The 230,686-nt window shown below is 42.6% G+C and carries 241 protein-coding genes, 2 tRNA genes, 1 other RNA gene, 1 pseudogene, 1 riboswitch and 2 other annotated features (1 of these 248 only partly in view); of the genes and pseudogenes, 103 read left to right on the forward strand and 142 right to left on the reverse strand.

What is annotated here, in order from left to right; all coding sequences use genetic code 11:
- Positions 1–26: 26 nt before the first annotated feature.
- Genes ACSBOP_RS14420 through ACSBOP_RS14430 form a run of 3 tightly spaced genes read left to right on the forward strand, consistent with a single transcriptional unit; the run spans position 27 to position 2,095 of the window.
- Entirely contained in the window at positions 27–878 is an 852-nt protein-coding gene (locus ACSBOP_RS14420) for a phosphosulfolactate synthase (protein WP_442601227.1), read from the forward strand.
- Complete coding sequence (locus tag ACSBOP_RS14425) at positions 851–1,594, forward strand: 2-phosphosulfolactate phosphatase (protein ID WP_442601228.1); 744 nt, start codon at positions 851–853, stop codon at positions 1,592–1,594. The genes ACSBOP_RS14420 and ACSBOP_RS14425 overlap by 28 nt, the downstream gene beginning before the upstream one ends.
- A 36-nt stretch (positions 1,595–1,630) precedes the next feature.
- Complete coding sequence (locus ACSBOP_RS14430; protein WP_442601229.1) at positions 1,631–2,095, forward strand: DUF441 domain-containing protein; 465 nt, start codon at positions 1,631–1,633, stop codon at positions 2,093–2,095.
- 45 nt (positions 2,096–2,140) lie between these two features.
- Here the strand turns inward: ACSBOP_RS14430 and ACSBOP_RS14435 are convergent, their stop codons facing one another.
- The 5 genes from ACSBOP_RS14435 to ACSBOP_RS14455 form a co-directional block, all read right to left on the reverse strand.
- On the reverse strand, positions 2,141–3,397 hold the full coding sequence (locus tag ACSBOP_RS14435) for an aspartate kinase (RefSeq protein WP_442601230.1): 1,257 nt from the start codon (positions 3,395–3,397) through the stop codon (positions 2,141–2,143).
- A 151-nt stretch (positions 3,398–3,548) separates the two neighbouring features.
- Positions 3,549–4,106 (reverse strand): elongation factor P, encoded by a 558-nt coding sequence (gene efp / locus ACSBOP_RS14440; protein WP_442601231.1) that lies wholly within the window; start codon positions 4,104–4,106, stop codon positions 3,549–3,551.
- Between the two features lie 20 nt (positions 4,107–4,126).
- The gene (locus ACSBOP_RS14445; RefSeq protein ID WP_442601232.1) at positions 4,127–5,200 is read right to left on the reverse strand and encodes a M24 family metallopeptidase; all 1,074 of its coding nucleotides are present in this window, start codon (positions 5,198–5,200) and stop codon (positions 4,127–4,129) included.
- A gap of 17 nt (positions 5,201–5,217) precedes the next feature.
- The gene (aroQ, locus tag ACSBOP_RS14450; RefSeq protein WP_442601233.1) at positions 5,218–5,655 is read right to left on the reverse strand and encodes a type II 3-dehydroquinate dehydratase; all 438 of its coding nucleotides are present in this window, start codon (positions 5,653–5,655) and stop codon (positions 5,218–5,220) included.
- Between the two features lie 132 nt (positions 5,656–5,787).
- Entirely contained in the window at positions 5,788–6,297 is a 510-nt protein-coding gene (locus tag ACSBOP_RS14455; protein WP_442601234.1) for a YqhR family membrane protein, read from the reverse strand.
- Between the two features lie 139 nt (positions 6,298–6,436).
- Here ACSBOP_RS14455 and ACSBOP_RS14460 point away from each other — a divergent pair, with 139 nt between their 5' ends.
- Positions 6,437–7,360, forward strand: coding sequence for a DUF1385 domain-containing protein (locus ACSBOP_RS14460; protein ID WP_442601235.1), 924 nt, complete (start codon positions 6,437–6,439; stop codon positions 7,358–7,360).
- A 12-nt stretch (positions 7,361–7,372) separates the two neighbouring features.
- Entirely contained in the window at positions 7,373–7,663 is a 291-nt protein-coding gene (locus ACSBOP_RS14465) for a hypothetical protein (protein ID WP_442601236.1), read from the forward strand.
- Positions 7,664–7,721: 58 nt separating this feature from the next.
- Here the strand turns inward: ACSBOP_RS14465 and ACSBOP_RS14470 are convergent, their stop codons facing one another.
- The 8 genes from ACSBOP_RS14470 to tdh form a co-directional block, all read right to left on the reverse strand.
- Complete coding sequence (locus tag ACSBOP_RS14470) at positions 7,722–8,687, reverse strand: patatin-like phospholipase family protein (RefSeq protein WP_442601237.1); 966 nt, start codon at positions 8,685–8,687, stop codon at positions 7,722–7,724.
- Positions 8,688–8,836: 149 nt separating this feature from the next.
- Positions 8,837–9,256 (reverse strand): transcriptional regulator MntR, encoded by a 420-nt coding sequence (gene mntR / locus ACSBOP_RS14475; RefSeq protein ID WP_442601238.1) that lies wholly within the window; start codon positions 9,254–9,256, stop codon positions 8,837–8,839.
- A 92-nt stretch (positions 9,257–9,348) separates the two neighbouring features.
- The gene (locus ACSBOP_RS14480) at positions 9,349–10,062 is read right to left on the reverse strand and encodes a cytochrome c biogenesis CcdA family protein (protein ID WP_442601239.1); all 714 of its coding nucleotides are present in this window, start codon (positions 10,060–10,062) and stop codon (positions 9,349–9,351) included.
- A gap of 22 nt (positions 10,063–10,084) precedes the next feature.
- Positions 10,085–10,891, reverse strand: coding sequence for a metal ABC transporter permease (locus ACSBOP_RS14485; protein ID WP_442604482.1), 807 nt, complete (start codon positions 10,889–10,891; stop codon positions 10,085–10,087).
- Positions 10,892–10,914: 23 nt separating this feature from the next.
- Entirely contained in the window at positions 10,915–11,691 is a 777-nt protein-coding gene (locus ACSBOP_RS14490) for a metal ABC transporter ATP-binding protein (RefSeq protein ID WP_442601240.1), read from the reverse strand.
- A 28-nt stretch (positions 11,692–11,719) separates the two neighbouring features.
- Positions 11,720–12,667 carry a metal ABC transporter substrate-binding protein gene (locus ACSBOP_RS14495; protein WP_442601241.1) on the reverse strand — a complete coding sequence of 316 codons (948 nt, stop codon included), beginning with the start codon at positions 12,665–12,667 and terminating at the stop codon, positions 11,720–11,722.
- Positions 12,668–12,900: 233 nt separating this feature from the next.
- Entirely contained in the window at positions 12,901–14,076 is a 1,176-nt protein-coding gene (locus tag ACSBOP_RS14500; protein WP_442601242.1) for a glycine C-acetyltransferase, read from the reverse strand.
- 21 nt (positions 14,077–14,097) lie between these two features.
- Positions 14,098–15,138, reverse strand: coding sequence for an L-threonine 3-dehydrogenase (gene tdh / locus ACSBOP_RS14505; protein WP_442601243.1), 1,041 nt, complete (start codon positions 15,136–15,138; stop codon positions 14,098–14,100).
- Between the two features lie 159 nt (positions 15,139–15,297).
- Between tdh and ACSBOP_RS14510 the strand changes: the two genes are divergently transcribed.
- Together ACSBOP_RS14510 and ACSBOP_RS14515 are read left to right on the forward strand one after the other, a co-directional pair.
- A complete protein-coding gene (locus tag ACSBOP_RS14510) occupies positions 15,298–15,858 on the forward strand; it encodes a helix-turn-helix domain-containing protein (RefSeq protein ID WP_442601244.1) in 561 nt (186 codons plus the stop codon).
- Positions 15,859–16,058: 200 nt separating this feature from the next.
- Positions 16,059–17,084, forward strand: coding sequence for an alpha/beta hydrolase (locus ACSBOP_RS14515; protein ID WP_442601245.1), 1,026 nt, complete (start codon positions 16,059–16,061; stop codon positions 17,082–17,084).
- A gap of 87 nt (positions 17,085–17,171) precedes the next feature.
- On the opposite strand, the gene metG is transcribed toward ACSBOP_RS14515, so the two are convergent.
- The 3 genes from metG to adh form a co-directional block, all read right to left on the reverse strand.
- Entirely contained in the window at positions 17,172–19,172 is a 2,001-nt protein-coding gene (gene metG / locus ACSBOP_RS14520) for a methionine--tRNA ligase (protein ID WP_442601246.1), read from the reverse strand.
- 56 nt (positions 19,173–19,228) lie between these two features.
- Positions 19,229–19,489: a binding site (T-box leader), on the reverse strand.
- Between the two features lie 44 nt (positions 19,490–19,533).
- Positions 19,534–19,899 (reverse strand): DUF779 domain-containing protein, encoded by a 366-nt coding sequence (locus ACSBOP_RS14525; RefSeq protein WP_442601247.1) that lies wholly within the window; start codon positions 19,897–19,899, stop codon positions 19,534–19,536.
- Between the two features lie 14 nt (positions 19,900–19,913).
- Positions 19,914–21,434, reverse strand: coding sequence for an aldehyde dehydrogenase (gene adh / locus ACSBOP_RS14530; RefSeq protein WP_442601248.1), 1,521 nt, complete (start codon positions 21,432–21,434; stop codon positions 19,914–19,916).
- A 206-nt stretch (positions 21,435–21,640) separates the two neighbouring features.
- On the opposite strand from adh, the gene ACSBOP_RS14535 reads away from it, so the two are divergent.
- Positions 21,641–22,186 carry a GNAT family N-acetyltransferase gene (locus ACSBOP_RS14535; protein ID WP_442601249.1) on the forward strand — a complete coding sequence of 182 codons (546 nt, stop codon included), beginning with the start codon at positions 21,641–21,643 and terminating at the stop codon, positions 22,184–22,186.
- 51 nt (positions 22,187–22,237) lie between these two features.
- On the opposite strand, the gene yidD is transcribed toward ACSBOP_RS14535, so the two are convergent.
- Entirely contained in the window at positions 22,238–22,498 is a 261-nt protein-coding gene (gene yidD, locus ACSBOP_RS14540) for a membrane protein insertion efficiency factor YidD (protein WP_442601250.1), read from the reverse strand.
- Entirely contained in the window at positions 22,495–22,908 is a 414-nt protein-coding gene (locus ACSBOP_RS14545; RefSeq protein WP_442601251.1) for a Fur family transcriptional regulator, read from the reverse strand. Before ACSBOP_RS14545 ends, yidD begins: the two co-directional genes overlap by 4 nt.
- A gap of 171 nt (positions 22,909–23,079) precedes the next feature.
- Here ACSBOP_RS14545 and ACSBOP_RS14550 point away from each other — a divergent pair, with 171 nt between their 5' ends.
- The gene (locus tag ACSBOP_RS14550; RefSeq protein ID WP_442601252.1) at positions 23,080–23,694 is read left to right on the forward strand and encodes a DsbA family oxidoreductase; all 615 of its coding nucleotides are present in this window, start codon (positions 23,080–23,082) and stop codon (positions 23,692–23,694) included.
- 55 nt (positions 23,695–23,749) lie between these two features.
- The gene (locus tag ACSBOP_RS14555) at positions 23,750–24,562 is read left to right on the forward strand and encodes a divergent polysaccharide deacetylase family protein (protein ID WP_442601253.1); all 813 of its coding nucleotides are present in this window, start codon (positions 23,750–23,752) and stop codon (positions 24,560–24,562) included.
- 21 nt (positions 24,563–24,583) lie between these two features.
- Here the strand turns inward: ACSBOP_RS14555 and ACSBOP_RS14560 are convergent, their stop codons facing one another.
- From ACSBOP_RS14560 to ACSBOP_RS14570, 3 genes are all read right to left on the reverse strand, one after another.
- Positions 24,584–25,837: an MFS transporter gene (locus ACSBOP_RS14560; protein WP_442601254.1), complete on the reverse strand. Its 1,254-nt coding sequence runs from the start codon at positions 25,835–25,837 to the stop codon at positions 24,584–24,586.
- Positions 25,838–25,925: 88 nt separating this feature from the next.
- Positions 25,926–26,732 (reverse strand): DeoR/GlpR family DNA-binding transcription regulator, encoded by an 807-nt coding sequence (locus ACSBOP_RS14565; protein ID WP_442601255.1) that lies wholly within the window; start codon positions 26,730–26,732, stop codon positions 25,926–25,928.
- A gap of 19 nt (positions 26,733–26,751) precedes the next feature.
- A complete protein-coding gene (locus ACSBOP_RS14570) occupies positions 26,752–27,807 on the reverse strand; it encodes an SIS domain-containing protein (RefSeq protein ID WP_442604483.1) in 1,056 nt (351 codons plus the stop codon).
- Between the two features lie 94 nt (positions 27,808–27,901).
- On the opposite strand from ACSBOP_RS14570, the gene ACSBOP_RS14575 reads away from it, so the two are divergent.
- Together ACSBOP_RS14575 and pfkB are read left to right on the forward strand one after the other, a co-directional pair.
- Positions 27,902–28,774, forward strand: a complete 873-nt coding sequence (locus ACSBOP_RS14575; protein WP_442601256.1) for a class II fructose-bisphosphate aldolase — start codon at positions 27,902–27,904, stop codon at positions 28,772–28,774.
- A gap of 25 nt (positions 28,775–28,799) precedes the next feature.
- Positions 28,800–29,747, forward strand: a complete 948-nt coding sequence (gene pfkB, locus ACSBOP_RS14580) for a 1-phosphofructokinase (protein WP_442601257.1) — start codon at positions 28,800–28,802, stop codon at positions 29,745–29,747.
- 70 nt (positions 29,748–29,817) lie between these two features.
- Here pfkB and ACSBOP_RS14585 read toward each other — a convergent pair whose 3' ends face one another.
- The 5 genes from ACSBOP_RS14585 to pflB form a co-directional block, all read right to left on the reverse strand.
- Positions 29,818–30,615 (reverse strand): C39 family peptidase, encoded by a 798-nt coding sequence (locus tag ACSBOP_RS14585; RefSeq protein ID WP_442601258.1) that lies wholly within the window; start codon positions 30,613–30,615, stop codon positions 29,818–29,820.
- A gap of 1 nt (position 30,616) precedes the next feature.
- The gene (locus ACSBOP_RS14590; RefSeq protein WP_442601259.1) at positions 30,617–31,468 is read right to left on the reverse strand and encodes an SMP-30/gluconolactonase/LRE family protein; all 852 of its coding nucleotides are present in this window, start codon (positions 31,466–31,468) and stop codon (positions 30,617–30,619) included.
- Between the two features lie 106 nt (positions 31,469–31,574).
- The gene (locus ACSBOP_RS14595) at positions 31,575–31,745 is read right to left on the reverse strand and encodes a hypothetical protein (protein WP_442601260.1); all 171 of its coding nucleotides are present in this window, start codon (positions 31,743–31,745) and stop codon (positions 31,575–31,577) included.
- A 64-nt stretch (positions 31,746–31,809) separates the two neighbouring features.
- On the reverse strand, positions 31,810–32,553 hold the full coding sequence (pflA, locus tag ACSBOP_RS14600) for a pyruvate formate-lyase-activating protein (protein WP_442604484.1): 744 nt from the start codon (positions 32,551–32,553) through the stop codon (positions 31,810–31,812).
- Between the two features lie 88 nt (positions 32,554–32,641).
- Positions 32,642–34,909 (reverse strand): formate C-acetyltransferase, encoded by a 2,268-nt coding sequence (pflB, locus tag ACSBOP_RS14605; RefSeq protein WP_442601261.1) that lies wholly within the window; start codon positions 34,907–34,909, stop codon positions 32,642–32,644.
- 167 nt (positions 34,910–35,076) lie between these two features.
- Between pflB and ACSBOP_RS14610 the strand changes: the two genes are divergently transcribed.
- From ACSBOP_RS14610 to ACSBOP_RS14630, 5 genes are all read left to right on the forward strand, one after another.
- On the forward strand, positions 35,077–35,793 hold the full coding sequence (locus ACSBOP_RS14610) for a Crp/Fnr family transcriptional regulator (protein ID WP_442604485.1): 717 nt from the start codon (positions 35,077–35,079) through the stop codon (positions 35,791–35,793).
- 283 nt (positions 35,794–36,076) lie between these two features.
- On the forward strand, positions 36,077–38,179 hold the full coding sequence (locus tag ACSBOP_RS14615; protein WP_442601262.1) for an LTA synthase family protein: 2,103 nt from the start codon (positions 36,077–36,079) through the stop codon (positions 38,177–38,179).
- Between the two features lie 151 nt (positions 38,180–38,330).
- Positions 38,331–39,587, forward strand: coding sequence for an MFS transporter (locus tag ACSBOP_RS14620; RefSeq protein WP_442601263.1), 1,257 nt, complete (start codon positions 38,331–38,333; stop codon positions 39,585–39,587).
- A complete protein-coding gene (locus ACSBOP_RS14625) occupies positions 39,568–40,188 on the forward strand; it encodes a TetR/AcrR family transcriptional regulator (RefSeq protein WP_442601264.1) in 621 nt (206 codons plus the stop codon). Before ACSBOP_RS14620 ends, ACSBOP_RS14625 begins: the two co-directional genes overlap by 20 nt.
- A 98-nt stretch (positions 40,189–40,286) precedes the next feature.
- A complete protein-coding gene (locus ACSBOP_RS14630; RefSeq protein ID WP_442601265.1) occupies positions 40,287–40,748 on the forward strand; it encodes a MarR family winged helix-turn-helix transcriptional regulator in 462 nt (153 codons plus the stop codon).
- A 43-nt stretch (positions 40,749–40,791) separates the two neighbouring features.
- Here ACSBOP_RS14630 and ACSBOP_RS14635 read toward each other — a convergent pair whose 3' ends face one another.
- The 4 genes from ACSBOP_RS14635 to ACSBOP_RS14650 form a co-directional block, all read right to left on the reverse strand.
- The gene (locus tag ACSBOP_RS14635; RefSeq protein WP_442601266.1) at positions 40,792–41,667 is read right to left on the reverse strand and encodes a sugar phosphate isomerase/epimerase family protein; all 876 of its coding nucleotides are present in this window, start codon (positions 41,665–41,667) and stop codon (positions 40,792–40,794) included.
- 20 nt (positions 41,668–41,687) lie between these two features.
- Complete coding sequence (locus tag ACSBOP_RS14640; protein WP_442601267.1) at positions 41,688–42,749, reverse strand: Gfo/Idh/MocA family protein; 1,062 nt, start codon at positions 42,747–42,749, stop codon at positions 41,688–41,690.
- 37 nt (positions 42,750–42,786) lie between these two features.
- A complete protein-coding gene (locus tag ACSBOP_RS14645; RefSeq protein ID WP_442601268.1) occupies positions 42,787–43,650 on the reverse strand; it encodes a sugar phosphate isomerase/epimerase family protein in 864 nt (287 codons plus the stop codon).
- A 188-nt stretch (positions 43,651–43,838) separates the two neighbouring features.
- On the reverse strand, positions 43,839–44,822 hold the full coding sequence (locus ACSBOP_RS14650) for a DMT family transporter (RefSeq protein WP_442601269.1): 984 nt from the start codon (positions 44,820–44,822) through the stop codon (positions 43,839–43,841).
- A gap of 171 nt (positions 44,823–44,993) precedes the next feature.
- Here ACSBOP_RS14650 and ACSBOP_RS14655 point away from each other — a divergent pair, with 171 nt between their 5' ends.
- The 13 genes from ACSBOP_RS14655 to ACSBOP_RS14715 all read left to right on the forward strand — a co-directional run bounded on the left by ACSBOP_RS14655 (position 44,994) and on the right by ACSBOP_RS14715 (position 59,566).
- The gene (locus ACSBOP_RS14655; protein ID WP_442601270.1) at positions 44,994–45,224 is read left to right on the forward strand and encodes a FeoA family protein; all 231 of its coding nucleotides are present in this window, start codon (positions 44,994–44,996) and stop codon (positions 45,222–45,224) included.
- On the forward strand, positions 45,218–47,221 hold the full coding sequence (gene feoB / locus ACSBOP_RS14660; RefSeq protein WP_442601271.1) for a ferrous iron transport protein B: 2,004 nt from the start codon (positions 45,218–45,220) through the stop codon (positions 47,219–47,221). The genes ACSBOP_RS14655 and feoB overlap by 7 nt, the downstream gene beginning before the upstream one ends.
- Before the next feature lie 17 nt (positions 47,222–47,238).
- Entirely contained in the window at positions 47,239–47,412 is a 174-nt protein-coding gene (locus ACSBOP_RS14665) for a FeoB-associated Cys-rich membrane protein (protein ID WP_442601272.1), read from the forward strand.
- Positions 47,413–47,626: 214 nt separating this feature from the next.
- Positions 47,627–49,309 carry an extracellular solute-binding protein gene (locus ACSBOP_RS14670; RefSeq protein ID WP_442601273.1) on the forward strand — a complete coding sequence of 561 codons (1,683 nt, stop codon included), beginning with the start codon at positions 47,627–47,629 and terminating at the stop codon, positions 49,307–49,309.
- A gap of 92 nt (positions 49,310–49,401) precedes the next feature.
- A complete protein-coding gene (locus ACSBOP_RS14675) occupies positions 49,402–50,307 on the forward strand; it encodes an ABC transporter permease (protein ID WP_442601274.1) in 906 nt (301 codons plus the stop codon).
- A 1-nt stretch (position 50,308) separates the two neighbouring features.
- Positions 50,309–51,226 carry a carbohydrate ABC transporter permease gene (locus ACSBOP_RS14680; RefSeq protein WP_442601275.1) on the forward strand — a complete coding sequence of 306 codons (918 nt, stop codon included), beginning with the start codon at positions 50,309–50,311 and terminating at the stop codon, positions 51,224–51,226.
- 50 nt (positions 51,227–51,276) lie between these two features.
- Complete coding sequence (locus ACSBOP_RS14685; protein ID WP_442604486.1) at positions 51,277–53,010, forward strand: sensor histidine kinase; 1,734 nt, start codon at positions 51,277–51,279, stop codon at positions 53,008–53,010.
- A 13-nt stretch (positions 53,011–53,023) separates the two neighbouring features.
- A complete protein-coding gene (locus ACSBOP_RS14690) occupies positions 53,024–54,691 on the forward strand; it encodes a response regulator transcription factor (protein ID WP_442601276.1) in 1,668 nt (555 codons plus the stop codon).
- 91 nt (positions 54,692–54,782) lie between these two features.
- Positions 54,783–56,039, forward strand: coding sequence for a Gfo/Idh/MocA family protein (locus tag ACSBOP_RS14695; RefSeq protein ID WP_442601277.1), 1,257 nt, complete (start codon positions 54,783–54,785; stop codon positions 56,037–56,039).
- A 138-nt stretch (positions 56,040–56,177) separates the two neighbouring features.
- Positions 56,178–57,335, forward strand: coding sequence for an ABC transporter ATP-binding protein (locus tag ACSBOP_RS14700; protein ID WP_442601278.1), 1,158 nt, complete (start codon positions 56,178–56,180; stop codon positions 57,333–57,335).
- On the forward strand, positions 57,332–57,994 hold the full coding sequence (locus tag ACSBOP_RS14705) for an ABC transporter permease (RefSeq protein WP_442601279.1): 663 nt from the start codon (positions 57,332–57,334) through the stop codon (positions 57,992–57,994). Before ACSBOP_RS14700 ends, ACSBOP_RS14705 begins: the two co-directional genes overlap by 4 nt.
- Positions 57,995–58,014: 20 nt before the next feature.
- Positions 58,015–58,917, forward strand: a complete 903-nt coding sequence (locus ACSBOP_RS14710; RefSeq protein ID WP_442601280.1) for a glycine betaine ABC transporter substrate-binding protein — start codon at positions 58,015–58,017, stop codon at positions 58,915–58,917.
- Between the two features lie 19 nt (positions 58,918–58,936).
- Positions 58,937–59,566 carry an ABC transporter permease gene (locus ACSBOP_RS14715; protein WP_442601281.1) on the forward strand — a complete coding sequence of 210 codons (630 nt, stop codon included), beginning with the start codon at positions 58,937–58,939 and terminating at the stop codon, positions 59,564–59,566.
- A 2-nt stretch (positions 59,567–59,568) separates the two neighbouring features.
- Here ACSBOP_RS14715 and ACSBOP_RS14720 read toward each other — a convergent pair whose 3' ends face one another.
- From ACSBOP_RS14720 to ACSBOP_RS14730, 3 genes are read right to left on the reverse strand one after another with little or no spacing between them, the layout of a single operon-like run.
- A complete protein-coding gene (locus ACSBOP_RS14720; RefSeq protein ID WP_442601282.1) occupies positions 59,569–60,555 on the reverse strand; it encodes an ABC transporter ATP-binding protein in 987 nt (328 codons plus the stop codon).
- Positions 60,556–60,595: 40 nt separating this feature from the next.
- On the reverse strand, positions 60,596–61,387 hold the full coding sequence (locus ACSBOP_RS14725) for an ABC transporter permease (protein ID WP_442601283.1): 792 nt from the start codon (positions 61,385–61,387) through the stop codon (positions 60,596–60,598).
- Complete coding sequence (locus ACSBOP_RS14730) at positions 61,384–62,160, reverse strand: ABC transporter permease (RefSeq protein WP_442601284.1); 777 nt, start codon at positions 62,158–62,160, stop codon at positions 61,384–61,386. Before ACSBOP_RS14730 ends, ACSBOP_RS14725 begins: the two co-directional genes overlap by 4 nt.
- 220 nt (positions 62,161–62,380) lie before the next feature.
- On the opposite strand from ACSBOP_RS14730, the gene ACSBOP_RS14735 reads away from it, so the two are divergent.
- Positions 62,381–63,022, forward strand: coding sequence for a DedA family protein (locus ACSBOP_RS14735; RefSeq protein WP_442601285.1), 642 nt, complete (start codon positions 62,381–62,383; stop codon positions 63,020–63,022).
- A gap of 43 nt (positions 63,023–63,065) precedes the next feature.
- Here ACSBOP_RS14735 and ACSBOP_RS14740 read toward each other — a convergent pair whose 3' ends face one another.
- The 3 genes from ACSBOP_RS14740 to ACSBOP_RS14750 all read right to left on the reverse strand — a co-directional run bounded on the left by ACSBOP_RS14740 (position 63,066) and on the right by ACSBOP_RS14750 (position 64,533).
- Positions 63,066–63,251 carry a hypothetical protein gene (locus tag ACSBOP_RS14740; protein ID WP_442601286.1) on the reverse strand — a complete coding sequence of 62 codons (186 nt, stop codon included), beginning with the start codon at positions 63,249–63,251 and terminating at the stop codon, positions 63,066–63,068.
- Between the two features lie 169 nt (positions 63,252–63,420).
- Positions 63,421–63,561 carry a YjcZ family sporulation protein gene (locus tag ACSBOP_RS14745; RefSeq protein WP_442604487.1) on the reverse strand — a complete coding sequence of 47 codons (141 nt, stop codon included), beginning with the start codon at positions 63,559–63,561 and terminating at the stop codon, positions 63,421–63,423.
- A 144-nt stretch (positions 63,562–63,705) separates the two neighbouring features.
- Complete coding sequence (locus ACSBOP_RS14750; RefSeq protein ID WP_442601287.1) at positions 63,706–64,533, reverse strand: aldo/keto reductase; 828 nt, start codon at positions 64,531–64,533, stop codon at positions 63,706–63,708.
- A 250-nt stretch (positions 64,534–64,783) separates the two neighbouring features.
- Here ACSBOP_RS14750 and ACSBOP_RS14755 point away from each other — a divergent pair, with 250 nt between their 5' ends.
- Positions 64,784–65,737, forward strand: coding sequence for an L-lactate dehydrogenase (locus ACSBOP_RS14755; protein ID WP_442601288.1), 954 nt, complete (start codon positions 64,784–64,786; stop codon positions 65,735–65,737).
- Between the two features lie 68 nt (positions 65,738–65,805).
- On the opposite strand, the gene ACSBOP_RS14760 is transcribed toward ACSBOP_RS14755, so the two are convergent.
- The 12 genes from ACSBOP_RS14760 to ACSBOP_RS14815 form a co-directional block, all read right to left on the reverse strand.
- Positions 65,806–66,144 (reverse strand): DUF350 domain-containing protein, encoded by a 339-nt coding sequence (locus ACSBOP_RS14760; protein ID WP_442604488.1) that lies wholly within the window; start codon positions 66,142–66,144, stop codon positions 65,806–65,808.
- Between the two features lie 47 nt (positions 66,145–66,191).
- Positions 66,192–66,866 carry a signal peptide protein gene (locus tag ACSBOP_RS14765; RefSeq protein WP_442601289.1) on the reverse strand — a complete coding sequence of 225 codons (675 nt, stop codon included), beginning with the start codon at positions 66,864–66,866 and terminating at the stop codon, positions 66,192–66,194.
- Positions 66,844–68,058, reverse strand: coding sequence for a glutathionylspermidine synthase family protein (locus tag ACSBOP_RS14770; RefSeq protein ID WP_442601290.1), 1,215 nt, complete (start codon positions 68,056–68,058; stop codon positions 66,844–66,846). The genes ACSBOP_RS14765 and ACSBOP_RS14770 overlap by 23 nt, the downstream gene beginning before the upstream one ends.
- Positions 68,058–68,732 (reverse strand): hypothetical protein, encoded by a 675-nt coding sequence (locus ACSBOP_RS14775; protein WP_442601291.1) that lies wholly within the window; start codon positions 68,730–68,732, stop codon positions 68,058–68,060. The genes ACSBOP_RS14770 and ACSBOP_RS14775 overlap by 1 nt, the downstream gene beginning before the upstream one ends.
- A gap of 14 nt (positions 68,733–68,746) precedes the next feature.
- A complete protein-coding gene (locus ACSBOP_RS14780) occupies positions 68,747–68,956 on the reverse strand; it encodes a hypothetical protein (protein WP_442601292.1) in 210 nt (69 codons plus the stop codon).
- Positions 68,957–69,104: 148 nt separating this feature from the next.
- The gene (locus tag ACSBOP_RS14785; protein WP_442601293.1) at positions 69,105–71,243 is read right to left on the reverse strand and encodes a HelD family protein; all 2,139 of its coding nucleotides are present in this window, start codon (positions 71,241–71,243) and stop codon (positions 69,105–69,107) included.
- Between the two features lie 158 nt (positions 71,244–71,401).
- Positions 71,402–72,211: a carbohydrate ABC transporter permease gene (locus ACSBOP_RS14790; RefSeq protein ID WP_442601294.1), complete on the reverse strand. Its 810-nt coding sequence runs from the start codon at positions 72,209–72,211 to the stop codon at positions 71,402–71,404.
- A 39-nt stretch (positions 72,212–72,250) separates the two neighbouring features.
- A complete protein-coding gene (locus ACSBOP_RS14795) occupies positions 72,251–73,201 on the reverse strand; it encodes a carbohydrate ABC transporter permease (protein ID WP_442601295.1) in 951 nt (316 codons plus the stop codon).
- A gap of 28 nt (positions 73,202–73,229) precedes the next feature.
- Entirely contained in the window at positions 73,230–74,543 is a 1,314-nt protein-coding gene (locus ACSBOP_RS14800) for an ABC transporter substrate-binding protein (protein WP_442601296.1), read from the reverse strand.
- A 163-nt stretch (positions 74,544–74,706) separates the two neighbouring features.
- The gene (locus tag ACSBOP_RS14805; RefSeq protein ID WP_442601297.1) at positions 74,707–75,876 is read right to left on the reverse strand and encodes a response regulator transcription factor; all 1,170 of its coding nucleotides are present in this window, start codon (positions 75,874–75,876) and stop codon (positions 74,707–74,709) included.
- Positions 75,877–75,879: 3 nt separating this feature from the next.
- Positions 75,880–77,610: a sensor histidine kinase gene (locus ACSBOP_RS14810; RefSeq protein ID WP_442601298.1), complete on the reverse strand. Its 1,731-nt coding sequence runs from the start codon at positions 77,608–77,610 to the stop codon at positions 75,880–75,882.
- A 93-nt stretch (positions 77,611–77,703) separates the two neighbouring features.
- Positions 77,704–79,416 (reverse strand): amylo-alpha-1,6-glucosidase, encoded by a 1,713-nt coding sequence (locus tag ACSBOP_RS14815; RefSeq protein ID WP_442601299.1) that lies wholly within the window; start codon positions 79,414–79,416, stop codon positions 77,704–77,706.
- 374 nt (positions 79,417–79,790) lie between these two features.
- On the opposite strand from ACSBOP_RS14815, the gene ACSBOP_RS14820 reads away from it, so the two are divergent.
- Positions 79,791–80,831, forward strand: a complete 1,041-nt coding sequence (locus ACSBOP_RS14820) for a serine hydrolase domain-containing protein (protein WP_442601300.1) — start codon at positions 79,791–79,793, stop codon at positions 80,829–80,831.
- A 48-nt stretch (positions 80,832–80,879) separates the two neighbouring features.
- Here ACSBOP_RS14820 and ACSBOP_RS14825 read toward each other — a convergent pair whose 3' ends face one another.
- From ACSBOP_RS14825 to ACSBOP_RS14855, 7 genes are all read right to left on the reverse strand, one after another.
- Positions 80,880–81,050, reverse strand: coding sequence for a GapA-binding peptide SR1P (locus ACSBOP_RS14825; RefSeq protein ID WP_442601301.1), 171 nt, complete (start codon positions 81,048–81,050; stop codon positions 80,880–80,882).
- Positions 81,026–82,066, reverse strand: coding sequence for a type I glyceraldehyde-3-phosphate dehydrogenase (gene gap, locus ACSBOP_RS14830; protein ID WP_442601302.1), 1,041 nt, complete (start codon positions 82,064–82,066; stop codon positions 81,026–81,028). Before gap ends, ACSBOP_RS14825 begins: the two co-directional genes overlap by 25 nt.
- 254 nt (positions 82,067–82,320) lie before the next feature.
- Complete coding sequence (locus tag ACSBOP_RS14835) at positions 82,321–83,088, reverse strand: exonuclease domain-containing protein (protein ID WP_442601303.1); 768 nt, start codon at positions 83,086–83,088, stop codon at positions 82,321–82,323.
- A 171-nt stretch (positions 83,089–83,259) separates the two neighbouring features.
- The gene (locus tag ACSBOP_RS14840) at positions 83,260–84,429 is read right to left on the reverse strand and encodes an acyl-CoA dehydrogenase family protein (RefSeq protein ID WP_442601304.1); all 1,170 of its coding nucleotides are present in this window, start codon (positions 84,427–84,429) and stop codon (positions 83,260–83,262) included.
- Between the two features lie 21 nt (positions 84,430–84,450).
- Complete coding sequence (locus ACSBOP_RS14845; protein WP_442601305.1) at positions 84,451–85,689, reverse strand: DUF4269 domain-containing protein; 1,239 nt, start codon at positions 85,687–85,689, stop codon at positions 84,451–84,453.
- An 86-nt stretch (positions 85,690–85,775) separates the two neighbouring features.
- Positions 85,776–86,762, reverse strand: a complete 987-nt coding sequence (locus ACSBOP_RS14850) for a type I phosphomannose isomerase catalytic subunit (RefSeq protein WP_442601306.1) — start codon at positions 86,760–86,762, stop codon at positions 85,776–85,778.
- A gap of 29 nt (positions 86,763–86,791) precedes the next feature.
- Entirely contained in the window at positions 86,792–87,718 is a 927-nt protein-coding gene (locus ACSBOP_RS14855) for an ROK family protein (RefSeq protein WP_442601307.1), read from the reverse strand.
- A gap of 210 nt (positions 87,719–87,928) precedes the next feature.
- On the opposite strand from ACSBOP_RS14855, the gene ACSBOP_RS14860 reads away from it, so the two are divergent.
- From ACSBOP_RS14860 to ACSBOP_RS14870, 3 genes are all read left to right on the forward strand, one after another.
- On the forward strand, positions 87,929–88,933 hold the full coding sequence (locus tag ACSBOP_RS14860; RefSeq protein WP_442601308.1) for an ABC transporter substrate-binding protein: 1,005 nt from the start codon (positions 87,929–87,931) through the stop codon (positions 88,931–88,933).
- A 66-nt stretch (positions 88,934–88,999) separates the two neighbouring features.
- Positions 89,000–89,926 carry an ABC transporter permease gene (locus ACSBOP_RS14865; RefSeq protein ID WP_442601309.1) on the forward strand — a complete coding sequence of 309 codons (927 nt, stop codon included), beginning with the start codon at positions 89,000–89,002 and terminating at the stop codon, positions 89,924–89,926.
- A complete protein-coding gene (locus ACSBOP_RS14870; protein WP_442601310.1) occupies positions 89,926–90,720 on the forward strand; it encodes an ABC transporter ATP-binding protein in 795 nt (264 codons plus the stop codon). Before ACSBOP_RS14865 ends, ACSBOP_RS14870 begins: the two co-directional genes overlap by 1 nt.
- 45 nt (positions 90,721–90,765) lie before the next feature.
- Here the strand turns inward: ACSBOP_RS14870 and ACSBOP_RS14875 are convergent, their stop codons facing one another.
- Positions 90,766–91,209, reverse strand: a complete 444-nt coding sequence (locus ACSBOP_RS14875) for a DnaJ family domain-containing protein (RefSeq protein ID WP_442601311.1) — start codon at positions 91,207–91,209, stop codon at positions 90,766–90,768.
- A 139-nt stretch (positions 91,210–91,348) separates the two neighbouring features.
- Positions 91,349–94,954, reverse strand: coding sequence for a family 10 glycosylhydrolase (locus tag ACSBOP_RS14880; RefSeq protein WP_442601312.1), 3,606 nt, complete (start codon positions 94,952–94,954; stop codon positions 91,349–91,351).
- A 297-nt stretch (positions 94,955–95,251) separates the two neighbouring features.
- Here ACSBOP_RS14880 and ACSBOP_RS14885 point away from each other — a divergent pair, with 297 nt between their 5' ends.
- The 4 genes from ACSBOP_RS14885 to ACSBOP_RS14900 are packed head-to-tail and all read left to right on the forward strand — an operon-like array spanning position 95,252 to position 98,876.
- Positions 95,252–96,229, forward strand: coding sequence for a metalloregulator ArsR/SmtB family transcription factor (locus tag ACSBOP_RS14885; protein WP_442601313.1), 978 nt, complete (start codon positions 95,252–95,254; stop codon positions 96,227–96,229).
- 14 nt (positions 96,230–96,243) lie between these two features.
- Entirely contained in the window at positions 96,244–97,053 is an 810-nt protein-coding gene (locus tag ACSBOP_RS14890) for an ABC transporter permease (protein WP_442601314.1), read from the forward strand.
- A 13-nt stretch (positions 97,054–97,066) separates the two neighbouring features.
- Positions 97,067–98,089: an ABC transporter ATP-binding protein gene (locus ACSBOP_RS14895; RefSeq protein ID WP_442601315.1), complete on the forward strand. Its 1,023-nt coding sequence runs from the start codon at positions 97,067–97,069 to the stop codon at positions 98,087–98,089.
- Positions 98,061–98,876 carry an ABC transporter permease gene (locus tag ACSBOP_RS14900; RefSeq protein WP_442601316.1) on the forward strand — a complete coding sequence of 272 codons (816 nt, stop codon included), beginning with the start codon at positions 98,061–98,063 and terminating at the stop codon, positions 98,874–98,876. Before ACSBOP_RS14895 ends, ACSBOP_RS14900 begins: the two co-directional genes overlap by 29 nt.
- 72 nt (positions 98,877–98,948) lie before the next feature.
- On the opposite strand, the gene ACSBOP_RS14905 is transcribed toward ACSBOP_RS14900, so the two are convergent.
- The 3 genes from ACSBOP_RS14905 to ACSBOP_RS14915 all read right to left on the reverse strand — a co-directional run bounded on the left by ACSBOP_RS14905 (position 98,949) and on the right by ACSBOP_RS14915 (position 102,750).
- On the reverse strand, positions 98,949–99,647 hold the full coding sequence (locus ACSBOP_RS14905) for a TerC family protein (RefSeq protein WP_442601317.1): 699 nt from the start codon (positions 99,645–99,647) through the stop codon (positions 98,949–98,951).
- Between the two features lie 172 nt (positions 99,648–99,819).
- Entirely contained in the window at positions 99,820–100,128 is a 309-nt protein-coding gene (locus tag ACSBOP_RS14910) for a hypothetical protein (RefSeq protein ID WP_442601318.1), read from the reverse strand.
- A 51-nt stretch (positions 100,129–100,179) separates the two neighbouring features.
- Positions 100,180–102,750, reverse strand: a complete 2,571-nt coding sequence (locus ACSBOP_RS14915; RefSeq protein WP_442601319.1) for an adenosylcobalamin-dependent ribonucleoside-diphosphate reductase — start codon at positions 102,748–102,750, stop codon at positions 100,180–100,182.
- Positions 102,751–103,034: 284 nt separating this feature from the next.
- On the opposite strand from ACSBOP_RS14915, the gene dat reads away from it, so the two are divergent.
- Positions 103,035–103,880: a D-amino-acid transaminase gene (gene dat, locus ACSBOP_RS14920; protein WP_442601320.1), complete on the forward strand. Its 846-nt coding sequence runs from the start codon at positions 103,035–103,037 to the stop codon at positions 103,878–103,880.
- A 123-nt stretch (positions 103,881–104,003) separates the two neighbouring features.
- Here dat and ACSBOP_RS14925 read toward each other — a convergent pair whose 3' ends face one another.
- Positions 104,004–104,849 carry a lipoate--protein ligase family protein gene (locus ACSBOP_RS14925; RefSeq protein ID WP_442601321.1) on the reverse strand — a complete coding sequence of 282 codons (846 nt, stop codon included), beginning with the start codon at positions 104,847–104,849 and terminating at the stop codon, positions 104,004–104,006.
- 172 nt (positions 104,850–105,021) lie between these two features.
- Here ACSBOP_RS14925 and ACSBOP_RS14930 point away from each other — a divergent pair, with 172 nt between their 5' ends.
- The 3 genes from ACSBOP_RS14930 (at position 105,022) to ACSBOP_RS14940 (ending at position 108,938) form a co-directional block, all read left to right on the forward strand.
- Positions 105,022–106,809 (forward strand): DEAD/DEAH box helicase, encoded by a 1,788-nt coding sequence (locus ACSBOP_RS14930; RefSeq protein ID WP_442601322.1) that lies wholly within the window; start codon positions 105,022–105,024, stop codon positions 106,807–106,809.
- Between the two features lie 17 nt (positions 106,810–106,826).
- On the forward strand, positions 106,827–107,855 hold the full coding sequence (locus ACSBOP_RS14935) for a YqhG family protein (RefSeq protein ID WP_442601323.1): 1,029 nt from the start codon (positions 106,827–106,829) through the stop codon (positions 107,853–107,855).
- 123 nt (positions 107,856–107,978) lie between these two features.
- On the forward strand, positions 107,979–108,938 hold the full coding sequence (locus ACSBOP_RS14940; protein WP_442601324.1) for a hypothetical protein: 960 nt from the start codon (positions 107,979–107,981) through the stop codon (positions 108,936–108,938).
- Between the two features lie 10 nt (positions 108,939–108,948).
- Here ACSBOP_RS14940 and ACSBOP_RS14945 read toward each other — a convergent pair whose 3' ends face one another.
- A complete protein-coding gene (locus ACSBOP_RS14945; RefSeq protein WP_442601325.1) occupies positions 108,949–109,236 on the reverse strand; it encodes a YqzE family protein in 288 nt (95 codons plus the stop codon).
- Positions 109,237–109,307: 71 nt separating this feature from the next.
- Between ACSBOP_RS14945 and ACSBOP_RS14950 the strand changes: the two genes are divergently transcribed.
- A complete protein-coding gene (locus ACSBOP_RS14950; RefSeq protein ID WP_442601326.1) occupies positions 109,308–109,508 on the forward strand; it encodes a hypothetical protein in 201 nt (66 codons plus the stop codon).
- 58 nt (positions 109,509–109,566) lie between these two features.
- Here the strand turns inward: ACSBOP_RS14950 and ACSBOP_RS14955 are convergent, their stop codons facing one another.
- The 6 genes from ACSBOP_RS14955 to ACSBOP_RS14980 all read right to left on the reverse strand — a co-directional run bounded on the left by ACSBOP_RS14955 (position 109,567) and on the right by ACSBOP_RS14980 (position 115,598).
- Positions 109,567–110,223, reverse strand: coding sequence for a Bax inhibitor-1/YccA family protein (locus ACSBOP_RS14955; protein ID WP_442601327.1), 657 nt, complete (start codon positions 110,221–110,223; stop codon positions 109,567–109,569).
- Positions 110,224–110,307: 84 nt separating this feature from the next.
- Positions 110,308–111,870 carry a protein kinase domain-containing protein gene (locus ACSBOP_RS14960; RefSeq protein ID WP_442601328.1) on the reverse strand — a complete coding sequence of 521 codons (1,563 nt, stop codon included), beginning with the start codon at positions 111,868–111,870 and terminating at the stop codon, positions 110,308–110,310.
- 141 nt (positions 111,871–112,011) lie between these two features.
- Positions 112,012–112,632: an ArsR/SmtB family transcription factor gene (locus tag ACSBOP_RS14965; RefSeq protein ID WP_442601329.1), complete on the reverse strand. Its 621-nt coding sequence runs from the start codon at positions 112,630–112,632 to the stop codon at positions 112,012–112,014.
- Positions 112,633–112,644: 12 nt separating this feature from the next.
- Positions 112,645–113,910, reverse strand: a complete 1,266-nt coding sequence (locus tag ACSBOP_RS14970; RefSeq protein WP_442601330.1) for an MFS transporter — start codon at positions 113,908–113,910, stop codon at positions 112,645–112,647.
- A 163-nt stretch (positions 113,911–114,073) separates the two neighbouring features.
- Positions 114,074–115,318: an MFS transporter gene (locus ACSBOP_RS14975; RefSeq protein ID WP_442601331.1), complete on the reverse strand. Its 1,245-nt coding sequence runs from the start codon at positions 115,316–115,318 to the stop codon at positions 114,074–114,076.
- 196 nt (positions 115,319–115,514) lie between these two features.
- Positions 115,515–115,598, reverse strand: a tRNA-Leu gene (locus tag ACSBOP_RS14980).
- Between the two features lie 180 nt (positions 115,599–115,778).
- Here ACSBOP_RS14980 and ACSBOP_RS14985 point away from each other — a divergent pair.
- Both ACSBOP_RS14985 and ACSBOP_RS14990 read left to right on the forward strand, forming a co-directional pair.
- Complete coding sequence (locus ACSBOP_RS14985) at positions 115,779–115,919, forward strand: hypothetical protein (protein ID WP_442601332.1); 141 nt, start codon at positions 115,779–115,781, stop codon at positions 115,917–115,919.
- 41 nt (positions 115,920–115,960) lie between these two features.
- Positions 115,961–116,314: a hypothetical protein gene (locus ACSBOP_RS14990; protein WP_442601333.1), complete on the forward strand. Its 354-nt coding sequence runs from the start codon at positions 115,961–115,963 to the stop codon at positions 116,312–116,314.
- Positions 116,315–116,320: 6 nt separating this feature from the next.
- On the opposite strand, the gene ACSBOP_RS14995 is transcribed toward ACSBOP_RS14990, so the two are convergent.
- The 4 genes from ACSBOP_RS14995 to ACSBOP_RS15010 form a co-directional block, all read right to left on the reverse strand.
- Positions 116,321–117,055, reverse strand: coding sequence for an adenosylcobinamide amidohydrolase (locus ACSBOP_RS14995; RefSeq protein ID WP_442601334.1), 735 nt, complete (start codon positions 117,053–117,055; stop codon positions 116,321–116,323).
- Positions 117,052–117,294 carry a hypothetical protein gene (locus ACSBOP_RS15000; protein WP_442601335.1) on the reverse strand — a complete coding sequence of 81 codons (243 nt, stop codon included), beginning with the start codon at positions 117,292–117,294 and terminating at the stop codon, positions 117,052–117,054. Before ACSBOP_RS15000 ends, ACSBOP_RS14995 begins: the two co-directional genes overlap by 4 nt.
- A 157-nt stretch (positions 117,295–117,451) precedes the next feature.
- The gene (locus ACSBOP_RS15005) at positions 117,452–117,766 is read right to left on the reverse strand and encodes a hypothetical protein (protein ID WP_442601336.1); all 315 of its coding nucleotides are present in this window, start codon (positions 117,764–117,766) and stop codon (positions 117,452–117,454) included.
- A gap of 90 nt (positions 117,767–117,856) precedes the next feature.
- Positions 117,857–118,426, reverse strand: a complete 570-nt coding sequence (locus ACSBOP_RS15010) for a xanthine phosphoribosyltransferase (protein WP_442601337.1) — start codon at positions 118,424–118,426, stop codon at positions 117,857–117,859.
- Positions 118,427–118,598: 172 nt separating this feature from the next.
- Between ACSBOP_RS15010 and ACSBOP_RS15015 the strand changes: the two genes are divergently transcribed.
- Positions 118,599–119,240, forward strand: coding sequence for a hypothetical protein (locus ACSBOP_RS15015; RefSeq protein ID WP_442601338.1), 642 nt, complete (start codon positions 118,599–118,601; stop codon positions 119,238–119,240).
- A gap of 111 nt (positions 119,241–119,351) precedes the next feature.
- Entirely contained in the window at positions 119,352–120,389 is a 1,038-nt protein-coding gene (locus tag ACSBOP_RS15020; RefSeq protein ID WP_442601339.1) for a YkvI family membrane protein, read from the forward strand.
- Here the strand turns inward: ACSBOP_RS15020 and ACSBOP_RS15025 are convergent.
- Genes ACSBOP_RS15025 through ACSBOP_RS15045 form a run of 5 tightly spaced genes read right to left on the reverse strand, consistent with a single transcriptional unit; the run spans position 120,318 to position 126,990 of the window.
- Positions 120,318–120,737, reverse strand: a complete 420-nt coding sequence (locus ACSBOP_RS15025; protein WP_442601340.1) for a hypothetical protein — start codon at positions 120,735–120,737, stop codon at positions 120,318–120,320. The two genes, ACSBOP_RS15020 and ACSBOP_RS15025, sit on opposite strands and share 72 nt — an antisense overlap.
- A gap of 24 nt (positions 120,738–120,761) precedes the next feature.
- Complete coding sequence (locus tag ACSBOP_RS15030; RefSeq protein WP_442601341.1) at positions 120,762–121,070, reverse strand: hypothetical protein; 309 nt, start codon at positions 121,068–121,070, stop codon at positions 120,762–120,764.
- A gap of 43 nt (positions 121,071–121,113) precedes the next feature.
- The gene (locus ACSBOP_RS15035) at positions 121,114–124,497 is read right to left on the reverse strand and encodes an AAA family ATPase (RefSeq protein WP_442601342.1); all 3,384 of its coding nucleotides are present in this window, start codon (positions 124,495–124,497) and stop codon (positions 121,114–121,116) included.
- On the reverse strand, positions 124,494–125,837 hold the full coding sequence (locus ACSBOP_RS15040) for a metallophosphoesterase family protein (protein WP_442601343.1): 1,344 nt from the start codon (positions 125,835–125,837) through the stop codon (positions 124,494–124,496). Before ACSBOP_RS15040 ends, ACSBOP_RS15035 begins: the two co-directional genes overlap by 4 nt.
- Positions 125,838–125,847: 10 nt before the next feature.
- Complete coding sequence (locus ACSBOP_RS15045; RefSeq protein WP_442601344.1) at positions 125,848–126,990, reverse strand: glycosyltransferase family 4 protein; 1,143 nt, start codon at positions 126,988–126,990, stop codon at positions 125,848–125,850.
- 195 nt (positions 126,991–127,185) lie between these two features.
- Here ACSBOP_RS15045 and ACSBOP_RS15050 point away from each other — a divergent pair, with 195 nt between their 5' ends.
- Entirely contained in the window at positions 127,186–128,286 is a 1,101-nt protein-coding gene (locus ACSBOP_RS15050) for a GGDEF domain-containing protein (protein ID WP_442601345.1), read from the forward strand.
- 73 nt (positions 128,287–128,359) lie between these two features.
- On the opposite strand, the gene ACSBOP_RS15055 is transcribed toward ACSBOP_RS15050, so the two are convergent.
- From ACSBOP_RS15055 to ACSBOP_RS15075, 5 genes are all read right to left on the reverse strand, one after another.
- Complete coding sequence (locus ACSBOP_RS15055; protein WP_442601346.1) at positions 128,360–129,619, reverse strand: S41 family peptidase; 1,260 nt, start codon at positions 129,617–129,619, stop codon at positions 128,360–128,362.
- Positions 129,620–129,624: 5 nt separating this feature from the next.
- Positions 129,625–129,888, reverse strand: a complete 264-nt coding sequence (locus ACSBOP_RS15060; protein WP_442601347.1) for a hypothetical protein — start codon at positions 129,886–129,888, stop codon at positions 129,625–129,627.
- Between the two features lie 129 nt (positions 129,889–130,017).
- A complete protein-coding gene (locus tag ACSBOP_RS15065) occupies positions 130,018–131,001 on the reverse strand; it encodes a hypothetical protein (RefSeq protein WP_442601348.1) in 984 nt (327 codons plus the stop codon).
- An 88-nt stretch (positions 131,002–131,089) separates the two neighbouring features.
- Positions 131,090–131,887 (reverse strand): Cof-type HAD-IIB family hydrolase, encoded by a 798-nt coding sequence (locus ACSBOP_RS15070; protein WP_442601349.1) that lies wholly within the window; start codon positions 131,885–131,887, stop codon positions 131,090–131,092.
- A gap of 28 nt (positions 131,888–131,915) precedes the next feature.
- A complete protein-coding gene (locus tag ACSBOP_RS15075; RefSeq protein WP_442601350.1) occupies positions 131,916–132,662 on the reverse strand; it encodes a pseudouridine synthase in 747 nt (248 codons plus the stop codon).
- A 152-nt stretch (positions 132,663–132,814) separates the two neighbouring features.
- On the opposite strand from ACSBOP_RS15075, the gene ACSBOP_RS15080 reads away from it, so the two are divergent.
- Complete coding sequence (locus ACSBOP_RS15080; protein ID WP_442601351.1) at positions 132,815–133,324, forward strand: thioredoxin family protein; 510 nt, start codon at positions 132,815–132,817, stop codon at positions 133,322–133,324.
- A gap of 40 nt (positions 133,325–133,364) precedes the next feature.
- Here the strand turns inward: ACSBOP_RS15080 and ACSBOP_RS15085 are convergent, their stop codons facing one another.
- From ACSBOP_RS15085 to ACSBOP_RS15095, 3 genes are read right to left on the reverse strand one after another with little or no spacing between them, the layout of a single operon-like run.
- Complete coding sequence (locus tag ACSBOP_RS15085; protein ID WP_442604489.1) at positions 133,365–133,784, reverse strand: DUF309 domain-containing protein; 420 nt, start codon at positions 133,782–133,784, stop codon at positions 133,365–133,367.
- A gap of 6 nt (positions 133,785–133,790) precedes the next feature.
- Entirely contained in the window at positions 133,791–134,594 is an 804-nt protein-coding gene (locus tag ACSBOP_RS15090) for a GTP pyrophosphokinase (RefSeq protein ID WP_442601352.1), read from the reverse strand.
- Positions 134,595–134,610: 16 nt separating this feature from the next.
- Positions 134,611–135,717 (reverse strand): quinone-dependent dihydroorotate dehydrogenase, encoded by a 1,107-nt coding sequence (locus ACSBOP_RS15095; protein WP_442601353.1) that lies wholly within the window; start codon positions 135,715–135,717, stop codon positions 134,611–134,613.
- Positions 135,718–135,867: 150 nt separating this feature from the next.
- Between ACSBOP_RS15095 and ACSBOP_RS15100 the strand changes: the two genes are divergently transcribed.
- On the forward strand, positions 135,868–136,002 hold the full coding sequence (locus ACSBOP_RS15100; RefSeq protein ID WP_442601354.1) for a hypothetical protein: 135 nt from the start codon (positions 135,868–135,870) through the stop codon (positions 136,000–136,002).
- A gap of 61 nt (positions 136,003–136,063) precedes the next feature.
- Here the strand turns inward: ACSBOP_RS15100 and ACSBOP_RS15105 are convergent, their stop codons facing one another.
- The 3 genes from ACSBOP_RS15105 to ACSBOP_RS15115 form a co-directional block, all read right to left on the reverse strand.
- On the reverse strand, positions 136,064–137,479 hold the full coding sequence (locus ACSBOP_RS15105; RefSeq protein ID WP_442601355.1) for a L,D-transpeptidase: 1,416 nt from the start codon (positions 137,477–137,479) through the stop codon (positions 136,064–136,066).
- A 137-nt stretch (positions 137,480–137,616) separates the two neighbouring features.
- Positions 137,617–137,853, reverse strand: a complete 237-nt coding sequence (locus ACSBOP_RS15110) for a ferredoxin (protein WP_442601356.1) — start codon at positions 137,851–137,853, stop codon at positions 137,617–137,619.
- A 78-nt stretch (positions 137,854–137,931) separates the two neighbouring features.
- Entirely contained in the window at positions 137,932–139,224 is a 1,293-nt protein-coding gene (locus tag ACSBOP_RS15115; RefSeq protein WP_442601357.1) for a DNA polymerase IV, read from the reverse strand.
- 113 nt (positions 139,225–139,337) lie between these two features.
- On the opposite strand from ACSBOP_RS15115, the gene cimA reads away from it, so the two are divergent.
- Complete coding sequence (gene cimA, locus ACSBOP_RS15120; protein ID WP_442601358.1) at positions 139,338–140,948, forward strand: citramalate synthase; 1,611 nt, start codon at positions 139,338–139,340, stop codon at positions 140,946–140,948.
- Positions 140,949–141,018: 70 nt separating this feature from the next.
- Here the strand turns inward: cimA and ACSBOP_RS15125 are convergent, their stop codons facing one another.
- A complete protein-coding gene (locus tag ACSBOP_RS15125; protein ID WP_442601359.1) occupies positions 141,019–141,555 on the reverse strand; it encodes a TlpA disulfide reductase family protein in 537 nt (178 codons plus the stop codon).
- A 148-nt stretch (positions 141,556–141,703) separates the two neighbouring features.
- On the opposite strand from ACSBOP_RS15125, the gene ACSBOP_RS15130 reads away from it, so the two are divergent.
- Complete coding sequence (locus ACSBOP_RS15130; RefSeq protein WP_442601360.1) at positions 141,704–143,008, forward strand: MFS transporter; 1,305 nt, start codon at positions 141,704–141,706, stop codon at positions 143,006–143,008.
- A gap of 88 nt (positions 143,009–143,096) precedes the next feature.
- Positions 143,097–143,789 carry a zinc metallopeptidase gene (locus ACSBOP_RS15135; RefSeq protein ID WP_442601361.1) on the forward strand — a complete coding sequence of 231 codons (693 nt, stop codon included), beginning with the start codon at positions 143,097–143,099 and terminating at the stop codon, positions 143,787–143,789.
- Positions 143,790–143,854: 65 nt separating this feature from the next.
- Here ACSBOP_RS15135 and ACSBOP_RS15140 read toward each other — a convergent pair whose 3' ends face one another.
- On the reverse strand, positions 143,855–144,745 hold the full coding sequence (locus ACSBOP_RS15140; RefSeq protein WP_442601362.1) for a LysR family transcriptional regulator: 891 nt from the start codon (positions 144,743–144,745) through the stop codon (positions 143,855–143,857).
- Between the two features lie 84 nt (positions 144,746–144,829).
- Here ACSBOP_RS15140 and tpx point away from each other — a divergent pair, with 84 nt between their 5' ends.
- Positions 144,830–145,348 (forward strand): thiol peroxidase, encoded by a 519-nt coding sequence (gene tpx, locus ACSBOP_RS15145; protein WP_442601363.1) that lies wholly within the window; start codon positions 144,830–144,832, stop codon positions 145,346–145,348.
- Between the two features lie 78 nt (positions 145,349–145,426).
- On the opposite strand, the gene ACSBOP_RS15150 is transcribed toward tpx, so the two are convergent.
- The 4 genes from ACSBOP_RS15150 to ACSBOP_RS15165 form a co-directional block, all read right to left on the reverse strand.
- Positions 145,427–145,813, reverse strand: a complete 387-nt coding sequence (locus ACSBOP_RS15150) for a DUF1499 domain-containing protein (RefSeq protein WP_442601364.1) — start codon at positions 145,811–145,813, stop codon at positions 145,427–145,429.
- A 135-nt stretch (positions 145,814–145,948) separates the two neighbouring features.
- Positions 145,949–146,129, reverse strand: a non-coding RNA gene (gene ssrS / locus ACSBOP_RS15155) — 6S RNA.
- Positions 146,130–146,165: 36 nt separating this feature from the next.
- Complete coding sequence (locus ACSBOP_RS15160; RefSeq protein ID WP_442601365.1) at positions 146,166–146,951, reverse strand: YesL family protein; 786 nt, start codon at positions 146,949–146,951, stop codon at positions 146,166–146,168.
- 187 nt (positions 146,952–147,138) lie between these two features.
- On the reverse strand, positions 147,139–148,770 hold the full coding sequence (locus tag ACSBOP_RS15165; protein WP_442601366.1) for a DEAD/DEAH box helicase: 1,632 nt from the start codon (positions 148,768–148,770) through the stop codon (positions 147,139–147,141).
- A gap of 412 nt (positions 148,771–149,182) precedes the next feature.
- On the opposite strand from ACSBOP_RS15165, the gene ACSBOP_RS15170 reads away from it, so the two are divergent.
- The 5 genes from ACSBOP_RS15170 to ACSBOP_RS15190 all read left to right on the forward strand — a co-directional run bounded on the left by ACSBOP_RS15170 (position 149,183) and on the right by ACSBOP_RS15190 (position 152,974).
- Positions 149,183–150,004, forward strand: coding sequence for a YitT family protein (locus ACSBOP_RS15170; protein WP_442601367.1), 822 nt, complete (start codon positions 149,183–149,185; stop codon positions 150,002–150,004).
- 124 nt (positions 150,005–150,128) lie between these two features.
- Positions 150,129–150,317: a hypothetical protein gene (locus tag ACSBOP_RS15175; RefSeq protein WP_442601368.1), complete on the forward strand. Its 189-nt coding sequence runs from the start codon at positions 150,129–150,131 to the stop codon at positions 150,315–150,317.
- A gap of 114 nt (positions 150,318–150,431) precedes the next feature.
- Positions 150,432–150,680, forward strand: a complete 249-nt coding sequence (locus tag ACSBOP_RS15180; protein ID WP_442601369.1) for a Sec-independent protein translocase subunit TatA/TatB — start codon at positions 150,432–150,434, stop codon at positions 150,678–150,680.
- A 166-nt stretch (positions 150,681–150,846) separates the two neighbouring features.
- On the forward strand, positions 150,847–152,031 hold the full coding sequence (locus ACSBOP_RS15185) for a putative glycoside hydrolase (RefSeq protein ID WP_442601370.1): 1,185 nt from the start codon (positions 150,847–150,849) through the stop codon (positions 152,029–152,031).
- An 85-nt stretch (positions 152,032–152,116) separates the two neighbouring features.
- A complete protein-coding gene (locus ACSBOP_RS15190) occupies positions 152,117–152,974 on the forward strand; it encodes a metallophosphoesterase (protein ID WP_442601371.1) in 858 nt (285 codons plus the stop codon).
- On the opposite strand, the gene ACSBOP_RS15195 is transcribed toward ACSBOP_RS15190, so the two are convergent.
- Positions 152,969–153,178 carry a DUF3906 family protein gene (locus tag ACSBOP_RS15195; RefSeq protein ID WP_442601372.1) on the reverse strand — a complete coding sequence of 70 codons (210 nt, stop codon included), beginning with the start codon at positions 153,176–153,178 and terminating at the stop codon, positions 152,969–152,971. The two genes, ACSBOP_RS15190 and ACSBOP_RS15195, sit on opposite strands and share 6 nt — an antisense overlap.
- A 75-nt stretch (positions 153,179–153,253) precedes the next feature.
- Here ACSBOP_RS15195 and ACSBOP_RS15200 point away from each other — a divergent pair, with 75 nt between their 5' ends.
- Positions 153,254–153,697 carry a peroxiredoxin gene (locus ACSBOP_RS15200; RefSeq protein WP_442601373.1) on the forward strand — a complete coding sequence of 148 codons (444 nt, stop codon included), beginning with the start codon at positions 153,254–153,256 and terminating at the stop codon, positions 153,695–153,697.
- A 72-nt stretch (positions 153,698–153,769) separates the two neighbouring features.
- On the opposite strand, the gene pfkA is transcribed toward ACSBOP_RS15200, so the two are convergent.
- The 3 genes from pfkA to ACSBOP_RS15215 form a co-directional block, all read right to left on the reverse strand.
- Positions 153,770–154,738 (reverse strand): 6-phosphofructokinase, encoded by a 969-nt coding sequence (gene pfkA, locus ACSBOP_RS15205; RefSeq protein WP_442601374.1) that lies wholly within the window; start codon positions 154,736–154,738, stop codon positions 153,770–153,772.
- Positions 154,739–154,769: 31 nt separating this feature from the next.
- A complete protein-coding gene (locus tag ACSBOP_RS15210; RefSeq protein WP_442604490.1) occupies positions 154,770–155,810 on the reverse strand; it encodes a tetraprenyl-beta-curcumene synthase family protein in 1,041 nt (346 codons plus the stop codon).
- Positions 155,811–155,949: 139 nt separating this feature from the next.
- Entirely contained in the window at positions 155,950–156,264 is a 315-nt protein-coding gene (locus tag ACSBOP_RS15215; RefSeq protein WP_442601375.1) for a hypothetical protein, read from the reverse strand.
- Positions 156,265–156,390: 126 nt separating this feature from the next.
- Between ACSBOP_RS15215 and ACSBOP_RS15220 the strand changes: the two genes are divergently transcribed.
- The 3 genes from ACSBOP_RS15220 (at position 156,391) to ACSBOP_RS15230 (ending at position 158,753) form a co-directional block, all read left to right on the forward strand.
- Positions 156,391–157,563 carry an MFS transporter gene (locus tag ACSBOP_RS15220; RefSeq protein ID WP_442601376.1) on the forward strand — a complete coding sequence of 391 codons (1,173 nt, stop codon included), beginning with the start codon at positions 156,391–156,393 and terminating at the stop codon, positions 157,561–157,563.
- A gap of 80 nt (positions 157,564–157,643) precedes the next feature.
- A complete protein-coding gene (locus ACSBOP_RS15225; RefSeq protein WP_442601377.1) occupies positions 157,644–158,288 on the forward strand; it encodes a nitroreductase family protein in 645 nt (214 codons plus the stop codon).
- 126 nt (positions 158,289–158,414) lie between these two features.
- Positions 158,415–158,753 (forward strand): L,D-transpeptidase, encoded by a 339-nt coding sequence (locus tag ACSBOP_RS15230; RefSeq protein ID WP_442601378.1) that lies wholly within the window; start codon positions 158,415–158,417, stop codon positions 158,751–158,753.
- A 114-nt stretch (positions 158,754–158,867) separates the two neighbouring features.
- Here the strand turns inward: ACSBOP_RS15230 and ACSBOP_RS15235 are convergent, their stop codons facing one another.
- On the reverse strand, positions 158,868–159,065 hold the full coding sequence (locus ACSBOP_RS15235; protein WP_258208050.1) for a cold shock domain-containing protein: 198 nt from the start codon (positions 159,063–159,065) through the stop codon (positions 158,868–158,870).
- A gap of 195 nt (positions 159,066–159,260) precedes the next feature.
- Here ACSBOP_RS15235 and ACSBOP_RS15240 point away from each other — a divergent pair, with 195 nt between their 5' ends.
- The 4 genes from ACSBOP_RS15240 (at position 159,261) to pepF (ending at position 162,794) form a co-directional block, all read left to right on the forward strand.
- The gene (locus tag ACSBOP_RS15240) at positions 159,261–159,494 is read left to right on the forward strand and encodes a hypothetical protein (RefSeq protein WP_442601379.1); all 234 of its coding nucleotides are present in this window, start codon (positions 159,261–159,263) and stop codon (positions 159,492–159,494) included.
- Between the two features lie 282 nt (positions 159,495–159,776).
- On the forward strand, positions 159,777–160,607 hold the full coding sequence (locus tag ACSBOP_RS15245; protein ID WP_442601380.1) for a TerC family protein: 831 nt from the start codon (positions 159,777–159,779) through the stop codon (positions 160,605–160,607).
- A gap of 33 nt (positions 160,608–160,640) precedes the next feature.
- Positions 160,641–160,823 carry a hypothetical protein gene (locus ACSBOP_RS15250; protein WP_442601381.1) on the forward strand — a complete coding sequence of 61 codons (183 nt, stop codon included), beginning with the start codon at positions 160,641–160,643 and terminating at the stop codon, positions 160,821–160,823.
- 180 nt (positions 160,824–161,003) lie between these two features.
- Positions 161,004–162,794, forward strand: coding sequence for an oligoendopeptidase F (gene pepF / locus ACSBOP_RS15255; protein WP_442604491.1), 1,791 nt, complete (start codon positions 161,004–161,006; stop codon positions 162,792–162,794).
- Positions 162,795–162,859: 65 nt separating this feature from the next.
- Here the strand turns inward: pepF and ACSBOP_RS15260 are convergent, their stop codons facing one another.
- The 3 genes from ACSBOP_RS15260 to ACSBOP_RS15270 are packed head-to-tail and all read right to left on the reverse strand — an operon-like array spanning position 162,860 to position 165,552.
- Positions 162,860–163,687, reverse strand: a complete 828-nt coding sequence (locus tag ACSBOP_RS15260) for a DUF92 domain-containing protein (protein ID WP_442601382.1) — start codon at positions 163,685–163,687, stop codon at positions 162,860–162,862.
- A gap of 13 nt (positions 163,688–163,700) precedes the next feature.
- A complete protein-coding gene (locus ACSBOP_RS15265; protein WP_442601383.1) occupies positions 163,701–164,897 on the reverse strand; it encodes a CapA family protein in 1,197 nt (398 codons plus the stop codon).
- A gap of 25 nt (positions 164,898–164,922) precedes the next feature.
- Positions 164,923–165,552, reverse strand: coding sequence for a fumarylacetoacetate hydrolase family protein (locus ACSBOP_RS15270; RefSeq protein WP_442601384.1), 630 nt, complete (start codon positions 165,550–165,552; stop codon positions 164,923–164,925).
- Between the two features lie 184 nt (positions 165,553–165,736).
- Here ACSBOP_RS15270 and ACSBOP_RS15275 point away from each other — a divergent pair, with 184 nt between their 5' ends.
- Positions 165,737–166,948: an MFS transporter gene (locus tag ACSBOP_RS15275; protein ID WP_442601385.1), complete on the forward strand. Its 1,212-nt coding sequence runs from the start codon at positions 165,737–165,739 to the stop codon at positions 166,946–166,948.
- Here ACSBOP_RS15275 and ACSBOP_RS15280 read toward each other — a convergent pair.
- The gene (locus tag ACSBOP_RS15280) at positions 166,929–167,582 is read right to left on the reverse strand and encodes an O-methyltransferase (RefSeq protein WP_442601386.1); all 654 of its coding nucleotides are present in this window, start codon (positions 167,580–167,582) and stop codon (positions 166,929–166,931) included. The two genes, ACSBOP_RS15275 and ACSBOP_RS15280, sit on opposite strands and share 20 nt — an antisense overlap.
- A gap of 165 nt (positions 167,583–167,747) precedes the next feature.
- Here ACSBOP_RS15280 and ACSBOP_RS15285 point away from each other — a divergent pair, with 165 nt between their 5' ends.
- Positions 167,748–168,890: a THUMP domain-containing class I SAM-dependent RNA methyltransferase gene (locus ACSBOP_RS15285; RefSeq protein WP_442601387.1), complete on the forward strand. Its 1,143-nt coding sequence runs from the start codon at positions 167,748–167,750 to the stop codon at positions 168,888–168,890.
- A 217-nt stretch (positions 168,891–169,107) separates the two neighbouring features.
- Positions 169,108–171,840 (forward strand): Ig-like domain repeat protein, encoded by a 2,733-nt coding sequence (locus ACSBOP_RS15290; protein WP_442601388.1) that lies wholly within the window; start codon positions 169,108–169,110, stop codon positions 171,838–171,840.
- Positions 171,841–171,940: 100 nt separating this feature from the next.
- Here the strand turns inward: ACSBOP_RS15290 and ACSBOP_RS15295 are convergent, their stop codons facing one another.
- The 3 genes from ACSBOP_RS15295 to ACSBOP_RS15305 all read right to left on the reverse strand — a co-directional run bounded on the left by ACSBOP_RS15295 (position 171,941) and on the right by ACSBOP_RS15305 (position 176,167).
- The gene (locus tag ACSBOP_RS15295; protein ID WP_442601389.1) at positions 171,941–173,377 is read right to left on the reverse strand and encodes an NAD(P)/FAD-dependent oxidoreductase; all 1,437 of its coding nucleotides are present in this window, start codon (positions 173,375–173,377) and stop codon (positions 171,941–171,943) included.
- A gap of 83 nt (positions 173,378–173,460) precedes the next feature.
- Positions 173,461–173,558, reverse strand: a riboswitch (purine riboswitch).
- A gap of 197 nt (positions 173,559–173,755) precedes the next feature.
- Positions 173,756–175,000, reverse strand: coding sequence for an MDR family MFS transporter (locus ACSBOP_RS15300; protein WP_442601390.1), 1,245 nt, complete (start codon positions 174,998–175,000; stop codon positions 173,756–173,758).
- Between the two features lie 84 nt (positions 175,001–175,084).
- The gene (locus ACSBOP_RS15305; protein WP_442601391.1) at positions 175,085–176,167 is read right to left on the reverse strand and encodes a hypothetical protein; all 1,083 of its coding nucleotides are present in this window, start codon (positions 176,165–176,167) and stop codon (positions 175,085–175,087) included.
- 81 nt (positions 176,168–176,248) lie between these two features.
- On the opposite strand from ACSBOP_RS15305, the gene ACSBOP_RS15310 reads away from it, so the two are divergent.
- Together ACSBOP_RS15310 and ACSBOP_RS15315 are read left to right on the forward strand one after the other, a co-directional pair.
- Positions 176,249–177,163: a TIGR01777 family oxidoreductase gene (locus ACSBOP_RS15310; protein WP_442601392.1), complete on the forward strand. Its 915-nt coding sequence runs from the start codon at positions 176,249–176,251 to the stop codon at positions 177,161–177,163.
- Positions 177,164–177,168: 5 nt separating this feature from the next.
- Entirely contained in the window at positions 177,169–177,627 is a 459-nt protein-coding gene (locus ACSBOP_RS15315) for a GNAT family N-acetyltransferase (RefSeq protein WP_442601393.1), read from the forward strand.
- An 80-nt stretch (positions 177,628–177,707) separates the two neighbouring features.
- Here the strand turns inward: ACSBOP_RS15315 and ACSBOP_RS15320 are convergent, their stop codons facing one another.
- The 4 genes from ACSBOP_RS15320 to ACSBOP_RS15335 form a co-directional block, all read right to left on the reverse strand.
- On the reverse strand, positions 177,708–178,139 hold the full coding sequence (locus ACSBOP_RS15320) for a branched-chain amino acid ABC transporter substrate-binding protein (RefSeq protein WP_442601394.1): 432 nt from the start codon (positions 178,137–178,139) through the stop codon (positions 177,708–177,710).
- Positions 178,136–178,345, reverse strand: coding sequence for a helix-turn-helix transcriptional regulator (locus tag ACSBOP_RS15325; protein WP_442601395.1), 210 nt, complete (start codon positions 178,343–178,345; stop codon positions 178,136–178,138). Before ACSBOP_RS15325 ends, ACSBOP_RS15320 begins: the two co-directional genes overlap by 4 nt.
- 118 nt (positions 178,346–178,463) lie before the next feature.
- Positions 178,464–178,688, reverse strand: a complete 225-nt coding sequence (locus ACSBOP_RS15330; protein WP_442601396.1) for a DUF1450 domain-containing protein — start codon at positions 178,686–178,688, stop codon at positions 178,464–178,466.
- The gene (locus ACSBOP_RS15335) at positions 178,688–178,990 is read right to left on the reverse strand and encodes an iron-sulfur cluster assembly accessory protein (protein ID WP_442601397.1); all 303 of its coding nucleotides are present in this window, start codon (positions 178,988–178,990) and stop codon (positions 178,688–178,690) included. The genes ACSBOP_RS15330 and ACSBOP_RS15335 overlap by 1 nt, the downstream gene beginning before the upstream one ends.
- A gap of 215 nt (positions 178,991–179,205) precedes the next feature.
- Between ACSBOP_RS15335 and map the strand changes: the two genes are divergently transcribed.
- The 3 genes from map (at position 179,206) to ACSBOP_RS15350 (ending at position 181,392) form a co-directional block, all read left to right on the forward strand.
- Positions 179,206–179,970, forward strand: coding sequence for a type I methionyl aminopeptidase (map, locus tag ACSBOP_RS15340; protein ID WP_442601398.1), 765 nt, complete (start codon positions 179,206–179,208; stop codon positions 179,968–179,970).
- A complete protein-coding gene (ytvI, locus tag ACSBOP_RS15345; RefSeq protein ID WP_442601399.1) occupies positions 179,967–181,112 on the forward strand; it encodes a sporulation integral membrane protein YtvI in 1,146 nt (381 codons plus the stop codon). The genes map and ytvI overlap by 4 nt, the downstream gene beginning before the upstream one ends.
- Before the next feature lie 103 nt (positions 181,113–181,215).
- Complete coding sequence (locus ACSBOP_RS15350; protein ID WP_442601400.1) at positions 181,216–181,392, forward strand: hypothetical protein; 177 nt, start codon at positions 181,216–181,218, stop codon at positions 181,390–181,392.
- Positions 181,393–181,474: 82 nt separating this feature from the next.
- On the opposite strand, the gene ACSBOP_RS15355 is transcribed toward ACSBOP_RS15350, so the two are convergent.
- From ACSBOP_RS15355 to ACSBOP_RS15370, 4 genes are all read right to left on the reverse strand, one after another.
- Positions 181,475–181,708, reverse strand: coding sequence for a hypothetical protein (locus ACSBOP_RS15355; protein WP_442601401.1), 234 nt, complete (start codon positions 181,706–181,708; stop codon positions 181,475–181,477).
- A 42-nt stretch (positions 181,709–181,750) separates the two neighbouring features.
- Complete coding sequence (locus ACSBOP_RS15360) at positions 181,751–182,686, reverse strand: M14 family metallopeptidase (protein WP_442601402.1); 936 nt, start codon at positions 182,684–182,686, stop codon at positions 181,751–181,753.
- Positions 182,687–182,798: 112 nt separating this feature from the next.
- Complete coding sequence (gene racE / locus ACSBOP_RS15365) at positions 182,799–183,608, reverse strand: glutamate racemase (protein WP_442601403.1); 810 nt, start codon at positions 183,606–183,608, stop codon at positions 182,799–182,801.
- Between the two features lie 109 nt (positions 183,609–183,717).
- Positions 183,718–184,119, reverse strand: coding sequence for a disulfide oxidoreductase (locus ACSBOP_RS15370; protein ID WP_442604492.1), 402 nt, complete (start codon positions 184,117–184,119; stop codon positions 183,718–183,720).
- A gap of 217 nt (positions 184,120–184,336) precedes the next feature.
- On the opposite strand from ACSBOP_RS15370, the gene ACSBOP_RS15375 reads away from it, so the two are divergent.
- Positions 184,337–185,479, forward strand: a complete 1,143-nt coding sequence (locus ACSBOP_RS15375) for a phosphodiester glycosidase family protein (protein WP_442601404.1) — start codon at positions 184,337–184,339, stop codon at positions 185,477–185,479.
- Positions 185,480–185,516: 37 nt separating this feature from the next.
- On the opposite strand, the gene ACSBOP_RS15380 is transcribed toward ACSBOP_RS15375, so the two are convergent.
- The 4 genes from ACSBOP_RS15380 to selD all read right to left on the reverse strand — a co-directional run bounded on the left by ACSBOP_RS15380 (position 185,517) and on the right by selD (position 188,716).
- Positions 185,517–185,906, reverse strand: a complete 390-nt coding sequence (locus tag ACSBOP_RS15380; RefSeq protein ID WP_442601405.1) for a YtxH domain-containing protein — start codon at positions 185,904–185,906, stop codon at positions 185,517–185,519.
- Between the two features lie 5 nt (positions 185,907–185,911).
- Positions 185,912–186,391: a hypothetical protein gene (locus tag ACSBOP_RS15385; RefSeq protein ID WP_442601406.1), complete on the reverse strand. Its 480-nt coding sequence runs from the start codon at positions 186,389–186,391 to the stop codon at positions 185,912–185,914.
- A 174-nt stretch (positions 186,392–186,565) separates the two neighbouring features.
- The gene (gene mnmH, locus ACSBOP_RS15390; RefSeq protein ID WP_442601407.1) at positions 186,566–187,627 is read right to left on the reverse strand and encodes a tRNA 2-selenouridine(34) synthase MnmH; all 1,062 of its coding nucleotides are present in this window, start codon (positions 187,625–187,627) and stop codon (positions 186,566–186,568) included.
- A gap of 12 nt (positions 187,628–187,639) precedes the next feature.
- On the reverse strand, positions 187,640–188,716 hold the full coding sequence (selD, locus tag ACSBOP_RS15395) for a selenide, water dikinase SelD (protein ID WP_442601408.1): 1,077 nt from the start codon (positions 188,714–188,716) through the stop codon (positions 187,640–187,642).
- A gap of 98 nt (positions 188,717–188,814) precedes the next feature.
- Here selD and ACSBOP_RS15400 point away from each other — a divergent pair, with 98 nt between their 5' ends.
- Positions 188,815–189,462: a bifunctional 4-hydroxy-2-oxoglutarate aldolase/2-dehydro-3-deoxy-phosphogluconate aldolase gene (locus tag ACSBOP_RS15400; protein WP_442601409.1), complete on the forward strand. Its 648-nt coding sequence runs from the start codon at positions 188,815–188,817 to the stop codon at positions 189,460–189,462.
- A gap of 38 nt (positions 189,463–189,500) precedes the next feature.
- Here ACSBOP_RS15400 and ACSBOP_RS15405 read toward each other — a convergent pair whose 3' ends face one another.
- The 3 genes from ACSBOP_RS15405 to ACSBOP_RS15415 all read right to left on the reverse strand — a co-directional run bounded on the left by ACSBOP_RS15405 (position 189,501) and on the right by ACSBOP_RS15415 (position 190,831).
- Positions 189,501–189,926 carry a DUF86 domain-containing protein gene (locus tag ACSBOP_RS15405; protein WP_442601410.1) on the reverse strand — a complete coding sequence of 142 codons (426 nt, stop codon included), beginning with the start codon at positions 189,924–189,926 and terminating at the stop codon, positions 189,501–189,503.
- 1 nt (position 189,927) lies between these two features.
- A complete protein-coding gene (locus ACSBOP_RS15410) occupies positions 189,928–190,056 on the reverse strand; it encodes a hypothetical protein (protein WP_442601411.1) in 129 nt (42 codons plus the stop codon).
- A 109-nt stretch (positions 190,057–190,165) separates the two neighbouring features.
- Complete coding sequence (locus ACSBOP_RS15415; RefSeq protein WP_442601412.1) at positions 190,166–190,831, reverse strand: hypothetical protein; 666 nt, start codon at positions 190,829–190,831, stop codon at positions 190,166–190,168.
- A 160-nt stretch (positions 190,832–190,991) separates the two neighbouring features.
- Between ACSBOP_RS15415 and ACSBOP_RS15420 the strand changes: the two genes are divergently transcribed.
- Positions 190,992–191,255 (forward strand): hypothetical protein, encoded by a 264-nt coding sequence (locus tag ACSBOP_RS15420; RefSeq protein WP_442601413.1) that lies wholly within the window; start codon positions 190,992–190,994, stop codon positions 191,253–191,255.
- A 39-nt stretch (positions 191,256–191,294) separates the two neighbouring features.
- On the opposite strand, the gene ACSBOP_RS15425 is transcribed toward ACSBOP_RS15420, so the two are convergent.
- Together ACSBOP_RS15425 and ACSBOP_RS15430 are read right to left on the reverse strand one after the other, a co-directional pair.
- Complete coding sequence (locus ACSBOP_RS15425; RefSeq protein WP_442601414.1) at positions 191,295–191,819, reverse strand: VanZ family protein; 525 nt, start codon at positions 191,817–191,819, stop codon at positions 191,295–191,297.
- Between the two features lie 5 nt (positions 191,820–191,824).
- Positions 191,825–192,187: a hypothetical protein gene (locus ACSBOP_RS15430; RefSeq protein WP_442601415.1), complete on the reverse strand. Its 363-nt coding sequence runs from the start codon at positions 192,185–192,187 to the stop codon at positions 191,825–191,827.
- Between the two features lie 110 nt (positions 192,188–192,297).
- Between ACSBOP_RS15430 and ACSBOP_RS15435 the strand changes: the two genes are divergently transcribed.
- A tRNA-Ala gene (locus ACSBOP_RS15435) sits at positions 192,298–192,370 on the forward strand.
- 98 nt (positions 192,371–192,468) lie between these two features.
- Here the strand turns inward: ACSBOP_RS15435 and ACSBOP_RS15440 are convergent.
- The 5 genes from ACSBOP_RS15440 to ACSBOP_RS15460 are packed head-to-tail and all read right to left on the reverse strand — an operon-like array spanning position 192,469 to position 200,468.
- On the reverse strand, positions 192,469–193,680 hold the full coding sequence (locus ACSBOP_RS15440; protein WP_442601416.1) for a VWA domain-containing protein: 1,212 nt from the start codon (positions 193,678–193,680) through the stop codon (positions 192,469–192,471).
- Positions 193,681–193,683: 3 nt separating this feature from the next.
- On the reverse strand, positions 193,684–196,098 hold the full coding sequence (locus tag ACSBOP_RS15445; protein WP_442601417.1) for a DUF5682 family protein: 2,415 nt from the start codon (positions 196,096–196,098) through the stop codon (positions 193,684–193,686).
- Positions 196,056–197,153: an ATP-binding protein gene (locus ACSBOP_RS15450; protein ID WP_442601418.1), complete on the reverse strand. Its 1,098-nt coding sequence runs from the start codon at positions 197,151–197,153 to the stop codon at positions 196,056–196,058. Before ACSBOP_RS15450 ends, ACSBOP_RS15445 begins: the two co-directional genes overlap by 43 nt.
- 38 nt (positions 197,154–197,191) lie before the next feature.
- Complete coding sequence (locus ACSBOP_RS15455) at positions 197,192–199,015, reverse strand: HEAT repeat domain-containing protein (RefSeq protein WP_442601419.1); 1,824 nt, start codon at positions 199,013–199,015, stop codon at positions 197,192–197,194.
- A 19-nt stretch (positions 199,016–199,034) separates the two neighbouring features.
- A complete protein-coding gene (locus ACSBOP_RS15460; RefSeq protein WP_442601420.1) occupies positions 199,035–200,468 on the reverse strand; it encodes an SWIM zinc finger family protein in 1,434 nt (477 codons plus the stop codon).
- Between the two features lie 564 nt (positions 200,469–201,032).
- Here ACSBOP_RS15460 and ACSBOP_RS15465 point away from each other — a divergent pair.
- Entirely contained in the window at positions 201,033–201,563 is a 531-nt protein-coding gene (locus ACSBOP_RS15465; protein ID WP_442601421.1) for a DUF1003 domain-containing protein, read from the forward strand.
- 66 nt (positions 201,564–201,629) lie between these two features.
- Here the strand turns inward: ACSBOP_RS15465 and ACSBOP_RS15470 are convergent, their stop codons facing one another.
- The 3 genes from ACSBOP_RS15470 to ACSBOP_RS15480 form a co-directional block, all read right to left on the reverse strand.
- Complete coding sequence (locus ACSBOP_RS15470) at positions 201,630–202,832, reverse strand: MFS transporter (RefSeq protein WP_442601422.1); 1,203 nt, start codon at positions 202,830–202,832, stop codon at positions 201,630–201,632.
- On the reverse strand, positions 202,829–203,407 hold the full coding sequence (locus ACSBOP_RS15475) for a TetR/AcrR family transcriptional regulator (RefSeq protein ID WP_442601423.1): 579 nt from the start codon (positions 203,405–203,407) through the stop codon (positions 202,829–202,831). Before ACSBOP_RS15475 ends, ACSBOP_RS15470 begins: the two co-directional genes overlap by 4 nt.
- Positions 203,408–203,711: 304 nt before the next feature.
- Positions 203,712–204,509 (reverse strand): SDR family NAD(P)-dependent oxidoreductase, encoded by a 798-nt coding sequence (locus ACSBOP_RS15480; protein ID WP_442601424.1) that lies wholly within the window; start codon positions 204,507–204,509, stop codon positions 203,712–203,714.
- 337 nt (positions 204,510–204,846) lie between these two features.
- Between ACSBOP_RS15480 and ACSBOP_RS15485 the strand changes: the two genes are divergently transcribed.
- The 15 genes from ACSBOP_RS15485 to ACSBOP_RS15555 all read left to right on the forward strand — a co-directional run bounded on the left by ACSBOP_RS15485 (position 204,847) and on the right by ACSBOP_RS15555 (position 217,189).
- Complete coding sequence (locus tag ACSBOP_RS15485) at positions 204,847–205,650, forward strand: aminoglycoside N(3)-acetyltransferase (RefSeq protein ID WP_442601425.1); 804 nt, start codon at positions 204,847–204,849, stop codon at positions 205,648–205,650.
- Positions 205,651–205,704: 54 nt separating this feature from the next.
- Positions 205,705–205,893: a hypothetical protein gene (locus tag ACSBOP_RS15490; protein ID WP_442601426.1), complete on the forward strand. Its 189-nt coding sequence runs from the start codon at positions 205,705–205,707 to the stop codon at positions 205,891–205,893.
- Positions 205,877–206,122, forward strand: coding sequence for a hypothetical protein (locus tag ACSBOP_RS15495; RefSeq protein WP_442601427.1), 246 nt, complete (start codon positions 205,877–205,879; stop codon positions 206,120–206,122). The genes ACSBOP_RS15490 and ACSBOP_RS15495 overlap by 17 nt, the downstream gene beginning before the upstream one ends.
- A gap of 27 nt (positions 206,123–206,149) precedes the next feature.
- On the forward strand, positions 206,150–206,818 hold the full coding sequence (locus tag ACSBOP_RS15500) for an O-methyltransferase (RefSeq protein ID WP_442601428.1): 669 nt from the start codon (positions 206,150–206,152) through the stop codon (positions 206,816–206,818).
- A gap of 176 nt (positions 206,819–206,994) precedes the next feature.
- On the forward strand, positions 206,995–207,750 hold the full coding sequence (locus tag ACSBOP_RS15505; RefSeq protein WP_442601429.1) for a MerR family transcriptional regulator: 756 nt from the start codon (positions 206,995–206,997) through the stop codon (positions 207,748–207,750).
- A gap of 33 nt (positions 207,751–207,783) precedes the next feature.
- A complete protein-coding gene (locus tag ACSBOP_RS15510) occupies positions 207,784–208,452 on the forward strand; it encodes a GNAT family N-acetyltransferase (RefSeq protein WP_442601430.1) in 669 nt (222 codons plus the stop codon).
- Positions 208,436–209,458, forward strand: a complete 1,023-nt coding sequence (locus tag ACSBOP_RS15515; protein WP_442601431.1) for an alpha/beta hydrolase family protein — start codon at positions 208,436–208,438, stop codon at positions 209,456–209,458. Before ACSBOP_RS15510 ends, ACSBOP_RS15515 begins: the two co-directional genes overlap by 17 nt.
- Before the next feature lie 212 nt (positions 209,459–209,670).
- The gene (locus ACSBOP_RS15520) at positions 209,671–210,237 is read left to right on the forward strand and encodes a TetR/AcrR family transcriptional regulator (RefSeq protein ID WP_442601432.1); all 567 of its coding nucleotides are present in this window, start codon (positions 209,671–209,673) and stop codon (positions 210,235–210,237) included.
- Between the two features lie 17 nt (positions 210,238–210,254).
- The gene (locus ACSBOP_RS15525) at positions 210,255–210,716 is read left to right on the forward strand and encodes a hypothetical protein (protein WP_442601433.1); all 462 of its coding nucleotides are present in this window, start codon (positions 210,255–210,257) and stop codon (positions 210,714–210,716) included.
- Positions 210,717–211,141: 425 nt separating this feature from the next.
- Complete coding sequence (locus ACSBOP_RS15530; protein WP_442601434.1) at positions 211,142–212,980, forward strand: UbiD family decarboxylase; 1,839 nt, start codon at positions 211,142–211,144, stop codon at positions 212,978–212,980.
- Positions 212,981–213,095: 115 nt separating this feature from the next.
- Entirely contained in the window at positions 213,096–213,404 is a 309-nt protein-coding gene (locus ACSBOP_RS15535) for a metalloregulator ArsR/SmtB family transcription factor (RefSeq protein ID WP_442601435.1), read from the forward strand.
- Positions 213,405–214,112 (forward strand): SRPBCC domain-containing protein, encoded by a 708-nt coding sequence (locus tag ACSBOP_RS15540; RefSeq protein ID WP_442601436.1) that lies wholly within the window; start codon positions 213,405–213,407, stop codon positions 214,110–214,112.
- A gap of 76 nt (positions 214,113–214,188) precedes the next feature.
- Positions 214,189–215,373, forward strand: coding sequence for an NAD(P)/FAD-dependent oxidoreductase (locus ACSBOP_RS15545; RefSeq protein ID WP_442601437.1), 1,185 nt, complete (start codon positions 214,189–214,191; stop codon positions 215,371–215,373).
- Between the two features lie 32 nt (positions 215,374–215,405).
- The gene (sigJ, locus tag ACSBOP_RS15550) at positions 215,406–216,254 is read left to right on the forward strand and encodes an RNA polymerase sigma factor SigJ (RefSeq protein WP_442601438.1); all 849 of its coding nucleotides are present in this window, start codon (positions 215,406–215,408) and stop codon (positions 216,252–216,254) included.
- A gap of 332 nt (positions 216,255–216,586) precedes the next feature.
- On the forward strand, positions 216,587–217,189 hold the full coding sequence (locus ACSBOP_RS15555; protein WP_442601439.1) for a hypothetical protein: 603 nt from the start codon (positions 216,587–216,589) through the stop codon (positions 217,187–217,189).
- Here ACSBOP_RS15555 and ACSBOP_RS15560 read toward each other — a convergent pair.
- The 3 genes from ACSBOP_RS15560 to ACSBOP_RS15570 form a co-directional block, all read right to left on the reverse strand.
- Positions 217,186–217,500 (reverse strand): antibiotic biosynthesis monooxygenase family protein, encoded by a 315-nt coding sequence (locus ACSBOP_RS15560; RefSeq protein WP_442601440.1) that lies wholly within the window; start codon positions 217,498–217,500, stop codon positions 217,186–217,188. The genes ACSBOP_RS15555 and ACSBOP_RS15560 overlap by 4 nt on opposite strands.
- 162 nt (positions 217,501–217,662) lie before the next feature.
- The gene (locus tag ACSBOP_RS15565; protein ID WP_442601441.1) at positions 217,663–218,166 is read right to left on the reverse strand and encodes a HugZ family pyridoxamine 5'-phosphate oxidase; all 504 of its coding nucleotides are present in this window, start codon (positions 218,164–218,166) and stop codon (positions 217,663–217,665) included.
- Between the two features lie 76 nt (positions 218,167–218,242).
- Complete coding sequence (locus ACSBOP_RS15570) at positions 218,243–218,896, reverse strand: cupin domain-containing protein (protein ID WP_442604493.1); 654 nt, start codon at positions 218,894–218,896, stop codon at positions 218,243–218,245.
- 151 nt (positions 218,897–219,047) lie between these two features.
- Between ACSBOP_RS15570 and ACSBOP_RS15575 the strand changes: the two genes are divergently transcribed.
- Positions 219,048–219,833 (forward strand): TetR/AcrR family transcriptional regulator, encoded by a 786-nt coding sequence (locus ACSBOP_RS15575; protein ID WP_442601442.1) that lies wholly within the window; start codon positions 219,048–219,050, stop codon positions 219,831–219,833.
- Between the two features lie 66 nt (positions 219,834–219,899).
- Here ACSBOP_RS15575 and ACSBOP_RS15580 read toward each other — a convergent pair whose 3' ends face one another.
- Both ACSBOP_RS15580 and ACSBOP_RS15585 read right to left on the reverse strand, forming a co-directional pair.
- Positions 219,900–220,688 (reverse strand): ABC transporter permease, encoded by a 789-nt coding sequence (locus ACSBOP_RS15580; protein ID WP_442604494.1) that lies wholly within the window; start codon positions 220,686–220,688, stop codon positions 219,900–219,902.
- Between the two features lie 2 nt (positions 220,689–220,690).
- Positions 220,691–221,587 (reverse strand): ATP-binding cassette domain-containing protein, encoded by an 897-nt coding sequence (locus tag ACSBOP_RS15585; protein ID WP_442601443.1) that lies wholly within the window; start codon positions 221,585–221,587, stop codon positions 220,691–220,693.
- Positions 221,588–221,750: 163 nt separating this feature from the next.
- Positions 221,751–221,981: a binding site (T-box leader), on the forward strand.
- A gap of 95 nt (positions 221,982–222,076) precedes the next feature.
- On the opposite strand from ACSBOP_RS15585, the gene ACSBOP_RS15590 reads away from it, so the two are divergent.
- Positions 222,077–223,654, forward strand: a complete 1,578-nt coding sequence (locus tag ACSBOP_RS15590) for a 2-isopropylmalate synthase (protein ID WP_442604495.1) — start codon at positions 222,077–222,079, stop codon at positions 223,652–223,654.
- A 107-nt stretch (positions 223,655–223,761) separates the two neighbouring features.
- On the opposite strand, the gene ACSBOP_RS15595 is transcribed toward ACSBOP_RS15590, so the two are convergent.
- The gene (locus ACSBOP_RS15595) at positions 223,762–224,832 is read right to left on the reverse strand and encodes an undecaprenyldiphospho-muramoylpentapeptide beta-N-acetylglucosaminyltransferase (protein WP_442601444.1); all 1,071 of its coding nucleotides are present in this window, start codon (positions 224,830–224,832) and stop codon (positions 223,762–223,764) included.
- 118 nt (positions 224,833–224,950) lie between these two features.
- Between ACSBOP_RS15595 and ACSBOP_RS15600 the strand changes: the two genes are divergently transcribed.
- The 3 genes and pseudogenes from ACSBOP_RS15600 (at position 224,951) to ACSBOP_RS15610 (ending at position 226,573) form a co-directional block, all read left to right on the forward strand.
- Positions 224,951–225,229, forward strand: coding sequence for a hypothetical protein (locus tag ACSBOP_RS15600; RefSeq protein WP_442601445.1), 279 nt, complete (start codon positions 224,951–224,953; stop codon positions 225,227–225,229).
- 201 nt (positions 225,230–225,430) lie between these two features.
- A pseudogene (locus ACSBOP_RS15605) lies at positions 225,431–225,796 on the forward strand (GrpB family protein); the annotation flags it as partial.
- A 96-nt stretch (positions 225,797–225,892) separates the two neighbouring features.
- Positions 225,893–226,573, forward strand: a complete 681-nt coding sequence (locus ACSBOP_RS15610) for a diphthine--ammonia ligase (protein ID WP_442604496.1) — start codon at positions 225,893–225,895, stop codon at positions 226,571–226,573.
- 171 nt (positions 226,574–226,744) lie between these two features.
- On the opposite strand, the gene ACSBOP_RS15615 is transcribed toward ACSBOP_RS15610, so the two are convergent.
- Positions 226,745–228,046 (reverse strand): purine/pyrimidine permease, encoded by a 1,302-nt coding sequence (locus ACSBOP_RS15615; protein WP_442601446.1) that lies wholly within the window; start codon positions 228,044–228,046, stop codon positions 226,745–226,747.
- A gap of 91 nt (positions 228,047–228,137) precedes the next feature.
- Positions 228,138–228,614 (reverse strand): transcriptional regulator NrdR, encoded by a 477-nt coding sequence (nrdR, locus tag ACSBOP_RS15620; RefSeq protein ID WP_442601447.1) that lies wholly within the window; start codon positions 228,612–228,614, stop codon positions 228,138–228,140.
- Between the two features lie 102 nt (positions 228,615–228,716).
- Between nrdR and ACSBOP_RS15625 the strand changes: the two genes are divergently transcribed.
- Positions 228,717–228,932 (forward strand): small, acid-soluble spore protein, alpha/beta type, encoded by a 216-nt coding sequence (locus ACSBOP_RS15625; RefSeq protein WP_442601448.1) that lies wholly within the window; start codon positions 228,717–228,719, stop codon positions 228,930–228,932.
- 71 nt (positions 228,933–229,003) lie between these two features.
- On the opposite strand, the gene ACSBOP_RS15630 is transcribed toward ACSBOP_RS15625, so the two are convergent.
- The 3 genes in view from ACSBOP_RS15630 to ytaF are tightly spaced (at most 19 nt apart) and all read right to left on the reverse strand, a layout consistent with a single transcriptional unit that may run on beyond the window.
- The gene (locus ACSBOP_RS15630) at positions 229,004–229,579 is read right to left on the reverse strand and encodes a lytic transglycosylase domain-containing protein (RefSeq protein ID WP_442601449.1); all 576 of its coding nucleotides are present in this window, start codon (positions 229,577–229,579) and stop codon (positions 229,004–229,006) included.
- Complete coding sequence (coaE, locus tag ACSBOP_RS15635) at positions 229,576–230,172, reverse strand: dephospho-CoA kinase (protein WP_442601450.1); 597 nt, start codon at positions 230,170–230,172, stop codon at positions 229,576–229,578. The genes ACSBOP_RS15630 and coaE overlap by 4 nt, the downstream gene beginning before the upstream one ends.
- Positions 230,173–230,191: 19 nt before the next feature.
- A protein-coding gene (gene ytaF, locus ACSBOP_RS15640) for a sporulation membrane protein YtaF (protein ID WP_442601451.1) crosses the window boundary here: on the reverse strand, positions 230,192–230,686 show its 3' portion. It continues 198 nt past the right edge of the window; 495 of the gene's 693 nt are visible here — the last part of the coding sequence; the start codon falls outside the window, past its right edge; the stop codon is at positions 230,192–230,194.

Here is a 230,686-nt window from a genome sequence, read left to right on the forward strand (position 1 = left end):
TTTAAGAGAATAGCGGGGAGATTCGTATGACTTTGCCAACCTCAGAACCCTCATGGAATGGGCTGCTTAGCGATCCATCAGGCAATAGGGAAAGTAAACCAAGAACACTAGGGCAGACAATGGTGATCGACAAAGGGCTTGGTATACAGGCATTTGAAGATTTGATTACTTCTGCAGGCGCACATATCGACTTGATTAAAATTGGCTTTGGCACAGCTCCGCTTTATCCAGCATCGTTATTGCAGCGTAAAATTGAGCTTGCGAAAGCACACAACATACTCATCTACCCAGGGGGTACTTTTCTTGAAATTGCTGTCTTGCAGGGTGCTATAGATGAATTTTTCGATTCTGTGTGCCAGTTCGGTTTTAACGGGATTGAAGTATCAGACGGAACCATTCAAGTACCTCGAAACTTACGCAGTGAGCTTATAACACGTGGATTAGATCGGGGACTGCGCGTGAATACGGAATATGGGAAAAAAACGTGGGGGTCTTCCATTGAAATCGATGAGCTGATCGAAACTGTTATAATCGATAGTGGACTCGGCGCAGATTTGATTACGATCGAGGCACGAGAATCTGGTGTCGGTGTTGGAATATTCGATGGAGACGGCAAATGCTTAGATGAAGAATTGGAAAAGATTATGCGCAATATCCCCAGCCAAGATATTCTGCTGTGGGAAGCACCGCTTAAAGATCAACAAGTTCGACTTATTCAAGAGCTGGGATCAGGTGTACATCTGGGTAATATCCCACCGCAAGAAGTCATTACACTTGAGGCCATGCGTAGGGGATTACGTTCAGATACATTATTAATGGCGCAAACGCTGCGAGAGCGAAAGGAAACCATATGCAAATCGATGTCATCTCTAGCGTAAACGAGGCTAGAACAGAAGACTTTTTAAGAAAAACAGTCATAGTCATTGATGTATTACGTGCAACAAGCACAATCATCACTGCATTTGACCATGGCTGTGAAGAAATTGTTCCAGCCGAAACTGTGGGTGAAGCAAAAGCATTGCAACAAGAAGGAGACCTGCTGGGAGGAGAGCGATTTTGTCGTAAAATCATGGGGTTCCAACTTGGCAATTCGCCCTTAGAATATATGAGTCCCGTAATCGGAGGGAAACGGATCATTCTGACCACTACAAACGGAACAAAAGCCGTCCGTAGAGCACAAAAAGCAGAAAATATTCTTATCGGTTCGTTCTTAAATGGGAGAGCCTGCGCTGAAAAAGCTTCTACCTTTCATCGAGATGTTGTTCTACTTTGCGCCGGAACTAATTCTCAGTTTTCCTTAGAAGACGGACTCGCTGCAGGTTATATTGCAGAACATCTCATCAAACTTAAGCAGGATGCAGAAATGAATGATTTCGGAAGAGCTATGATTGCTTCATTCAAACAAGAGGCAGGTGATCTTAAAGGGGCTTTATCTCATAGTGTAAACGGGAAAAAGCTATGCCGGATAGGTTTTGATGAAGACGTCAATTATTGCGCAAAAATGGATCTAACGGATACTGTACCTGTATGGAATGGACATTCACTTCATGTGAGTATGCCAACAGCTCGTTCTAAAACGATTGCCCTTTCATAATATAAGATATAACTAATGAGACAAGGGGCTCCTCTTATGAACGGTGAATTATTGCTTGTGATTTTAATTATTATCGGTCTCATCGGTCGATCACCTATTATTACAACGGCGGCATGTGTGCTTCTGATTATCAAACTTATTTCCTTGGACCGTTTCTTACCGACTATTGAACGAAGAGGCTTGGAATTGGGGCTCCTGTTTCTCACAATGGGGGTACTCGTTCCATTTGCTACAGAACGTATTTCCACAAAAGATATTATTACGGTATTTACAAGTTGGCCGGGGATTATCGCTTTGACTGGAGGAGCGATCGCCACATACATGAATGGGAAAGGCTTGGAATTATTAAAAATAGACCCACAACTTATTGTGGGTCTAGTCATTGGTTCCATCATTGGAATTGTTTTTATGCGTGGCATTCCAGTTGGACCCTTGATGGCCGCTGGAATTACAGCTTTTTTACTGAAGCTATTCACCTTTATATTTGACAAGTTCAGGTGAAGCTCCATCCATGTAGTTTCACTATGAAGCGGACAAGCTTCTCGCTTAGCGACGATCGGATGGACCGCCAACAAAAACTTGCTCATGGGTATCAAGTCCGTATGCTGTATGCAGACCTTTAACTACATCTTGCAAATACTGAATATCAATAACACATGACATTTTGATCTCTGAGGTACTCACCATATTAATGGATGCTCCTAAGTCGGAGATCACTTCGAACATCTTAGCAGCAACACCTGGCGTACTTACCATACCAGCGCCAACAATCGAAACTTTAACAAGATTACCTTCAGAAGTTACTTCACGGAAACCAATCTCATTTTGAATATTCTCGATCACTTCTACCGCTTTCTCACGCTCCGTCAGCGTTGTAGAGAAGGAGAAATCTGCTACTCCATTAAGAACACCCGATTGTACAATAATATCAACATCGATCTGCGCAGTCGCAAGCGCTGTGAATACTTTTGCCAATTGACCTGGACGCTCTGGAACTCCTAAGATACTTACTCTTACTACATTTTTATCAAAAGCTATTCCACGAACTACTAAGCCTTGTTCCATCACCGCTTCCTCCTTCACGTAGGTACCCTCATTGTGTGTAAAACTTGAACGCACGACAAGTGCGACATTGTAGTTTTTCGCATATTCAACCGCGCGGGGGTGAAGTACAGCCGCCCCTAAATTCGCGAGTTCCAACATTTCATCGTAAGAAATTTCATTTAATTTACGTGCGCATTTTACAATACGCGGATCCGTCGAATAAATACCGTCAACATCGGTATAGATTTCACAAAGATCAGCTTTAATTGCCGCAGCTAGCGCAACAGCCGTTGTATCCGAACCACCGCGTCCAAGAGTCGTAATCTCTCCATCTTCCGACATACCTTGGAAACCAGCAACAATGACCACTTTGTTCTCTTCTACTGCTCTCAATATACGATGAGGCTGAATATCAGAAATTCGCGCTTTACCATGTGTTGAATCTGTAATCATTCCAGCTTGCCAACCTGTATATGAAACCGCTTCTTGGCCTAAGGACTGGATTGCCATCGATAACAAAGATACCGATATTTGCTCACCCGTTGTCAGCAGCATGTCCATCTCCCGTGCAGGAGGTGTATCATTACATATTTGTTTACTTAGATCAATCAAATCATCTGTTGTATCCCCCATAGCAGACACGACAACCACACATCGATGTCCTTCAGCCTGGCGATCTACAACACGTCTTGCTACTCGTTTCATGCGCTCTGCATCACCGACAGAGCTGCCTCCAAATTTCATCACGATAAGAGACAAAGCTGTTCACTCCCCACCCATGCATTTTCTATTCTACATTCGAATTGGCATAATAATAGTCGATTATATCACATGTATTTTGAATTGTGGTAGAAAAAAAGAGCAGCCCCGAAAGTCTATTCAGACTTTTGGAACCGCCCTTATTCCCTTATTATGCGCGGGAAATATATTTACCTTCACGTGTATCAATTAGAAGCACATCTTCATCACTGATGAACATCGGCACTTGAACGTTAAGGCCAGTCTCAACCTTCGCATTCTTTGTTGCACCTTGAGCTGTATTTCCTTTAACACCTGGTTCTGTTTCGATAACTTTAAGCTCAACAGAGTTCGGCAAGTTAATACCAAGAATTTCACCTTGGTAGCTCATGATTTGAATCATCATGTTCTCTTTTAAGAAGTTCAATTCCCACTCCAATTGGCTAGCAGGAAGTTCGATTTGGTCATAAGTTTCAGTGTCCATGAATGTATATTCAGAACCACTTGCATACAAGTACTGCATTTCGCGGTTTTCAATATGAGCACGTCCAACGTTCTCACCTGCACGGAATGTTTTCTCTACTGTATTACCGTTACGTAAGTTTTTAAGTTTGGAGCGAACGAACGCCGCGCCTTTACCTGGTTTAACGTGTTGGAAATCAAGAACAGTGAATAAATCATGATCCACTTCAATTGTAAGGCCTGTTTTAAATTCGTTTACTGAAATCACTAAAAATTACCTCCTGAAAATTAATCGATTATGAGTAGTTCTTTGGTCGACTTCGTTAGAATATGAATGCCTGATTCTTGAATCACTACATCATCTTCGATACGCACTCCACCGAAACCTGGCAAGTAAATTCCAGGTTCAACTGTAACGACCATGCCTGGTACAAGTACAGTGCTATTACGTTTCGCAAGACCTGGGCTTTCGTGCACTTCCATACCAAGTCCATGTCCTGTCGAGTGTCCGAATTGGTCACCATAACCATATTTTGCAATGATATCACGAGCAAGTGCATCGCCTTGCTCACCAGTCATACCTGCAGTCAAATGGTTTACACAGTTAAGCTGTGCTTCTAACACAATATTATAAATTTCTTTGTGTTTATCCGTTGGTTGACCCAGAACAACCGTACGCGTAATGTCGGAACAATATCCTTTATAATACGCTCCAAAGTCCAATTTTACAAATTCATTATTACCCAGCAAACGGTCACTTGCTACACCATGAGGCAAAGCAGAACGTTCGCCTGATGCAACGATTGTATTGAACGATGAAGAAGTTCCACCATTTTCACGAATGAAAATTTCAATGTCCAGTGCAATTCTTTTTTCAGATACACCAGGTTTTAATTTGGTTAAAATGTACGAAAAAGTGCGATCAGCCAAGTCAGCTGCTTCTTGCATGATTTGCAGTTCACCCGCATCTTTAATCATACGCAAGTTCTCTACATAACCTGTGCAAGGTACAAGCTCAATACCTTCCAGATCACCATCATAGGTTTTAAAGGTAGCAAAAGTCATATGGCTTTGTTCAAATCCAAGTTGCTTAATTCCATGCTGCTCTAAAAGCTCTTTAATCGTAGCGGTAACACCTTTAACATGTTCGATTACTTCAAAATGGGTCGCTTCATTACGCGCTTGGATCATATAACGGAAATCCGTTAATAAAATAGCACGATCAGCAGTCACAAGTACATACCCGGATGATCCGCTAAATCCTGTCATATAAGAGCGGTTATACGCATTCGTAATTAACAAAGCTGGAAGTTCAGCTTGTTTCATTGCTGCTCTCAATCGTTCAATACGCTTAGCTTGCATGTAAGATTCCCCATTTCCTATTGATTCAAATAACGATTTAAAGCAAGTAAACCGAGTTCATAGCCATAAGGCCCAAATCCCGCAATTTGTCCAATAACGACAGGTGCCGTGACTGAAATGTGTCGGAATTCTTCTCGCTTATGTATGTTGGATAAATGAATCTCAACTGCTGGAACATCTATTGATCCAAGGGCATCGCGTATGGCATAACTATAATGAGTAAACGCCCCAGGGTTAATCATAATCCCATCCATCGTCCCATGTGCCTCATGAATGGCATCAATTAAGACTCCTTCATGATTGGATTGAACGAAAGTCAGATCAAGTCCCAGCTCAACTGCTTGTACCCGTAAATTTTGTTCAATCGTCTGCAAGGTTACATTACCATAAACACCAGGCTCACGAATACCAAGCATGTTCAAATTCGGTCCATTTATAATAAGTACTTTTTTCATGAAGGACCTCCTGGATCGTTATGTCCACAAAATGGAATTACACACTTTACCGTAGACATTTTACCATAAGTCACTCACTTGTGTACAACGTCTTTTTTCAAGATGAAAGGGGTTCATCTTCTAAATGAATGGTTAAGAAGTTTGCTGGTTTCCAGAAGCCTTTTTATTCGGTTCACGCTCACTTTCATTCGTAAATTCGAATGAGATCGAATAACCAATAAACAGTCCCCACAAAACGAACAAGCACAGTTCTGTTAAAATCGTAGTTAGCCCAAGTGTCGTAATACCCTCTATCATACCAGTCAATGGACCGATTAATAAAAATATAAGGCACCACCAAAGTGCCCCATATACAAGTCCTGGCCATGGACCGATTAATTTGGAGCATAAGAACATATAGATGTAAGAAGCAATAATGGAAAACACAATGAAACTGCCAAGGCCTACTAGGCACCCTCTCCATTGTTCCAAAAATTGATGTAAAAAGAACGGCTCAACCATAAATCCAGGAACAACAGTAGTAAATTGAAAGTAATATTCCACAATTTTAAGTAAGCCCCAGATTAATCCTGCAAAAAAGCCAATATACAAGGCGAAAAGGCCTCGATGGGTGTTCACGTTGTTGTTTAATTTACCTTTCATTCTCTCATCCTCTTCTCTAAGCGTTTTTCCAATAGTATGTGCAAACATTCCCACTATTATCGGTAGCTTTCTCCATCTAATTCCGCTACAATAAAGGGAAAAACTTCGAAAATTTACGAGACAAGAGAAGGTGAAACGGATGTCGCAAAACAATGCTGTATATGGAGGCCAAGCCGTCATTGAAGGTGTCATGTTTGCCGGTCGAAAGGTGCATGTAACGGCTGTACGTGCAAAAGATGGCTCCATTCAATACTTAGAGGTTCCCAAAAAGGAGATCCCGTGGGTCAATAAACTAAAAAGAATCCCATTCGTTCGTGGCATCGTTGGCATCATCGAATCCAGCGCCAAAGGTGCGCAGCACATGAATTTCGCAATGGAATCTTTTGCGGATGAGGAGCCAAAAGAGGAGAAAGAAGAAAAAAAGGCTGGACTTATGTCGAATCTTTCTATGATTCTTGGCGTAGCCGTTGTTGGGGTTATCTCCTTTTTATTTGGTAAGTTTGTTATGACGCTTGTGCCTGCTGCAATTGAAGGCTTTATTTTCGGGAAAATGTTTACCAATCAAATCGGGCACAACTTAATAGAAGGTGTCATTAAGATTGCGCTCTTAATTGGATATATTTATTCGATATCATTAACACCGATGGTCAAACGATTATTCCAATATCATGGCGCCGAACACAAAGTCATCTCTGCTTATGAAGCTGGCCTTGACCTCACAGTAGCTAATGTTCAGAAGTTTTCAACCCTGCATTACCGTTGTGGGTCGTCATTTATCGTGTTCACTGTCATTGTTGGCGTTATTATTTATTCATTTTTCTCTTATGATGGTATGGTTGAACGCTTATTACAGCGCATCGTCCTCATTCCAGTTGTGATTGGCGTATCTTATGAAGTTCTTCGAGTAACGAATTCGATGCGTGAAATCCCTGTTCTTCGCTATCTAGGCTATCCTGGATTGTGGATGCAGAAATTGACAACAAAAGAACCTACCGACGATCAAGTCGAAGTATCAATCGCCTCATTTAACCGGATGCGCGAGATTGATAAGCAAACTGATTAGGAGGAGATTTTTATGCAAAGACGATTTTCTTGGTTCAGTCTTGTCATTGGGGTATTCATAGTGATTGGTATTCTATCCATGACTATGCTCCTTGCCATTCCTATTCTATTAATTGGAATCGTCTTGTTCTTGATGTATCGATTTCCGCGTGTATCTTGGTGGTTGAAAAGTAAGTTTAATACGAAGAAAAATCCTTATTACCAAGCTAAAAGAACAACACAGAAACGAAGAAAGAGTCATCTCCGCGTTGTTGAAATGAAAAAAGATGATGATTCTAATGAGAGTCGACCTAAATATCACTAACACACAAAAAAACTACTGCTGAAAATGAGCAGTAGTTTTCTTTTTATCCAATAAACACCTAATCAGATTTTCTCAGCACAAAACGTTCATAATCCATCATATATGCAGCCCGGGTCCAACTCTTAAAGAACAAATCGGCGGCAGCATGACCAGCAAGGAACAGCTCTTCACTCTTCGCTGGTGCAATATTAAAATCTGTCGTCTGTACGCCTAACGTCGGAATTTTCACAGTACGAAATAAATTATGCTTCTCAATGTACCTTTCATCATGTGCATTCATCATCGTTGAGAATAAGGCCTGCAGCATCGAAATCGGCCCTTTAATCGGGTTAACTGAGATTTCGTTCTTTCCGACAAGCTGGAAACCAATTGTGGGTGAAAAATTCAATTTCGTATTTTCCTGATCAAACAGCCACAAGGGAAAATTACTTAACAACCCCCCATCTACGATATAAACACTTTGATTTTGCAGTGTTTTAGATGCGTGCGTACTGCCAAGTGATTTGCGAATCATCACGGGATCAAAGAAAAATGGAATGGAACAACTCATACGAACTGCTTTTGCAACTGAAAACTTAAGTGGATCAATACCGTAATCACGGATATCTTCGGGCAGCACAAGCAGCTTGCCTTGTGTTATGTCTGAAGCAATAATTCTTAACTGACCTGGCGCTAAATCACCAAAAGTTCGAATTCCTTTCTCTGCAAGAATACGATGCACCCAATGCTCTAACGCTTCTCCTGCATACATACCCTTCTTAATAAGCAGCCTTATGATGGGACCCACATACTTCGTGTCAAATATCCAACTTCTTTTTAGGAACGTATGGAAAGGAGTCTCGAGGATTAACTTTTTCAACTCCGCACCTGAATAACCAGCAGCAAGGCAAGCTGCGACAATTGAACCTGATGAGGTACCTGCTACATGATGGAATTCAAAACCGCGTTCCTGTGCGGCATTCACAGCACCAGCAAGTGCGATCCCCTTCATTCCACCTCCTTCAAAAACAGCATTTATACGCATCCAAGTATCCTCCTTCCCCAAAACACCCATCAGTTATATGTATGTAGGAAAGGATTGTACGCATGTTGAAAATCACAAAAAATGTTTACCAAATAAAAAAACATGCAGCCGGGCATTTGCCCAACTTGCATGCGCTTTTTCATTTCTACTTATGCATCTAATTCTGCTCGTAAATTTCGCAATTGTTCCAGTCTTGCTGGATCTCGACGAAAATATTCAACCAATGTCTCAATACATGTAATGGAGTCCCAGCTTAAGTGATGCTCAATGCCTTCGACATCTTTATATATATTCTCTTCTTGAACACCGATAACACCAAGAAAATCCTCTAGTAATGCATGACGTTCAACAAGTCTTTTCCCCATTTTCTTACCCTTAGGAGTTAAGATAAGGCCGCGATATTTTTCATAAACAAGATATTCATCTTTATCGAGCTTTTGAATCATTTTTGTAACCGAGGAGGGATGCACTTCCAGTCCTTCGGCAATGTCAGATACGCGGGCATAGCCTTTCTCATCGATCAGCTTATAAATCCGCTCTAAATAATCCTCCATGCTCGGTGTTGCCATTTTGCCGTTTCCTCCTCCGAAATCATTACTTACTGTTAAGTAATATTAACTTTTCTCCAACTATAAAGCAAGTTAACTGCTTGAAGTCATCTTTAGAACTTTAACCAATTCGGTGTTTGAGAATTCAACCAATTCGTGATCTGAGACAGCTTATCCGTATACAATAATACCGCAATCACGATCATAACTGCGCCGCCAACTTTCATCACAACAGTCGAATAACGAAGGATCCAGCGTGTCGATCCAATGAAAAAGGATAGAATGAAAAATGGAATTGCAAAACCTAGCGTATATGCTGTTATAAGACTAAACCAAGAGCCTGGTTCAGCAGTAGATAACAGTAAGATGGAAGATAAAATCGGCCCCACACATGGGGACCATCCCGCTGCAAAGCCCATCCCAATGAGTAAGGAGCCCAGATATCCAGCAGGCTTAAGCTTAACCGAAAATTTACGTTCTTTCATTAACCATTGGGGTTGGAAAATACCTAATAAAAATAATCCCATTAGAAAAATAAGCAAAGCTGCAATTTGTCGAAGTAACGAGCTGTTTGATACAAAAAAGTCCGAAACAAATCCCGCTGTCCAGCCCAAGCTGTAGAATATGATTGAGAACCCTACAATAAAACTTAGTGTATGCAGCATCGTTGTGCGCTGTGCTTGCTTAGAGGAGTTGCCCGATTTCAACTCATTTACGGATATCCCCGTTATGTACGATAAAAATGAGGGATATAAAGGCAGGCAGCAAGGAGAAATAAAAGAAGCAAAGCCTGCCCATAAAGCAATCCCAATATTAAGTGATGACAACGTTATCCTCTCCCTGTACCATTCAAAACTTTAAACTTTTCTTGACTGATAGAATCAAGATTAATATGAAAAGCAAACTCATAACAATCGAAGCACCAGGAGCAGAGTCCCATACCCCAGCTATGAATAATCCGAGAATAACAGCGATCTCGGAAACAACCACGGAAATAATAACGGATTGTTTAAAGCTGCGAGCAATCATTAATGAGCAGGCAACTGGAATTGTCAGCAGTGCGGAGACAAGCAACGCCCCTACAATTTTAATCGCTACAACAATCACAAGTGAAGTTAGGATCGTAATCATGATGTTATACATTCGAACTGGCAACCCACTAACACTCGCTGCTTCTTCATCAAAAATCATGAGGAAAAACTCTTTGAAGTGTGTAAAAATAACAGCCAATACAAGCAAACACACAATAAAAACAACCCATAAATCGGTACGATCTAACGTATACACATTACCGAAGAAATAACTATTTACATCCATATTGAAGCCGCGACCTAGTGTGAATAGGAAAGTAGCAAGGGCTACCCCACCGGACATAATGATCGCAATCGATAACTCCGCATAGGTCTTATACGCTTTACGTAAATGCTCAATCGCAAACGACGCAACAATCGCAAATACCAAGCCTACAGCTAACGGATACACGTTGATCAAGAATCCTAACGCGACCCCGGCAATAGAGACGTGCGCAAGTGTATCCCCAATCATGGACAGCCTACGCAAAACAAGAAAAACGCCCATGAGCGGGGCGGTAATTCCAATGAGAATACCGCCGATCAGCGCACGCTGAAAAAACGGTTCTGAAAAAATATCGAACATTTCCATATAAAAGCTTCTCTCTCCTATCTGACTTCAATCATATCAGTAGTTTGTGTCGAATGGAGAAAATTCGTTTCTCCACAATCCTCAGGATCATGTGTATGCTTCACATGAAACTTAAGTCCTCCTGATTGATGCATCGGTTCTGTACCAAGAAAAGAATCCACCATATCGATATCATGCGATACCATAATAAAAGTCATATGATGATGTTCATGCATATGTCGAATCATTCGGAAGAAATCTTCTTGCGTTTGTGCATCAATACCAACTGTAGGCTCGTCCAAAATAAGCAATTCGGGATTGTTCACAAGCGCTCTAGCTAGAAACACTCGCTGCTGCTGACCGCCCGAGAGTTCGCCAATCTTACGATCGCCTAGATCGGTAATCCGCATAACTTCCATCGCATCCATGCATTTTTGATAATCGGCTTGGCTTATTCTGCGATACAATCGCTTACGCCCATATAAGCCAGACGTCACTACTTCACGAACAGTCGCAGGAAATAAAGGATTGAGCGAATTTTTTTGTGGAACATAGCCAATCCGATCCCAGTCTTTGAACGTATTTAAGGGTTCATCAAACAATCGAATCTGACCCTGTTTCACTTTAAGAAGCCCAACTAGCATTTTGAGTAAAGTCGTCTTTCCAGCACCATTGGAGCCAATCAATCCAACGAAGTCTCTCTCCAATACATTAAAGCTAAGATTATCAATTACTTTCTTGTTGTCATATGAAAAAGAAACCCCGTCGATCGATACAATCGAACGATGACATCCAGCTTGAAACCTGCTCGACATCACGCACCTCCTATATTTGCCTATACCTCTATTGTAAAGCTTTCAGCAGATTATTCAAATTTATTTCCATCACTGAGAAATAATCCATACCTGCTTTTATTTGTTCATCCGTTAACCCTTCTAAAGGGTTTAACACCAACGTTTGAATACCTGCGTCTTTCGCTAATGTTGTCGCTAATTTATCTGAAATGAGTTCCTCAAAGAAAATATAAGACACATTATTGTCACGAATAAACTTGTTAATATCCTTCATCTGCTGTGCAGTCGGTTCTGCTTCTGCTGATAAACCCATAATCGATTTCTGTGTCAAACCGTAGTCACGGCATAAGTAGCCAAATGCTTGATGAGAAACGACGATATCTTTACGTGATGTCTTCGCGATTTCTGTCTTGAACTTCATATCTAGATCATCAAATTGCTTCATGATTTTCGCATAATTAGCTTCATAATCAGATTGATGAGCAGCATCTACTGCGATTAACTCATTCTTAATATTCTCTGCCATTTTCTTGGCGTTCATTGGAGATAGCCAAGCATGCGGATCCCATTGCCCATGGGCATGATCTGCATGTTCATCTGCATGCTCATCCTCATGATTATCTGTAGTAATCAGAGATACACCTTCACTTGCCATAAGCGGTTTTACTTTTGAATCTTTGCTTAACGATTTCAAAAACTCATCTACCCAGCCTTCAAAACCTGCGCCTTGATAAATAAATAAGTCGGAATCCGTTACATTCTTAATATCACGACTTTTCGGTGTCCAGTGATGCGGCTCTACACCTGCAGGTACCAGGTTGATGACATTCACATGGTCGCCCCCGATTTTTTTAGTAAAGTCGTATAAAGGATAAAAAGAAGTTACCACATTAATCTTATCAGCGGAAAGCTTCGCTTTATTGGATGTGCTGCATCCTGTCGTGAGGATGAGTACCAGTATTATGATCCAAGTAAAATTAAAAAAAGTTCGTTTCATTTGTTATTCCTTTCCTAGCGGATTTATTTGTTAATCGTAATGATTTCTATTTGATTATAAAAGGGGAGGTGTGGGCTGTCAATACTAATCGTAAGTATTACAATTAACAAACAAATCCTTTTTAAAGACGGTGAGTGATCAAAACCCTTCCTTTTGAGGAAACACAAAGAGCGAATCTATCTCTAGATTCGCTCGTCTGGTTCATTAATATTCAACTATAATCGTGAACACACTTAAATTAAACCGAACTCGCGGCCAACTTTTATGATGCGCTCAAGGGCGAATGCAAGGTCCTCATCGGTGTGGCTTGCAGTTACGATTAGTCTAACTCTGCCTTTATCAAGAGCTACGGTTGGGAATACGATGCCCTGTGCGAAGATGCCTTCTTGTAATAAGCGATCAGAGAAGCGCATCGTTGTTGCAGGATCACCGACGATAATTGGAATAATCGGTGTTTCACTTGCCCCTGTATCAAAGCCTGCATCTTGTAAGGCTTTACGGAAATAATTCGCATGACTCCACAATTTTTCGATGAGTTCATCACTGCTTTTTAGCATATGTACAGCTTCTAAACAGGCCGCAGCGACTGCTGGTGTCTGTGATGTAGAAAATAAGAATGGGCGTGCTTTATGGATAAGGAAATCTTTGAGCAATTGAGAACAAGCTACATAGCCTCCCACAACACCAATGGCTTTAGAAAGTGTTCCAACTTGGATGTGCACACGTCCATGCAGGTTAAAGTGGTCTGTCGAGCCTTTTCCATGCTTACCAAGTACTCCACTTGCATGGGCATCATCGACATAAACGATCGCGTCATATGCTTCTGCAAGCTCAACAATAGCCGGTAGTGGTGCGATGTCACCATCCATACTGAATACTCCATCAGTAACAACGACACGCTTTGTATAATGACTAGATTCTTTCAAGATTGCTTCCAATTGAGCCATATCTTTATGTGCATAGATCCGACGATCTGCCTTCGTTAAGCGAATCCCATCAATTATACTTGCATGATTCAATTCATCACTGATTACGACATCACCTTCATTCAAGATAGAAGAAAGCACCCCAGAGTTGGTTGTAAAGCCTGATTGAAATGCAAGTACTGCTTCTGTCCCTTTAAAAAGAGCAAGCTCGCGTTCAAGTTGATCATGTATCGCTAATGTTCCTGTAATCGTTCTCACAGAACCACTGCCTACTCCGTATTGTTCGATCGCGTCAATTGCTGCCTTTTTTAAATTCGGATGCCCAGCCAGCCCCAAATAGTTGTTAGATGACATCTGCAGCACTTTTCGACCGTTAAGTTCCATCCATGTACTAGAACCACTATCCCATACGGTTAAATTCCGATATCTGCCCTGTTCTTTTAACGCTTCCAATTCCGCTGCTAAATAATCAAAGCTTGCCATGCTATTTCCTCCTTCAAACTTCTAATGTTCAAATATAATTTTACCGCATTCACCCGACGCCATAAGCGCGAACGCTTCCTCATATTGCTCTAATTTAAAACGATGTGTGATAAGTGGTTTTAAATCAATTCGTTTCTGATCGATGAGTCCCTTCATTTGGTACCATGTATCGTACATTCTGCGGCCCGTAATACCTTCCACATGCAATCCTTTAAAAATAAGATGACGAGATAAATCCAGCGAAACTTCTTGCGTCGGAATCCCTAACATCGACACACGCCCTGCATTGGCAGCTGCTTCAAAACTATCACGGATCGCAGTAGGATGACCAGACATTTCAAGCAGCACTTCAACACCCTCGCCGTTTGTGTAGTCACGGATCGTATCGACCATCGACACTTCTCTGCTATTAATGATCACATCTGCACCCATTTGGTCTGCCAACTGGAGTCGATACGGATTAATATCCACTGCAATAACGAGCCCTGCGCCACATGCTTTTGCAACTGCTACTGCCATTAACCCAATTGGACCTGTACCTACGACTGCAACTGATTTACCCACAATATCACCTGAGAGTACGGTCTGTATCGCATTACCCATGGGGTCCTGCAAGCAAGCTAACTCAAACGTTAAATCTTTTCGATTCTGAATGACATTACTTTCTTGGAGGACTGCATACTCGGCAAAACATCCAGGAACGGTTATCCCAAAGCTTTTCGTATGCGGACAGACATGCGCATTGCCTGTTCGACATGCCTTACAATTACCGCAAACAATATGACCTTCTCCAGATACGTGGTCACCCACCTTTACCGTCTTCACTTGACTGCCAATCTCTTCTACAATACCAGCAAACTCATGCCCAAATACATTCGGAGTGACAACTGTACTTTCTGCCCATGCATCCCATTTATATATATGTAAGTCTGTACCGCAGATTGAAGTCGCTTTCACACGAACTAAAACTTCATTCGGCTTGCAAGTTGGGATAGGTACTTGTTTTAAAGTAGCTCCTGGCCCACGTTCATCCTTCACTAAACCCATCATCATCCGAGTCATCGCAGTTCCCCCTACAAACTTTCTTTTATACAATATATTATACATATGTATGTTATGATGTACATAGGTATTTGTAATATTCAAAAAAATAGTTTGTAACGTATACTATCTGGTAAAATATTTGAAAATGTTCATTTTAGATAAAAAACGGAGGATATGATGGATTCAGAACAAATACACAAAAAAATTGGTCGAAACCTACTCGCAGTTCGTAAATCAAGATCACTGAGCCTTGATCAAGTCGCTGAGCTTACTGGCGTTAGTAAAGCCATGTTGGGGCAAATTGAACGTGGTGATTCTAATCCCACAATCTCGGTACTGTGGAAAATCGTGAATGGACTTCATATTTCTTTTACCTCATTAATTGAAAATGAAGAGCCTACCGTATCGGTCGTACATATCGAAGAGCTAACCCCATTTGCCGAAGAAGATGGCGATTACCGCGCGTATCCCGTGTTTCCTTTTAACCAACAAAAGAAGTTTGAGATTTACAAAGTAGAGATTGATGCTTATTGCAAGCACGATTCTGAGGCACATAATGAAGGTGTGGAAGAGTATCTCCTGCTTGTCAAAGGCAAGCTGAAACTCACAATTGATCAAGAGTCTTACATCATCAATGAGGGCAGCGCCATACATTTCTCCGCCGATCGACCACATACTTACGAGAATCTGGCGGATGAGACAACATCATTTCACACGACAATTTTTTATAGTTCTTAAATAAAACGTGGACAAAAAGTCTGACTCTTGCGTTAGACTTTTTGTCCACGCTCTTTTAACCATTTCGTATATTACATACATGCAATTCATGTTACAGCTCGTTTACAAATCTTTACGTTTTCCGTATATCCATTGACTTGTAAGCGCTAACATTTTAACATAGGGATACATTTCTAGATTAGAATCGAGGTGGAATCCTTATGTCAACTACATCCATATCTCCATACACTTTACCACAAGCCATTCCAGGTCGAATCCAATCTGAGATTCCACATCCTCTTCCACGTAAAAGAAAAACATTACGTAACGTGCTGCTTACTATTGCTATTCTTATCCTAAGTGTAGTCCTGGTGTTTCATGCTTATGTCGCATGGTTCCTTGCTAGGCCTGCTATCATGCCATTGCAATCCAATCCGATGCTTAAGCTTGGTCTTCCTTATGAAGATATTTCTTTTGCAAGTTCGAATGGCACCACCCATATGAACGGTTGGCTCATTCCAGCAGCAAATTCAAAAAAAAGCATCGTATTTTCTCATGGGTACGGTGAAAATCGGGAAGCACCTTGGATTCCCATGTACACACTTGCCAATGAACTACATAAACGCGGCTATCAAGTCCTTATGTTTGATTACAGTTATGCTGTAGCCGGCAGTTCCCATCTCATGACTGGGGGGGTGCAAGAATCCAAAGAACTTGCAGGAGCGATCCAATTCCTCAAGCAGCGCGGGATGGAGCAAGTCTATGTATGGGGATTCTCGATGGGCGCTGGCACTGCACTGCAAACTGCATTAGATGAACCTAACATTGATGGTATGATACTAGATAGTACGTTTCTACTGAACTCAGATACCTTATCTCGGAATATGAAACGACTTGCGAAATTACCGAAATATCCATCCGTTCCCTTAATTCAGATGTTCTCATCGCTCATCGATGGCATTCATTTACGTGATATCCCCTATAAGCAAGTGATGTCCAAAACATACAACATGCCGATTTACTTCATCCATGGCGATCATGATCAACTTGCGCCTTATGAAGTTGTTGAGCAGCTTGCCGAGCATCAAAGTTCTCCACTTTCTCAAAAGTGGATTGTAGCTGGTGGCGAACATGAGATGATTCATCAAACCCAATCAAAAGCCTATTTAAAACGAACATTTGGCTTCTTAGACAAAGTTTCACTTGAACATTCCAAACAAGCAGGGACTGTGCACAAACCCATTTAATAAATCCAGTTATGCAAAAGGGCTGCCCCTTCCGTAGATCATTTACGGATGGAGCAGCCCTTATTTGGCTTTATCTCATGAAAAATGTTACTTTACAATCGCGCCGTTCGGCATCGCATCTGGAACAGTTGCTAATGTAAGCTGATCGCCTTCGGATGCAGCAAGGATCATACCTTGCGACATTTCACCGCGCAGCTTCACTGGCTTCAAGTTCGTCACGCAAATGACTTTACGTCCTGTAAGCTGTTCCGGTGTGTAATGCTTCGCAATGCCGGAAACCACTTGACGCTGCTCGAAACCAAGGTCAAGCTGCAGCTTCAAGAGCTTATCCGCGCCCTTAACAGGCTCAGCTGACAACACTTGTGCCACACGCAGCTCCACCTTCATGAAATCGTCAATGCCGATTTCATCCTTCAATGGCTGCGAAGGAGCACTGCTAGCTGTCGCTGTACTGCTAGCTGTCGCGTTAGCGTTAGCTTCAGCTTCTACAGGTGCTACCCCGCCAGTCATCGCACCTGCGATATATGCCACTTCTGCGGGAATATCTAGGCGTGGGAACATTGGATCTGCCTTACGGACAACTGTTCCCGCAGGTAATGCACCGAATGCATGAACGCTATCCCATGCCGTCAACTCCGCTTGACCATCGATACCAAGTGATTCCCACATGCGCTGTGGTGTACGCGTCATGAACGGTTGTAACAGAACGGAAGAAATACGTTGGCACTCTGCCAGTACGTACATCACAGACCCCAGCTTTTCCTTCTGAGATTCATCCTTCGCAAGTACCCATGGTTGTGTTTCATCGATGTATTTATTCGTACGACCGATGAATGTCCATACCGCAGATAAGGCCACGGAGAATTCCATTTTCTCCATCGCTTCTTCATATTTTGCAACCGTCTCACCTGCAAGGGCAATTAGGCTAGCATCAAACTCAGTTGCACCTTCGATGAACGGCTGAATTTTGCCTTCAAAATATTTATCGATCATGACGATCGTACGGTTGAGCAAGTTACCCAAATCATTCGCTAAGTCGTGATTCACACGCTCTACAAAGTTTTCTGGTGTAAATGTACCATCAGCACCGAATGGTACTTCACGCAGCAAGTAGTAACGAAGTGCATCCAAACCATAGCGATCAATTAACGTTACTGGATCGACTACATTACCTTTGGACTTGGACATCTTGCCGTCTTTCATGAGCAACCAACCATGTGCAAATACTTGCTTCGGAAGTGGAAGATCAAGCGCCATCAACATAATTGGCCAATAAATCGTATGGAAACGAACAATTTCCTTACTCATCAAGTGAACATTAGCTGGCCAGAACTGACGGAATTTCTCGTCATTGTCTGTTCCGTAGCCAAGAGCAGTGATGTAATTCGACAATGCATCGATCCATACATAAATAACCGCTTTTGCATCACCAGGGACTTTCACACCCCAATCGAATGTGCTGCGAGATACAGCCAAATCTTCCAGACCCGGCTTGATGAAGTTGTTAATCATCTCATTCTTACGGGATTCAGGCTGGATAAAGCTCGGATTCTCTTCATAATACTGAAGCAGGCGATCCGCATATTTGCTCATTTTGAAGAAATAACACTCTTCTTCCACGATTTCAACTGGTCCACCACAATCCGGGCATTTACCTTCTACAAGCTTCGCTTCTGTAAAGAAGGACTCACAAGATGTACAGTACCAATCTTTATACGTGCCTAAGTAAATATCACCTTGATCCATGAAACGCTTGAAAATTTTCTGCACAACAGCTTTATGACGCTCGTCCGTCGTACGAATGAAATCGTCATACGAAATATCTAGCTTGGACCACAATTCCTTGATTCCTGCAACAATTTCATCAACAAACTGCTGTGGCGTTACGCCTTTCTCCTGTGCCTTGCGCTCAATCTTTTGTCCGTGCTCATCTGTACCTGTTAGATACATGACGTCATAGCCACGAAGCCGCTTATATCTAGCCATCGCATCACCTGCTACAGTTGTATACGCATGTCCAATATGCAGCTTCGCGCTTGGGTAATAAATCGGTGTGGTAATGTAGAACGTTTTGTTACTTGATGTCATGTTAAGACCCTCCTTGAATAAATGAATATCATTAAAACACAAAAAGCCCCCGCCCATATTGGGACGAGAGCTGTTACTCACGTGTTACCACCCAGTTTCCCCTACCTCTTGCGAGAGTAAGGCTCAGTAAGTCCTACGACTTTTCCAATAACGCTGGAAGGCGATACCCCCTTACTACCCTGCACCATAAATGGCACGTTCGCTCGAAGGTATGTTCTCCGGGACCATTTTCCAAGCATCTTCCTACGCTGGCTTTCAGCAACCACCAGCTCTCTGTAATAGGCGTCCACAAGTACTTATCCGTTCATTGAACATGATATATCCATATACTCAAAAATATAACGAAATCGCGGTGTGATTGTCAAGTCAGCAGAAGAGCCACACGTTCTTCCTCCGTAAATGGACGTGAACGTGTCAGAAACCGAACACCCTCAGGGCTTTCTAACGAAAATCCAGCTCCACGACCTGGGACCACATCTATGATGAGCTGCGTATGCCGCCACAATTCATATTGCGCTGCCCCAATATAGAAAGGCGTAGTAGCAATATGACCCAAGTATACATCTTGATCGCCGACACGAAATTCTCCTGCAGCAAAGCACATCGGTGCACTGCCATCACAGCACCCGCCCGATTGATGGAACATAAGCGCCCCGTGCTGCGCCTTTAACTTCAAAATGAGCGCAATAGCTGCATCTGTTGCGATGACTTTCGATATTGGATCCATAGTCACACCTTCACTTAGAAGAAACCTAACGCATTCGGACTATAACTCACGAGTAGATTCTTCGTCTGTTGATAATGGTCAAGCATCATCTTGTGATTCTCCCGTCCGATACCCGAATGTTTGTAGCCACCGAATGCTGCATGGGCTGGATAGTCATGATAGCAGTTCACCCACACACGACCCACTTCAATACCACGACCCAATCGGTATGCGGTATTCATATCACGTGTCCACACACCCGCTCCAAGTCCATACAGCGTATCATTTGCAATCGATAGCGCCTCGTCATAATCCTGGAACGATGTCACAGATACGACAGGACCGAAGATTTCTTCTTGGAAAATACGCATTCTATTGTTTCCAGTGAAGATAGTCGGTGTAATGTAGTATCCTTCCGCTAAATCACCCGAAAGCACATTCCGCTCACCACCGGTTAGCAGTTCAGCACCTTCTTGCTTACCTAATTGGATGTAAGACAAAATTTTCTCCATCTGATCCATGGAAGCTTGTGCACCAATCATAGTGTCTGTATCCAGCGGATTACCTTGCTTTACCTGCCGTGTCCGTTTTACAGCTTCATCCATGAAATCGGTATAAAAGCTTTGCTGAATGAGCGCACGGGATGGACATGTACACACTTCCCCCTGATTTAGAGCAAACATCGTAAAACCTTCCAGCGCCTTATCTGCAAACGCATCATTTTTCGCAAACACATCTTCAAAGAAGATATTCGGCGATTTACCACCAAGCTCAAGCGTAACGGGAATAATATTATCTGATGCGTATTGCATGATGAGTCTACCTGTTGTTGTCTCTCCTGTGAATGCGACTTTCGCAACACGATTACTCGAAGCAAGCGGCTTACCTGCCTCAACACCGAAACCGTTCACAATATTCACGACACCAGGAGGGATTAAGTCCCCAATCAGTTCAGCCCATACTAAGATACTGGCAGGTGTTTGCTCTGCTGGTTTTAGTACGACACAGTTACCAGCAGCGAGTGCAGGTGCAAGCTTCCATGTCGCCATAAGCAGTGGGAAATTCCATGGAATGATCTGACCAACGACACCAAGAGGCTCATGAAAGTGGTAGGCAACCGTATTCGGATTAAGTTCACCAATTGATCCTTCTTGCGCCCGAATTACCCCAGCAAAATAACGGAAGTGATCAATTGCAAGTGGCAGATCGGCAGCAAGTGATTCCCGAATTGGCTTACCATTATCCCACGTCTCAGCAACCGCAAGCATCTCTAAATTAGCTTCCATCCGGTCAGCAATTTTATTAAGTATAATGGAGCGTTCAGTAGGTGTTGATCTCCCCCACGCGGCTTTAGCGGCATGCGCTGCATCAAGCGCTTTTTCAATATCCTCAGCTGTTGAACGAGGAATATCGCAAAAATGTTTCCCTGTAACAGGTGAGGGATTCGAGAAATAAGCTTCTTTTACAGGAGCTACCCATTCTCCACCAATATAGTTGTGGTAACGATTACGAAAAGTAACTTTACTTCCTGGAAAACCTGGTTGAGCATAGATCAAACGAATCATCTCCTTTGGATTGGGGGTAGATTCATAGATGTACAAACTATCATCATTGCATTATATTCTCTTCCATACCACGTTATGTTCCGAGTCATACTCATTTACTCCTATTTAATTATTCGTTGCATTCCGCTCATTCTCAAACGGAAGGAACCTGTGGTAGATTAAGGTTACGAATAGGAATAATAGGAGCGGAGGATCTCATGATAATAAACAAACAAGAATTTTATGTGAATGGGCTCAATTATACGGTTAGATCTGCAATCGATAGAGATGCGAAAGCATTGTCTGAATTGCGATTACAGATTGATGGAGAGACGGAGAATTTGGATAGAGAAAAAGGGGAAGCATTCATCGATGCTCCAGGAATGGAAGAGATCATAGAAACGGATACTATGGCTTCAAGGAACTTATTTTTAGTTGCAGTCGTTCATGATCGGATCGTCGGATTTTCAAGATGCGAAGGCATTTATTTAAATCGTTTCTCTCATAAAGTAGAATTTGGAGTTTGCATATTAAAAGAGTATTGGGGACATGGGATTGGAAAAAATCTTTTAAAAGAATCTATCTCTTGGGCTGACACAAATGGCATTAGAAAAATGACATTAAATGTTTTAGAAACAAACGATAAGGCCATTATATTGTATAAGAAGCTTGGCTTTGAAATCGAAGGAATATTAAAAAATGACAAAATGCTTGCTGACGATAAATACTACAACACTATTCTGATGGGAAGATTTAATGAATGATACTCAGCAAATAAAAAATCCCACACTCGAACACTTACGAGCATGAGACGGTTAATTCTGATCTTCTGATTGTGGGTTCACTTTCTGCTTCCTCTTCTTATTAGGTGGTACGTGGTCTATTCCACCAGGGTGAAAAGGATGACACTTACATATACGAACAATCGTTAGCAAGCTTCCTTTCCACGCCCCATGCTCTTCTAGCGCTTGCAGTGCGTACTCCGAGCATGTTGGGTAGAAGCGACAGGTTGGCGGCTTTAAAGGGGAAATAAATTTTCGATAGAAATGTACCGGCCCTTGCAGTACCTTTTTCATGACTGACAATCCTTACAATAACCGTACACCTCAAATTTATGTTTCACCACACTGAAATCTTCTGGAATACCAGATGCACCTTCCATCGGACAATAGACGAAAGGAATGGTACGAGCACAATGTAAACAAATCAAGTGATGATGGTGATCATGCTCCTGACAGTGTGCACGAAATTTAATACCATCCTCAAATACAAACTGTTCAAGTACATTCATATCATTCATAATCCGAAGATTGCGATAAACAGTATCAAAGCTTAGCCCTGAGTACTTTTGAGCCATATGTTCATAAACATCTTTCGGAGTTAAATAGTTTTCTGATCCTGCAAACAAATCAGCAAGCGTTCGCCTTTGCTCTGTAATCCGCAACCCTTGCTGGGACATCATCGAAATAATCTGTTCTGTTGTCACTGGCAAGTACCTCCATGAAATCGTTCTCTTCTAATCATGCAAAAAAAATAGGTGCGAGTCAACTTATTGTATGCCAAGAGTATATAGGAATCGTGTAATTTTCGCTTTTCATTGACAAGCCCGTTATAATAAAGATATAGAGTTTTCAACTCGAAAGGAGCATGTTGTAAAATGAAAATTGTAGAAGTATTCCATGATACGATTTGTCCTTGGTGCCGAATCGGTATTAAAAATTTGAACGATGCCATTGAGCAACTAGGTGAACCCGTAGAAATTCGCTTACATGCTTTTTTCTTAGATCCACTTACACCACCTGAGGGTACACCTTTTAGACCGTTGATGATTGAGAAAATGGGCAGCGAGGAAAATTTCCTAGCGGCACTTGATCATGTAACTCGTGCTGGCGAAATGTCTGGCCTTACCTTTAATTTTGACAAGGTGACATTAACACCCAATACACTGATGTCTCACCAAATGATTACACTCGCTCCGCCACATATGAAAGTTCAAGTGACTGAAGCGATTGACGCTGCTTATTTTGCAGACGGTAAAGATATCGGAAACCGCGAAGTGCTTCTTGATATTGGGGAGCAAGCGGGTCTTGATCGTGAGTATATTTCCGAGTTCATCGGACCTGACGTTCGTCTTAAGGAAATTGATCTTGATATTCAAAAAACTTTTGAGATTGGCATCACACAAGCGCCTTTCTTCGTCATTGATAATAAATATGCGGTTAGCGGCGCACAACCTGTTGAAGCTTTTCTACAAGCCCTTCGCATGAAATAAATGCATACAAATAAGCAAACACCTCCATATTAACTCTAATGGAGGTGTTTCTTTTATGATTAGTCCTATTCGAATGAAACCGTTACTCGCAAGTCTGATACTCGTCTTAATGAGCACTGGATGGAGCACAAGCTCTTTAGCTGCTGCATCCCAAACCACACCGAAGTCTGTAGCCATTATTATTGATGATTTTGGCAACAACATGAAGGGCACACCAGAGATAATTGCGCTCCCCCACTCCTTAACGGTTGCAGTAATGCCCTTCCTACCTACAACAAAGCAAGATGCAGAATCTGCGCATTTAGCCGGTAAGGAAGTTATTCTCCATATGCCTATGGAGGCAAAAAGTGGCAAGAGCAGCTGGCTCGGACCTGGAGCAATTACTTCGAATTTGTCAGATGAAGAGATCCGCAAACGAATTGTTCTCGCGATCGAAGCTGTGCCTCATGCTGTAGGAATTAACAATCACATGGGTTCGAAAATTACGGGTGATGCCAGAATCATGCGTCTTATTATGGAAGAATGCAAGAAACGCAATTTATTTTTTGTGGATAGCCATACGAATTATAGGAGCATTGCTTGCCAAACAGCCAAGGAAGTCGGCGTAAGATGCATCGAAAATCAAATCTTTCTTGATGACATACATACAACAGGTCATGTCATGAAACAGATCAGTGAGATTACGAAGCGACTACAAACCAGCGATACATGTGTCGCTATTGGACATGTTGGTGTAGGCGGTAATACTACTGCCATTGTATTAAAAACAAAACTGCCGGAAATATCCCAACAGATCCGTCTTGTAAAAATATCTGAATTGATAGCCCCACTACCCGAAGAACGTCCTCAAGAACAACCAAGTCCATAACACCTAACACCAAACGTTGTACTAACCAGCAACAGTTGCACTGCCTTCTGCTACTTTACGTGCTGCGTTTGGTTCATTTTGTCTCACATCAAGCTTATATTTCTTCGATTGGTATGTCGTGAATAGTCCCACCACAATCGTAAGCGACATCACAATGTACATATACCATGATGTACCAAACAAATCCAAACATGCCCCTGTGGCAAGTAGTGATACTTGCATCAGCACTCGATCCACCATTTCTTTAAAAGAAAAGAACCGTCCTTGCATCTGATTTGGAATTTGACGTTGAAACACTGTCGTGACCATTGGGAAAAAGAAAGCAATGGCCGAGCCGAAGATAGCAAAACCAGTCAATACGCTTATTGCCGAACCTGCAAATGTCATGAAAAACTGCGAGATAGCAAAAACAAACAAAAGTAAAGAAGAAACCCACACTAAATTTGTCTTCCCAATCACACGTTTAACCAAAAATCCTGCGATAAGAATACTGACCCCTTCAACGGTATAAACAAGTCCCATGATTGCATCGGATTGTTGGACTTTACTAAATGATAAAATAAGTAAGTTAAAGCCTCCGAAGAAAATATTAAGCATCCCCGCTGCAACTAATCCTACAAGTACGGCCCGCTCCGCTTTAATGAGCGTGAACACCTCGGAGAAGCGCATTTTTTCTTTTTGCGATGATGTCTTTACAACCGGATCTTCCGAATGTTTCGGAATCCGAATCAAACAATTCATTCCAAAAAGAACCACATAGACGATGAACGAACTCACATAAATCGTCATCAAATCAAGCTGTGCTACCATCACCCCAGCAATCGCTGTTCCTGCAATTCGTGAAATCGTCGTTACATTCATATGAATCGTATTTGCAGATAACAATTGATCTTTTTCGATAAGCAAAGGGATTGTCGTACGGACAGATGGAAAATACGCTGCGCTTGAAATTTGCATCAATACGAGTGCCGCAATCATCCACGGGATGGAATCATACATTAGTGCTGGAAACATAAATAGCGGAGAAGAGCAGCGAACGACATTGGCTGTTAATAAGACCGTCTTTTTATTCGTACTGTCAATCCATTTTCCAATTAAAGGTAAAAATATGACCGAAGCAAGCAATCCAGTCATTAAAATTAAAGATTTCAAAAAATCAGATGATAACAGATGCTTCATGAATTGCAAGTTCCCAATGATACTCAGCCATAAGCCCACTCCACCGACTAACTCCCCAACCATGAGTAGTAAAAATGATTTATTGCGTAAGATCATGCTCCCCCCATCCTTTCTATCTCTCACACAAATCCATTTCTGGATTATAACCCAAAAAACAAAAAAAGGGCAGACATGTATGTCCGCCCTAACTCGTCATCGATGGTGTCTGATCAGCAATAAACGTTCGAATATCGTTACATTGGAGATAAGATGAAATCTGTCCATCGAATGGCGCATCACTAATACAACCATATAGTGAGGTTAGCGGTGCGATTGAGAAAAGAGAAGCTTTCCCGACTTTCGTATGATCAAGTACTGCAATCGTCTGAAGTGCCCGATTCATCAACATACGTGCTGTCTGTGCTTCTAGCTCTGAGTATGTGCTTATGCCCTGCTGAATATTGAATCCATCGATTCCTAGAAACATTTTGCCGATATTAATATGTTCAATGGTTTTCTCCGCAAGAGGACCACATAATTCAAAGTTCTTTGCGCGCATGACACCGCCAATCACAACAACTTGGATACCTTCACTATCTGCAAGCTCCATGGCGATATTAACCGCGTTCGTGACCACAGTGATTCCCTGGCGACCCTTCAACTGCTTCGCAATTAAATACGTGGTCGTTCCGCCAGAAAGGCAGATACTATCTCCCTCTTGAATCATCTCGTTCGCTTTACGGGCAATGGCTTCTTTCTCCAACCATAACTGCTGCTTCTTCTCCGAAAAGGCAACCTCACGAACAGAAGACATTCCCTCGTACAAAGCTCCGCCAATCGTCCGAATCAGCTCTCCCTTACGGTCCAGCATATCCAAATCTCGGCGCGCTGTTGCTTCCGAAACATCGAATCGTTCAATGATATCTGCAATTGTAATTTTTCCCTGCTGCTTCAGCAGGTTCATCATTAGATTACGTCTGATTTCCCCTTTAGAGGAAGGAGTATCGTTCATTTAAGTCACTCCATATGGATTAAATTTGCACAACTTGTGTTAGGTTGCGCGGTTCATCTGGGTTCACGCCGAGTCCCATTGCTGTATAGTAACCAAGATATTGAACAGCTGGCAAGTAAAGCACGCTACGAGCTTCGTCGCTTACCTCAGCAAGACCAAGTTCAATTACAAGATCAGCAAATGCTGTATCATCGCCAGCTTCAGCTGTGAGCAAGATGATTTCAGCACCATAGTCTTTCATTTCTTGCGCAACTTTTAATTCATAAGCACGAGCTGCTTGTGATACAAACAAGCAAACAATCGAGCCTGGCTCAACAATGGACTTCGGACCGTGACGGAATTCCATCGTACCATAAGCTTCTGTCCAAACATAGGACATTTCTTTTAATTTCAAACAAGCTTCTAACGCAAGACCACCATAAGCTCCCATACCGAGGTAAACAAACTTATTAAACGTTTTTCCTTCCATATATGGTTTCACAAGGGCATCCGCTTGATGAACTACTTCTACATCTTTATTTAAGACGGCTTCCATTTGCGCTGCCCACTGCTCTTGGTCAGAAATTCTAGCAATCGCTGCTTGCATGAGAAACGTCATAGAAGATAAAGATTTCGTCATGACTGTACTCTTCTCTTTACCAAGCGGGGATATCAAGCAATCCGATATTTGTGCCATCGTGCTGTCTTCATAACAAGTAATGCCACAAACATCCCAATTTAATAAGTTTTCAACTGACTTAAGGGCGAGAATCACTTCTGTTGACTCTCCAGAGCGGGATACTCCAACAAGGAGAATTTTACGATTTGCTGCAACGGATTGATCACGGAACAAGAAAATTTCAGACGATGGATGTGCGGATGCCACTCGACCGGTCCATTTGCGGAAAGTTGCCGCCATCGTTAGTGCCTGATAATAGGAAGAACCCGAACCAATAAACACCACTTCTTCGTAAGATTTATTTCCAATATATTTATTCAGCCAATCTGCTTGCACATCTAGTTGTTTCAACGCTGCTGTTAGTGCTTCTGCTTGTGAACTGATTTCTGGATAAGTGAGTTGACCTCTCATTGACATCATCATCATTCCCCCATATAATCGAGATAATGATAGTATAAATCATTTTTATGATCGTTTCAATCAAATTAATGATTAAAGGAGCGAATCACTCATGAGTCACCTAATCTCCTCTACCACAATGCTTCAAGTAGCCAGAAAAAATGGATATGGCATTACTGCATTTAACGTGCATACGTTAGAAATGCTGCAAGCTGTTGTTGAAGCAGCCGAAGAACTAAATGCACCACTCATTCTCCAAACAACTGTTGGTACTGTGAAACACTTAGGACCCGAATATATCGTAGCGGCCGCTCAAACAGCTGCTAAAAAATCGAATGTACCTATTGCTTTACACTTAGATCACTGCACAGATTACGATCTTCTTGTAAAATGTATTCGTGAAGGTTACACTTCCGTTATGATCGATGCGTCGATGTTTCCATTTGAAGAAAACGTTGCACGCACAATAGAAGTTGTTAAAGTTGCAAAAGCAGCGGGTGTAAATGTCGAAGCTGAACTTGGTAAAGTAGGCGGGGTTGAAGACGACATCATAGTGGATGAAGCTGATGCTAATCTCGCGATTCCAGAAGAGTGCGCACGGTTTGTTGAATTGACAGGTGTTCCAACTTTAGCACCTGCAATCGGCACGGCACACGGTATTTACAAAGGTGAGCCAAATATTGCGTTTGATCGCATTGCAGAAATTGCTCGTATTGTAGATCTTCCACTCGTTCTTCATGGCGGTTCAGGTATACCCTCTGAGCAAGTAAGACGCTGTGTAGCACTTGGCATGTCCAAGATGAACGTCGCCACGGAACTTCGCATTGCATTCTCCAATGCGATCAAAGATGTATTCACGGCGAATTCAGATGAAAACGATCCTCGTAAATACATGGTACCAGCGAAACAGGCTGTTAAAGCACTTGCCATGGAAAAAATGCAGTTAGTAGGCTGCGCAGAACGTGCTGCACAATTAAAGTTCTAATTAATTCAGCAGGAGGGGATTTAGCATGATAACAACGCTAACCTTGAATGCAGCTGTGGATAAGACTTATGTCGTACCCGGATTTTATAAATCTGGGTTATTCCGCGTAAACGAAATGGTCGCCGATCCTGGCGGTAAAGGCGTTAACGTGGCAAGAGTCGTCACACTGCTCGGAGGACAAGCTGTTGCGACCGGATTTGTAGCGGGTTCACAAGGCGCTTTTATTCAAAAGGGACTTACGAAGCAAGGAGTTTCACACGACTTTCTAGAGGTTGAGAATGGAGAATCTCGTCTATGTACAACGATAATAGATCCAGAGAGCGAGGAACATCAAACCGAGCTTTTGGAATTAGGACCTACGATTACAGAGGCTGATCTTACAAATCTCAAAGAAAAAATGGCTGATCTCGCACAACGTTCATCTGTTGTGGTGATGTCAGGATCACTGCCACTAGGCTGTCCAACGGATATTTATGCTGATCTAATCAAGATCGTTCAGCAAAATGGTGCTAAAGCCATTCTCGATGCTTCAGGCGATGCACTTGTTGCAGGTGTTAAAGCCAAACCCTACTTAATTAAACCGAATGAACATGAAATCGCCCGATTATTAGGACAAAATCATGCTTCAAATGATGAACTCGCAGTGGCCATACAAAAACTTATGGAACAAGGCATTACATGTGTCATCGTATCGCTAGGTGAACGCGGTGCATTCGCTGGATGGGAGGGTACCCTTTATCGAGTATCAGTACCAGTCATTGACGCAATTAATCCTGTCGGTAGCGGCGACTCCATGGTCGCAGGTATGGTGACAATAATCGAGCGCGGTGGTACAGCACAAGATGCTTTACGCTTGGGTGCAGCTTGCGGCGCAGCTAACGCTTTGAACTTACGTGCAGGCATCGTTGATCCAACAATCGTTGAGCAGCTCAAAGAGCAGGTGCAAGTCGAGTTGTATAATCACTTGCTATAAGAATGGATAAAGACAAGAGCCTCCTTAAGCTGCAGCATCCAGCTTAGAAAGGCTCTTCTTTTCCAAAAGATCAGTTAGATTGATAACTTATGGCCTGCATCCCCATCTGCTCCCAGGCACGGAGGAATGCATCCTTCTCCACATGATCAGTCACACCCAGAGGATCATTGATATAAACAAACTTCTCATCATAGCCCACGACTAAGACAGAGTGTTCTTTGATTGTAGCCTTGACGGGACCTTCTGCTGACTCCCAAGTTTGGAAATCTGCTTCGTCTATCACATCAAAAGTATCATTCGTAATCACCCACACTGGTGATCCTATGCGAAGGTAATCCTCGATTTTCTCCCAAATCGAACCCGTTAGATCGACGATTCGATCAGGTAAGTATTGCTCAGCCAGCTCTCTAATCGGGCCGTGATAAACACCATAGCCTGCGGTTTCCCCTGTGATCGAACCAACAAACCCCATATTCGGATCGCCCCAATTAAGAATACCATCATTTTCTGTACGTAATGTTGGGTCCTTCTTCACTTGTGTGGCAAGGGTCATCTTATCCACATCCACGCCAGCTGAGTCCAGAAGCATTGTAAGTGCCGTAACTTCACAACCATTATACAGCTCGGGGTTTTGCAAAATAAGCGGTACAGGAATCCGCACAGAAGCTTGATGCATGATAGGTTTATCCTGCTGGTCTTCTGTGTGTGTGATTTCAACTGGCTCCACCTGATTGTCCATCTCGAGAGCGGTATCTGGCAATGATGTCGGCATGGCTACCTTTTCTTCAGTCGGATTTATCGAAGATGCCAGTACAACGACCCCAATAGTTATCGCGAAAATTACAACTTGCCGCCATCTTTTCACCATCTTACTTCACCTCAACAGCTCCACAGAGCACTCGGCAACGACCCGGTGTCTCCACACGGAAAGATTCCACATTCCCCTGATCTGCTACTGTCACATACACTGTGCAGCCATCTTCACCACCAAAAGTAAGATTGGTGCAATTCGTACCCTGAAGCTGAATCTCTTGCACGATTTCCCCTTGTGGGGATAGCTTTACCACTGTTCCTTTACCAAATCGTGTGGAATACAAATAACCTTCCGCATCACAACGCATGCCATCAAGTCCAAAATCATCAAAGGAAATGAGCAATCTTTTATTACTAATTTGACCGTCTTCACTTAAATCATAAGCCCAAATATTGCGCTGTACAGACTCATTCACATACAATGTTTTCTCATCCGGACTCACTTCAATCCCATTAGTCGTCCCCATGTCACCTTCGAGCAAATCAACCTGACCATCTGGAGTAATACGCCAGATTTGACCTGTAGAATTGCTCCAATTTGGATCCGAAGCGAACACGATGCCATTTGCCGCAATTGCGATATCATTGGGCTGATTCATATTTGATTCATGCGCATGTACAAATATTTCACGCGTAATTGGATTTATTTTCAATATATTATGATTGGTGTAATCGGCTACTAACATCTCTCCTGCTTGATTAAAACGAATGCCATTACCGATGCTGCCGCTTGGAAGTTCAACGAAAACTGAGCTAGTCCCATCAGGAGTGACCATACCAATTGTACCCTCATGATCATAATTGACTGCATATAAATTCCCCTTCGCATCACAAGCAGGTCCTTCAATGCCGCCGGTAAACCCATGGGCTTCAGTAAACACTTCACTACGATATAATTGCTTGTCCATCTCTTTCACTCCTATATATGAAGTAAGATCTTGATCTACTTTATTTGCTTCTCTTTAAACCCCTAATTTCCTGCAATTTGTAATAAAAAAGACTAGGTGCAAGCACCTAGTCTTTTGGGTCATCCAACTGTTCTCTTGTAACCTTTTCATCCCATAACATGTCCATATCGAGATGAGTGGAGTCTTTTCGCACAAACCGGAATAGTCCGTATATCACTGTACCTGCAAGCGCGGCAAAAATGAATAATGAAATCGTTAAATATACCGCATCTTTCATCTCGATCACCTCCTATAACCATCTATTGTGATTATATGAAGGCAATTTTGACATATGCTAAGGTTTACTTGCTGCTTGAAGCTGATGCTGCTCTTGCTTCTTCAATAATGGCGTAAGCTCGCTTCACTTCTTCTTCCGTCGGTGATGGTACTCCCTCAAGCGGATATTCCTTACCAAGCATTTCCCATTTGTACACGCCCATCTGATGGTATGGCAAGATCTCGAACTTCTCTACTGACTTTAGAGAGCCCAGCATTTCACCTAATGCACGCAAATCTTCCTCACCATCTGTAATGCCTGGTACCAATACGTGACGAATCCACATCTTTACACCATTGTCAGATAGCCATCTCGCGGTGTTCAGAATTTGATCATTCGGTTGAGAAGTTAATTCAATGTGCTTTTCTCGATCAATGATTTTGAAATCAAGCAGCACTAGATCTGTCACATCATACATGGCTTTATTCTTCTCTGCATCACTAAAACCAGATGAATCAATTGTTGTATGCAAGTTCCAGCGTCTTTTCACTTCTGCAAATAGCTCCGTTACAAATGGAGCTTGCAGAGTAGGCTCGCCACCGGATACAGTTAAGCCGCCGCCTGAACTACGATAGTAGGGAAGGTAGGGCTCAATTTCCTTCACCATTTCTTCAACGGTCACTTTTCGACCTTCATCCGTCGCCCAAGTATCTGGATTGTGGCAAAACTTACATCTCAACGCACAACCTTGTAAAAAGATAATAAAGCGAATACCGGGTCCATCCACGGTACCGAATGTTTCAATTGAATGAATGCGTCCTTCCATGATGTGATCTCTCCTTCAAGGCAAGTACAGACGAGGGGGTACAACCCACCTCGTCTGTACATAACCTACTATTAATAGTATGACTTAAAACTTAGATGGAACCGTGGAATGTACGGTTGATAACATCCAATTGTTGTTCTTTTGTCAGTTTGATGAAGTTTACCGCATAACCTGATACACGGATTGTAAGTTGCGGATAGTTCTCTGGGTGTTCCATTGCATCAAGCAACTGTTCACGATCAAATACGTTGACATTCAAGTGATGACCGCCAGTTGTCATGTAACCATCAAGCATGGAAACCATGTTCACTTTACGAGCTTCAAGATCTTTACCTAATGCTTTCGGTACGATCGAGAATGTATTGGAAATGCCATCAAGAGAATGCTCATATGGAAGTTTCGCAACAGAGTTCAAGGATGCAAGAGCACCTTTCTTATCACGACCATGCATGGGGTTAGCACCTGGTGCGAATGGCTCACCTGCTTTACGTCCATCTGGTGTATTACCTGTTTTCTTACCATATACAACGTTAGATGTAATTGTCAATACAGACATTGTAGGAATGGCATCCCGATATGTTTCATGTTTACGAAGCATATTCATGAATTTCTCTACCAAACCAACAGCAATTTCATCTACACGCTCATCATTGTTACCGTATTGAGGGTAGTCACCATCAATTTCAAAGTCAACAACGATACCGTTCTCGTTACGAATTGTACGAACGTTTGCGTATTTAATTGCACTCAAGGAATCCGCTGCAACAGACAATCCTGCGATACCACATGCCATTGTACGGATGATCTCACGGTCATGAAGTGCGAATTCAACACGTTCATAGCTGTATTTATCATGCATATAATGAATGACATTCAAGGTATTCATGTACAGATTAGCAAGCCATTCCAACATGTTGTCGTACTTCGCAACGACTTCATCATAGTTCAGAACATCGGAAGTAATTGGAGCGAATTGCGGACCTACTTGTGCACCAGACTTCTCATCCACACCACCATTGATTGCGTATAAGAGCGCTTTTGGCAAGTTTGCACGAGCACCGAAGAATTGCATTTGCTTACCAATACGCATTGCAGATACGCAGCAAGCAATACCGTAGTCATCTCCGTAGATTGGACGCATCAAATCGTCACTTTCATATTGAATGGAGCTAGTTTCAATCGATACTTTTGCACAATATTTTTTGAAGCCTTCTGGTAACTGTTCGGACCAAAGCACCGTTAAGTTCGGTTCTGGAGCAGGACCCAAGTTGTACAAAGTGTGCAAGAAACGGAAGGAGTTACGTGTTACGCGTGTCTTACCATCAAGTGCCATACCACCAATGGATTCTGTTACCCAAGTTGGATCTCCAGAGAATAACTCATTGTAATCTGGTGTGCGCAAGAATTTAACGATACGCAATTTCATTACAAAATGGTCTACCAATTCTTGTGCTTCAACTTCCGTCATTGTACCTTCAGCCAAGTCACGCTGTACATAAATATCTAAGAAGGAGGATACACGACCCAAGCTCATTGCTGCACCATTTTGCTCTTTAATTGCTGCCAAGTAACCGAAGTATACCCATTGGAACGCCTCTTTAGCAGTTTGAGCAGGAGTAGAGATATCATATCCGTGCGCTTTTGCCATTGCTTTTAATTCTTGAAGGGAACGAATTTGCTCAGAAAGTTCTTCACGTGAGCGAATAACTGCTTCTGTCATCACGTTTACTTCCAATAATTTAAGATCATTCTTTTTATCTGCAATTAGACGATCAATACCATAAAGGGCAACACGGCGATAGTCACCGATAATACGTCCACGACCGTAAGCATCTGGTAAACCAGTAATGACACCGGATTTACGAGCTGCTCTCATTTCACTCGTGTAAGCATCAAATACACCTTGGTTATGAGTCTTACGAATATTAGTAAACATATCGATTATGGATTGTGGCAATTCAAAGCCATACGCTTTACATCCATCAATCATCATTTTAATACCACCAAAAGGTTGCATCGAACGTTTGAACGGCTCATCTGTTTGTAAGCCTACAACTTGCTCTTTGCTTTGATCTAAGTATCCAGGGTTATGAGATACGATTGTAGAAGGTGTATTGACATCTACGTCAAGTACGCCACCATTTTCACGTTCCTTAACGGATAATTGCGATACAATATCCCACAAATCATTCGTGTTTTGAGTGGGTCCAACTAGGAAATTCTCATCACCATCATAAGGAGTAATATTGTGTTCAATAAAGTCGCGGACGTCGATTTGTTTTAACCATTTCCCTTTTTGAAATCCACGCCATCCATTAATTTCAGTTCCACCTAGTATGTTCTTCTCTTCTGTAGCCATTATAGCCACACCTCCTATAGTGTTGGTTTTCCTTCATACACATATTCTATCACGTTTGTGAAATAAATCACTATGAAGTTTGTCACAGACAAAAATATTGTTTATAATGAAAATGTTCCCGAAACGTCTTTGCGCCTACTTACACTTTTTTTGATAAGGGAGATATGATGTTGACAACAATCCGAAAGAAAAACCCTAACGCCAACACATCCACTTTTTCCGAAGCGAATTTGAAGTGTTTGACTGAGCATATGCAAGAGCTTAAGATTCCTGCTGGAAGCCATTTATTCTGGGAAGGTGAGCCTGCTGATAAATTGTATTTTGTGCAATCTGGCAGTGTTCGAATTACGAAATCCTCGGACGAAGGCAAGGAACTTATTCTTTATATGTATCAACCTGGTGATTTACTCGGCCAGATCCATCTTTTCCAAACTTCAACACATGGATTTAGCGGAAAAGTGGTAGAAGACACCGTTCTTGGTTTCATTAGCCAGAAGGATCTTGAAGCATTAATCGAGCAAAACAGTGAACTTTCCGTTGAGTTTATTAAATGGATGTCACTTAACCATCGAATTACAGAGACAAAACTGCGCGATCTCATCATGTATGGAAAGCCAGGCGCACTCTGTTCCACTTTAATTAGACTTTCCAACACTTTCGGGAAACCTGATGGCGATCACATTGAAATTTCGAAGAAATTAACACACACCGAATTATCGAACATGATTGGCGCTACTCGTGAAAGCGTGAACCGTTTGCTTAACGACCTTCGCAAGCAAGATATTATTGACTACAGCAACGACTTCATTTTGATTAAAAATATGGAGCGACTGAAGGAATTTTGTAAATGCGAGAACTGCGCAATTGAGATTTGCCGAATTTAATTTGAGCATGAATCAAGGAGAACCATCTCGTCATCTTTGCAGGACGATATGCGTTTCTCACGGTGATATAAATTCTGTATCACTGAGCAAAATCCTCATCTAACGATGAGGATTTTTGTTATAAATGCCCTCATAAATATACTACCATTTGTTTAATAGAATCCCAATAAAAAAAGTTTGTGATGTTTCTATCACATGTTATAATTATTGAGGTTTATACACATTTACAAAGTCTTCACAATATAACAAATTCTATTTTTCCGAGAAAGGAGAGCAGACGAAGATGCACAATTGGAAGTCATCTGCTCGATCAGCAGGTAAGTACATCTTATCTAAAATTCATATTCTATTATGGCCTATTCCACTTGTAATTATAATGGAATTTCTGAACCGAGACAGCGTCACGAAAGCTCTTGGTTTTGGCTACAAACATTCAAATGAATTTTTCTTGAACTATTTAATTATTACGGCTCTCTTCTTCCTGTTCATCGCCATCCTTGGTCGTACACAGCTTGCTTTCTGGGTCGTCTCTACCCCTATCTTTATTATTTCATTAATTTCAGGGGTCAAAAGGCAATTTCTTGGTATTCCGTTACTGCCTTGGGACGTATTTTTAACTTCCGAGACAGAAGATATTACGAAAGAATTGGGCGAGTTAATCCCCTGGAAAATGATAATTGGAATCCTTATCTTCGTGGTTATTGCAATTATTTTACTGAATAAAGTGAAGCTATTGCGCGGGAAATTCAAGTGGCAAGAGAAAGTGGTCCTTCTTGTACTCTCCGTGTTCATGATGTTTACGATTTATACAGATAAGCCTTTCAAAATTAAAGATGCCCTAAACATCAGCACGATTCCATGGGATCAAGCCGATAACTATTTACGCAATGGATTTGCTTTGACGACGATGATGAATATGGACTTAATCTTCGTTAAAAAGCCTGATGGTTATGATCAAGCAAACATTACGGCCATGGTAAATGATACCCCGCGCCGCAGCAACACAGGCAGCAAAGAAAAACCGAATGTGATCATTGTGCTAAGTGAATCGCTATTTGATGCGACAAAACTGCCGAATGTGACATTCTCTGAAGATCCAATGCCGAATCTGCGTTCCTTGCAAAAAAAGTACCCGCATGGTGAAATGCTTTCGCCGCAATTCGGTGGAGGCACAGCCAACGTAGAGTTTGAAGTATTGTCGAGCAACTCGATGCGCTTCTTACCACAAGGGTCATTGGCTTACATTCAGTATGTAAATCACCCTACTGATTCCATCGCAGGAATCCTTGGTAGACAAGGCTATTCAACTGCAGCGATTAATCCGTATCACAACTGGTTCTTTAACTCAAGAACGGTATATCATAACTTTGGATTCTCCAAATTTATTTCATCTGAGTTTTTCGAGCCAGAATACAAAGGAAATTATCTTTCCGATCACGCAGTAGCGAAGAAAATTATCGCTGAAGCAGATAAAACAGATGGCCCTGATATGATCTTTGCAAACACAATGGAAAACCACGCTCCTTATGAAGCGAATAAGTTTTCATCTAATCCAATTACAGTAACAGGCAACATGTCACCTGAGTCCAAATCGATGCTTGAGACCTATGCAACAGGTATGCGAGATGCGGATTCGATGCTGAAAGAAATTACGGACCATTTTGAGAAAAAAGGCGAACCGACAATTGTGTTATTTTTCGGCGATCACCTCCCTTCACTTGGTAACGATTATCAAGTGTATCGAGATGTGAAGTATTTACTTCCAAACGATCCAGATGTCACGAAAAAATTGTTCTCGACGCCGTTCATTATTTGGGACAATTACTTGCCTGAGCACCGTGAAGAGATGTATGTGTCTCCTTCATTCTTAACTCCATATATCTTGAACATGGCGAATTTGGAAGGCTCTTTCTACACGGACTATTTATATAATCTGATGCAGAAACACCCCGTCATCCCACCGAAAAATTTATATGAAGCAATGAATATCAAAGAAGAAGACATTAAAGGCTACGAAATGCTTCAATATGACGGCATGTTCGGTAATCAATTCAGTTATGGAGCGCTTCGGGATAAGATTCTAGCGAAGAACTTTATGCTTGGACTTGGTGAAATGGTCATTGAAGATTCAAGCGTTCAGCAAATTGGTGGTGTTCCAACACTCGTCATTTCGGGTAAGAATCTATCGCCAACTAGTGTGATTTATGCCAATGATACAGCACTTGAAACATCCTACTCGAACGGGAAACTCACAGCTCCATTTAGCAGTTTGGTTGGTAAAGATAAGATTAGTATCCAATTGCGTGTTACAGACTCTAAGAACATTGCAATTGCGGTGTCAAACAAGATGGACCTTGGTCCCTCGGCGATACCCGTATCTAAATAATATTTAGAAGAACTTCAAGACCTGAAGAAGCAGCATTTCTATAGCTGCCCTTCAGGCTTTTTATTTTCAAAAATATTCTCTTGTAGTGAGGACCATTTCCATTTATAATAATGACACGGATGTCATTTTCCAAAAATTAGGGGGATATTATATGGGAGATAGTCAAGCTTTACAGCGCGGCTTATGGCGCAATAAATCGTATCGCTATTTACTCGGTTCACAACTCGTATCAAATTTAGGGGACTGGCTTGACTTACTTGCTTTGTTCGCACTCCTTTCCTTTAAGTGGCAGATCACCTCCATGGAAATGGCCTATACGATGATTTGCTTTGGATTACCGATGGTTGTATTCGGCCCTATATCAGGCGTGTTAGCGGATCGATTTGAGCGTCGTACTCTAATGATTATTTCGGATGTATTGCGGATACCACTCGTACTTGCCTTTATTTTCGGCACCTCCGTCTGGCAAATTTATATCATTCTTCTTGTCAAAGGGGCTCTTGGCGCGTTATTTAATCCTGCGAAAAATGGAAAATTGAAAGAAATTGTCGCACCTGAACATATGGATAAAGCTATTACATACAGCACGATGATTGAACAATCAACCAAAATCATTGGCCCTATGCTTAGTGGCGTATTATTAAGTGGATTCGGAATCGCTGCTGCATTCTATGTAGATGCTGCCAGCTTCCTACTCTCTGCCTTACTGCTCATTCGGATTCCGATCCGTCAGGTTATTTCCTCTCCATCTGCACATGAAGCACGTAAATCCATGATAAAAGAACTGAAGTCCGGGTTTGCTTTTATGTCCAAGGTTCCCTTTATATTGTTTGGCACATTTCTCTTCTGCCTCGTTATTCTCGTCTTACAAATTGCAGATTCACAAATCACCATTTTACTTCGGGATATCCCTGGAATGTCGACTGAATTCCTCGGTATAACTATTGCTGCGAGTGGACTTGGGCTTTTAGGAACAGCCACCCTTCTAAGTCGGAAAAGTATCCAGTCTGTTCTCCCTATCATGTGCACGGGTATCATCGGACTTGGTGTTGTCTTTGCTGGAGCCGCATGGCTCGCCTTATTACAAAATGGATTCGAACTACTCATTCCACTCGCATTTTTGCTTGGCGGTGCAAGTGCAGGCTTAGTTTTCATCCCATTTAACTCCACGGTTCAGAAGCGAACACCTGTTGAGTATAGCGGACGCGTATTTGGTACAATCGGGAGTATGACCACGTTAATGAGTATTACAGGACCTGTGATTGGAGGCGTACTTGCTACTTTATACGGCGTGGTGTCCGCTTTTATTTGGTCCGGAAGCTTACTTGCCATTATAGGTATTCTCACGTTAATCTTAGGAAAATCCATAGATAGGAGTGCGACGACTAATGTCACCGAAAGTGCCTGACAACTATAAACAAAACAAACGAAATGACATCTTACAAGCAGCTGAACGGGTTTTTATTCGAAAAGGATTCACTCAAGTCACGATGAAGGATATCGTAGAGGAATCGAAATTAAGCCGTGGCGGTGTTTATTTATATTTTTCTTCTACGGATGAAATATTTAGGGAATTGTTAGATAAGAACGAAAAGCAGCGCAGCTTTAATTTGCTAAGTATCTATGACAAGGTGAGCAGTGGAAATGAAGCCATCATTCAATTACTTGACTACATGCATAATCATATCCAAGGAACACCAATAGGCTTGTATATCGCACGAATTGAATATTTTAACGCCTATTCCTTAGAACGAGAGTGTCATCCATTATTAACACATAGACATCAAACATTAATAAACCATTTCCAAGCTTTTTTTCAAGTTGGTATGGAGCGTGGTTATTTCTCGCCTACGGTTGACACGTTAGTCATCACACATTTTCTCCTATCTTGGAACGAAGGTATCACATTGAATTCCATTGTACTGCCCATTGAAAAGTTACATTGTGAAGAGCAGCTTAAGATACTCCATCATTACTTATGTTATGTGTTACAATTGCCACTGGGTTAAGGTGCAAGATTGACAATTTAGTTTCAAAAAAGTATACTTCTAAATAATTTGATAACTAAATGATTGTAACCTATCACTATGATTGAAGGTGGCTTCGTATGGCGAGCAAGGATATTTTGCAGCTTGAACATGCATTTCGAAAAATATTGAAATTAATTTCCACGCAGTGGAGTAAACACGTAGACAACACGATCAATCGTTCACAATTCCTCGTCTTGGAGCGACTTGCTGAAAGCCCACATAATATCTCGACGCTAGCAGAAGCACTTCATATCACATCCGGTGCAGTTACAGGCATATCGGATAAGCTTGTTGAAGAAGGATTAGCTAGCAGACGCCGAGCAGAAAATGATCGCCGTGTCGTGTATTTAGAAATTACCGATAAGGGACATGAAATTCTCGAAACGCTCAGCAAACAAAGAAAACAATTGTTCGAGAAATTCTTTTCCGGATTAACTGATACTGACATTGCTGCTTTAACCCGTATTTTCGAACAAATTATTGAAAATCAAGAGGATTACAATGCTGAATTAGAAGCATCACTTGATCCAAAAGCATAGAAAAACGAGCGAACCGCTAGGGGCTGCTCGTTTTTTTGTAGACTTATTTGAATCCCTTAATAAACTCCACCGCTTGGGCAATGTCTGCCTCTGCATTCTCACCAACTTCACGCTCAATTGTCAAGTATCCTTTGTAGCCAATCTCTTGTAATGCTGCAAAATAAGCTGGAAAGTCTACTTTACCTTGACCGAGCGGTACTTCTTTGAAAAATTCACCTGATGCAACCATCTTCGCAATTTTCTCATGATCCATGCCTTCGTAACCTAGGCTACCGTATACAGATCTTGGATCAACAGGCTGAATTTGCAGACCATCCTTCACATGTGTGTGAACGATATAATCTTTCAAAAGCTTCACGCCTGCGACTGGATCATCACCAGTAACCATGACCATATTCGCCGGGTCAAAGTTTACAGATACACCTTTGGTACTCAGTGAATCTAAGAAGCTTTTCAAATGCGATGCGCGCTCTGGACCAGTCTCCACTGCAAAATAGGCATTCATGCTATTCGCGTACACACCTAGCTCTTCACAAGCTTGCTGCATATTTGTGTATATTTCGCCCTGATTATCTTCAGGAACGATACCGATATGTGTCGTGACGACATTCGTTCCAAGTTCTACGGCAAGGTCAAGAATCCGTTTGGACTTCTCGATTTTCATCGGATTGACAGAATGATCTTGAAATCCATGACCACCAAGGTCCCCACATAAAGCAGCAATATCTAAACCTAGATCAGCAATATATTTCTTAAGCTCTGCACGATCTGTCGCAGATAAATTCGCTGGGTCCATTTCTCCTTGGACTGCATAAATTTGCACCCCATCTGCTCCGACTGATTTTGCACGTTGCAATCCAACACGCAGTGGAAGTCTGAAGCTATCTACAATAACACCAATTCGATTTGTTAATTGCATACCGTCTACACCTCCTTATCTTATTCAAAAGTAATTTCGTGTCCCTTTTCAGCTGCTTCGTAAATACCACATAACATTTTCATCAATTCCACGCCATCTTCAACAGGTGCCAGTGTCTCTTGTTCTCCGAAGCAGCAAGAGATAAATGCTGAAATTTCACTGCGGAAAGCATGCACGAAATCAAAAGACAGATGGTCAATTTGTGGCTGAATGTTCAAGATCGTATCCAATTTCTCTGTGACTAATGAAAGCTCAGGCTCTAGCTCTGCGCCGCCTTTCGTCCCGAACAATTTAACAGAAAGTTCATCTTTCTTCGCATGAAGTGTAAATGAAACGTCCACCATGAGGGAAGCCCCATTCTCAAAACGAAGCAGCGCATTCGCACAATCTTCAACTGTATTCTGATCGGCTGCATAATCAGCTGCTTTGTAAAAGGACAAATTCTTCACATTCGAACGATTGCCTAGACGATTGTAAACGTTACCGGAAATGGATTTGATCTTAGGTTTACCCATCAAGTACCAGCAAACATCGATAATATGAACGCCAATATCGATCAGTGGGCCACCACCAGAACGGCTGTGATCTGCGAACCATCCACCTGGATTACCTAAGCGACGCAATATTGAAGCTTTTGCATAATAAATTTCGCCTAAATCTCCAGAATCAATAAACCCTTTAAGCAGATCTGTATTCGTTGCAAAACGTCTCACAAAACCGACTTGCAGCACTTTCCCACTACGACGAACCGCTTCCTCCACACGCAGCGCTTCCTCTACCGTCTTACAGAGTGGCTTCTCGCATAAGACATGCTTACCCGCTTCAAGCGCAGCAATCGCGATCTCTGCGTGCGTGTTGTTCCATGTGCAGATGCTTACAGCTTCAATAGTTGGATCAGCGAGCAATTCAAGATAGTTCGTGTAAACCTTCTCTGCTCCGAACTGCTTCGCTTTAGAAGCAGCACGTTCCTCATTCAAATCACAAACCGCATAAATGGTAGCGCGTGGATCATGTTCATAAGCTTGAAAATGGACTTCCGAGATGGAGCCACAACCGATAACACCAATATGGATCATTGTCATATGAATAACTCCTTTTTATCGAATATGATTTTGCATCTTAAATTTCATTCCAAATGCGAAGTGCGTTCTCAATTCCTGCTTTCGATCCCCAACGGCAATCTTCCTTGCCTTCAAACTCTACTGAGAAATAACCGTCATAACCAGACTGCTTAATCGTTTGTAAAATGTTGCGCATGTCTAAATCACCCTGCCCAACTACTGCACCACGCAGATATTGACCCCCTGCCGAACGGAACCAACCATCGCCTGGGTCTTGCGCCGCAGGACGAATATAGAAGTCTTTCAAATGCACAATGGAAGCATAAGGTAGATTATTGGAAACGGATACAAGAGGATTTTCATCTACGCACAAAAAGTTACCTACATCGAGAGTCGTACGGAAGTTAGGACGATTCACGTGGTCGACTAAGGCGCGAACCCGATCACTTGCCTGTACATAGAAACCGTGATTTTCAATTGAAGTCGTTATGCCGTACTGAGCTGCATAGTCAGCAACTTCACGACACGCTAGTGTCATACGGTCTAAATCCTGTATGTAATTCGTAAGTGTCGTCTCTGGAATAGGGCGACTTGCTACATCATGACGCATGAGTTTCGCGCCAAGACGATTCGCAATATCCACATGAGACTTTACACGTTCAATTTCTTGGTGCCACTTATCTTCATCTAATCCTACAAAATTTGCAGAGATGGCATAATTGGAAACTGCAATTCCTGCTTTACTCGCTTCTTGTTGAATCGTCTCTGCCAAACCCTCATCCTGTACCAAATCAAAACCAAGCGGTACAATTTCGATGTGACATCCATCATTTTCTGCTACCCATTTGATACAATCCACAATGTTCATTGTTCCAGCAGTAAGTTCTCTGTATAAGCTGTACGAACTAAGACCAATCTTCATTACACGTTCCTCCTGTAAATCCGAATTTTGTAGTATAAATGGCTATTTAATTCTTTCAACCTCACTTCTCAAGTTACCTGTTTCATATTAGATGTGTCAATGAAAAAACGAAACAAAACACGGAATTAAAAACTCACATAAAAAGAGTGCCTCACAAATCGTGAATAGCACTCTTTTCCACATTACTTCTATTTAATATCTAGTGTACTGACCGACTCTTTCATTTGTGTTTGAGATCGCGGAGATTCCTTCTGTTTCTGCTTCGCTTCTCGATTGACAATAACAATCCCAGCCGCAACTAGGGCAAGCGCGATAAAAGCTGTATATCTTAATTGTTCATGCAATAGCAACGCCGACAACATTACCCCGAATATAGGCATTAAGAACAAATACATCGACACTTTACCAACCTTGTTATATTTCATGACGCTGTTCCACAAGATAAAGCCTGCTGCGGACACGAAGGATAAGTAAGCCAACATGCCGATTGCTTTTGGTGTAAATGTAAAAGGTGCAAAACCCGCTTGAACACCACCCACCACAAGCAGTCCAAATCCTCCTAACAGCATTTGATAGGATGTCATATACATCAGCTCCATCTTTTGTGCGACGCCCTTAGACAACACATTACCTAACCCTCCCCATAACATGGCGATCAATAAGAGAAGCGCTCCCCAACCGAAATCTGCTAAGATATCACCTTTTCCTAAGTTCACAACGAGCACTGCACCGAAACCAAGAATAATACCGACCATTTTGCGTGTATTTAAGCTGTCATTCTTGAACATAAAGTGTGCAACAATGATTTGGAAGAAAGAGGTTGTACCCGTAATAATTGAACCTTGGATACCGCTGGAAATGGAGATCCCCACGTACAAGAACAAATACTGCAAAAATGTCTGAGTCAGTGCAAGTTTCGTAATCCCGCCTAGAGTACCTTTTTGCGGCATGATGTTTTTACCTAGCAGCTTCATAATGATCATGATGATAAGTGCAGCTGCAATGAATCGATACCCTGCAAACACGAACTGATTGTATATGTCGTGAGAGCCAATACCAAGCTCTACGTAAGATTTCTTGATAAAAGGAAATGAACTTCCCCACAAAAATGTTGCGCCTACTGCTGAACCTAATATCCCTAAAGGATGAGTGAAAAATTGCTTGGCATTCATTTTTTCTATTGTCTCCTAATCTCATTTTGTGACCATTTATTCTAGCATGTTTTATCAGATTAAGTTATGAACTCTTTATGACAATAGAAATGAGATTCTTCTTGCAAGAAAGGAACAATCATTCTATAATGATGTTCATGATAATGATTATCAATATCGAGGTGCTATAAAATGAAATTAATTGATATTCCAGTTGGACATTCCGTACGAATTACGGATGTTACCACCTTAAATAACCTGGTAAAAAGACGTCTAATGGACTTAGGTATAATGGAAGGTGTTATTATATCTCTAAAAAAAGCACTGCCTTTCGGCGGTCCTTGCACGATCGAATCAAACGGTCAATGGGTCGCTATTCGTCGCTCTGAAGCATGTCAAATTGCTGTCGAGGGTATATGTTAACAGTCGCGCTTGTCGGTAATCCGAATACAGGGAAAACTTCATTATTTAATACACTAACAGGTTCCTATGAATATATCGGAAATTGGCCAGGTGTCACTGTCGAGAAAAAGGTAGGCGTGCTAAAAGCGAAAAAAGGTTCCTTAATTGACCTTCCAGGCGTTTATTCTTTAAACCCTCTATCTAAGGATGAAGGAATTACCTCGCAATTTTTGCTGGATGAGCCTTTTTCTACAATACTTAATGTTGTAGATGCATCGCAATTAGCACGAAATCTACAACTAACTATTCAATTACTCGAACTTGGGAAACCAATGATAGTTGCACTCAATATGGTTGATGTGGCTGCTAATCGTGGACTCACCATTGATGTGGAAGCCTTACAAAGTGCTCTCCAAATTCCTGTATTGCCGGTGGTTGCTCGTTTAGGTAAGGGATGTTCGGAAATATTCGAATGTCTCTCCGATCAAAATGATTCGGCTCCGCCCTCCTCTTTCCAGCTTCACTATGGAATTTTGGAACAGGACATTACCCAAATTGTTGACCAATTACCTGACTCTGTTCGTAATAAACGCTGGATGGCGCTGCAATTCCTTGAAGGAAATGAAATTGTAAAAAATGCGCTAGAAGCTTATATCGAGACTACGATCCTGCAGCAGTCTGTTGAACAAGCCGCAAACAGAATTATTGATAATCACGAGGCAAAATCACTACCACAGTTTATTCGAAACGTGCGCAGCCAATATATTGAATCGCTACTGAAGCAATGTACAACCAAGACGAAACCAAAACGTTCCTTGCGTTCTGAGCAAATCGATACCATTGTTACGAATAAATTCTTGGGTATTCCTATTTTTATTTTGTTTATGTTCCTAACGTTTAAGCTCACTTTTGAGTGGATCGGTCAGCCTCTATCTGATTTGTTAGATACATTTTTCAATGGACCACTTAAAGATGGTATCGCAGCCGGGCTTACCGCAATTGGCGCATCTTCCTTCATCCATTCTCTTGTACTAGATGGTATATTAGCGGGTGTCGGTGGTGTACTTGTCTTTATACCGCAAATCTTCATGCTCTTCCTTATCATCTCTTTTATCGAGGATTCGGGTTACATGGCGCGTATTGCCACAGTAATGGATAAACTCATGGAGCTGATTGGTCTTAACGGCAAAGCATTCATTCCAATGATTATCGGTTTTGGCTGCAACGTTCCGGGTATCATGGCCGCACGAACGATTGAACAGCCCAAAGAACGTTTGTTGACAGTCATTTTAACACCGTTGATGTCTTGTTCAGCACGTTTATCGGTATATAGTTTGTTTGTTGGTGTTTTTTTCAAAGAACATCAAGCCCTTATTGTCTTATCTCTTTATCTACTAGGTATCGTCGTCGCTCTTGTACTGGCTAAGCTGTTCTCGATGACAATTCTCAAACAGGAGCAATCGATGTTCGTTGTCGAACTTCCTCCTTACCGAATCCCGCAATGGCGCACATTGTTCCGAAGTACATGGGAAAAAGGCAAAGGCTTTGTGAAGAAAGCAGGTACATTTATTTTCGGTGGCTCTGTGGTCATCTGGTTGCTCAGTTATGCCGGTCCTGGTGGACTGAATGTCGATATGAATGATAGCTTTCTAGCGATAATCGGTGGCTGGATTGCCCCGTTGTTTAGTCCAATTGGCTTTGGTACTTGGCAAGCTGGTGCCGCTCTGATTACGGGTTTCCTAGCAAAAGAAGTTGTTGTCTCTACAATGAATATCATTTATCTAGCACCGGACACAGAAGCGCTTCAAGGTGTATTGGCGGGACACTTCACTCAACTTGAGGCCTACAGCTTCATCGCATTTATTCTTCTTTATATCCCTTGTCTAGCTACTGTCGGCGTCATTCGTAAAGAAACTGGCTCTCTGAAATGGACTTGGTTCTCGATCATTTACGCATTAATCGTCGCTTATCTCATCTCACTTATCATTGTTGGAGTCGGACATTTACTTGGAATGTGAAGGGAAGTGATCGTTTCATGACTGCGAGTATCATCATCGGTGCTGTTATTTTCGGCTATGCGGCATGGACATTGATTCAATTTTACAAAAAAAGCAAAAAGGGTAAATGTGCCAGCTGCTCCATCTCCAAAACCTGCCAGTCGGGTTGCAGCATTGAAGTGAACCCCAATCAATCGAAAGGCTCTGCATAATGCAGGGTCTTTTTTTATTTTCTCAAAAGCAATTGAATCATTAAAGGTGTAAGTAGACGATTCGTTTTCAATGGACAAGCTCTTCGGTAGTCAAGAGGTGTATACGAAAGTAAAGACTAGTATATGGAATGAAGGCGCATTCATTTCTATACTAAGATTATGAAAGGAAGCAGCAACGTCTGCTACCTAATTTGAAACATGATGGAGGGGTACTATGAGAAGAACAAGGAAAAGTCTTATCGTCTTTGCCTTAACCCTCAGCTTAGCGATAACGGCATGCAGCAATACAACGAAGGAAGCGGAGAAAAAACCGACCGATGCGACACCGGCACCGACAACAACAACGACACCGACTACGGCAAGTGAAAAGAGTGAAGTTGTAGAGGTTTCAACAGTTACGGCTAGTGATCAATATCTTAAATTTGATCCAGGCGAGAGTTTTGAGAAGAATGCGGTCTATGATGCGTATATGAAAGACATCGGCGTGAAGATCACGAATAAATGGATATCCGCCGATGACGTTCAATTCAAGGAAAAATTGAAGATGTCCATCGCCTCCAATGATATTCCAGACTTCATGCGAGTCAATGCTACACAACTGAAAGAGTTGACCGAAGCGGATATGATTATGAATCTCAAGGATGTATACGACAAGTATGCAACGGATGAGACGAAGAAATTTTTGATGATGGATGGCGGATTGCAGATGAAGACGGCCACTTTCGACAATAAGTTAATGGGGATTCCGAGTTCGTATAACCCGTACCAATACCAGTTTCTCTTTATTCGTACGGACTGGTTGAAGAAATTGAACCTGCCGGAACCGAAGACGATGGCAGACCTATTGACGATCGCCGAGGCGTTCAAAACGAAAGACCCTGGCGGCACCGGGAAACCGTATGGAATTGCAGTAAGTAAAGATCCATTTAATAGGGACACAGGTGTTACAGGACTAAGAGCATTCCTAAATAGTTACCATGCCTATGAGAATAATTGGATGGAAGACGGAAAAGGTGGTTTGGTCAATAGTGACATCCAGCCTCAAGTGAAGGAAGCACTTAAGGGACTACAGGATATGTTCAAGAAAGGATTAATTGATCCTGAGTTCGCTGTTAAAGACATTGAGAAAGAAGCAGAGCTCCTCTATAACAACAACATCGGTATTGTATACGGTGCGTCTTGGGTACCGGCTCAGCTCGTCAAAGGCGCTGTGAAGGACGGCAAAGTCGTACAAGAGTGGGGCGTATTCCCGATTCCATCAGTGGATAGCAATCCTGCACTATCGCAAATCGGAATCGGTGTTGACGAATATTATGTCATCTCCAAGAAAGCAAAGCATCCGGAAGGCGTTATTAAATTACTGAACCACTGGATTGTGGTGGATAATCATCCGACACCAGAACAAAAAGTGTATGAGTACGGTAAAGACTTGAAGGAAAAAGGCAACAACTACTGGCTTCTAAGCCCGCTTCGTGTGGGTAAACAAAAGGATAATAACGGCGACATTCTGCCAAAAGCCATTGAAACCAAAAACACGAGCATTTTAGAAACAAAGGAACAAAAAACACGGTATGAGCGCGCTATGAAATATGTTGACGGCAGTGATAAAAACATGTGGTGGGAATACCTGATTTCGGGACCGAAAGGCGCATTTTCACATGTTCCGGCAATTCAGCAAAATAAACAGTACCTACAAAATAAATTTTACGGTGCACCTACACCGACGATGGCGGAAAGACAAGAAATTCTGACCAAGAAGCGGGATGAAATATTCTTCAAAATTATCATGAATCAAGTATCCGTGGATGAATTCGATAAATTCGTAGAAGAATGGAAGAAGCTTGGCGGCGACAAAATGACCAAAGAAGTCAACGAATGGTACGCCACTCACAAATAATCGCAAAGCGGATCGATTGAGGGGTTGGACAAAACAATCCCTCTTTTTTTTAACCTAGTTCATATTTAATAGTCATACAGAGAGGTGAAGGCATGAAGGGATTAATACGCAGGTGGAAGAAGGAGTGGCCGCTTCACTTAATGTTGCTGCCAGGTCTAACATTAGTCATCATTTTCAGTTATATCCCGATGGCCGGCATTATGATGGCCTTTCAGAAATACGTTCCGAATAAAGGTCTGTTCGGCTCACCCTTTATTGGTCTCAAGAACTTTCAGTTATTGATCGAGTACCCTGATATTGGCCGCATATTCTTCAATACAGTATACATTGCCGTGATGAAAATTGTGGCAGGTCTGTTCGTTCCGATCACGATTGCGATATTGCTGAATGAGCTTCGGAAAGAATGGGTCAAACGGACCTTCCAGACACTCGTTTACTTGCCTCACTTTCTATCATGGGTACTGTTAAGCGGAATTCTAGTCGATGTATTGTCTCCATCCTCTGGTATTTTCAATCAAGTGTTGAATTTGTTCGGCATCAAGCCCATTTTTTTTCTAGGAGACAATGACTGGTTCCCTTATGTCATGGTCATTTCGGATGTATGGAAGGAATTCGGATTCGGTACCATTGTCTATCTGGCAGCGCTCACCAGCATTAATCCGTCACTGTACGAAGCAGCGGAAATCGACGGTGCAGGACGCTTCAAGCAGACGTTACATGTGACGCTGCCTGGGATGCTTCCCATCATCATTCTCATGTTTACGCTCAATATCGGTAATGTACTCAATGCCGGATTTGAGCAAATCTTCAACCTTTACAGTCCTCCGGTCTATGAAAGCGCGGATATTATCGACACCTTCGTATACCGCATGGGGATTCAGCAAGCACAGTTCGGTTTCGCTACGGCCGTAGGGCTGCTGAAATCCATCATATCTTTTATATTCATATCGATTTCCTATTTCTTAGCCTATCGATTAGCGAATTACCGCATTTTCTAATATGATCGGCGGTAATTCAGAAGGGAGATGCATCGTGCATACTAACAGATCATTCGCTAGAAGATTGTTTTTGATATGCAACTTCATCATTCTACTGTCCATATCCTTATTGTGCCTTATGCCTATTATTCATATTTTGGCGATCTCGTTCAGCTCCGGTTCAGCAGCTGCTGCCGGCAAAGTCGCACTGTGGCCAATTGAATTCACAACGGCTGCATATGATAACGTATTTGGAAAACCGGAATATTTGCGGGCATTCTGGGTATCTACTCAGCGGGTTATTCTGGGAACAACCATCAGCATGTTGCTGACGATTATTACCGCATATCCATTATCCAAAGATTCTCAGCAATTTCGGCTAAGGACCTTCTATGCATGGGTATTCGTATTTACAATTTTATTCAGTGGTGGACTCATTCCCACGTATTTAACCGTGAAGGGGCTTTGGATGATTGATACCATATGGGCTCTGGTGCTGCCAGGAGCAGTTGCGGTGTTCAACGTTATTCTATTGCTGAATTTCTACCGCAGTCTGCCCAAAGAACTCGAGGAATCCTCGCGCATCGACGGGGCCGGCCATTTTACGACCTTATGGAAGATCTACGTTCCGTTGTCTTTGCCTGCACTTGCGACGACAGGTCTTTTTACCATGGTGGGACATTGGAACAGTTGGTTTGACGGCATGATTTACATGAATCATACTGAAAATTACCCGCTGCAAACCTTCTTGCAGACGGTTATTATTAAACTGGATTTTCGCTTCATTAAAGCAGAGAATGCCCAGTTGATGCTCAAGTTGTCCGATCGTACGAGCAGAGCAGCACAGATTTTCGTGGCGGCATTTCCGATCCTCATCGTCTATCCGTTCATGCAGCGGTTTTTCATAAAAGGAATTGTGATGGGGAGTGTCAAAGAATAATAGAGATTACTATCGTAGTGCTCTATTAAATGATTCCAGGAGAACAAATGATGAAAAGCTTATTCTTTTTGCATGACTCCTCCATATTTAAGAAAATTATGGCTGCCTTTCTGGCGGCCTTGTTGCCGCTGATGGCAATTACCTGGATGATTAACGAGATGGGCGCGGAGAAAATTCGCAGCGAAATTTCGGAGTCAATTCTGAATACGATACGGTTCTATCTGGATTCGCTGGATAAGGAAGGAGACCGGATTAGCCGTTATTTGCCGAACTATGTGATGGATAAAGATTTGATGGAAATTGCCACAACAGGCACAGCCATGAGCGATTACGATCGCGCACGCAAAATACTGGACATCCAGAAGCGACTCGATCTGATGAAAAATTCAAGTCCATTCATTCAAGAAGCGAAGGCTTATGTGCCCCTAATTGAACGCACGATTCTTAGTTCCAAATATGAAACCTCGATTGACCCGCAAGAATACGAAGCGATGCAACAAAGCGCAAAGCATTTCGAGCAGCCGTTCGTTTATTGGAACGATCGATTATTTATTACCATGCAGTACCCCACCAGTACAGTGAAGAATCCGATCTACGTCGTTGGTGTTGAGTTATCTACGAGTAAGATCAAAGAGACCTTGATGCAAATTAGCAGCGCGCGGGGCGGACAGAGCGTATTGTTTAACTTGGACCGAGGGTGGAAAGTCGCGAGCGATTTGGACTCCAAACTGTTAGAATATTTGAAATATTTTGCTTTGGAGAAGAAGAATGCTGCGTCCGAAGAAGGATACGAAACACTGAATTATGGCGGACAACGCTATCTCACGGTTTATAAATATTCTAACCTCTGGAACTCCTATTCCATTACTTGCATTCCGGAGGCAAAGATCCTAGGCCCGCTGCAGATGTATCGAATGTGGTTTTGGGTGGCATGCGCTCTCGGCGTGTGCATCCTATTTTTCTTTTCCTATTTTCTATTGCGATTCATCTACCGCCCCCTCATGAAGTTGGTACATTCATTTCGACGTGTTCAGCAGAACTGGCTGGAACCGATCGTGATCGATCGCGGATCAGATGAGTTCGGGTATTTGTACCAAGCTTTTAACGATACCGTGCGATCCTTGAAAACATTAATTGAGGAAAATTACGAGCAGCAAATTCGGAATCAACGCTCGGAGCTGAAACGATTGCAATCGCAAATCAATCCTCATTTTTTATATAATTGTTTTTTTGTGTTATGTCGACTGATAAAATCCGAGAATCAGAAGGAGAAAGCCTATCAATTCTGCTTATATATCGGTCAATATTTTCAATTTATTACACGTAATGATGAGAATGAGATTCCGCTGGAGCTTGAGGTAAAGCATTCTCGCACGTATGTAGATATGCAATCCATTTGTTACGGAGACCGCATTCAAATCAAGTTTGAAGGAGACGTTCCAGATATCTTCGTTCCGAGACTGATCCTGCAACCGATCATCGAGAATGCTTATAAGCATGCCTTAGGCAATATGATTCAACATGGCGAGCTTTGGGTTCACAGCGAACTTAAGGGAGACGTGTTCTCACTGTATGTCGAAGACAATGGAAGAAACATCAGCGATGAGGATATCGAGCGCCTTCAAAAGCGACTGCGCCTGTCTTCCAATCGGATAGAAGAAACAACAGGAATCATAAATGTACATCGGAGAATACAACTTCATTACGGAGAGGGATATGGCATTACGATGTCACGTTCTGATCTGGGCGGACTGAAGGTAAGAATCAATCTGAGCGTATGCTAGAGGAGGAACCAGCATGTACAAACTGCTTATCGTCGATGATCTTCCCATAATCGTCGATGGTCTTCTTGAGCTATTCGAGCAGACCGTTCATTTGCCGCTTGAAGTGATGAAAGCCTATTCAGGTGAAGAGGCTTTGGAGGTTCTGTCGTATCATCACATAGATATCGTAATTTCCGATATTAAGATGCCTGGACTAGGGGGTATAGAGCTGCTTCAAGAGATTAAATCCCATTGGCCTTCCAAAGTTATTTTTCTAACAGGATATAACGATTTTCATTACGCAAGGAACGCGATTACCCATGGAGGCTTCGATTATATTCTGAAGGTCGAAAGTGATGAGAAAATAATTCAGTCAGTGGAACGAGCCATCGAGAAAATTGAAGAAGAACATAATCAGGAGCAGATGCTTGCAAGAGCACAATCCAAAATGAGATTGGCAATGCCTTCGCTCCAAAAAGAGTATATATGGGGACTCTTTCAAGGCAAGCAGGTAACAGAGAGTCAGTTAGGGCAGGCTTTCAGAGAAATCGATATTCCACTCGACGCAACATTGCCGGTTTATTTGCTCATTGGAAGGGTAGACGCTTGGAAAGAGATGTTCAGAACGCCGGATAAAACACTGCTTTCTTATGCACTCCAGAACATCTGTGACGAGTATTTGTCGACGCATGTAAGAAGCTATTCCGTCGTATACGAGCTATCGAAAATCGTTTGGATGATTCAACCGAAAGTGTCGGATTCATCGTCTATTGACTCCGATTGGATTGGAGCTCACCGCTATACGAGCGGTATACTTGAGACCGTACAAGCAACCTGCAAGAGATTGCTGGGGCTTTCTGTTTCTTTCCTTCTGGGAAGCGAAACGACCACATGGGATAACGTCTCAGACCGGTTCCATTCGATAAAATACGGTTTGGTGCAAGGTCATGGATTGTTTAGTGAGGTCATTATGACCGATAAAGACATCCAGAAACAAGATAACGATAAAACCGGCAGCTATCACGATAGTTTCTATCATGCTCGTGTTCAATTGCTCATGTCTTGTCTTGAGAACAATCATCGGGAACAATTCAACAAGCTGTATGCCGAGCTGACAGTCATATGGAACGATCAGGGAACTCCTTATGAGCGGAAGACCGAATTGTACCATTCACTTTCAGCTGTATTTCTATTCTATATCCATAAAAATCGAGGAATTCGTGATTACATGAATACCCTTCTGGATTTGGATAAGCTATTTCGTCATAGCGATTCGGCTTCTTGGCCGGAATTGATCCAATACTTTTGGCAAATGGCAGATTGCTTCTTCGAATGGAATGCGCTGCGAGGCACCCAATTGCCGACGGAGGTCGTGAATAAGGTGCATCGATATATTAAGGAACATATATCTACCGATATTTCCTTAAATGCACTGGCGGATTACGTAGATTTGAATCCTTCGTATTTATCTAGACTCTACAAGCAAAGCACCGGGATCGGGTTGTCGAAATACGTAAATGACTATCGGAATTTGATCGCCAAAGACATGCTGCTTAATACGACGATGAAAGTAAATGAAATTGCTACCGCTCTAGGATACAACTCGGCACTTGCGTTTATACGATTTTTCAAAAAGAAGAACGAAACGACGCCGCAAGAATTCCGAATGGCTCGATCCCATAGGCAGAATCAAGGTCAATAAGTGTATATGAAATGTCAGTAACGATCTCTTTTGCCTCCCACTCTATCCTCTTACAATGAAAGTATAATCGTACACAAGAGGAGGAGAAGTCTTGGGAACATTAACAGCCGTACTACTAGGCGCTGGCAGTAGAGGAAGATATATTTATGGTCCCTATGCAGAGAAGTTTCCAAATGAATTAAAGATTGTTGCAGTAGCTGAGCCAGACGATGAACGTAGAAATCGATTTGCCGAGATTCATCAAATCGCCCCGGAGCATGTCTACGATTCTTGGGAGAAAGTGTTTGATCAAGGACGCTTTGCCGATGTAATGATTATCTGTACACTTGATCGGATGCATTATATACCGGCGATGAAAGCAATGGAACTAGGCTATCATGTCCTGTTGGAGAAGCCGATGTCTCCTTCGATGGAGGAGTGTATCGAACTGGAGCAAGCTTCGCTTAGACATAAGCGTCTGCTCGTTGTAACCCATGTCCTTCGGTATTCCCCTTTCTGGTCGGGGATCAAAAAATGCATCGAAGACGGCGAGCTCGGAACGGTGGGCACGATTCAATTAACCGAAAACGTCGGTTATCATCACATGACGCATAGTTACGTGCGTGGGAATTGGCGCAACTCAGAGGAGACAAGTCCGATGATTCTAGCTAAATCGTGCCATGATCTGGATATCATCTCCTGGCTTATGAAGCAGCCGTGTACAAGCGTGAGCTCGTACGGTTCCCTACTTCATTTCAGACTGGAGAATGCCCCGGAAGGCTCCACCGAACGCTGCATCGACGATTGTGAGGTCGAGAAGGAATGCGCCTTCTCCGCAATGAAAATGTATATGCAGCCACCCCATCACCCATGGGCGCGTTATATGACGAATGATTTGTCGCAAGAGGGCATCATAAAAGCGCTAAAAGAAGGGCCGTTTGGCCGCTGTGTCTATCGGTGCGACAACAATGTTGTCGACCATCAGGTGGTCAACATGGAGTTCGCGAATGGAGCGAACGCGTCGTTCATCATGTCAGGGTTGACGCAAAGCGGTACGCGCAGGGTGCAAATCATGGGGACGCAAGGCGAAATCATAGGAGATATGGACAAAGGAGCCTTTACATTATACCGATATGCTTCAGGGGAAAAGCTTGAGATTGGCTGCAATGTTGAAGGCGATGGCCATGGAGGCGGCGATGAGCGAATGGTGAGCTCGTTCCTACGGGATGTTCGTCAATTCGACAGCAATCCATCGCAAGGCTTGACTTCCGCAACGGCTTCCTTGCAAAGCCACCTCATGGCATTTGCGGCCGAACATTCGAGATTGCACGAAGGCCAAGCTGTCAAAATCAAAGGGAGTAATAAATAAACCGAGCAATCGAAAGGCTCTGCATAACGCAGGGTCTTTTTTTATTATTTCAAAACCAATTGAATCATTCAAAAATGGGTATATTATTTCTGTTCCACCTATTATTCCCGACATGAAAAAGAGGTGCATCACGCTCATATGATTCGATTCGAAGGTGTAAGTAAACGGTATGATAATGGTTATGTTGCGCTAAATTCACTCGACCTCCAGTTTACAGCGGGACTTATTCATGTGTTGATTGGACCTAGTGGATGTGGAAAAACGACAACGATGCGTATGATTAACCGTCTCAATATCCCAACAGAAGGCAAGATATTCATTGATGATAAAGATATTTCTCAGATCGATCCCGTCGAGCTGCGCAGAAGCATTGGCTATGTCATTCAAAGCATCGGTCTATTCCCTCATATGACGATCGCTAAAAATGTCGGGGTCGTACCGCGCTTATTAAAGTGGGATCAAACACGTATTGATCAGAGGGTTGACGAGCTGCTCGAACTCGTTCATCTTAACCCCGACACATATCGAAACCGTTATCCATCCGAACTAAGCGGCGGCCAACAGCAGCGTGTTGGCGTGATTCGAGCGTTAGCAGCGGAGCCCGATATTATCGTGATGGATGAACCTTTTAGTGCACTGGATCCGATCTCACGTGAGAACTTACAAGATGAACTTATTCGTTTGCAGCAGGATCTGCAGAAAACCATCATTTTCGTCACCCATGATATGGATGAGGCGATTAAGATCGCAGATAATATGATTCTGATGAAAGACGGTCAAGTTGTACAACAAGGTCGCCCCGAATATATTTTGCGGCATCCTGCGAATGATTTTGTAAAAAACTTCGTCGGTAAACAGCGTTTACTCGAAGGTTCGATACCCGAAAAACTAACGGTTGATGAAGTGATGGCTGAAAATCCAGTCACCGCATATCCGACTCGCGGCTTAGCGGAAGCAATTAAAATCATGGAGAAGCGCAGGGTCGATTCGCTCATCATAGTAGATCGTAAACATGATCTGCTTGGGCATGTGTCTATTTTCCAAGTCATCGAGCGGTTTAAAGAGGAAAATATTACGATTGGCGATTTAGCGAAGCCATTCGAACATGTCGTCACAGCAGGATCGGATTTACATACCGCGCTTCACTTGTTAACCGATCACCGGCTGCCTTACCTGCCAGTTGTAGGTGATCACAATCATTTTATAGGGCTCATTACCAAAGGCAGCGTCGTGCGCTATATCGCGGATGTGTACACAGTAGACACACCACAAAGCGAAGGAGAGCCTTCAGAATGAACAACATATGGAGTTCCTTGCAGGAAAGATCCGCTGACATCGTAAAAGCTGTAGGCGAACATATTTATATCTCTGGATTGTCTGTCCTATTCGGCATTCTTGTGGCTGTTCCAATTGGAATTATGCTTGCTGGAAATCGTTTGAAATGGGTCAATAGTACGGTGTTCACTATCGCTAACTTACTGCAAACAATCCCAAGTCTTGCACTGCTTGCAATTCTCATTCCTTTACTTGGTATTGGGACTTGGCCTGCGATCTTTGCTCTATTCTTATACTCTCTCATGCCGCTGATGCGCAATACCTTCGCAGGCTTTGAAGCTGTCGATCCGTCACTAGTCGAAGCCGCCAAAGGAATGGGTTATAGCGCACAGCAGCGCCTTTTTCGAATCCAGCTCCCGCTCGCGTTTCCTTATATTATGGCAGGCATACGCACCACAACCGTATACATCATCAGTTGGACAACACTTGCGACTCTGATCGGTGCTGGAGGGCTGGGACAATTAATTTTTTCTGGAATGGGCGTAAATAAGAAAGAGCTTATCATCGTCGGTGCACTGCTCGCTGTTATCTTGGCGCTTATTACTGATTTCCTGCTCGGTCTCATTGAAAAGTGGATATCACGTAAAGTCAGGGTAAATCCTGCATCCACGACCGTTTAATCCGAATAGGAGGAAGTACCATGCACACCAAAGGGACTAACATTCGATTGTTCTTCATGATCCTAATCTTATCTATGTCCGTCATATTAACCGCCTGCGGAAACAAAGATTTGATTCGAATCGGCACACAAACGTTTTCCGAGCCCAAAATCATCGCTCAGATGTACAAGCTATTAATCGAAGATCGTACGGATCTCAAGGTAGACGTACTGCCTGATTTGGCATCCAGTTCAGTTATTATTAGCGCTCTGAAACAGAAGGATATTCAAATGGCAACGTTGTACAGTGGAGAGATTTTTAATCATTATTTTCCAGTTCAAGCGACCCATGATCGTGATGAAGTACTCCGTCAGGCACAAGAAGGCTTTCTTACTCACTATGGCTTCAAGTGGTTCAACCCTTACGGCTTCGAGAATACATACGCATTTACCATGCGTGAAGAGGTAGCTAACCAAAATCATATTACACAAATTTCAGACTTAGCCAGTAAAGCAAAGAGCTATAAGCTCGGTGTCGATACGACTTGGCTGGAGCGGGATTTAGATGGTTATAAAGCTTTTACGAAAAAATATAATCTCGCCTTCGGTCAGACGGTACCTATGGAAATTGCGCTTGTGTATCAGGCAGTTGCACACGGGAATGTAGATATTGTGTTGGCGTATACGACTGATGCCAGACTCAAAGCATATAAACTTAAGGCGCTGAAGGACGATAAGCACTTTTTCCCGCCTTACGATGCCTCGCCTGTTATCCGCCAAGAAGTGTTAGATAAACATCCTGAATTGAACGATATCATTGGACTGCTCATAGGTAAGATTGATACTCCGACGATGATTGATCTGAATTATGAAGTGGACGTTAACAAACGCAACGAGAAAAAAGTCGCAGAAGAGTATTTGATCAAAATTGGACTGCTGAAATGAGGATTAGAGGTGTAAAACGATGCAACATTTTATCAACTATGTGCGTGAAAATTGGGTCGACCTGCTTGTACTTACTTACGATCATATCGTCATGGTTGCCTGCGGGCTACTGTTAGCCTTGTTATTCGGCATCCCACTTGGGATTATTTGTGCCCGCAATAAAGTCTTAGCCTCCATCATTCTCACGCTGGCTAATATTGTTCAGGTGTTCCCAAGTCTTGCCCTCCTAGTTCTGCTTATGGTCGTATTCGGACTTGGGTTCAAAACGGTTGTGATCGGGCTATTCCTCTATTCACTCATGCCTGTCATTCGCAGCACTTACATTGGACTCACGCAAGTAAACCCCAGTATATCTGAAGCTGGAAAAGGGGTCGGCATGAGCAGGCTGCAGCTTTTATTTCAAGTGCAGCTTCCTCTTGCCGTCCCCTTCATTCTAACCGGTGTTCGCGTCTCTGCGGTTATTGCCATAGGTGTAGCGACCATCGCCCCTCTCATAGGTGGAGGCGGACTAGGTCGGGAAATTTATTCAGGCATTAACATGGACAATAGCGCACGACTGTACGCAGGCGCCATACCCGCGTGCCTACTTGCAATTGTTACGGATTTCTTATTCGGTAAGCTGCAGCAGAAGACGCAAATTATCAAATAACATTACGCGTATTGAGCCGGAATGCGATGGACGATATCCTCAAATTCAGGCTCTTTCATATGTACATCGTCCATCTCCCCCCATTCACTCACGATCCGAAGTACATCCATCGGCTTGATCTCTTGGCGATTACAGTGAATCGTTAGATAATCTTTGCCATACTCTTCAATTTGAAATGGAAACTCGGCTGCCGTCCACTTCGGTACATGTACCTGCCCCACGTAACTTACTCTCATAATAGTGGGAAGTCCAATCCGATCACGCAGCTGATGAATGGAACCGTCGTAACTAATTCGTCCAGCTTCAATCACGATAACACGCTTGCATAGCTGCTCGATATCATCCATATCATGTGTTGTGAGCAGAATGGTTTTACTGAATTCTTGATTCAGAGTATTTAAGAAACCTCGAATGTTCTTTTTCGCCGTTACATCAAGTCCTATGGTCGGTTCATCTAAGAATAAAATATCAGGGTCATGCAGTAAGGCTGCCGCTAAATCTGCCCGCATCCGCTGACCGAGCGAGAGCTTTCGTGCCGGTGTCTCTAGAAACTCATCCAAACCCAGCAGCTCACTTAATTCTCCCAATCGCTTTCGTTTATCCGCTTCGTCTATCTGGTACATAGCAGCTAAGATATCAAACGTATCTTTCGTCGGTAAATCCCACCACAGCTGACTACGCTGTCCGAATACGACGCCTAAGCGTCGTACGACCTTACGTCGATCCTGCTGTGGACTAAGCCCATGAATTGTAATCTCACCTGCACTCGGGTGAAGAATACCTGTGAGCATCTTAATTGTTGTAGATTTGCCTGCTCCGTTCGGGCCGATGTACCCGACAAAATCACCCTGTTCAATCGAGAAGCTTACCCCTTTGACCGCTTCCTTCTCGATATATCCTCTTGTGAATAAGCTTCGTATACCTGCGAATCTTCCTTCTTTGATAATTGGCAGCTTAAACGTTTTCTGTACATTGTTGACGATAATCATTCAAAGTCACCTCCATTTTCACTCGTTAATTTCTAACAGTTTATGTACCTGTACTCTGATACTTCGTAATACCGAAGCGCCAGAATGCAAAAGCGATTAGAAATATAACAACAGATAACATGGGCACAACGCCAATTACCCATAATCCGTACTCATGCCGAATAATAGCCAATGCAGGCACGTAATTCGTCAGACCCACTGGAATTAATGTCAGCAGCATCCCTTTGAACCACTTGGGATATAGCTCTAAAGGGTATTGAGCCGCACTCCTTGCCGCGTCTTCTGTCATCGTCTGCAATTCTTCAATTCGGGTTGTCCAGAAACCAACGGTTGCTGTGGCAAGACCAATCGAGAACAAGATAAGAGCACCTGAACCAATCGTTACAATAGTCAATGGAATCGCGGTCCAATCGATCTGACCACTCTCCATCATTGCTTTCATCGCAAGAACTAATACAATCGTGCCTTGTATAAGTTCTGCGAACAGAATCCGGAAGTTTTGTGACATGAGTGCGATCAACACTGGAATTGGACGAAGTAAGATTGAATCGAAATTCCCACTTACTAAATATTTGTCAAGATGATGCACATCCGATGCAAACGATCGATAAATCGCCTTAGAAATCATAATAATACCGTACAAATAAGCAACTTCCTGTAAGGACCAGCCTTTAATATTTCCAAATTTCATCAGAACGAGTGCCACCATTAGAAACTCAGCTATCGTCACAAACGCAGCAAATAAGGTTGAGAGCAAAAAGTTAAACTTATACTGCATTTGACTTTTGAGACTAGCTCGAATTAAGAGTAGGTACAGCTTAAATAGTTTCATCCGCCCTGCACCTCCAGTTTGTGTCGCATAAACCTTGTCACGTACAGGCAAACAAGTGTTAGTCCAATACACCACATAAGCGATCCGATTAAGACCGAAGGATCTACTTTATCCAAATATATATTTGTGGGATAGTAGAGGAGATAGGGATATGGCGATGCCATACTAATTGCACGCAGCCAGCTTGGCAACCACTCAATTGGGATAAAAAAACCGGATATCAGCATGCTTAGCGCATAATTCACCCAGTACAGCCATTGCGATTCAGTTGTCCACATGCTCATTACACCAATCACATATTGTATACAAATCGAGATATAAGCAGCTAGGGCTAATGCTAGAAAAGTCCAAACATAGGTAGAAAAATGCATAGGAAGTTTAAGTGAAAATAAAAAGAAGTAGAGGATGTAAATCGGAAGAAATTTATACACGAATTGATAAGCAATTTGCCCCCATTCTCGACTCATTCGCTGAATGAATAGATGCGTTGGCCGCATCAGATCGAGGGCGATTTGACCCGTTCGAACGGATTGTTCGATACCCAAGCCTCGTGTGAGAAATCCAGTAATCCATAAAATCGATTGATTAAAGGCAATATATGCTGTCATTCCTTCTGCAGCACGTGCACCTAAATCACTACTGCTGCCAATCCCAGCCCAGATTGCAACATACATAAAACCGAATACTAAACTTGCCGCATTCTTCAGCATATGCGCCCCCCGATATTGTAGGTTGCTAACATATGCCTTCCTTGCGAGTACGAAAAATAACATGCAACACCTCCAGTTCGTTTCATCCTTTGACAATAAAACTTACTTGTGCGTGAAATGCGTACAAAATTAGTGAAGGTTTCCATAGTACCAAATAAACATGGTGATTGGCAATATTTACTTGGAATCATCAAATAATATTTGTGTAAGTAAACAGAAACTTTAATTCCATTTTGACGTAAACTATTAAGTAGGCTTGATATCAGCAATACAGGAGGAATACATGCAATTTATTGAGAATTTATTCCATCAACATGGTTATTTCGTCTTATTCTTTGGACTGCTATTAGAATTTATTGCTCTTCCTTTTCCAGGGGAGACTACGATGGCTTTTTCAGGATTTCTCTCGTATGAAGGTGTATTTCGGTGGGAAGTACTGGTGTTATTCGCTTTCTTGGGGACGACGATCGGTATGACCATTACTTATTTTATCGGATATTTTGTTGGCATGCCTTTCGTTCGGAAATATGGCAAATGGGTGCTACTTAGTCCAGACAAAATTGATAAGACCAAGATCTGGTTCGATAAATACGGCTATACGCTTATTTTCATTGGCTATTTCATACCAGGGGTACGTCATTTCACAGGCTATTTTTCGGGAATTGTCCGACTCCCCTTTCGTAAATTCGCTTTAACTGCCTATACAGGAGCACTGTTCTGGGTCGTTCTATTCATCTGGATCGGCAAGCTGTTCGGGCCCCAGTGGCGAGCTATGTTCGAGTTGTTTGAACGATATGCGAAGTTCGGGATTATCATCCTAGTGGTGTTCATCCTTCTTTATCTCAGTATTCGGTTCCGTAAACAATTACATATTTGGATCAAGTATCTTGTGAAAGGGAAAGACTCTGATTCAATGAATAAATAGGCTGATATAAAAAGACCATCGTGAGATGGTCTTTTTGCTGTACCTACGATCCGCCAGTGCGTCTACGTTGGTTATTTGGTTTTTTGTTATTTTGTGTTTTCATTGCATGCGGTGAATTACCGCCACCAAATCCACCTGTATTATTGGATTTCTGTTGTTTTTTCTCAGCAAGCTTCTGCTTAATCGCATCCGCTAAACTCATTTTCTTTGGCTCATTTCCTTCTGACATGGTTACACCACCCTTGTACTCGTTACGGCATTTCCCTCATTGTAAACTGTTTTGCCAATCACGACAAGAGCACACCCGATTTATCAAGATAGGAGCGTAAAATAGCGACATAAAACAGATCCCATCTTACATGATCTGCCTTATGCCGCCCTACTTACTTATTCATTTATTAACGCATAAACACACGAGTAATAATGACTAATAAGATAAAGAGAACAAGAATTGTACCTGTATTCGTAAATCCACCACAACCAACAGGTGACACTTCTTCTTCGTTACATCCACAGCCGCAACCACCTACGAACCCCATACTCAAATCCCCCTCCCCAGTGCTTGATACTGGTAACTGGTAATTTTGCACATTATTATTCTATGAATGCGCACAGGGAATGATTGGACGTTTTTACTATAAAAAAACAGGCCTCCGCTAGTATACGGCTGCCTGGTTGCATCATTAAAATACAAATTTATCGGGATGTGGACCAAATCTTTTATCTTCATTGAGTGTATTCAAACGCTTCATATCATCATTCGAAAGTTCGAAATCAAAAATATTTCCGTTCTCTTGAATGCGTTCAGCGCGAATCGATTTAGGGATCGTTACAACGCCCTGTTGAATATCCCAACGAAGAACAATTTGTGCAGGAGACTTCTGATATTTAGTCGCAAGCTCCGTGAGCAAAGGTAAGTCCAGATTTCCTTGCATAAGTGGGCTCCATGCTTCAAGTTGAATTCCTTCTTGCTTGCAATAATTGTATAGTTCTTGTTGATTAAGCAATGGATGATATTCCACTTGGTTCACCATAGGCTTAATCTCACAATTTGCAATTAACTCCTCTAAATGATGAACAAGGAAATTACTTACGCCTATCGCTTTCACAAGTCCATCCTTGTACAATTTCTCAAGCGCCCTATATGTCTCAATATATTTAGACGTACCTGGCCAATGAACCAAGTACAAATCCAAATATTCCACACCTAGCTTCTGTCTGCTTGTCTCAAATGCTTGCAATGTTGACTCATAACCTTGGTCATCATTCCAAACTTTCGTTGTAATAAACAGATCTTCACGGTTTACGCCGCTTACCTTAATACCACGACCTACACCTGCTTCATTCCCGTATATTGCAGCAGTATCAATACTGCGATAGCCTGCTTCGATTGCAGCTCGAACAGCGTGCTCGACTTCCTCACCATCTTGAGTCTTCCATACGCCAAGACCTAGCCAAGGCATACGAACTCCATTACGAAGTGTCGTTGAATCTTGAATGCTAGTTACCATAAATCGAACCTCCCCTATGGATGTCCCTGAATCGGACTCTCCTCTCATCATACCATAACTCCGACTAACGAGGCTATTTTCCTAAGAGGTGCTTACCCTTTATGTATAAATCTCCAAGGGCAGTAGCACCATAAGAACGTACTCACGATTTCAACAGTGACCGAAAGGGCTTCTTTTCTCCACAGTAATCAAATTTTTGGTATACTCTATAAACGAAAGGGAAAAAAGAAAAGGTTGGAGGAATAATCACATGCAGGATTTACAATCAAAAGTGAGTCGAGTCGCCCTAGTCGGATCAGGTGCGGTTGGGGCTAGCTATGCCTTTGCTCTATTGAATCAAGGCATTGCCAATGAACTTGTCATTATAGATGTTAATCATCAAAAGGCCGAAGGAGACGCCATGGACTTAAATCATGGCCTGCCTTTTAGCCCTTCTATGAAAATATGGGCCGGTACATATGAAGACTGCGGTTCAGCAGATATCGTCGTCATTACAGCAGGTGCAAGTCAGGCTCCTGGTGAAACTCGGATGGATTTAATTAATAAAAATTCCCGCATTTTCAAAAGCATTGTCACAAGCATCATGGACAGCGGATTTCACGGGATTTTTGTCATTGCTACGAATCCTGTTGATGTCCTCACTTATGCCACATGGAAATACTCAGGTCTGCCTGCTTCCAGGGTCATCGGCTCGGGCACGATTCTCGACAGTGCACGCCTTCGCTTCTTGCTCGGTCAAGAATTCAATGTCGACTCTCGCAACATACATGCTTATATCATGGGTGAACATGGTGACACCGAATTACCTGTCTGGAGTAATGCCAACATCGCCGGTCTTTCGCTCATGGAGTATAAAGCCCAGCACGGAACACCCACTGACGAGAGATTAGATGAAATCTTCATCCAAGTCCGTGATGCTGCGTATCACATTATCGAGCGTAAAGGTGCTACATATTACGGGATTGCAATGGGTCTCGCCCGTCTGACGAAAGCTATTTTGAATAACGAGAACTCCGTATTCTCTGTTTCTTCCTTGCTTACTGGACAGTATGGACTGGATGATGTGTATATCGGAATACCAGCCATAATCAATCGTGATGGAATACGCGAAGTCCTTGAGCTCAATTTGATGGAAGACGAACGTGAGAAACTTCATCATTCGGCTACTGTACTGAAAAACGCGATTGCATCGCTTGAATTGTAAACGCAAAACGACCGCTGATCTAGAAGTGACTTACCACTTCCTAGATCAACGGTCGTTTTTTATCATGTTTAAATGATCAAACTGCTAATCGAAATACTAATGCCGATATAAACCATGCTTAGTAATGCACCAACAGCTACATTTCCTTTTTCCAAGTGCTCGGATAATTTAAGCCCGGGTGTAATAATATCAAATATCCAGTAGGCCAGTAGTAAACAGACATAGCCGACTGCGAACCAAAAGGCCAAATGTGGAATCGATGAATTGGTATAGGAGGCAATTCCTAGAATAATACCTGTCGCAATAAATTTTCCGCCCATTGCAAGACCTACAGCCGTATTGCCTTTCTTCAGCTCTTCCAAATCATTGTACGGCGTCAACCAACTAAAGACAACCATTCCAATCATTTGTAAAATAATAATAACAACAATGCTTAGTGCTATATGAAACACTATCAATCCGCCCACCCCCGAAATTTGGCCATCGCTAAGTCATATTTTGCAAAATCATGCACTTCCTCAAGTGTGACTTTGACTTGTTTCTTATCTTTGAAATTCGTATACCGCGCTTCATCAATCGGTTGTTTGATGACATGGCCTGAAGGTAGCTTTACGATAGCAAACTGTCTAAACTTACCGTCCAGTTCTGTTTTGTAAACGCCTACTAAATCCACATCAGTCGTGATGTTCACTTTTAAATCGCGAATATCCGTATCAGCTGCTTCTTTCGTCCGATAGGATTTGATCGACTCCCATTTGGATAAATGAATGTCATTGCGCAAATCATCACGCGTCGTCATCTCAGCTGACATGAATTGGACAATCCATACCTGATCACCTGTTGCATAATTATCATCATTAGTCAGCATATCATTATCTGGTAAAATCGTCATGTCATCTCCGATTAAATCACCGACTTTACCTTCTACAACCCGGTAATCCCAAGGCAGGTTTTCTTGTCCTGTAGGTGACTCCACTTCAGTGCTTACTGGAACTGCAAGACTCGAACTGTTTACCGGATCATCCTCCGAATTCATAAAGACCACAAAAAGGAACACCAAGGCAATACCGACGCCTAAAGCAATAAGAATTTTTTTAGTTCGAAGATCAAGCTTTTGTTTCTGTTTCATTTTCCCTCACCCCAATCGCTATAAAGTGGCTGCTATTACCCGTAATAAGTCCACCTGCTCGGCCAAGAAGGCCACATGGTTTGCCATGTATAACGAACACGCCAGTTAATAAGTGAAAATCCCCGGCCGCAAGTTGAACTTCAGGAAGGTCTGCTCTCTTCTGATACACACGACTGAAAAATTCACTGCTATCAAACCCCGCCGTATCCTGCGCATCCATAACCCCATCTGTATCGAACATCTGCACAGAACCACCTTCACGTCCAAACATCGACTTCGATACGTAACTGTGATCAAAAATCGGCTTATTATAAGTAGGCAGCATGAAACGTTCAATGTAAGCATGTTCTTTCTCATCAAAAATATCGACTTCCAACTCATGCAACCCCCATATCAGAGCTTGCAAGCCTTTAGACTGCAAAATGATAGCATGCAGGGAATTAAATAGCTCAACTTGATGTGTCTCAATGGAATAAGCAAAGGCTTCACCACCATCATCAATCGCCATCCATTCCTTCGGATAAAGAGCAAATAATCGTTTAATCTCACTTCCATTCGCGTCTTTTAAAACGCCGTTATCTACCCACAATTCCAAACAATCCATCATTTTCACATCGAGACCGCTATGTTTAGCGAGCATATCGACTGTCCCGGTATCTTCCAGATGTTGACCGTAGCTGACGCAGGCTACATAATCCGGTTTTTCTACTGCCCACGCGTCACGGACCAGATTAGCCATCTGATCATTTGTCGTATTTACCTGATACTGCTGACACATCCAAGGTGTGACAACCGAAGATTCCACATACCCAGTTGGTGTATCTGCATTTAATTCCAATAATTTAATCGTTCCGTCATGAGCAATGGCAAAATCAAATCGTGCATAGCGACTCATGTGTCCGAACTCATTCGGCTCAAGACAATCAAGCCCATCCCACAGTACTTCTGGTATGGATAGCACCTCATATAGATCACTTCGGCCGATCACAAAGCGGGCTGCCTTATCAAAAATATGCCATAACACTTGAGAAGCATCCATTAACAGTTCATGTGTACGCCCATCCATTGTAACCAGTTGATCGATCCAATATTTCTCATCCTCGAAGTCCGCCCACGTAAATCCCATTGCAGCAAGTTCAGCAACCCGTGAGGCACGATCCTCATGCGGCAGTCCCATTACGCTCCATACCATTAGCCGCCAAAGCCTCCACTTGAGGAACCACTTGACGATGACTTACCTGAAGATGAGCCTAATCCGCTCGACTTACCGCCAATTCCACCTGCTGATGATGATGTTGATTTGCCACCTGATGTTGAACGTCGTACAACAGAGCCCGTGGAAGTCGATGTTTTAGGTCTAATTTGTGAGTTCGGTCTTGTCTTATTTTGAAAAGAAGTATCCTCGTAACTTTTCGGTTTATAAGTTGTATTTGTACCCGACACGTATGCAGGGCGATTCGCGTAATATTGGTTTGATGAATATACACCGCCGCGGTTAAAGATCATGTGATACAGCAGCAGGTCACTCCAACCAAATCCACCCCCGCTATGAACAATCGTTGTATTCCCTCCCGAACTTCCGCCTGATCCTGTTGGAGAAGGTGAAGGACTAGCAGTGGATGCATTCTCATTCTGACTCAAATTAGGAAGCGGTACATTCCAATCTGAAACAGGGTCGAAGAATGATTGTACTTCATCTGATGACCACTCCACTAGCTTCGCACTCGAAGGATTTGTTGTTTCCCCGATGACGATCGGCGTAAATGCCAAGTTCGCAAGCAGGACAAGACCCATGGATGTGGACAGCACTTTAAGTGGTTTACCTTTATAAAGCCAATGTGCACGATCTTGTTTCTCTTTACTCATTCTTGTCATCCCTTTCACGGTCTTTGTGCGGATACAACCAGTAATTCCATTACTTCCTTGTCTACATTAATCCGACCTTCAATCATTTCATACTCTTGCTCATTTATGGTGAGATAGTTCGTGTAATTTAACAAGCCCAATAGTTCTGTACTCCAAGTGCGTTCATCTATGCATGAAAGTTCTCCATTTTTAAGTTTTTCATAGACCATAACCTGAGTGCCCATATGAATAGCCTCCTTTTTGATGTAACCGTTTATAAGACTTTAATACGTATTATTTTATCATATGTTTCAACACTATTACTCCGACTAATCATAAAAGACAAAATGATCGCATCTCCCTCGATTTTGTGGGGGAGTGCGATCATCTTTTTTATTGTGGGGTTACGAGCGAAGTCAACTTCCCCTCATATAGTACCCATAATTCATGCAATGCACGGGTACAACCTACATACAACAACTTAGCATCCATCATACTTGAAGCATAATGGTGCTCATCTACGTCCATTAAAATTACAGCATCAAACTCGAGTCCTTTTGACAAATAGACAGGAAGTACAGATACACCGCCCTCATATTTGCTCTGGCTTCCATCAATGAGATGGATATCCAGCCCTTTTTCCTTTAATTCTCTATAAAGCTCAGTAGCTTCTTCTAGTGTACGTGTTAAAAGAGCAGTCGTGTTAAACTCACGTGCTTTGAATTCTTTCAATGCATCCGAGAGCAGCTCGAATTGTTCCTCTTTTATATAAGGCCGTACACGAACGGGTTGACCACTGCGGAATACAGGAACTGCGAGTAAATCCGTCTTTACGCCGCGTACGAGAATATCATTAGCAAATTCAATAATTTCAGTCGTAGATCGGTAACTGCGTGTAAGTGCAAAGTATGCCGTTTGCTCCGGCTGAAACAACGATTGCATCTCACTCCAGTCCTGGATTCCCTGGTAAGCATGGATCCCTTGCGATAGATCACCTAATATTGTAAAAGAGTGATTACGAACAAACCGATCCAATACCGCTATCTGAAGCGGTGAGAAGTCTTGTGCTTCATCAATAACGATATGATCGAATTGAGATTCACCCGCAATATCATGCAATTGCACATGAATATACAACAATGCAGCTAAATCTTCGTTCATCACTTGATTCTTTTTCAAATATTTGCGGGTTTCTGTCGTAACCTGCAATGGAATCTCACATATAAATTCTTGGGGAAATTCCATCTTCATCTCCGCTTGGAAGATGGTTTTATATACCATCAACGCATCGAAATTAGGCCATTTATTCGCATATGACTTCATGCGCTGAGCGGCTTTTTTCTTATTCTCCTTGAGCTGTGCAGCCGAATAGATCTTCTTCAGCTCCATTTCAACCCACCGATTGATTCTAGCCATCACACGATCCTTACGCTTTGCAAGCGCATAATGCTTGTATTCTTCATCAAACCATACACGAATCGTCTCGTAAGGTAGATCAGCGCCTTCCCATGGGGAGAAATCAGTTTGTGGTACGGAGTTCTCCTCCAGACGCCTGATGCAATGGTCAATGAGATGCATAAATCGTGTCGAGCCTTTATATCTACCAGATACATCATTGTGAAGTTCAGGACGCTTATCAAGTGAGCCGAACCAATAAGACAACAAAGATGTAGATGGCGCTAATGTTGCTTCAAGATCAAGCAAGTTCATTGCCCAGTCTGGGAATGTCCCCTGCTGAATATTACCGACACCCAGCTCAGGAAGTACTTCCGAAATATAATTCAAGAACATATGGTTTGGTGCAAAAATAATCATTTTCTCTGCGCGAATCTGCTCTTGATATTGATAAAGCAAATACGCAAGTCGATGCAGCGCGACTGTCGTCTTACCACTTCCGGCTACACCTTGAATGATTAAGGCTGTGTTTTTTGCAGAACGAATAATGGAATCTTGCTCTGCTTGAATGGTAGATACAATGTCACGCAAGCGATTGTCTTTATTTTCACCAAGTCGGTATAACAAAAATTCGTCATTTACCGATGGTTGATCACTCTCACGATTATACGTATCAACGACACGCTGTAAAATCTGCTTACGAACGACCAAATTTCGTTTTAAATAGACGAGCCCTTCAATCATTCCTTCTGGTGCTTCATACTCTGCTGGCCCTTCTCCTCCTGTAAAGGAATAGAACAGACTAGAGATCGGTGCACGCCAATCGATAACAAGCGGTGTTTCCTTGTTATTATGTTGTTCACTGTGATTCACACCCACTTTACCGATGTACAGCTGTGAGATATTGGAGTCCTTGTTGGATTGGAAGTCCATACGTCCAAAGTATGGTTCCTCTGCTGCCTTTGCCAATCGCTGCCTGCGCACCCCGCGGCTATCTTCCAAAACCTGCTCGGTAAAGTCATCCCCGGTATATACCGGAATACTTTTTAGCCATTTGATCTGGCTTTCGATTTCCAGCCGCGTTGCCTCCAGCCGCTGGAGCTCTTCTTGATAGGCACTATGAAACGTGTCATTCACTTTCAGTTACCTCCTAAGAATGAATTTTCTGATTGTTTTTTGTCTAAAAGAGTAAGAAATATATCATATCCAGCTTCAAAAAGCAAGAAAAAAGAAGCTTCTTCTCCAGTCCTGAATCATCAAGACCAGAAAAGATGAGCTCCTTTCCTACTAACCTCTTATTTAATTGCCGTATGTGCAATTTCTTCCACTATATATTTTTGTGCAAAAAAGAATACAGCAAGCGGCGGTATACAAATAATCGCTGTAATGGCCATAAGTGAATGCATCTCAACTCCACGAATCCCTTTAAACTGAGCAAGTCCCAGCGTCAATGTGTACTGACTAGCGTCATTTAAGAAGACGAGTGGACCCAGATAATCGTTCCATGTTCCTAACATGTTAAACACACTCACAAGCACTAATCCCGGCATCAATAACGGTACAATAACCCTTACAAAGATCTTTAAGTCACCTGCTCCATCCATCCGAGCTGCTTCATCCAATTCACGCGGAATGGTCAAAATAAATTGTCGAAGTAAGAAGATGTAGAACGCCGAACCGAACCAAGCAGGAACAATTAACGGTTTGAGTGTATTGATCCAACCTAGGAAATTAAACTCTACATAAAGCGGAATCATCGTTACATCCCAAGGAATCATCATGGTTGCCAGTACGACTAAAAACAAGATCTCTCTACCTTTAAATTGAAAACGAGCAAACCCATATGCAACAAGAGCAGAAGAAATAAGTGAACCAATATTACAAAGAATTGTAACCAAAAGTGAATTTTTCAAGTACACGTTAAACGGCTGGACCGTCCATGCCTCCACAAAATTCTCGAAATGAAACTCAGATGGAAACCACTTCGGCGGAAACATGTATAACTCTTCTGGCGACTTAATCGCCGTTGTAAGCAGCCAATAAAATGGCAATAAAAATAAAATAGAGAAAAGGATTAATAAACCATACGATAAGACTTTCTGCACTGCCCACACCCCGCCAATAAAACAAATTTTACTCTTCGATTAGCCTTTTGCGGATTTATTCTTCTTCAGTTCGCCTTCATAATAAACCCACATGCTGGTCGATTTAAACACAGCCATTGTTAATACCAACACGATTAAAAACATAAACCAAGCATTCGCAGCCGAATAGCCGAGGTGGAAATATTTGAACGCATTCTCGTAAACATACATCGCGTAAAAGTGCGTCTCATTCATAGGTCCCCCACCGGTTAGTGTCAGTGCTAACGTCAGCTGCTGGAAGGCACTAATAATCGAAGTGATAACGTTGAAGAGGATCGTTGGGCTGAGCATCGGCAGTGTAATTTTGAAAAATTGTTTAATCTTACCTGCTCCATCAAGTGAGGAGGACTCATACAAATCTTTCGGAATTGCTTTAAGTCCCGCCAAGAAAATCAGCATCATCGATCCTTGTCCCCATAGACTGGCCCCGACCATTGCTGTCATTGACCAACCCGATTCCCTCAGCCAATCCGGGCCTTCAATGCCAAAGAGTGATAATATATAATTGAGAATCCCAAAGTCCCCACTGTATACCCAAGCCCAGATCATCGCGAGCGCTACGCCTGAGATCACCGAAGGCAAGTAGAAAATCGTACGGAAAATCCCGCTTCCCTTCACTTTCAAATTGAGTAGTACGGCTAGTAACAATGAAATAATTAAATTCAACGGTACAAAATAAATCGCAAACTTTACAGTTACCCAAAGTGATTTCCAGAACAACGGATCATCGGTGAACATATTGATATAGTTATCAAAACCGATAAACTTGCTGTCCCCAACGATTGGATAATCAAATAAACTGATGACTAAGGAATAAAGCATTGGACCTAATGTGAAAAATACAAACCCCAAAATCCAAGGTAGGATGAAGAGGTAGGGCTTTTGCCTACCCCTTTTTAATTTTTTTGCTAAAGGAAGCTCTTTTTTTATTTGTGCTGCTGCTAACGGCATATTCATCATTCCCACTTCATTTCGAATTTTATTTCAAAAACTTCATGGAATCCTTCACAGCCGTATCGAACGAACTTTTTGCGTTCTGTCCTTGCATGACGGCATCGATCGCTGAAGTTAAACCTCGGTTAATCTCGTTCCATTTAGGTTGGAGCAAGAACGCAGGTGTGTTATCACTTTTCTCAATCATTTTGAAGAACGGTTGGTACTGAGGATCTTGGTCATACTTGAGTTCAGCTACAACACTTTTACGTACTGGCAAGTCTGATTTACGCAATTTAATCGCATCGCTGGAAGCGTAGTATTTAATAAATTCCCACGCTTCTTTCTTGTGCTTGCTGTTCTTGTACATCGATACAGCGGATTCAGAAACAACGCCTTTAAGCGGCTTGCCAGGGAATGCTGGCATAACAACCGTACCTACATCGATTTTTGCCTCTTTAAAGCCATTCAACGGCCAAATTCCACTTTCCCACATCGCCATCCGATTTGCTTTAAAAATGTCGTCACCAGACTGTTGGTTTTTACCACCAGCGATCGTAGCTGTCTTTTCCTTTACCAGATCACCGAACATTTGAATTACATCTATGGTTTCTTTTCCATTCATAAAGCCTTCGATTGTTTTGCCGTCTGGACTTACGAAGCTGCCTCCATTACTCCATACGAAGCCTTGTAGATCATAAGGATCATTCTCAGCGCGAACTCCGAAGCCGAATTGTTTCTTAGATGGGTTTGTTAGCTTTTTCGCTGTTTCTTTAAACTCATCCCATGTCCAACCTTCTTTTGGATATGGCACGTTAGCTGCATCAAACAATTTCTTGTTGTAATACATGACACGTGTTGTAAAGCCTGCTGGCATCCCATACGTTTTACCTTCAATTTTGACGTAATTGAATAATCCCGGGTAGAAATCATCTACTTTTAATGACTCATCTGTTTTAATCAATTCATCAAGCGGCTCTAAATTTTTGTAATACGTTGGAAAATCCCACATGTACATCACGTCTGGCGCGTCATTCGCACCAATGGATGCAGCTAGCTTCTGGTCAAATCCATCGGAGTATGCCTCTACTTGAACTTTAATATCTGGATGGAGGGCCTCGAAGTTTTTGGCAATTGTCTGTTGAATGCTGAGCAAGTCGCTGGAGTCCCATGTTGCAAAACGAAGTGTGACTTTTCCACCTTTCTTGCCTGCATCTGGTGTTGAAGTTGCCGCTGCTTTATTATCACTTGGTGCCTTCGTTGCATCAGCCTTACCATCAGTTGCCTTGCTGTTACAGCCTGCTCCAACAACTGCTACCATACTTAGCAGTGAGACCGCCATTATCAAACGTTTTTTCATATTCATCCCCCTATAATAAAGCGTTTTCATAATGTTTCGCCTTCATTGTATTAAATCTAAAGTGTGTTCAAAACGGATTATTGTTTGTATTTTTGTGTGATATCAGACGAATTTACAATCCCTCAATAAATAGGTGGATAAATGTTTGGTTCAATATGTCATATTAGCTGATTCGATGTTTACTGCGATATTGGCTCGGTGTTTCAAACGTACAACGTTTAAACCATTTGCTAAAATATTTGACATCAGGCATGCCCACTTTATCAGATATATCTTGAATGTTCAGCTTGCTGCTAGTTAGCAGCTCACATACAATGTTTAATTTAATTTGGTACATGAAAGAAACAAAGCTTTCACCTACGATTTTTTTGAATAAGGTGCTGAAATGGCTGCGGCTCAGGCCCACTTGCTGAGCAACATCAGATACAGACAGCTGTGTATCCACTTGTCTGATCATAATCTGGACAGCTTGAACAATGGGCTCTGGCCAATCACAACGATTAATTTTGTATTTCTTCTCGAAGTGATACTGTTCGTATAGTTTCTTTACGGCTTCAATCCATTGCTCTTTACCCTTAATCACTTCTGATTTCGACCATTGAAGTCCCGGATAAGTGCCTCTCCACTTCGATAATCGATAATTCCAGTCTCGACATCCTGCTTCACTGCACATAAATAGTAAAATATTGTCCCGAATAGGTATTAGCTCAGCTTCATTCGCAGCATGAAGCTGCCCCTGAATTTCTGCACGAATGCTCTGTATATCCGAATGACTTCCTCCCGTGATCAGATACACATAATTGGGCTCATTGATCCAAGCCCAACTTTTCTGAAGCAGCATCTCCATTTTTCCCAGGAAATAATTATTCACCCCATAAAGCCACTCTACGAACATCCCGTGTGTCTCCTGCATCGGTATGTAAGGTTCTAATTGTGGCGATTCCCGACGTAATTCCTTTTGGAACAGTTCTAAATACTGCTCCAATTCATTGTCATCGAAAGAGGTTTTAAGTAAATAGCCGGATGCACCGAGCTTAATTCCTTGCTGGGCGTATTCAAAATCACGATGACAACTAAGCAGTAAAATTTTTGTGTTAGGTGTGTGCGCTTTTACTTTTTGGGCGAGTTCAATGCCATTCATCTCAGGCATTACAATATCCGTAATAATCACATCAGGGCGATGCTCTAAGAACGCATCCCAACCTTTTTTGCCATTGGGTACGTCTGCAACGACCTGCATATTGTATTTATGCCATTGCACCGTGCTGATCAAACCTCTACGAATGATCACCTCATCATCAGCAAGCAACACTTTAATTGGGCTGTTATTCATATTCTAACCCCTTCCAGGTAATCGAATGGTAATCGTGGTGCCAACGCCAACTGTAGACGTGACAAATAATCCATACTCTGTACCAAAATGCAATTTGATTCGTTGATCCACATTAAACATGCCAATTCGTCTTTTCTGCTTTGATGACTCGGAAGGCTCGAGTAATTTACTAAGCTTCGATTCGTCCATTCCTTTTCCATTATCCATAAGTAAAATCAGAACATCTCCCCTGTCCTTCTCTATCCGCAGTTGAATGTTCCCCTGTCCATCTTCAAAACCATGGAAAAATATATTTTCAATTAATGGTTGCAGCGTCATTCGTGGAATATTCACCTGTTCAATATTGACTTCATCGGCATCAATGCTATAGGTAAAGACGTGCCCATATCTAATTTCCTGAATTTTTAAAAAATGATCAATAACACCAAGTTCTTTCTCCAGCGTCACAACTTCTCTCGTAAAGTTCAAATTCTCATCCAGCACCATCGTCAGATGGTGAATCATCCGATTCACGTCTTGCGCGCCTTGGAGTCTTGCTTTCCATTGGATAGAAGTTAATGTATTAATCAGTAAATGGGGATTAATCTGATAATGATAAGCGCGAAGCTCTGCTTCCTTCTTCTTCTGTTCCACCTGTTTGACTTCATGAATAAGTCCTTGAAGCTGATACACCATTCCATTAAAACTTTGGGCTAATCGACCAATCTCATCCTCCGAATCCACTTTAATTTGTGTATCCAGCTTTCCGATACTGACCAAATGAATAGACTCTTTCATACGCTTAAACCGTCGTATAAAACTAGAAGAAATAAAATAGGCCAAAATAATCGCGAAGAGAAACGAAATACCCACCGCCATTAACGTAAACGTACGAATGCCATTTAGCGATTTATAAAAATGTTGATGAGGAATCCTTACCTCAATCGTCCAGTCTGTTTCATCGGAGTGATTCTGCCATACAACATCATTGGGATGCGGAACATAGCTTGTATCCATACCTGTCGACTGCATTTTATACTTATCAGTCTCGTACCGAACTCGGCTTTGATCTGTGATTCGTAAATAAGCACCCGTGTCCATTTCAAATTCATGAAATAAATCCAGCAGCTTATCTGCATTAATCTCAATTAAAATGCGTGCATTTTCAAGGACTCCGGTTTGATTCTGAATATTGAACAGCAGCCCAATGACCTTTTCCCCAGGTACAGTAGAGTTGTTCGTGTAATGCATGGGCTCGTAGATCCGCAAGGGATAACGGTCCGACTGCTCCTTCGGGTCTACATACCACGGTTCTTCTAGTAATTTATCGGTCATAATGTTCCGATCTCCGTAATAGTAACCAGACTTTGTAATGATGTAGATACCTTTGGTCTCGAGTGTCTTATGCGCTTTAATGAATTGCTCCAGCTTTTGCTCATCTTGGAAACCCTTATACGTTTGTGGTATTTCCTCGCTAAGTACCGTGAAAGTTGGATCAAGTAAATACGACAGAAGATCATCTACTGTATACTTCATCCGCCCAACGATCGAATCAATTTGAAATTGTAGCTGATACACGGAATTCTCCCCGTATTTACCGAACTGCTCATTAATCGTTCGTGACGATTGGTTAAATAGAAAATAACCTAGACCCATAAGTGGAATCGTCACAACAAGGAGGATGAGCAGCATAAGCTTGAATTGCAAGCTTTTACGAACAAAAGTTGGAAATGTAAACATTCGATGTAGACGCATAGATCATCAACTCTCACTTTGTCTGATTTCTAGTATGACAAAAGGATCGGAACTTCGGACAATATTGCCAAAGCCGCTCGATCCTTTTATTGATTATTTGGACTGTACCCATTCATTCGCAAGAATAAGGAAAACACTGGAAGTCCAAGTAAATGCGGGATCACGTAACCCTTCTCCCGTTATAGCATCGTAATTTTCTGCCATACCGCTTCTAGCTGCCATACCGCAGAACTTCGCTGCCAGATTCTGAGCGAACTCCAGCTCACCTGATCTCGTTAGGCCATCAATGAGCAGCATGCTTGATGGCGCCCAAATTGGGCCACGCCAGTATCCATCACTGGAATAATACGGACTGCTAACACTTTCTGTCGCAAGTCCATTTTCAGTTAAGAATCTTCCACTTTGCTTTAAACCCTCAATTAAGTGATTTCTAACGTCCTCGGGTAAACGCTCTCCCAGAACAATAGGCATGAACAATAATAGACTGTCCCCTATAGATGCTGCATGTGTCCCAGACTGCATGGCCGTAAATTTCTCACCATCCCAAAAGTGATCCAACATGCGTTGTAACAAATGATCTGCCTCAGCTCGCCATTGGCGTGCTTCATCTTCTTTTTCAAGTATATGGGCAAGACTAGCTAGAACATCCATCTGCAAAATAAGGAAGGCACATAAGTCTGGACTCTCTACTGGTATTGATGTTAGGAATACTGTGCTGTTATCCCAACCGCAATCATTGCCATGGTTATATTGAGGAACGCCATCTCGATCATCATCCCGATGATTCAACCACCATTTCGTCCATGCAGCGAGCGGCTTATAAACTTCTCTATACTGTTTATCGGTAAGGAATGAAGTTCGATCCATCATCCATTTCAGTGTCCAGCCATGGATAGGCGGTTTGCAGCAATTCCATAGAGCCGTTTTATCATTCATAAAATCAGGCAGCATCCCACTCTCATCCTGCCGATCAAAGAAAATCATAAATTGATCCCATGCAAGTTCAGGAGCTGTTTGTATAAGTGCCATTGCATTAAAACAATGATCCCAACTCCAGATGTTCGTCATCCAATTCTTTGACATGTACATCGCATCACGAGGCAAATATCCATCTGCTCGTACGACACAGGACCATGTGATATAAGCTGCAAGCTCCCGAGCTTGTTCATAGGGTTCTGGTGCTGAGAGCGTACGTGCAACCCACTCGTCATAGTGTGCCTTCACACCTGCCAAACTTTGCTCATAGCTTGGATACCCGTCACGTTTCTTCGGTACAGCCCGGTACTCTTCAATTGAAAATTCGAGATCATCCGTTGTAGGATCGGGTAGACACTGGAGCGTAATATGCTTAGAATGCAGCCCCAGCCACTGTGAATCAACCTCAATATCACCTGTAATTGGCGCAAGCTTAAACCGTGTATCCCGACTAAAACTATTCACTTCCCAGCACCGCTTGTGATCATCATGCATCGAAATGGCATAATCATAGGCACCTGACTCATAATAAAATTTCAGTCCGACTCCACTTGCTTGAACATGAACTCGATCAGGCTCAGCGATACACCATCTCACTTTTCCATGTTCCGTCACGAGTGCAAGTTCAGTGGGTGTCGCATCATAAGTAAAAGGTATTTCCTGTCCATCTTTCGTTAATGCAATCCGGAACACGGCACCAATATCGTTATCTCCGCCACGTACAATCCGTAAATAGCAGCCTTCCATGTATTTATCAAACTCTTTTAAATGGGAAATGACAAAATAGGAACCATAACGGCTGAAAGGTACTCTTTTCAAATCAAAGTTCATAAGATTCTCCTTATTTTTCAAGTATTATGAATGCGTTTACAATGTATTGTAAAGAGAATCCCTTGATAAAAACACGCCATAATGTTAGACGAAGTGTGTCAGAACTATCTAATTTATTATATAACTGTATGAAACATTAGAAAGTTGCACTTTTGTCCGATAAAAAGTGTCTTTTTGTTCAACAATGTGCTGTTACGGTGATCTGTAGTTCCCTCGCTGCACCTCCTAAATGAATCGGAAATGTTGAATCTAAGCCCGCATCTTTTCATATGCAAATATCTTGCCATATTAAAAAACATTGAAATAGGAGAACAAATGTTCTAAAATATGTGAATAGTCTGCACTTAGATCGATCAGGAGGAAATATTGGAAGTATGAAAATGAATCTAAATATCGTTGATCGCATGGCACACCATAACGTAACGGGTCTAAGTATTGTACTCATTGATCACGGTCAAATATGTGTAACGGAAGGCTGGGGTAATCTCGAAGCAGGAACACCTATTAAAGTAAGCCCTCATTCCATTTTCAATGCATGTTCCATGAGTAAATTTGTGACTTCCATGTTAGTCATGCATTTAGTCGAACTTGGTATCTTGGACTTAGACGAGGATGTGAATCAGAAACTTGTTTCTTGGAAAATTCCTGACCATCCATTCATGCAATCTACGCGTGTCACCCTTCGTCATTTATTAAGTCATCAGGCAGGTATCATCGATCCTGAAGGTAGCTATGGTGAAATTACTTCCACGCAAGGAACCCCTACATTAGTACAATTATTACAGGGAACAACCGTTTATTGCACAGAAGCAATTCGAGTCCAATATGAACCAGGGAGTGAGTTTCATTATTCAGATGCTGGTTTTTGTATCATACAACAACTGATTGAAGATGTTTGCAAAAAACCTTTTGAAGTCGTCATGCATGAACTTGTCTTTGATCCTTTACATATGGAGAGCAGTGCATATTTGCTAGCAATCCCACAAGCGATATCCGAGCATTTCGCATGCGGACATGATAAATACGGAAATATCGTAGGTAGCAAATATCCAATCTATCCTTTTCCAGCAGCAGCAGGACTTTGGACAACACCTTCCGATATTGCCAAGTTAGTCCTAACATTCATGAGCGCCCTAAAGGGTAAAAACAACTGGGGCCTCAGTCAAAGAATGGCTAAGGAAATGATGACTCCTCAAGGTTGCAAAGAATGGACTGGACTCGGTCTATTCCTAAATACGGTCGAACAGGATATTCAAATTTCTTCGCTTGGTTGGGGCGTTGGATTTCAATGTATGATGGTCGCGTATCCTGATCTGGAATCGGGTGCAATCATCATGACAAATACAGATTTAGGCGTACATCAATTAAAGGGGATTATTGGGGAAGTTTTCGATTCTCTTTCATTCCGTTTATAAAATAAAAAACAAAAAAAGCGAGCAGGATTTCCTCCTACTCGCCCTGTTCTATTCTAAAAAAGGCTCATCTTCCTGCTCTAGACGTGCTACGACGCACTCTTCTTGCATGCAATCGCTGTAAAAAGTTTTTACTCGGTTACAATCGACAGTATCAATTATCGTTCCACAGTGTTTACACATAATCACACCTAATTCTAGCGAACGAGCGTTGCATCCCATCTATTCATCACAATCCTCTCTTCAACAAATTGTGCGAGTTCCATTACCCTACAAGCGTAAGCCCACTCATTGTCATACCAAGCCAGTACTTTAATTTGATTGCCTGCTGCCATGAGCGATAATCCATCCACGACTGCAGATTTCGTGCAACCTACAAAATCCATCGATACCAGCGGCTCATCCGAATACTCCACATAAGGGAAAAAATCCCCTTGAACGGCATCGATGAATGCCGATCTTACCTCTTCCACATTCACATCTTGTGAAACTTGAACCGTCAAATCAACGAGTGATACGTCTTGTGTCGGCACACGTACTGAAATTCCTTCAATAACAGGAGCCAAGTGCGGGATGACATCTACAAGTGCTTTCCCTACACCTGTGCTTGTTGGCACGATCGACTGGGTGCAAGCTCTGGCCCGACGTAAATCTTTGTGTGGATTATCCAAATGATTCTGATCCGCTGTAAAAGAATGTACAGTCGTCATCCAGCCTCTTTGAACTTGAAAACGTTGATCCAGAATATGGAGCAGCGGTGCAACACAATTCGTTGTGCACGATGCTGCAGACAGAAAAGTATGTTTACTCGGGTCATACAGATGTTCATTTACTCCCATTACAACAGTAAGATCCATTTGCTTACCCGGCGCAGTTACAATCACGGTGGAAGCACCTGCATCGATATGCTTTTGTGCACCTTCGCGCTCATTGAATTTGCCTGTTGCATCGATCACAATTTGAACACCCATATTTTCCCATGGGATACGATGAGGTTCTCGTTCATAAGTTACAATGATGGAATGACCATTAATAATTAAATTGCCGTCCTTTATCGAAACATCTGCATTCCATCTTCCGTGCACAGTATCATACTTGAGTAAATGCGCCACCGTCTCTACCGGATATATGCAGTTAATCACCTTTAAATTTACTTTTGGCACTTTAGTTGAAAAAATGTTTCTGATCAGCAGTCTGCCAATTCTCCCCATACCGCTGACACCGATTCCCCTTAACATACACTGCCTCCTCACCTGAATCAATCGTTGACGTCGATAGACGTTTCTTATATTGTACACTATTGATTCGATTAATGTATAATAATAGTTATTTATTGTACACTATTTAATATATACGATTATTTAATACATCACAATAGGCAAAAAGAGTTCTAATAAAATATTTTTAAAAACAAAAAAACGAGCTCTTGAACTTGATGTTCATTGCTCGTTTTCATATTCGTGGATGCCAAGATCTTGTTACGGTGCAATTATCAACTTTTCACCATGCTCAAGCTGCTCTCTTTTTCCGATTCAAAATATTGCTGTAGTTCTTCAAGTTTCTTCGTCTCTTCCGGATTAATCTTGTTCTTGATGACTTTCTCATAGAGCTGATCCCATTCCAAGGCTAAGCCTTGCATACGAAACGTTTTCATTGCATTTTTGACCATTCTTCGCTCTTTCGAGTTCGTATAGGTGTCAATGTATTGTGTTACAGCGGTTAAATCAAGTGCTGGAAATACGGCTTTGAAAATAAGTGCCGTACTCCGTGCATCCTCAAATGCCCGATGAGTCACGCCATCTGTCTCAATCTCAAGTTCTTGAAGGGCAGACTCCACACTGATGTCATTCGTATGATTTTTATATTTAATATAACCCTTTAGCAAATCGTAAGTTTGCAGTGCCATCCAATATGAATCATCTAATTCATGCATCCGTGTATCAAAAACGATACGCTTCACATCTTCTTTGCCCCAAGTTAAAAGCAAGAAATTATCGCTTTTTTGCAGCCATATCAAAAACTCTGTAATGACCGGTATAAATCCAGGTGCTTGATCGATTTCCTCTTGTGCAATACCCGTCTTCTCTCGAATAAATCTATTTAATTTTGAAAAATAAACGGGTTTGATGAGCGCTGAAAAAGTGTCGATTTCCTCTAGCTGTTCATTCAGACGAACCGCTCCAATCTCAATGACTTCCATGGGTTTATCGCTCGCAAACTTCCGCCCGTTAAATTCGATATCCAGTACAATATAGTCCATTACTTTCCTCCGTTATTTCTCTTCCTCTAGTTTCTTATTAGATCATAATCGATCAGGTGTAGCAAGACAAACCCTAACTTTTTCAAGTAACGGCACTTGTTTTAGAAATAGAAAACGCCGCCCTTGAATGAGCGACATCGGGTCTCTATGGATAATATCGACAATCTAACTTTAATTTTGCTGCTCAAGCACCTCTTGCACAGCGAAATCCCCCAACATCCTTATTGTGCTATCATCCATAGGTGGATTATGCAGCCCAAAGCGCACATCTCGATACATCCGCTGCAGCGGATGATTCATCGATAAACTTTGAGCCCCTACAATACGCATGGCTTGATCAACAACGGTAATCGCTGTGTTGGTTGCCACATGCTTCACCGCAGCAAGTTCAGACGGTATTATAAATTGCTCAGTACCCCAACGATCAGCCACACTGTACATAAACGCCCTGGCAGCAGACAATTCGAGATCGATTCTTCCAATTTGTTCTCGAATGTGAGGCAGATGAATAATCGGTTCTTTCAGGCTATTCGGCTGATAATTCGCCGCGAAAAGCAATGCTTCCCTCCGAGCTGCAAGTGCAATGCCTAGGTAAGTCGCAGGAATGAATAGATGGTAAGGAGATGCCTTCCCTTCCCCCAAGGCAAGCTTTCTCACCAGAGCTTCCGGTGGCAGCTCTACATGTTCTAAGATCAGATCATGACTACCTGTTCCACGCATCCCCATCATGTTCCACGTCAGATCGATTCGAACACCTGCTGTTTCGCGTGGAATGAGAAATTCAGCGACTTCGGATGTTTCCGTTAGTGTTGCAGATACGACCAAATAATCTAACACAGGCGACAACGTTGTGAACGTCTTACGACCGTTGATTCGCCAGCCTGTAGCGGTAGATACTGCTGCAGTCTCTGGCTTACCACCACGGGTTGGACTTCCTGTCATGGGTTCTGTTGCTGCTCGATTCAGCAGTGAACCATTTGCAGCAATATCACGAGCAACGCGCTCGAAGACCGCTTCATCCCATTTTCGCGAATGAGCCAAATCATACACACAGCCTATATGCCAGCCCATACCTAGTGCTGTCGCAGCATCCCCTTGAGCAAGTCTTTCCTGCATCAGCGCCATTTCATATAAGGAAATGCCTGCCCCACCATATTGCTCTGGTACAGTAAGAGCTGGATATCCGATTGCTTTTAAATCTGCAATATTTTCAAAAGAAAATCCATTCTGTTCGTCAACTTCTTTTGCACGCTGAGCAAAACGTTCTACAAGAGGTGCAAGTGCATCATATCGGTCACGCTGCTGCTGTGTACGTACAAATCGATCATTCCAAGCATTCATCTTCCCATCCAGCCCCCTGCCCTATTTCAGTCCGTCCCATTCCATATAAAATTGCTCTAAGTAATTTTCCATGAACCGATGACGTTCGTCAGCCATTTGTTTTCCATAATTGGTATTCATTAAATCTTTGAGCTTCAACAATTTTTCGTAAAAATGATTAATTGCCGTATCCTCTCCACTGCGATATTCCGCTGTTGTCATGTTCTCTCTTGGACGGATAGCAGGATCATGAATGATCCGCTGTTTTGCACCTGAATAAGCGAACACCCTTGAAATACCCATCGCGCCAATCGCATCTAAGCGGTCTGCATCTTGCACCACTTTGCCTTCCAGCGTGCGAATAGGGGGGCGATTACCGCCTTTAAACGACATCGTCGTAATAATTTCTAGGACAGCTTCAATTGATTTGGCATCCACACGATTGCTAACCAACCACGTCTTAATATTAGCCAAGCCTTCCTCTTCGGAGGCTATAACTTTATCATCAGCTAGATCATGCATGAGCGCCGCTAATTCGCATACAAATGCATTCGCTTTTTCCTGTTTGGCAATCGTCTTGGCTGTTTGCACGACCCGATAAATATGCCACCAATCATGACCACTCGCATCATGCTTAAGCTGATCTTGCACATATTCGTGTGCACGAGTCAATATCGCTGCTTTCTCCTCACTTGCTGAGATGCCCGCATCCATCTTCGAATCAATAATGATCTGTAATTCAGCATCTTCTACATGGACAAGCTCTCGTAACCTCGTGTACGGATCACCAGATAAATGGAAATAGTGAGCAAATGCAGGCTCTGTTTTCATCCCACTTACCTTAAGCTGCCGAATCTCTTCCCTCGCCTTATCACCAGCAAGTGTGAGTAATCTCTCTTCAATGACCTTATGTAAATAGCCATTTTGTTCCTTCACAGGACAAGCCTGTGCGAATATTTCAATCGGAACATCGTCACAAGTAAAGTTCGCAACCAATGTAGGTATTTGATTCACAGATTGTTCCACGATATTAAAATCCGCATACGTCGCATAATGTTCTTCCACTATCTTACGGAAATGCTGTAAATCTTGTGCATCACATAAAACATCTATATCACTTGTCGGAATATCGATATCAAGCGGGATAGTACCTACAAGATGGGGGTCATAGGTTTCTAAAACTTGATCTAAACGCAGCTTTGTTAATATTGGATATATTTGCTGCTGCCTCGGCGTTCCTTCTCGAAAACATGCAATTGCTTGTGGCGTTAAGTTAGACATGATGAGTTCCACCTTTGCTGAAATGAATAATAATCCCAATATATCACAAACCATAATAAGAAAGCCGCCATAAAGGCGACTCTCTTCTAATAATAAGTCCGCAGCAAGCGAAGCTCAGACGTTGAGGATACTTGGTATGCACCTACCGTACTTGGAATAAGTACCGTGTCTCCTTTTTTAAGTAAAACAGGCTCAAATCCCTCACCCGATAATTCTCCTGCACCATCTGCAACGACTAGCACATCCGGATTACCTACCTTACCTAACTGTAACGTATGCAATCCATCTCGAACGATCATTTTCTCAATTATAAAATAAGGGCAAGTCACCAAGTGCTCATGTGTCACCTGATCATTATCTACAATCATATAACGACGATCATCCGTCCCAAGATTAACCTCTTGCTGCTCATCGCCATAACGCATCACATCTGCTGCCTTCTCAATATGCAGCTCGCGGTGCTTGCCATCCGCTTCTACTCGATTCCAATCATACACACGGTAGGTCACATCGGATGTCTGCTGAATTTCAATGAGTACGGTTCCTGCCAATAAAGCGTGCATCGTCTGTGCAGGTACGAATACAATCTGATCTTGCTTCACGGGTTTATAGTTCAAATAATCTTGTACTTTGCCATCCCGTATTGCCTCTAAATAATGTGCCCGATCAGTAAACGAGTGCCCATAGTTGATCTTCGCGCCCTCATCCGCATCTAGAATATACCAAGCTTCGGTTTTACCATAATCACCTTCATGAATCTGAGCATAGTCATCGCTTGGGTGAATTTGCACAGATAAGTCATCAGACGCCTCGAGAAATTTAATAAGAAGCGGAAACCGCTTTTGCTGTGATTGTCCCAAGTAGGCATCTGGGTACATCTCCGTTAGTTCAACAAGCGACTTTCCTGTTAATTCACCATTAACAACCGTACTCGTACTGCTCGGATGACCCGATAATACCCAATACTCACCAATCTTCTCTTCACTTGTTTCTCCAAACCACTCTTTCAACTGACTTCCACCCCAAATTCGCTTGTGTGAAAGAGGTGCAAATTTAACTGGATATACCATCATATACACATCCTTTATATTAAAAAATCACCTTAATTGAAGTTTCTTGGCGATGTAAGAATGAGCGCTGCCGCACCAATCAGTCCAGCATCTTGGCTTAAAAAGGCAGGGACAATTTCCGTCATTCTACCCGCAGGGTTGAGTGCAAATTGCTGTACATATTGCTGCACCCCTTGGAACAAGGAATCACCCACCTGAGAAACACCGCCGCCAATAACAATTTTTTCTGGATCGCATATATTAATCAGGCTTACGCAGCCCATTCCAATGTAAGTGTAGATGGCATCAATGAATTCCATGATAACAGGATGCTTTTCCTCATATAATTTGAAAATATCTTTAGTCGAAAGATCTTCCCCCATAATCTCAGAGCCTCTGCGTGCAATTCCTGTCCCTGATGCAATATATTCAAAACAACCTTTTTGACCACAGATACATGTTCCATAAGAAGGATCAATCATCATATGACCGACATCGCCTGCATTGCCTCTTGCTCCCGTTACAAGCTTACCATCCAGATACATACCTGCGCCAATTCCTGTACTGATGGTTAGATATACAAAGTTGTTGTTCCCTTGGGCTGCACCCTTCCATTTCTCCGCCAGTGCACCAGCGGTCGCATCATTCTCCATTCGAATTGGAAGGGAGAACTTCGCCTCGAATAGCTCCACTACCGGAATATTCACCCACTGCGGCAAATTCGGCGGGCACGCTATCATTCCTTTACTCGTATCGAGCGGACCCGGTGCTCCAATCCCAATTCCGATGTATTGATCATAGGAAATTTCAGATTGGTTCATTAAATCATGCACGCACTCACTCATACGATCGATCATGCTCGCTGGAGGAATTGTAAGATCCGTTGGTATTACTTTTTTAGCAATCACACTTCCCTCTTCATTTACAAGTCCGATTGCCGTCTTTGTTCCACCAATATCGATGCCAATTGCATATTTCATGATGCAAACCTCCTGTTCCTTATAATATTCTGCATCCTTATACCAAAAACCTTGAAACGCAGACAACATAACACATCTTAATCACTTCCCTATTATCTAATATTCAGAAAATTATAAAAATTGTTTGACGGCAATGATACAGCCCCTTAAACTATTAATAATACCAATTTTTGCAAACAAAAATAATATGTTTTGAGAGGGGTAATGAAATTGAAAAAGAAATTGGCTCTCACTCTTTTACTAACCTCAGCTCTAATTGCAGTCGCGGGGTGCGGCAGCAAAGAAACGAGCGGAAGTGGAAAAACCTACAAAATCGCAATCTCGCAAATCGTTGAACACCCATCCCTAGATGCAACGAGACTAGGTTTCTTGGCAGCGCTTAAAGAGGCTGGAATCGAGGACGGAAAAAACCTAAAAGTCGACTACAACAATGCGCAGGATGACCAAGCAAACAACTTATCCATTGCACAAAAAATTGCTTCTGCTGACAATGACTTGGTACTCGGTATCGCTACACCATCTGCTTTAGCTATCGCAGATAAAGTTAAAAAAGCTCCAGTCCTCTTCGCAGCCGTTACAGATCCTTTAGCTGCTAAGCTTGTAACTAACATGGACAAACCGGGCGGCAACATCTCGGGAGCAGCAGATACGAATCCAGAAGCAACGACACAACTCGTAGAATTCATCGCTAGCAATTTCCCTAAAGTGAAAACAGTCGGTCTTGTTATTAATGAAGGAGAACAAAATGCGGTAATCATGGCGAATAAAGCCGAAGCCGAGTTAACAAAAAAAGGGATCAAATTGATTAAAGCACCAATAACGAACACTTCCGAAGTTAAGCAAGCTGCTCAATCCTTAGTTGGACGCGTGGATGCGTTCTACATCACACTTGATAATAAAGTTGTAAGTGGTGTAGATACGATTCTTCAAGTTGCAAAAGAAAAGAAAATTCCTTTCTTCTCCAGTGACCGTGATACGGTTGAGAAAGGTGCTTTTGCAACAGTTGGATTTAAGTACTACGATCATGGCTACCAAGTGGGGAAAATGGCAGTAGAAATCTTGAAGAATGGTAAAAAACCGGCTGATATGAAAGTTACTTTACCAGATAAGCTTGATCTAATCCTTAATGTAAAAGCTGCAAAAGATCTTGGTATTCAAGTTACAGATGCGATGAAAAATGCTGTAAAAGATAAAGATAAGAACATTATCCAATAAGGTACGGCATTTAAAAGGAGTGAATGTTACATTTGTTCACTCCTTTCTTTTTAGGAGGAATACATAATGGGCGATGCAATACTTGGAGCAATTGAACTTGGACTCCTTTATGCCATAATGGCGCTTGGCGTGTACATTACATTCCGTATATTAGACTTTCCAGACTTGACTGTCGATGGCAGCTTCGCAACAGGTGGAGCCATCGCTTCGGTCATGATTACACATGGATATTCGCCATGGATTTCAACCCTTGCAGCGATTGCAGGAGGACTTCTTGCAGGTGCTTGTACAGGACTTCTTCATACAAAAGGTAAAATTAACGGACTGCTCTCTGGCATTCTGATGATGATCGCACTTTATACCATTAACTTACGAATTCTAGGCAAACCAAACGTTTCACTTCGTGGATCCGATACGGTGTTTACGCCATTCTCAGAGTCTGGCATCATGATGTTACTCATTATTATCGCAGTTATCGTAATTAAGATATTACTTGATTCATTCCTACGCACGGATCTTGGACTTGCCCTTCGTGCAACAGGGGATAACGCCCGCATGATCCGCAGCTTCGGTGCACATACAGATAACACGACCATTATTGGCGTTAGCTTATCGAATGGACTTGTTGCACTATCCGGTGCGCTCATCGCACAACAGTCCTCTTTTGCCGATAGCTCGATGGGTGTGGGAATGATCGTTGTGGGTCTTGCATCTGTCATTATCGGAGAGGCAATATTCGGAGCACGTACCGTCTTCCAAGCTACACTTGCCGCTGTTCTTGGTTCAATTGTATATCGGATTGTCGTCGCAATCGCCCTACGTTTGGAATGGTTCGAAGCTTCCGATCTTAAGTTACTGACAGCTATTATCGTTATTATCGCACTCGTCCTCCCTACTGTTCAGCGTTCCATGAAACAACGCAGCTTGGCAAAAAGACGTTCTGCCGAACTCTTAGCAGCAATGTCACAAAAAGGCAAGGAGGTTAAACGCTGATGCTGCAAATTACGAATACCTCCAAATTATTTAATCCCGGTACACCTGATGAGAAGACTGCATTAATGAACGTTAACTTGCATTTACACCCTGGTGATTTTGTAACCGTCATTGGGAGTAATGGTGCAGGTAAATCAACGCTTATGAATATTATCTCAGGCGTTATTACCCCAGATGTTGGGCAAGTTCATATTGAAGGAACTGCCGTTCAACAGCTCCCTGAATATCAACGCAGTCGCTGGATGGGACGGGTATTCCAAGACCCGATGGCCGGAACTGCACCCCGAATGACCATTGAAGAAAATCTTGCTATGGCTTATGCTCGTGGGAAAAAGCGTGGACTAAGCTTCGGAATCACCTCCAAGAAACGCTCCTTTTTCTATGATGAAGTAAAACGCCTCGGTCTTGGTCTTGAAAATCGCCTTCGCGCAAAGGTCGGGCTGTTATCTGGTGGTGAAAGGCAAGCACTTAGCCTGCTCATGGCTACATTCACGAAGCCGCAAATCTTGCTGCTCGATGAACATACTGCTGCACTTGATCCAGCTCGGGCTGAACTCATTACACGACTAACAGACAGCATTGTGCGTGAGTTGAAACTTACTACATTGATGGTTACGCACAACATGGAGCAAGCCATCCGCTTAGGTAATCGCCTGATTATGATGGATAAAGGACGGATCATTCTGGATGTACCGCCAGAGCGCAAGAAAGACTTAACCGTGCAGCAATTGCTTGGCGAATTCGAGCAAATTAGTGGTCATAAGATGTCCGACGACCGCGTCGTTCTCGGGTAAAATGAAGAAACCTTCTACGACAAATTGTCATGGAAGGTTTCTTTTTTATAACCATTTCTGAAATTGTAAATGGATGGAATCCATAACAATAATGTTACGCTGCATACTCGGGATTGGCACGAGTCTGTTATATTTTCGAATACGCTGATTAATTTCATCTAGCCCTTGCTCGATAACTTCCACCGATTCCTCAGACTCGATCTGTTTCATCACAACTTGAATCAGGTCGCGGATTTCATGTTGAAGCGTTAACCATACGGGTAATACATTGGCGTTACTTAAGACACTGCCAAGTGGATCAAGAGACTTGATCTCAAGAGGTCTTCCCTTACCACTTAAATTCTCGTACCCGCCATTTTTCTCGAAATCCGAGAAAATTTGGCTTAGTACATCACCTGATCTTCGTTCATACAAAATGGTCTCCGCCGCATCCTCACGAACTTCAGATTTCATTTCCCGCTTCTCATCACTTTTAAAAAAAATGTCCATCTCCCCCATTCAGAAGTTCGACTGCACCTTATGATGAACCGTAAAAGTAGATTCAATCTTACTCCTATCGTACACAAACAGGCAGTCAGAATCATCTCCTAATTGGGGGAAATAATGTCCATTTTTTGACAATAACTACTTATTGCAGCGCACTCGCAAGTCGGATTAGGATATCCGCTTTTTCGTCAGAGATTTTCTTACCTTTTTGTGCAGAGACTTCGTTCATGTAAGCTTCATACTGACCGCGTAACAATTTTTTTTGCAGTGAATTGACGATACCTTGCTTGCCTGGACCTGTTACAAATTGATCTGTTAGCTTAGCAAGAATCCTGCTATTCACTTCTATGGTATAGGATGCAGTTTGAGTTGTGACGTTACCAGCAGCATCTGTCGCAGTAGCTGTAACTTCATGAGTACCAAGTTCCAACTCGTAACCAAATGCATGCACAAGTGGTCCAGAACAGTTGCTGTTTGCTACGCCTGATATCGCATCCTCAGCCGTACAGGTGAGATTTACCATCTGATCGACCTCAAATGTGCCCGCTCCTGCGATCCGGACAACTGGGGCTGTTTTATCAATCCAAATGTTCAGCGACTTCACAGCTTCCAGATTGCCTGCTCGATCCGTTGATCGATAGGCGATAGAATGCTTGCCTTCCGTACTGATCGTGACAACCCCATTGTAAGGTATCCAAGTTGTTCCACCGTCCAAGCTGATGTCCGTATGATCAACGCCAGTTCCTTCGTCAGTTGCGGTAAGTGTAATCGTTACATCTGTCTTGTACCATCCATTATTCGCAGTCCCATCTATGTGAGCTACAGTCACTGGCGGTACGATATCGAGGGTATTGTTCAGTGTGATACTATTGCTCGCCGAACTTTCGTTATGAATGCGATCCACTGCCGTAATCACATAGGTGTATACCTGACCCGCAACTGCTGTATGATCCACGAACGTTGGCGTACTTCCTGCTTGCTTGCGAACTTTCGCCAATAGGTGTGACGGATCCTCGATATTGCCAGCCTGGTTTCCATCAAAACGGTACACCACATAATAAGCAGCATCATTCGTTTGTTCCGAGTTCCATTGAAGTTCCACACCTGCTGCACTCGAAGTTGCTTTCATTAGTTCAGGCTGCGCTGGAGCAGTGTGATCAAGCCACGGCATTGTTGGCACAAGTGCTTGATTTTTATAAATTTGATTCGTTAATCGATCTGAGAACCCGAGTAGATTCGCTTGTAAACTTTTTGCACTGAAGAACATACTGCCTTTAATTTCATTAAAATTACGATTGTAGGCAATCTGATTCGGCATCTCATCTGGATTTAACCAGGCGGGGTCACCTGCACCAATACGGTAAGCGGCATGACCAATATAAAGCTGCGTCTGGCGTCCTTGTACTTGCGTTCTCCACCAATCTGTTACTTTTTCATAAGCTGCTGGCGAATATCCAAAGTACCAATACACTTGTGGTGTAATATAGTCGATCCATTGCTCCATGACCCATTTGCGAGTATCTGCGAACAACGCGTTGTAACTCTCAAGTCCGTTCGTGTCTGAACCGTTCGGGTCACTGGATTTATTTTTCCATATACCAAACGGGCTGATACCAAATTTCACATAAGACTTCGCTTGCTTAATCTGAACAGATAACTGCTGAATGAACGAATCGACGTTATGATGTCTCCAATCTGCCTTGTTCGTGAAGCCTGCTCCATACGCTAAATACGCGTCATTATCTGGGAAATCCACACCTGATACTGGATATGGGTAGAAATAATCGTCAAAATGCACCGCATCAATGTCGTACCCATTTACAACTTCCATAATACTTTCCGTAATAAATTGACGAGCTGCAGGAACCCCTGGATTGTAATACAATTTCCCACCATAGCTCACAAGCCAGTCTGGATGCTGCCGTGCAGGGTGGTTGGCAACTAATTTATCTACCTGATCCTGCATACTAACTCGATACGGATTAAACCATGCATGGAACTCCATATTGCGTTTGTGAACTTCCTCGATCATGAAGGCAAGTGGATTGTAACCAGGATCTTTACCCTGAACACCCGTCAACCATTCTGACCAAGGGCCATAATTAGATGGATAAAAAGAATCCGCTGTCGGCTTGATTTGCATAATAACAGCATTAATGCCCTGCGCCTCTAGATCATTGAGCATCTTGATATAATCCTGCTTTTGCTGTTCTGCATTCGTAACCCCTTTGGCTGGCCAATCGACATTATCCACAGTTGCAATCCAAGCTGCTCGCATCTCACGTTTTGGTGGAGCTACTTGGTTATTCACCACCACAATGAAATCACTTGTCTTCCCACTATAAGATGCCATAATCCGTGTAGCCCCCACTTTCTTCGCCGTTACAATGCCGCTTGCATCGACTGAAGCGACGTCTGAGCTGCTGCTTGTAAACGTGACGCCACTTGTAAGTTCAACAGGGGCATTCATTAGCGTGTAAGTACCCAATACCTTCGCTTGGCGTGATTCGCCTACATCCATCGCACTCAGTCCGGTTAACTCAATCTTTTGTAGGACAGGTACAGGATTCGTAACTGTTAATATATATTGGATGGAGCTGCCTGCAAAAGAAACCGTAATCGTGCTGGATCCTGCCTTTACAGCTCTGACTACACCCATGGTGTCAATCATAGCGACATTCGGATCGCTGCTCTGAAAATTCACTCCACTACTAACTTCAAGGGGCTGACCTATGCCTGTATAAGTCGCATAAGTTCTGATATTATTCGTCTGCCCGACTTCCAGCTTGTTCGACACCGCTAGTTCTATTTTTTGTGGCAATTGTGGCTCCACACCCACTGTCAATGAGAACGCTGCTTGAGGCGCATTGCCATAATCCGCAGTTATCATTGTTGTTCCCGGTTGAAGCGCAGTTACCGTACCTGCTGCATCGACCGTTGCAATATTCGGGTTGCTACTTGCATAGATAACCCCACTTGATTGGGCAACGGGTTCTACACCACCATCATAAGTTGCATAAGATTTGATCTGTTTCGTCTCGCCAACTTGCATCGGTGTTAATCCGACCATATCGAGACCATAGACATTTGTATCGTTATAAAATGCGCTTAAGTGATCAAAGTAAACCGTTCCTGCATTCTTGTTGTTATCTTTCGTTTCCACAATATAAATTTGGTTCAATTTAATTGGTGTTTTCAAAGAACTGGGTACGGAGGTCGTTACATATTTCCAACCTGTCCAACTCAACCCATTGCTTGATGTGAAATCAACTGTCAACTTCGTTCCTGTTGAATCTTGAATTTGACTGCGCAGCCAGTGATTATTGCCATCACCGTATACCCACATGCCGATCTTTTTCGGAAGTCCATCAATCGATCTTCCCACCGAACCATTACTGTCCTTCAAGTTGATATAAGCAGCAGAAGTGCCCAATTGACCTGTAAAATCATAAGACAACCCGACCGCATGATAACCATAGCTAACAGGGTCTGGTCTGCTAGATAATACGAGATTCACCGAGTTGGCCTTTGCTGAAGATGGCGTCATCACTGACGCTGAGGATGATTCAAATTCTTCAATTATTGCACTCGCCATTGATCCTGTGATTATGGCCGATCCAGCATCCATTTCCTCGGCCAACACAACTTTTGAAGCGCTTACAAAAATAGGTGATAACGTACCGAACATCAACATAATTGCGGTAAACAACATGAAACCCTTACGTTTTACTTTCGAAAAAGCTAACACAAAGTTCCCTCCCCATCATATTGGTTATCATCGAGTTAAGAGGAATCATCCCTCTTATCCAAGAGTATAGGCGATAACGGTATAAAGGTAAATAAAAATTTCACATTTTTTAGTTTATTTTGAAATTTAATTTCAGATATAGGCTTGACGAATATCTGCCTCCTCCCTATAATTATGACACTTTTACCATTTTACAAATTTGATTAACCATTTGGTTAATCGGAGGTGATTTCTATCCAACATATAAAGCCTTGGATTCAAAAGCATACAAGCGTCTTCTTTTCCGAGTACAACGAGATGCTTTGCAGCTTACATGTACTGTATCGTCCTGATCATCATCCCTATCGGATTGAATGGGCGCGAGAAGTACAAGCTCAGCTATCTCCTGACTTTTTAAAGCAGCTGCAGCATTATGGAGATCTCACATATGAGTGGTTTGCTTTACTTGGATTCAAGATCGAGAGTGATGCCAAACGCACAATTGAGGATTGGATTGATGCACTGAGCCGCTTACCTGATGCGGAGTTCGTGATGCTCATTTTGAATCAGAAATATACCCTAGCGCAGGTTATTTCATGGCTGCAAGGCCGCAATCAAAAAGAGTGGGAGCAGCTCTTATCCGAGCGCGAAAAAGAAGCCTTGCTTCATCCAGCAAGAGAGCGTAGGCAGCTAACCGATTTTTTACGTACTTATGTAGATCTCATTTTCCAAAAAGAATGGGCTGCGATCAAACCATGGCTCGCTCGCGCAGAACATGATTTTTATGAGCAATTCGAAAAATCGCCCTTACAAGCGTTGGAGCAACTGCATCCACGTTTATTTTTCAAACCAGATGCGATCTATGCCCAGAAGGCAACACTGTATCGCTGGCCTTATGAAGAGTTAAGAAAAATTAAAATTCGTGCGTCGACATTCGTTCACCCCCATCTTTTAGTGGGATACAGAGACGGTACGCTTTCTCTCCCACTCGCAGTCGAAGTACCTAATCGAATTAAAAATGAAGAAGTACCTGCCGATCTACAGCGGATGTTCAAGGCGCTATCCGACGGCACGCGGCTAAAGATTATACGTTCCCTATTTCTCCAGCCCCATTGTACACAGCAGCTTTCGCATATTCACGGCATCTCTGAAGCAGCAGTGTCTAAGCATTTGAAGCTGCTTATGGCAACGAAATTTGTAACAACGGAGCGTAAAGGGAACTACATGTTTTATAAGTTGGAAGCCAGAGAAATGGAAATGGTCATCGTCTATTTGCGCAATTTCCTCGAACAATGAAAGGGTGACTTTATATGTGGCAAACCATTCGCGCAACAATCATACGCAATCAAATTGCAAATATGAGGGCTTATCCTTGGTCGTTTACATTCGGTCATATTTTAAGTGGGTTATTCATCGCCCTTACTTCCTTTTTCGCCTATCATTATTTCATTCAAAAACAGCTTGATCAGCAATTTATCGTATACACAGGAACGAACGACTACCTTACTTTCGCTATTATAGGGGGGCTGCTCAATAGCATGTCGGTCTCTGTCATGATGAACGTATCACGTGCACTCATTACAGAATGGCGGGAAGGAACGCTCGAAGCCTTGCTCCTCTCTCCCTCACATCGAACCGGGTATTTGATTGGCACAGGGATTCAACAGTTATATCGCGTCATCTTGGAACTTGTTCCGGTCATTCTCATCGGACTGTGGATTGGAATGAAAGTCCCTGATGCACATTGGGGTTCGTCTATTATTGCTATACTGCTCTTCTTATTCGCATGTTTTTCAATCGCGCTGGTACTAGGTGCAATCATGCTGCGAACAAGAGATACATATATCGTGCAAAATACGCTTTTTTCCATCTTAGTACTCATTTGTGGATTCCAGTTCCCGACGCAATATTTACCGCAGCCACTGCAAGGGTTCGGGGAAATATTTCCGTTAAAAGGGGCGCTGCACTTGCTTCGTGATAGCTTGATGACGGGAACTCCAATCTGGGAGCATCCGCAAGAAACGCTGCTTACTTGTATGCTCAGTATGATATTTATGATAGTCGGTTTGATCAGTATCAAACGTGTAGAACGAACAATATTTGAACGACATATGGCTTAGGAGGCGAAAAGATATGATTAAAATTGACAATGTGACAAAAGTATACGAGCAATCGAGAAAAGTTGGCTTTTTTAAAAAGGTGAAAGATCATAAAATCGCTGTCAATCAATTAACAATGGAACTGCACCCTGGAGAAATCGTAGGTTTGCTTGGTCTCAATGGCGCAGGAAAAACAACAACAATTAAGATGCTTTCTACACTCTTAACCCCGACTAGTGGAACGATCACTATCGATGGACAACCAATTGAAGAAAACCGCCTATCCATACAGCGCAAAGTAAATATGATTGCTGGCGGGGAAAGAATGCTGTACTGGCGGCTAACAGGACGCGAGAATTTGCATTATTTTGGACGTATGTACGGGCTACCAGAACCTGTAATGAAGAATAGAAGCCAAGAATTATTGGAGGAAGTTGGACTAATAGATGCAGCAGATTTACCTGTGGAAAAGTACTCCAAGGGGATGAAACAACGTTTGCAAATTGCTCGTGGTCTCATGAACGATCCGAAATATTTATTTTTAGATGAGCCTACACTGGGTCTCGATGCTCCTATTGCCAGACATCTGCGAAAAATGGTCAAACAATTAGCCGAGCGCAAAGGCAAAGGGATCTTGCTGACGAGTCATTATTTACAAGAGGTTGAGGATCTCTGTGACCGGGTTTATGTCATTAATCGCGGGCAACTCATGCTAGCAGGTACTCCTCAAGAGATTGTTCGTCACACATCAGGGGATCAAATCCTTCAAATTCAAGTGGAACACTGGCATGAGGAGTTACGAGGCGCTATGGCAGTTGAAATGCGGTTGCCGATGGATGCGATTGTTGTAGATGCACAATCAGACAGCGTTTCTGGTACTCGCTTAACGATTCGGACAGATTCAACAGACCAGCTCGTCCCACGACTTCTTACTTGGTTAGGATCACGGGGACTCAACGTGATGAGTCTTAGTTCGGAGAAGCCAACACTGGAAGATGCGATTATCCGAATATCGGAGGGAGTGGAACATGATGAGCGTATTTTGGCAAACGCTTAGAGCTGAGCTAATCAAGCAGCGAAGTGATGCTTTTAAAGGACGCGCGATTTTTTTCTCACTTTTACTGTGGCCAATTGTACACTTTGTTTCCGATTACTACGCCATGAAACCTTATCGAACGGGCGCTGGTTCTGCAATCAGCCAATTTCTCCCAGATGGGAATGTTGGCTTATTCTTACTCAGCGGCGTGCTGATCTTCCAATTGTTCTGGACCGTGGTGCAATCTGCGTGGACATTTTCAAGTGAGAGACAAATGGGGACATTGGAACTTATATGGCTCACTCCCGCTTCGAAAATTGCCGTTCTATTCGGAAGATCGACGTATTCCCTCTTCAGCGGCATGTGGATGTTTGCGGCATTCTCGGTGCTTGTTTTCGTATTCGTTGCTGACTTTAATCAAGTATTGTGGGGGTACTTTGCCATTTCCGTTGTTTTATCGTTCATTTCCGCACTCGTGTGGGGCGTATTCCTCTGCTCCATCTGTTTATTTTCACGAGATTCCGGCTTTATCTATTACATGTTCCAAGCTCCAATGAGCCTGTTCGGTGGTGTACGAATACCTGTAACGGCGTTTCCGATGTGGGCCAAAATATGCTCCCTTCTTTTCCCCGTCACTTACAGCCTATTTCTGTTACGGGAAGCAATCGGAGGCAGTATTAGCTCATCTTGGTGGAACATGGCTGCAGCACTAATTGTGCTGAATGTGGGGCTCATCCTCATCACCATCCGCATCTTAGGGAAGGCTGAGAACCATGCTCGCAAGACAGGAAATTGGTCCATGTTTTAATCAAGACGATTTATAAAAAGAGCCCACAGTATTTGAGCACTAATCCTCATTACTGTGAGCTCTTTCACTCTTTTATGGAGATTCAACCGCCTCAGCTCGAACCGGCTTGTCCTTTTGTTTCTTTTGCAACAACTTACCCACAACAATAACTGTGATAGCAAGCAAAATCGGAAGCACGTAGTGGAAAGCGGGATGAAACGTCTCCATACGGGATTCGATCACATGTTCACTCATGATCATCTCTCCAGACGTAAACCCTAACAACGCAACACCAAGCATAACAATGATCGGGAATCGATTCATAAGCATCATCAGAAATTTACTGCCCCAGATGATCAATGGAATACTAATAGCAAGTCCCAAACCGATCAGCAGAAGATTTCCGTCAGCTGCTCCTGCAACGGCAAGCACGTTGTCCAAGCTCATGATCAGATCGGCAAAAAGGATCGTTTTGATTGCCGCCCCTAGATGCTGGCTGGAAGATATATTCTCTTCCTGCTCTTCATTCATCATTAATTGGACGGCAATCCATACTAACAGCAGCCCGCCAAGCACTTGAACGAACGGAATTTGCAGCAGCCACACCGCCACAAAAGTTAAAATCACACGCAGCACAATGGCACCGAAGCTGCCGAAAAATATTGCTTTTTTCTGATGCTCAGCAGGCAAATTTCGGCAAGCAAGTGCAATAACGACAGCATTATCTCCACTCAGTACAATATTGATCAACACAATCTTCAGTAAACCCAATAATAATAATTCTAGTTCCATACCGATAAGGACCTTCCTCTCTAACTCCTGAGACAATAAGTCTGCCAGCAAACTAAAGATTAATACTACACTTAATTGTTTAAATTGCAAAGTTATAAGCAGCAAAGAGAAATAAAAACGGAGCCCGCTCGTTTGTGCGGCTCCATTTTTGTTGTTTCAAAATAGGTTTCAATTACCCTTCCGCTACATCTGCTCCTAACTCGCTTGCGATCTCCATCATCACGGGAATCACAGCTTCATTGGAACCTGATACATAAATATCTCCCTCATAATAGCGGAAAGGAATTTGAATATCACCATGATTCCACATGAAGAACTCTCCCTCAATGGACATAGTCGTCTCACCTTTCACTGTAAACACAGATGTATAGGTGAAGTCAGGTTTGGATGCAAAATACGCTTTGCATTCTTCTAAAGTTATTGTTTTTGTTGAATCGTTATTTTCCTGAAACGATCTTGTGATGATATAGCGTTGAGCCAATTTAAGATACCTCCCATGATAAACGCATTGCATTCAATCGTCAGTTACACATTAATTACACTTACTAAACCCACAGTTTGAACAGCTCTTGCATCCTTCACTGTTTATGAGCGAAGCACTTCCACACGAAGGACACAGATCAAGCGAAGTCATCACAGACGCACTTTCTGAAGCAGCGGATGCTGCCCCCACTCCCATCGACTCAACTACTGGTTGAGGGATTGTTGCTGTAACCTCTCTCGCCGCAGACAAATACGGCGATGCACTCTCCGCCATATAATCCGCATGCGACTCCAGCGCTTTAGCTACCGCATCGGCAATGGACTCTACGCGATTAGCTCCAAAGCCAATCGCACCGGAACCACCTATGCCTTTCAAGTGCTTCACGAGCAGCTTCACTTTATTGCCATGATCCCCATAACGTAAGAATAACGAGCACACGCGGCCTAACGCTTCTGCCATTGCAAAGACGTCTGAACCTGCTTTACCTACATTCAAGAAGATCTCGCTTGGCGTTCCGTTCATATCGTTGATTGTAATATAGGCCATGCCGAATGGCGTATTGATCTTATATGTCGCGCCGCGCAATATTTGAGGACGACGTTTGTACTCCTTATCGACTACATTGTCAGCCTCACTAACAGTAGGCTCTTCAGCTTTGGTCTCTACCTTCTTCTCTTCATCCTTCTTGCTCTCGGACGTAGATAACACCTGCACATCGCGGCTTCCGTCCCGATAGATCGTAACCCCTTTACAACCTAGCTCGAATGCCAACTCATACAGCTGTTTCGTATCTTCAACCGTGAAGTCTGCCGGGCAGTTGGCAGTCTTCGAGATCGAGGAATCGACCCAACGTTGAATCACTGCTTGTACGCGGATATGATCCTCCGCAGACAACGTCATTGCTGTCACGTAGTAATCCGGCAGTTCCTGACCTGGATGTGCATCACGCCATTCTTGCGCAATCGGCACATATTGTTTATCGAAACCTAGACGACTCTGACGGAAGTATTCAAAAGCAAAGTAGGGTTCAATCCCTGTTGAAGTGCCCACCATCGTGCCTGTACTTCCAGTCGGCGCTTGTGTAATAACCGTTACATTACGCATCCCGTTTTCTTGAATCGCTGTACCTACTTCTGGGAAAGCATCAAGCATATTTTTCATAAATCCGCTTTGTAGGAATTGATCTGCAATAAAGTGTTGGAACGAACCTTTTTCACCCGCAATTTCCGCCGAGGACAGGTACGCTTCTTTTGCCATAAAACCATATAGTTTATCTAGGAATACCATCGATTCTGGTGATCCATAGCGAATTTTCAACTTAATCATCAATTCAGCAAGACCCATTGTACCCAAACCAATACGGCGTTCACCTTGTTGATTGACCCTATTTTCTTCAAAATGATACGGTGTCTTATCGATCACATTGTCGAGGAAACGCACCGAGTAACGAACTGTACGTCCAAGGTCTTCCCAATCTACATCATGCTTCTCCGCATTATAGAACTTGGACAAGTTCACCGCAGATAAATTACATACGCCCCATGCTGGCAAGCCTTGTTCCCCACACGGATTCGTACAAATAATCGGGTTAAAATACCATGAGTTCGACATATCATTATAGCGCTCCATGAATACAACGCCCGGCTCTGCCGATTTCCAAGCCATTTCAATAATCGTATGCCACACTTCACGTGCACGAACGGTCTTGTACAGCTTCACTTCTTTGCCAAGTGCTTTCCAAGCGTCCAAGTTACCGTCCCACATCTTATCATAGTCAGGGTCCGTTGTATCCGGGAATACAAGCTCCCACTCGAGGTCTTCTTTTACGGCCTTCATAAAACCATTACTTACGCAAACCGATAAGTTCGCATTCGTAATCTGACCCATTGTGGATTTTACCGTAATAAAATCAACTAGATCTGGATGCCAGTCATTCATCATCAGCATAAGCGCGCCGCGGCGGCTGCCACCTTGCTCGATTAATCCTGTTGTGTAAGAGAACAATCCGCCCCATGACACTGCACCTGAAGAAGATCCATTTACACCTTTTACAATCGCACGACGCGGACGCAGTGAAGATAAGTTAATTCCTACACCACCGCCGCGTGACATGATTTCAGTCATCTCCGATAAAGTCGTCATAATCCCACCGCGGGAATCGTGTGGAGATGGTATGACATAGCAATTAAACAATGTTAATTCATCACTGGCATCCGCACCTGCAGCAATACGACCACCAGGCACCAGCTTCCAATCCTCAAGAATATATCTGAATTTGTCCGTCCATTCCTTCTTCTTCTCGGGTGTTGTTTCTACAGATGCCATTGCACCAGCCAGACGATCCCACAACTGGGATGGGGAATGCTCCACATTTAACGTCAACTTCTCAACATGAGAGTCGATCACTTCTCCTGTGCGAAGCTTTACTTTAACTTGCTTCCCCATTCGCTCAATGACCTCACCTACTTCTTTGGTAGGAAATTTAGGATCATCTTTCGTTAAAACAAGGACCGTATCTCCAACTTTCGTGTTGTTTGTATCTGCATCTTTCAGTGCATAGCGATCCAAAAAAATCTTTTCACTCAAACCCTCTAATTGTTTCATTTGCATGGTTCCCATCGTGGCAACACCCTCCCAAAGAAAAATACAAGACCAACAATATAGCATAGGACAACCTTTTTAGCAATAAACTCTTTATGTAAAACACACTATATATAGATCTTTTAATCATTATATAACACAATATATTGTGTCGCTAGTCCTCGTTCCATGAAATAACAACATGTAAGTCAAGCAGCAAATACTTTTTCTCTTATTTACTTAAATTTGCTCTCTTTTTCATCAAACATGCTTTGTGTTTATCAGAACATTTTGCTAAATTTAACTTGAGGGGGCGATTGCCAATGATCTATTATCGTGATCAATTCATGCCAGAATCTGATGTCCATATTTCACCCGATGATCGAGGTTATTACTTTGGTGACGGTGTATATGAAGTGTTCCGCATTTATAACGGTCAGTTATTTGAAAAGGAGAAGCACCTGCAGCGACTCATTCGAACTGCAGAGCAAGTGCGGATTGAACTTCCGTACTCCATCGAAGAAATCGAAAACATCTTAGACCAACTCATTAATGAGACCCATACGAAGCTTGGAACACTCTATATCCAGATTACTCGAGGCGAAGCACCTAGAGCCCATCCTTTTCCAACAAAAGCAAAACCGATTCTCATGGCCTACTGCCGCCAATCTGATCGACCGTTGTCAACGATGGACAGTGGCATAACAGCGATAACGGCAGATGACATCCGCTGGCTGCGCTGCGATCTGAAGACACTAAACCTATTACCTAATGTTATGCTTAAACAAGCTGCCATTGATCAAGGCGCAGATGAAGTGATCTTACATCGCAGCGGGATCGTAACCGAGTGCAGTGCTTCCAACATGATGATGGTAAGAAATCATACGCTCTACACACATCCGGCTAATCATCTGATTCTACACGGCGTGACTCGTGCTGTTGTTCTTGAACTTGCAGCTCAAGCAGGTATCGAGGTACAGGAAGAAGCCTTTCATCTACAAGCTCTTTATGAGGCAGATGAAGCCTTTATTACTGGCACTACAACAGAGATTACACCGATCATTCAGATCGACAATCGACCGATTGGTGGAGGCCTGCCTGGCCCTATTACCCGCAAGCTGCAAGCCCTATTTACACAGCACATAGAGCGTGGTTCTCGCAATAGCTAAGATCCCACGCACGTATACATCTTTTAACACGCATACCGCAATTGTGCCACGCTCACTTGAATGATAAAAGTGGACGTGTACCTATTGCGGTATGCGTCGTTCTGCCTATTTCTCTGTATCCACTTATCTCTTCAAGTTCCATTCCTCTGTTCCGTATTTCTCCGCAACTAGTTTCGCTGCTAATTCCTCTTCATATGGAGTCAGCGCACCTTCTGTAAACTCAACCTTGAGTCCCTCAGCCATTCCAACTTTAAAAGCAGCTTCAACCTGAGCCAAATCAACTGCATTCTGCCCCAAATCACGCAGTACATCATTAATCGTAACAGCTTTATTTAGGAAACTCATCTTCATCCGCTCTGCAATACGTTCACTTGAGAAAATTAAGCAGCGAAATAGCTGATCCACGTCCATATCGAGTAAGATCGATCCGTGCTGCAGCACAACATTTTTCTGACGAACCTGCGCGCTACCCGCCACTTTACGTCCTTCCACTACTAACTCGTACCATGATGGGGAATCAAAGCACGCAGATGATCCCATGGACGCATATTTTTGCTGATCTTCTTCTGTTGCAAGCTGTACCATCTCTGCATTTAAGCCTAACTTACGAAAACCGAGCAGCAAACCTTCGCTCAGCACACGGTATGCTTCTGTAACGCCTGTTGGAATACCTGGATAGTCCTCTTTGACAATAATGCTATATGTGAGCTCTTTATCGTGTAAGACAGCTCTGCCTCCCGTAGGACGACGCACAAAGCCCAACCCTTCTTCCTTTACCCGTTCTAGATCAATTTCTTTTATTGCTTTTTGAAAATAACCTATAGATAATGTCGCGGGATCCCAGCCATAAAAACGTACAGTAGGTGGTACCAACCCCTCACTGTGCGCATTTAGAATCGCCTCGTCAATTGCCATATTTTCCGCTGGTGTCCGGTTACCTGTATGCACAAAACGCCATTTACTCGTCATCTAAATGAACCCTTCCTTCTTCTAACGTGAAAGCTTGTATGAATCTTTATTTTACCACACACACCCATCCTTTCAAAAAATAAAGACGTTTGCTTCGTTCCACCTTTCTGTTATGAAAAAGGGCTCTTTCGGAGAATACTAGATAAAACGTATTTTGCAGGAGCTAAGCCACATGCACACACCTAACAATTCCGAGCTTATTCGCCCCATTCGTGAGGGGCTTAACATTCATTTTAATCGTGAGTGGGTTACAGAATTAGAGAATCGTACTGACCGTGGAGGTCCATGGGATGACTTTACCTTATTTGACCTTGCCTATGAAGCTGAGCAAGCGACGCGGATCGATTCATTTGATCAACTACTTTGTCTTTCACATGTGCATAAATTGGAACCGATGATCCATCAAATTGACACCGCGAAGAAAGTACTTTTCGGCATGCACGGTAGAGCCATTTTGGCAGATGAAGTGGGACTTGGAAAGACAATCGAAGCTGGTCTTATTCTCAAAGAATACATGGTACGCGGACTCGTCCGTAAAGTACTGATCCTCGTTCCTGCTTCACTTGTACTGCAATGGGTTCGTGAGTTGAATCAGAAGTTCGGAATTGCCGCTGCCGCTCAGAAAAAAGAATATATGTGGACGCAGTGCGACGTTATTGTCGCTTCCATGGATACAGCCAAGCGCGATCCGCATCGCTCGATTGTGCTTGAACAAGAATATGACATGCTCATTATTGATGAGGCACATAAGCTGAAGAATAAGAAAACGACGAACTACGCTTTCGTCAAAGAAATTCGGAAGAAATATTGCCTTCTCCTTACTGCAACACCTGTTCAGAATGATTTGCAAGAGCTATATAATCTCATTACCCTGCTCAAACCTGGTCAACTTGGTGGGCAAGCAAAATTCCATAGTAACTATATCATTGATAAGCGAACCGTGAAGAATGAAGGCGCTCTTCAGCAAGAACTTTCTAAAGTTATGATTCGTAATCGGCGCAGTGATGGGAATTTGGATATGACCAAACGTGCTGTAAAGAATATTCCACTGACTTTATCCGAAGAGGAACAGCGTTTATATGACGGAGTAACGAACTTCGTACGGGGACGATACACAGAGAATGGTGCCAATTTTGGCTCCATGCTGTCTCTGTTAACGCTGCAACGCGAAGTATGCTCTTCCCGTGATGCTGTGTTTCTAACTTTAGTGAATTTATTTAAAAAGACTCCCGAAGATTCTCCTCTTCGTCCGCAAATCTGGGAGCTTGTTGAGCTCATTCGAGGCATACAAGCCAACACGAAAGCAGAGAAAACCATTGAAATTATCCGGCAGGTCAATGAAAAAGTGATCATTTTCACCGAATATCGAGCCTCTCAAGAATATTTACTGAATTACTTAAAAAATAACGATATTACAGCCGTTCCCTACCGGGGTGGCATGAATCGCGGTAAAAAAGACTGGATGATGGACTTATTTAAACGCCGCGCACAAGTACTTGTGGCAACAGAAGCTGGAGGCGAGGGCATTAACCTGCAATTTTGCCATCATATGATTAATTTCGATCTACCTTGGAACCCCATGCGAGTTGAGCAGCGAATTGGTCGAGTTCATCGCCTTGGACAGACGGAAGACGTGCAAATTTACAATTTGTCGACAAAAGGAACGATCGAAGAACATATACTTACCCTTTTGCACGAAAAAATTAACATGTTTGAATCCGTCATCGGGGAATTGGATGTCATTCTAGAGCGATTCGAGAAAAAGAAAACTTCTTTGGAAGCCTCTCTTTTTAAAATGGTCATGGAAGCCCGCTCCGATGATGACATTCGTGCAGGCATTTCGAAAATTGGAGACAAGCTGCAAAATGTGGCGAGTGAAGTACAAGAACAAACGCAGGCAGGCAGCGCTTTTCAAGAAATATTAGCTGGCAGTGGCCAGAAAGTAAACTTACGACCATAGAACAGGAGGTACTGCCCATGAGTATCCACTTATCTGACCCTACCAAAGCCGTCATGGATGCAAAACGTATTCAGGAGTATGTACTCCGTTATTTGCAAGTGCTGGAGTGCGACATTATCGAGAAAACTTCAAACCGTATTACAGTGAAGTTATCTCCTGAAGCAGATAAAGAATTAACTGGACGCCCCTATTATTGGGGTTTTGTCGAGCGGACAGGTGCGGCTCCTGAGACGATGACATTCGTATTCAAATTTGAGACCGATGAAACCGTGGATTCATTCAGTTTTGCTGCAAATCCTACTCCTCCCCCTACAACACCCAATAGCAGTACGAGTGAATCCACTACAAATGGTAATGAAGGCACTGGCGAGAGTATACTTGCTCGTTATTTTGGCTTTGTTCCAGTCGCACCTGTAAGTCGTTTCCCTGAGGATACACTTACTTTCGGTTCACGAAGACTAGAGCAAATTTTTCAATCTTCACGGAAGCGTGGGCGTTTCGTCCGGCTTTTCGAGGAACCTTCACGACGCGGAATGATAAACTCCATCCCATATGAGTCCTGGCTTAACGTGAATTTTAAAGTCGAATATGTCTGTGATATGAAACGCAGCGAAATTCATTCACTCGGGATACGCCTAGATACAGGTGAAATTCACGAAAACTTTTACGACCTTATCCGGTCGAAGAAACTAACTCCACGCTTACCAGCAGGTATCCATCTGCTTCGTGATCGATTGTCCATATCCAAAGCGATTTCACAATTAGAAGCTCATTTAGAACAAGCTATAAGGAAAACGGATCACTCATGGTCAGATCGTGCGAACGAAAGAATGTCGACTGAACTTTTACGTATTCAAGACTATTATGATAGCTTGCATGAAGATAAGAAGCTAGAGCGAAAACGTGAAGAAGAGGAAGAAGTCAACCAGACTGACATTCACGCTCAATTCCAACAAGCAACCGACGAAATTCACTGGCAGTATCGGCCAAGAATTGAAGTAGGCGCCATCAATTGCGGTTTATTTCATTTGCCTAGCGGTGAATAGGCAGTAACTGACGAAAGTCGCTAAAACTTCTTAAATTTACTGGACACATTGTAACACTATTTTTACAGCAATCCTTATACAATGGCATTACATGACCACCATAAGCGAAAATGGGTGAAAAAAATGATCAATAACCAATTACGACGCGCAATTATGGCGCTTGGTATCAGTGTGAGCATACTCACGACACAACTCGCTTTTGGACAAGCCAAAGTTATTCAAGCACAGACTGAGCAACCTTTACCATCGCTCAATCGTGACCAGCCACCTGTCGTGACTGACAAAGTTATACCACTGGATCAAAGTGAGCTTCATGACAACATTACCGAATGGAAAAAGCTACTGGCGAAACAACCAGGCTGGGAAAGCTGGAAACAAGCTTCTTGGAGTGTGTATCCACTTGGGCCTGGCACACATGGTTGGATTGTTGAATTAACACAGGATGGACAAAAAGTCGGATACATGATTGTGTCTGGAGATATGCACGGGGGATATGTGCTAACAGAATATGGAAAAGGATCGAATCCATTATTTAGCCTGGATACTTTGCATCGTGTACTAACGGAGAGGGGAATCATATCGAACCATATAACAGTCAATGATCTTGTACAAGGCACAGCTATTAACATCAATCGAATTTACATCAATGCACTTCAAGCTTTGTGGAAAATTGTTGTTAATGGGAAAGCCTCATACTTTGATGCCATTACAGGTGCTCTTCTCGATTTGGAGCAGGAACCAACAGCCAGCATTCCTGATCCACATGCGCAGCCTTCTATTGGACTAACCGCTAATCTGCCGCTTCTCGCAGAGCATCCTGTATTTGATCCTTATGAACGTATGCCTTGGCTGACAGGAAAGCCGCTCCACATTTCGAACTTTGCAGCTTTCCAGCGTGCCTTTAAGAACAATGATGAACTTCGTCTTGTGTGTGAATTATATAATGGAAAGCTCTCTATGCCTTTACCTGTTCTTGGCTATGTGCAGTGGGAACAAAGCGAACCCTTATTAATCGTTGACCAAGAAGGTGAGCGTTATATTTCATTATCAATCGCTTTGCAGTTAGGTAACCTCTATTCTTAACTGGGTCATTTTATCTTTCTCGGGTTTTCCCATTCATATCAATTGGTTTTGATTTAAAAATCATCCCAATAGCAAATGGAATCATTCCAAACCACCTTGTACTCCATGGTTCACGAAATTTGGGTGCAGATTTGGCTTTCTTTCGCTCGTCTTTTGGTGTATTTAAGTAACGAACTACACGCTCTGTCGTATATTTGATCAGATCATCACTTTTCGCCATTTCATTCACCGTCCTTTGCCAATAGTGTAGCCAGTAAGTCAAGGAATTAATCGTCTTGTATGTTACCGATTTGTTCAAATTTCGCCTTCTAATTCAGTTTCATCCACATACATTTATAGTGTAACAATCTAAGAAAGAGGTGCCTGCACATGGAAAGTGTGTTTACTAGCAAAAAAATGGAGATCGAAATAAACGCTCCTGAAAAACAATTACTTTTTAAAATTAAAAATGATAAATCGGATAAACCAACAACTATCCTCCTGAATCAAAATGATTTATTTCATCTCATGCACGCTTTGCTCTCGATCAATCGTAATTTCAATCAAGAAAAACCTTATTTTGCGGACTAATTAATGAATATCCAAAAAGCGGCCCGGGAGTCTTCCCCGGGCCGCTTCATTCATACATTTAATCTCTTCCGCTAAAAATTGCAGCGAGAAGTCGCAGGATATAAATAAACAGGTTAATAAAATTCAAATATAAGTTAAGCGCGGCCATCGGTACTTCTTCTGCATGTATCCCTTGTCGATATTGGGAAATATCATACAAGACCCAACCACTGAAGATTAGAATACCGACCATGGACCACACAAGTACCGTCGCAGATCCGAAACTCACAAATATAGACACCAGACCCATGACGATAAGCCCCAGTGTTGCAGCCATCAAAAATCCGCCTAAAAATGAGAAATCTCGCTTCGAACGTGCCGCATATAGCGCTAAACCGCCAAATATCACCGTTGTAGCTAGGAAAGCACCTGAGACTACTTTTGCACCTAGTAAGCCGCCATACGTCTCAATAACCGGAAACAAGGTAACTCCTGTAACCGCGGTAAACACATAAAGGAACGTATAGCTAATCGTCTTTCCACGCATCCGCATCACGAACGCCGCAATCAGCATCACCACTTCAATGACGACGAACATCATGACAAGACTTCGAGGAATGAACATCGCACCTACAAGTGTGCCAAGGAAAGAGACAAGTAGCGAGATGGTAAATGTGCGTAATACGTGTGCAAGACTTCCTTGCTGGATGTGTGAAATTGTTTCTGTATGCTGCATGTGAACACAAACCTCCTTATCCTAAGGGACAAAATTCCCTCTATGAATCGATTCTATTTTATTCTATTCTCGCCTTACTAATTCCTACCTAAACATAAAAATTCCTACAATCATAATTCCAAGGATAGCTGCAAACCCTAGTAGAAGCGATTTTTTAACAGGAAAATTAGTTCGTTTTTTAGAAGCATGACCCAATAATTGTTCCAATTGCCCTGCCGTTTCTTCCATCATTTGAAAAGGGTCTGACTGACAAGGCAGAGCAACTACATGCTGAATTGCAAATTCAGATTTCATATCACGAATGACCCGCTGATCGGCTAGCGGCACAAGGATCGTCCAATGACTTTGATCAAATGAACTGTACATCTGACAAAATCTGCGCAGTGCTGACCGCTTCCATTCACTACCTGATGCCACAATTATTTGTTTATCTGCTCGCAGAAACTCTTGGAACCATTCATTATTCTCATGGTATCCTATATCAAGAATGATATAGTCATAGTCTGCTGCTCGAAGTTTAATCATATCAATAGCAGAATTCGACTTATAGTAGATAGCACCTTTCATCTCGAACTGCGTCGTCCGAATTGGAACATCATCTTCCTTAAAACCCTCATACACCGACTCTAAATTAGTGAAATCTTCGGAAAAATTAGCCTCAACAACGGCAACAGTTGCATTGTTCTTTGCTAAAAAATTCGCAATCATGATCGCTTGATGTGTCGATCCGATACCTGAACTTACGCTTGTAATGGCAATTGTCATCGAACCGTGCTTTCTCCTACTTGCTTGCATTTCAGTTCGTGCATGAGATTTATTTGGAGTCGCTTGATGATTAGACTGAAATGTTATCGACATCAGGTGCTGCTTCACATCAGAAGCGCGCTGATACCGATCTGCAGGAGCGATTTGCAGTAGGCGATGAATAATCATATAAAGCGATTCAGATAAGCCTCTTTGTACCTGCTCTAACGGCTTTTGCAGCACATAATAATATTTGCCTCCACTGAGCAAATAGTACATTAGTGCACCAAGAGCATATAGATCTGTCCGATTGTCAGTCTGCTGATTCTCAAATTGCTCGGGTGCGGCAAATCCAATGGTCCCAATCTGCACCGTATCGGTATCTTTACCTTCTTTAAAACTACGTGCAATACCAAAATCAATGAGTCGTATCGTATTTTGTTCATCAATCATAATATTCGCCGGCTTCAAATCTCGATATACAATGGGTTGCGGCTGCTCGTGATGCAAGTACTGGAACAATTCACAGATTTGCAGCGCATAATCGATGACGACTGACTCTTCCATCTGTTTATTTGCTTGAATGAAAATATCCTGCAACGTTTGACCTTTAATATAGTCCATCACAAGATAACTTAAACCCTCTTCATCTGGCGGAAAATAATCAATAATATTCGGCAGCAAAGGATGATTCAGCTGTACTAGCATCTTTGCCTCATCAATAAATTTCTGAATATCTTGATTCGCAATGACCGTTTCCTTGATCGCCCACTGTTTACCACGCAGCTTCTGGTCATCCGCTAAATACACCGTTCCCATGCCCCCTTGACCGAGCACAGACGCTATTCGATACCTTCCCCCTAACCAGTCATTAATTTGAAGCTTGTTCTTTCTGGTAGACAAATATCAATTCCCCCTTATTCTTCCATTAAAATAAAAATCTAAATATGTACGTAAGCATCATTCGACAAATTGGCGTGTTTTTCCTTTTTATCCAATAAGCTTAATCCCTATGTATTAAAAAAAGGAGCGCATGCGCCCCCTTTAATTGTTCTCAGCATCTTTTAATCGATAAGCTAGCATGACGAACACATAATCTTCTTTTTCATCATTTACTTGACTTTGCTCCGAATTTGCATGGTTCTCTTCTTCCTTTTCATCATTCAGCAGAATATGATTCACATCATCTTTCGCACCCATAATCACATCATAAGCTTTGAGCTTTTTTTCCCATTGCTTTTTCGTCATCGATTTATATGCAACCTTGGATTCACACTGCTGCTCCGAATTCGGACCCGCCAAAATTCCTTGTTCAATAACTTGCAGAGCTTGATTCGTAATCCTCGACAGCTCTTGCATAATCACACTTGAATTTTGTTGAGCAGCAACAGGATCAATATTATACGAACGACTTACGTCTTTGTCGGTTTGATAATATTTTTCAATCAAATTACCTTGCTGCTTCGTTTCCACAAGTTTCAACAATCCAAGCTCTTCCATCTTATTTACATGATAATACAAACGGGAAGGCTTTTCGTCTAATTTCTCAGCCAGCTGCTTAACCGTAATAGGCTCATCCGTAGCAAACTTCATAATTCGAAATCTTCGTGGATCAAGCATTAACTTAATGATCTCAATATCCTTTATGACATGTTCTGTTTCCAAGGATTTTCCTCCTTATACCGAAGAAGGCACCGTTCCTTCTCTCTGTTCTGGTGTTTTTTCACTTTGCAGTGCTTTGTAATAGTGTAACAGAGGAAAGACAAGGACGACAAGAACAAGCAGTAGTCCTGCAACAGCTACGGTATATACGGGTGTAATCGTTGAAGCAAGAGCTCCTCCTGCTAACAATCCGATAACCGTTCCCATATTCACGATCGAATCAAGCAGAGCGGAGCTGCGTCCCCGAACATCTGGTGGTGTCAGAGTAACGAACAGACTGCCCAGTGGAACATTCGTGCAAGCAGCCGTATATCCAACAATCATAATCCATAAATACAAAATAGAAATACCTAGGTATTCAAATAATGCATTTACCGCAATGACTGAGATACAGCTCACCCCAATTGCCGCTAATGAGAGCATCAGCATCAGGTGTGGGGACAATTTTTTCAACCAATAGGGAGCAGTAAGAGCACCAATAATACTTCCAAGCGCACTTACGGTGGTTAGAAATCCATAATGTTCAGCAGGAATATGAAACGTGAACAGCATCATCGCACTTTGTGTTGCATTGACCATTGCGACCGTAAGCATCACAGGGAAAATAAGAATAATGAGTGCAACTAAAGCTTTCGTGTGCATCACGACTTGGATACCTTCTTTTAATGATTGCAAATAAGGCATTTTGTTCACTTTAGGAGCAGAAGAAGTATGCTTTTGAATATGAGATAACAACGCCCAGATGAACATCGCCGAGAGCACATAGGTAAATGCATTAAACGTAAATATCCACCCGAAATGCCCTAACGGAATCAGTACTCCAGCAAGAGATGGCCCGATTAACTTCATTGCCATAAAGGTAGACTGGCTTAAGCTAACCGCTTTCGTCATGTTACTCTCCCCGACTAATTGAGGGATTACTGCCGAGCGAGCAGGTTCAAAGAATATAGTTCCAAACGCTGCCAAACAAATGAGTACAAACAAGCCTTCCAGAGAGTTTTGTAACAAAATCATCAATAACACAATGATTGCCCGAAATATATCTGCGGAAATCATGACCAAAGGCTTCGGAAATCGATCCACGATCGGCCCGACAAACGTTCCAAGCAGGATACTGGGCAGTACGTTGAGCAGGATAACAAGACTGAGCATAAGCGGATTATCGGTCAAATGCGCAATCAAATATACAACAACTAGTCTAGTAATCCCGTCCCCTAATTCAGATACAATTTGTGCCAACCATAACTTGCGATAGGCAGGAATTTTTAATAATGCCCACATGGATGATCACCCCCCTAATAAAATTTATTTTATCGTTAAAATTTATTTTAACGGTGAAATAAATTTTAGTCAATACAAGAATAGGAATTTTCTGTTTATTTTAAAACTAAAAAAAAACAGCTGCATAGGAATCAAATTCCTACCAACTGTTTTGGTGTACCACTCACATATTCACAGCCTGAGCTTGCCCAATCTCCTGCTGACGTTTCGTTGCAGAATGGATCGTAAAAACGCTTATAAACCCACTTAGCGCAATCGCTCCACCCATAATAAGGAAGGTCGTTGCCGGACTTAACAGTTCCCCTATCAAAGCACTTACACCCATTCCTAACAAGCCTACCGTACTAAAGAAGCTGCTTGTAAATCCCTGCGCTCTGCCCATCTTCTCCAGTGGAATATTCTGCTGCATATAGGTTGAAGCACTTATATTGTAGATCACATTAAACACGCCGATGATAAACGCGAAACCCAACATGATATATAAATTTGCAGTTAAACCTAAACATAATAACCCCAGACCCATTCCAAATACAGATAATCCCAATCGAATAGCTAGTGACAATTTTGAAAAATATTTACTGAAAAAGGAAGCCACAATTAGTCCCGCACTAAGCGCAGAAATGACATAACCCGAGTATATCGAAGGCAGCCCCGATCTACTAATATGAGCAGTCAAAATGACATCAAAACCTGTGATCCCAATAATACAAAAGAAGAACATTCCCAAAATAGCTAGGATAACCGGTGCTCGAAGTGGCTCGACGCCCTCTTTCAGGCGTGTAACAAACGGTACTTTAACAGTAGGAGACTTCCCTTTATCACTAGCACTTGTCTTGTCAAAAGTGCCAATTGAATACAGGAGTACGGCTGCTATGAGATAGGATACGCCATCAATCAAAAAACCTACTGTGCTTAAATCTTTAGGAAGCAGGGTGAGTACAAATACAGCTAGACCCGGTCCGAATACTCTTACAACTTCATTTAGCATTTGCCTGGATGCATTAGATGCCATTAATTGCTCAGAGGGCACAAGCATCACTTGTAATTTCGAAGAAGCAGGTCTCGAGAATGCCCCAAATACAGCAATCAGAAAAGCGGTTATGTAGTAATAAGTCATTGTTGTCGGTAAGAAAAACATGCCGATCAGCACCGAAGCACTTAAGAGATTTGTCATGACCATCACCTTTGCCGGAGAACGCTGCTCTACCCAGAAACCTCCCGCAAGGCCTGCCACAATACTGCCTAAAGTTGAAGCCAGCGTTACACCCATCGTTGATATAAGCGATTGGGTTCGTTCAAAGGTCATGACGATTAATAACATAAACGTAAAAAATGAACCTAACTGTGAAATCAAAGAAGATAATAACAAAGATCTGAATTTTCCATTTTTAATAAGTAGTTCTAACACACTAATTTTCCTCTCTGGTCTTATGATGGATTACTAATTATGTAAAATTTAACCTCCATAACTATTAATATACTGAAACATTCACACAAATCAACTATTTTTTGTAATTTAAAGAAAAAATGAGCATCCCTGACAACACAAAAGAGCCCGCAAATTGCATCAAATGCAAATTTACGAGCGGTTATTCGTTATATGATGCGGCCGAGAGGACTCGAACCTCCACGGTATTGCTACCACTGGCACCTGAAGCCAGCGCGTCTGCCAATTCCGCCACGGCCGCACATTAGAATAAAATCAATTTATCATGCACCTCTAAATCTGTCAACGGTTGTTTGAAAATTCAATTTTATCCAATAAATAAGCATATCCCAATCCTTTTTCTCAGGCTTTTGCTTTAGCACGAATGATGCATGTTTTACTTATACTGTATGGGAAGAAACATATAAAGGAGTGATCTGTAATGGCTGACAAGGATGAACCTAATGAAAAGAAATCAATTCTTCTCGTTACACTGGGCATTATCGCAGCGGCATTCTTAAGTGGTCAAGGTTTCGATGAAGTTGATGAGGATACCAATACCGACCAAACACAATCCGGATAAGAATAAGTATCTAATTACCTAAGAAATAGAAGGTGGGATTCATGGCAGGTAGCAAAAACAAGCGACTCGGAAACAATAACAATAACAATAACAATAACAATAATAATAACAATAACAATAATAACAACTCTGGACCTGACAATCTGAATAAAGGGAATGATTGTACAGATAAAAAAAAGAAGGGTCTCTTATTAGACTCCCTCTCCCCTCAGCAGCTAGCCGTAGTCGCTGCATTGCTAACGAATGCACTACAAGTCGAGTCCATTCTACTTGATCGATATCAAACCATCGAGATTATCCTCACCGGATCACTCATTCCATCGGCAAAACAACCTGCGATGATGGACCCAGGTGAATTGGTCTCTTTGCTGCTGAATGCTCAAAAAAAACGATAATTAGCCCTATAAGCGCATGACAGCTTCTTTGTATTTCAACCCCGATTCCATTGCAGCTTCATAGACTGTTCTACCAATAAGATGTCCAAGCCATGTCGCTGTGCCCGCATATCGATGCGAACGTCCTCTTCCTGTTGCTGCAATAACGATGGCATCTGTGGATGTGCCGGTTGCCACATGCCCTCCACCTCTGATCTGAGTGCCCAAATCCTGCAGTGCAGCTGTTTTCGCTTCCGTTGCTGTGATAATCGAGCTTGCCATCGCTGCATCTGTCACTTCACCATCAATGAGTACGATAATATTAATCGTACCTGGATACAACTCTTCAGGTTTTAATGGTAGCCCTGCCCGTGTTGTATTACCAAGCCCCATTGTGACCCACGTACAAACACGCACGGTATTCTCCGCATCTTCGCCTTCCCCAGTCATCATCATACCTCTAAAACCAACATCCACCACATAAGCCGCTGTCAGCATACCCGCTACATCCTCATATCGATACCCTTCTTGCTCTAAGAAGCCCTTCATCTCCCTAAGAGGATCTTGACTCATGTAACTTTTTGGCACTTGTCTATTCATAATGTAAAGGTGCTGCCCATATCCGCCGCCCCACATATTTGTACTTAACGTTCTTAATGGGGTCTCACTCTTAATAACGATGTATCGATCATCGATACCTGTCACAATTTGATCCGTTACACCCTCAATTGCGGCTAACTCGATATTCGTTATCTTCCTCATCCTTCTATACTTGGAAAGTCAGGAAGCGTAAACTCCTTAGGTCGTTCATCCGAAAAAGGTTGATACACATAACCACGATGTAATTTTAATACACGACGGTTTTGCTTACGAATCAGAACGAACTCATCATCCCACGCAAGGACAATTCCTTTTACATCATTCACAGGATCTGCATCACGGATAACACGTAATTTCGTGCCCTCTACCCGGTACTGATCTAATATTTCATCTGTTATCATAAGGATCTACCTCCTACTTGTAGCATACACGAACCCTTTTCCTGAGTAAACTTTTGTAAGCGCTTCAATATATTTGTCGTATGATTAAAAAAATCTGCATGCCATTAAGACATACAGATCTTCCAAATTATGTTACAATGTCGTAGCCATTATGTTTTTAGGAAACATGTTCCTTCGTTTCGTACCAGTAGTCTAGAACTTTTGAGGACATCACACGCTTTTGAATATATTCGGCTTGCTTTTCAGAAAATTGCTCTTGCCAATTCACCGATAGCTCCGAACAAAGCTTCACAACGGTAAGAAGTTCAGACCAGGCTACATAACGTTTGTACCAGAAAAACTGCGGGTGTTCGATCATATACGGATACAAATCATCAAACTCAGTATGTTTACAATCCAGCGCACGCTCAAAGTGAGTCTTCGCTTCTGTTAGCTTTTCAATAAAATAGGTTTCCGAAATATTCTCTTTCATAATGAAGTTGATGCCTCCTTTCACTGACCCTGATTCTATTATAATAGATAATTTGATTCTGGAAAAGGCGCAACTACCCGTAATTGTCCATTAATCGAATACAATTTTTCCATTTGTTAGGGAAGCGATTTTAGCCAATGACTCCACTCGACAGCCCATCTCACGTAAAGAGCTTCCCCCTTGTTGGAATGATTTCTCTACGGCTATACCGATGCCGACTAGCTCAGCTCCAGCTTTTGCGACGATACGCACCAGGCCTCTAGCCGCATCACCATTAGCAATGAAATCATCGATGATGAGCACCCGATCTTCACTGTTTAAATAGTTAGTCGAAATCATAATATCCGTTACGATGCCTTTCGTGAATGAAGGAACGCGCTCTTCGTAAACTTGTTCACTCATTGTCACTGACTTTTTCCGTCTAGCAAAAATTAAAGGTACACCTAGCTCTAGCGCTGTGGCAAATGCGATCGGAATACCAGAAGATTCCACTGTTACAACCTTAGTCGGGGCGCTATCCTTAAAGCGTACAGCGAACTCTCTGCCCATTGCCATAATAAGCTCGGGGTCTACCTGATGATTTAATATGGAGTCAAGTCTGAGTACTCCGTCAGTTACAACGTCGCCTACTTCTTCGATACGTTTTTTTAATAGATTCATGAACATGCCTCCATGAGAAATGGTTTATGAGTAAGTTACCATAGGAAACTCCTAGGATTCAAGCCCTATTTTGACGCAAATGCTTCTGAATTGAAACTATTTTCTATACAATAGTGTCTATAATAGAGAAATAGAGAACTTAATTATCGGATAAAGAGAAAGGAAGATCAAGATGCACAGAAATTGGCACATCATCCCGTTAACTTGTTTGTGTGCCGGAATGATTCTATTGGCAGGCTGCGATAAGAAAGAAGCTGCTGAGATATCTCCTACACCAGATGTTACAAACAATGCTACTTCTACACCAAATACAACTACAGAAGGTACTCTAGATCCTACACAAACTCCAAATTCAACTACAGATACAACAAATGAAACAACTGCAGAATCACCGATTATAAAGCCAAAGGTAGACTCTAAAGATTCATACCGAGCTACAAAACCGACACTGATGGGCATCTCTCTGCAAACTAGCAAAGAAGCAACAATCAGTAGATTCGGTAATCCACCTTCCCAATTTCGTATGGAAGATGACGCAGAGGCGATAAATGTACTCGAATATATGGACTTCTCTGTTGGGTTCAATAATGCGAACAAGCTCCAGTTCATTGAAGTCCGCACCCCTAACGTGGATCCTGGGTTAAATGGGCTAAGGCTTGGTCAAAGAACGCAGGACATTGTGTCCGCGCTCGGTAAACCTGATCAGAATAGTAAATATGTGCTAAGTTACAAATCGCAAGGAACAGTACTTAAATTCGATATTGATATTAAAGAAGATCGCATTCAATCTATTAAATTGTTTGCAGGAACATAAACTGACAAATCAAGTAAAACTACATCTCCTTATATTTTCCAACTTTTATGTCATGTACAAGTCATTCCTTACATAACTTGTACTAACTTAGGTTGGAAAGGCGGAGTACATATGCTGCGTCATTTTAGTATAGTCATTCGGATTGCATTTACATATATCGGAACGATCGTCGGTGCAGGATTTGCAACAGGTCAAGAAATATTGCAATTTTTCACGAGATACGGTTCAATGGCAGCTTTTACGATTCTACTTGCAGCCATACTATTTATTTGGATTGGTGTCAAAATGATGGTGATGGCTTATGAAATGAAAGCCAAATCGTACGAGGATTTGAATCGAATGTTATTTGGACCTCGAATCGGATCCATTGTGTCTCTTTTTATGATGATCATATTATTCGGTATCTCGACTGTCATGCTGGCAGGTGCTGGATCTGTCTTTTCTGAACAACTACATTTATCGTATCAGACTGGCCTTCTACTCACTTTATTCCTATCCTATCTCGTCATATCACGGGGCATTGGAGCCATTATGACCGTCAATACAGTGATCGTGCCTCTCATGATCTTATTCTCTGTACTTATCGTCTGGCACACCATAAGCAGCCCCAATGCAGGCAATTGGTTGTTCCTCACTTCCGATTATTCGTTTAAGCAGATTTGGCTTGCACCTTTATTGTATGCTGCCTTCAACCTCTCCACTGCACAAGCGGTACTTGTGCCACTTGGTGCTGCCGCTCCGAACAAATCGGTACTCTATCTAGGTGCAGGGATCGGTGGTGGCATTATTGGACTACTACTCATCGGGGCGCACATCGCACTTTCGACTCAAATGCCAGGTATCACTCAATTTGAAATTCCAATGGCAGGTCTTGTGACGAAGCTCGGATACACTGTTCAATTCATATATATCCTTGTGATTTACTGTGAAATATTCACAACTTATATTGCGGATATCTATGGTTTGACACTCCAGCTTGAGCAGCGTTCAAAAATCAACAGTCAATTTATCCTCGTGATTTTACTTATCTTGAGCTATGTTGTTTCACAGATTGGTTTTAAGGTGTTACTTTCCTCTTTATATCCCGCTTTCGGCCTGATCTCCATGGTTTGGCTCGGCTTTATGGTTTGGCGCAGACGAGCTTTGTAGCGCAGAGTACATCATCATAAAACGTAAGAATAACAGCACCATTCCCATTAATGAAAAAACAAACCCGCCTGTTAAGTATGCTAGATGATACGAAGGGAAATTCGCCTTATCCCGCATGACCGCATACAAATCAGCCCCAAGCATTAATAAACCTACTAAGAATAATCCAATAAGCATATAGTCCAGTATATTCCATCGCAATAACTCAATAGGAAGTCCTCTGTCCTTCGTTCCATCCGTCCGTTTACGAGATTGCAGCAGGAACCATACGGTATATATCGCCCCACCCGTCACTACAAGACCAATCACACTGCCTAGTATGGCAATGATGGTATTCAGTTCAAACACGGTAATTCTCCTCTCAAAAACCAGTTAATAAACGAGCATATATACAAGCAGTACGGTTAGCAGAAAGCTTACAACGGGTAAAGCCCATAAGCAGTATTCGAGCACTGCGCTTGAAGGAAGTGGCGCTTCCTTGAACAAGTAACGATGGCATAGATCCAACAATTGCCTAGGTCCTGTTCGTTTTGATGCTGGAGGTGGGCTAACAACGGGATTTCCCACGAGCATTCTTCCTTTTTTCCAACCAACTTGATAAGTAATTTCACGTGGCTTGACTGTTTTTTTCTCTTTTTCGTTGTCTATCTTACTTCCATTCTCATTTCCGATCTCTTCCACCTTCCACCCCTCCACTTCCTTGTATGGTTTTATTGTGATGCCCTTATAATTCAATCAGTTGTAAGTCTGGGATATGCCGCAAAGCTGCATCACGCACATGCTCATGACATGTAAACAACAGCAGCTGCCGTTGTCCGCTTATTTCTTGCAGCTGTTTCAGGCAGCATTCCATCCGCTGTTGATCAAAATTTACGAGTATATCGTCCATAATCATCGGTACGACAGCTCTTGAAGCATATTCTTCCGCCAGTGCAAAACGCATGGCAAGATAGAGTTGTTCAGCTGTTCCTCGACTTAAGAAGGCAGGTTCAACCCCTTGACCAGATGGTTTTACAGCCTCCAACTTATTCTCGCCAAATGGCGCTCGGACACCGATGAACCGACCTTGTGTCATCTCTTGAAAATAGCGGGAGGCTCGCATGAGCACGCCGGGCTGCCGCTCTCTTTCGTACATCTCGCGTGCTTTGCGCAGCAGATGTGCGGCAAAGGCGCAAGCTGCGTACTCGCGACCTAAAGCCTGCAAAGCAGCGACTTGTTCTTCCCGCCGCTGCAACTTGTCTCCATGACCGGCGCCATTTTCTAGCTGCTCAATCGTTCCCGCAAGACGCCCCCGTCGGTCGCGCTGTTCATTCGCTTCTTCACTTAGAAGCGACAATTTTGTTTGCAGCTCGCCTACCTGCGCGGCGAGCTCAGTTACGCCATGCTCAGCCAGCATAGCGTGCAAATGCTCAAGGCGCTGACTACCGACCAGCGCCGTAATCGAGGGGAGCAGGTGCCGCCGCTCCCCTTCAAGCTCCGCACGCCGTTGGGCGTGGCGTGCTTTGACGCGGAGGTCCAATTCGGACTCCGCGGAGGCAAGTGCAAGCAGCTCCGATTGCCGGAGCTGAAGCCCTTCCAGGCGTTGGCTAAGCGCCTGCGCCTCTAAAGCGGCGGCGCGCTGCGCTTCGCTTGCGAGCGCTGCCGCATCGCGCTTGCGCAGCTCATGCGCAAGCGCCTCCCCTCGGCGTTTGATGCCGAGGACGGGGTCGCCTTGGACTGCGGCTGTGCCGAGCAGTCCATCCACCTGCGCCGCGTAATCACGCGCGGCGCTCCTTACAGCAGCAAGCCGCGTCTGCAGGCGCTGCTTGTTATAGAGCAGGCTGTGACCCTGCTCAATCAGCGGTAAACTCTCTAGCAAACCACCCGGTGAAAGGGGCGCTGTAAAACCATACTGCTTCAACCATTCTATCCAAGCTAACTGCGTCTTCTGCTCTTCATCCTGCAATTGCTTTACATGCTGCTCCGCTTGGTTTACATGCTTAGCAGCTGACTGCAAATCTTGTCGCCAATCAGCAATTTGACCCGCAGTTCTCTTGGTAACTTCTTGATCACGTTCCCAACTTTCGATTCCTTCTTCCCATACTGGAAGCTCTTGCTTCAGCCAAGATTCAACCTGTATCCAATCGGAAGCAGCCATATGACTTTTGAGGTTATGACTCGATGAGCGATCAAAAGCAACATACTCATAGTCACCACCGCCCTCATCCTGCAAGGTTCCATCGGTATATGAACTAGCCATCTCAGCAGATGCTGCCAAGGGTTGGACAAGAACACTCAATGCCTCTCGAAGCTTATCCAAATGGGCCTCTGTATGGCTGAGTTTAAACTTCATATCAGACGGTAATTCAACCCCGGGTTCACCAACGGGTTCATCCATCACATATCTTCTAGTACCTCGACTCCCAGACTTCGATCCAAACGGCTTCACGATCTGGTAATAACCCAAACACCCTACAACTACTAGTAAACCAAGCAGACCTGCTATAACAGTTTCCTCACGCGTAAATAGCCATACAGCTAAACCAAGACCAACTGCAGCTCCGCCAACCATCCAAAACGCACCTAATCTTGAGCTGCGTTTCGTCCTCTTCCCATCACGTTCTTGATTAGAACCCAGCTGCATATTACGAAGTGCTTCTTGATGTAATCTATAATCTTCCGCCCGCTGAAGCAAATGCCGATATTCCATTTGCGCTTCATTGTACTCCCTATACAATTGAGAGATGGAACGTAAATGCGTCTTCATATCCTGAATACCAGGTACACCAGTGAACATCGCAAATAATTGGGAAGATGGGTGAACCGCAGATTGACAACTTGCCTGATCTTGAAGTAGGTGAATTTGCTCCTCCAACTTCTCTACTTGTTCGCTTATTGCAAGCTTCGATAATGTCTCTCGTTGTTGATCAACAGTAAGCTGCACAAACGTCTCTTTCCACTTCGTTATCTCTTCTCGCATGGAAGCCGACAAGGCAAATTGCTGCAAATCGGCTTCCGACCAGCTTGGGTCAATCGATCTGAGCGTTCTCTCTAATTCCTTTTGTTCATGATCAAGCTCTGATTGGAGCTCTACGATAGACCGCTCATCGGCTTGAAATTGAGGGGCACGTCCCATTAGAATCTCGATCTCAACTTGCTGTGCAAGCAATTGTTCATCAGGTTGCGCTTCTTTTATTTGTTTTGTTAGCTCTTCCTGTTTGAGCAGATGACGTTGATATTCATCCCGATATCGAATTTCATCTGCTTGTAGCGACTCCCATTTTGCAATCGCATCTTCTGGAAATTCAGGAGTCAAAGGGAGATGTTCACATTCCCGCTCCATTTCTTGCAGCCTGAGTGTAGGCTCATAAGCCTTCATACAAGTCTCGACCCAATCCAACTGTTCTTTCAAGCTCTTCTTGTTATTTTCCAATTCCTCTATGCGTTCATCTACGGTATGTAAATCTTGTTTTAGTAAATCATACCGACCTGCTTGTTCTTTACTTCTATACACGGCTATATCAAGTTCTTCAAGTTTCTTATAGCCTACATTGATATCTTGATTCTTACCTCTTGGTTTGTATAATCGTTCTAGACGCGCAGCTAATCTACGCTCTCCATCAATTAATGCAGCAGGAGGAATGCCAAGTCCTGCACTATATAAATAACCATTAATTTCTTCTTTTTGTAAATTCCGAAGCTCTTGCAATTCACTTAAACCGAAGGCAAATAATGAACGAAACACTTCGGCAGACATCCCACCAAGCAAGCTCGCAAGCGCTTCTTCTCCACCAACCGTTCCGTCTTCAAAAGTTACTTTAACCGTACCAGCGGATGCTGAACTTCGCCCTTTAGTGCCCTTATGATCATGACGTTCGACAAGTACACGTTTCCCTTGATCATCGAGTAAAATCAAACTGCCTCCATGCGCACCTCCACCAGAAGGTACGTAGCGATCGGCAAGCTGGCTTCTTGGGGAAAAACCAAATAATATCGCTCGAATAAACCCCATCAACGTGCTTTTTCCTGCTTCATTAGCACCATACACGAGAGTAAGTGACTGCACAAGCTGCCAGCTGCGATCCCGCAAATGACCAAATCCATCTACTTGAATGGCAACAATCTTCAACCTTCCCAGCCCCCATCCGCCAAATAATCGAGTACTAAGCCCTCTGCAGCCTGAAGCAACTCCTGTAACTCCTGATCAGTTTTAGGTAGCACAAGCTTACCTAGCCCGGTCTGTGAAGCCAATCCTTCTAGAGCCTCCCTTGCAAAAATACGCAGCTCCTTCTCGTCCTGCTGCAAATGCCGTGATTCTCGTAGTAAATCACCGATGAAATTGGGCTCTGAAAGCAGCGACTCTACATCTATTTCCCGACTTGTTTGATCAATGACCGATTCGATCCAGACGAATGTTACTTCGGGACCAATTGGCAGTTCATCTATGTAAGATTCAACTTCATCATTTGTTAAAAAACGCTTCACTTCATCTGCTCGTATTTCTTCCAGTAATTCTGCTACAGCTTGTCCTTTACGCAGACGATCATTAAGCTGTCCACGACCTTCTAGGCGTACACGTACGATTGCTGATCTCCCATCGCTATTCATGCGAAGATCCTCCACCCGCTCCTCAAGTGTGTCCTTAAGGGCTTGTTCAGAATCCATGCCCTCAATCGAGATCGTAACAACTTCCCACCTAACTACATCCAGTGAATGGAATGTTAATGTGCTTATTCCCGCTTCATTCACATCAACGATATAGCAGCCTTTCTTACCCGTTTCCCGAATGCTGCGTCCTTGAATATTTCCCGGGTAAACAATATGCGGCTGGCCTTGTGGATTCAGCTCTTGGCGATGATGAATGTGACCAAGCGCCCAATAATCCATCCCGCTTTCCATTAGCTCCCGTTTCGTACAGGGAGCATAGTTATCATGATCTGAGGCTCCATCTACATTCGTGTGCAGCATCGCGATTTGATACACCGGTTTACTCGTTAAAAAGGGCTTAAACTTCACCGCCAAATTTTGTGAAACAGCTGCCGTTGGATAAGAGGTTCCATGTACATAGGCAATAACCCCTCGATCCGGCTTTATTACTGGCAAAGTTTCAACCTGGTCCGTCGCAAAAATGTGAACACCATCCGGCCACTTCAGCTTCGCAACTCGTCCATCCAGTGGATCATGATTTCCGTGAATTAGGAACACCTCGATTCCATAACTCGCTAAGATCTGTACACCTTTCTGCAGCCGAATTTGAGCTTTCAAGGAACGGTCTGCTGCATCATAGACATCTCCGCTAATCAAGACAAAGTCTACCTTTTTCTGAATCGCCAAATGCACCAATGCCTCGAAAGCATGGAAAGTGGAGTCCCGAAGGCGATCACGAATCGCCTCAGGAACTCCAGTCATGCCAAGGAATGGTGAATCTAGATGAAGATCAGCACTGTGTAAAAATCGAAAAGACTGCATATCCGTCCTCCTACAATGCTTCTTTCTTATCGTTATCATACTTTTCATATACCGAGCGCAGCTGACGTATCACCCGGCTCAAACCATAAGTCTTTCGAGCCTTCTCTGATGCTGCTCGTGCCATCTCATACCGAAAAGCCGGATCGATGATTAGTTTTTCTAATGCAACCGATAGTGCGAGTGCATCCCCTGGGGGAATAAGTAACCCATTACGTCCGTGTTCTATCTGCTCTGCAATCCCACCCACATTTGTACCCACGAGTGCTAGTAAGCACAAAGCTGCCTCCGCAAATACAGATCCGAACGCCTCAGCTTGAGAAGGAAGGACGAAGATGTCGAAAAACGGCATAAACTCTTCCGGATGCAGCATATAGCCATAAAAAATCGTCTCTTCATAAATATCAAGCTCGACTGCAATTCGCTCCAAATCAGGTCGGCTCGGACCATCCCCAATAATATGAAGCACAAAGTTTTGTCCGCGTTTTTTCAGCTCTGAACATGCAAGTAACAGTGTGTCAAGACCTTTTGCAGGAACAAGTCGACATACCGTGATCAATTGTGGGATGGCATTCTCATGAGGCATTGGACGGAATCTTTTTTCATCGAATCCATTGGGAATCACACCAATTCGTTCCGAATCCTGCACATACTCGGCAAGGTATTTCTTGAATGAATTGGAGACAGTCAGCAATTGATCCAGATTAGCTTCAAGTTCCCCATATATCGAAGTAAGAAAATCATGCTCTGGGCTATTTTCCACAATCTTTCCGTTTAAAAAAAGCTCACGTTCATAAGAAGAATGGATCGTCATAATGACTGGAGTAGTAGGAAAAAGCTGCTTCATCGCTAATGCAGCAATTGGATGGTGGGCATGGATCAGATCATATTGTTTCGTTATTCTCATCCTAGCCCACCAAATATAATCCTTATATGTTTGAATATATTTATCAACTAAAGGATTTCCTGCATATTTATGATAATCGAACGTTGCGAATTTAATCTCATCTATACCTTTTCCACGCACACGTTTAGGTAGAGAAAATAACTCCATCTCCCAGCCGCGCTTATTAAATTTATCTAAGACATACGGAACCATTGAGGATACCCCACCTGGCTGTTCAGGAGGGAAAAATAACGCTTGCAAAATATGCATATAATTAACACCTTTCAAGATGTAATGGTAATCATTTGTAATGGGACGAACACATGATCTTTCGTCTCTATTGTAACTTGGAAGTTGTCAATAAGAAAGAGCACATGTTCACGCGACAAATTTATCCACATTCTCTGACATTCTGCTATAATATAAGTCACTCTTATACGTGAAATTTAATGGAGGATTCCAAACATGCTTTTTTCCTATACAGTCATCTTAGTCATACTTGCACTCATGCTTACGATTTCAATCCGACTGCTTCTATCCAGACGAAAAAAAGCTTATTTTTCAATGACTGTATCACTGACTTTTCTGATTGTGAACTATGCGATATTGTTCTACATCGCATCTGAGCATTCTACCAACCCTCTTTTTCAATATATTTCCAATTTATTGCAAGTCATTTCGTTCATTCTGGTAAATATGGGTATATTTCAACTTTATAATCCGACTCAAAAAAGGCAATATTTATTTTTCTACAGTCTCATCTTTTTTGCAGCATTAATTTCACCCTTGTATTTTTACATCCCTACTTTAATTGGTTTTACGTCTATCCATCCATTGGCCATACAGAATATTGGATTGGACATCTATATGTTTGTACTTATTGTGCTGTGGGCCTATATGATCCCGCCATTAATCGGTCAATCGCGCAAATATCAACTTGCCCTGCTTGTTTATTGTATTTATCACATTGCACATTTACTGAATAACTACATATTTGAATCTGAGCAACCATTCCTATCTCTTGCCGAGAATATCAGCTCCGTTCTGTTTTATTTCATCTTATTCTCGTTTTTATTCGAACGTGTCGTCGAACTCATGAATGCAATCTACACTTCTTCCATCACCGATGGCTTGACACGAGTATATAATCGCAAATTTTTTTACCAACGTCTGAGTAAATATTTAAATCATGGCATCTCTGTTGCAATCATCTTTAGTGATATCGACAATTTCAAGAAATTAAATGATACCAAAGGCCATCAATCAGGTGATGAAGCCCTGCAACAAGTTTCACAAATCATGCAAAACCTATGTGAAGATTGCGGGATCGTCGGTCGTTATGGAGGAGAAGAAATCGTAGCCATGATAACCGATCCAACCGTTCCACTCGGAAAGTTTGCAGAGACATTCCGTAAGCGAGTAGAGGCTGAGACTTGTGTTACGGTATCTGTAGGCTATGCTGTTTATCGGGAAGGACAAACCCCTGATGAACTGATCGGACAAGCAGACGCAGCCATGTACCAGGCTAAAACAACGGGGAAAAACAAAGTGTATGCTTTTAAATAACTTTTGATCATAGCAAAATAAAGGGCTCTCCGGACGGAAGTAAGTTCTTCCGAAGGATAGCCCCTTTTTTCTATTAATCATACTTTTGTTCGAAAACATACTCCATCAGAGGATCGCGACCCTCCATCAAATCTTTCATCATCCAATTCATAGGAACATCCGGGAAAAATGACACCTGGTTATCATCGTATGCAAGTTTAAAATATTTCGTGGAATAATATACCTTGAGCTTAGAATGTGGAAGCTGCAAAGATAATATGTCGCCATATGAATTTGGTTTTCCACCTGTAGGTTCACCAATCCATGTCGCATACAATTTATCTTTCAAATCGATAGCGTTAAATAATGCTGAAGAGAAGGTTCTATTACTAAGCAAAACGTATGTATGAATTTGATTTTGATCAAAAGTATTGTAAAAATTATCCATAAGAGGAGCGATATGTGCCGAATTACCTCCCCCATTAAGACGCAAGTCAACAACTAACTTCTCTGCACCCTTTTCTTTCATTTCTTTTAGCATTTCTCGCGCAAAATCATTAAAATTTTTATTTTCGTCTTCCATGCATCTATTGTATTGAAAATACATCGTTTTTTGTTCCGGGATGTATTGATAATAATAATATTCATTTTGATACATCCAGTAAAGAGGTGGGGATGCGATCTGTATGACATCTTTTTTCACATTGTTTTCTGTTGGTATCGATACCTTTATTTTGTGTTGTTGTGCATTTTGATCTATATATGTAATTTCCACTTCATTTGTCAGCTTTGATAAACCAAGCCCGACTAATAGATCAGTGTCCGTCAGATATTGAGGAAACATGGTATTAATCCAATACTCATTTTCATGTGGAATGATTTTACGATAAGCATTCCTTACTGTTTCAATTTCGATTCCATTAACTTGTGTAATTCTTCTTCCTACAATTGAGCTGTATTCAGAATTTGCCATTAAACAATAAATGCCATCTGAGAACTGAAATAAATACATAGGAAGTTTGCTATCAATGGCTGCTACATTCGTATGTGCTTCACCCACTGATGCAATAAGTTCCATGATGCCTACCTTCCGCTGTTGGTCCGTCATGTGCGGCAGATGCTCTTTTAGTTTATTCACCTTGTCCATGAACTGTTCCTTGTTAACTTGATGAAACAGATTGATGTGTTTCTGCGGAAGCTCATTAGCAAGAAAATCAAGATCTTCCTTCCATTGTTGGATCGAGTCTTCTGAACGTATACTAGCAGTACGTTCACTGCTCATCAATAATAAACCACCTAATCCTGCCACCGCTGTTATACAGATGACGATCCAAAATCTAGTTACACGCCTCATTACCTTTACACCTTTCTTTGTCGATGCAGGTTAAGATGATATTCGATTTCCTTCACACGATCATTTTCAATTCTTAATTCATGCTCAATTGCTTCCATTAAGGAGTTCATCTCTGCTATGACACTGTCTGGTAGTTCCGCTTCTTCGAGAGATTTAACAATGTATAGCAAACATTGCAGCGTTTCCTCCATGAGTCCCTTTTTCCGCCCACTAAGTACAACCTCTGATAAAAAAACGAGATGGCCCAGTTCCTCTTGGTTCATTTTCATCCGCACTCACACCCTTCTCATTCCATTATCTAACAATTAGTGAGTGCTGTGAAGATGATTTCGACAAAAAAAGTGCAAAACCGTCATTTCGGTTTGCACTTTTTGATATTTATCTTAATACTATAGGAACTAATGAATTTGCTCAGCCTCCAAGAAAAGCTCGTCAATCAATTCATTGTTGCAAAGCATCGTTACGTTAAAATGGTCGCAATCCCGCTCCTTATCTACTTCGTCCATCAGTATCTTCGCGATTTGCACGCGATCATCTAATTCATTCGTTGAACGGAAGTCAATGAATCCTGTTATTTGCTGATGACTCAGATCTACTGTCGCACTTCCAATCGGCAGCGCACCATAAGACATGTTATATATCTCGTAAGTGACGGTATCACCATCATCTCGAACCAACTCAATATGGTATTCATTCATATCCATCTCTGCATCGAGAATGTCTTGATCTGAGTACTCCAATAAGGCTTCGTGAAGCAGCTCAACGGTATCTACAATCTCCCCGTCATAACACATATCAAGGACAAAAGAATCGATCGCGCTATCCTCAAATTCAGCAGCTATCAGATCTGCCGCACCTTCCATCTCATCTTCCATCGGATCAAATAACCAGTCAATCGTACCGAATACATCTTGACCATGAATCTCGCAAAAAACTTCTGCCATCACTTGCTTATCCTCATTGTAAATGTAATACTCGGCCTTCCCATGCGAAATTGCTATCAGAACTAACTCGAAAAATGTACAAGGACGTTCAATGTCAAGAAACTCTTCCTCATCATCCTCTTCCATGTCAAACATTTCTAAATCTGATTCGTCTGAAGTGGAAATAACACGCTCATACGAGCTGTGTGTTACGATGACATCACACTCATTTACGCCAAGCGCATCAATTAAGCCTTGTACATACTCCTCGATATGAGCAAGAACCTCATCCTTTTCAGAATCGCTGAGTGAACCCTCTTCCAACTGAAGCGCACCGGAAATACGATCTGATTCCCGATAAACCAAGCTTAACGTTCCTACAAACTGATCTTCCCATACAATATCACTTACTTCTCCGCCTGCTGTTCTTAGGTCAGGTCTCAGGATGAATCCAGCCATCGCTTCTCACGCCTCCTCGTAGTTATGGAAAATAGGACTGAAATGACTCACATTCCCTTCATACATTTCCCAATCTCCACGAAGAATATCACACATTCAAGCAATATTTCTCAAGTGCAACTGCTACACCGTCTTCATTATTAGATAAAGTAACGGCATCTGCCGCTTCTTTCACACCTTCAGGGGAATTATCCATCGCAATCCCAAGCCCTGCAAATTCCAGCATCTCAATATCATTATAATAATTGCCAATCGCCAAAATCTGCTCGCGTGGAATGTTCCAAGAAGCCGCTAGCGCCTTAAGTGCATGGCCTTTCGTAGCTTCTTTATGCATGAAGTCAATAAAATAATCCCCGCTTCGAATCATATGAAACCCACTTGTGATCTGCTTGTCCCGCAAATCTACCTCAATACGATCCATAACGTCTGGTTCCGCACATAAGGTCATTTTGACAAGCATACCTAGTGTAGTCGCATCTTCATGAACAATGGGGTCGATAAAGAACTTCGCATACATCTCCCTCTCTTCAGGCTTACAAGATTCCACAAACAAATCAAACGCTGTGCTCACGTCAAAATGAATCTGATGTTCACGGCAGTATCGAATTAACGGAGTAATTTCTTCAGCGGAGAAAGCAAACTCATGAATCAACTTACTATCCTGCGACAGCACCGTTGCTGCACCGTTATGCGCAATTGCCGTCCCTTCAAAGCCGATTTCTTCAAGCAGTGGAAAGATCGACTTCGGACTTCTTCCCGAACATAATACGATTTGAATCCCCGCGTTATGTGCACGGCGAAGAACATCCTTTGTCCGATCCGTCAATATATGATGGTCGTCAATTAAAGTTCCGTCTACATCCAAAGCAATCAATTTATATGTCATCGTAATTCCCTCCAGCATGGTTGCAAATTTATATATGATTGTGCCGCTGTAAATCCAATATTTCTTGATCTGTCAGTTCACGCGTCTTCCCAAGTGGTAGTGCAGGATCAAGCGCTAGCGGCCCCATTGATATCCTTTTTAAGTATACGACTTTTTTCCCTACAGACTCAAACATCCGTTTAACTTGATGAAACTTACCCTCTACGATCGTAAGCTCGATCTCTGCGTACACACCATTTGCATTGGAACCTGGTTGAATAATTTGTAGTTCCGCAGGCAATGTCTTGTAGCCATCATCAAGTGTAACCCCTTCAGTAAATGCCACGCGATCTGCTTCACCAACATCACCATCAATTTTCGCAAAATACGTCTTGGAAACATGTTTGCGTGGGGACAACAAATTATGAGCTAGCTTCCCATCATTGGTTAGTAGCAGTAAACCTTCTGTATCTTTATCCAACCGACCTACTGGAAACACATCAAATGGCTGAAAAGCTTGCGGCAATAAATCGACAACCGTTCGATCTCTACGATCTTCTGTCGCTGAAACAACCCCTGGCGGTTTATTCATCATCAGGTATACAAATTCACGATATACGATAACTTCCCCCGCGACCATAATCCGATCTGCCTCTGGGTTAACCTGCATCCCACTATCCTTCACAAGAACATCATTGACTGTCACTACACCACTTTTAACAAGCTTCTTCAGTTCCGAGCGTGTACCATATCCAAGATGAGCAAGCACTTTATCTAATCTTTGTTTTGCAGCCACGGTAATCTCAACTCCTTATTTTCAATCTCATCTCTCATTCTCATTCACGAAATCAACCATTTTTTTCACAAATTACCAAGAGGAGAAGAGCCCTGAATCTCGAATATATGTTATGATGTTCTACTATACAACGATTAACGAAGAGGTGTAAAATGAAAAAACTGCTTATCTTCCTAAGTGTCATCATCGTTCTATTCGGCGGTTTATATGTTGTGAATCAACAATCGCTAAATGCGAAGAACGACGAATTTAAAAACAATATTTACGGGGTTGAACCGTCTAAGCTTCACCCTGAAACAGTTAAGCTCCTCAAAGATCCGAACTATAGCCAAACGATCCTACCCGCTGAACTAGATAAAAAGATCTCCAATAAAGAAAGCTTTTTCGTCTATTTCTATGCTTCTACTTGCACACATTGTAAGGCTACAACACCTAAACTTGCACCAATGGAAAAAGAGATGGGTGCTAATGTAGTCATGCTTAACCTAGAAGAATATAGACAAGGCTTCAAACAGTATAACATTGAATTCACGCCTACTCTTGTCGCTTATAAAGACGGAGTAGCAGTAGATAAATTAGTCGGCGGTCTTCCTGAAAGAGAAGGCGATGGCGGTAACTCGCTTGATGTGTTCAAAAAGTTTTTGGAAAAATATAAAGCATAAGCTGTATATGTAGAAAATGACGAGTAAGCTGGTAACAGCCTTACTCGTCATTTTTGTTATCTGGTGGAGAATGAATCAACGCCTCTACACATTCTTGTAATTCTCTATCTAAAATTTGAATATCAAGATCATAAGGTAAGAATGGAGCTGCCTCCACATGTTCAAGTTTATGTAAGTATCTAGACGCATCGTTCACCAGAGCATCCAGATGAATACCCAAGATACAATTAGGATATGGTGTAAGCTTCTCAAGTGCGGCTCTAAGCAGCTTAATAGCCCCACTGACATTACCATTATCATGATGGTACAAACCAACTGCTACTTGAAGCAGACCTTGATAGAGTGGTTTGCGGCCTTCCTCAAGCCATAACTCTTCCATCACATCATGACACACATAATAATCTCGGGTAACGTTGAAATAATAAAGAAATTGAACGAATAAGGGATCCATATGATTCATCGTCATCTACGAACGATAACAACTTTTCGCTTTCACCATCGCCGCCTCAACCTCTTGCGAAAGCTGCCGCATCTCGCCATCTTCTTTTTCCCATATTTCATTAAAGCGCAATTGGAATTGTACCGCTTCGCGTACCCTGTGGTAGTAGAACAATTCTTGAATATCATTCAATACTTTCGTTACTAAGCTGGAATCATCCTCAAATGACATCTGAGCATTCACGATTTCATCACGAATATTTGACATCTCTTGATCGAGAATATAAGCCGCTTCAGCCGCTCGGCTAAGACGCATACGCACATCTTCAGGTAAAACACTGCCCTTATATTTATAACTCAGAGAATGTTCGATCGTCGCCCAAAAGTTCATCGCAAGCGTACGAATTTGAAGCTCTGCAAGTACACGCTTCATGCCAAGTGAAGTTTGAACTGGATATTCCACAATGACGTGGAAGGAGCGATAACCGCTCTCTTTCTTATGCGTAATATAATCTTTCTCATATATCACTTTCATATCTTCGCGTTCACGAATCATAGCAGCAATTCGCATGATGTCTTCGCCAAATTGGCACATAATACGAATACCAGCAATATCTTCGATCCCGGTTTCTAATTCATCCATCCCAACTTCAAGTCGCTTCGCTTTTTCCAGTATGCTGGAAATTTTCTTCACACGACCTGTAACAAATTCAATGGGTGCATATTCTTCACGGCGTTTCAGCTCCGTGCGTAAGGTTTTAAACTTTATTTTTAATTCTTCAACTGCTTGTTCATACGGAAAAAGAAATCTTTTCCAATCGCGTCCATCCATCGCTTTAGCCTCCGCTCTAACGAATTCCGTGTACTCCTGCACCGATGGCCTCTGAAATATGGGTGAAGCCATCTTGCTTTAATAACTTTATTAGACCTTCATTAATTTGTTTGACGACACCTGGGCCTTCATAAATAAGTGAAGTATAAATTTCAACGAGACTTGCACCTGCTTTTATTTTATCATAAGCATCTTGTGCATTAAAAACACCGCCGCTTCCAATAATCGGCAGTTTTCCTTCTGTTAATTCATAAATTCTGCGAATCACTTCAGTCGATTTATGAGTCAGCGGCTTTCCACTTAAACCGCCAGTTTCTTTTTGATTCGGATGAGAGAGCCCATCTCTACTAATCGTTGTATTCGATGCAATAATACCAGATACACCTGATTCTAGAATCGTTTGAACGGTTGATTCTAACTCCGAATCCGTTAGATCCGGTGCAATTTTCACAAGAATGGGTTTACCACGATCACCATGCTTCTCTTTCTGGATATTCATCTCGTCCACGACGGCAGCAAGTAGATTAGATAAATCATTGCCATGCTGTAAATTACGCAAGTCCGGTGTATTCGGTGATGAAATATTCACAACAAAAAAGTCCGCTTGCGCATACAATCTACGAATACAGGTGCGATAATCTTGCTCTGCCTCTTCATTCGGAGTCACTTTATTTTTCCCAATATTAATGACTACCGGGATTTTGCGATTCTTCGTTTTGGCGATATTCTCAGATAACTCTTCAATACCAACATTGTTAAAGCCCATTCGGTTAATAAGTGCTTCATCTTGCGGCAGTCGGAACGATCTAGGTTTCTCATTACCTGGTTGCGGTTTCGGTGTCACGGTACCAACTTCCATAAATCCGAATCCTAAATTTGAAAATCCATCTATCGCATGTGCGTTCTTATCTAGCCCTGCGGCTAAGCCAATTGGATTGTTAAATGAAATCCCCCATAACGTGGTTGCCAATTCAGCATAAGCAGGTACACCGTATATCGCCCCAAGTAATCCACTCATACCTGGTACTTTACCCGCTAAACCTAATCCCCCAATCACGACGTTATGGGCTTTCTCCGGGTCCATTTTAAAAAGAATTTTTTTCCCTACATTTTTGTATAGCACGTTCGTTTACACAACTCCGTTCGTCTAGACTCTAAAAGACAGTTTATACGTTTCGTCCGTTGATTGCAAAATTATTTACTTTAAAACCGCTTACATTTTGTTATAATAAACCTATTAAAGACAAAGTCACAACTGTTTAGGAGGATTGCGATGAGCAAAGCTCATAGAGTACCGATGAAACAAAAACCCAAAAATGAAGTGAACAAAAAAGCAATCATCTGGGTCAGCTCCGTTTTCGTAGCATTAGTCGTCATCATGGTTGTTTTACTTATTTTCAATCCCTAAAAATAATAGCCCTACATATTAAACTCCACACTAATAAGCCCTTCAATGGAAGGGCTTATTGTTAATTTAACCACTTGTATACTTTACGTGAGTTCTCTTCCTTCGCTTGCGGAGGTAGCTTAAAGGCTGGGAGCTTTGATTCCGAAGGGTCCTGTTGAGATGGAATCGGTGGTAGGTTATTACGCCCAATTGTCACTTTCGTTAATAGAGGTACCATATCGAATACTTCTTCTACATCTTCTTTACGCATCCGAATGCAACCAAGAGACTCGTCCTTCCCAACACTTTCTGGCTTATTCGTGCCATGTATGGCATACAGCGTATCCGAAAGTGTCATTCCTCTTGAACCAAATTCTCCATTTGATTTTCCATTCGGGTTACGAACCTTTTCACTAATTTCAAATTCACCCTCAGGTGTACGTTCCCCACCCAATCCAATGCTGTAGGTTCGCAGGATGATTTCATCTGACATAATAGCTAACTGATAATTGGCTTTATCAATAACGATAGACAACGGCTTCTCAAGCGGATGCTGGGACTTTGCTTGCTGCTGGGACTTTGTTTCTCCGTTGTTTGATTGTTTTGATAAATCACCGCCTATTGCCACCTTCCCCGACTGCCCTGCTGATTCTTTATCCTGTACAGCCTTCTGTTTTGCATCGAACATCTGCCGCATAGCGGGAGTAACACCGCTAAGTATATTGTTCGGGTACGAGGCCGTTAATTGCTCAATAACTTGCGGCTTTTTCCCGAATTTACGTTCGAATGCTGCTATCGCTGAATCCAGAACAATCGCTTCTTCTTGTACTCGCTGCCATTTTATAATCGATCCACGATATGAGCTTGGATCATCAGGGGTACAGTTGCATGTAGCGGCATCAAAATACCGGATCAACGCTTGGCTGCTTTGAACTGCGTTCTGAACACTTAGAATCGGTCTGGGAGGTACAAACCAGAACTGCCACTTATAATCCTGGCTTCTCTCACTTGCGAGTAAGATACGCTGTACAGAACGCTCCTGACTCGTTCCCAACATAAATTCAAGCGCATCCTTCGTTCCTCCAGCTTGATCGAATTTATTCATATAATAGAAAGTCACATTTGATGTGTCATTTATTTGACCTGCTACTTGTTCTGCCAGTCGCTTATCTGGATCTTTTGTCAAATCCAATACATCAGTCGGAACGAGGAGCAGCAGCAATAAAAGCGCAGCCACTCCTGCTCTTTTCCATGAACGCTTTTTTTTCTGCGTACTTTGCCTTGCTTCCTTGACTACTTTTCTCATTTGCTGCATGGCCGGAGAGTCTGTTGTTTCGAACGCTTCAAAGACTTCCTCCGATTTAGCAAAGCAGTAAGCAGCTTTTCCCAATTGACCCTTCTCCGCATATTCCTTACCTAGTAAATACCAAGCGAACTTATCCTTGGGATGCTCATGCACATATTTTTTAAAATAATGATGATTTTCTTTCTCCTTCATGCCCGCACACCCCTCGCCTAAGAACATCATTGATACATTCTTTATCGGCAAAGAAGGGACTAATTGTAAATCATTGCAAGCATATAAAAAAACCGCACCTCTTATACAGAAGGAACGGTTCTAATAAATGCATAAAATTATTTATTGAATGGTGCGTCTGCAACTTTGATGGAATCTGTAGGGCAACCATCTTGTGCATCTTGCAAATCATCATATAAGTCTTCAGAAATTTCAGTGTTACCGTGATTGCAGTCACCTTTGAAAATCACTTCAGCAAGACCTTCATCATCGTAATCATAGATATCTGGTGCTGTTGCACCACATGCGCCACATGCAATACATGTATCTTTTTCTACCCAAGTATACTTCGCCATCTCTATCTTCCTCCTCAGAATTATCCACACTCTACAATACAATATAATATAAAATATTCTAAAGTTCAAACGAAAATATTATTCTTCCTCCGAGAGAGGATGCTGTTTCAAATGATCCATTTGCAAAGACGTTCCTCTTATTCTCGGATTTCTTAATAAGGTCGATGGATCATCACTGAGCATCCCAAGTGTGACCACCGCATTCTCACCAAAACGATCTCGAAGTTCGTCCATGACTTCGGTCAATTTTTCTTTCTTCGGCAGCTCTTCATATTCGAATAAATCCAATTGTAGAGGACGCTCTTTCTTACTGCTTAAATTCTGAGCAGTGATACCGAGCAGACGAATCGGATCCCCAACTTTCCAATGTTTATCTAAGAGCATACAAGCCCAATGATAAATATCTTGTGTCAGATCTGTAGGCGCTTGAATCGTCATCGATCTTGTAATCGTATGCATGTCCGGATCACGGATAGTAAGCTGTATCGTCTCTGTTACTAACTGCTGACGGCGCATCCTCCGCGCGACTCCATCACTTAAATTAAGCAGTACTTTAGCTGCTCCGGCGCGATCTGTAATATTATGCGGCAGAGTAGTGGTATGCCCAATCGATTTATTTTGTTCTCGATTCGGATTCACTGGTGCATAATCAAGTCCCGCTGCTGCATTTTTCAATGCTGGCCCTGTAATCCCAAAGTGACGCGTTAACAGCTGCTCTTCCGCATGCGCCAGTTCACCAATTGTTCGAATTCCGATACGACTCAGCTTCTCTGCTGTCTTGCGTCCAATCCCGAACAATTCTACACAAGGCCGATGCCACAAAACATGCGGAACATCTCGCAATCGCAGAACGGTTAGTCCATTAGGCTTTTTCATATCGGAAGCCATCTTCGCTAGCAGTTTATTCGGGGCGACTCCTACCGAACAAGGCAATCTTAATTCTTTTAAAATACGCTGTTGAATCAACGCTGCAATCTCAAGTGGCGTCCCAAACTGCTTGGATCCTGTTATATCAATATAACATTCATCAATAGATACTGGTTCTACTAATGGAGAAAATGCATATACAATTTTCATAAACTCTCTGGAGTATTCCCGATACAAGTCAAAATCAGGCTGGAGTAAGATCAGATCTGGACAGCGTTTCAGCGCTTCATGCACATGCATTCCCGTCTTCACACCAACAGCCCGTGCTGGATATGAGGATGTCACAATAATGCCACGACGCTGCTCCACGGAGCCCGAGACAGCGATAGCCTTTCCTTTATATTGTTCTGGCTCTACGGCTTCATGCACCGAACAATAAAAGGCATTCATATCAATATGGAGGATGACACGGCCATTTTTCGGATAGCTTGAATCTAACTTCATCTATGAAACACCTCTTTATTTTCAGAAAACATAACCAATAAGCAGATTATTATGATATAATTATCAATTATACATTTGACAGTTCATAGCGCAAATTAGGGGGACCGTACACGATGAAAATTATCAGAATATTCGACACAACTCTGAGGGACGGAACTCAAGGAGAAGGCGTATCCTTATCCGTTGAAGACAAAATAAAAATCGCCCAAAAGCTTGATGATTTAGGTGTTCACTATATTGAGGGCGGATGGCCCGGCAGCAATTCTAAAGACATTGAGTTTTTTAATCGTATCAAAGACATGAAGTTAAAGCACGCCAAAATTTCTGCTTTTGGCTCAACTAGACGTAAAGACTCCTTTGCTAAAGACGATGTGAATTTGAACAAAATCGTTGAATCCGGTACTCCTGTCGCCTCCATCTTCGGGAAGTCATGGGATTTCCATGTACATACCGCGATTCAAACGACATTAGAAGAAAACTTAAATATGATTTATGACTCCGTTTCTTTTTTAAAAAGCAACAGCCTTGAAGTCATTTACTTAGGTGAGCATTTTTTTGATGGATATAAGAATAATCCCGAATATGCTCTTAACACGATACGTAAAGCGGAGGAAGCTGGTGCTGATTGTATCGTGCTTTGCGATACGAATGGCGGCTCGATGCCAGATGAAGTGTTCTCCATCGTATCCGATGTTAAACAAGCCCTCTCTACTCCAATTGGTATTCATGCGCATAATGATTGTGAGCTAGGTGTTGCGAATACGCTTGCCGCTGTCAAAGCTGGTGCCGAGCATGTACAGGGAACTATTAATGGGTATGGAGAGCGCTGTGGCAATGCCAACTTATGCTCCATCATTCCTAATCTGCAATTAAAACTTGGCTATTCTTGTGTAACGGATGAGCAATTAACGACACTTCGTCTTACCGCTCGATTCGTTAGTGAAATTGCCAATATGCATATGCCAGCTAACCAACCTTATGTAGGCAGCGCAGCATTCGCACACAAAGGCGGCATTCATGTGTCCGCCATTTTGAAGGCAGCTTCGACATATGAACATATTATCCCTGAAAAAGTAGGTAATAAACAGCGTGTACTTGTGTCTGAGCTTGCTGGGCAAAGCAACCTTGTTTCCAAGGCACAAGAGCTTGGTATTGACCTTGATCAGTCTGATAAGGCACGTGAAGTGATTCAGCGCATTAAGGAAATGGAACATGAAGGCTTTCAATTCGAAGGTGCAGATGCCTCTCTTGAGCTGTTACTTCGTGAAGCAATGGATAGTGTCGAAGAAACATTCTCTGTTGATTCTTTTAAAATCATGGTTGAGAAATCCAACGACCGCGGTGTTGTAACAGAAGCGATTGTCCGTATTCGTGTAGGCGATCAGACGATCTTCACAGCAGCTGAAGGGAACGGACCTGTTAATGCGCTCGATCAAGCCTTGCGTAAAGCTCTCGTTCAGTTCTACCCAGGAATCGAGAACATCCATTTGTCTGATTATAAAGTTCGTGTATTTGACGAAAAAGGTGCAACCGCCGCTAAAGTAAGAGTGTTGATCGAGTCCTCGGATTTGAAAAACGCTTGGAACACAGTTGGCGTTTCCAGCAACGTCATCGAGGCCAGTTGGCAAGCACTTATCGATTCGATCCGTTATGCGCTCATCGGAAAGCAGATTACCTCTAATTTCGAACCAGAACAAGAACGCTTAGGACTTGTAAATCATTAAGATGAAACATGACTGAAACAAGCCCATCGATTCCATATCGATGGGCTTGTACTTTTTCACAACGGACGGATTAAGTTTCTTTTAATACAGCTTCTATCTTCTTGCTCAAAGAATTAAAAGTCTCTGAATAAAAAATCTCTCGAATAACTCCTTTTTTATCGACGATGAAACTCGTTGGAATAGCAAGGACACGAAACTTCTCCGAAACCTTCGCTTCCTTATCTAATAGCACTGGGAATGGGAATTGATGCTTCTCTACAAATGCCCGTACATTACGCATGGAGTCACCTTGGGTGATATTCACGGCATACAGGTCAAATTTGCCTTCAAACTTCTGATACAACTTCACCAAATCAGGTGCTTCCTCCTGACAAGGACCACACCAAGATGCCCAGAAATTTATTAATAATGGCTTGTCCCGCTTCCCACCTACTTGATAATCTCTTCCATCAAGTGATGGTAAAGTAAATGACGGAACCAAGTAATTTGGCTTCGCTTGTTCTTCAACTGCTACGTTGGTTTGTTCACTTCGGGTATGTATATTTTGATAAATCGCGATCCCCGCAAAAAAAATCACGACACACAAAACGAGAAGATTTTTCTTCACCTGATGACCTCATCTTTCACTTTTTTCATTATTATATTCTTCTTCGCAAATAGAATACAATTTGTTGCCATATTTGTTCACAGTATGTCCTCATGTGGGTTGGGAAACCTAATGTTAAGAATGGACAAAAGGACAAAGGAGTGCGCTCATGGCAACGACAAAACCACGCAAACTAAACATCAGCTTTCAAAGCGATATGGATAATGAACCAAGCAATGAAGCCTCCACCGGAAACAATGGCACGAATAATCAAGCCAAGAGTAAAGGTCAGGTGTGGGAGTTCATCGCTTTAGCGACCATTCCACTCGTATTAGTATTAGGTAATTCCATGCTTGTACCCATTTTGCCTGAATTGCAAAAGGAGCTCAAAGTAAGCCAATTCCAAAGTTCACTTATTATTTCCTTATTCTCGATTACTGCAGGTTTGATCATTCCTGTCCTCGGTTATTTATCCGATCGCTACTCACGTAAAGCTGTGATGATTCCATCGTTGATCATATACGGAGCGGCGGGGGTTCTGGCGGGCTTTGGCGCGATTTGGGGGTCTTATACAGTCGTCATTATTGCAAGGGCGATACAAGGGATGGGGGCAGCTGGAACAGCGCCTATTGCTATGGCCTTAGTAGGAGACATGTATGATGATGGCACGCAGAGTAAAGCATTAGGTTTAATTGAAGCTGCAAACGGCGCAGGCAAGGTATTATCACCAATTATTGGCGCAGCGCTTGCACTCATTGTGTGGTACGCTTCCTTCTTTGCCTTTCCCGTATTTTGCTTGTTATCGCTTCTTGCCGTTATTTTTATCATCAAAGAACCTAAGAAGAAAACCGAACCACCCAAACTTAAACCATATCTAAACAAGATCGGATCGATTTTAAAAGAAAAAGGCCGCTGGCTGATTACATCTTTTTTTGCAGGTTCACTTGCACTGTTTATTTTGTTCGGTGTTTTATTTTATCTGTCCAATATCTTAGAAAAACCTCCTTATAACATCGATGGTGTCATGAAGGGATTAGTATTGGCAATTCCACTATTGGGCTTAGTGACTACATCCTATACAACCGGTGCGCTTATTAAAAAGAACGGAACACTCATGCGCTGGCTCATGAACATTGGTCTTATTCTGATGACAGCTTCCTTAACGCTCACCATTTTCTTTTACCATAACCTTTATGTGTTCATCGGGTTTCTAACCCTCAGTGCAATAGGTACAGGTCTCCTACTGCCTTGCCTCAATTCGATGATAACGGGTTCTGTAAAAAAAGAAGAGCGCGGCATGATCACATCAATCTACAATTCGCTGCGATTCATTGGTGTTGCATTCGGTCCACCGCTATTCGGATGGCTCATGGACATCTCCCATGCTGCATTATTTATTTCGATTTCCTCCCTCTCGCTCATTACTTTAGGGCTTGTTTTCTTCCTTATTAAGCCTAAGGGGGAAATCAATTAAAAATGGCACAAAATGAAACCTTTGACTCCTTCTTACGTAGTAGTTAATAATAAAATAAATAAATGCTATGTTTGGAGGAGTGTTATATATGTTTCCATTTTATTTTCATTGGATGGATTTTGTAATCCTTGGTGCGTTTTTGTTATCCATGTGGGCATCGTTTCGTGTTCGCGGCACGTTTAATAAATGGGGCGAAGTTCCAAACCAGTCCGGTTTAACCGGCTATGAAGCTGCTCGTCGTATGCTTGATTACAATGATCTTCATGACGTACCTGTCGAGCCAGTACGCGGCGCATTATCTGATCACTATGACCCTATTGCTCGCGTTGTCAGATTGTCTGAGCCTGTTTATTACGAAAAATCAATTTCGGCTGTTTCTGTTGCATGTCACGAAGTTGGTCATGCGATTCAACACAAAGTTCATTATCCGATGCTCGTACTTAGACACCGTATGTTCCCTGCAGTTAACTTCGCATCAGGTGTAGCACCATTCCTGATCTTAGGCGGATTTATTTTCCAACAATTCAAGTTCCTATTACCGCTAGGCATTATCTTCTTCGCAGTGGCAGTATTGTTCCAGCTCGTTACACTGCCTGTAGAATTTAACGCATCGAATCGCGCACGTGAATTAATGGTTTCTAACGGATTTATTACGAACGAGGAAGAAAGAGGCGTAGCGAAAGTTCTAAATGCAGCAGCCCTCACATATGTTGCAGCAGCATTAATTTCCGTCCTTCAGTTGCTTAAATACATCATGATCGCGAACTCGCGGAATGATTAACGGATTTTCTCAATAAAGAATTATAAAAGCTTTCTACGACGTATTCAGTCGCAGAAAGCTTTTTTTCATTTTAAATGGAAATATTCTAGTAAAAATCGGCGGAAAACCTCTGCAATAAGAGGAAGCTTCTCATCACGGCGTCGTATTAAGCCGACTGTACGTGTTACTTTTGGTTCAATAATTTTTACTTTAACCGGTTTTAAGTGTGTATATTCGGCGAGGGCTAGTTCCGGAAGCAGGCTAACACCCATTCCTGCCGCAACAAGACCTCTAATCGTATCTGTTTCTTCCGCTTCAAATTCAATCTTAGGGGTGAATCCTGACTTGAGGCAAGCATCCATTACAATTGAGCGTAAGGAGTAAGACTCAGAGAACATAACGAATGGCTCGTCTTTCAGCTGTTCTAGCCGGATCCCATTGTACTCAGCCAGCATGTGACCTGGAGGCAAAATCGCAAATAACTCTTCGGTCAACAAGATTTGACCTGTTACGTGTTCATGCGACTCTGGGAATGGTGAAATAAATGCAAGATCAATCTCAGCTTTGCTCACATCCTTAATCAGACTGTTATAAGTCCCCTGTTTGAGCAAAAATTTCACATTCGGATGATCTTTACGAAAAGCAGCAATTACGGTTGGTAGCAGCGTCAGAACGACACTATGCGGGAATCCAATGCGAATCTCCCCTGCGTCAGGGTCCAAAAATTCTTGTATTTCATTGACCGCTTTTTCAAGATCAGTCATTATTCCTTCTATTCGACTTAAGAATAATCGACCTACTGAAGTTAATTGTACATTACGCCCTTTTTGCACAAATAAAGTGACACCTAATTCTTCTTCCAACATATGAATTTGTCTACTTACTGCCGACTGGGCTACCCTTAATTCTTCAGATGCCTGAGTGACATGCTGTTTTCTGGCAACTTTTACAAAATAAAGAAGCTGACGCAATTCCACGAGTGGACAATCTCCTTCCGATATGCTTATAATAAATAAGTTAAATATTTAAATTTTCTATGTTACATAGAGGAGGAATAAACCATGTCGATCGAACGTAACCATGTATCCACATTTAAAGGGGCTCCCCTTACACTTGTAGGTCCGGAATTAAAAGTAGGGGATCAAGCACCTGATTTCACAGTTAACAAAAACTTACTTACAGAAGCTACTCTCGCAGATTATGCGGGAAAAGTAAAGCTAATTTCTGTCGTACCATCTCTTGATACTGGTGTATGCGATGCTCAAACTCGTCGCTTTAACGAAGAAGCAGCTACACTTGGTGAGAATGTAGCAATTCTTACAATCTCTGTTGACCTTCCATTCGCTCAAGCTCGTTGGTGCGGCGCTGCTGGAATCGACAAAGTGGAAACACTTTCCGATTACAAAACAAAATCATTTGGTCTTGCTTATGGCGTATTGATCAAAGAATTCCAACTTGATATGCGTTCTATCTTTGTTATCGACGCAAACAACACGATTCAATATGTTGAATATTTGCCAGAGATGACGGAGCACCCTAATTACGAAGCAGCATTAGAAGCTGTGAAGAAACTCGTATAATTCTGACAATAAACACAACAACAGCAGAGTTCGAAGGTCACTTACGACATTTCGAACTCTGCTGTTTTTTTAAATGATCTACGAAATTTTACTTAGCTCAAGCTTTGCGTCAAGTAATTTGTAAATCTCTAAAATGGTGCGGTAATTTGATCCTAAGTCACCTAATGACCCGCGTGAAGCGGAATAAATATCAATAGCCGACTTCAATGGGGTTATTCCATATAATGTCAGCGTAATATCTTGTGTTCTACCTGACATTGTTCTTTTCTCTACGACAATCTCCCCTACTGATTTCACTTCATGAAGCACTTTATAACCTTGAGTTTTGTTAAGAAGATATATAACTTCATCCCAAAGCTTATCCCTCGATAATTTATAATACTTCGTTTTTAAAGCAGGGTCCTTCGCTTTTTCCCCGGTCTGTTCATGACTGCGAACTAAACCAACCAAAATACGCTTTAACAACTGACTTCCTCCTTTGAAGAAAATAGCATACAGGCCTTGAGAACTATACTCTATCATAACATTGTTTAGCATGAAGAAAAAGCCTTTAGATGAAAAACATCCAAGGGCTCTAGTTATAATTGATATTTTAAAAATAAAAAACCCGCGATGCCGTCCGATTTTTGCGTCTCGAACCTGCTCTCGCAGGTGGGTGACCGCAGCAGTGCTTTTGAGATCCTTGTAACAAGGCGTGTCAGCTACACGGCGATATTAGTCTCCCTAGAAACAGTCATTGGTTCAAAACAACTTAAAATCGTAACGTACATCGCAGGATGTAAACATATTATAAAGCAGTATGCTTTACTTTTCAAGCTTAGTGAGTTGGCGATTCCTGGGTATGGTCAGAAATTGACTCTTCATCTTCATCTTCATCTTCTTTTTCTTTATTTTGTTCCGCTTTAGCTTGCAATTTCAAAAAGACACGATTGAAATGCCAATAGACAAAGAATGCGGAAACACTACCACTAAAGAAAATAACCAAGAATGTGTATTGTAAATATGCCACATACCAAATGATTCCGTTCACTGCTAGAAGCAATAAAGATGCAATTGGATGCGCAATCGTGAGCAAAAATGCATTTTTGACCAAAGGGAAGAACTTCATTTTTAAATGGACGACAATACAGAAGAAGTTAAATAATGTCGCCAAGAAAATAATCGAAAATAGGATGAAGAAAGCAGCTAAGAAACTCCACGAACCACCTTTTGACATAAAAAACTTATAATCCACATAAATAATAGCGGTTGCAAGCATTGCTATAATTCCACCAAGCATGGATTGCAAGTAGTTTTCCTTATACCCTTTGAAAAAGGTACGAAGCATAGGTACATCGTCAACACCTTGAACCCATTTACGAATCAAAGTGAACATAGCAGCGGTAGCTGGAAAAATCGTAAACGGTGCTATAATACCCATTAGCATACAGGAAAATACATAAAATCCTTCAGGTGTTAGTGCAGGGTCAACCATATACAGCAGCATAATCGGAATGAATGGTAAAAACAGTGAACAAACAAGCCACATCAAGTTAGTAAAAGCAAGGCGCATGATCCATTCAGAAATCCGATAGGCGCCCCCCATAAAACCTTTTAATTCCAAAACAAAGGCCCCCTCTTCTTGCTCTTGTTATCTTTAGATGTTATCCATCAATTATAACGTAAAATACCCCAAACCGATAGAGCTTGGCAATTAATATTGCAAGGAGTATAAAAAAACGAGGACACCTAAATGTCCTCGATCATTTTGAATTCCGTTAGTGCTTTGTGCGCGAATTTGAAGCCTGCAATTAGGATTGAACTTCTTCTTGACGTTTCGAACGCGAACGATCTCCACCGCCAGAATAGCTGCGCTCTCTGCGCTCGCCACCACCGTAGCTGCCGCGATCACGATTAGATGATGAACGATTTCCATCACGAGATGCTCCGTCACGATCACGGTTATAGTACGGACGACTGCTTCCGCCGCCACCATCACGGTTACCACCGCGGTTGTAAGACCCACCACCGCCAGAGCGGTCATAACGTCTCTCGCCACCAGAACCGAATGGAGCGCCCATACGGCGACCGTTAGAACGAATGTCTGGACGGCGTTTCTTCGCGCGAATCGGATCTTCCGGTGTCAATTCTACATTAACTTCTTTCTTATCACCCGTTAACAATTTTAGAGCTGCCCCTAACAAGTTAACTGAATCATATTGCTCTAGAAGCTGAATCGCTACACCTTTGTACTCTGCATGTGAATCACTTTGCATCAATTCAATGATACGCTCAGCAGTTACTTTTTGTTTACCTTCCATTGCTTCTGCAATACTAGGCAAAGGTTTCTTCGTAATGCGGTGACGTGTCATTTTCTCAATGAAGTGTAAATGATCGATCTCGCGCGGTGTTACGAATGTCCAAGCTGTACCCTCTTTACCTGCACGACCTGTACGACCAATACGGTGAACATAGCTCTCAGGATCTTGTGGAAGGTCAAAGTTAATAACGTGAGTAACGCCGGATACGTCTAGACCACGTGCTGCCACGTCAGTTGCAACGAGTACGTCAATGCTGCCATCACGGAACTTACGCATTACGTTATCACGTTGGTTTTGGGACAAGTCGCCATGTAAGCCTTCAGCAGCATAGCCACGTTTTTGAAGGGCTTCGGACAACTCATCTACACGGCGCTTCGTACGACCGAAAATAATTGCAAGCTCTGGAGATTCCATATCAAGCAAACGGCAAAGCGCTTCAAATTTTTGTTTCTCATGAATTTCGATGTAAGCTTGGTCGATTAGTGGCGCACTTACTTGCTTCGGAATTACAGAAACGTGTTCTGGGTTAGTTAAGAATTGTTGAGCCAATCTTTGGATGTTCGGAGGCATTGTAGCCGAGAACAACATCGTGTGACGCTCGCTCGGTACAAGCTTAAGGATGGATTGAATATCTTCCATAAAGCCCATATCCAGCATTTCATCCGCTTCATCCAGAATAACCGTTTGTACATCATCAAGTTTGATCGTTTTACGGTTGATATGGTCAAGCAAACGACCTGGTGTACCGATAATGATCTGTGGTTTTTTCTTCAAAGCGCGAATTTGTTTTACGATATCTTGACCGCCATAAATTGGAAGGGAACGCACGCCCTTGAAACGACCCAATTTACCAATTTCTTCAGCTACCTGAATCGCAAGCTCACGAGTTGGGCACATGATAAGAGCAATAATCCGATCTTCAGTCATTTCGATTTTATTCAACAATGGAATACCGAATGCTGCTGTTTTTCCTGTACCTGTTTGTGCCTGACCAATTAGGTCACGGCCTTCCATAGCTAGTGGGATTGTTTTTTCTTGAATCGGCGTTGCTTCTTCAAATCCCATTTCTGTAATCGCACGTAGTATTTTTGGTTCTAATCCAAGCTCTTGAAAAGTCTTCAATTTAATCTTTGTCTCCTTTAGTTTAAGCAGGCTCCTAAGAGTCCATCCGGGGGATCAACGTTTCGCGCAAACATCAATGTGGCGGCCAGACTCCACAGGCCTATTCTCTTCGTCATATCCTTAAGGACGACTTCTATCCACTTTATCTAGTCTTCATTTCGAAGATGATTATGATGCATCGACAGTCTTTGCTTCCTTTGTAAAAGAAATCCGTTCTTAAGAACACTCTAAGGTAGTATAGCATAATCCTTTAACATTTTTCCAATACCATCTGTACACATTTAATATTTATTCCAAATTGCAAAAAATGGAATACTTTATTAATTCCCCTTTTTGATCTGCACATCTTGCAGTTTTCTAGTTTTGTATTATACTCAGGTTTGTTTCATATTATCTCCCGAGGTGATATCCTTTGAAAAAAGTTTTGGATGTGCTAATCATCCTATTTGCTAACCTGATCATCACGATTGGATTCAATCAGTTTTTGATTCCGCATCAACTTCTAAGCGGCGGTATCTCAGGAATCGCGATGCTAATTGGTTATTTTACGGATTGGAAAATTCCCATCCTTTACTTCCTATTAAATTTACCACTTATCATCTGGGGACTTGTCGCCATTGGGCGCAGATTCATTGTAATTAGTGTTCTGTCTGTTATTTTAACCTCATGGATGATGACTATTATTCCAACAGAACCATTCGTGCATGCACCCATTCTAGCGGCAGTTTTTGGTGGTGTGCTCATTGGAATGGGTACAGGCTTATTACTTCGCATTGGCGGATCTAGTGCTGGTTTCGATATTCTCGGCTCCATTCTTACTAGACACTATGACTTCCCGCTCGGTGGTGTACTTATCGTACTTAATGGACTTGTGATTGTGGCTTTAGGTTATTTTAAAGATAACTGGGATTTAGCCCTTTACTCCATGCTTGCCATTTACATCACGGGTGTTGCTGTGGACATGCTGCATATCAAGCATGTGAAAGTAACCGCCTTTATTGTCACCTCGAAAAAAGAATCCATGCTTGAGCAAATGCTGCGCACACCACGCGGTGTGACCGTACTGAAAGCTGAAGGTGCATATTCGAATGCTCCACATGATGTACTGATGACTGTCATAACAAAATATGAGTTGCCGGAACTTAAGCGGATTGTTACAACTACAGATCCGGATGCATTCGTCAATATTGTTGAAACTGCAGGAATTTGGGGTAAATTCAATCGTTTGTCCTAAATAAACACCCTGTCATTTCCATATAGATGTGATATAATAACATTGAATTTCATTTCGTTCTGGTTTAAAGCATGTGATTTCTGCTAAGTCATTTTCTGATCATAAGATTGGAAGGGTGAGGGAGATGGAAACCGTAAAGCTGTCCAGGATAGTGATGAACTTGACACCTGAGCTCTACTCATTCCTCAAGTCGAATGAGCTTGAATCTGATATTGTTCTGCGATACGGATTGGATCATCTTGATCCCGGGGATGTCATCGAAATTATTCAAGTCAGTATAGCCGAACACCGCAAAGACGCCTTGCTTCATTAGGGGGCGTTTTCTTTTCGGTTTAAAATGTTGTATTTTTGTAATAATTGTCATTGTAAAGCTGTATAAAGATCAGATGTTTCATGCTATGATATTAGATATTTGGAGGTGTTAGTTATGGGTGCTTTTTCACCTTGGCACATTATTTTAATCGCTATTGTTGCGCTATTGTTATTCGGACCTAATAAGCTTCCAGAGCTAGGACGCGGAATGGGTAAGATGTTTAGAGAATTTAAAGATGCAACTAACGGAGCAACGTCATCTTCTACCGAGGCACAGCCTGCAAAAGAAATTCCAGCAGCTGAGGTTATTCGTTCAGATGAACAAGCCCAAACGCAGGGCAATACGACTCCACATGTAAAATAAACAAATCCCATCGATTCAAAAAGCCTGCTGATCGTTCAGCAGGTTTTTTTGTGTTCCTATTATTACTCTCGACCATCCTGCGAAAAAATTACTAGATTGCTACTGTGCGATGTCCCACTATTGATTTATAATAGAACGAGCACTCAAATAAGAGAGGAAAATTCACATGGATATGTTACTCGCATCTTTACTTATGATTTGGGGGAATCTGTCTGCTACAACTCCAGATGTAACTTTCGAGAAAGTAGCGCAAGCATCATTAGATGTAAAAAATGCAGCAGTGGTTCAACCCCTTGACCCAAAAACCAAAGAGGATCCTTTAGCTCATCTATTACCTAAAAATAAGGTTGATCCGCAAAAAGATGCACCTCAAGTCAAAGGCATTTATGTCACTGCATACAGTGCAGGAGGCAGCAAGTTTAATTCTCTTGTGAAGCTTCTCGACGATACGGCTCTTAACTCCATGGTCATCGATGTCAAAGATGATAACGGTTGGATAACATGGGAAACAGGCAATGATCATCTTAAAGAAATGGACACCACGCAGAAAATGATTGCGGATATGCCAAATGTTATGACGACCCTAAAAGATCATCAGATTTACCCAATTGCCCGAATAGTCGTTTTTAAAGATTCTGTTCTGTCCAAGAAAAAACCGGAATTATCTTTTGTTAATCCAGATGGTACATTATGGGCGAATGGCAAAAAGGAAAGCTTCGTTAATCCTTATGCCAAAGAAGTATGGGATTACAACATCGAAGTTGCTAAAGAGGCAGTCAAAGCTGGATTTAAAGAAATCCAATTCGATTATGTTCGATTCCCAGAAGGCTTCGAAACTCGTGCCAACACTTTAAAATATGCGAAAGACGAGCGTTCACGCATTGAAGTTGTATCCGCATTTACCAAGTATGCACGAGAACAACTAGAACCGCTTGGCGTTCGCGTCTCCGTTGATATTTTCGGATATGCAGCTTCTGTACCTGCCGCCGAGGGAATTGGTCAAGATTTTGAGAAGATTTCGGCGAATGTCAATGTCATCTGTCCTATGATTTACCCAAGCCATTATTCTACAGGTTGGTTTGGCGCTAAGGTACCTGATGCGGCTCCTTACGTTACGATTAATGGTGCTTCTATTGACACAACTAAGAAATTAGCTCCTATTGAAAAGTTAGGTTTAAAACCTGTCATTCGTCCATGGATTCAAGATTTCACCGCGAAGTGGGTCCCAGGTTATATCCCATATGGGAAGCATGAGTTAGAAGAACAAATTCGCGCTTTACGAGATAATGGTGTGAACGAATACTTGCTCTGGAATGCAGGCAACAGTTATACACCAGGTGTAAACTACTAGATTCATATGACTTCTAATCGGTGCCGCTCATCCATAAAATTATTGGGAGCGGTACTTTTTATTGAGACACAGGAAGGATGAAGGGATGAATCGAAAAATATCACGCAGAAAGTTTCTAAAGTGGGGGCTTGCAAGTGCTGTCACAGCAGCAATAGGCGGCAGTTCTTATACGATCTGGGGTGAACGATTCTGGTATGAAACGGTTCCAATTGAGCTTCAATTGAAACGATTGCCCCTGGTATTCGATGGTATACGGATTGCACATATTAGCGATCTACACTTGGGATTCTTTTATAATTTGAATCAATTGAATCATGTGGTTGATAAACTGAATGCACTCGGGGCAGATCTCATCTGTTTTACTGGCGATTTATTTGATAGTCGTGTTGAGCATGAAAAAGAAACTTCCCATTTACTCAGCCAGCTTCAAGCCCCTCTTGGCAAATGGGCCTGTCTTGGCAATCATGATTATCAAGCCAAAGTGAAATCCGTTAAACCCGTTCTGATTAACGGGGGTTTTCGTGTGCTTCAAAATGAGAATGAACGCATCACGATGCGTGGAAGCTCTTTTACACTGGCAGGTCTAGATGATTCTCTTGTTGGACGTCCAAACTTGAAAGCCACTATTAAAGGTATTCAGCCCAACGAATGTACAATTCTACTATCACATGAATCCAGTGTGGCTGATCAAGCAGTTCACTACCCCATTGATCTCATGCTCTCCGGTCACAGCCATGGCGGACAAGTTAGACTCCCACTAATCGGAGCCGTATTTACACCTGAAATGGGTGATAAGTATGTCATGGGACATTATATGTTGGATAGAATCCCGTCTTCTCCGCTTCATGTCTATACAAATCGAGGAATTGGGACAACACATCTGCCGATTCGGTTTCTGTGTCGTCCTGAAATTACTTTGCTCACATTGCGAGCACAATCATAAGCGTCCTGTTTCGATGATATACCCCGCACCTTTATCAAGACGCTTCTTCTCAACCATTGATAACTGCTTCACTTCCGGTGTGGCAATAAAGTGCTTCGCAAGATGGCTTTCCACATAATCAAATGCTTTCTCATCCGAATCTGCAATAACAATTAAATACACAAGCTGATCCTGCAGCTCAATTTCCATTTTATACATAAACATTGTCATCCCCCCTTATGTAATTGGTAAGTGTACCCATTCATGTTATGATATTATCAAAATAAGGGAGGAATATCTATGATTCAACTCGGAATTAGAGCTCCAATCTTTACGGCTGTTAGCACACAAGGGGTCATTCAATTAGCCGATTATTTGGGGCAGCGCCCGATTGTTCTCATCTTCTATCCTATGGATAACACACCTGGATGTACAAAGCAGTTGTGTGCTGTGAGAGATTCCAAATCCTTATATGCAAAATATGATGCGCTTGTCATCGGTATCAATCCTGCTTCGGTAGAATCTCACCACGGATTTGCAGACAAGCATCAATATGATTTTCCAATTGTCTCAGACAGCAATGAGTCCATTCGCAAGTTATATGGCATTAATAAGGTGTTATTCCTGATGCAGCAGCGAGTCGTCATTGTCATTGGAAAGTCTGGAAATATCATTTTTGCTGAAAAAGGACTCCGTTCAACCGAAGAAATAATTGAAGCCCTCGCAACAGAAGCAACCGAATAAAACCTTGAATAAAAAAAGCGAAGAGCCACCGAATAATCGATAGCTCTTCGCTTTATATATGATGACGAATGATTACTGGGACAAACGAAGCGCAAGTTCATACATGTCCATGTTAAATGCTTTCTTCGTATTCACGACCGTATCAATGTCAGTTAATACAAGTTCATTGTTGATTACACCGCACGCTTTACCCGATTGACCCTCAATCAAGCTGCGAACAGCGAAATCTCCTAAGCGCGATGCAAGAATACGGTCATTATGTGTTGGGCAACCGCCACGTTGAATGTGACCAAGTACCGTAACACGTGGATCCATACCACTTGTCTCTGCAATCACTTTGGAAACGTCCTCGGCTTTACCTACACCTTCAGCCATTACAATAATACTATGACGTTTACCATTTGCGAAGTTTTCCTTCATGTGTTTACCAATACCTGCAAGATCGAAAGGTACTTCTGGTACGAGAATCGCTTCAGCACCACTTGCAAGTCCTGCGTACAAAGCGATATCGCCGCAATGACGACCCATTACTTCTACGATAGAAGAACGTTCATGGGAACTCATGGTATCACGCAATTTATTAACAGCATCTACTACGATGCTTACTGCTGTATCAAAACCAATGGTTACATCTGTGAATGGAATGTCATTATCAATTGTACCTGGCAAGCCCATTGTACGAATACCAAGCTTGGATAGCTTATTCGCGCCTTGGTAAGAACCATCTCCACCGATTACAACAAGACCGTCGATACCACGTCTCCGCAAGTTCTCAGCACCTTGTCTTTGACCTTCTTCCGTGCGGAATTCACTACAACGCGCAGATTGCAAGATTGTACCCCCACGCTGAATGATATCTCCTACACTGCGTAAATCCATTTCACGAATGTCATCATTAAGTAGACCTTGGTAACCACGCTGCACACCATATACTTTTAGACCAAAAAATAATGCACTGCGCACAACTGCACGAACAGCTGCATTCATTCCTTGTGAATCTCCACCACTTGTTAGTACTGCAATTGATTTGATTGTTGTCATAGAAAGATCCTCCTCCATATTGCTGCATGCGTTATGATGTACTCTTCTGGCTAGTGAAGCGAATCACTAATGAATTTAGAAAAAAGAACAATCTCGTCATTGGGCTTTTAACCATTAATTTTCGTGATACAGCTTTTACTTCAGGCTGTGTCCTTACTTTAGGATCAGATAAATATAAAGCTAAAAGCCCCTCAATGATCATACGATGAAAGACCGGATGTTCCAAATGCTTGATTTGTCCCCGCGCCTGTTCAACCATATAAGCAATTCGCAAGGTTGTCGTATCCATATTGTCATAATACGTACAAAAATTCAAATCCCCACCTATTTGATCTTCTTCTTGATCGATTAAATAATCAAGCAAAATATGAAGTCCATTAACCGATGGGAAATAAGCTTGCGTGATTCGCTCAACTTCAGGAGCTTGCAACTTAGGATCCGATGCCGCTAAAAACAACATGAACATGCCAAGCGTCGATCCTGTCGCCGCAGCGAACTCGTTCCAATGTAAATCCGGATATTCCTCACGATGTAATTCCCACCAGTTCACTAATGAATCCTCGCGAAGATCACGATGAATATGCTTATACACTTGTAGATCTGAATATAAGCTTACAAAGCTTGTAACCGAAGAAGCTACCAGTATATAGGATGGGAGCATCATGATACAACGGCGGCATTCTCGCACAAGTTCATGCAAATAGCCTCCATCATTCTGCTCCGTGCGCAGCGCGTAATAATCTTGCATAGACGCATCAGGATTAACAGCATCAAGCATAGATTGATGTAATAATCGGAAATCTTCTGGATCTAGGGATGTACTTCGATCACATAAGTTGTCCAAATAATCGCTAATCGTTTGAAAGGCAACTATTAATGGAATGAGAACATGACGCATAGATAAGTTAGCCGCCGCATAGACAGCCCCACCCTGACAGTGAAATTCTTTGTGCGTAATGCTATCGATTGCTTGTTTCCTCAGTTCGGGATCCGGGATACGCTCTGCTTTCTCTCGCCACTGTGAAAGGGACGCCTTCACTTCAGGAAGCACATATCTATACACACGACTCATGAGCCCGATCGGTCCTTTGGGGACCTTGTTGTTATTAGATGAATATTCTCTCAAGCATGTCCACCACATTTCGATCAACTTAATCTGTATACTTCAATTCTCATTATTACACATTATTTGTCATAACATCCGTTTTTTATCAGCCATGCATACGAACTTCTAATTCTTGATTAACACGAAACCATAAATGAAGATCATTGATCGTGCTCGCTCGTTCAGCAATTGCTGAATTCAATTCACAAGAAACTTGGAAGTTATCTTCTTGATCCAATTGATGCTGTTTAGCGATAATTACTAGCTCTATTTGCTTAATGCGTTCAGGTATTGTACCACGAATCTCTTCCCAGCGCAGTAAAATAGCGCACCGCTCATCAGAAGAATATTCTTCCCATTCTTGATCAAGATACGGCGTCTCAATGCCTAGGCGTTCATCGAAAATGAAACTATAGCTCATTTTGTATGGCTCCTTCTCCTATAAAAGTTCTAGAATATCTTCTTATTCTATTATATGATGGAACTCATGATCATGGCTACTTTATAGTGTCTGTTAACTTCTTATGAAACTTGGTGATTATCTTTGGTGCGCAACAATAAATTAATGTATCTCATTCTGTTCACATTTATAGTCTTTTTCTCTCAAGCACTTGTGAATACATTCTTTCCCCTTTATTTCGATTCAAAAGGATGGAGCAAAACTCAAATCGGAGTATTCAGCTCTCTCGGTCCGTTAATTGGAATGTTCTCAACCATTGGTTGGGGAATTGTCAGTGATAAAATGCAGACAATCAAAAAAATATTTATCATCTTACTCTTAGGGCAATTCATCATCACCTCCATCTTATTGCAATTCGATGATTTCGCAATCGTGATCGCGTTGATGGGTGTGTTTTTCTTTTTTCAGCAGCCTATGGTCCCATTAAATGATACGAATTTGATGCTGTCGGCTAGCTCATTTGGCAAAAACTATGCCTCTCTGCGTATCTGGGGATCACTTGGTTTTTCTTTTGCCTCTGTTATATTCGGTCAATTAACGAACTATTACGGTGCTAACATTACCATTTACTTAAGTCTCATCGTTATCATCATCACTTTCGTTTTTGTCCTACCGATTCAAGATACGCCCGGTTCTACGAAAAAGTTACAATTCAAAGGTATGTTCCGAATCTTGTTTAATTCTAAAATGGTCGTATTCCTAGTACTCGTGTTTATTATGTCGATTGCTCATCGTACAAACGATGCATTCCTTGCCGTATTTTTACGTGAGCATGGTGCTTCAAACACCTTGATCGGTTATGCATGGATGCTTTCTGCTGCGAGTGAGATCGGTGCCTTTTATTATCTAAGTAAACATGGACATAAATATAAAGAACTTGCTCTGCTCACTGTAGCAGGAATCATGTATGGGATAAGACTCACAATTGTAGGATTCACAACAGATCCTTATGGTCTTGTCGCAACACAACTGATGCACGCTGTGACGTTCGGTATTTTCCTTGTAACTTCCCTACGTTATATGCAAACCATAATTCCCATTGAATACCGCGCTACTGGACAGGCTATATTCTCTGCAGTCTGGGTTTCAGCGGCCGGCCTTATTAGCGGAGTAGTTGGCGGCTGGATCTATGATAGCTGGGGTGGATCTATGCTTTTCCGTCTCGCAGCTATCTGTGGATTTATCGCGGCTATCGGATTTGCTATCACGAACATCATTCAAAATCGAAATAACGAACAGTATTCAAAGTCAGCAAATTAGCGTATAATATGTAAATGGTTTTAGTACCAAGTCCTAATTATGCCTATTATTTTGAATTTAATGAAAGCAGGAACGCTGACATGGATTATCCTTCATTCAAACAAATCGTCCTGGATCGTCGCTCTGTACGTAAATATACAGACAAGCCTGTATCCGTTGAGGACATTCGTGAAATTATTGACTGCGCTCGCTATGCGCCAAGTGATACCAACTCACAAACATGGAAGTTTATTGCGGTCATTAATCCGGAAAAAATTAAAGAAATCGAAGCAATGACTTGGAGTCAGCTTCATGCTAAGGCCGCGGAAGCAGAAGCAAAAGGATTGCAACGCGAAGCTAAACTACTCGTAAAATCTTTTGGGCCTTATGCGACAGCATTCTCCGACGCGCCAGCGCTCATCGTTTGCTTAGCAACACCATATCAATCCAAATTCCGTGATAAAATTTTTGATCCGATTGCGCTAGTCGAGCCTCATGTATGGGAAGAAGAAGGAATCAAAAGTTCCTGTCTTGCCGCACAAAACCTGATGCTGGCAGCTCACGCCAAAGGACTGGCAACTTGTCCAATGACTGGACCTGTCCTACTTGCACAAGATCAGATCAGAGAATTACTAACGATTCCTGATGAGTACCAAATTAACATGGTCATCTCCCTTGGACATCCATCGGAACATCCAGGTAGACTTGCTCGTAAAGAAATTGATGAAATCCTCGAAATCGTGTAATACCAGCGATACAAGAGATAGGACAAACCCACCTCATTTTTAAGAGGTGGGTTTGTGTGCACGAGAGACATTCTGAATATAGCACGCATACACTATTCTATTATGTGTTTGAAGGGAGAACTCCATTTGACCAATCCTTACATTATCGTAGACTTGTCAGATCGTATGCTGTACTTACTTCAAGATCATAAAGTCACTCGTGGTTTTCCAATTGCAGTAGGTGCGATGCTAACACAAACACCTACTGGAGAATATACCATTGTCAATAAATCTAGCAATCCTGGAGGTCCATTTGGCGTTCTCTGGATGGGATTATCCCGACCTCACTATGGCATCCATGGAACGAATAATCCCTCCTCTATCGGACATATGGTTTCTCATGGTTGTATTCGTATGTATAACGAAGATGTTCTGGTGCTCTCATCCCTTGTTGATATTGGTACGACTGTTATCATAAGAATATAATCTGAGTTTTTTAGTAGAAATTCATACAACCAAAAAAAGACAGCCTCCAGCAAGCCGGAATACTGTCTATGAATTGAGAATGAGTGCTGTTTACAGCTAACCATCCGTCGCGTATTATAATTTGACTACGTTTGCGGCTTGTGGACCACGATTGCCTTGCGTAATTTCAAACTCAACTTCTTGGCCTTCATCTAATGATTTAAAGCCTTCAGCCTGAATCGCAGAAAAATGGACGAATACGTCATCCCCACCATCAACTTGAATGAAACCGTAACCTTTCTCTGCGTTAAACCATTTCACTTTCCCTTTCAAATGAACAACCTCCTAAACTTACGTCTCAAGGACGGATACGAAAATTATATCATCAAAAAATTCTGAAATCAATGAAAATCAAGCCCATAAATTTACATTTATTGAATAAATAACAGGGTTATCCTCCACCTTCTTGCAATAGATGTGGGGCTACGGTATGATGGGGCAAAACGCTATGAAACGGAGTTTACGCATATGATTAAAAAACATCAAATTTACAAAACAGATAATTGGAACATGCTGACAGTCGAGGTCAATGGTACTCGATTTGTCGTTCGTGAAATATCGGATCAGTGGGGCGAGGATTGCCAAACGTTCTTAAGCCGTCAAGCACTTAGACATTGGGCAGATGAACGCTTTGCATCTGAGCACTTTACAGGAACTGAAGAAGAACGTCAAACGATTCTAGCAAATATCCGTGAAGTATAAAATATTTGACATTAGGTTCGTCCACTCGTTATAATATCGATACAAGTGAATAGCACACTCCAAAGGGGAGTAGCTAGATACGATATAATCGTCAGTTCGAGCACATGTTGCTCCGGTTATATTGGCAACGTAAGTTGTTAGCAAGACCTTTGCCAAGCATTTTCTGGTAAAGGTCTTTTTCTGGTTTCGTGAAGCCTTTACCGTCATGGTAAAGGCTTCATTTTTTTTGTGCGGATGGTTCACCTGAAAGAAGCAAACACTAGAATAAGGAGTGATTGAAAAGTGGAATGGTTCTCATTAGAAATCATCACAGCATTATTGGTCATTGTTGGGATTGACCTTGTACTTGCCGGAGATAATGCGATTGTCATCGGACTTGCAGCACGTAATGTACCGAAAGAAACACAGAAGAAAGTTATTTTACTAGGTACCGCAGGTGCCATTGTCATTCGAATTATAGGAACACTGATTGTGACTTGGTTACTTGCTATTCCGGGTCTACTATTTATCGGCGGACTTATGCTCTTATGGATCTCTTATAAATTGTTAACGGATAAGGGCGGGCATCAAATCGAAGCAAAGACCTCTGTATTCGCTGCCATTCAAACGATCATAATAGCGGATGCAGTAATGGGTTTAGACAATATCATTGCAGTTGCGGGTGCTGCACACGGTAACATTTGGCTCGTCATTATCGGACTTCTCATATCTGTGCCAATTATTGTATGGGGCAGCACATTATTCATTCGCTTAATCGAGCGTTTTCCAGTTATTATTTATTTTGGTTCTGCAATTCTTGCTTATACCGCAGCCAAAATGATTGTTGATGAAGGTTTTATGAAACCCTTTTTCGAAAATAGTCCACTCGCCAAGTATACATTCATCGCTCTAATTATTATTGCCGTGATTTGTGCAGGAAAAATCAAGCAAATGTCCGGATATACTGTTAAAATGAATGAAAACGGCGACTTATCTCTGCCAGCTGATTTAATCCACGAAGCGAACATTAACTTAGAAGATGCTTATGTTGTAAAAATCGGTGATAACGGCAAACTGCAACTTTCTAAGAATGACAAGCAGTCCGATGATGCCTTATCGCACAGCGCAGGATAAAATAGTTGCTCTTATAGAGGAGAACATGTTTCGATGAATCAAACCGAGAACATCATTATTTTTATCATCTTATCTTTTGTACTAGCTATCATTCTGATTACGAAAAAAGACACGATCCCTCCACGCATGAAAAAAATGCTCGCGATATTCGCACTCATTTTCATACTCTTCTCATTCGGATTAATTGTGTATAGTGCGTTCTCAATGGGAAGCTAATTCGTTATAATGTAACTACAAGGCGGTCATACTAAGTGGGAATGATTAATCATTTCTATCGGAGGTGTGACTGTCATGCGTTTACTATCGTTCGTACTGTCTATGAGCTTAATCGCAAGTACGACAGCAACGATGCAGAATAATAACTCAAAACCAACTTATTCCAATTGGAGGTCACACATGTCCAAAATACCTACTCGTAAAGATGTGCCAGTCGAACAACAGTGGAAGCTGGAAGATATTTTCCCAGATCAGAAAGCATGGGATCAAGAGTACAGTGAAGTCAAAACAAAACTAGCTAACGTACCAGCACTTCAAGGAACGTTGAACAATGCAGCCTCGATTAATCAGGCTTTTGAATTGGACAATGAATTATCCTTACATACGGAGCGCCTAGTCGTTTATGCCAACATGAAGCATCATGAAGATACGGCAGAACCTACATTCCAAGCTTTGATGGATAAATCATCCAAACTAAGTGTTGATGTTGGTGAAGCACTTTCCTTCATTTCCCCTGAAATCTTATCGTTATCTGATGAAAAGCTTCAGGAACTTGTCAAAGATCCAACTCTTCAAAAATTTAAGAGAATCTTACAAGAGCTTATTCGTCAAAAACCACACGTGTTATCCAAAGCCGAGGAATCCTTACTTGCAATGGCACGTAACATGTCAGGTGCGCCAAGCACGATCTATAGCATGTTGAATAATGCGGATATGAAATTTCCGAAAATTAAGAATGAAAAAGGCGAAGAAGTTGAATTGACTCATGGGTCTTATATTCAATTCTTAGAAAGCCGTAATGCGCAAGTTCGTGCAGATGCTTTCCATGCTGTATACAGTACATATGCCAAACAAAAAAATACAATCGGTGCTACACTTAGCGCGAATATATCAAAAAATATTTTCTATTCCAAAGCTCGTAAGTATCCTTCTGCACTTGAGGCCACACTATTTGGCGATAATATCAAACCGGAAGTGTACACGAACCTAATTGATACCATTCACGAATCATTACCGATTTTGCAAAAATATTTAGGCCTTCGTAAAAAGCTGCTTAAAGTAGATGAGCTGCATATGTATGATTTGTTCACTCCACTTGTTGAGCAATTCGATATGCACATTACATACGAAGACGCAAAGAAAACGGTTAAGGAAAGCCTTAAACCGCTTGGCGAAAAATATCAAGAGATTTTACAAGATGGTTTCGATAACCGCTGGATCGATATTTATGAAAATCAGAATAAGCGTAACGGCGCCTATAGCTGGGGATCATACGGTACACACCCTTATGTGTTGTTGAACCACAAAGAAAATCTAAATTCGATGTTTACATTAGCTCATGAGATGGGCCACGCCATCCACTCTTACTTATCAGATGCAAATAATGATTATCATGAAGCACAGTATACGATTTTCCTTGCCGAAGTAGCATCTACCCTCAATGAAGCGCTTCTCATGGATTACTTGCTTAAGAAGACAACAGATCCAAAAGAAAAGCTATATCTGCTGACGTATTATGCGGATCAATTCCGTACTACAGTATTCCGTCAAACGATGTTTGCCGAGTTCGAGAAGATTACGCATGAAAAAGCAGAGCAAGGTGAATCCTTGACGCCTCAAGAGTTCAGTAAAATTTATTATGATCTCAACGTTCTGTACTATGGTAAAGGTATGGTTGTAGATAAAGATATCGAGATGGAGTGGGCACGTATTCCTCACTTCTACAATTCATTCTACGTGTACAAATATGCAACTGGCTTCTCTGCAGCAACAAGCTTCTCGAAGCAAATTCTCGAAGAAGGTCAACCTGCTGTTGATCGCTACCTCGGCTTCTTGAAGAGCGGTGGCAGCGACTACTCCATTGAAATCCTAAAGCGCGCGGGTGTAGACATGTCCACACCTGAGCCGATCAAACAAGCGATGAGCGTATTCAAATCCTTGGTGGATCAAATGGAAGAGTTAACGAAGTAATGGCGTTTATTGGGTAGCAAAAAGCCTGCAGCTCTCTTAAATGAGGACTGCAGGCTCTTTCATTATCAGATGAATTGACAGACCATCACAATAGCAACAGTAAATAGACCACCGATTACAGAAGCGAGAACATTTACCCAATCGTTATTCATCCACTTTATACCCCGAACAGGGAATGTGGGTTGTCCGCAATGACTTGTTCTCTCTACTTCTTTACCGCAAACCCTACATTTGTACATCACTTGGAGCAAGGCGCCAAGCGTAGAGTCTGCAAGCGAACCCAACAACCCTGCGATTGTACCCATAACAGCTAGCCCACCGATAGATATTTCCATTTGGTGCATGTCCGGATGATTAAATGCGAAAACGCCAGCAATAAGTCCAATAAACAAACCACCAAGAGCAGAAGCTGTAAGTCCGAGTAAGGTGATACCACCTGATGTACCCGCAGGTACAACTTTCCAAGTCATAATAGACCTTGGCTGTCTCCGGCTCATCCCTCCGATTTCGGTTGCCCATGTGTCTGCTGTTACAGCAGCCATCACACCTACGTAGGCAAACCACCATAGTGGATTCGGGAACAGCACATGCATCATACATAACCCTAGACCAAGCCCACCGTTCGCAGTAACTTGACCTGCGTCCCTGTTCCCTGATTTCTCATAACCACTCTCTGCTTCTTCTTTACGTCGATGTTTCCATTTGGATAATAAACTTGACGATATAAAAAAGGCAATCAATGTGCCGTACCAAGCCATTGATCCCCATGCAAACAAACAGGTGCCCAGCACGATTGCAGCTAGAGCACCACTTATTGTTAGCGAACGTTTCATATAAGCCGCTCCTGCAATAAGCACACTGCCTGCAAGACCTAGACACCACGAGAGTATCATTTTCCTAACACCTCTATTTCGGCTTCACCTGTTTTTCTATCACTTTATAGCCATCCACCTTCACACCATAGGAGATGGATTCCAAATAATCAAGCTGCTTACGCTCGTAATTTTCATCACGCTTGATGATCTGATTCGCTTGTATGAAATAAGGACGGAATTCCATCGCTATCTTGCCATTTTGCAAAGTAAGATAAAGAAGACCCGTGTCTGCATTCACACCTTTCACATAATCTGGGAATAAAAAATTACCAATCGAGTAAGCGATAGGTTTGCCTTTATAAAATTCAAATCCCTGCAGCACATGCACATGACTGCCAACAATCGCATCGGCTCCTGCATCCATGATTTTGCGAGCATACGTACGCTGCCATTCTTCAGGTTTATTGTTTTTCTCAACCCCCCAGTGCAGATAGACGATTAGGTAATCAGCACCTTCACGTTCACGTTCAATGACTGGCAGCACACTTTTCTCATTGTAGGCTTCAGCGATGCCCGGATGATTATTTCCCGCAAACCAATACGTCTGTGGAATAAATCTAGAGAATGCCAAGAATTTAATCTTTTGTCCTTTAATTTCGACCGTTTTGGCGGAATAAGCTTCCTTGGCATTTCGCCCGCCACCGACGTATTTGAGACCGGCATCATCTAGATGCTTTAAGGTATCCAGAAAACCTTTTTCTTTAAAATCAAGCACGTGATTATTCGCTATCGACACCATGTCAAAGCCCGCATTTTTTAACCCTTGCAGGGAAATCGGGTCTGATTTGAAATTGTAAATCTGGTTTGTGTCTTTCTCAGTCTGATTGGTAACCGATGTCTCTAAATTTACAAAAGCATAGTCTGCAGCTGAAACTTCCTTTTTTACAAATTCAAAAGGGAAATCAGGTCCATTCTTCTTAATCGCTTCCTTCACGGACCAATCCATCAGCGCATCACCTGCATACACAATGCGAATCGCATCTTGCTTAGCAGTACTTGGAGAAGGGCTTGAAGAAGGTGTTGGCTTCGGTGTGCTCGCAGGACCAACTGATGGTGTGGGTGTATTCGTTACGACAATGGGTGATGGTGTTGCAATATCAAGCGGTTCAACCGACTTGGTTCGATCATCAACTTGCGTCCATACAAAAGCGCCTGCACCGACCATTAAAAGTAAAACAACCGCTAGAATCCATCCTTTGGCTGGCTTGTTCTTCCTACGAGATCTCAAATCACTAACACCCCTTTTATTCTATTTATTTCATAACAATCGTTGAACGACCCAGCTCCTCAGATCCCCAATTCAGTGCAAGTATATCTTCGTTTTGAACAGGTCCTACACCTGCCGGCGTGCCTGTGTATATAATATCACCTGCTGCTAAACCATAATATTGGCCTAAATAATCAATGATGGTTTGCAAGTCAAAGATCATCTCATTTACAGCGCCTTCTTGCTTGACTACTCCATTTTGAACTAAAGAAAAGGAAGTTAAACCGATCTGCTCCATACCAGGAAATTCACGAAATGGCGCAAGCAATGCGGAGGAACGGAAACCTTTGGCTTTCAGCCACGGTTGACCTTTTTTCTTCAATTCACTTTGAACATCGCGTAAGGTAAAGTCAATACCAAGTGTAAATCCATCAACGATGTCATCCACTTTCATTCCTATTTCATAGTCTTTGCTAATATGTAAGACAAGTTCGCCTTCGTAATGAATTTCCCCAAGCGTTCCCGGCAATTGAACAGATTCCCCATTCATATAGGTCACTGCATGTGTCGGTTTGGAAAAAATAAGGGGCTCATCTGGTACAGGATTCCCCATTTCTGCTGCATGCATGACATAATTTCTTCCTACACAAAATACGTTACAAATGTTCTTTTTCATGATGATCCATCCTTTTCCCCGTTAAATGTTATTTAAAATATAGTGAAAATTATAATAAATCTCATTTATGTTTACAATTCTTGTTGCAAAACAGTTTAGAACTAAAAAATTATGGTATAATCTAAAAGTTCATTTTTTGTTAACTATCATTTATTGCACACAGCAGGAAAAGAGGCGGTAACGTATGGTACGTTGGAAAGTAAATCTAATCGTGCTATGGTTCGGACAATTTATGGTAATGAGCGGAATGACAATGATTATGCCTTTTTTACCCCTTTTCTTGCAAAAAGATCTAGGTATGACGGACATGCATCAAGTCGCGATCTGGTCTGGCATTATTTTTGCAGGCAACTTTGTCACATCATTCATTTTCCAACCCATTTGGGGAGGGCTTGCTGATCGATATGGACGTAAAGTCATGCTCATTCGATCTGGCCTTGGAATGGCAATCGTTATGACTTTGATGGGATTTGCACAATCCGCTTGGATGTTATTAGCCCTGCGTATGGCCAATGGGGTCATTTCGGGTTATGCACCGGCAGCAGTTTCCCTCATGTCAGCCAATACACCCCGTGAACGAATCGGTGTTGCGATGGGATTCTTGCAATCTGGAGCTGTTGCTGGTTCTATCCTAGGACCATTTATAGGTGGAATCCTAGCAGATTGGCTCGGCAGTTTCCGTATGATTTTTTACATCACGGGAATTTGCTTAACAATCGCAACGATATTAACTTGGTTTTTTGTCAAAGAATCGTTTAATGCTAAAGAAGCAGCAGCAAAACCGAAAATATCGATCAAAGAAGGTTGGTCGCAGCTGCAGCATATTCAGCAGCTTCCTGCTCTTTATACCGTAACCTTCATTATTCAATTCGCGATGCTAAGCTCTCAACCTCTAATGGCACTATTCGTAGGGGAACTGCACGGTCAAGGAGAGAATCTCGCCTTCTATGCAGGACTTGTCTCCTCCATTACGGGCTTCTCCAACATGTTCTCTGCACCTATACTCGGCAAGCTATCAGATCGAATTGGATCTGAGAAAATCTTATTTTTCTGCCTAATTGGTGCTGGATTGATGTTCATCCCACAGGCACTCGTTCATAATGTATGGCAGCTATTCACAGCTCGCTTCTTCCTTGGTATTTTTATTGGCGGATTACTACCAACAGTGAATGCCTTAATTCGTAAACATACGCCAACAGGCATGGAAAGTAGATCCTACTCTTTCAATACAAGTGCACTTGCGCTAGGTAATATGATCGGACCCGTAGTCGGAGGAGCGTTATCCGGTTTTATAAATATTCAAGGTATATTCATAATGACGTCCGTACTGCTCCTCATCAATGCCGGTTGGGTATGGAAATCTTTATTCCACAGAGTTAGAGTACACGCGCAATAGCAAGCCCGTCAAAAGCAGGCAGCGTGGTGCTCTCCAAACGTGGATCTGTTGCAATTTGTCGGTTGAAGGCACGCATGGCCTCAACCGATTTTTTTGTAATCGTAGGGTCTTTTGTTCTACCGTGCATGAGAATATTATCTCCCACAATAATGGCTCCAGGATTGGCAAGCTCGATTGCACGTTCCAAATAATTGGGATAATTCACTTTGTCTGCATCGATAAAGAAGAAATCAAACGTCCTACCCTCTTCTTTTAGTTGAGATAAGCTATCAAGCGCTTCCCCAATCCGGTATTCCACATATTTACCAAACCCAAGAGATTCTAGGTGACCTTTTGCAAGTTCTGCAAATTCAGGACGAATTTCAAGTGAAACCAAACGTCCGTCTTGAGGCAAACCGCGGCAAAGGCACACACCACTGTACCCACCAAGAGCTCCAATTTCGAGCACGTCCTTCGCTTTGATCATTTTAATGAACATCGTCAGTAATCTGCCATAGGCAGGGGCAACTGAAATGGATGGCATCTTATTCGCTTCAATATTAGCCTGAATGACTTGCAGATCCTGATCAGGTGCATAAAGTTGGTCCAAATAAGCTTCAGGGGTATATATGGGTTGTTCATTTTGCTCAGACATGTAAATAATCCTCCTTTAAATACGTGGGGAGTTTGTAACAAATCGTACTTTCCCCTATACTTGTTAATTGTATGGTTTTTATGCTTTTCGCACAACTCATACGCATTCCCACCAAACAATCGATAAAATAAATTTAGTTCATATAAGGAAGGAACGATTTAGAAAATGGCACAGCTAGAATTAATTGCAACCACAGCAATGGGATTGGAGGCACTTGTCGCAAGAGAGGTTCGAGATCTCGGCTATACGGACGTTACGGTTGAGAATGGTCGCGTGACATTCATTGGCGATGAAATGGCCATTTGTCGTGCAAACCTTTGGCTGCGTACGGCAGATCGTATTTTGGTCAAGATGGGATCATTCCCAGCAACGACGTTCGATGAACTTTTTGAAGGAACAAAGGCTCTGGATTGGCCATCATGGATCCCAGAAGATGCAGAGTTCCCTGTACAAGGGCGTTCCCATAAATCACAGCTTTCTTCTGTACCTGCTTGCCAAGGTATTGCTAAGAAAGCGATTGTTGAAAAATTAAAATTAAGCTACGGCAACGAATGGTTCGATGAAACGGGACCCCGCTTCGTCATTGAAGTTGCGCTGCTTAACGACATTGCAACACTAACGATCGATACAACAGGACCAAGCTTACATAAGCGCGGTTACCGGAAACTTGTAACGGAAGCTCCGATTAAAGAGACAATGGCGGCAGCAATGGTACTGCTATCCCGCTGGCGTGCGGATCGTCCGCTGTATGATCCGTTCTGCGGAAGCGGCACGATTGCCATTGAGGCAGCGATGATCGCTTGGAATATCGCGCCAGGTTTGCGTCGAGGCTTCTCAGCGGAAGAATGGGACGAGATTACACCTCCGTCCATGTGGGACGAAGCGCGTGACGAAGCTTATGACGCGCTTCGTGACGATGTGCCTCTGAACATCGTCGCATCTGACATCGATCCTGAGGCGATCGATGTGGCACTTGCCGCCGCTAAGGCGGCGGGTCTCGCGAAAGAGTTACAATTTCGCGTGGAGTCTGTCGCCAAGGCTCGGCCGCGTGGCGACTACGGTTGCTTGATCACCAACCCGCCGTATGGCGAGCGGCTAGGTGATCATGGGGAAGCAGAACGAGCGCAGACGCAGCTCGGCCAGTTGATGAAACAGATGCCGACGTGGAGTTCATTCGTGATCAGTCCTACACCTCGATTTGAGACGATCGTTGATCGCCGTGCGGATAAGAAGCGCAAGCTGTTCAACGGTAGAATCGAATGCCAGTTATATCAGTATTTAGGGCCTTTACCACCACGTAAAAAATAACTTGTTTATAAGATAACCCGAGGATGCCATTCCTCGGGTTTTTTGTCTACTTTTCAAAGGAAAAGAATAAGGATTTTATTGGAGATATAACCCAGCGTCTATGGTACAATATAGGTAATTATTGGCTTCATTCATGAAAGGAGGGAAAGTTCCGAATATAAACTTCCGCTTCACAGATCACAGCAGGAATTAATTTATTGAAGAAAGGACTTATTTAATGAAACCATTTAAATATGCATTTATTATTCTTACTTCGGTTTTACTTGTGTTTACGAGTTTATTTAGTGTGAGTGGGAGTGCGCTTGCTGCGGATGATGCAACAGCTCCAGATAAAAAAGTTAGTCAAATTTCGCTCACGCTATCCTCCCTCGAGAATCAACCTATAACACTCACAGCTAAAGTTAGCGGTGCAAAAGGTGATAATGGTGTACTAACAGGAACCGTAAAATTATTGATTAATGGTATAGAAAGCGACGATAATAAAAAGGTTGATTCTAACAATCAAGAAGTTACTTTTCAATTAGGCTCACTTTCGCCAGGAAAATATACATTTAACGTTACTTATAGTGGTGATAATAATTATAAAGGAAGCGGAAGCATTGAAGGTTTAAAAATCCTCATTAAATCAAGTACAACCACTACAGTTACAAGCAACTTGCCATATGCACCATTAGGTCAATGGGTCACCTTCACAGCTCAAGTCAAGAATCAGGATGTTGGTGGAGAAATACCTACGGGTACGGTAACGTTTAAAGATGGTAATACTACAATAGGCACTGCAACGCTTACCAATAAGGGTAATGCATCGATTCAGACGAGTAGTCTTTCATCTGATGGACATACAATAACGGCTGAGTATAATGGGGATTCTAGCTTCAATAAGAGCACTTCAAGTCCAATCACTCAAACGATTGTATCAGCAAATAATTCAGTTCAGCTAACGAGTTCCAATCCAAGTACAATCTACGGTCAGTCAGTGACTTTTACAGCTAAAGTAACCGGAGCCGGCAGTAAGCCAGGTAGTGTCACATTCCGAGATGGCACGAAAGCACTTGAAGGCGGTTCAAGCAGCGTAGATTCAAGTGGTAATCCAACGTTTACCACAAGCATGCTTGAAATCGGTACACATTTGATAACAGCTACATACTCAGACGGAACGCCTAATGGAATAGCTACATCCAATGTCGTCACCCTGGTCGTCAGTTCAACCAATAATAGCTCCACTTCACTTTCCAGTTCGAATACAAGCACAAGTGTCGATCAATATGTGACCTTCACAGCAACTGTAAGCGGCACAGGTGGTGGGACGCCTACTGGAACGGTGACTTTCAAGGACGGCTCCACATCGCTAGGAACAAGCAATCTCGACTCCTACGGACGTGCAACCCTTTCAACCAGAAATCTAAGCAGTGGTTATCATTACATTACAGCCGTTTATAATGGCAACAGTTATTATCGGACTAACACTTCAAACACGGTGACGCAGAATGTCGGGGGCAGCAACTCCAACAGCTGGGTATCCATATCTAGTTCGAATTCATCTGCATCCTATAATGAGTGGGTCACTTTCACGGCTACCGTAAGTGGATACGGCAGCGGAACACCGACTGGCCGTGTCACATTCAAAGAAGGAAGCACTACAATTGGAACAGGTGATATTGACTACAATGGACGCGCTACGTTCTCAACGAACAGTTTAAGTTATGGCACGCACTATATTAAAGCCGTATATCAAGGTAACGGATACTATGATTCCAGTACGTCTAATGAACTTACACAAGTCATTGGTACGAATCGAGACTCTTGGGTTTCCGTATCCAGTTCCGCTCCAAATTCCAGTCCTGGTCAATGGATTACATTCACGGCTACCGTAAGTGGATATGGAAATGGAACACCTACTGGAAGTGTTACATTTAAAGATGGTTCTTCCAGTCTAGGTACTACGAATCTTGATTCGAGTGGTCGCGCAACCTTCTCAACAAGCAGTCTAAGTAATGGGAATCACTCGATCACTGCTGTGTACAATGGCAATAGTTATTACAGTACAAGTACATCAAGCAGCATCTCTCAAATGGTGGGGAATTATCAAAGCACTTATACATCTCTTACACAGTCCATGCCATCATCCAATTCCGGCCAATGGGTCACATTTACGGCTACTGTAAACCGTTCGGGTGGCTTGATTTCATCAGGCTCCGTCACATTTAAAGATGGCTCAACAACACTAGGCACTAGCAATGTAGATTCGTCTGGCAAAGCTACCTTCTCTACTGGCGGCCTTAGCACAGGCAGTCATTCGATTACAGCCGTATATTCAGGTAACAACGACTACAGCAGCTCAACTTCAAGTGCTGCCACTCATACGGTATATCAAGGAACAGGCACGGGTACTGGCTCAGGCTCAAGTTCTTGTCAATTTGGTGATATCGGCGGTCACTGGGCAGAGAGAACCATTTGTGATGCAGCAGCAGCAAATCTAGTCAAAGGCATTTCAACTTACCAATATAGCCCTAATGAGTTCGTCACTCGTGCTGAATTCATTACGATGTTAGGAAGAGTCTTACGTGCTCCAAGCAATGAATCGACAGCTATCAAAATGAAAGATCGTGATGATGTCCCAAGCTGGGCAAAATCATCCGTAAACTTCGCACTAAATAATGGAATTTTAAAAGGCTCCACGGATGGAAATCTATATCCGAATCAAAACGTTAACCGTGGGGAAATGGCCGTCATCATTGCCAAAGCGATGAAATGGGGCATTGATTATACCGTTCTCACTTCTTTCGCAGATGATTATGACATCCCAAGCTGGGCGAAGCCATTCGTAGCTGTGAGCGTCACTCGCAACGTTCTACGAGGAAGAGAAAATAATCTATTTATGGCTGATGCTGAAATGACTCGTGCTGAAGCAGCAGTCGTAATTCTCCAATTAAATCGTCTTTTGCACTAATCCTTGTAAGTTAAAAAGAAGATCGACGAGTATCTGATGTCCTTTCAGATACCCTGTCGATCTTCTTTTTATGACAAAACTAGAACTAGATTTCAGAAGCTCACTTGCTTTGTCTATTGATAATACCCCTTGCAACCCATACACCAGCAGCTCCAGCTTGTGCAAGACCTCTCGTAATCCCCGCTCCATCTCCACCGCAGAATAAACCCTTGATCTCCGTCTCGAACTCTTCGGTGAGCTTCGGTCTTGCGGAATAGAACTTCGCTTCTACTCCATAGAACAACGTATGCTCCGATGCAATACCCGGTGTTACTTTATCGAGTGCTTCGATCATCTCAATTAAGCTTTTCATCGTAATGTAAGGAAGTACAAGTCCAAGATCACCAGGAACTGCTTCTTTCAAAGTTGGCTCTAGGAAGCCTTCCTTGATACGATTATGAGTGGAACGTCTGCCACGTAGAATATCACCATACTTCTGTACGATTACCCCACCTGAGGATAGATCATTCGCACGCTGGCAAATTTCTCTTGCATATTCATTCGGCTTATCAAATGGCTCCGTAAATTTATGAGATACAAGAAGCGCAAAATTCGTATTTTTCGAGCCCAGTGCTGGATCTTTATAGGAATGTCCATTTGCAGCCATAACCCCGCTGTGATTCTCAACAACAACGTGACCCGACGGATTGCTACAGAATGTACGAACTCGTGTACCAACTGACGTATTGTAAATAAATTTACCTTCATACAAATGTTTATTAATTTCTTGCATCACCACATCCGATGTTTCCACACGAACGCCGACATCGACTTGGTTGTTGTACATTTTTAACCTTCTCTTCTTCAACACTTCAGTAAACCAAGCTGAACCATCACGACCAGGAGCAACAACCACATGAGGCGCATGATACTCATCACCATTTTTCATCGTAATTCCTTGAATCGTATGAACGCCATCTTCTTTTACCGTCATAATATCTTGCACTTCTGCTTTATAGATCATGTCGATCCGTGTTTTCAGATATTCATAAATGGATTTCAAGATTTCAATGTTTTGTTCCGTACCCAAATGTCTCACTTGTGCACGAAGCAGCTTGAGTCCCGCAGCAAAACCACGGTGCTCGATATCTTTAATTGTCTCTGTAGTCGGATCCGTAATTGTTGTGGTTGCGCCATGTTTAAGGTTGATCTCATCAACGTAGTTAATCAAATCCATTACCTGAGATGGATCTAGATAGTCCGTCATCCAGCCGCCAAACTCAGTCGTAATGTTAAACTTGCCATCACTATATGCACCAGCACCACCAAAACCAGCTGTAATGGAACAAGCAGGCAAGCAGCCAGCGTATTCCTTCTTCACTGTTGCTGGTGGACACAATGTAATTTTATTTTCCAGGATTGGACAGCGTCTGTGGTAAATGTCGTGCCCTTTATCCACCAATAATACCTTTAGGTGCGGTGCTTTCAATGTCATTTCATAACAAGTAAAAATTCCGGCAGGTCCCGCTCCGACAACAATCACATCATACTGATTCATAAGGTCCTCCTCGAGTGACAACGTCATGTATTATTTTTATGAAAAAAAATCGCAAAACAAAAATTCCTGACTCCAAAATGGGAATGCTTAGGCACCCCATTCGTAGTCAGGAATTAATCGGTTCCTTGTAGAGACCCTCAAACCTTATTGAGGATATACGAATAGTTACAATACGTATCTTAATCGCTATTCACGAACATGTCAATGGTTATTCTTTATATAATTCGTGTTTAGCTTACTTTTTACTGAAAAATAGCATTGAATAAACGAATTATTACCAAAAAGACGAATGTAGATCTTTACTGCTTTCACTATCTAAAAAAGCCCTGAACATAAGTTCAAGGCTCTTCTCAAAAATCTAAATAATTTAATTTGATTTTAAAAATTCCCGTTCACACTGTCAGATGACTGTAAATCCTCTCTTTTCTTCGCTTCAAAATGACGCTGAGCTGCTGAGTAAAATATACTTGCAGCAAGCGCAATAGCCGCCATAATCGTGAACAATCCACCGCCACTAGTGAAAGAAAGAATCAGTCCCCCTAACCATGGTCCGATAAAATGTCCCAACGAGCTAAACGATTGCGCACCGAAATACGTGCCTCGCAAATGTTCAGGCGCTAACCGATCCATTAGCAAGCTACCCGAAGGATAGTTAAGAATTTCTCCCATTGTAAAAATAATCATCGAGATAATCCAACCTGTCCATGAATGTGCTAAGGCAAAACCAACAAAACCTAGAGCAAACAATACATTACCCAAATGGATACCTAGTGTCGGAGAGCGTCCCTCCATTAAGCGCGACATGATCAATTGCAGTGCAATTACAGTCACTGCATTCACACTCATTAATACTGCAAAAAGCTGTACACCGTCAACGAAATGATCTTTTAAATATTGAGAGATCGTTACGGTCTGTTGGGAATAACCGATTGCCACTACGATTCCGCCCAATAATACATAACGCAGTGCCATATCTTGCCTTACCACTTTCCACGCCGCAGCTATCGTAGTTCGAGAGTCTTTCTTATTTCCTTCAATATCCTTGATACCAAAATAATTTAAAAGCAGGAATAATACGGTTGCATACGCTAAATAGATGCCCCCTGTTACTACAAAGATAACTGCGCCACCGCTTAAACCGAAATATGCACCGATCATCGGACCGATTGCCACACCAACATTCGCGGCAAAATAACGCATCGAAAATACCTTGTAGCGTCTCTCCGGCTCTGTTAGATCAGCCATCAACGCTTGGGACACGGGCTCGAAGAATGAACGGCATAGTCCATTCATCATATTAAGTAACATGAATAATAGGGGGTGCTGCACAACGGCAAACAACATGAACACTGCACTCCATGTGAATAAGGAGCTGAACATAATGATTCGGCGTCCGAAGCGGTCTGATAAATTCCCGCCAATAAATCCGCCTGCTGTAGATGCTAATGATCCCATTCCAATAACAAGTCCGATCATCGTAGCTGACATACCTGTTGTAGTACCTAAATAAATTGCGAGGAAAGGCATACTCATGGATGTCGCGATTCGGGCCAGTGCAACACCAAAAACAAGCGTATACACAATAGGATGAAATGCTGTAAAATAATTCTTAATGTGTCGCATACTCGGCTCCCTTTCGCTTAAGTATCCGATATTATACACCATTTCCATTACAAGAGGATACTGAAAATTTGTATTATTCGATATCTAGGAGCTGCTGCAGCCTGATGAACAGCTGGAACAACTCGATCCACTGCTGCATGACGAACCTGATGAGCAGCTTGATCCACTATCACCTGAACTGCTTCCATCGGATGAACAAGAGCTAGAATCTATATCACCCATTGGTGAAGAATAGTTAGAATTATCCCCATTCTGATCTTGATCTTTCATTTCTTCTGGCACGATCTCGCCCATACTTTCAGAATATCGATCAGAATCCATAAGGGAATAGAACATCATCGCCCCTGCAACCATTAAACCCGTCTGAACACCAGTATGATTCGACCATTCGGTATCTCCATATCGAGAATGACCTGCTGCGTGTCCTCTTTCATTTTTAGCTGTGTTAATCAAATGTGTAACAACTGCGCGAACCTCAGGGAAACGCTTGGCAGCCTCTTGATTGAACCACTTCTCAGCAAGTATCTCAGCATCCTGCTCAGCTATTGCTTCTAACCGATCATGATCAAGTGGTGTCCGGAAGAAGTCATGCCATATCACCGCTGAGAAAGGCGTTATCTCAAATAGGTGCGCATAGATCCAATCGAACCATGCTCGTTCACCAGGTAACTGGACCTTACCACCTCTATGAGGAGCATGATGGATCATATCACCTGCGAACGTATGACAAAAAGTCGAATATTCCTTCGTAAACATCAACATTTCATGCCAAATATCGTCTACTTCGTCAGCAAACATCGGTGTGTTCTTCATAATGAGTGACATAAGAAAATAACGTTTAATTTCAAAAAAGGTACATTCGTACTTAGCACGATCCCAGCTCGGCTTAAGCTCCATCACTCGTATACGGAGCTGCTCCTCGAAAGAAGGAGGTAACGCTTCTTCCAATCGCTTAACAGCTTCGCTCAGTCCCAATCCTGGTAATAACCCCAAGTTAGACGGAATATCACTTTCTTTGAACGCGTAAGATTGCGATAAGCGGCTAACACGATGAACATTCGTAGAGCGAGACGAAGAGGTGGTTTGTGAATACTCAGGGCTTTGCCCCATTCGTCTAGCAAATACCACAATTACGATTACAATGATTGCAAATAATAAAAAGTCCATGTATCATCCTCCTGTTCGATTCCCCTTTTTGCTTACTATCATCACTATATCATGAGAAACTTGACAAAGGAGAGTTATTAAATGAAAATTGCAATAACTGGAGCTACAGGCTTCATTGGTACACACCTGTCGAACCATCTCCTTGAACAAGGGAATGATGTTATTTGGATTTCAAGGAAACCAACTAAATCCAATGAACTAGATATACCTACTTTCACTTGGTCACAATTGCAAGATTCTCCCCAGCTTCTAGAAGGAACGGATGCCATCGTGAACTTAGCAGGTGAGTCGATTAACCAGCGCTGGAGTGATTCCGCTAAGAAACGAATCGTCGAATCAAGACTTGCAGCTGCTCAAGCACTTGCAAATATCGTTGCACAACTTACCGTTCCGCCTCGCGTTGTCATTCAAGCTTCAGGGATGTCGATCTACGGGGTATCGGAGTCCGAAACATTTGATGAACGTTCCCCTGCTAACGTATGCGACTTTCTTTCTCAAGTTGTCGAGCAATGGGAGCGAGGTGCAGACCTCATTACGAACACACGCATCGTAAAAGTTCGTGTTGGTATTGTCCTTGGTCTGGATGGAGGGGCATTTCCTAAAATGCTAATGCCTTATCGGCTTTTTGTAGGTGGTAAGATTGGCTCTGGTCGACAATGGTTGTCGTGGATTCACATTGAAGATATGGTTCGATTAATTGCGCATTGTATAGATGATGATCGAATTAGAGGTCCAGTGAACGCGACCGCCCCAAATCCGGTAACAAACCATGATTTCGGTAAACATATCGCCAAGGTGCTTCATCGTCCTAACCTTTTTCCTGTACCCTCTATTATGTTCAAGCTACTATTCGGTGAATTATCCACATTATTGCTAGATGGGCAGCGCGTTCTCCCCTATGTACTCCAGCAACATGGTTTTATTTTCAAATATCCTGAATTGGATCGTGCTCTTATAGATTTACTATTAACTCCTCCAAATCGAAAGGAAGAATAATCAGAATGATAAGAAAATTGAATGTATCCAACATACAAGAAGCAAGTGAAATACTACGCGTACAGGTACCTGCATATAAAGTGGAGGCCGAGATCATCGGTTTTGACGATATTCCACCCCTGAAGGAAACGTTAGAAGAACTCATGCAGTGCAAGGAACAATTTTACGGATACTTTATAGAGGAAGAGCTTGCCGGCGTCATTTCTTATGTCTTAGATGAATCCGGGCTAGACATTTACCGTCTCGTCGTACATCCCGACCATTTTCGCAAAGGCATTGCCTCATCTTTGATTACGTTCCTGTTGGCACTTGAGCTGCCATACGAGCGAGTCACCGTCTCCACAGGGACAAGCAATTCGCCTGCAAGAGATCTCTATAAACGATTCGGTTTTCAAGAAACGAAACAAATTCAAATTGGTGAGAATGTCTGGCTAACAAGCCTTGAGAAGAACCTTGCCCCATAAATTTATTCCATGTAAAAAGAGAGTCATCCCTCGCATTCATTGCGGGCGATAAGCTCTCTTTCCTTTTTCATATCCAACATTTAGTCATCTATATGCTGTGAACGCTTCTTTTTCATGCGATATCCAATTGAAAAAGGTATTAAAAAACAGACAAAGAATACGACGCCTGAAAGTAGTGCCTCCCAAATAACACGCTCTGGAGAAAGAAACCAATACAGAGCCATAAATGCTACACCTACTGCTGCACATATCCATATAATATTGCGATAGGAATCCAAGTACGATTTTTTGCCTGTCGACGCATAATCAATGGATACCCCCATATTCATAACAGCTAATACACTGTTCGAGACAACCATGACAAAGAATAACGGTGTCGCGAATACGTTTATTCCATCCACTGTAAATTGTTTGACTAGAATAAACAAAACACCGAGCATCAAGACGATATAGGCGATTCGAATATTTTTAAGAGTTTGTAAGATCAATCGTTCATCTTTCATTTTTTTCATACGAGACCACTACCCCTTTCTTCCCAAAAAACTTCATCTAGAGTTTTATTCACCACATAACAAATATCTAGGCAGAGCCTCAATGTTGGGTTATAATTCCCTTTTTCTATTAAACTTATCGTCTGGCGTGTGACCCCTACTTTGTCGGCTAATTGCTGCTGCGTTAAATCAACTTGGATGCGAGCTAATTTGATGTTATTATTCACGTGTATAATCACCTCATGGAATAATTGTAACATATACATTCCATAATGCAAGATATAAATTACATTTTGTAAGATATATCTTGCATTTTACACAAAAAAAAGCCCGCCTAGGCGGGAATTATTTCTTCACATATTTACGCGCTTTCTCTAGCGCTTCATCTTCTGTTTTACCAGTTACGTATCGACCATTAATAAAAATGAAAGCAAACCGCGAACACGGACCACAATAAGATTTACATCCAACCTTGACTTCTGCGTCAGGAGCCATTGACTTGATCTTAGGTAGAATGGATTTCATCGACATGTGTTTGCACTTGTCGCAAACCCGAATATCGTTAGCCATTAGTGATCCCCGTGGTTTCCTTTGCTCGGATTCGTAATCATAAATCCTTCTTGCGGCAAGTAAAAATAATCAATAACAACGCCATCAAGCAGTGGAACATCTTTCTCGATTAATACATCAATACCTTTGTCAGTTGAAACAACGATATCATTATCAGTCTGTGTATCTAATCCAAGCTCATAGTGAGCATGATCTCCGTGCTGATGACTTACTGCAACACGTACGACTAAACCTTTGTTTTCTTCTTTATCCAGTTCCATCTGTAGAACTTTAGCAGCTTTACGAGTAATTTTGCAGTTCATTCTATACATCTCCTGATTCTTAAGTTTCAACTTCTATTGTAAAGAAAGCGGCTGACAAAATCAATCGAACTTCCCAAATAACTGACAACTCTTGTCGAATTGCGCTCACGTTTCCAAATTTGCTCCATCTTTTGCAGCCAAATATTGCTTATTGTCCCTACTTTCATTAGTATGAAGGTAGTTTTATTCCATAAAACTTTGAGGTGATAACAACCATGTCCAAAGTAAAGACGCTTGCCCAAATTAAACTCATGCAGAAGGCTGGGAAAATATTAGCAGCCTGCCATCGGGAGCTTGCCAAAAAAATCGTTCCTGGTGTAACCACCATGGAAATTGATCGGTTTGTCGAACAATTCATAAGAGATCACGGCGCTACGCCTGAACAAAAAGGATATCGCGGCTATCCGTTCGCAACATGTGCTTCTGTCAATGATGTCATCTGTCACGGCTTCCCGACGGATACACCTTTGCAAAATGGTGACTTCGTAACAATTGATATGGTCGTGAACTTAAATGGCTGGCTCGCTGATTCAGCATGGTCCTATACCGTTGGTGAAGTGTCTAAGGAAGTCACCGATTTATTACGAGTAACAAAAGAATGTCTCTATTTAGGTATTGAACAAGCCGTCATTGGGAATCGTGTAGGTGATATCTCCCATGTCATCGAAAAGCATGCCGAAGCAAATGGATATTCCATCGTACGTGAGTTCACAGGCCACGGCATTGGTCAAAAAATGCATGAAACCCCTCATGTCCCTCACTATGGTCCAAAAGGGCTTGGCCCCCTCATTCGGGATGGTTCTGTATTCACGATTGAGCCCATGCTCAACACAGGCAAACGGCATGTATTCATCGATTCAGACGGTTGGACAGCTCGAACAGCTGATGGCTCATTATCAGCGCAGTACGAGCATACGATTGCCGTTACGAAGAAAGGTACTATCATTCTTACCGATCAACAATTGGAGGGAAGCACATGATCCCATTTTATAAAAAATATTATAAGACCGTCATCGACATCGCACTCATCGCGCTCACTGTGTATTTATTCATGCTGCTGTTTAGCTACGCCTATCGAATTGCAGCCCCAATATTCTGGTCGTTTGTCATTTTTATGATCATCGAGCCATTTGCTAGATTCTTGAACAAACGAGGCATTAAGAAAATGGTTGCGACCACGATTTCCACCCTATCGTTTATTATTATCCTGCTCGGTGTTTTGTCCATTGTCGGGTTTGTTTCTACAAGTCAAATCATTAGCTTTAGTGGAAAACTCCCTCACTATGCCCATACCCTGCAAGTGAATGTAATCCAAATGGCAGAGAAATTACAAATCTCACTTAACGCCTTAAACCCTGAAGTGCTAGAGAAGATAAAAGAATATGCAGAGCAACTGACAAACAACGCAGCTAATATCTTAGGAAATTCAATTCTATTCATTGCATCATCACTTTCATCCTTCTCTTCCTTCATGTTCACATTCGGCATTAACTTTGGGGTCGGGCTCATTCTGGCTTTCTTCCTCTCGGTAGAAATTGAAATGTGGAAACGTGTTGCTCGTGAGAAGACACCTTCAACATTTAAGAAAATATTTGATTTTTTACGAGAGAATGTCATCAAAGGCATTGTCACTTACATCACCGCGCAAGCCAAACTAATCTCGATTACATTCCTGATTGTGTTAATCACTTTGTTTGCACTAGGCATTAAGAATGCGTTTACGATGGCCCTCCTCTCAGCGATCTTTGATGTACTTCCGCTGCTTGGAGTATCCACTCTCTTTATTCCATGGATCATCTATTTGTTTATCGTTGGGAGTACAAGCCTTGCGATCTGGCTAACCGTGATCTGGCTCATCGTTGTTATTGCAAGACAATTGCTCGAACCGAAAATTACGGGGGATTCCCTAGGCGTGTCGGCATTTACAATGCTTAGCTTCATGATTATCTCGTTATCCTTGTTTGGTTTTATCGGATTAATCATCTCACCTGTCCTTATTATTTTACTTAAAGCCTTATATGAGCAAGGCTACTTGAAGAGATGGATTCGCTCACCAGAAGAAGAATATCCAGATTTACCTGCAGAGCCGGAAACATGTTCATCCGAACCCGATCATACATAATTATCCATGGATAATATTTGAACAATCTTACATGATATGTTATATTGAAGTGGAATTAATCAAGGAATTCTCGCACTTTTGAACAAAGTAAGGAGTGACGGAAATGAATTCTAATGTACAAATCCCACAAGGTGAACACACAATCCTCGTGGAAATGACGGTGAAGGAAGCGCTAAGTTTAACCGGAGTTAAATTTCATAATGACCGCGAGCTTGAGCATCGCGCTGTTATGAAAGTAAAACAAAGCTTGGAAGAACGCTTGCTTAGCAAAACCGAATAATTTCAACCAACAACAAAAACTGTCGATCATCTGATCGGCAGTCTTCTTTTTTAATCGATCATACACTTATATGCAAAACAGCTTAAGTTATCGCTCTACGCGTTAGAATACACGGAACACCTTTACCCATCGTATCAGGCTGACTCATCTTGGCTAAGTAGTTCAACCCCCTTGTACAAGGCGTTTTACACACCGCACATGTTCCGGATTCTACGATTCGCATCGTGTATTGAACTCTTCCGTTAGAAAGCTCTTTTTTCTTTTTTTTCGTACTTCTACCTCCGCCGCCTTTACTACCTTTACCTGCACCTGCCATATTATCCCTCTTCTCCTAGCTTAAACGCAGGATCTCCCGCTTCTAATGATCATTATATGAACGAAGCGAGAAAGGGTTCGTGCCTAGTTGGATCAATAGTCCTTGCAGCAAGAGGGGTGCAACATCGGCGTATATTTGAGGAAATTGTTCAATTGGCAGTGGATTCACTCCATAACCGACTTCAATTGTAAAACCTGGTCTGCGGAAATCTTGAATAAACCAATCCTTATAACCAGCATCACTGCCTGTAAGCTTAACTGCTTCATAACCACTCGCTTGCGCCAGACACTGTGCCAATGCTTCAGCGTGAGCTGGCTCATAATCACGGTAATTCCAATAAATTTCCCTACCTTGCGAATGTAACGCCATAACGAGATCGAATTGCTGCTCCATTGTAAAATGTGCCATCGTCAATGCCTCTGGTTCTGTTAACGGTGCTTCACCTGTATAGTCTCGGGGGCCTGGACCTGGAACGTCTCTACGCTCCCGCTCCACCTCCCAATGAGCCGGAAACTGATCATTCAGATCAACACCCCTAATATTCGCCTTCCAATTATTAAAATCGCATGAGCCCCCGTTCCAATGAAAAACCTGTTCAAATACAGACTCGCAAGAAGCAGCACCGTGCAGCACTAACTCAACCCCATCAGGATTAACCATGGGCACGACCCAAAGCGTATTTGATTCATAGACCGATCTCGCATCAACACCATACCATGCTTCACAACACGCTACAGCCTCTGCATACTGTCTTACAAACGTCATAAGCAGCGGAGTTGTAATCCATTCATTCGCATGAAAGGCAGCGTTATAATGCACCTTGTGCGCTCCTACGCCGATACGCAGTGCTAGAATGGGTCTTCCGAGCACACTATGACCAATGGTAACGAGCTCAATCCATGGATATTGCGCAGCAAGCGCCTCTGCCTCGCAAACGAATGTACAGAAGTCATAAATGTTCCTATCACCTGTTTGCATCCACTACACTCTCCTATCTGGTCAAAATGTTACAAAATATATGCGCCGATAAACAAAAAAAGACTTTCTCATCGAGAATAGTCTTTTTTCTCTATTGTTTATTGAGGTGAAACTACAAAAAGTTAGGCACCTGCCATACAATTGGCGTATCTTGAATTTGTTCTCTTAACCAGTTGGTCGTGATTTGCTTGAATAAGATAGGTTCACCTGAACAGAAGAACTGGTGAATAGGTGTTTCATTATTTGTTACCAGCATATGTTGATGATACAAGATCGTTGAAATCTCACGCGCCGTCTCATCTGCAGACGATATTAGCGAGACATCTCTTCCCACCACCTCACCAATCAAACCCGATAAAAACGGATAATGCGTACAACCAAGCACAAGACAATCAATCGGTTTACTTCGCAGTTCAGTTAATGAATCCTCGATGGCTTTCATGGTGTCAGGCCCGTCAAAGTTACCACTTTCTACAATCGGAACAAGCTGTGGACACGCATGCGAATACACGGTTGTTCCAGGAGAAATTGATTTCAATGCTTGCTCGTAAGCACCGCTTCGAATCGTCCCTACCGTACCAATAATACCAACAATCCCACTGCGAGTTGTCTTGATTGCCGCTCGAGCTCCAGGACTGATAACACCGATAACAGGGACGGATACTCTCTTGCGAATATCCTCCAGTGCAACAGCAGTTGCGGTATTACAAGCTATGACCAACATTTTAGGTGAATATTGAATTAAATAATCGACGATTTGTGTCGTAAATAAGTTGACTTCTTCGGGATGTCTCGAACCATATGGTGCACGAGCCGTATCTCCGAAATAGATGATCTTCTCTTGCGGAAGCTGCCTCATCACTTCTTTCACAACGGTCAATCCTCCGACACCGGAGTCCAATATGGCTATAGCTTGCTGCACAAACATACGCTTCCTTTACCATATAATCATCGCATTACACATCGTTAGAATATGTGATACCCTCGTAAAAGGTACCTCGTGCAAATGCATCAGATGATCACATTAGAAATTAGCGGTTATGACGAACAGCTCTCAATACACAAACTTGCAAAATAATAATGAGTGCAAATGCAACCCAAGCCAACATTGGTATCGTTACAAACCCGAACCAATTAATGTAATCCGTGTCACAAGGTACTTCGCCACACTTGGATCCAACGGATTTGAGCCAGACTGTTTCTTGCAATAAGATATGGTAAGTCGAGATACAAATTCCTACGATTGCGATTGGTAATATGTATACATACTGCTTGAAATCTTTGCGCACGGCAGCAATACCCATTATAATGACAAGCGGGTACATGAGAATCCGCTGATACCAGCACAGCTTACAAGGTTCATAGTGCAATACATCAGAGAAATATAGACTTCCTAATGTAGCAACAAGCGAAATTGCCCATGCCATAAACATGCCATTGTTCAAAATAAACTTTTGAGTAGACTTGTTCAATTGTGTGGATTCCTCCTATACTTTAATGCGTGTTCAAAAACACATCTTAATATCTATCTTTTACAAGATACCTTATAATACACATTTAGGATAGTAGAAAATCCTGAAACTTTTTTAGCCGCCATTCGTCTATAGGTTTGTTGCATTTTGATCTTACAGATATTGGAGGTACACCTGAATGCCCTCTAGCAACCAGAGTCCAAATACAAGATATAACCCGGCAGGTGTCACACCGACACGACCACAAGCAAAACGTAAAAAAAGAAAAAAAAGAGGTCGAATTTTTCTCCCAATCCTGTTCATCTTTCTTGGGATCGGCATTCTCGGATCAGGTTGGTTCTACTTAACCCCGTCCGGTACGAGTCTTCGTTATTTGCTCGCTGATACACTTATTACAACGCAGCACCGTGAATGGGCGAGATATATAATCGGTAAAGAAGAGCTAGATAAGCGTGTTGCTGACTATATGGATCAATTCGAAGAAATGGGAAAAGTCAAAGAAAAGCCGGATATGATAAAGCCGAATAAAGGGACGAATTCATCCAATCTATCAGCCAAAGAAGCTGTTACGATTGAACCCATTGAAGGAAAAGGATTCAAAGGCTCTCTATTAATCATACGTGATCCGAAAAAGTTACGGCTAGTCGTCACCCAGAACCCAAATAAAGGTGAAAAAGTATCCTCTATGGTCAAGCGTACAGGCGCGATTGCTGGCGTCAATGCCGGTGGTTTCCACGATCCAGAGTGGAATGGGAATGGATTCCAACCTGAAGGTATTGTCATATCCAATGGGAAGTTGATTTATAATGACGGGAACATGAATTCTTCCTATCATATTGTTGGCATTGATAAGGATGGGCGCATGGTAGCAGGTAAGTTTAAAGTATCCGATATTATGAAAATGAACATTCAAGAAGGCGTTTCTTTCCCATCTAAATTCATTGCCAATGGAAAGGGCTTAATTAAAAGCCCGAAAGACGGCTGGGGCATCGCACCACGAACAAGTATGGCGCAAACCGCAGACGGCACAATCTTATTCGCGATCATTGATGGGCGACAAACCCACAGTATCGGGGCAAGTCTATATGATATACAAGAAATTTTCTTGAAACATGGCGCAATCACAGCTGCGAATCTGGATGGCGGATCATCATCTGTGCTTGTCCATAAAAATACAATTATCAATAAGCCCTCTAGCGAGTATGGCGAGCGTTATTTACCTACCGCTTGGCTCGTGTTCGATGATCCGAAGAAAGTTAACGTGAAGAACATTTGGGAAGGGCTTGATCCTTCTAAGATTGATCCTTCCTCATGGAAATAGCAAAAAGGAGCCGACCCCCTCGGCTCCTTTTTTCGTACTACTTGCGTCCAATTAAAACGAAATCTTCTTCTGACTGAAGTTCTAGCACTTCTTCGCTGCTATCAAATTCTGCTGATTCCTCGATTTGTAATTCTTTACGAATGGCTCTACGATTGCGAACACCTTCTGCAATCCCACCAGCAACGTCCTTCGCTGCCCCGATCCATTCCGATGTTTGCTCGCCAACAACTTTGGCAATCTCTTGCGTTTTCTCACCAACAGCGACTGCGATTTCTTTTGTTTTCTCACTTACTGTATCGTATCCTTCTGCAATATCAGCTCGTAATTCACGACCAGATTTTGGCGCTAACAAAAGGGCCGTTACAGCACCAACTGCACCGCCAACCAATGATCCGATCACCCAATCCTTCACTCTTTGATTCGCCATGTTAATCACTCCTTGGTATGTGTTTCGGCATGCTCCTTACCCAGAGGTTTGCCCCGCAAATCTTTGCATTTGCGGAAGAGTTCGGTGCCCAGTGTGAACCAGTCAACTGCCTCGGCAGTAGTTGCTTTAGTCTCCGTAACTTTAGCTGCTTTAGAGGGTGGATCAGATGATCGAGACATCCAAGTACTTACTCGACTTAGTGATGTAATCATTTCCCGAACGACATTTCCGAACCCACCAACAGCTTCCACAACACCGCGTAACGAACGTACATCTACATAGATTTCTTCCGATAGTCCGCGCCATACACGCATTAGCTGTTTGGATTGCTTCGCTGTTACATTGAGCGTTTCTACCGCATGAGACAGCTTCATGTCAATTTGATACAGTGTTTTCTTTGCCATACGCAGCGTTGTAATCAGATAACCTGCAAGCACGACAAAAGTCACCAATGCACCAACTGCACTCCATTCATATACATTCATCACTTGAACACCTCCCTGTTGTGCGCTCCTGATCTGGGTATTCGCCTAGAAGATAGTTACAGTATAAGTAGGTGGTTGGTGTTTGGTGACTCGGTTTTAGAAAATTATTTTATAAAAATGTAAAAAAACCGTCCATAAAAAGGACGGTTAAATCATGTCAATCAAACTCAATCTCTAGACCGATCTTGATATCGGCTGCTTAGTAAAGAATCTCTTATTCAGCAAAGCTGAAATTTGTTCAAAAGCATCCTCCGTAGAAAAGGCTTTACAGATGATCGGCTGCTGTTCATAATCTTTACCGGCATATTCATACCGTGGATCATAGTAATGTTCCAGGAGCAGCTCAATTGCTTGGGGGAACGCCCCTGCAAGCAAGCAGCTTTCGATGCGTGCAGCTACGGGAGTGTGAATGCGTTTGTTGATATGCTCAAATGCTTGCAAACATTGTTCTTTATGTGCTGCAGGATCATAATCCTTCATGATATTTCGAACACGCTCCGGCACTGGCAATTCCAGCACAAGCTGAACCCCTTTTTCCTTCGCTTCAATGAGAAAATTCGGTAGTACGACTTTACCAAGTCTTTTACTCTCTGCTTCCACAATTATATAGGGTGAATCCTTATACTCAAGCAAGGCCTCCACAAGCAACGCGTCAAACACTTTCTGATTACGAGGTTTCAGCCCAATACCACCGAATATGGAGCCGCGATGACCGGACAAACCTTCTAAATCAATAACAGGGTATCCCTTTTCCTCTAATTGCTGCAGAATATCTGTCTTTCCAGTCCCTGTATTCCCAGCTAGAACAATACACTCAGATTGAAGCTCATACGATTCAAGTGTAGATACCACCCATTTCCGATACTCACGAATACCACCCGACAAGCGACTAACATGTATGTCCATTAGCGACAATAATGTTGCAGTCGTCCTGCTTCTCATGCCACCGCGCCAGCAGAATACAACTTTGCGTCCTGGAATAGCAGCGAATTGCTTAATAAAAGCAGGCAGCTTAGCGGAAATAATCTCAAGCCCGCGTTCCTTCGCCTTTTGAACCGAAACTTGTTTATACAAAGTACCAATTTCTTTCCGCTCTTCATCATCAAAAAAAGGAATGTTAATCGCGCCTGGAATCGTGAATTCCTCCCATTCACTTGGCGATCTGACATCAATCAATGTAACATCTTGCTTTTTACGCTGATCCAACAACTCTTCAACACGAATATCTTGAAACATTTATGCCACCCCTTAGGTGAATGAAATCGACTCTTCAACTTTGATATGACCTTGATGATCATCTACAACCTCACCGATCATTTGCGCTTCAACACCTGCTGCGCATAAGGCTGCAAGCAGATCATCCGCACATTCCGCTCCAGCAGCAATTAACAACCCGCCGCTCGTTACTGCATCACACAGTACCCATTGACCCACTTGATCTATACTTGGTGCAAAGGTAACAGAAGCTTCCAGATGTGCATAATTGCTCTTCGTACCACCCGGAACACAACCACCAGCTGCAATCTCATGAACGCGAGGTAGCACAGGCACTTGCGCAGCGCCAATACGAACACCTAGACCGCTTCCTTTCGCCATCTCCGATGCATGACCCAATAGTCCAAAACCTGTTACATCCGTACAAGCATGCACATCATAATCCGCCATCACTTCAGCAGCTGTCTTATTGAGCGTTGTCATGACTTTCGTCACTCTTGCAATTTCTTCCTGACTTAACAAGTCACGCTTAATTGCAGTTGTTAGAATGCCGACTCCAATTGGCTTCGTCAAGATGAGGCGATCCCCCGGTTTCGCGCCTGCGTTCGTACGTACTTTATCGGGATGAATTAAGCCTGTCACCGCAAGTCCGAACTTCGGTTCATTATCATCAATCGAGTGTCCCCCGACTAAAGTAGCACCCGCCTCACGTACTTTATCACCTGCACCACGCAATATTTCAGCTAAAATCGACTTATCTAGTTTATGAATTGGAAAAGCTACAATGTTCAGCACCGTGAGCGGCTTTCCGCCCATTGCATACACATCACTTAGCGCATTCGTTGCTGCCACTTGACCAAACTCATAGGGATCGTCCACAATCGGTGTGAAAAAATCGACGGTCTGCACAAGCGCCATGTCATCGCTTAGGCGATACACTCCTGCATCATCACTCGTCTCTACACCCACGAGTAAGTTCGGATCACGGTCGGTTCGAGGCAATTGAGCAAGTACACTAGAAAGCTCACCAGGTCCGATTTTACAACCGCAACCTCCTTTTGAAGAGTAAGATGTTAACTTAACTGCTTGTCCGCTCACTTGATCGTTCATCTCATGTCACATTCCTTCCCATTTTCTCAGCATTTTAATCTTGTCTCTATTGTAGTAAGCTAGTAAGACAAAGTCCAATATGTGAAAAGGAGAACAACATGAACAGAGAACAAGGATTACAATTATTGGAACAGAGTCGAGCTATTGCCATTGTTAGAGGCATTGAACAACAACATATTTCCGCCGTTGCCGGAGCCCTGTTTGCAGGTGGTATCTCCGTCATGGAGGTCACCCTAAATACACCTGGCGCAGCCGATATGATTACAGAATTACAAGCCAATTACGCTGATAAAATGTTTATTGGAGCAGGTACAGTACTGGATATTGCCGATGCCAAATTAGCCCTAGATGCCGGTGCATCATTCTTCGTCACACCCAATACAGACGAGGAAGTCATTCGCTTTGCAGTTGAGCACAACATCCCTATCTACCCAGGTGCAATGACACCAACTGAAGTTGTGAAAGCTTGGAAAGCGGGCGCAACAGCAGTGAAGCTGTTCCCAACCGGATCGCTAGGTCTAACCTATTTTAAAGATGTACAAGGCCCGTTATCCCATATTCCGATGCTCGCTGTCGGAGGTGTAAAGACCGATAATATTGCAGATTATTTCGCTGCAGGTTGCTATGGATTCGGCGTTGGCGGATCTTTGTTTAATAAAGAAGATATTACAAATGGTCGCTACGACTCCGTTACGAAAGAAACCTTTAAACTTACAGCATGCATCCAAGCTTGCTTAAATAAATAAAATAAAAAAAGTGCCGAAACCCTCGTTTCGGCACTTTCTTAATTCAACTCTTTATGTATAAAACTTCTTACAGACGTTACAAATTCAGGCAATGCCTCAGGTAACTTTGTCATCATCGGATGCAAACCTTGGCGATCCCATGTCATATACTCTTGAACAAGCGGTTTACGAAGTTTCACAAGCTCGATCAACAGCTGAGCAATCTCATCCGAGAAAGCCTGCTCTCCACGCAAAATCTCAACAATGTCTTCATATGACGATGCGTCCCGTAAGATAAACCCATCAATTAACAGGGACCCAATATCCGTCACCGTCTCTATTGCAAGATGCAGAACGCGTTCTTGTGCCAGTTGATTCCGCACACCTGCTTGCATATCCACTTGCTTTAATTCCTCACAAGCCTTGACTAACTCTGGAATGAACTGCAATCTTGCTTCAATTTGTTCCTCGTTAATGAAATACATATTATTTCCGCCCTTTTTTCTTCTGCCATTTAGTCCATAGTAACATGCCGACAAAAAAGACAATAACAAGCACAACAAGCAGCATGGCTTGCGAAACATATTCCCAGCTTACCGTTTTTTCCCCACTCATTCGCTTCACCTTTCATACCTTACCGATTTTCTATCACCTATTCCTCAGTTTATCCCGCTGCTGTATAAGCGTCAAGATGATCGAATGCATGTTCAATAATCGTACGTATTTAACCCTTCATTTTCGCTAAAATAACCCATTTACGCTGCTGTCGCCGTGAATACTTTGGTAATCCTCGATACAACGCGGCAATCTCTCGATAAGCCATCTTCGCCTTCTCTTCCTGCCCCATTCGTTGGTAAAGCTGACCTAGCACATAGTAAGCTTCACACGACGAAGTATTCATTTTTCGAAAATGATCCAAGAACTGCAGCGATTTCTGCGGATCCACTTCGACATAGGCTTCCGCTAGACGCAAGTATGGCTCACCATATTGCACGCGTGGATTCAGCTCGAATGCCTGCTTGATCATCCCTTCGCCTTCTTGTAACGAACCAAGCTTGATCAGACACAGCCCCAGATCGGCATGGACATCTGCAGAATCCCTCATCCGTTCCTTGGACTCAGATAATAGTACGTGCGCTTTCTCGTATTTCTTTTTTCCAATAAGCAATCTTGCAAGCTCAACCTTCCCTGATGTGTAATGCGGATTAGAGCGTAAATCTTCACGCAGTTTGCGAATGCGACTATTGATCTTTAGTGGACGCATGATGCTTGGCATAAATCCGAAAAACCTGCGATCAAGCACATACACAAGTATGAGCAGCACAATAATAGCTAGGAACGGATTTCCTAACAGATACCAAAGAAGACCGAATATAGCAAATTTGAACATCCTGTATAACCCCCCATACTTTCCCACTTGTTCCAACTCTATTTTACTATATATACGTCTTAAGGAGAAACGTTCAGAAAACTGCCTTAAATGCGGAACGAACATCATGTATAATAAAAGAAGTGATTAATTTATGGATTGTCGGATAGGAGAATGTAACATGGATCAAAAACAAGCCGAACGCTGGGGTAAAACACGTGCGCGGGGAAGAAATAAATATCTCCTTACATACGGTATACTTGCATGGGGGATCATTCCGTCCATCCTTACAAGCGTGCTTGAGTTTGTGAACAATGGAGGGCAAATTAGCCCCATGTATGTGGCTATGCGGTTCTTCGTCTTCGCAACGGTTGGATTTTTTGTGACAAATGCGCTATGGCAATCACGTGAACAGAAGTTCCACCAATTCGCCGCTCGCAAATAACAAATATTTTCGCAAAATATATGCAAAAGCAGCCATCCGCTAGAGAATGGCTGCTTTTTTTCGATTATTTCTTCCTTTTATCCCTAAGATTAAACCGTAAATCAACACGACAACCGCCACGCCAATAGCATCCACCGCTACATCAATCGCATGTCCAGTACGACCTACGACAAAAGATTGATGCCACTCATCCGAAGCAGCATAAGCCACAGAGAGAAATGCAGATAGGAGCAGCGTGAACATCGTATGCCTATACTTGAATAATGGACGAAGCACCTTTATCCATAGAAAAGCTAACAGCGCAAATTCGGAAAGATGTCCACACTTACGGATGAAGAATTCCAGCATGTCATAAGGCAGCTTATGCGTAATGAAGTCTTTATCATAATAAAATTCAACTTTAGGCAGCCATGTATGAAGACGCTCTTCCGAAATATATTTGGCGAGTGTCGGCCGCATATCCTGCTCTTTATAAGGCTCCGCCGATTTGTAAAAAATGAATCCCATCCATAGGATCGTTAGAATAAGCCAAATTACAACACGATATTTTCTATAGAAAGTCATAGCAATCACGCTTTATTGGTACGAATCGGCTCGGAGTCATCCTCTTCGCGTATATCGTATCGCGGCATGGATGGACGAGTCGGTCCGTTGCCTTTATTTTTCAAGCTCATGAGAATGAAGAAATCAAAAATCAATGCATTCACGAATGCGATCCCATACACGATCACACCAAAATTCACGGCAAACGGTACATCATCCACCGTACGCAACCATAGAATGGAGCCTGCTGTAAATGCAATATTGACGAGAGTCGATATGCCAAAAGATAAGCCTAGCTTCTTCGTTCGATGCATAAGCAGCATGGCAATACCGAGTGTTGCGATAAAGTTAATCCCCATCCAAATCCAGTACAATACATCATTAGACACCGCACAATCACTCCTGAACGAACCATTTTTATAAGCTAAGGTTAGCATGAAAAAAATCCCTTGTCTAACATGACATTTTTGTGTAAAATATTAAAAGTCAACAGATTTCCGGGGCCTTAGCTCAGCTGGGAGAGCGCATCGCTGGCAGCGATGAGGTCAGGGGTTCGATCCCCCTAGGCTCCATATGTAAAAAACCTCTAAACACAAGGATTTACGAGTGTTTAGAGGTTTTTTAATGTGCAAAAATTATACTACAGCAAGAATTTTTTGAGTTAGTCAGGCTACTTCTTCTCTCCAACACGTGCACTCAGCTGCACCAAGTCCATTCCTTTCAGCGCGCCTTCGATCAGTTCAGGCAGCCGGTCTGGTGAACAGCCAAAAGATGGGATTCCGTAAGAAGCAAGCCTTTTGGCGATCGCCTCGTCATACGAAGGAATACCTTCATCAGACAGCGCTAACAAACAGAGTACTTTGACGCCTGCTTGATGAAGCTCATCCATTCTTCGCAGAAACTCGGAACGATTTCCGAACTCATATAGATCAGAGACGAGTATGAACAGCGTCTTCTGCGGTTCTTTAATAAATTGCTCACAGTAAGCAACAGATTTGTTAATGTCGGTCCCGCCGCCAAGCTGGATGCCAAAAAGCATATCAACCGGGTCATTCGCGCACTGCTCACTTAAATCGACTACCTCGGTGTCAAAAGCTACGACCTTTGTTTCGAGCGAAGGCATACTTGCGAAGATCGAGCCGACGATGGAAGCGTAAATGACGGAGTTTGCCATTGAGCCGCTCTGGTCAATGTCAAGAATGACCGTCCATTCCTTGCTTTTGCGGGCCCGGTCGAAGAAATATACTTTTTCCGGGATGAGCAGCTTGCGGTCCGTATCGTAATGTTTCAAATTTTTGCGAATCGTCGTATTCCAATCGAGTCCCGTCACGGATGGAATGGGGGAATGTTTTCTCCGGTTGAGTGCCCCCGTTACAGCTCGCCGGAGATCTTCAGACATCCGCTTCATAATTTCATCCACAACTGCTTTGACAAGCTGTCTGGCCGTTTCTTTCGTTTGCTCAGGGATTCTTCCTTTAAGCGACATCAGGGTCGCAACCATTTGCACATCCGGCTTTACTTGCGACAGCAGCTCCGGTTCAAAAAGCAATTGCGTCATCCCTTTGCGCTCAATGGCGTCAGCTTGAATGACCGAAACGACATCTGGCGGAAAAAACGTCCGAATATCGCCGAGCCATTTCGCAAGCTTTGGAGAAGAAGAACCGAGACCCGCAGCTCTTGTCTGCCCTTTTTGACCCGAACGAGATGAATCGTCAATCAACAGTGTATCATCATAAATGGCCGCAAGCGCTTCATCCATAATCCGTGCTTCCTCATCCAGCAGGCACGCTAATGTGCTGTCAAAAGACTTCAACTTCTCTTCAGTCGCTGCGCCTAGAATCAAGCGCCACCTTTTCATCTTTTCCCGATTGTCCGCCGTCATCGCTTATAAGTCCCCGAAATCAAAGTCATTAAGTTCATCGAGTTTCTCCTTTTCTTCTTCTCTAAGCGGACGCTGCAAGGCTTCGCCAGTCGCAATGGCGCCAAGCCCCCATAGTTCCCCCATGAGCTCAGCGATGTTCGCCTTCTCTCTTGCTTCAAACGTCCCGAAGGCTCTGCGCAAAAAGACGAGCGAGCGATAAAATTGCTCATTCTCAAGCGATTGAATATAAGCATCGAGCTGCTCCCACAAAAAGCTGCGTGACAACAAAGCGTACCGGTTGCGCATGGCGAGCCCCTCGAACCATCCTGCTCCAAGATCAGCCGGAATGCCTGGTGATAATCTTCGCGACATTTCCTGTGCGCTTCTCGCTTCATCGACTTCATTTCGTTCCAGCAAAATGGCAAAAGCGAGGCCCGACAGTTTCGCATTGCGATCGTCACGCATTGATAATTCGCGCAGCTTCTGCAGCCAAATCTGATCGTCGACGATTTCGTAATGTTCCTGCGCGATGCTGTGGAACGTTTGAATAGCGCTTGCCATCGTTTTGGCCGCCTCGTCATTGCAGTTCGCAACATCGACAAGAAGGAGCGAACCCCGAAGAAACAGCTGCTCAAGGAGCGGAATGAGCGAATCCGTCGCGATTCGGCGGATGGAGCCGTATCCAATTAAAACGGACAATTCCAAAGCTGCTGAAGCGATTTGTTCGAAGTTTCCTGAATCAACAGCAAGCTCCTGCAGTACTCCTCTTGCCTGCTCCATCAAGCTTGGCAAATCAGCTGTGCAGGCGAGGCGAATGATTCGAGATGCTTCGGCAATGTCGGCGCATGCCTGCAGCTTTTCATGAATAACGAACGCGGCTGCAAGCTCAATCGTCTCCCCTTTCAAGGTCGATTCAACCGCTTCAATTTCCGCCTCCGGCGACCATTGCAGCACCCAATTTTCCGCCCAAGAAGCCGAAGCCTGACTGACATGCTGTTTTTTTACAAAGCTGATGCCGAGCAATTCCAGTCGATGCAGGAGTACGGACCGATTCAAATCGATAAAAGCGGCTTCGACCGTTTTGACACGGCGATTTTCACGCAAATCAAGCTCGAGCGTTGTGGCTACCGTCGATTTATATTTCTCCAGCTTAAGCCGCTTCAGCTCGCGATTAAGGTCATCTTGAATAGGCGTTTGACTGACTCCGTCCGGCAAGCTGCCAATAGCTGTACCAACATCCGTTCTGGCCAAAGCTTCTGAAATAACGGACAATTCCCCGTACCCCATCAAAACGATCGCCGCATCGCGTAATTCCCGCCAAGTCGGCGAAGTTCCATCATGCATGACGGCCAGAGCTTGCGCCAATCGAACGCCTTCAATGACCGAAGCAGTCGAACGATAAGTCCCCTGCTCACGTAAGTAAGCAGCGACTTTCGATAAATACATCGTCGGAAGTTTCCACAGTTCATTTTGCTGCAAGCATGTCCAGAAAAGTTCGTAATAGGCAGGCGCCTGATTGCCGGCTCCATAACCTGAATACGTTGAAAGCTTATAGTAAGAGTAAGGCATCAGCGTAATTTTCGTACGAACTTTAGGCAGTCCTTCCAGCTCGCGATCGGTCATAGACGGCAATTCAGGGCGCAGTGCTGAAGCATGGTGTGCGCCGGTGACGACGACGATTTTTTCAGGTGCGTGACCTGAGCGGATCGTCTCCTCGATTTTTCTCCTCATGTAAGCTTCGCGTATTTCGTTGTAGGCCGCTTCTTCCGGCGCAAGATTCTGCTCAGCTTCTTGCATAAGCGCTCTCGTCTGAATCGAGTAATGATCGATCGACTCGCGGTACGCCTCTTTACTTGTACAATGCTCAAAATAGCGCTCCCAATACGCTTCATAGTCCGGTTCGCCCGAAAGCTCGGTGATTTGTTCATACATTTTATTTTGCAATTGAACATAACTCGCGCGATCACTCGCCGCATTCTTTCCTTCGGCCCCTTGCACCACTTCTGCTTCCACTTCTTCTTCTTCTTCTTCTGCTTTCGCCTTGCGGATAGCGCCTTTTCGATGCTCATACAAACTCAGCGAAATCGTCGACGGCAGGTCCATGAATTCCGCATGAATGCCGTGCTGCTTCGCCCACCTGAACGCCTCGTATTCAGGCGAATAGCTTGCAAAAGGGTAAATAAGCGTGCGAACCGGTAATTCATCCGTATAAGCGAGCAGCGCAACTGGCGGTTTGACTCCGCTCATCGTCAGCTGAACAATATAATCGTTCGCATCGTTCGGACCTTCGACCAAAATAGCCGTCGGCTGCTTTTCTTCCAGAAAGGCACGTAGATGGTACGCGCCCGCCGGTGATAAATGCCGAATGCCGAACACATTCACTCGGTTTTCTTCGCTCACCCGTTCAGTTCTGAGCAGACGTTGTATAGGCTCCGCCATGTCGATCCCCGCTTCTTCATTACATTTTCCAGATATTCCTTCCAGACGAGCTTGTCCTTCTCCTCATCCTTCACGATCGCACCTTGCAAGCCTGCGGCAATATCTTCATCGCTGATGGTGCCGCTGCCAAAGCTGCCGGCAAGCGCCATACTGCCCGTTAACAAGGAAATAGCTTCCGCTGTCGAAATAACCCCGCTCGTCGGCTTCACTTTCTCTTTGCCGTCCAGTGTCATGCCACTGCGAATCTCTCTGAAAATCGTGACGACTTTGCGCACCGCCTCATCATCCGGCAAGGATGCCTTCAGCTCATAACTCGCTGAAATTTCAGCTACGCGCTTGCATACAATGTCCACTTCCGTGTCCAAATCCGATGGTGCAGGCAGCACAATTATGTTGAAACGGCGCTTCAATGCTGCTGACATGTCGTTAACGCCACGATCGCGCGTATTGGCGGTAGCTATGACAGAGAAGCCGCGTGCTGCCGAAACCTCGCTTCCCAGCTCAGGGACGGAAATCGTTTTTTCAGACAAAATCGAAATGAGCGCATCTTGCACTTCGGAAGCGCAACGCGATATTTCTTCAAATCGGGCAATCCCGCCTGTTTCCATCGCGCGATAAATTGGACTTTTAATAATCGCCTGCTCGGAAGGCCCTTGCGCAAGCAGCATCGCATAATTCCAGGAATAACGAATTTGCTCTTCGCTAGTTCCGGCCGTACCTTGAATCACTTTCGAAGAATCACCGTGAATGGCCGCCGTCAAATTTTCCGACAGCCATGATTTTGCCGTTCCCGGCTCGCCAATTAGCAACAGCGCACGGTCTGTCAGCAATGTAGCAATTGCCATTTCAACAAGTCTGCGGTTCCCGATATATTTCGGTGTAATGGTGACATCGCCCGCTTTGCCCCCAGTAATGAAAGTTAACACCGCTTTCGGCGAAAGCTGCCAGCCAGCCGGTTTGCTGTCTTTATCGACGCTTTTCAGTGCTTCTATTTCTGCGGCATACAGACGCTCTGCCGGCAATCTAACGACATTTTGCTCTTGATTTGAACTCATACGCTCATCCCTTTCTGTGCTTCAACCGTTTCTTCTGCTTACTTAGCTCGAAGTTTCTCGACAATTTCCAGTAATTGCTCTTTAACTCGCTCGCCTTTCGGAGACTGAGCGAAATGCTCCAAATGATCGGCATAATTACCTGGTAACATATGGAATAAATGGAATAGCAGCGAATGCGAATGTACATAGTAATATCGTTTGATTCCTCCATTCTCCAGCGCTTCCATCACCAGATCAGGTGCTTCCTCATGCCCTAACTTGAGTAATGTGATGAGCATTTGGGCCGTATTGTCATTTGAAAGATCAAGTTGATTTTTACATTTATGAATCAAATAAGTAATAACTGTCGAACTCGGACGTGTTGCCGTGCCGTACACAAGTCTGCACACCAAGTCATCTTGATTCATTTTCATAAACAAATCAATCCATCTTGCATCCCAGTTTCGCGTCCATTGCTGCTCTTCTTCCAGATCGGCATTTAGTTGACGCACCATGTTCGGAATGATGCGTGGTATATATTCCAGCAGTTCCTTAACTGTTTTCCTGGATCGCTCCTCAAATTCCGGCGCGAATCTTTCATAAACATCCGCTGGCGATAGCAGTTTGAAAGCTGCCCACAGGCTGTTGCAGATGAAAGCCTTTTTATTTTTATCTTGCAAATCGAGCACAAATGGAAGTGCCTCCGAATATTGCATATTTTGCAGCATGTTGACCGCCATGTTTTGAAGCCAATATGTATGCTGATTGACAAATCCCGGTGTGGACAACAGCTTGGTAAGCAGCGTATACACTTCCTCACTTTCAAATCCATCCAAGCTTTGCAGATCTACATGGAGCTCTTCGACAGCCTTCTCCAGCTCTTTGTTCTTTTCTTTCTTTTTCCCCTTGTCTGTCTCATTCTCCGTCACTTTTGTTTTCTCTTGCGCCAGTGAAACAAGAATACGTTCGAAGGCAGCATCCGCATGAGCAATAACTTGATTCGCAAGACGAAAAGAGCTGGACCTGCGAATCGGCTCAACGGCCAATTCCCGATCTTTCGACTTCAACACTGCAAACAGCCGATCGAGCGCTTGTTCCGTGCCCAAAGTCGACAGCGCATAATAAGCCGCCTCTCGAATTTCTTTCTTCTTATCGTCCGCCTGCTCCAAAATAAACGACTCTTGATCGGTAAAATGGCCTAAAATTTTAATCGCAGCCGCACGAACCTCGACAGATCCCTCTTGAGCCGCAGCTAAATACAGATCAAGACCTTCTTCCTGCTGCAAACGATAAATATGCTCCAGTCGCCGTGCATCTCCCTTGCCACCTTGTTGTCTGAATTGCTGGTGCAGCACAGGTAATATTTCCGGTCCGTAAGTGAGCAGTACTTGATTATGGATAAAATCAGCAATTTCCGAGTAGCCGTCATCCAAGGCGTCTACTGCCGAAAACATGACACGGAAATCGTTAAAAAGTCCCTCCTCATGTGCCTGGTGGATCACTTCCCATCTTCCCGAGCCTTTGGTGTTCAACGCTTCAATAAGCGGCTGCAGCTTGCGATAAGGAGTGTCAGTGCCAATTTGGATTTGCGTTCCCGCTATAGCATGGCGTTCCGTTTGCGGTTCTGTTTTTCCTTGCGTATATAACACAGAAGTTAGCAGCGTGCCCAAATCCAGCAGCTTAACCGCGCCATCTTCCCGATTCGACTCCAATACTTCCTGCACCGCTTGCGCGATTCGTTTGAACACTGCCGCCGACTCTCCAAGCTTATGCAGCTGAGGCAGTATTCTCTTCAAGTTAAAATCGCCCGCGGCCATTCCGCTGCCCGCAATGAACAGTCTGCGAACCTCCCGATTCAAATCAAATAACAAATCGATACTCATGTATGTCTTCTCCTCTTCCTTAATAAAGCAATCGAATGATGCCTTGATCTGTGACGATGCTTAGCAATTGGGCATGCAGCTGGTTATTATCCATATCATGCTCAAATCTGACTACAGCGGCTTGCTGCTTGAGCACGTCTTGATGAAGCATCGGCAGCATATGAGCTGTTGACTGTCCCACCGATTCTAAATCCGAGAGCTGCAGCTCTTTTCCTTGTCCGTCCAATAAGACGGGTCCATTGCTGCTGTGCATCAGCTGATCATAAGCGAGCAATAGGACGGGACGTTTATCCGACAGCGGGTTTTTGATTTGATTTTTAACGATTTTGACCGCTTCCGTAACGGAGGAAAGTGCTTTGGATTTCACAGCCTGGAAATCTTGCTCTGTTACTGGACGCGGAACTGCCCCTTCCCAGCGAATTCTGCAATTCAGCTCGCCCGGGTAAATCATAAGCTCATTCGCATTCACAATTGCAAAGTAAGAATCTTCTTCCTTGATAAACTTCGCGGCACGGAACGGACGGTACGTCCTTGCTGTATAAACGGTGCCTGATTCCACATCCGCCCAGAATGACTCGTCGACGTATTCCCCTCTTGCCTCATCCGCATAGGAGTTAAAGCTTAGCTGCATAAGGTCCCGATCACTTTGAACTCTGCCGCATTCGCGCAGCTCCGCCAGCTGCCAGGCATGACCGATCCATTCCTCAATCGTGGAGTCCAATTCAGGCGCTTGTTCCGGATTGTCCAATTTTTGCTGCAAATAGCTGCGGCTTTTCTTGACTAACGTATGCAGCGTGGACAAATAAGCGGTCGCCTTGGCATAGATCGTTTCTTGTTCCGCATCAGATCGAAGCATCACAATGAGATCACGCATTGCCGTCTGGATGCCTGGTATATAATAATTGCCGAGCTGTTTCGCTTGATCTTCAATCATTTTCAACATTTGTTTATCCAGACTGCCTAATCCGGATTGTACGATTTGATGAAGCAGCTTCTCAAATATAGCAATCCCTTCGAGCTGTGCTCCTATTTTTTTCAGCAGTGCCGATTTGCTCGTCTTCCGTTTCTTCGGCTTTTCTTCACTGGTCGCCTCACTTTTCTTCTGCTCCCGCTTTTCGACCTTCTCCCTTTTTCCCATAATATCTTCCGGAATCGGGGCTGTCTCGAAAGGTGTTTCTGCTGCATATGCATACATCAAGCCGAGCAAATGCTTACACGGGAACTGGCGGCTTGGACATGAGCAGCGAAACACCGGCTGTCCCTCGGTCATCCAGTCGACGGAGCAGCGATACGGTTCTTTCCCGCTCCCTTTGCACTCTCCGAATAAAAGCTTGCCATCCTCCGTCTTGCAAAGTTTCATGAAGCTTTTTTTCTTAAACAAGTCTTTGCCGTTTTTCATTGCGGCGCTATTATGCGCCAAACTGTCTACATACGCTTCCGATAAATTGATCATGGAGTCCCTCACCTAAAAAGTTTTCTTTCTTCAAAAATTCCACGCCCTGCCTCGTAATCCTTTTGTTCGATAGTCTCATCTTTCTTTTCACTTCGCCATACTTCCACCCTGTTCGTTCCCTTGCATTCATGACATGATAACGATGGATCCGTTGATCGACAGGCATACCAAGCGACAGCGCCAAAATCACGAACACTTCGGACTGGAGAAGCGAATCGTTTTCGAGACTCGTCTTACTATACGAAATTCGTCACAAAGCGTTCCCTCCCAACATTTTAAAGGGGGATACTTCACCAATATCTAAAGTAAAACGACTGAGATGTCGTTTTTTTATGTTCCCATATTCGACTCATGTGGAGTGCTGTTCACTGTTGGTCAGAAACGATAAATAGTCGAGATGTATTGGCGTGCGTGAGTTAGAGCAAACATGCTAAAAAGTGTGTTTGCTCTTTCTTTTATCTAGACTTAATATTAATAATGATTATTGGATTAAAAATATCCTTAAGATAAGTTAATAATTTTAGAAAGGCCGAGATTGATTAGAAGGGGGCGTTATGAAAAAAGATGAATGAACAAAACAATTATCAAAGAGATTTAAAGGATTATGGTAAAAGAGTGGATCAATTAGTAGTTGAATTTGAGGAACAAATACACGAGCATTTAAATGAAGAATACATAAAGTCAACAAAATGGTCTGATAAATTGGCTGATAAAATAGCTTCGTTCGGTGGCAGTTGGAAATTTATCGTCATATTTTTTGCGATTTTGCTCGTATGGATCGTTTTTAACACGCTATCCTTTACTAAAATCATTCATTTTGATGAACCGCCATTTATTCTATTAAATTTAGTGTTATCATTTCTAGCTGGATTTCAAGCACCTATAATTATGATGAGTCAAAACCGACAAGCTACAAGAGATAAAAAAGAAACAATTATTGATTTTGCGATAAATTATAAAGCTGAACAGGAAATTGATGATATGCAAGGACATTTGCATAGACTTGAGGCGAATTTTGCTGAGTTTAGATGCGAAGTGAGAAATGAGTTAGCTGCCATTAAAGAATTACTTCAAGAAAACAAAAAAAACATTTAGTGGGTGCAGCCGGTGGATATGTTTCCGAGGAAAAAGCAAAGAGGGGGGCATAGCCCCGATTGAGAATTATTTTACCAAGCTGCTAGCTGATTGTTTTTCTTTCCACCTCATCGTAATTATAAGACCAATAAACATAATGACAGCAGCAAAGAGATACGGATAGTTGATGTTTACATCAAATAATATACCGCCTAACGCAGGTCCGACGATATTGCCCAAGCTTGTATATGTAGAGTTCATTCCAGCGATAAATCCTTGTTCTTTTTCGGCAGTTTTTGATAAATAGGTTGTTAATGCTGGTCGTAGCAGGTCAAATGCAAGAAAGATGAAGCAAGTTATTAGCAAAATGGCTACATAACTAGAGACCATGGTGGATACTACCGCTAATACTACGCCAGCAATTAAGCATATCTGGATGAGTTTCTTTTCACCGAGCTTATCTACCATTTTACCAAACATAAAGACCTGAACAACAACCCCAAAGATTGAGCTTACTGTAATAATGGTAGCAATATCTCGTGGAGTGAAACCAAATTTATGATCCGAATACAGACTAAATACAGTTTCATATGCTGATAAACCAAAGGCCAGTACAAACACAATAATAAAGGCAATTATGTATAGTGGATGAAGTGATCGTTTGAGATCACTTACAAAGTTGGTATCTTTTTTAAGCTGATTGATTTCCAAAAGCTGCTGTTTGGTTAGTGGTTCTTTTAAAATAAATAGGGATGAAATACATGTTATTAATGCGAAGCCTGCAGCAAAATAAAATGGGGCACGCACACCCAGCTCAGCAATGAAACCTCCGATACCTGGGCCAATAATAAAGCCGAAACTAATGGCGGCAGAAATATAGCCCATCGCTTTGGGTCTTTCCTCTACTGATGTAATATCTGCAACAAAGGCAGTTACGGCTGGCATAATAAATGCACCACTAATGCCACCTAGAATTCTGGATACATACAGAACGGATACATGTGTACCTAAACCAAAGATCACCTCTGACACACTGAAGAGGAATAAACCGATTACGATCATTTTTTTTCTGCCATAAGTATCAATCCATCGTCCTGCCAGGGGAGACATAAGTAATTGTGCGAACGCAAAGGCCGCTATAAGGTAACCCATCGTTTGGCCCGATAAATGCATAATATTCATAAAGGTTGGCATAACAGGGACGATTAGACCGACTCCTAGAAAAACAATGAATATATTACTAAGTAGAATGAGTATGACTGTTTTTTGTTCTTTCAATGGTTTTTTCATGTGGAAATACCTCTCCAAAATACAATCCATGAGGCATTTAATTTATCACTTAAACGTTTATCATTATTCCCATACACAAGCTCTAACATGATGGAATCAACTACACCTAAGAAGGCAAGTGTAGGGATGAAGGCTGCATCTGCCATGATGACTTTAGCATCAATCCAATCTTGAAATTTACTTTCTAGTACGGTTTGAATCTTTGTTTCCGTATCGATTACTTCCTCATTAATCGCTGTTGCAAGATGGAGAGGTGGAAAAAAGGACATACGCAACCAAAACTTTAACTGCTCGCTCTGTTGAAACAAATTAATTACCAATTGCAGATATCCAAATAAATCTGCTTTGGGATTTTGGGTATCCACTTTACTCAAATATTTGAGTTTCGATGAGATTTCTGCCTCTTTGGCATCTTGTAAAACTTGTAAAAATAGATCATCTTTCCCTTTGAAATGAGCATAGAGAGACTGTTTTCTCATACCGACATTCTCGGCAATTTGAGACAGAGATGCTCCTTCATACCCATGAATTGTGAAAAATTTTAAAGCAATGTCTTTAATTTCTTTACTTTTCAATAGAATCACCTCTATATTAACGAACGTTCGTCAGTTATATTATCAAATTTCATTTTTTAATGCAAATGTGAATTGCTTTCAGTGATTAAGGTCGAGATGTTATTCAATGCTCATGGATTCTTTAGGTTCATTCTGGTCTACACCAGTAATTTTTGGGGTCGTGTAACTAGCTTGCGTGGGAGAGCACATCGCTGCAGTGATGAGGTCAGGGGTTCGATCCCCTAGGCTCCATATCGAGAAAGAGGCTGTCTCAAAAGTCTATAAGACCTAAGAGATAGCCTCTTCCTTGCCTACATCAAGCCGACTAATCCAAAATAAATCCGGAAGTCAGGTTGGCCACAGTCCCTGTCATTGCACCAGCATATTCGGAAGCCATGAAAACAGCTGTGTTCGCTACCTCAGCCAGTGTCGGGAGCCGTTTCAGTAATGTGCCACTTGCTGCACCCGCAAACATTTCATCCAGCGTAACACCAGCAAGTTCGGCATTACGGAGGAAAATATCCCGACTATGGGAGTCTAACGCTGCTACATCAGGAATCATGTGAGATCTGAGGCAGATCACACGGATGCCATCTATCCCGAGTTCACCTGCTAGATGGCGTGTCATAGCTTCTACTCCCGCACAAGCGACACTGTGTCCCATGAATCCAGGCCCCGGCATTCGTGACACTGGCGTAGTTAGCATCTGAATAACTCCTGTCCCCTTCTTCTTCATATGCCTAGCGGCGGCCTTTGCAGTGATGTAATTCGTCCGTATGTAACTAGCTACCGGGTACTCAAAGTCCTTGAGGGACAGATCCGCCAAAGGCGTACCTTGGACGTGAAAAACTCCAACTGCGTTCAATACGATGTCAATTCCGCCGGCTTTCGCTGCTACTTCATCAGCATGCTTCTCGACCGACTCCTCATCAAGCGCATCGACTAGAGCAGTTTCAACGACTCCTCCTAAGGCAGAAATCTCACCCGCAACTTTGTCCAGTTTGGCATGCGTGCGGCCAGCTAGAAAGATATTGGCCCCTTCGCGAGCAAAGGCAAGTGCAATCGCACCACCGATTGCCCCTCCACCGCCGTAAATCACAGCATTCTTATTTTTAAGCAGCATTAGCATTACCTCCTTTTCCTATATCATAACACCTAACCCATATTATGGTTTATTCTCGATTGCTATTTTGGGACAAGAAAGTAATTTCATCTTGCAAGCTCTCGGTCGTTCCTCCAAATGGATCTAGCTTGATAGTCCCGACGAATGAACCATTCATTTTCCAAAGCAGGAATCATAAAACCAATAGCAGAAGATAAGAATGGATAGCACCTGCTATAATAAACATTGCCGGAAGCCCATGGGGACTATCTAGTCGTCCCAAATAATGAAATAATGTAAGCATGCTTGGCGTTATTATTTAGGCTGAGTTTTTCTTATACATAAATGGAGGATTACGATGACTGAGAAGAACATCATCAAACAAACAAGTTGGCCTGTCACAAAGACTGGAATGGTCCAGGATCTATATAACCTCGGAGTCCAAGAGAACGACCATTTAATTGTTCATTCTTCTTTATCCAGTTTAGGCTGGGTATGCGGAGGCCCACAAGCTGTTGTACAAGCACTACTGGACGCAGTTGGTGAGGACGGTACTCTGATCATGCCTGCACAAAGTGCGGATTGGAGCGATCCTGCTCTGTGGCAAAATCCACCTGTTCCAGAGGAATGGTTGGGGGTTATCTACCGTGAAATGCCAGCTTTTGATCGCGCTGTTACCCCAACACGGGGTATGGGACGTATTGCTGAAATGTTCAGAACTTATCCGGGAACTGTACGATCGCAGCACCCACAAGTATCTTTTTGTGCAAATGGAAATAATGCCGATCATATCGTCTCCAGTCACCCACTAACACCACAATTTGGTATGGATTCACCTCTTGGCAAGTTATACGATCTCAACACCAAAGTCATTCTATTAGGTGTAGGATATGACTCTTGCACGAGCTTCCATCTTGCTGAAGCAACTTTGGAGAATATGCCAACGAAGAAGATGGGAACGGCAATGTTTGAGAATGGCGAGCGAGTCTGGAAGTGGTTTACAGACTTTTGTTATGATAACGAAGATTTCCCTATAATTGGAGCGCAATTTGAGCAAGATTCCGTTGTGCAAAAAGGAAAAGTCGGTCATGCGGATTGTGTCCTTTTTGATATGAAGGCTGCAGTAGACTATGCAAGTGAGTGGTTAAAGCTACATCGGTGAGTTACTTATAGCTAGACTAATCTAAATCAGCGGTAAGTCACATGGGAGGATTTTATGGGCCTGATAGGCGAATATAATATTCATGTGCAATCTTACTTAATTGGAGGGCAACAAATGATGAATTCACTTATTACCGTGATCAGGGGTAGATATTCCGATCACTTTCAAGATCCAGACGGTCATTTATGGGAAGTGGCATGGAACCCAGAGTGGGAGCGTGAAGAACTTGAATCAAATCTCTAATTACTTGTTCATAGGTTCCTCGGCACTTCTACTCATTACAATTTTAATAAAAGGTGGCTTTACAGCAGGTGTCAGCAAAGTTTTTTATAATGTAGAACAAAAAATGCAACAAGACCGCTTAGAAGAATTAGAAAAAAAGGATCACATTCTATCTGGGATATACAGATCCATCGCATTTTGGATTTCAATAGCTGGTATGATCCTTTCTATTCTTATCCCGAAATTATAATAAGATCACGAAAGGAGAGATAGGAAGATGAACCCATCTCATACTTGGAATTTAGTTGATCAATATATAACGGAGCATCTTATCCCCCATGATCCTATTTTAGAGCAGGTTTTGTCCAACAATCGAGAAGCAGAGCTTCCCGCACAAGATGTATCTGCTAGCCAAGGCAAGTTATTGCAACTCTTCATCCGCATGAAAAATGCAAAACGTATTCTAGAAATCGGGACACTCGGTGGTTATAGTACCATCTGGATGGCAAGCGCATTACCTGCAGATGGAAGTCTCGTTACGATTGAACATAATCCGCATCACGCGAAGGTAGCACAATCGAACATCTCCTTGGCTCAATTAGAAAATTTGGTTGAATTCCGAATCGGAAATGCTCTTGAGCAATTAGCTCAGCTTGATGCTGAGCAAACGGAACCATTTGATCTCATCTTTATTGATGCTGATAAACCTAACAATCCTGGATATTTGAAATGGGCGCTTCGCTTCTCGCGTCCGGGTACAGTTATTATCGGGGATAATGTCATTCGCAATGGTGAAATTATTAATGAGAATAGCGTCGATCCGAGTGTCAATGGGGTAAAAGAATTCTATACACTGTTATCCCAAGAGTCCCGCATTTCCGCTACAGCTATTCAAACCGTCGGCAGTAAAGGATATGACGGGTTTGTCATCGGTATTGTGAATTAACATATGAATGATCATTAGCCTTCATTGATCGTTTGCAAAGTAACTTGATGAATCTGGTCAAGTTACTTTTTTTCTTGGAAAAAATATTCCTACGAACTGCCCAACTTTACTTGACCTTAGGTCAGACCTAGGGTTTATAGTTACATTAAGAAATCCTTAAAGAGAGGAAGAGCACCTTGAACGGGTACATTACAATAGGCGAACTATCCAAACTGATGAACGTTTCCGTACATCAAATCCGCTATTTTGAAGAAAAAGAAATCCTCTTCCCTGCTTATATCGATAGCAATCAATACCGGATGTACGGTATCACTGAAATTTATCAGTTATCTCATATCCTGCTGCTCCGCAAGCTGAATATCCCTGTGAGTCAGATTAAATCATGCATGACCTCCTACTCCGCAGATGATTATCATCTGCTGCTGGATGATTCCTTACAGCAGATCGATTCAGAAATAAATAGGCTTACAGCGCTTAAACAGTTTATTCGCAAAGTACAGACGGAACATCAGGAACGAGGCAGCAACGACAACAGATATCTCATCAAACAATTAGATACTCGTCATTTGAAGATATGGATGCAATTAGACATACAGGAGGAAATTCATGCTCGGAATCTATGTGAAGTAAAACCACCATTGTCTCACTTGTTTGAAACAGATCTCCATTATTTATACGATACTCATCAGGTTACCTTGTGCTTTGAAGCTGCTGGTTCAACAGAGATTATGTTGGAAAAAGGTGACTATTTATACCAACAAATTGAGGTAACAGGAGATCAAGAGATCGAGCAAGCGATCCACCAGTTCGAACGCTATGCAGATGAGATGAGGCACGCGTACCTTGGGCCCATTATTGTGGTCGAAAAATCCTATTTATCCATGTTCAACACGAACAAGCTTCACTATGAAATTCAAGTTAGAATCCATTAATAGAGCGTGTTTAAAAGTCTGATCAGGAGGTACATGATGACGCTAAACCCCATTGAAATCGTGCCATACCAAAAGGAAGACAATGAGCAAGTCCGCGAACTTTTGGTACATGCATTCCATGGTAAATTCCATTCACTTGTCAATCTGAATGATAACGGAATTGTGAAGCTATTAGGTGGGATCTGGACGGACGATCTACAAGCTTCATCTGTGAAACAAATCGTGGCCAAAGAAAATGGAGAAATTGTCGGGACACTTTGTCTGAAGTGGAAGGAAACACAACAACCCATGAAGGAATCGAGTAACATTCGTTACAAGCAGCTCTGCCAGCAGTTTGGCACCCTCAATGTGTCCAAATTTATCATAGGAATGCAATTTCTAGCGTACAAGCCGAGAGCTCGTGAATGCTATGTGGATCATATCGCGATCAAATCCAGCCATCGGAATAAGGGAATCGGGAGGCAGCTTCTGTCTTGGGCACAGCACTTTGCTGCTCTTTCAGGATTTGAGCAATTATCACTTTATGTCGCAGGGAAGAACAATCAAGCCATTCACCTGTATGAAAAAATGGCATTTAGCCTTGAATCATCTAGGTATAATCTGCTTAGGGGTTTTATCTTTCAGGAACCTGTTTGGCACTTTATGACCTGGAAGACAAATCATCTGCAGCCAAGGAGTGAAACGATTGAAAAGAGGAATTAGGCGAGCCCTACTGAGTTTAGGTGTAGGACTAACTGCCATCGTACTATTCGTGTTATACCAAAACTCCTATAATATGACGGAAAAAAAGATAGAGATTGAAACTCCACAAGGTGTGTTAACTGGAACTTTAGTATTGCCCAAAGATGTTGACAGAAAACTAGGATTAGTCGTCTTTATTCACGGAGACGGCCCGATTAATGACACTTACAATGACGGCTATAAGCCTTTATGGGAGAAATTCGCCTCTGTAGGCTACGCTTCTCTGTCTCTTAACAAACGCGGCATGAATGGCTCAACTGGTAATTGGTTAGAGCAAAGTATGGAAGACCGTGCTGAGGAAGCCCTACATGTGATAAATTGGGCTAAATCATTACCGATGGTTGATGATACAAGAATAGGCCTGTGGGGAGCGAGTCAAGCAGGATGGGTAATTCCAAAAATAGTTAGAGATGAACCGAGTATCGCCTTCAGTATTGTCGTATCTCCAGCTATTAATTGGATTTCTCAGGGTAAATTTAACACGCGGAAGCAGATGGAACAAGAGGGATTGTCCACACAAGAAATGATAGAAAAAGAGCGTTACAACGAGCAAATATTAAATTTGCTTAAGAAACGATCCTCTTACGAAGATTATTTACAAGTTGCCCATACTGATGATGTAATTTCCAGAGAAAGATGGGGGTTCATTACCAAAAATTTTGAATCTGATGCTACCAATGAGCTAATAAATTTTAAATCTCCTGTCCATCTGGTTTTAGGAGGCCAAGACATCAATGTGGATGTTGCCGACACCGAGCAAATCTATCGACAGCAAATCCCAACCGATTTACTTTCTGTGACTTTCTTGCCCGAAGCTGATCATTCCATGTTAAAAAAGGAAATGGTTCATTCCGAATTAAGAGCTTTCTTAACGGCTATTCTTTTTCCAAGAAAATTGGTAGACGAACAATACTATAAGGATCTATTACATTTTCTAGGCCAATTTGACATGCATTTGAGGAAGTAGTCGATCAGGGAACACCGAAGATCGAATCTCCCCAATGCGCGCAGCCCCCATTTTCAAATAAAAAGCTTCTGCATAAGGATCGCTATCCAGTGTGAACGCTGCCAATTGTAAATCTTTAGCTTTGCCGATTAGATCTGCCCAATTCCCTTGACACTATAACCTAACGGTGTTAATCTAACGATGTTAGGTTATATCCAAGGAGGAACCACTTTATGTCTATTTCACCAAAAGAGCCCCTAAGTCACGAGCGTATCATTCAAGCCGCACTTGCCATATTGGATTCGTCAGGTGTGTCCGGATTATCCATGCGTAAGCTTGGTGCATCCTTACATGTAGAGGCTGCATCACTTTATCATCACATTCCGAACAAGAACGTACTCATTCAGAAAGTGATCGATGCGGTAAGCACCAAGGCGATTACTCCATTTGAAGAGTCACAGCCATGGACGAAAACTTTCTATACGTTTGCCACAAACTATCGGGAGATATTACGAGCACACCCCGGTATAGTTTCCCTTGTGGCCACTCACTCGGTCTCGGAAGAAGTCAGTAGGAAACTAGCTATGCCATTAATAGTAGCAATGGAAAAGACAACAGCGAATGAAGAGCAAGTCCTTTTCGTTATCCAATCCATCGCTGTGTTCGTCATTGGTCATGCCCTTGCTGAGGTCGGCAATTGGCCAGAACCTCCTACAGCACCAGTTCATTACTATGATCAATGGTTTGAGACCGGTATCACTGCCATGATTAACGGATTTAAACTGCAGTTCCAAGAATAATAAGGGAGGAATTAATTATGTATTTAAGTTTACTTTTGCTCCAAATTGCAACTCTTGTGTATCACCAACTAACAACTCGATTCGATTTTTACCCCTTTAACGGCGTTCGCCATTATTCCATCCAAGAGCGCCGGAATGAAGCTCTTATTAACGGTATTATCATGGTTATCCCAATCATTCTCACCCTAACTCGCATCCCACTTTTAATCGGTATTGGCGGATTAATTTGGACGTTAGTCGTCGTCGGTGCTGTTCTCAGTTGGTGGCTTCCCTATCTAACGGGTATAGCCGTATACAAAATGCCAAATAACGAAACATGGCCGCAAGTATACGAACGAATTTTTTCCAGAACGATTATCATCTTACCTCACTTCAAGAACAACCCTCGTCCTAATCTGGAACACATGATTCTTCATTTTCTCATCCTAGGTTCAGCCATTATTTCATTTGTAGATGCAGTGCCCCAAGTATTTGCTTAAGAACTTCCTCTTTATTGGACCAATGCAGGAGCTGCCTTTGCACCTTCTCCCAATCGCTCCTAGTAATCTCGCAATTCCTGTTACACGTAACGTTGCTGTAAATCGATTCACAATTCCTGCCTTAATCTCCATCTCGCTTGCATAGTATTCTGGACTACCACCATCGAGCCATGCGCTTTCTCCACTAATTCATGTAGTTCCTCCACAATTGCATCCACGGTTCTATCGTCAAGTCACCCGCTCCATTTCCATATGCGTCATTCTATCCTGCCATATTCCACCGATCAGCAGCAGAATGAGAGTGATTCCAACGATTTTTACAGCTTTTTTCATGCGTTACCCTCCATTCGCTTGTGATTTGATTTCTTTTTTCACATAATAGATCATATACATCGTTCTTATTTTCTAGAGATTGGAGTTTACCCATGAGATATCGAAATTTAGAAGAGTGTATCCTTGATTTAGAGAAACACGGTCATTTGGTTCGTATCCGAGAAGAGGTTGATCCGAATCTCGAAATGGCTGCTATACATATGAAAGTCTATGCGGCAGGCGGTCCAGCTTTATATTTTGAAAATGTAAAAGGTTCAATGTTCCCTGCGGTATCTAACCTTTTTGGTACGATTGAGCGCAGCAAATTTATTTTTAGAGATACATGGGATTCCACGCAAAACGTAATCTCCTTACGCAATGATCCGATGAAAGCACTGAAGAACCCTTTTAAATATGTGGGTACAGGTTTGGCGGCAAGAACAGCTCTACCTCTCAAAAAGATGAGCAGCGGTCCATCTGGATTTAAAGAAATTCAAATCTCAGACCTGCCGCTTATTAAGCATTGGCAAGGCGATGGAGGCGCGTTCGTCACGCTGCCGCAAGTTTATTCCGAAGACCCAGAGAAACCGGGCATTATGAACTCCAATCTAGGGATGTACCGAATTCAGCTAACAGGCAATGAATATGAAGTGAATAAAGAAGTCGGCATCCATTACCAAATTCATCGGGGAATTGGTGTCCATCAGGACAAAGCCAATAAGCTGGGTCAACCACTGAAAGTGAGTATTTTCGTTGGCGGTCCCCCTGCTCATACCCTATCTGCCATTATGCCGCTGCCCGAAGGAATGAGCGAATTAACCTTTGCAGGTCTCCTGTCAGGACGTCATTTCCGTTACAGCTATGTGGATGGGTATTGCATTAGCCATGATGCTGATTTTGTCATTACAGGTGAACTGCATCCGAACGAGACAAAACCAGAAGGACCATTCGGTGATCATCTGGGTTATTACAGCTTAATTCATGAGTTTCCTGTGCTTAAGATTCATAAGGTATATGCCCGCGAAAATGCGATCTTCCCATTCACGGTCGTTGGTCGTCCGCCTCAGGAAGACACGGCATTCGGCGAGCTGATTCATGAATTAACAGGCAGTGCGATTCGACAAGAAATTCCAGGTGTCAAAGAAGTTCACGCCGTCGATGCAGCGGGTGTGCATCCCCTGCTCTTCGCCATTGGTAGTGAACGCTATACACCCTATCAGCAAGTGAAGCAGCCTATGGAAATTCTGACCCAAGCGAATCGAATCCTAGGGACAGGTCAGTTAAGTCTAGCCAAGTTCTTATTCATTACGGCCGAAGAAAAACAACCAATCAGCACACACCGGATGGAAGAATTTCTTGCGTATATGCTGGAACGGATCGATCTGCGTCGAGACCTTCATTTTCAAACGAATACGACAATTGATACCCTGGATTACTCCGGGACAGGCTTTAATACGGGTAGTAAAGTTGTCCTTGCAGCCGTTGGTGATAAGAAGCGGGAACTTTGTCAGGAAGTCCCTGAACAGCTGCAAGATTTACAAGGCTTTGAACATGTGAACTTGATCATGCCGGGAATCGTCGCAATTCAAGGGTCAGCATTTACCACTTACCCAGATGCCGAACTTGAAATCAACAAGCTATGTAAAGCAATTCAAGCCAGAGGTACGCTCTCTAGCTGTCCAATGATCATTCTATGTGATGACAGTGAATTTTTAAGTGAAACGATTGATAATTTCCTATGGGTGACCTTCACACGCAGTAATCCCTCTCATGATATGTATGGGGTAAATAGTTCCTACTCGTTCAAACATTGGGGTTGCGATAATATCATCATTGATGCGCGTACGAAGCCGCACCAAGCACCACCGCTCATTCCAAACCCTGCCGTTGAAGAGAGTATAAAGCGTGTGTTTGCCAAAGGCGGGAGCTTAGAGAAAATTTCAATTTCCTAACTTTTGATGAAAAAAATTCTAGCCACCCCTTGCGGTGGCTTTTTTCAATATTTACAAGCTGATCGATTTTATATATATTATATATAACCAAAAGGTTATCTGATTGGAGGAAATCATGACTGACATCTATCGAGCAATTGCAGATCCAATCCGAAGAAAAATATTACACATGGTTGCTGAGCGTGAATGTACGCAGTCAGACATCGTTGCCGCATTTTCGATTTCACAACCAGCCATCAAGAAACATCTCGCGATATTGCAAGAGGAGCATCTTCTGCTTGAAAGAAGGCAGGGCAAGTATTGCTTTTACCGTTTGAACACGCCGGTGTATCAGCATCAGTTCTCACATCTGCAGCGTGAATTGGGTCTTGTCTTGGAGAAGAAACTTGCTGGACTCAAACACTACTTGGAGGAGGAAATGTAAATGTTCGATTCACCGATCACAAGTCTTAAGAGAGAAATATTTATCCGGAGATCCCCAGAACGGGTCTGGAAAGCACTCACAGTACCGGAGGAGTTGAATCGTTGGGAAACGAGAAGCTGCTCCATTGATCTGACACTTGGAGGTAAGGTCGAACTGGATTATGGTTGGGGGGTCTTATATTCGGGGACGATTATCGAGATGGAAGAGAATGTGAGGCTTATTTTTAAAGATGAGAATGAGGATCTAACCATTTGGACGATCGAAGCTGTCGACGGGGGTACACTTGTTGGGCTTGAGTATACGGGAGTATGGACAGGAGAAATGGGCTTTAGGATCATGGAGGACATGGCATTTGGCACGGAGCAATTTTTCCGTAATATGAAGAGTGTACTCGAAGAAGATCAAGACCTTCGCCATACATTTTGGACAAGTTGGATTGGGGTTCACCATCGTACACTGCTTGAAGGCAGCCAGAAAGGTTCTATCATTGTGGGAATCACCAAAGGTACACCATCGGAAGGCGTTCTCCATACGGGCGATATCCTCATCGGCATAAATGAATACCCCGTCCAGTCATTTAACGATTTTGAAAGTGTCGTGACGATGGTTAACCCAGGTCAATCTCTACTAATCACCGTTCTCCGTGATGATGTACAGCAAGCGTTTACTGTAAATACTGCCCCGTTTGGTGCTAAAACTGTCTCATAAATTTCAACCACTTTGTCACAAAAAATCCCCCCTCCTCGTTCTATTAGCAAAAGAAAAAAGAGGAGTGTGGAAATCAATGAAAGAAGTTACATGTATCGTAATTGGTGGAGGGTTTGCAGGGATTCATGCTGTAAAAGCGATTCAAGAAGCACATCAGAAAAAAAAGAACAACCCGCACATGCGAATCATTCTTATGGATAAACAGTCAGCCCATCTTAGAAAAGTTTTGTTATTCCAACCCGCAACCGCAGGAGAGAAAATTACTGTACCATGGAAACAAGTAATCCCAGAAGGGGTACATTTTATACAAGGCGAAGCCAAGCGTGTAGATAGTCCGAACAAACAGCTTTGTTACCGAGATGTGGAAGGAACAGAGCAATTAATTGGCTATGACATCTTAGTCGTCGCAGTTGGGAGTATTTCACGTCAAAGTAAACCCGAGCAAGGTGGAATTGCATTAACTAACTTAGAATCAGCGGCCCAAATTCGAGAGAAATGGCTTGCAAATTTAAAGCTTGCTACGATTGAATCTAATCAAGAGGAACGTCGACGCTTAATGACTGTTGCTATTGCGGGTGCAGGCATTACAGGAATTGAAACAGCAGCTGAGCTGGCACACGCCATGAAGTCTGAATCTGCATCATTGGGGCTTGATCCCACTGAAATCAGTGTCCTTCTACTAAATACAAAATCTAGATTATTCTTAGAAGGTCCCGAAAAAGTCGGGCACAAATTAGAAGATTACCTGGCTGATTGCGGTGTAACCGTCCACAATCGCCGTAAAGCAATGTGTGAGGTGAATGGACAATTGTTGTTGTCGGAAGGAGATTCGTTACCGGTCGGATTAACCGTCTGGACACTTGGAACCGCTCCAAATCCGATGCTCCGCGACATGGCATTGCCCCTAACTTCAAGTGGAAAGGTAAAAATAGACAAGAGCTATCGCGTTCAAGGCATGTTAGGCGTATATAGCATTGGGGACTGTGCACACATTGTAGACCCAACAACCGGTAAAGCCGACCACATGACCTGTAAAGAAGCCATCCCGCAAGCGCAGCGACTTGGATTGATCATAGATGCCGATTTGTCTGGTCAACATGCCCCCTTCCATAAAGGATTAATGGATTACTATGCAATTGGTTTGGGACCGGGCCGTGGATTAACTTGGGCGCGTAAATGGGGAATTGACATCATCATTACCGGCAAGCTTGCCGCTAAAATCAAAACATATATTTGGAATTACGTTAGTTTCATTCGTTAAATCAATCAAGAAAAGGAGCTGGAGGCCTGAAGATGATCGAGCTTTATGAGCAGCACAAAGGACTACTATTCCGACTTGCCTATCAATTGACCGGTTCTGTATCGGATGCAGAAGATGCTGTACAAGATGTGTTTGTTAAATTGCATAGCGTTGACCCTGAGAAGCTAACCGAACCCAAAGCCTTTTTATGTAAAATGGTAACCAACCACTGCCTCGACCAGCTGAAATCAGCGAAAAGACGCCGCGAGCAATATGTAGGCCCCTGGTTACCAGAACCCCTATCATTTGATGAGAGTTATGATACGGTTGTCCTTGATGACACGCTATCATACGCCATGCTCGTATTATTAGAACGACTTACTCCAGCAGAGCGTATTGTATTCGTCCTTCGTGAAGCGCTGTCCTTTGATTATCCGGCTATTGCTGAGTTGACAGGAAAAAGCGAGATGAACTGCCGAAAGTTGATGAGTCGTGCCCGTCGGAAAATGGGTGTATCGGAAGGTGATCTCGAACATTCAGAAGCGGTTGAACAGGAATGGATGCATCAGTTCCTCGCTGCGCTTTCCAAGGGGCGTGCTGACACTGTCATGTCTCTGCTCGCCGAAGATGCTGTTCTTCTATCTGATGGCGGGGGTAAAGTATTTGCTGCAATTCGCCCTATCCAAACCCGAGAAGTTGTTGCCAAGTTCTTGCTCGGCCTTATGCGAAAAGAGGCTAATAAAAACGCCTCATTCGAGCTCGTCACCTGCCATAATGAAACACGCGTTATGATTCGGTTTGATGGCAGCATCACGTCTGTGGTCCATTTTTTCCTCAAAAACGGACTACTACAGAACATTTATATCGTAAGTAACCCTGATAAATTAATGTTCATAAAATAATAAGAGCCGTTCATCTAAAAAATCAGATGGGCGGCATTTCAATCACGAAAGCTTGCTTATCGTGTGAAACACTCTTAAACCATGACGATGATATCGAAAATGATTTAAATTACCAATAATATAGGTGTCGAGTGCCGGATGTAGAACAAAAAGGAACCTATCGATCCGGCATTTCCCCACATCTCATATTTGCTATGGTTTTTCATTAGCTCGTTTAAACAGTTGCTGCCAGTCATTCATTTCATTTCACAATTATGTAATCATCATATCGATCATCATAAAATTGAAACATTTTCTAAATGCTATCGTCAGTAATATTGAGGTGATTCAGAATGATCAAAAAAATGAGTGTATTGTTAACTTTATCTTTATCCATCATGTTGTCCCTGAGCAGTTCTGCTTTTGCATTCGATGATTTACAAGGGCATCCTGCAGAGAGCAAGATCGAGTCCCTGTTTAAAAATGGGATTGTGAGCGGTATCGATGAACTTCACTTCGATCCAATGGGTACGCTGACTTACGCACAAGGTGTGCAACTAATTGTCAAAGGCTTGAAGCTGAATTTAGATAATCTTAAATTCATCAAGCAACCTCTTGCCAGCGATTATTACACCAACTTGCCTGATCGTACCTGGTTTTCAGACTCCTTCGTTATCGCGTATTATAACGGTCTGGATATCCCTAAGGATGTCGATCCAAGCCGCACAATGACGAAGCAAGTATTCTACAACTTGCTATACCAAGCTTTAGGGAAGAAAGCTGATTTCACTCCCATTCAAACACTGCTCCTAACAAAGATCATGTCACTTGATAAGAACAATGCTCTTCATCCCAGAAGTGCACTCACACGTTCCGAAGCTTCTGAAATAATCTATAACACAATTGAGTTTCTCCAACACTATGAATCAGGCATCTCGCTCAGTGGCTCCTCTTAAGCACCCTTAGTCGCTTTCACATCATATGTACCATGACTAACACTAATGACATGATCAGGCTTAGGTTGCCCACGGCTCTGACGATGACCTTCAATATGAGCTTCACTTGTCTCCCATTTCTTCCATGCTTCTTCTGATTCCCAACGAATCATGACAATAACTTCTTCATCACCTCTCCGACTCTTCTTCACTAATACACTAAGATCAATAAAACCTTCGGATTGCTCAATGATTCCTGGTTGGCTAAATCTTTGAACAACCTTATCGGAAGTTCCTTCCTTCACGATGATGGTTTTCGTTTCTATAAACATGTAATGACACTCCCCTTTGAATGGATTTGCTTTCATTCTATTGATAAAGATTATCATTGTCAATTAGACGTGGGAAAATAAAAACCTTACGATAACTGACAATCGTAAGGTTATACATAAAGCTGCTGTCTATCACTTATTATTTGCTGGAATGAAGGCTTATTACTTACTAGCTGGTTTATGTCCATCACGAGCTACATGTTCGAATCTATCTCCAGATAGATCAATATCAAATGCCTGACCAAAGCCTGCAACATAACGGCCTTCTCGAACGGTAAGCTCGAACAATGAGAAATCGAGTCCTCGCAGCACCCCGATCATCTTGCCAAAAGCTTGATCCAACAGTTCGTAAATATCCTCATGCCCCTCGTCTTCCACTTTTATAGCGGTACATTCAAAACGTGCCCTCTGACGAGCGAGTAAATTCCCTGACTTTGACTCATCCTCAATAAGCATAACATCAACGGAAGGTGTGTGCTCAATATGCCGATAATGATTCGCAATCTGGCTGATATAGATGTATAACTTGTCACCTTTCTTCACAAAGGGTGAGTAGGAGATAAATGGCTTTCCGTCTTCGTCCACGGTACTAAGCATTAATGTTTTAAGGCCATTCACAAATGTTACATATTGTAGCTTGATCTGCTGTTTGTCCAGTTGCTTCATCGGATCCCTCCATTTTCCAACTATTTCTATTTCATTATATTGATATTGATTATTATTATCAATACTTTTTTACAACTTAAATTTCAATATCATTTGAATATTTCCACCCATTTCCAATTACTGGTTTTTGTGGACGCCGATCTCTCTCATATTGCATTTCCACCTGATGAATAACCGCTTTTCCTACCCGACTTGTCTTGCAATCATTAGGCGGTCCAATAACCACAGTTGACGTAATGGGTGCGAGCGTTTCTTCCACCATATCCGCATTCAGGCAGTACGACCTAGCAAGTAGATTTGCAGGTGTCAAGCGCAGCATATCTGAACCAGCAATAAATTCTGGAACTGGCGCATCAAATATCGCGAGTAGATGCGTGTTATCTTCTGAAGCAACTTCATAATGCCACCAGCCTTGCGGCACATTCGCAACTTGACCGGGGTGAATGGGAAAATGATTTAGCGTCTTCGTAAATGGATTAATTAATGAAACGACAGCTGCACCTGATATACAATACACAAGCTCTGTGGCGTTCTGATGTGTGTGAGGCTCGACAATATTTCCCGTACTGAGATAAATATCTAACAAAGATACATTTCCTAGTGTATTGAGTTGATCAATCGAGAGCGCATTAATGAAATTCTGATTATTCTTTTTGAAAAATAAATTATTCTTCAAATCATACGTAAATTGTGCATGAGGCGAAGTATAGTCCATATAGGATACCGACACTGTTTTCACTACCTTTCAATCCTTAGTGGGCACTAGCCTGATTGCATATCTTATGTGTCGGCCTACATGAAAGTGCGTCATTGTTACTGGAAAAATCATAAAATATGATATACTGTTTATTAAATATACAATTTCGTAGGAGAAGAATAATATGCCTAGCGACGAATGGTTAGAAAATGAAGATATTAAAAAATTACCTAATGGTGTCGCCCTTTCTTGGGGGTTTATCAAACAACCTAAACGTGGTCCCAAAGGTGAACTTAGCATTGATAAAATTGTAGAAGCTGCCATCCAAATCGCCGATCAAGATGGATTGGCTGCTGTATCGATGAACCGAGTTGCAGCTTCGCTTGGATTCACACCTATGTCACTGTATCGATATATTACAAGCAAGGACGACTTACTGGAACTTATGCAGGAAGCAATTTGTAAAATTGAGCTCCCACCAATCGATGATTCTATCGGCTGGCGTGAAGAAATGCGTCTTTATGTGCGAGCTAGCATTCAAATATTTCAGAAGCACTCTTGGTTCGGTGAGATCCCTGTCTCAAGTATTCCACTTACGCCTAATAATCTAGATTTCGTCAATTGGGGATTACGTGCGATGCGTCATTTCTCCCTTAGTGATTATGAAAAAATGTCCATTATCCTTCTGTTGAGCAGTTATGCTCGTTCAGTTGGTATCATCTCAGCAGGCTTTGAAAAGGCCATTCAAGCTGGAGTAAGTCCTAATGCGATTAGAGGAAATGATTATACAGATGCTCTTAAGCATTTGGTGAAAAAAGATCGTTACCCCTATTTACAACCTGTTGTCATGTCAGGTGTATATACAGGAGAGAGTGAACCTGATGAAATCGATGACTTCGATTTTGGTCTTGAGCGCATTCTCGATGGCATCGAACATTATCTGAATAACCCCAAAAAGAAAATAGACTAACCTACAAAAAAACAGCAATTCGCCAAAATGCCGAACTGCTGTTTTTTATTCGAATACACGTAATAATTATCTTCTTCCTGCCTTCCGATTGAATGCGTAGACACTCCATATAATGGCAATTAGAAGAAGCGCGATGCACCACCCAATTGCCCAGCCTACCTGATCTTGATAAGGAGTGCCAGTGAGCAGTCCACGAATCGTCTCAATGACCGGCGTGATCGGCTGATGATTCGCAATGCCTTGTAACCAAGTCGGCATCGTATTAGTTGGAACGAAGGCACTCGATATATACGGGAGAAAGAGCAATGCAAACCCATAACCACTAGCTGCGGACGGACTGCCTGTCATTAAGCCAATGGCAGCAAATAACCATGTGAACGTGTGGATGAATAAGACTATGATCCCAAGTGCGCCTAGCCACCCCATAACACCGGCAGATGGTGTGAATCCAACAAGTAGTGCTACGCCAATGACAATGCAGGTAGCAAGCAGATTACGCGCTAGACTAGCAACAACATGCCCGGTGACAACACCCATGCTCTGAATCGGCATCGTTCGGAACCGATCAATAATCCCATTTGTCATATCATGAGCGACATCAACAGCCGTACTGGATGAGCCGAATCCTGCGCAAAGTAGAATAATACCTGGTACGACATAATTCACATAGTTTCCCTCTGGTTCAATAGCCCCGCCGAACACAAAGGTGAATAGCAGCATCAACATGATCGGAAGCATGATGGCCATGATGAGTTGCTCCGTATTGCGTAAGCTAAGTCGAAGACTCCGTCCGATAAAGATCGCATTCACAGTAGCAAATGATGCGAATCGTTCCGGTGTAACCGTATGTTTCATATTCATGAGATCGACTCCTCCAAGTTGTTTGTTTTATTCGTTGTGAGAGCTAAGAACACGTCATCCATACTTGGTTTACGAAGACTTATCTTCGTATCTTGTGGGACTTTGCTTGCTAATTCATTCAAGGTGAAGCGAATATCTTGGATGCTGCCGGTTGTTGGAATTGTGCGAATCACATCATCCTTAGCATTTCGTAGTTCAATGACCTCACCGCCCACTTGAGACTTGAGTTCCTCTGCTGTACCCGTTGCTACAATCCGCCCACCAGTGATCACCGCAATTCTATCTGCTAATTGATCCGCTTCCTCCAAATACTGCGTGGTGAGGAAGATTGTGATACCTTGTTTTTTTAACTCTAAAATAACTTCCCACAGTGCACGCCTACTCGTTGTATCTAGCCCCGTTGTCGGCTCATCCAGGAATAGCACAGGTCTATTCACGACAAGACTAATTGCAAGGTCCAGTCTTCGACGCATACCTCCTGAGTATGTCTTGACTTGCTTTTTCGCTGCATCAACAAGGTTAAAATGTTCAAGCAGATCCGCGGTTCGCATGGCAGACTGTTCTGAAGTAAGACCACACAGTCTGCCAATCATGTTCAAATTCTCTTCCGCCGTTAGAATCTCATCCACAGCTGCGAATTGCCCAGTAAGACTGATCGAACGCTTCACCTCATTGGCTTCACTACGTACGTCATATCCTGCTACTCTTACATTCCCTTCATCTGCCGTCACTAAAGTGGACAAGATGTTAATCAACGTCGTTTTACCTGCTCCATTAGGTCCAAGAAGTGCATAGACGTAACCTGTTGGAACCTTAAGATCAACACCATCGAGTACAACTTGCTTACCAAACTTTTTCTTTAAACCAACCACTTCAATTGCAAACCCACTCATATTCAATCTCCTCTCTAAACCGCTCATTAAATTGTGTATTATATAAACAATATATGACATATACAATTATTTATCAACCATTCCTCGTAAAAAAATTTTCTTGCAACTCACTATTGACAAAATATTATGATTATCCTACAATCAGTTTTAATTAATTGGATATCTAAACGTTGCGATTAGAAATAGTAGAAGTGAAATGACTTTCCAGAGAGCCGTTGGTTGGTGTGAAACGGTAATGTCGTGCATTTCGAACTCGTCTATGAACTGCTGCCTGATCATGTAGGGTATGCCGGAATTCCACCGTTACAAGGATAGATGGTGCTAGCCATCGAATTAAGCTCATTTCGCAAGAAATGAATTAGAGTGGTACCGCGGGTTCAACCTCGTCTCTATACATAGAGACGGGGTTTTTTGTTGGTTAAAATCCGGATTTAACTGGCCCCGCTTCACATATAAATACAAATTAACAAGACTTAGGAGGAATTAATGATGAGTCGTAAAATTATTGTGTTTGATACTACATTGCGTGATGGTGAACAGGTACCAGGGGCTAAACTTAACTTGAATCAAAAAATCGAAATTGCTCAGCAACTTAAACGGCTGCATGTAGATATAATCGAAGCAGGCTTCCCTGCTTCTTCAGTGGGAGATTTTCAAGCGGTACAAGAAATTGCTCGAAGTGTTGGCGACAGTGTATCCATCACTGCGCTTGCTCGTGCAGTTAAAAGTGACATCGATGCCGTATACGAAAGTATTCGACTTGCACAGAATCCACTTATTCATGTCGTGCTGGGTACATCCAATATCCATGTGGAGAAGAAATTTAATCGTTCCAAATCAGATGTTTTGCAAATGGGGATTGATGCTGTAAAGTATGCCAAAACCCTACTCCCTCATGTTCAATACTCGACGGAAGATGCATCGAGATCCGATTTTGAATACTTATGGAGTACGATTGAAGGTGTTGTTAAAGCTGGGGCAACGATGATTAACGTACCGGATACAGTGGGATATGCCGTTCCAGAGGAGTTCGGGGATCTCATTCGTCGAATTAATGATCGCTTGAAAAATCTAAACGATAAAGTCATTCTCAGTGTTCACTGTCATAATGACCTTGGAATGGCAACAGCCAATACACTGCAAGCGATTAAAAATGGCGCTGAGAAAGTTGAAGTTACGATCAATGGCTTAGGAGAACGTGCAGGCAATGCTTCACTTGAAGAAGTCGTCATGGGCATTAAAGTGCGTGAAAATTATTATAACTGTCATACGGGTATCAATACCCACGAGTTGCTTCGTACATCCAGACTAGTAAGCCACTTAACTGGTCTTGATGTGCAAGTAAATAAGGCCATTACAGGCGAGAACGCCTTTGCTCATTCCTCTGGTATTCATCAGGATGGACTGCTCAAGGATAAACAAGTCTATGAAATCATGTCACCAGAAGAAGTCGGCGCAGACAGCATGGAGCTGATCCTTACTGCTCGCTCCGGCCGTCACGCTTTTAAGAATGCGGTTGAAAAAATGGGCTTCGATACAAATGACGCAGATGACTTTGAACAACTTTTCGAGAAGTTCCTAACATTAGCCGATGCGAAGAAAGAAGTGTATGATCACGACGTATTCTACTTAGTTACCAATCACCGCACACTAGAAGCAAGTGATAACCATCTATACGAGATGGAATCTTTCCAAGTTGTTACCAACGACCTGTATCCAACGGCAACCGTAAAGTTGAAAAAGGGCGCTGAGACGCTGAAGGGCAGCAGCGTGGGCGACGGTCCGATTGATGCGCTGTACAGCGTGATTCGCCAACTTGTGGGACTTGATGTACAACTTAAAGATTACAAAATCAACAGTTTATCCCGCGGGAAAGAGGCAATTGGTCGAGTAAACATTCGTGTCGAGTATGATGGTAAAGTCTATTCAGGCCGTGCGATGGATACGGATATTATCAAAGCAAGTGGCAAGGCGTTCTTGAATGGGATCAATGCAATCTTGCTCGATGCATCGAATAGAGAAGATATGCAGCAGGAGAATGATGAGGCGTTCTTGATAGCTGAATAGAGTGAGCAGGTGAATAAGCGAGTAGTCTAAGTCCCTCCATTCGCTTTCCCGGGACTTAGAACTACCCTCTTTGCAAAGTTTTTTAACGACGGCAGCGATGCCGTTTTTTATTTTTTCGCATACGTTCCGATAATCTCTTGTACATAACTGAGTGCATTGGACTGTTTGCTTGCGCGCATATTGGTGATGTATTTTGATCGATTGGCATATAAGCCGGTGATCCCCTTCATTAAGGAATCGACAGTCAGGTTTTCTTCCTCCAGCACTTCACAATAACCCGATTTTTGAAAAGAACGTGCGTTCAGTATTTGATCACCTCGACTCTGTTTAGCGGAAAGCGGGATCAGCAGCATAGGCTTATGCAGTGCACAGAACTCGAATATCGAGTTGGAGCCTGCTCTTGAAACGACGACATCCGCCATCGCCAGAACATCAGGTAGCTCTTGATCCAAATATTCGAACTGTCGATAATCAGGATTCGTAATTGAAGGGTCTAATTGATTCTTCCCACATAGATGAATAACTTGGAATTGCTTCATAATTTGGGGCAATGCCTCTCGAATTACACGATTGATACTTTGCGCACCTAGGCTTCCGCCCATAATCAATAAGACAGGTTTGTTAGGATTGAATCCGTATAATCGCCTGCCTTTATCCGCACTTCCTCCCATAATCTCTGGACGCATAATCGCTCCAACATGGTAACTATTCGTTCCCTCTTTTAGCTCACTTGCCGTTTCAGAAAAAGTTGTGCATACCGCTGTCGCAAAACGAGTTGCGATTCGATTCGCAAGTCCCGGCGTAATATCTGATTCATGAATAATAATCGGTACTTTATTTAAGCGTGCACCAAGAATGACCGGAACCGAGACAAAACCACCTTTTGAAAATATGAGATCAGGTTTGCGCGACTTGATAATCTGATAAGCTTGCACAACGCCCTTGCATACTTTAAATGGGTCCTTGAAATTACTCCAACTCCAATACCTTCTCAGCTTTCCAGTTGCGATTGGAAAATAGTTCACATCCACAAGTGACGCTACGAGCTGCTTTTCAATTCCATTTTCAGAACCGATATAATCAACTGTACAGCCTTGCTCCAGATAATGCGGCATCAAAGCCAGATTAACAGTAACATGCCCAGCAGAACCGCCACCGGTAAACATAATTTTTTTCATCAAAATAATCCTCGTATTTCATCATGATTTGATTCCATTATTCCTTTTAGTAGTTGACTATTGGAATATTGTGGAATAATGTTGTGTTATTATTTATCTAAAAGGAGCATTGATTCTCATGGAACAAAAAGCGAATGTTTATTGGCGTATTTCCATCTATATTCTTATTTTTACAATCATATTGTTTTTATTCTGCCTTGCAGTTAATATTCCACGCGGAGGTATTTACTCATTTAGTGCTCAGTGTATACTGGTTCCTATTGCTTTTATTTTCTCCTTATTATCATATAAAATAAAGAAAAGTTTCAAATCAATTTTAATGATGATATTACCATTGCTCTCATTTCTGATTGTTCCAGCTTATTGGTTTATCGGTACTTTATTATTTGGACCATAGCTCTTATGGCGCAAAAAACATTATACTACAAGCTGGCGCGGAATTAATCCACGTCAGCTTATTTAGTTTCTATGGTAATATATTGATTGTCTGATTTATCAAAGAAATAAAGGGGAAATTCCTATGGCAGAAAAAACAAGAGTTATCGATGTCGTACCTTACCAACCCACGTGGAAAGAGTCTTTTACCGAAATTAAAGCCATGATTCAATCCTATATCGGTGATCTTATCTTGCGCATCGAACATGTCGGCAGTACTTCCGTAGAAGGTTTACCTGCTAAGCCAATCATTGACCTGGATGTCGTCATTGATTCCTATGAAGTACTGCCTGCTATTATCGAACGATTAGCCAAAGAAGGCTATGAACATCAAGGCAATCTAGGCGTCGATGGCCGCGAAGCATTCCAACGTACTTTTGACGACGGGCACATGAAATACCATCTGTACGTCTGCCCCAAAGACGGCAAAGGCTATTTCGAACACATCGCCTTACGCGACTACCTTCGTGCCAACACCGATGCTCGCAATGCTTATGGTGAACTGAAACAACAACTTGCCATTAAGCATCGTTATGATATCGATAGTTATGTGAATGCCAAAACCGATTTTGTTCGAGATATTCTAAGTAAAGCAGAACTACATACGCAAACGATCAATTGGAAAATGGGTGCTAACGGGCGCAAATTTATCGCTTCTTTTAGCGGCGGGAAAGATAGTACACTAGCTCTCTATAAAGCGATGCAGGTCGGAGAAGCCCTTGGACTTATTGTCATGTTTGAGGAAGAAGGGCAACGTTCAAGAGCTCACGGCATGCCGCAAGAAATCGTCAAGGCTCAAGCTGAATCCATCGGATTACCTATCTTTTCAGCTGCAACAAGCTGGACGGAATATGAACCGAACTTAATGCGACTATTAGGGAAAGCTAAACAACAAGGTGCAGAAGTATTAGTATCAGGGGATATCGATGTTCCTGCACATGGAAACTGGCTTGATCGGGTTACACAAAATGCAGGATTAAAACTAGGGATGCCTCTTTGGGAAATGGGTCATCGAGAAGTGGTTGAACAATTCATCGGCTTGGGATTCGTGACAATCATCGTCTCGGTCAATTTAACAAAAGGCATGAACGAAGAGGATCTAGGGCGTACGTTAACCCTTGAGTATGTGAAAGAGCTTGAGGATCGAGGAATTGACCCTTGCGGAGAAAGTGGAGAGTTCCACACGACTGTCATCGATGGTCCCCTATTTAAAAACCCTATACCTGTTCGCAAATGTGCGATTATTAAGGATGAGAAATATGCATATCTGCCATTGGAGTTAGATAATGAAGCAAATCATCCTTGAAAACGACAGAGAGTCGTCTAAGTCCTGGAAAGCGAAGCGTTCCGCCTTTGAAAATTTGTTCTAACCCTCTAATCTAATCAAGAGAACAAATTTTCAACAGCGGATGGAAGGACTTAGACGACTCGTCGTCGACTTTCAAAAACGTTATTCTTTTCCAATAAGATAAATTAATTAACTCCCCTTAACAGCCTTCTTCCGTTCAACTAGCTTATATACTTGCTCCAGTACGATACAAGTTACCATCCCCAGAATCAGTCCATTATTCGCCACTGTCCGAAGCAACCCTGGCAATTGCCCAATCGCTGTCGCCGGAATAAACATACAACCAATCCCGATCATCAAAGATACCCCAAGTATAAACCGGTTCTTATCATTGAGTTCAATATTGCGATACTCCTTTAAGCCAAGCCCAATCATCGAAGCAAACGGAACGAAAATTGTTGCATACCCAACTGGCATCGGAATGGAAGAAAAGAATGCTGTTAATGTCGGGAAGAAACTAATCCCTATCATAAACACACTCGCTATAATAAACGGCAGCCGTTGGAAAATGCTCGTCGTTAGAATAAAACCCGCTGTACCAGAGATCGGCACACAGCCCATCGCAGAGAATACACCCCCAAGCATACTATTAACCCCCATGATCGCCGTAGTACGGTTATAAGGAATATCCTGCACATCCCCGCCTTTACTTTTCACAACGTCAGCAGTTATTTTGATGCTTGTGATCATATTCGTCAGGAGCAAAAGACTAATAAAGATCGAGGTCACCAGAATCCCAGAATCAAACATCGGTACTCCCCATTCGAATGGCTTAGGAGCTGAGAACCATGTATCAACGGGTGTCTGTGGCTGACTCACACCAAATAGCATAAACAAGATCCAACCTGTTGCAAGGCTTATGAGTATCGAATAGTTACGGAAGATCGCAAACCGACTTCGCGGTAAAATCATTGCAATAATCACGGTTAAAATAGCAGGAACGGCTACTTGTAAGTTAACTACCGTAGAGGATAAATAGCCAATCCCCATTATGCCTTTCATAAAAGAGCCGCTTAATTGCGCCACAAGCAAAATCAAATATGTACCAATGACAAGCGGTGTAAAAAGCTTCGAAATCGAAGCTGTCCAGCGGAACAATGCAATGACCGCGAATAAAATACCCGCTATGATCATGCCCATTTCAAGCTGCTGCAAACCAACCGAAAGACCTAGAGTACCTGATGCGATTAGTCCAGCATAAACCGTAAATACCCCCCACCAGAGCCCTGCCGGGTTTTCCATAATCGGCAATCGATGGCCAAATATCGTCTGCAATAAGCCCGACAAGCCAATTAACAAGAAAGTTCGCTGTATCATACTGGATATATCTTCTGGCGGAAACCCAAAAGCATGCCCAGCCGCAATTGGCGCGACTAAACTGCCTGCAAGAATGAATACAACCCATTGGAACGAGGAAAAAAATAATTTCATTGGTGACACTCCTATCTTCTTTTCGAACAACCCGCTCTTTCTTCAGTCCACAAAAAACCGTCGACCAAATCGACGGTGTGATCGCTCTTTTTTATTTCTTAGGCAGTTCATCTTCATTCTTTCCAAGAATCTGTGTTAGTTCTTTTAAAAACATGTTAATGTCCTTGAATTGTCGGTAGACCGAAGCAAATCGAATATAAGCCACTTCATCAACAGGATACAGCTGTTCCATTACAACTTCACCTATTGCTCTCGAATCAACTTCTGCTAAAGCTGTTGTACGCAGCTGCAGTTCTACCTCAGTCACTATTTTCTCTAATCGCTCCATAGAGACAGGTCTTTTCTCACATGCGCGGATCAAGCCGCGAAGCATTTTTTCACGGGAAAATTCTTCTCGTGATCCATCCTTTTTAATAACAATTAGCGGTGTCTCTTCTACGGTTTCAAAAGTTGTGAATCGCTTCAGACATTTCTCACATTCCCGGCGGCGACGAATCGATTTATTCTCATTAGCCGCTCTGGAGTCTAACACTTTTGTTCCTGAGTGATCGCAATATGGACACTTCATTTTCCTCACCTCACAATTGTTCGAATTTGCCAGTTGTTACTTGTAATGAACCTTGAGAAAACGAGCATAATAGATTTACCAACCAAGAGGAGGTGAACACACATGGCAGGTAACAACACTTTGATCGTTCCTCAAGCTAATGCAGCTTTGGATCAAATGAAATATGAAGTAGCTCAAGAGCTTGGTATCACTATCCCACAAGATGGATACTATGGCAACATGGCTACTCGTGACACTGGTTCCATCGGTGGTAACATCACAAAACGTCTAGTCCAAATGGCTGAACAACAATTAGCTGGACAAGGACAAAGCCGTTAATTCACCAAGGCAACCAAAGAAGGAGTGCTGGAGGAAACTTCAGCGCTTCTTTTTTAATCAGACAAATACCATTATGAGGCCTTGTCCCAGTTCACACCATAAATTTTATAATATTTATGATAATAGTACAAAACACGTTGAACAAAATGTCGCGTTTCACCGTATGGAATTTGTACAGAATTTTTCTCCGTACCATCCCAAGTTCCGTTTTGTATCCATTTTTTAACATTACCTTGTCCAGCATTATAAGCTGCAACCGCGATGACCATATTACCATCGTATTGATTAAGCAGCCAATTTACATACCAGGTTCCCATCTGAATATTAAAATTGGCATCCATCACATTATCCATTGATCCTGACAGTCTACCAAGCTCATTGATCCATTTCGCGGTTTCTGGCATAAGCTGCATTAACCCGAGTGCGCCTTTCTTACTCGTTTCATTCGGTTTGTAATTACTTTCCACACGAATAATTGCAGCTATTAATAATGGATCTACATTATAAGTCTCTGCATGTTTTTTGATTTCAGTGCGAAAATGAATCGGATAGAGCAAAGTTGAAAATGTCTGCGAAAAGACGAACATCGTACATGTAATGATAAGCAGAAGTATCGCGAAAAATCGTTTTTTCCGAAAAAAACTCATTCGAATGCGATTCCCTTCCAAAAGGTTTCGATCTGCTCTTCTGTGGCTTCAATGGATCCACGATTATCAATTACAATATCTGCTCGCTGCCGCTTCTCTTCGATGTTCATTTGGGAGTGCAATCGGCTTTCCGCCTCTTCTATATTATAACCATCTCGGCTCATTAATCGCTCTATTTGTTTGTCGCGAGGGATGTAGACGACCATTACTTGTTCAAAAATGACCTCATATCCGGATTCATAGAGTAGTGGGATGTCCACCACAACAAGCTTGTCCGGATTAGCAAGCTGCTCCTCCGTCATTCGACTCTCAATTCTAGCTCGAATGAGCGGATGCAGGATCGCATTTAAAGCTAATCGCTTCACTTCATTACCAAATACAAGGCTTCCGAGCGCTTTTCGATTTAAAGTTCCATCTTCATTCAAAACTTCTTGGCCGAACCGCTCCTTTATTTGCTGTAAACCAGGTGTGCCAGGTAGGACTACCTCACGGGCAATAACATCTGCATCAATAAGAATAGCCCCAAGCTGTACAAGCTTGGCAGCCACAGTACTTTTCCCACAAGCTATACCGCCGGTAAGTCCGATATTCATCGAGTCTCCCCCTTACACTTTATAATAATTTGATGATTCCCATTAGGATGAGTACGCACCCAGGCAACAATGACATTTTACGAATCCAAGCTAAATCAGCGAATCGCAATCCAAAATGAAGACCTAGCGAAATGAACGTACCACTCGAGAACGCAATCACTGCTGCTGTTAATGCAGGTGCAAACCCGATTAATGCCGCGCCAATTCCTGCTCCGAACGAATCCAGAGACAGTGCCAAGCCAAGAAACACCGCTTCAGATGCAGAAATAGACCCTGATTTATCCATGTCAGCTACTGCTGGTGTGCGAAGAATTTGAATCACGAGCCCAAACCGACGCAGTTCGATGTTTAAAATTTCTTTGACCGAATGGTTCTGGCTTTCTGCAGTCGTATCGTTTTTCTCAACTAACGCCTCAGAATGGTTATCCCGAGATTCGTGATTCTTTTGTATAAAAAGCTGAATGAGTGCCCATACACCAATCCCTATAAGAATGATTGCCCCAATCCTGCTCGA

It is taken from the genome of Paenibacillus sp. KN14-4R, from assembly GCF_052180255.1.
In the GTDB taxonomy this organism is placed as follows: domain Bacteria; phylum Bacillota; class Bacilli; order Paenibacillales; family NBRC-103111; genus Paenibacillus_AM.

Excerpts from the sequence above, each read along its gene's own strand:
- ACSBOP_RS14420 (WP_442601227.1), top strand. The coding sequence starts at position 27 with ATGACTTTGCCAACCTCAGAACCCTCATGGAATGGGCTGCTTAGCGAT.
- ACSBOP_RS14425 (WP_442601228.1), top strand. The coding sequence starts at position 851 with ATGCAAATCGATGTCATCTCTAGCGTAAACGAGGCTAGAACAGAAGAC.
- ACSBOP_RS14430 (WP_442601229.1), top strand. The coding sequence starts at position 1,631 with ATGAACGGTGAATTATTGCTTGTGATTTTAATTATTATCGGTCTCATC.
- ACSBOP_RS14445 (WP_442601232.1), bottom strand. The coding sequence starts at position 5,200 with ATGCAAGCTAAGCGTATTGAACGATTGAGAGCAGCAATGAAACAAGCT.
- aroQ (WP_442601233.1), bottom strand. The coding sequence starts at position 5,655 with ATGAAAAAAGTACTTATTATAAATGGACCGAATTTGAACATGCTTGGT.
- ACSBOP_RS14455 (WP_442601234.1), bottom strand. The coding sequence starts at position 6,297 with ATGAAAGGTAAATTAAACAACAACGTGAACACCCATCGAGGCCTTTTC.
- ACSBOP_RS14460 (WP_442601235.1), top strand. The coding sequence starts at position 6,437 with ATGTCGCAAAACAATGCTGTATATGGAGGCCAAGCCGTCATTGAAGGT.
- ACSBOP_RS14465 (WP_442601236.1), top strand. The coding sequence starts at position 7,373 with ATGCAAAGACGATTTTCTTGGTTCAGTCTTGTCATTGGGGTATTCATA.
- ACSBOP_RS14470 (WP_442601237.1), bottom strand. The coding sequence starts at position 8,687 with ATGCGTATAAATGCTGTTTTTGAAGGAGGTGGAATGAAGGGGATCGCA.
- mntR (WP_442601238.1), bottom strand. The coding sequence starts at position 9,256 with ATGGCAACACCGAGCATGGAGGATTATTTAGAGCGGATTTATAAGCTG.
- ACSBOP_RS14485 (WP_442604482.1), bottom strand. The coding sequence starts at position 10,891 with ATGTTCGATATTTTTTCAGAACCGTTTTTTCAGCGTGCGCTGATCGGC.
- ACSBOP_RS14490 (WP_442601240.1), bottom strand. The coding sequence starts at position 11,691 with ATGTCGAGCAGGTTTCAAGCTGGATGTCATCGTTCGATTGTATCGATC.
- ACSBOP_RS14495 (WP_442601241.1), bottom strand. The coding sequence starts at position 12,667 with ATGAAACGAACTTTTTTTAATTTTACTTGGATCATAATACTGGTACTC.
- ACSBOP_RS14500 (WP_442601242.1), bottom strand. The coding sequence starts at position 14,076 with ATGGCAAGCTTTGATTATTTAGCAGCGGAATTGGAAGCGTTAAAAGAA.
- tdh (WP_442601243.1), bottom strand. The coding sequence starts at position 15,138 with ATGACTCGGATGATGATGGGTTTAGTGAAGGATGAACGTGGGCCAGGA.
- ACSBOP_RS14510 (WP_442601244.1), top strand. The coding sequence starts at position 15,298 with ATGGATTCAGAACAAATACACAAAAAAATTGGTCGAAACCTACTCGCA.
- ACSBOP_RS14515 (WP_442601245.1), top strand. The coding sequence starts at position 16,059 with ATGTCAACTACATCCATATCTCCATACACTTTACCACAAGCCATTCCA.
- metG (WP_442601246.1), bottom strand. The coding sequence starts at position 19,172 with ATGACATCAAGTAACAAAACGTTCTACATTACCACACCGATTTATTAC.
- ACSBOP_RS14525 (WP_442601247.1), bottom strand. The coding sequence starts at position 19,899 with ATGGATCCAATATCGAAAGTCATCGCAACAGATGCAGCTATTGCGCTC.
- ACSBOP_RS14535 (WP_442601249.1), top strand. The coding sequence starts at position 21,641 with ATGATAATAAACAAACAAGAATTTTATGTGAATGGGCTCAATTATACG.
- yidD (WP_442601250.1), bottom strand. The coding sequence starts at position 22,498 with ATGAAAAAGGTACTGCAAGGGCCGGTACATTTCTATCGAAAATTTATT.
- ACSBOP_RS14550 (WP_442601252.1), top strand. The coding sequence starts at position 23,080 with ATGAAAATTGTAGAAGTATTCCATGATACGATTTGTCCTTGGTGCCGA.
- ACSBOP_RS14555 (WP_442601253.1), top strand. The coding sequence starts at position 23,750 with ATGATTAGTCCTATTCGAATGAAACCGTTACTCGCAAGTCTGATACTC.
- ACSBOP_RS14560 (WP_442601254.1), bottom strand. The coding sequence starts at position 25,837 with ATGATCTTACGCAATAAATCATTTTTACTACTCATGGTTGGGGAGTTA.
- ACSBOP_RS14565 (WP_442601255.1), bottom strand. The coding sequence starts at position 26,732 with ATGAACGATACTCCTTCCTCTAAAGGGGAAATCAGACGTAATCTAATG.
- ACSBOP_RS14570 (WP_442604483.1), bottom strand. The coding sequence starts at position 27,807 with ATGTCAATGAGAGGTCAACTCACTTATCCAGAAATCAGTTCACAAGCA.
- ACSBOP_RS14575 (WP_442601256.1), top strand. The coding sequence starts at position 27,902 with ATGAGTCACCTAATCTCCTCTACCACAATGCTTCAAGTAGCCAGAAAA.
- pfkB (WP_442601257.1), top strand. The coding sequence starts at position 28,800 with ATGATAACAACGCTAACCTTGAATGCAGCTGTGGATAAGACTTATGTC.
- ACSBOP_RS14585 (WP_442601258.1), bottom strand. The coding sequence starts at position 30,615 with ATGGTGAAAAGATGGCGGCAAGTTGTAATTTTCGCGATAACTATTGGG.
- ACSBOP_RS14590 (WP_442601259.1), bottom strand. The coding sequence starts at position 31,468 with ATGGACAAGCAATTATATCGTAGTGAAGTGTTTACTGAAGCCCATGGG.
- ACSBOP_RS14595 (WP_442601260.1), bottom strand. The coding sequence starts at position 31,745 with ATGAAAGATGCGGTATATTTAACGATTTCATTATTCATTTTTGCCGCG.
- pflB (WP_442601261.1), bottom strand. The coding sequence starts at position 34,909 with ATGGCTACAGAAGAGAAGAACATACTAGGTGGAACTGAAATTAATGGA.
- ACSBOP_RS14610 (WP_442604485.1), top strand. The coding sequence starts at position 35,077 with ATGTTGACAACAATCCGAAAGAAAAACCCTAACGCCAACACATCCACT.
- ACSBOP_RS14615 (WP_442601262.1), top strand. The coding sequence starts at position 36,077 with ATGCACAATTGGAAGTCATCTGCTCGATCAGCAGGTAAGTACATCTTA.
- ACSBOP_RS14620 (WP_442601263.1), top strand. The coding sequence starts at position 38,331 with ATGGGAGATAGTCAAGCTTTACAGCGCGGCTTATGGCGCAATAAATCG.
- ACSBOP_RS14625 (WP_442601264.1), top strand. The coding sequence starts at position 39,568 with ATGTCACCGAAAGTGCCTGACAACTATAAACAAAACAAACGAAATGAC.
- ACSBOP_RS14630 (WP_442601265.1), top strand. The coding sequence starts at position 40,287 with ATGGCGAGCAAGGATATTTTGCAGCTTGAACATGCATTTCGAAAAATA.
- ACSBOP_RS14635 (WP_442601266.1), bottom strand. The coding sequence starts at position 41,667 with ATGCAATTAACAAATCGAATTGGTGTTATTGTAGATAGCTTCAGACTT.
- ACSBOP_RS14640 (WP_442601267.1), bottom strand. The coding sequence starts at position 42,749 with ATGACAATGATCCATATTGGTGTTATCGGTTGTGGCTCCATCTCGGAA.
- ACSBOP_RS14645 (WP_442601268.1), bottom strand. The coding sequence starts at position 43,650 with ATGAAGATTGGTCTTAGTTCGTACAGCTTATACAGAGAACTTACTGCT.
- ACSBOP_RS14650 (WP_442601269.1), bottom strand. The coding sequence starts at position 44,822 with ATGAATGCCAAGCAATTTTTCACTCATCCTTTAGGGATATTAGGTTCA.
- ACSBOP_RS14655 (WP_442601270.1), top strand. The coding sequence starts at position 44,994 with ATGAAATTAATTGATATTCCAGTTGGACATTCCGTACGAATTACGGAT.
- feoB (WP_442601271.1), top strand. The coding sequence starts at position 45,218 with ATGTTAACAGTCGCGCTTGTCGGTAATCCGAATACAGGGAAAACTTCA.
- ACSBOP_RS14665 (WP_442601272.1), top strand. The coding sequence starts at position 47,239 with ATGACTGCGAGTATCATCATCGGTGCTGTTATTTTCGGCTATGCGGCA.
- ACSBOP_RS14670 (WP_442601273.1), top strand. The coding sequence starts at position 47,627 with ATGAGAAGAACAAGGAAAAGTCTTATCGTCTTTGCCTTAACCCTCAGC.
- ACSBOP_RS14675 (WP_442601274.1), top strand. The coding sequence starts at position 49,402 with ATGAAGGGATTAATACGCAGGTGGAAGAAGGAGTGGCCGCTTCACTTA.
- ACSBOP_RS14680 (WP_442601275.1), top strand. The coding sequence starts at position 50,309 with ATGATCGGCGGTAATTCAGAAGGGAGATGCATCGTGCATACTAACAGA.
- ACSBOP_RS14685 (WP_442604486.1), top strand. The coding sequence starts at position 51,277 with ATGAAAAGCTTATTCTTTTTGCATGACTCCTCCATATTTAAGAAAATT.
- ACSBOP_RS14690 (WP_442601276.1), top strand. The coding sequence starts at position 53,024 with ATGTACAAACTGCTTATCGTCGATGATCTTCCCATAATCGTCGATGGT.
- ACSBOP_RS14700 (WP_442601278.1), top strand. The coding sequence starts at position 56,178 with ATGATTCGATTCGAAGGTGTAAGTAAACGGTATGATAATGGTTATGTT.
- ACSBOP_RS14705 (WP_442601279.1), top strand. The coding sequence starts at position 57,332 with ATGAACAACATATGGAGTTCCTTGCAGGAAAGATCCGCTGACATCGTA.
- ACSBOP_RS14710 (WP_442601280.1), top strand. The coding sequence starts at position 58,015 with ATGCACACCAAAGGGACTAACATTCGATTGTTCTTCATGATCCTAATC.
- ACSBOP_RS14715 (WP_442601281.1), top strand. The coding sequence starts at position 58,937 with ATGCAACATTTTATCAACTATGTGCGTGAAAATTGGGTCGACCTGCTT.
- ACSBOP_RS14720 (WP_442601282.1), bottom strand. The coding sequence starts at position 60,555 with ATGATTATCGTCAACAATGTACAGAAAACGTTTAAGCTGCCAATTATC.
- ACSBOP_RS14725 (WP_442601283.1), bottom strand. The coding sequence starts at position 61,387 with ATGAAACTATTTAAGCTGTACCTACTCTTAATTCGAGCTAGTCTCAAA.
- ACSBOP_RS14730 (WP_442601284.1), bottom strand. The coding sequence starts at position 62,160 with ATGTTATTTTTCGTACTCGCAAGGAAGGCATATGTTAGCAACCTACAA.
- ACSBOP_RS14735 (WP_442601285.1), top strand. The coding sequence starts at position 62,381 with ATGCAATTTATTGAGAATTTATTCCATCAACATGGTTATTTCGTCTTA.
- ACSBOP_RS14740 (WP_442601286.1), bottom strand. The coding sequence starts at position 63,251 with ATGTCAGAAGGAAATGAGCCAAAGAAAATGAGTTTAGCGGATGCGATT.
- ACSBOP_RS14745 (WP_442604487.1), bottom strand. The coding sequence starts at position 63,561 with ATGGGGTTCGTAGGTGGTTGCGGCTGTGGATGTAACGAAGAAGAAGTG.
- ACSBOP_RS14750 (WP_442601287.1), bottom strand. The coding sequence starts at position 64,533 with ATGGTAACTAGCATTCAAGATTCAACGACACTTCGTAATGGAGTTCGT.
- ACSBOP_RS14755 (WP_442601288.1), top strand. The coding sequence starts at position 64,784 with ATGCAGGATTTACAATCAAAAGTGAGTCGAGTCGCCCTAGTCGGATCA.
- ACSBOP_RS14760 (WP_442604488.1), bottom strand. The coding sequence starts at position 66,144 with ATGATTGGAATGGTTGTCTTTAGTTGGTTGACGCCGTACAATGATTTG.
- ACSBOP_RS14765 (WP_442601289.1), bottom strand. The coding sequence starts at position 66,866 with ATGAAACAGAAACAAAAGCTTGATCTTCGAACTAAAAAAATTCTTATT.
- ACSBOP_RS14770 (WP_442601290.1), bottom strand. The coding sequence starts at position 68,058 with ATGGTATGGAGCGTAATGGGACTGCCGCATGAGGATCGTGCCTCACGG.
- ACSBOP_RS14775 (WP_442601291.1), bottom strand. The coding sequence starts at position 68,732 with ATGAGTAAAGAGAAACAAGATCGTGCACATTGGCTTTATAAAGGTAAA.
- ACSBOP_RS14780 (WP_442601292.1), bottom strand. The coding sequence starts at position 68,956 with ATGGGCACTCAGGTTATGGTCTATGAAAAACTTAAAAATGGAGAACTT.
- ACSBOP_RS14795 (WP_442601295.1), bottom strand. The coding sequence starts at position 73,201 with ATGCCGTTAGCAGCAGCACAAATAAAAAAAGAGCTTCCTTTAGCAAAA.
- ACSBOP_RS14800 (WP_442601296.1), bottom strand. The coding sequence starts at position 74,543 with ATGAAAAAACGTTTGATAATGGCGGTCTCACTGCTAAGTATGGTAGCA.
- ACSBOP_RS14805 (WP_442601297.1), bottom strand. The coding sequence starts at position 75,876 with ATGAATAACAGCCCAATTAAAGTGTTGCTTGCTGATGATGAGGTGATC.
- ACSBOP_RS14810 (WP_442601298.1), bottom strand. The coding sequence starts at position 77,610 with ATGCGTCTACATCGAATGTTTACATTTCCAACTTTTGTTCGTAAAAGC.
- ACSBOP_RS14815 (WP_442601299.1), bottom strand. The coding sequence starts at position 79,416 with ATGAACTTTGATTTGAAAAGAGTACCTTTCAGCCGTTATGGTTCCTAT.
- ACSBOP_RS14820 (WP_442601300.1), top strand. The coding sequence starts at position 79,791 with ATGAAAATGAATCTAAATATCGTTGATCGCATGGCACACCATAACGTA.
- ACSBOP_RS14825 (WP_442601301.1), bottom strand. The coding sequence starts at position 81,050 with ATGGGATGCAACGCTCGTTCGCTAGAATTAGGTGTGATTATGTGTAAA.
- gap (WP_442601302.1), bottom strand. The coding sequence starts at position 82,066 with ATGTTAAGGGGAATCGGTGTCAGCGGTATGGGGAGAATTGGCAGACTG.
- ACSBOP_RS14835 (WP_442601303.1), bottom strand. The coding sequence starts at position 83,088 with ATGGACTATATTGTACTGGATATCGAATTTAACGGGCGGAAGTTTGCG.
- ACSBOP_RS14840 (WP_442601304.1), bottom strand. The coding sequence starts at position 84,429 with ATGAATGCTTGGAATGATCGATTTGTACGTACACAGCAGCAGCGTGAC.
- ACSBOP_RS14845 (WP_442601305.1), bottom strand. The coding sequence starts at position 85,689 with ATGTCTAACTTAACGCCACAAGCAATTGCATGTTTTCGAGAAGGAACG.
- ACSBOP_RS14850 (WP_442601306.1), bottom strand. The coding sequence starts at position 86,762 with ATGATGGTATATCCAGTTAAATTTGCACCTCTTTCACACAAGCGAATT.
- ACSBOP_RS14855 (WP_442601307.1), bottom strand. The coding sequence starts at position 87,718 with ATGAAATATGCAATTGGCATCGATATTGGTGGAACAAAGACGGCAATC.
- ACSBOP_RS14865 (WP_442601309.1), top strand. The coding sequence starts at position 89,000 with ATGGGCGATGCAATACTTGGAGCAATTGAACTTGGACTCCTTTATGCC.
- ACSBOP_RS14870 (WP_442601310.1), top strand. The coding sequence starts at position 89,926 with ATGCTGCAAATTACGAATACCTCCAAATTATTTAATCCCGGTACACCT.
- ACSBOP_RS14875 (WP_442601311.1), bottom strand. The coding sequence starts at position 91,209 with ATGGACATTTTTTTTAAAAGTGATGAGAAGCGGGAAATGAAATCTGAA.
- ACSBOP_RS14885 (WP_442601313.1), top strand. The coding sequence starts at position 95,252 with ATGCTTTGCAGCTTACATGTACTGTATCGTCCTGATCATCATCCCTAT.
- ACSBOP_RS14890 (WP_442601314.1), top strand. The coding sequence starts at position 96,244 with ATGTGGCAAACCATTCGCGCAACAATCATACGCAATCAAATTGCAAAT.
- ACSBOP_RS14895 (WP_442601315.1), top strand. The coding sequence starts at position 97,067 with ATGATTAAAATTGACAATGTGACAAAAGTATACGAGCAATCGAGAAAA.
- ACSBOP_RS14900 (WP_442601316.1), top strand. The coding sequence starts at position 98,061 with ATGATGAGCGTATTTTGGCAAACGCTTAGAGCTGAGCTAATCAAGCAG.
- ACSBOP_RS14905 (WP_442601317.1), bottom strand. The coding sequence starts at position 99,647 with ATGGAACTAGAATTATTATTATTGGGTTTACTGAAGATTGTGTTGATC.
- ACSBOP_RS14915 (WP_442601319.1), bottom strand. The coding sequence starts at position 102,750 with ATGGGAACCATGCAAATGAAACAATTAGAGGGTTTGAGTGAAAAGATT.
- dat (WP_442601320.1), top strand. The coding sequence starts at position 103,035 with ATGATCTATTATCGTGATCAATTCATGCCAGAATCTGATGTCCATATT.
- ACSBOP_RS14925 (WP_442601321.1), bottom strand. The coding sequence starts at position 104,849 with ATGACGAGTAAATGGCGTTTTGTGCATACAGGTAACCGGACACCAGCG.
- ACSBOP_RS14930 (WP_442601322.1), top strand. The coding sequence starts at position 105,022 with ATGCACACACCTAACAATTCCGAGCTTATTCGCCCCATTCGTGAGGGG.
- ACSBOP_RS14935 (WP_442601323.1), top strand. The coding sequence starts at position 106,827 with ATGAGTATCCACTTATCTGACCCTACCAAAGCCGTCATGGATGCAAAA.
- ACSBOP_RS14940 (WP_442601324.1), top strand. The coding sequence starts at position 107,979 with ATGATCAATAACCAATTACGACGCGCAATTATGGCGCTTGGTATCAGT.
- ACSBOP_RS14950 (WP_442601326.1), top strand. The coding sequence starts at position 109,308 with ATGGAAAGTGTGTTTACTAGCAAAAAAATGGAGATCGAAATAAACGCT.
- ACSBOP_RS14955 (WP_442601327.1), bottom strand. The coding sequence starts at position 110,223 with ATGCAGCATACAGAAACAATTTCACACATCCAGCAAGGAAGTCTTGCA.
- ACSBOP_RS14970 (WP_442601330.1), bottom strand. The coding sequence starts at position 113,910 with ATGTGGGCATTATTAAAAATTCCTGCCTATCGCAAGTTATGGTTGGCA.
- ACSBOP_RS14985 (WP_442601332.1), top strand. The coding sequence starts at position 115,779 with ATGGCTGACAAGGATGAACCTAATGAAAAGAAATCAATTCTTCTCGTT.
- ACSBOP_RS14990 (WP_442601333.1), top strand. The coding sequence starts at position 115,961 with ATGGCAGGTAGCAAAAACAAGCGACTCGGAAACAATAACAATAACAAT.
- ACSBOP_RS14995 (WP_442601334.1), bottom strand. The coding sequence starts at position 117,055 with ATGAGGAAGATAACGAATATCGAGTTAGCCGCAATTGAGGGTGTAACG.
- ACSBOP_RS15000 (WP_442601335.1), bottom strand. The coding sequence starts at position 117,294 with ATGATAACAGATGAAATATTAGATCAGTACCGGGTAGAGGGCACGAAA.
- ACSBOP_RS15005 (WP_442601336.1), bottom strand. The coding sequence starts at position 117,766 with ATGAAAGAGAATATTTCGGAAACCTATTTTATTGAAAAGCTAACAGAA.
- ACSBOP_RS15010 (WP_442601337.1), bottom strand. The coding sequence starts at position 118,426 with ATGAATCTATTAAAAAAACGTATCGAAGAAGTAGGCGACGTTGTAACT.
- ACSBOP_RS15015 (WP_442601338.1), top strand. The coding sequence starts at position 118,599 with ATGCACAGAAATTGGCACATCATCCCGTTAACTTGTTTGTGTGCCGGA.
- ACSBOP_RS15020 (WP_442601339.1), top strand. The coding sequence starts at position 119,352 with ATGCTGCGTCATTTTAGTATAGTCATTCGGATTGCATTTACATATATC.
- ACSBOP_RS15040 (WP_442601343.1), bottom strand. The coding sequence starts at position 125,837 with ATGCAGTCTTTTCGATTTTTACACAGTGCTGATCTTCATCTAGATTCA.
- ACSBOP_RS15045 (WP_442601344.1), bottom strand. The coding sequence starts at position 126,990 with ATGCATATTTTGCAAGCGTTATTTTTCCCTCCTGAACAGCCAGGTGGG.
- ACSBOP_RS15050 (WP_442601345.1), top strand. The coding sequence starts at position 127,186 with ATGCTTTTTTCCTATACAGTCATCTTAGTCATACTTGCACTCATGCTT.
- ACSBOP_RS15055 (WP_442601346.1), bottom strand. The coding sequence starts at position 129,619 with ATGAGGCGTGTAACTAGATTTTGGATCGTCATCTGTATAACAGCGGTG.
- ACSBOP_RS15060 (WP_442601347.1), bottom strand. The coding sequence starts at position 129,888 with ATGAAAATGAACCAAGAGGAACTGGGCCATCTCGTTTTTTTATCAGAG.
- ACSBOP_RS15065 (WP_442601348.1), bottom strand. The coding sequence starts at position 131,001 with ATGGCTGGATTCATCCTGAGACCTGACCTAAGAACAGCAGGCGGAGAA.
- ACSBOP_RS15070 (WP_442601349.1), bottom strand. The coding sequence starts at position 131,887 with ATGACATATAAATTGATTGCTTTGGATGTAGACGGAACTTTAATTGAC.
- ACSBOP_RS15080 (WP_442601351.1), top strand. The coding sequence starts at position 132,815 with ATGAAAAAACTGCTTATCTTCCTAAGTGTCATCATCGTTCTATTCGGC.
- ACSBOP_RS15085 (WP_442604489.1), bottom strand. The coding sequence starts at position 133,784 with ATGAATCATATGGATCCCTTATTCGTTCAATTTCTTTATTATTTCAAC.
- ACSBOP_RS15090 (WP_442601352.1), bottom strand. The coding sequence starts at position 134,594 with ATGGATGGACGCGATTGGAAAAGATTTCTTTTTCCGTATGAACAAGCA.
- ACSBOP_RS15100 (WP_442601354.1), top strand. The coding sequence starts at position 135,868 with ATGAGCAAAGCTCATAGAGTACCGATGAAACAAAAACCCAAAAATGAA.
- ACSBOP_RS15105 (WP_442601355.1), bottom strand. The coding sequence starts at position 137,479 with ATGAAGGAGAAAGAAAATCATCATTATTTTAAAAAATATGTGCATGAG.
- ACSBOP_RS15110 (WP_442601356.1), bottom strand. The coding sequence starts at position 137,853 with ATGGCGAAGTATACTTGGGTAGAAAAAGATACATGTATTGCATGTGGC.
- ACSBOP_RS15115 (WP_442601357.1), bottom strand. The coding sequence starts at position 139,224 with ATGAAGTTAGATTCAAGCTATCCGAAAAATGGCCGTGTCATCCTCCAT.
- cimA (WP_442601358.1), top strand. The coding sequence starts at position 139,338 with ATGAAAATTATCAGAATATTCGACACAACTCTGAGGGACGGAACTCAA.
- ACSBOP_RS15130 (WP_442601360.1), top strand. The coding sequence starts at position 141,704 with ATGGCAACGACAAAACCACGCAAACTAAACATCAGCTTTCAAAGCGAT.
- ACSBOP_RS15135 (WP_442601361.1), top strand. The coding sequence starts at position 143,097 with ATGTTTCCATTTTATTTTCATTGGATGGATTTTGTAATCCTTGGTGCG.
- tpx (WP_442601363.1), top strand. The coding sequence starts at position 144,830 with ATGTCGATCGAACGTAACCATGTATCCACATTTAAAGGGGCTCCCCTT.
- ACSBOP_RS15175 (WP_442601368.1), top strand. The coding sequence starts at position 150,129 with ATGGAAACCGTAAAGCTGTCCAGGATAGTGATGAACTTGACACCTGAG.
- ACSBOP_RS15180 (WP_442601369.1), top strand. The coding sequence starts at position 150,432 with ATGGGTGCTTTTTCACCTTGGCACATTATTTTAATCGCTATTGTTGCG.
- ACSBOP_RS15185 (WP_442601370.1), top strand. The coding sequence starts at position 150,847 with ATGGATATGTTACTCGCATCTTTACTTATGATTTGGGGGAATCTGTCT.
- ACSBOP_RS15190 (WP_442601371.1), top strand. The coding sequence starts at position 152,117 with ATGAATCGAAAAATATCACGCAGAAAGTTTCTAAAGTGGGGGCTTGCA.
- ACSBOP_RS15195 (WP_442601372.1), bottom strand. The coding sequence starts at position 153,178 with ATGTTTATGTATAAAATGGAAATTGAGCTGCAGGATCAGCTTGTGTAT.
- ACSBOP_RS15200 (WP_442601373.1), top strand. The coding sequence starts at position 153,254 with ATGATTCAACTCGGAATTAGAGCTCCAATCTTTACGGCTGTTAGCACA.
- pfkA (WP_442601374.1), bottom strand. The coding sequence starts at position 154,738 with ATGACAACAATCAAATCAATTGCAGTACTAACAAGTGGTGGAGATTCA.
- ACSBOP_RS15210 (WP_442604490.1), bottom strand. The coding sequence starts at position 155,810 with ATGAGTCGTGTGTATAGATATGTGCTTCCTGAAGTGAAGGCGTCCCTT.
- ACSBOP_RS15215 (WP_442601375.1), bottom strand. The coding sequence starts at position 156,264 with ATGAGCTATAGTTTCATTTTCGATGAACGCCTAGGCATTGAGACGCCG.
- ACSBOP_RS15225 (WP_442601377.1), top strand. The coding sequence starts at position 157,644 with ATGGATTATCCTTCATTCAAACAAATCGTCCTGGATCGTCGCTCTGTA.
- ACSBOP_RS15240 (WP_442601379.1), top strand. The coding sequence starts at position 159,261 with ATGATTAAAAAACATCAAATTTACAAAACAGATAATTGGAACATGCTG.
- ACSBOP_RS15250 (WP_442601381.1), top strand. The coding sequence starts at position 160,641 with ATGAATCAAACCGAGAACATCATTATTTTTATCATCTTATCTTTTGTA.
- pepF (WP_442604491.1), top strand. The coding sequence starts at position 161,004 with ATGTCCAAAATACCTACTCGTAAAGATGTGCCAGTCGAACAACAGTGG.
- ACSBOP_RS15260 (WP_442601382.1), bottom strand. The coding sequence starts at position 163,687 with ATGATACTCTCGTGGTGTCTAGGTCTTGCAGGCAGTGTGCTTATTGCA.
- ACSBOP_RS15270 (WP_442601384.1), bottom strand. The coding sequence starts at position 165,552 with ATGAAAAAGAACATTTGTAACGTATTTTGTGTAGGAAGAAATTATGTC.
- ACSBOP_RS15275 (WP_442601385.1), top strand. The coding sequence starts at position 165,737 with ATGGTACGTTGGAAAGTAAATCTAATCGTGCTATGGTTCGGACAATTT.
- ACSBOP_RS15280 (WP_442601386.1), bottom strand. The coding sequence starts at position 167,582 with ATGTCTGAGCAAAATGAACAACCCATATATACCCCTGAAGCTTATTTG.
- ACSBOP_RS15285 (WP_442601387.1), top strand. The coding sequence starts at position 167,748 with ATGGCACAGCTAGAATTAATTGCAACCACAGCAATGGGATTGGAGGCA.
- ACSBOP_RS15290 (WP_442601388.1), top strand. The coding sequence starts at position 169,108 with ATGAAACCATTTAAATATGCATTTATTATTCTTACTTCGGTTTTACTT.
- ACSBOP_RS15295 (WP_442601389.1), bottom strand. The coding sequence starts at position 173,377 with ATGAATCAGTATGATGTGATTGTTGTCGGAGCGGGACCTGCCGGAATT.
- ACSBOP_RS15300 (WP_442601390.1), bottom strand. The coding sequence starts at position 175,000 with ATGCGACACATTAAGAATTATTTTACAGCATTTCATCCTATTGTGTAT.
- ACSBOP_RS15305 (WP_442601391.1), bottom strand. The coding sequence starts at position 176,167 with ATGGACTTTTTATTATTTGCAATCATTGTAATCGTAATTGTGGTATTT.
- ACSBOP_RS15310 (WP_442601392.1), top strand. The coding sequence starts at position 176,249 with ATGAAAATTGCAATAACTGGAGCTACAGGCTTCATTGGTACACACCTG.
- ACSBOP_RS15315 (WP_442601393.1), top strand. The coding sequence starts at position 177,169 with ATGATAAGAAAATTGAATGTATCCAACATACAAGAAGCAAGTGAAATA.
- ACSBOP_RS15320 (WP_442601394.1), bottom strand. The coding sequence starts at position 178,139 with ATGAAAAAAATGAAAGATGAACGATTGATCTTACAAACTCTTAAAAAT.
- ACSBOP_RS15330 (WP_442601396.1), bottom strand. The coding sequence starts at position 178,688 with ATGGCTAACGATATTCGGGTTTGCGACAAGTGCAAACACATGTCGATG.
- ACSBOP_RS15335 (WP_442601397.1), bottom strand. The coding sequence starts at position 178,990 with ATGAACTGCAAAATTACTCGTAAAGCTGCTAAAGTTCTACAGATGGAA.
- map (WP_442601398.1), top strand. The coding sequence starts at position 179,206 with ATGTCCAAAGTAAAGACGCTTGCCCAAATTAAACTCATGCAGAAGGCT.
- ytvI (WP_442601399.1), top strand. The coding sequence starts at position 179,967 with ATGATCCCATTTTATAAAAAATATTATAAGACCGTCATCGACATCGCA.
- ACSBOP_RS15350 (WP_442601400.1), top strand. The coding sequence starts at position 181,216 with ATGAATTCTAATGTACAAATCCCACAAGGTGAACACACAATCCTCGTG.
- ACSBOP_RS15355 (WP_442601401.1), bottom strand. The coding sequence starts at position 181,708 with ATGGCAGGTGCAGGTAAAGGTAGTAAAGGCGGCGGAGGTAGAAGTACG.
- ACSBOP_RS15360 (WP_442601402.1), bottom strand. The coding sequence starts at position 182,686 with ATGCAAACAGGTGATAGGAACATTTATGACTTCTGTACATTCGTTTGC.
- ACSBOP_RS15370 (WP_442604492.1), bottom strand. The coding sequence starts at position 184,119 with ATGTTTATGGCATGGGCAATTTCGCTTGTTGCTACATTAGGAAGTCTA.
- ACSBOP_RS15375 (WP_442601404.1), top strand. The coding sequence starts at position 184,337 with ATGCCCTCTAGCAACCAGAGTCCAAATACAAGATATAACCCGGCAGGT.
- ACSBOP_RS15380 (WP_442601405.1), bottom strand. The coding sequence starts at position 185,906 with ATGGCGAATCAAAGAGTGAAGGATTGGGTGATCGGATCATTGGTTGGC.
- ACSBOP_RS15385 (WP_442601406.1), bottom strand. The coding sequence starts at position 186,391 with ATGAATGTATATGAATGGAGTGCAGTTGGTGCATTGGTGACTTTTGTC.
- mnmH (WP_442601407.1), bottom strand. The coding sequence starts at position 187,627 with ATGTTTCAAGATATTCGTGTTGAAGAGTTGTTGGATCAGCGTAAAAAG.
- selD (WP_442601408.1), bottom strand. The coding sequence starts at position 188,716 with ATGAACGATCAAGTGAGCGGACAAGCAGTTAAGTTAACATCTTACTCT.
- ACSBOP_RS15400 (WP_442601409.1), top strand. The coding sequence starts at position 188,815 with ATGAACAGAGAACAAGGATTACAATTATTGGAACAGAGTCGAGCTATT.
- ACSBOP_RS15405 (WP_442601410.1), bottom strand. The coding sequence starts at position 189,926 with ATGTATTTCATTAACGAGGAACAAATTGAAGCAAGATTGCAGTTCATT.
- ACSBOP_RS15410 (WP_442601411.1), bottom strand. The coding sequence starts at position 190,056 with ATGAGTGGGGAAAAAACGGTAAGCTGGGAATATGTTTCGCAAGCCATG.
- ACSBOP_RS15415 (WP_442601412.1), bottom strand. The coding sequence starts at position 190,831 with ATGTTCAAATTTGCTATATTCGGTCTTCTTTGGTATCTGTTAGGAAAT.
- ACSBOP_RS15420 (WP_442601413.1), top strand. The coding sequence starts at position 190,992 with ATGGATCAAAAACAAGCCGAACGCTGGGGTAAAACACGTGCGCGGGGA.
- ACSBOP_RS15425 (WP_442601414.1), bottom strand. The coding sequence starts at position 191,819 with ATGACTTTCTATAGAAAATATCGTGTTGTAATTTGGCTTATTCTAACG.
- ACSBOP_RS15440 (WP_442601416.1), bottom strand. The coding sequence starts at position 193,680 with ATGACGGCGGACAATCGGGAAAAGATGAAAAGGTGGCGCTTGATTCTA.
- ACSBOP_RS15445 (WP_442601417.1), bottom strand. The coding sequence starts at position 196,098 with ATGGCGGAGCCTATACAACGTCTGCTCAGAACTGAACGGGTGAGCGAA.
- ACSBOP_RS15450 (WP_442601418.1), bottom strand. The coding sequence starts at position 197,153 with ATGAGTTCAAATCAAGAGCAAAATGTCGTTAGATTGCCGGCAGAGCGT.
- ACSBOP_RS15455 (WP_442601419.1), bottom strand. The coding sequence starts at position 199,015 with ATGAGTATCGATTTGTTATTTGATTTGAATCGGGAGGTTCGCAGACTG.
- ACSBOP_RS15460 (WP_442601420.1), bottom strand. The coding sequence starts at position 200,468 with ATGATCAATTTATCGGAAGCGTATGTAGACAGTTTGGCGCATAATAGC.
- ACSBOP_RS15465 (WP_442601421.1), top strand. The coding sequence starts at position 201,033 with ATGAATGAACAAAACAATTATCAAAGAGATTTAAAGGATTATGGTAAA.
- ACSBOP_RS15470 (WP_442601422.1), bottom strand. The coding sequence starts at position 202,832 with ATGAAAAAACCATTGAAAGAACAAAAAACAGTCATACTCATTCTACTT.
- ACSBOP_RS15480 (WP_442601424.1), bottom strand. The coding sequence starts at position 204,509 with ATGCTGCTTAAAAATAAGAATGCTGTGATTTACGGCGGTGGAGGGGCA.
- ACSBOP_RS15485 (WP_442601425.1), top strand. The coding sequence starts at position 204,847 with ATGACTGAGAAGAACATCATCAAACAAACAAGTTGGCCTGTCACAAAG.
- ACSBOP_RS15490 (WP_442601426.1), top strand. The coding sequence starts at position 205,705 with ATGGGCCTGATAGGCGAATATAATATTCATGTGCAATCTTACTTAATT.
- ACSBOP_RS15500 (WP_442601428.1), top strand. The coding sequence starts at position 206,150 with ATGAACCCATCTCATACTTGGAATTTAGTTGATCAATATATAACGGAG.
- ACSBOP_RS15510 (WP_442601430.1), top strand. The coding sequence starts at position 207,784 with ATGATGACGCTAAACCCCATTGAAATCGTGCCATACCAAAAGGAAGAC.
- ACSBOP_RS15520 (WP_442601432.1), top strand. The coding sequence starts at position 209,671 with ATGTCTATTTCACCAAAAGAGCCCCTAAGTCACGAGCGTATCATTCAA.
- ACSBOP_RS15525 (WP_442601433.1), top strand. The coding sequence starts at position 210,255 with ATGTATTTAAGTTTACTTTTGCTCCAAATTGCAACTCTTGTGTATCAC.
- ACSBOP_RS15530 (WP_442601434.1), top strand. The coding sequence starts at position 211,142 with ATGAGATATCGAAATTTAGAAGAGTGTATCCTTGATTTAGAGAAACAC.
- ACSBOP_RS15535 (WP_442601435.1), top strand. The coding sequence starts at position 213,096 with ATGACTGACATCTATCGAGCAATTGCAGATCCAATCCGAAGAAAAATA.
- ACSBOP_RS15540 (WP_442601436.1), top strand. The coding sequence starts at position 213,405 with ATGTTCGATTCACCGATCACAAGTCTTAAGAGAGAAATATTTATCCGG.
- ACSBOP_RS15545 (WP_442601437.1), top strand. The coding sequence starts at position 214,189 with ATGAAAGAAGTTACATGTATCGTAATTGGTGGAGGGTTTGCAGGGATT.
- sigJ (WP_442601438.1), top strand. The coding sequence starts at position 215,406 with ATGATCGAGCTTTATGAGCAGCACAAAGGACTACTATTCCGACTTGCC.
- ACSBOP_RS15555 (WP_442601439.1), top strand. The coding sequence starts at position 216,587 with ATGATCAAAAAAATGAGTGTATTGTTAACTTTATCTTTATCCATCATG.
- ACSBOP_RS15560 (WP_442601440.1), bottom strand. The coding sequence starts at position 217,500 with ATGTTTATAGAAACGAAAACCATCATCGTGAAGGAAGGAACTTCCGAT.
- ACSBOP_RS15565 (WP_442601441.1), bottom strand. The coding sequence starts at position 218,166 with ATGAAGCAACTGGACAAACAGCAGATCAAGCTACAATATGTAACATTT.
- ACSBOP_RS15575 (WP_442601442.1), top strand. The coding sequence starts at position 219,048 with ATGCCTAGCGACGAATGGTTAGAAAATGAAGATATTAAAAAATTACCT.
- ACSBOP_RS15580 (WP_442604494.1), bottom strand. The coding sequence starts at position 220,688 with ATGAAACATACGGTTACACCGGAACGATTCGCATCATTTGCTACTGTG.
- ACSBOP_RS15585 (WP_442601443.1), bottom strand. The coding sequence starts at position 221,587 with ATGAGTGGGTTTGCAATTGAAGTGGTTGGTTTAAAGAAAAAGTTTGGT.
- ACSBOP_RS15590 (WP_442604495.1), top strand. The coding sequence starts at position 222,077 with ATGAGTCGTAAAATTATTGTGTTTGATACTACATTGCGTGATGGTGAA.
- ACSBOP_RS15595 (WP_442601444.1), bottom strand. The coding sequence starts at position 224,832 with ATGAAAAAAATTATGTTTACCGGTGGCGGTTCTGCTGGGCATGTTACT.
- ACSBOP_RS15600 (WP_442601445.1), top strand. The coding sequence starts at position 224,951 with ATGGAACAAAAAGCGAATGTTTATTGGCGTATTTCCATCTATATTCTT.
- ACSBOP_RS15610 (WP_442604496.1), top strand. The coding sequence starts at position 225,893 with ATGGGTGCTAACGGGCGCAAATTTATCGCTTCTTTTAGCGGCGGGAAA.
- ACSBOP_RS15615 (WP_442601446.1), bottom strand. The coding sequence starts at position 228,046 with ATGAAATTATTTTTTTCCTCGTTCCAATGGGTTGTATTCATTCTTGCA.
- nrdR (WP_442601447.1), bottom strand. The coding sequence starts at position 228,614 with ATGAAGTGTCCATATTGCGATCACTCAGGAACAAAAGTGTTAGACTCC.
- ACSBOP_RS15625 (WP_442601448.1), top strand. The coding sequence starts at position 228,717 with ATGGCAGGTAACAACACTTTGATCGTTCCTCAAGCTAATGCAGCTTTG.
- ACSBOP_RS15630 (WP_442601449.1), bottom strand. The coding sequence starts at position 229,579 with ATGAGTTTTTTTCGGAAAAAACGATTTTTCGCGATACTTCTGCTTATC.
- coaE (WP_442601450.1), bottom strand. The coding sequence starts at position 230,172 with ATGAATATCGGACTTACCGGCGGTATAGCTTGTGGGAAAAGTACTGTG.